Source organism: Micromonospora parva (assembly GCF_040649675.1).
Lineage (GTDB): Bacteria > Actinomycetota > Actinomycetes > Mycobacteriales > Micromonosporaceae > Micromonospora > Micromonospora parva.
The window spans coordinates 339,661-518,136 of record NZ_JBEZFX010000005.1 but is presented as its reverse complement, the minus strand read 5'-3'; the positions used below and the strand labels follow the sequence as shown (position 1 = coordinate 518,136).

Sequence of the window (178,476 nt, the reverse complement as noted above, 5' to 3'; positions counted from 1 at the left end):
CGGCAAGGCGCGGTTTCGTCCGGATACCGGTGTCGTATCCGGACGAAACCGCAACGCCGCCGGTCGTCGTCCGGGCCCGCCGCAGGCCGGCCAGTCCTTATGAAACAGGCCCTAAGCCGTCGACGGTGCCGTGCGGTCAGCCGATGGCCATGTCGACGAAGCGGGACAGGTGCAGCTGGGCCGCGACGGTCACCGTGTCGGTGGGGCCATTCCGATGCTTGGCAACAATAAAATCCGCCTCCCCGGCCCGCGGCGACTCCTTGTCGTAGTAGTCGTCGCGGTGCAGCAGGATGACAACGTCGGCATCTTGCTCGATCGAGTTGTGGGTGGCGATGCCGTTGGCGATGAAGTTGTGCTTCCCGAGCACAGTCGCGTCGAACACTTCCTGCTCACCGAGCGACTCGATGGACACTATCGAGTCCCAGAAGATGTCGTTCGTCGCGTGCAGGTCGAGGTCGGCCGCGTCGAGGACGGTGGCGATCGCCGCCAGTCGGGAACGGCTGGGCGCGCGCTTCCAGAGGGCGCTGCCACAGAACTGGGTGCCGATGGCGGCGGCGAACTCACGGTGGGTCATCCCCTGCTCGACCAAGATCTCCTTCACCCTGGTCCACACCTCGCGCGGCACGGTGTCAACGTTGGTGTTGCTCTCCGTCGACTCCAGAGCAGCAAGCAGAGCGGCGCAGCCCTCCGAGCGCTCCCCATGGACGCCAATCTCGCGCAGGAACCTCAACTGGTCGTCCCGACCGGAGATGTCGAGCGTGTACTGAGGGCGGTGTCCCACGACTGGTACGACCCGCAGCCGGGCTGTAATGCCGTACCTGAGGAGCAGTCGAGAGATGTCTTCGAGCATTCGTCGGCTCGTGGACGCGAAATAGACGCGCCCTCCGCGGCCGGTGTTACTGACGGTCACCGAACCGTCCGTAGCCCAGAGGTGCCGCAGGAAGCTGGTGATCTGCTCCTTCGGCAGGCTGAAAACGCCAGCAGGGATGAATTTCTCGTGTGACCTCAGACCGAAGAGGCCCAGCTCGTCCAACCAAGCCGCGATCGGGTTGCGCCGACCGCGAGCCAGGCGGTACGGCGCCGGCAGGCGGAGGGTTGTGACCCTCGCGGCCGCGTAGTCGTCGCGGACGGCGGAAATCCCGAAGTGCTTCGCTGCTTCCGTCACGGCCTGCAGGTTCAGCTCATCACGACTTGCGTACCGGATGGGTTGGCGGCGCACGAACGAGCCGTCGCCCAACAGGTGAGCCAGCATGACCACCTCGGCATCGACCCACGGGCGGGTGACCATTGGAGGCGGTAGGTGTCGCGGCGTGGCGATGCGATCTCCGGGCGACAGCTCACCGAGCGGCACCCACCCGGTGAACGCGAGGAAGGGGTGGTTCGCTGTGGCATCGATCTGCTTGCCCGATGCGAGGGTCAGCCGGAACACCTCGCGGGTGCCGCTGGGGAAGACGTGGGTCATGGTGCGGGGCGTATAGCGAAGGCTCTCGTCCAACGCCCAGACCGGGATTTCTTTAGCGTTGCTTGACAACAACTCACCGAGCGTGATCTCGGTGTTGTCATCCGCTCGAACCACCCGGGTCTCCGCCGTGAGGCAGCCCGATTCCCGCAAGTCGGACAATTGGGGTCGCTTGTCGGTGCGCTGCTCGGGACCACGGTTCAGCTGACTGACCGCGATGACAGGGCACTCGACCTCCTTGGCCAGCAGCTTCAAGCCACGGGACAGGTCGGCGACCTCCTGCTGGCGACTCTCGGTGCGCTTCGGCGAGGTCATCAGCTGGAGATAGTCGACCACGATCATCTTGAGGTCGTGCCGCTGCTTGAGCCGCCGGGCCTTGGCCCGGATCTCCATCAGGTTCATGCTCGGCGTGTCGTCGACGAAGAGCGGCGCCTCGCTGATCTCGCCCATGCAGCGGGCCAGCTTGGTCCAGTCGTCGTCGGAGAGTTGGCCGCTGCGCAGCACGTGCAGCGGCACCCGCGCCTCGGCGGAGAGCAGCCGCATGACGATCTCGACCTTGCTCATTTCCAGCGAGAAGATGGCCGCAGCCTGGTTGGCGCGAATAGCTGCATTTCGGGCAAAATCCATGCTGGCGGTGCTGTTGTGCGTAGGGATCATCGCCCGGCTGGCCAGGTACAGGTGCTCGTCGTTATCGACAGTCACGCACCGGACCGGAACACTCGGGACCGGCCGGACGTCGACGATGAACCGCGAGGTCGTTCGAACATCGGAGGTGGTGCGGCGACGTTCGGCGTGCGCATCCTGCTTCCGCTTGAGCCGGAAGACGACATCCGGGGTGGAGAAGTTCAAGGTATATGCCGTTGACGACTCGGGGGTACGGCCGCGCACCGGCTTTGCGTTGACCGTGCAGCGGTAGCCGAGGCTGACGATCAGTTCGCGTACGTCATCAGCCAACTGCTTGGAGGTCGACGTGTACTGGAGGTTACCGGCGGGGGCCACGGTCCCATCGGTGTCCATCAGGCCGGCGAGCAACGCTCTGCGCTGAGCCTCGGAGGCCCGCAGGTATGTGACCGGGATGTGTTTGTTGGCAGCCACCCCGACCTGACGCAACAACCCGAGGAACGAGCCGTTCCGGTGACGGCAGTCAGCACACTTCCTGGTCGCCGGGTTCTCTCGCAACGCCCTGGTGGAAACGCCACAGTCCGCGCAGACACCGTTGCCCGGAGCAGCGGACGCGGGCCGCAGCAGGATGGTGTAGACCATTGGCCCGCTGGGCCGCACGACGAAGCCGTCCGCCTCGACGTGCGTGACCATCTCTGGATCTGCCGTGGTGAAGCGGCTGGCGTCGCTGTGCCCGTCACCGAGCCAGGCTCCCAACGTGTAGGGCGGGATCAGCAGTTCCCGATCCGGAAGTTGGATGGGAGCGCAGTTCCGTACGGCATGGTTGAGCCGCCGCGGGGTGGTGTCGGTACGCAGCGTGGCTGCGATTTGAGCGGTGGTGACGACGCCGTCGTGGTCGGCCCGGCTACCGGCCTTGACCTCCCGCTCGGCTCGTTGAAGAAGCGTGCTCAGAAGCGGACCGGCTGGGTAGCCCGGCGCAGTCCAGTTCTGTGGCTTGCCGCTGCGGACGATGGGACGGCTGATCCGGCCGACCGACCCCACCTCGCGGGCGACGGTGTGCAGGACATGCCGAAACTCCGGCCCAACCTGCTCAAGCGTGTCGAAGAGCGTGATCGGCTGGTTCCCCAGGAGGCTCAGCCGCTCGTGTACCGCACGGACATTGGCCAGCGACGATTCGGGCCAGTACCGCCTCTGCCGCGCCGGTTCCTGCCGCCGGCTCGCCCGGGTGGTCGTCTTCCACAGATGCTCCGCGTCCGCCACGATCACGGTGCCGTCCGAGAACTCGACCTCGTAGCAGGGGCGATCGTGCATCACGTCGAAAGCGTGCGTGACAGTGGTCGGGGAGCCGTCGGCAGCCAGTAGTTGGTCGCCTGCCTTGACCTCGCCCATCGTGGTCCAGCCGTCCGGGGTCGGCAGTGGGGTGTCGAGCGCGAGCGCCTTTCCCAGACCAGGTCGACCCGCCACGATAATCAACTGCCCAGCGTGCAGACCGTTGAGCAGCCGGTCCAGGTCGCTGAAGCCGGTGGGCACGCCGGTCATCACACCGCCCTGCGCGCCCACCGCCTCGATCTCGTCAAGCGTCGGCTGCAACATGTCGGCCAGGACCGCGAAGTCCTCACTGACCCGGCGTTCGGTGACGTCGTAGACGGCCTGCTGAGCGAGGTCGACGACGTCGTCCACGTCGCGGCTGCCGCCGCTGGCGGTGCCGTAGCCCAGCTGCACGATCTTGGTGCCGGCCTCGACCAGTCGACGCAGCACCGCCCGCTCACTGACGATGCGGGCGTAGTACGCGGCGTTCGCGGCGGTGGGCACGCTGGCGATGAGCGTGTGCAGGTACGGCGCGCCGCCGATGCGTACGAGATCCCCCGAGTCGGCCAGCGCCGCCGCGACCGTGATCGAGTCGGCCGGCTCACCGCGCCCGTAGATCTCGAGGATGATGTCGAAGATGGTGGCGTGCACCGGCCGGTAGAAGTCGTTGGTCTTGAGGATCTCGACGACGTCGGCGATGGCGTCCTTGGAGAGCAGCATGCCGCCGAGGACGCACTGCTCGGCGGCGACGTCCTGGGGCGGGGTCTTGTCGAACTGGCCATCCCGCTGCGAAGGTGGCTGGCCTCCGCCGGAGCGTGGCTCTGCCCGCATGTCGTCGGTGACCGACACGGGTCCCCCCTCCACTGCGCCGGATCCAACCCCAGCTCTACCGCTGGGGTACGACACTTCTCGTCCGACCGGGCCGGTCGATCGGGGGCCATCGCCGGCGGTCGAGGGCCAACCATACGGACCCCGAGGTCAGAGACTCAACAACGCCGGTGGACGAGCCTCGGGACAACCTGTGGATCCCGGTGGACAGCATGTGCGCAGCGTGTGCACAGCCTGTGGAAAACCATTGGGGAATTCTCGGCCATAGCTCGCTGACCTGCGGGGACATGCTCCCCAGCCTGTGGAGGAGAATATTTCGGTCGGGCCTGTGACACGATCGTCCCGTACTATCTCCAGCGAACGGCTACACCTGGACAGCGGATTCCGCTTTCGGTTCAGAAGGGTCACACTCCGGCCGTGAATTACCGGGACTGGGGACGCGGCGATGGCAGCCCGCGCGAGCGCCAGCCAACCGCCTCGTGGCGTGAGCCCGCGGCGTCTGTTCCGGTTGATCCGTACGACGAGGACGGGCGCTACCGCACCTCCAGCCGGCGCCGTGCGTTGGACCGCGGCCAGGACGAGCCTGTCGACGCCTACCTGCCCCGGTGGGCGCTGGAGTCAGGGGTCCGGCACGCGGACGGCGGCGGTCGTCACGCGGCACCGGACGAGGACGATGACGAGCTCGACCCGCCGCCCTCCGGTGCGGGCCGGCGGTCCGCCGAGTCGGCGACTTCGCAGTGGCGGGGCGGCGACACGCGTCGGCGGGAGCAGCCGGCGATCGGCCCCGCGCCAGACTCGGACCACACCCGGGAGTGGACGCTCGACCGACCGCAGGATCAGGGGTACGCCGGCCGTCGACGGGCCGACGCCGGTGGGGACGAGCCGGTCTCCGGTGCGGTCTCGGACCGTCGTCCCCGCCGCGCGCCCGCCGGCCGTCCGCAGGTGATCTGGTCGGGCGGGGATGTCGAGTCCGCCCCGACCGAGCAGGTGCCGGACGAGGCGCCGAGCCGCCGACCCAGCCGGCGTAGCCGTCGTGCGGCGGAGGAGTCCTGGACCCGTCCGGCGGCCGACCCGTGGGTGCGCGGATCGGACCGGGTGGCGGAGCCTGAACCGTCGTACCCCCCGGCGGTGGACCCGTGGGACGCCTCGGGCGTGCACGCGTGGCCGCCTGCGGCGGGAGCGGACGGCGGGGACCTGAGCGGGCAGTGGTCGGCGGTGGAGAGCGTCGGTGGTTGGGAGCGGTCGGACCGCACCGGCCAGTGGGAGCGGTCCGCGATCGAGGATGACCAGTGGGACCGTACGCTGCCGCCGCGCTCGGATCGTTCGGTGGCGGCCGAGGGTTGGCCGAGCCGTGAGGACGGTTTCTGGTCTGGCACCCGGCTGGCCGACGACGACCCGCGGTGGATAGATCCTCCGACGTCTGCGCCACGGTCTCCGGTGGTGGGTTACACCGCTCCTCGACCGCGCAGCTCGCCTGCACCACGGGCCGGTGTGCCGGGCGCGGGTGCGCCCCGGCGTCGGGCGGACCGGCCGGCGGTGGGCTCGGCGTCGGTGCGCCAGCGCGTCGAGTCGGCGGCCACTGGTGCCTGGGCGCGGCGTCTGGAGGACGACCTGCTGGACCCGGACCCGGGCGGGTCGGTCCGGCCCCTGTTGTACACGGCGGCCTGTTACCTGGTGCCGGCGATGCTGATCTTCGTCTGGTTGTTGACGTTGGACAGCCAGGCACCGGCGGGTTGTGTGACAGACATCAGCGGGGGCGGGTGTGACTCGGCGCGGTCCCGCGCGTTGGAGTCACTGCTCGCCGGTTCGCCGCGCTTCGGGTTGGCGCTGGTGAGCAGTCTGGTGGTGGCGGCGCTGCTGCGTCGGGTCGGTACGACGTGGCGGTCGGCGACCATCGCGGTTGCCGCCGCGGTGGTGGGCGGCGGCCTTTCCACGGTGCTGATCAGCGCGGTGACGGGCCAGCCCATCGGGTGACCCGTCGGCCGGGCTGCGGGCCGGGCCGCGCTGGCGGTGTGCGGACCGGGGCCGCGCGGGCCATCCGGGTCCGGGCAGCGTCGGATCGGATGACGTACGCACGAGGGCCCGCACCGATTACTCGGTGCGGGCCCTCGTGGTGGTGTTGCGGACGTCAGCCCTGAACGACGTTCAGGTTGAACGACGCGGTCACCTCGGGGTGCAGCTTGATCTTCACCGGGTAGGTGCCGGTCGACTTGATGTGACCGGGCACCTCCAGCCGACGCCGGTCGAGGACCGGGCCGCTGGCCGCCTTGACGGCGTCGACGATCTCGGCCGGGGTGACCGAGCCGAAGAGCCGCCCGCCGTCGCCGGCGCGGACCTTCAGGTTGACCTTGAGACCCTCGAGCTGAGCCTTGACCTCGTTGGCGTGGTCGAGGTCGCGGATCTCGCGGGCCGAACGGGCCCGCTTGATGACCGTGACCTGCTTTTCCGCGCCCTTGGTCCAGGCGATCGCGAAGCCCTGCGGCAGCAGGTAGTTACGGCCGTAGCCGTTCTTGACCTCGACGATGTCGCCCGGGGCACCGAGGCCGGACACTTCCTGAGTCAGGATGATCTTCATATCGGTGCCTCCTCTCAGCGGGTGGTGGCCGTGTACGGCAGGAGCGCCATCTCACGGGCGTTCTTGACCGCGCGGGCGATCTGCCGCTGCTGCTGCGAGGTAACGCCGGTCACCCGTCGAGCGCGGATCTTGCCGCGGTCGGAGATGAACTTCCGCAGCAGCGCGGTGTCCTTGTAATCGATATAGGTGATCCCGTCCTTGTCGAGCGGGTTCACCTTCTTCTTCGGCTTGCGAAGTGCCGCAGCCTTGGCCATTGCACGTGCTCCTGGTTTGCGATCGCGGGCGCTCGGCGCCATTAGAACGGTGGCTCCTCGTCAAAATTGGCGCCCGAACCGGCACGCGCGGGAGAGGGAGCGGCCGAAGCCCAGGGGTCGTCGAAGTTGCCTCCGCCGCCACCCTGGTTGCCACCACCACCGCCACCGAAGCCGCCGCCACCGCCGCCGGAGCGGGACATCTTCTGCACCTTCGCCGTGGCGTAGCGCAGCGACGGGCCGATCTCGTCGACCTCGAGCTCGATGACGGTGCGCTTCTCACCCTCGCGGGTCTCGTACGACCGCTGACGCAGCCGGCCCGACACGATCACCCGAGCGCCACGCTGCAGCGACTCGGCGACGTGCTCGGCGGCCTGCCGCCACACGGTGCAAGCGAGGAACAGCGGCTCGCCGTCCTTCCACTCGTTCGACGCCTTGTCCATGAAACGGGGCGTCGAAGCGACTCGGAACTTGGCGACCGCAGCCCCGGAGGGGGTGAACCGCAACTCGGGGTCATCGGTCAGATTGCCGATGACCGTGATGGTGGTGTCTCCTGCCATGACCATCTCCTCGCGCACTCAGCGTCTCGTCGTACAGGCTCCCAGAGCCCTACGACAGAGTCGCGGAGGCTGATCCGGACGAACCGGGGGTTTGAAGGCTTAGCGCATTTCCGGTCGGAGGACCTTGGTGCGCAGCACGGACTCGTTGAGTCGCAGCTGACGGTCCAGCTCGGCGACCGCAGCAGGCGTGGCCTGCAGGTCGACGACGGCGTAGATGCCCTCTGCCTTTTTGTTGATCTCGTACGCGAGGCGCCGGCGGCCCCACACGTCGGTCTTCTCAACCGAGCCACCCGCGGTCCGAATCACGTTCAGGTACGTGTCGAGCGACGGGGCGACGGTGCGTTCCTCGAGGCTGGGGTCGAGGATCACCATGATCTCGTAATGACGCAAGACGTGCTCACCTCCTGTGGGCTAAGCGGCCACGGTCCTTCCGTGGCAGGAGGTCTTGTGTCGTGGTCCGCACGCGCCGAGGGAACCCGGCCGGACGCGGACAACCTGACCAGGATACCCGGTCCGAACGATCATGCCCGGGGTGGTCGGGCCGGCACCCGGACATGCCGACGGGGGCCCACCGTCCGGCCGTCAATCGGCCGGTGGTGGACCCCCGTCTACGAGGCCGCGGGGCGTCCGGTCCGCATTCCTTGGGTGGGACCTGGGGAGGAACGACCACACCGATGAGGTTGGACCGAAGACGCCCCGCGGAGCTTTATCGTGTTGTTATCTGACGATACAACAGCACTCGCACCTTGTCGGGGGAAAAAGCACAATTTTCCGAGATCGTCGTCGCTCGGTGGCCGCTGTGCGATGGGGTCGCCCCCGCTGCGCCGGGCCGCGCAGCGGGGGTGACCTCGCTGTCGGCCGGCGACCGCCGATCACCGGGTGCGGCGCTCGCGCCACAGGCGGCACCGGAATGCTGGTCGCCGGTTCACACCCATCAACGATCGTCGGTCCGTCCGGTGACGCGACACCGCCCCGGCCGTCGCCCCGGCCGTCGGGGTCGCGACGTAGGCTCGCTCGCATGCGTATCGGAGCCCACGTCGACTCGACCGACCCGCTGGCGGAGGCGGCCGCCCGGTCCGCCGACACCGTGCAGTTCTTCCTCTCCGACCCACAGGGTTGGAAGGCACCCAAGCCGCGCGAAGACGCCGAGCGGCTGCGCGCCGCCGAGGTCGACCTGTACGTGCACGCGCCGTACGTCATCAACGTGGCCACGCTCAACAACCGCATCCGGATCCCGAGCCGAAAGCTGCTGCTCGGGCACGCCACCGCGGCCGCCGCGATCGGCGCCAAGGGCCTGATCGTCCACGGTGGGCACGTCAACGCGGGCGACGACCTGGCCGTCGGCTTCGACAACTGGCGCAAGACCTTCGCGTACGCGGCAGACTCCGGCGGCTTCGGCGTGCCGGTCCTGATCGAGAACACCGCCGGCGGCGACAACGCCTGCGCCCGACGGCTGGACGCGCTCGCCCGACTCTGGGACGCCATCGGTGACCACGAGGTCGGCTTCTGCCTGGACACCTGCCACGCGTACGCCGGCGGCGAGGAGCTGCTCGGCCTGGTCGACCGGGTAAAGGCGATCACCGGGCGGATCGACCTGGTGCACGCCAACAACTCCAAGGGTGCGTTCAACTCCGGCCAGGACCGACACGACAACCTCGGCGGCGGGACTATCGACCCGGAGCTGGTGGTGGCGGTGATCCGGGCGGCCGGCGCGCCGGTGGTCGTCGAGACACCGGGCGGCGTGGCCGGCCAGGCCGCCGACATCGACTTTCTGCGTGAGCAACTCGGAGCGGAGAGCCCGGCGGCATGACGAGCGGACAGCCCGGGACCGGCAACACCCCGCCCACCCCCACCGGCGCGGACACCGAGAGTCGACCCGCCACCACGGCCGCGCCGGGCACGCCCACCCAGCCGGCTCGCCCCTCCGACCCGGCTCGTACCTCCGACAACGCCGCCACCGAGACCACCGCGGGCTCGCCGCCGGACGTCGGTGCAGGCAGTGGAGCCGCCCCGAGTGGCGACCCCGAGGCCGCCCCCGCGACGAGCGGTCCCGCCAGCGACACGGCCCGGCGCGGCGACACGAAGGCCGCCACCAAGCAGGACGCCGCCCAGGGCGGCAGCACCGCCAGCGCCAGCACCGCCAAGGACAGCACCACGACCAAGGACACCGGCGCGACCAAGGACAGCACCAGCACCAAGGACAGCACTGCCGCCAAGGACAGCGGCGCGACCAAGTGCGGTGACGCAGGCAAGGGCGGTGACGCAGGCAAGGGCGCGAAGGGTGACGACGCCGACGGTCCGGACAAGGCCGACGGCGAGGCGAAGCCCGTCGGCCCGGAGCGTTGGGAGGCGTTCGCCTCCGCGCCGGAGCCACGGCCCTCCATCTTCACTAGGGCCGGCCGCGCCGTCGGTCGGTTCCTGATCCACGAGTGGACCCTGGCCACCCTCGCCGCCACGGCACTGGCCGTGCTGATGACCTGGCCGACGCTGCGCTATCCGCGCTACACCCTCCCGCAGGACTACTGGGACCCCAGCCTGCAGGCCTGGCAGATGGCCTGGTCCGGGCACATCCTGCTGGCCGACCCGGCGCGCCTGTGGCAGTCCAACACGTTCTTCCCGGAGCTGTGGAGCTTCGCGTTCTCCGACACCCTGCTCGGGTACGCCCCGGCCGGCATGCTCGGCAGCGGTCCCGAGGACGCCATCCTGCGCTACAACATCATGTTCGTGTTGGCGCACGCGCTCGCCACGCTCGGGGCGTACGCGTTGGCCCGACAGCTCGGGGCCGGCCGGATCGGTGCCGCCGTCGCCGGTGTGAGTTACACCTACGCGCCGTGGCTGCTGGCCCAGGCCGGGCACCTGCACGTGCTCTCCAACGGGGGCATCCCGCTGGCGCTGGCGATGTTGGCGCGCGGGCACGGTTGGTCCCTCCGACACGGTTACCGGCCGGAGCGACGGCATGACGGCTGGGTCTACGCCGGTTGGCTGGTGGCGGCGTGGCAGCTCAGCCTCGGCTTCGGCATCGGGTTGCCGTTCGCGTACTTCCTGGCCGGCACGGTGCTGGTCGCTGCCGTCCTCTTCTTCGCGCGGCGGCTGCGCACCAGGCAGGCCGTTCCGTTCGGTCGCCGGCTGTTCACCGCCGATCTGCTCGGCGGGGTGTTGTTCGCCGGTATCGGCCTGTTGATGGCGTTCCCGTTCTACAAGGTGACCGAGCTGCACCCGTACGCCGAGCGCACCATCGCCGACATCAGCATCTTCTCGCCGCCGGCGTCGGGCTTCGTGACGGCGCCCGCGGAGTCGCGGATCTGGGGTGGGCTGCACGAGGGGGCCCGGGCGGCACTGCCGTGGCACCCGGAGATGACCCTCCTGCCGGGCTTCGTGCTCTACGCGCTCGCCGCGGGTGGGTTGTTCTTCTCGGTCTGGCGGCTGCGGCAGCGACTGCTGCTGCTGGTCGGGGTGCTGGTGACGATGGCCTTCGCGATGGGCACCCGCTTCTTCGACGGCACCTTCACCTACGTGCCACTCTTCGAGCACCTGCCGGGCTGGAGCGGGTTGCGTACCCCTGGGCGGTTGATGCTCTGGACCACGTTGTTGCTCGCCCTGCTCGCGGCGGGCGCGGTCACCGCGCTCACCGACCGGGTCCGCGAGTTGACCGCGCAACGGATCCCGTCCTGGCCGGGGCCGTGGCTGCGGATGGCCACCCTGCTGCCGCTGCTGCTGGTCACCGTCGAGGGGCTGAACACCACCCCGCATCCGGTGGTGCCGACCCAGCCGGCGGCGATGCGTTCGGCGGAAGGGCCGATGCTGGTGCTGCCCAGCAATCAGAGCCTGGACCAGCACGTGATGCTCTGGTCGACCAGCGGGTTCCCCGACGTGGTCAACGGTGGTAGCGGCTTCACGCCGCGCCAGCTCGACGACGTCCGTCGGGTGAGCCAGTCGTTCCCGGACCAGACGAGCGTCGACTACCTGCGCACGCTCGGCGTCCGCACTGTGGTGCTGCTGCGCGGCCAGGTCGCCGGCACACCGTGGGAGATCACCATTGACGCCCCGGTCGAGTCGCTCGGCATCAGCCGGCAGGAGGTCGGGGACGCCGTCGTCTATCGGCTCTGAAGCTCTTCATGGGCGGGGTTTGCGGGGGGATCCCGCCCGGCTCCGGGCGGTCAGGCTTGATCCCTGCGCCGGGCGGGCTCCCCCGCAAACCCTGGCGTGGTTCCGGCCGTAGTAGACCTTCAGGCTCTGGGTCAGGTGGTTGGGACGGGCTCGGGTTGCGGTTCGCTGCTCGTCTCTCTGCGGCGCCACCGGTCTATCCAGGGCGCGTCTGGTGCGCCGTCGAGAACGCCGCCGTCCGGGTCGTCCGGGTAGGTGGCCCGCACCGCGTCCTGCTCGGGGTGCAGGATCTCCCGCACCACAAACCCGCAGAGCACCACCACAGTGGCCAGCCGCAACGTCGAGGCCAGCACGAACACACCCTCCGGGAAGACCGGACGGCTGGTCGCCGCGCCGAGCAGTTCGCCGTAGAAGGCGACGAAGTAGCAGACCTCGGCGATCTGCCAGGCCAGGAACGCTCCCCACTTCGGCCGGGCCAGCACCACCAGCGGGAGCAGCCAGAGGACGAACTGCTGCGACCAGACCTTGCTGAAGATGAGGAACGCCGCCACCACCAGGAAGCCGAGCTGAGCCAGCCGCGGTCGACGTGGTGCCCGCAGTGCCAGCACTGCCACGCCGAGGCAGGCCAGCCCGAACAGCGCGTACGACAGGGTGTTGAGGGTGGGGATGTTGGCGTTCAGCCACTCGAACGGACCGAGCTGGGCGGGGTCGTTGCCGACCTTGCCGTCCAGGTAGCGCCCGATGTACCAGAGCGTGCCCCAGTCGATCGGCCGGGTGGTGTTCAGCTCGAAGAACCGGTCCCAGTTCTCCGGGTACGCCCGGGCGGCCGGCAGGTTCACCAGCACCACGGCGGCGATCGCCGTACCGATGGCGGTGAGCGCGGCGCGGACCCGGTCGGCCCGTAGCGCCAGGATGAGGATCGGCCCGAGCAGGAACAGCGGCCAGAGTTTCGCGGCGCCGGCCAGCCCGAGCAGTACGCCGGCCACCGCCGGTCGTTTCCGGGCCCAGGCCAGCAGGCCGAAGGCGGCCAACCCGATGGCGAGCAGGTCCCAGTTGACGGTGGCGGTGAGCACCAGCGCCGGGGCCAGTGCGAACAGCGCCGCGTCCCAGGGTCGTCGGCGGCGCAGTGCCAGGATCACCGCCACCGTGGCCACCGCGAGCGCGCCCAGCACCAGCGCGTTGAGGTTGTAGAACCACTGCCCCTGGTTGATGCTCGGGTCGCCGTCACCGATCGCGTGCACCGGCAGGCCCAGTGCCCCCATGAAGTAGCCGGTCAGCACCGGGTACTCCACCGGGTGGTCACGGTAGGGCACCTTGCCCTCGTTGAGACCTTCGGCGTAGTAGAGGGCGAGGACGTCGGTGTAGCAGAACCGGGTGTACTGGACGTTGTTCTGCCAGGCGCCGTCCTGACACGGCGACTTCTGCACCCAGTGCAGCGCGAGCGTCAGGCAGGTCAGGGCCAGCACGATCCGGACGGCGGTCCAGAAGCGGCGCTCCCGACCGGCTGGCCGGTTCAGCGCGGTCGCGTGGTCGCCCAGTGGGCCGCCGATCGCGGCGGAGATGCCGCGGACGAACCCATCGGAGCGGGACGGGTGGTCGATGGTTCCGGCTTCGTCGATACCGGGCGTCGACTGGGTGCTCATGAAGAGGCATCCTGCCGTACGACAGGGGTGCCCGTCCCGTCCCGGCGCGGAGTTCCGGGTACGAAAACGCCGCCGCCGGCCGGGACAGGTCGTCCGGCCGGCGGCGGCGTCGTGCGCTGGAGTGGGTCAGTCCCGGTTGGGTGGCAGGCTGGGTAACAGGCCACCGCCGGCGCCACCGGGATTGCCCCCGGGGTTGCCGCCCCCGCCGGGTGTACCGCCGCCCCCGGGGTTGCCGCCCCCGCCGGGGTTACCACCGCCCCCGGGGTTGTTGTTGCAGAACAGGTCGATCAGCGGGTTACACGGCTGGTTGGGTTGATTCGACGGCGGCGGCGGTGGGGGCGGAGGCGGAGGCGCTTCGCCGTTTCCGGAGTCCGGATCGCCGACGTTCGCCGCCGGCGGGAAGTCGAGCTTCGGTTTGCCCTTCAGCGCCTCGTTCATGAACCGCTCCCAGATGTCGCCTGGGAGGTTTCCACCACTGACCTTGCGGCCGTCCTTGAGGATGAGTGGCTTGCGGTCCCGCACGTTGCCCACCCACACCGCGGTGGCCAGCTGTGGCGTGTAACCGATCATCCAGGCGTCGCCGTTGTCCTCGCTGCCGCCCTTGAGTTCCCAGGTACCGGTCTTGGAGGCCGCCTTGCGACCGTCATCGAGCCGATGGTTGACAGCGGCCGGGTAGTCCTTCAGCACTGACGTCACGTCGTCCACGACGCTCTTGTCGATTCTGCGCTTCGAGTCGAGCTTCTCGCTGTAGACCTTGTCCCACTTACCGGTGTTCGGGTTCTGCTTCTCCACCGAGTAGAGGAAGTGGGCCTTGTTGTAGACGCCGCCGTTGGCGAAGGTGGCGACGCCGTTGGCGTGGTCCAGCACCGTGATCGGGTACTGGCCGTAGCCGACCACGTTGAAGAACGGCTCCGGCGTGACGTCCTTCGCGTCGGTCTTGGTCAGGTCGTAGGCCTTCGCCGGGTTGGTGTCAGTACGCCACATGGTGGTGACACCGGCCTGCTTGGCCATGTCGACGACCTTGTCCGCGCCGATCTCCTCCGTGACGTAGTAGAACGGCACGTTGAGGGACTTCAGCGTGGACACCCTGAGGGTGCAGGAGTTGCCGCAGGAGGGGTTGTCGGTGCCGGCGTTGCTGACCTTGAAGGTGCCTGTCGGCTTGAAAGCCTTGCCCTTCCACCGGGACTCGAGCGACTTCTTCTCCTTGAGCGCCGCCGCCAGGGTGTAGATCTTGAAGCTTGATCCGGGGGAGTGACCACCACTGATCGCCCCGGTGGAGTCGGTGTTCTTGCCGGCGTAGTCGGTGCCGGTGCCGTTGTCACCGCCGTAGTACGCGACGACCCGACCGTTGGTGGGGTCGATCGCCACCACCGCGGCCATGATGTTGCTCCGCTCACCGGCCAACTCGGAGCCCTTGGACTTGCGCTGAGCCGTCTCGACCGCCGCGGCCTGCATCTTGGTGTCCACCGTGGTGCGGATCCGGTAACCGCCGGCCATCAGCGCCTGGGAGCACAGCGGCTTGGCGTCGGTCACCTCCGCGTCCTTCTCGACGCAGATGCCCCTGTCCCGCATCTCCTGCCGGACATAGTTGATGACGTTGCCGTACGGGGTGTCGACGCCGAAGTCGACGCCGATGCCGCCCTTCTTCGGGGCCTTCAGGGTCTTCGTCGGGTAGGCGGCCGGCCGCGGCTCCTTGCCCGGCACACCGAGCCAACCCTCCTTGACCATGCCGTCGATCACGTAGTTCCAGCGATCCTGGGCGTCGGTCGGGTTGATCGCCGGGTCGTACCCCTGGTGGGTGGAGCTGGGTTCCGGTTGCTTGATCAGGGCGGCGAGCACAGCGCCCTCGGCCGGGTCGAGCTTGCTCACCGACTTGCCGAAGTAGGTCTGCGACGCCGCCTCGATGCCGTACGCGCCCCGGCCGAAGTAGATCACGTTGAGGTAGTGCTGCATGATCTGCGGCTTCGTGTACTCGTCGTTGAGCTTGGAGGCGAGGATCGCCTCCTTCACCTTCCGGGCGTACGTGTCGTCCTTCAGGTTGTCGTAGGCGTTACGCGCGTACTGCTGGGTGATGGTGGAGGCGCCCTGCTTGTCGCCGCCGGAGAGGTTGTTCCAGCCGGCACGGGCGATGCCCTTGTAGTCCACACCGGAGTGCCGGTAGAAGTTCCGGTCCTCGGCGGCGGCCACCGCGTCCTGCACGTACTGCGGAATCTGGTCGATGGTGACCAGGGTGCGGTTCTGATCCCCCACCTTGGCGATGATCGTCTTGTTGTCGAAGGCGTACAGCGTGGTCGCCTGCGGCGGGGTGATCTCGTCCGGGAGCACCACGTTCGTCGAGTAGTAGGTGAACCCGACCACGCCGATGCCGGCGAGCATGATGAAGACGGCGAACCCGGCGATCAGCAGGTTCATCCGCTTGCGCTTCTTGGCCCGCGCCGCGGCACCCGGGTCACCCGGACCACGACCGCCCCGACCGGGACCGCCCGGGCCTCCCGGCCCATTGGGCCCGCCCGGCCCACCGGAGACCGGTGAGACGCTCGCCCGAGCGACCGCCGCACGACCGCCGACCGACGCGGAGCCGACGCTGGCCCGGCCCGCCGAGGCGGTGCCGACCGAGGCGGCCCCGACGGCCGCGGCGCCGACCGCCGCCCGTCCTGCCGGTGCGCCCGGCGCCGGGGAGACGGGCACCGAGGCCCGACCGGCGCCAGCGCGACCGGTGGCGGCCACACCCGGTGCCGGCGATACCGGCACCGAGGCCCGTCCGGCCCGGCCCGGCGATGCCGAACCCACCGAGGCGGATCCGGCGGCCGCGCCGCCACGCGGCGGCACCGAGGCGGAGCCGCCAACCGTGGCGCGACCACCGGCAGCCCGTGGTGTCACCGAGGCCCGGCCTGGGGTTGCCGTGCCTCGGTCGGAGGCTGACCAGCCGCTCCCGCCGGAGTCACCGCCGGGTCTGCGGTACGCGTCGTCCGCGCCCGGTCCGGGGTCACCGTCGGGACCCGAGTGCTGGGTCCGTCCGCGCGCAGAACTGGGATCGCCGTACGAGTTCATTCCTCACACCCTGCCGGTCGCGGTGGGGCGCTGCTGCGCCGCCACCGGGTTGCCGTGAGTTGCTTCACCCGGGGCGCCGGCACGGGGGTGCCGGCCGACCGGGGTCATTGCCGTATCAATCGGGCCAATCGGACCACCATCCAGTCGACCGTCCCGGGTTACGTCCGCGGCCCCGGGGCCGGTACAACCAGCTGAGATCACCGTTGCGCCTCTCGCCTCCGCCGGCCGGCGCCTTCGGCGCCCGCCGCGTCCTGCTCGCTGGTGCCGTCGCTGTCGGCGGCCAGACCGTCCCGGCCGAGCAGGTACTGCTCGACGAGATGGTTCCAGTCACAACCGAGGCACACCTCCACCACGAAGACCTGGAACTCACGCAGCGTCATCGCCAGCACTGGCAACTCGGCAAGTGTCCGGGCCTGCCCGGCGGACTGCTTGAGTTCGTCACCGTAAATGTAGTGGACGAGGGTCAGGTTTTCGCTGCGGCAGATCGGGCAGCGCCGGTCGGTCGGCTCACCATGGAACCGAGCGGCGTTCTTCAGGTACGGCGACGCGTCGCAGACGTCGTACGTGCCGACTCGGCCGGCCAGGAGCTCACGCAGCACCGCTCGCTTCTGAAGCGAGTAGTCGACGACCTGGCGCTGCGTACGCATGCGGAGAAGGGTACGCGGTCCGGCCCGAGCAGGCGACCGCGCTCACATTCCGTGACGACGACATCTCGGAACGGGGGTTTGCCCCGACCCCCGCGACCCGCTAACGTGCGATGTATCGGTCCGATACATCGCGGCGGTTATCACTCCACGCCGGAGGGTAAAGAGAGGGTGGCCCCGTGCTCGAGTTCGCCATCCTCGGCCTCCTGCAGGAGTCTCCGATGCACGGCTATGAGCTGCGCAAGGAGCTGACCGCCAAACTCGGCGCGATCCGGGCGGCGATCAGCTACGGCTCGCTCTACCCCACGCTACGCAGACTGCAGGCGGCGGGATGGATCACCGAAGCTGCTGAGACGCCCGCCACTGCCGAGGAGGTTCCCGCGCTGACCAGCCGACGAGGTCGGGTGGTCTACAAAATCACCGCGGAAGGCAAGGAACGCTTCGCCCAGCTGATCGCACAGGCCGGGCCCGAGACGTACGACGACACGGGCTTCGGGGTGCACTTCGCGTTCTTCGCCCGGACCGACCAGGCGACCCGACTGCGCATTCTGGAGGGTCGCCGCCGCAAGATCGAGGAGCGTCGCGAAGGGCTTCGTGACGTGCTGGGCCGGGCGGCCGAGCGCCTCGACGCTTACACGCTGGAACTGCAGCGCCACGGTCTTGATGCCTGTGAGCGCGAGGTCCGCTGGCTGGAGGAGCTCATCGCCAACGAGCGCTCCGGCCGAGCCCCGACGGTCCCGAACATCGGGACAGCCGGCGGCCGACGAGAAGACAACAGCCCGCCTCCGCCTGGAGAGACCAGGAATGAGCGGCCGTGACAGAAAAGAAGGAGGCAGACGCTATGGGCTCCGTCCGCGTCGCCATCGTCGGTGTGGGTAACTGCGCCTCGTCCCTGGTTCAGGGCGTCGAGTACTACCGGAACGCCAACCCGAACGACCGCGTCCCGGGTCTCATGCACGTCGCCTTCGGCGACTACCACGTCAACGCCGTGGAGTTCGTCGCGGCATTCGACGTGGACGCCAAGAAGGTGGGCATGGACCTCGCGGAGGCGATCGTCGCCAGCGAGAACAACACCATCAAGCTCTGCGACGTGCCGCCGACCGGCGTGACGGTGCAGCGCGGTCCGACCTTCGACGGTCTGGGCCAGTACTACCGCGAGATCGTCGAGGAGTCGGACGCCACCCCGGTCGACGTGGCGCAGGCGCTGCGTGACGCGCAGGTCGACGTCGTCGTCTGCTACCTCCCGGTCGGCTCCGAGCAGGCCGCCAAGTTCTACGCCCAGGCCGCGATCGACGCCGGCTGCGCGTTCGTCAACGCCCTGCCGGTCTTCATCGCCTCCGACCCCGAGTGGGCCCAGAAGTTCACCGACGCCGGCCTGCCGATCGTCGGTGACGACATCAAGAGCCAGGTCGGCGCCACCATCGTGCACCGCGCCCTCGCGAAGCTCTTCGAGGACCGTGGCGTCGAGCTGCTGCGCACGTACCAGCTCAACTTCGGCGGCAACATGGACTTCATGAACATGCTGGAGCGCAAGCGCCTGGTCTCGAAGAAGATCTCGAAGACCCAGTCGGTGACCTCGCAGATCCCGCACGAGATGAGCAAGAGCGACGTGCACATCGGCCCGTCGGACCACGTGCCGTGGCTGGACGACCGCAAGTGGGCGTACATCCGCCTCGAGGGCCGTTCGTTCGGTGACACCCCGCTCAACGCCGAGCTCAAGCTCGAGGTGTGGGACTCCCCGAACTCGGCCGGCGTCATCATCGACGCGGTCCGGGCCGCGAAGATCGCCCTGGACCGGAAGATCGGCGGCCCGATCCTGTCGGCCTCGTCGTACTTCATGAAGTCCCCGCCGGTGCAGTACGCCGACCACGACGCCCACCAGGCCGTCGAGGAGTTCATCGCCGGTGAGGTCGCGCGCTGACGCGCTGAGTCACCAAGCAGGTCGAAGGGCCGGGTCCGCGTGGACCCGGCCCTTCGCCGTGGGTCCGCCGCCATCGCGGGTACGAGGGCGGTCCCGTGATTCACGGCACCTCTTCCGGAACCACAGGTGACCGGGCGGCTGGGCGCGCCGGTGGCGATCCTCGTCGCGGTGGTCCTGCTGGCCCTGCCCCGGCCAACGCCTTCTTCCGGTCACGGACCCCGGTCGACCCGCCGTGGCCCGGCGCAACGACACCCGGCACCGGCCGGGAGGGGTCGCCCAGCACCGGCTGAGGCCCGCCGAGGTGGTTCAGGACCAGGCGCGTCGCAGCGCGACCCCGGCCTCCAACTCCAGCAGCTTGACCTTGCGGGGCAGGCCCCCACCGAAGCCGACCAGCTTGCCGCCCGCGCCGACGATCCGGTGACACGGCACGATCACCGGGATCGGATTGCGGTTGCAGGCCACCCCGACCGCCCGTGCCGCCCCAGGATCGCCGACCAGGCGCGCCACCTCCCCGTACGTCAGCGTCTGCCCGTACGGAATCCGCGTCATCTCACGCCACACGGCGCGCTCGAAGTCGGAGCCGCGTGGCGGCGACACCGGGACGGTGAACCCGGTCAGCTCACCGGCGAAGTACGCCCGCAGCTCGTCGACGGCCTGCCGGGACAGCGCGTCGTCGGGCGCCTCGGCGGCTGCCTCGACCCGCCCGAAATGCGCACCGCAGACGCTGGTGCCGTCGGTGGCGACGGAGAACTCACCGATCGGTGCGTCGAGCACGGTCCAGCGCATCCACCCATTCTCCCTGTCCCGGACTCCTTCGCCGGCGCGGCTACCAGCGCCGGGCCGAGTCCCACTACTCGGCGGACCGGATCGCCTCCGCCGCCCGCTCGGCGAGGGTGGGCGCTGCCCTTTTCCGATCACCGTCAGCGACTCGGCAGCGGTAGATCATATTGCCCTCTCGCCGGCCCGTTCGGCGTTGCGCGGCGTCGATACCGTCAAGGTCGTGGCATCGGGGACGCTCATCTTTCTGATCATCGGCGGGGCGGGGATCGGTGTGCTCGCACTCGCCCTGCTCGGCACCGAGCTGCTCCAGTTCGGGCACCCCGACGTGGACGGGCCGATCTCGGTCGAGACGGTCGCCGGCTTCGCCGGGGCGTTCGGGTTCGGCGGCGCCATCGTCAACGAACTGCTCGGTGCGCGTACCCCAGGCATGGTCGTCGGGGCGGTGGTCGGTGGGGTGCTCGCGGCCGTGCCCACCGGCTGGTTGGCGTCCCGGCTGAGCCGGGCGGCGCGCAACATGCGCACCGACGCCACGCCCACCCGTGACGACCTGGTCGGCGCGCTCGGCCTGGTCGTCACCCCGGTGCCGGCCGACGGGTACGGCGAGGTCCGCGTTCGCCTCGCCGGCCAACCGGTCAAGCTCAGCGCCCGCGCGGACCAACCGATCCCGATCGGCGCCCAGGTCTTCGTCGTGCAGGCGCTCAGCGAGACCAGCGTGCACGTCGAGACCTACTGATCAACCCCTCGTAGACGGGACTGCTCATATGGCACTACTCATCGCCATCGGCGGCGCGGTTCTCCTCGCGCTCATCCTGGTGCTCTTCGTGCTCTCCCGGATCAAGGTGGCCGGGCCGAACGAGGCGTTCATCGTCACCGGCCGCAAGGGCCGCACCACGCAGACCGCCGACGGTGGGCGGTCCACCGACACCTCCGGGCAGAAGGTCGTGCTCGGCGCTTCGGTCTTCGTGCTGCCGGTGGTGCAGAAGCTCCAGTCCCTGGACCTGTCCAGCCGACGGATCGACGTCGGCATCCGGGGCGCGGTGAGCAAGCAGGGCATCCGCGCCGACCTGCACGGGGTGGCGATCGTCAAGGTCGGCGGCACCGAGGACGCGATCCGGGCCGCCGCCCAACGGTTCCTGCACCAGCAGGACGAGATCGACAACTTCACCCGGGAGGTGCTGGCCGGCGCGCTGCGCTCGATCGTCGGCCGGCTCACCGTCGAGGAGGTCATCCGGGACCGGGCGGCGTTCGCCAGCGCGGTGGCCGAGGAGGCCGAGCACTCGATGACCAACCAGGGTCTGGTGCTGGACACCTTCCAGCTCCAGGACATCCTCGCCGAGGGCTCCTACCTGCAGGACCTGGGCCGGCCCGAGGCCGCCCGGGTGCTCAAGGACGCGGCGATCGCCGAGGCGCGGGCCCGGCAGCAGGCCGAGCAGGAGCGGCTGCTCGCCGAGGAGGCCATCGCCGAGGCGAACCGGAACCTGGCCCTCAAGCAGGCCGGCATCCAGGCCGAGATCGACGCCGCGAAGGCGAAGTCCGCGGCGGCCGGGCCGCTCGCCCAGGCCGAGCGGGACCAGGCGATCCTCTCCGAGCAGCAGAAGGTGGCCGAGCGCAACGCCGAACTCAAGCAGCGCCAACTCGACACCGAGGTGCGCAAGCCGGCCGACGCCGCCCGGTACAAGGTGGAACAGGAGGCCGAGGCGGCCCGCAACGCTGCGGTGCTGCACGCCGACGCGCAGCGCCAGTCCGTCATCGCCGCCGCGCAGGCCTCCGCCGAACAGGCCCGCCTCACCGGTGAGGGTGAGCGGGCACGGCGGGCCGCGCTCGCCGAGGCGAACGCCATCGAGGGCGCCAAGGAGGGTGAGGCCGAGCAGCGTCGGCGCTCCGCGATCGCCGAGGCGGTGGAGCGGGAGGGTCAGGCCGAGGCCGCGGCCATCCTGGCGAAGGGTGAGGCCGAAGCGGACGCGATGGCGCGCAAGGCCGAGGCGTTCGCCGCGTACGGCGAGGCGGCCGTGCTGGACCTGCTGGTCAAGGTGCTGCCGCAGGTCGTCGAGGCGGCCAGTGCGCCGATCGGGGCGATCGACAAGATGACGGTCATCTCCACCGACGGCGCGTCGTCGCTGACGAAGTCGGTGGCCGGCAACGTGGCCCAGGGCCTCCAGCTCGGCAGCGACCTCACCGGGATCGACCTGCCCGGCCTGCTGGCGCGGCTCGGCTCGGCGTCGACCCCGGCCGGCAACGGTGCCGCATCCGTCGACGGGAAGGCCGTCGAGAGCCGCTGACGCCATCGTGGTCGGTCAACCGCATCGACCAGAAGACGGCTCCCGCCACCGGTGAGGTGACGGGAGCCGTCGGCTCAGGAAACGTGACCGAATCAGGCGGGAGGCGCCGGAACGGTGTGACCGGCGAACTCTCCGGCCGATGCGACTGACACACCACCTGGCGGAACCTGACGCTGGTACACCCGCGTGGCGTCGCTGAAGTTCCGGTAGACGATCATCCACCCGTTGCCGCTGCTGTTGACGATCGGGCTGACAGTCGGATCGGTTGCGGCCGGGTCGCTGTAGTCCGGATTGACGCGCGCCCAGTCACCCCAGCTACCCGAGCCGGCGGATGCCTCGAAGACCCGGTAGATCTCGTTGTCCGAACCCCGCACCACCACCGCCGTCCGTCCGAGTGCCGGATCGAGGATCACAGCGGGTGGTCCGGCGGCGATCTGGGCGCCGATGCCGTTCCAGTTGGAGGACCATGTACCGCTGAGGTCCTGCTGCTTCACCACCACGGAGCCGTCAGCGGCACGGGCGAAGATGGCCGTACGGTAACCGGGGTGGACGAGCGCGGCAGGAGCACCGGTAACGGTGCCCCCGAGATCTGTCCAGGACGACGACAAGGACCCGTCGTTGGCGTAGACAGTGGTCTTGACCGAACCGGCAGCGGTGGTGCCGATGATCCGCAGGCCAGTGTCGATGTTCACCGCCGTGACCGAACCCACCAGGCCGGCGCTGCCCAGGCTCGCCCACCGAGGGCTGCTGTCCGACTGCCGGTAGTGCCAGAGCCGGCCATCGACGTCGACGCCGAAGATGACACTCGTGCCGTCGGTGAGCATGGCTGCCGTCGGCGGGCCGGCCATCGATCCACCGATGGTGGCGATCGGTCCCCAGGTCGCCGCGCCCTCGGCGGTCTGGCTGCCGGCCCAGATGGTGGCGTTGGTGTGCCGGACGGTCACCTGGACGGGCTTGCCGCCGGGCTGATTCAGCGCCGGTTGCCCGGTAAGAGCCTCCAAACCGGAAGCGGGGTTCCACTGGATGCTGGAGAAGTCGTCCGGGTTGTTCTGGTGACCGATCCGCAGTCGCCCAGAGTTGTCCACGAAGGCGTACTCGATGGTTCCGACGGCGGTACCGGCCGGCTTGGCCTGGAGCACCGAAGTTCGGGAGTACGTGGCAATCGGCAGGGGGGTCACCGGGTCGGCGAACCAGCCCTGGAGATCGACCACCAGATGCACGGTGCCGCTTGAGGTGTTGCGGAAGCGCACCTTCCCCTCGGAGTTGACCTGTGCTACTACGAGGCTGGATCGCGCCGACTCACCAGAGTTGAATCGAAGTACCGGGCCGAGAATAGGGGGATCCGTCCCAAAGGAACCCTCTGCGACGCTAAAGGCCCCGCTTGCGGCAGGCCGGACAGCTGTGGCGTTCAGGACAACGCCAGCAACACCTCGGACCGGCAGCCCATTAGTGCCGCCGACAGCGACATCAACACTGGCACCGGCCGCGATCGGCGCCCCATTACCGATGCTGCGGGTGTCGATCAGCCGGCTGGCATCCACCGCGCGCAGGCCGGCCCCCGTCGTCGGGCTGTCGGTGAAGTATCCCTGCACCGTGATGACGACATCGATCGCCGAACCAGCGTTGACGAGCTGAACGACGTGGCTGCCGTCTCCCTTGAGCTTCACACTCACTGCCATCGAGGTGTTGCCGGCCCGATAATCAATGCCAGTGGCGGAAAGACTGTCCGAACCGATGGTCAACCAGCCGCCAGACGTCGCGCCGATGACGGCCACGTCCACCAGCACCGCCTTGGCAGTGCTCGGCAGCGCGAATGACCCCCCGCTGGGCTTGCGTTGCCCCAAGGTGACACTCCGAGTTTCGCCGCTCGCCAGTTTCCGCGGTAGCCCCCAGAACCTGTGGCGGGTATCGGTCATCACAATGTGATCCATCGCCACGAAGCCGGAACCGATTCCGCCGGTGTTGGTCGTGAAATAGCCCTGCACGTCCAACTTCAGGTTGACCTTGCCGGCTTGGTTGTGTAGGGCGATCTTGCCGTTCGCCCCGACCTTCACCACCACCGAATTCGAGATGACCTCACCGGTTGAGGCGTTCAGCGATGAGGCGGCTGGCCTCGTGGCCTGGTCCGGGTAGACAGTCACAAAAGTGTTGACCGTCGGGCTGATCGCCGTCACGTCGACCAGGAGCGCGCTGACCCCGTTGGCTGGCACACCGCCGACTCCGAGGGCACTGACAGTGGCCACGGTATCTGCGTCCCGAGGGCCGGTGTAGCCCCCAGTACCACTGCGGGTGTCCAGCAGCACGGTTTGGTTGATCGGGACGTAGTCGCCGCCCTTACCTGCGGCGTCGGCATGGACCGCCCCAGCCGGAACGACTACTGTTCCGACGGCCATAAGGAGAAGGACTGCCAGTAGCCTTACCACTGCCGTTCGATTACTGACCCGATAATGCAACGGTACCGCCTCTCGTAAGTTTGGATCGAACTTCCACCCCCGTCGTTGGAACAGGGTGGGGTCGAACGGCATGAAGTCGTGAATTGCCACCTCAATGCCTGAACATTGGCCCCGCCCAGCCAGGTGTGAGCAACGGCAGGACAGGGAGCAGCACGCCGAATGATTGGCGCAGAACAGCAGTTCCGGCACCCGACGGTGCGGCAAGACAAACGGAACTGGGGAAAGAGGGGTTAGGCGAAACCCCCGCCGACGATCACGGCTTCAGCGTGATGCGCGATCGCAAACAGACCAGGAAGGCAAGAGATTCGAGATGAACCCCGCGCATACTCCGTGGCAGCGGCCAGATGATTGCCCTCGCGATTGGGCCGGCCAGCAAGATTCCAGCGCGTAGATGGTCATGCGTCACACCCCCGTGTGCTGCTCATCATCAATGTGCCGCTGTACATTCGCAGCGCAGACGACTCACTGTCAAGAGGTGGTTCCAGGGTGTAGGCAATGCCCGAAATGACCTGGGGTAGTTACGGTGGGTCACCGATAGCTGGAGCGACGCCACAAGGCGCATCTGAGTCGATCAACCCGAGCCCGACCAGCGGCTCAACCGATGATGCCCTCGGCGCGGGCCCAGCGCAGCAGTTCCGCCTCGGCGGCGTCGCGGTCCAGCGGGCCGCGTTCGAGGCGCTGCTCCTTGAGGTGTTTCCACGCCCGGCCGACCACCGGCCCCGGCGGTACGCCGAGCAGCTCCATGATCGCGTTGCCGTCCAGGTCGGGTCGGACCCGCGCCAGGTCCTCCTCGGCGGCGATCCGGGCGATCCGGTCCTCCAGCGCGTCGTAGTCGGCCGCGAGCTGGGCGGCCTTGCGCCGGTTGCGGGTGGTGCAGTCCGAGCGGGTCAGCTTGTGCAGGCGGGGAAGCAGGTCACCGGCATCGGCGACGTAGCGGCGCACCGCCGAGTCGGTCCACTCGCCCCGCCCGTACCCGTAGAAGCGCAGGTGCAGCGCGACAAGCGCGGTCACCTTCGCGGTGACCTCCTTCGGGTACCGCATCGCCTTCATCCGGGCCTTGGTCAGCCGCGCGCCGACCACCTCGTGGTGGTGGAAGCTGACCCGGCCGTCGGACCCGACCGCCTTCGTCGCCGGCTTGCCGACGTCGTGCAGGAGGGCGGCCATCCGCAGGATGAAGTCGCAGCCCTCCTCCTCGTAGGAGACCGCGTTCTCGACGACCGTCAACGTGTGCTCGTAGACGTCCTTGTGCTGCGCGTGCTCGTCGATCTCCAGCTTCAGACCGGTCAGCTCCGGCAGGAACCGCTCGGCCAGCCCGGTGTCCACCAGCAGCCGCAGCCCGGTGATCGGGTCCGCGCCGCAGAGCAGCTTGGTGAACTCGTCGCGGACCCGCTCGGCGGTGATCCGGTCCAGGTCGGCGGCCATCTCGGTCATCGCCAGATGCACGTCCGGGTGCACCGCGAACCGCAACTGGGCGGCGAACCGGGCGGCCCGCAGCATCCGCAGCGGGTCGTCGCCGAACGACTCACCCGGCGTGCTCGGGGTACGGATCACCTTGGCCGAGAGGTCGGCCAGCCCGCCGTGCGGGTCGGTGAACCGGTGGTCCGGCAGGCTGACCGCCATCGCGTTGATCGTGAAGTCGCGCCGCTTCAGGTCCTCGTCGAGGCTGGTGCCGTATACCACCACCGGGTTGCGGCTGACCTGGTCGTACGACTCCGCGCGGAACGTGGTGATCTCCAGCCGGAGGCCGTCGCGCTGAGCACCGATGGTGCCGAACTCCCGACCGGTCTCCCAGATCGACTCGGCCCAGCCCTTGATGATCCGCAGGGTCTCGTCCGGGTGCGCGTCGGTGCAGAAGTCGAGGTCGTCCCCGAGTCGACCGAGGAGGGCATCCCGCACCGAACCCCCCACCAGGTGCAGTTCGTGACCGGCGCGGACGAAGCGGCGGCCCAACTCGTCGGCGACCGGGGACACCCGGAGCAGTTCGGCGACGGCGTTGCGCTGCGCGGCGGTGAGTTCGCGGCGGTCGGCGGCATGAGGAGCGGAGGCTTCGGACATGGGATCGCCAGCTTATCGGGCCGGGGTGTGATCCGATCCGCCGGGCGCGGGTAACGGGTGGGGGTTGACTATGGTCTGTGGCGTGCGGGTCGGTGTCCGACCCGACGTACCCCTGGGAGGCTGGAGATGAGCGGCGGGCTCTACCGCAGCGCCAACGCCGCGAACGACGGCGGGGCCGGAACCCGTCCCGGGGACGGTGCCACCTTCATCTCCGCCGAACCGCTGAACCAACCGGCCATGGAGTCGACAGCGCCGCCGCAGGAGCAGGTGGGCGAGGCGAGCGCCGCGACCAACAGCGCGGTGATGGCGATCGGCAGCCTGGTCAGCCGGGGTACTGGTTTCCTACGCACGTTGGCGTTGACCGCCGCGCTGGGTGGGGCGCTGGTCGGAGACGCGTACACCACCGCGCAGATCCTGCCCGGCATGGTCTACGAGTTCCTGCTCGGCGGCATCCTCACCAGCGTGCTGATCCCGGTGCTGGTCCGTCGGCGCAAGGTCGACACCGACGGTGGTCAGGCGTACGCCCAACGGCTGCTCACCCTGGCGGTGCTGACCCTGGCGGGAGCAGCCCTGCTGGCCGTGCTGTCGGCGGGCTTGCTGACCAAGCTCTACGCCGGCGACAACACGGGCGACGAATTCCGGAGCCTGGTCAAGGCACTGTCGTACCTGATGCTGCCGATGATCTTCTTCACCGGCCTCAGCGCGCTGATCAGCGCGGTGCTCAACACCCGGGGGCACTTCGCCGCGCCGATGTGGGCGCCGATCCTCAACAACATCGTGGTGATCGCCACCGCCGGGCTGTACATAGCGATCTTCGGGGCCGAGATCGTCAAGCCGGAGGAGATGACCACCGACCGGATCCTGCTGATCGGTGGCGGCACCCTGCTCGGTGTCGCGATCCAGGCCGCCGGCCTGCTGCCGGCGCTGCGCAAGGTCGGCTTCCGGTGGAAGTTCCGGTTCGACTTCCGGGCCCTCGGACTGCGGGAGCTGGGGCGTCTCGGCGGCTGGATGTTCTGTTACGTCGCGGTGAGCCAGGTCGGCCTGATCGTGCTGTTCAACCTGCTGAACCGTGCCGGCAAGGAAAACGCCGCCGGTCCGCTGATCTACAACAACGTGTTCCTGCTGCTGATGATGGCGCACGGCATCATCGCCGTCTCGATCATCACCGCACTGATGCCCCGAATGAGCGCGGCGGCGGCCGACGGTCGGTACTCCGACGTCGCCGCCGACCTGTCCCGTGGCACCCGCACGGTCTCGGCGGTGCTCGCCCCGATCGCGGTCTGCTACGCGGTGCTGGCGACTCCCCTGGCCGTGACGCTGTTCCGCTACGGCGCGTTCACCGACGAGAACGCGGCGGACACCTCGCTGGTGCTGCTCCTGGCGGCGCTGGCATTGGTGCCGTTCGCAATCAGTCAGCTCTTCACCTTCGCGTTCTACGCCCTGCCGGACACCCGCACCCCGGCGCTGATCAACATCCCGGTGGTGGCCCTGCGCATCGGCGTGCAGGTGGTGCTCTACGTCGCCTTCGCCGCCCATTTCGCCGCGGCCGGGATGATGATCGGCAACACGGTGTCGTACCTGGCGGCGGCCTTCGCCTCGGCCTGGTTGCTGCGGCCCCGGGTGGGCCGGATCGGGATGGGCGCCATTCTGCGCACCCTCGGCCGGGTGGCGGTCGCCGCGTTGGGGGCCGCCCTGGTCGGCCTCCTCGTCGTGAACCTCCTGCCCGGTGGCGACCGGCCAAGTTGGATGCAGGCTGTCGTCCAGCTCGTGATCGGTGGCGCGGTGATCGGCGGGACCTACCTGGGTCTGGCCATGGTGCTGCGGATCGGGGAGATCACCGAGGTGGTCGGGATGGTTCGCCGCCGCCTCGGTCGCTGAATGCCAGCAGCTGATTACAACAAGTTGGCATTCATACGGACCGTGACCGCGGATCACCAGGCTGGGGACGCTTCTGTGGATAACTCCGCGATTCGCCGGTCAACCACCGCTTCAGCCTGTGGATAACCAACCGTACGGCTGAGCGTGGCGAACCGATCGGTGGGAACGTACGAGGCAGCGCGAGCGCCAGGCCGGCCCAGCCCCGGCTTCGGTCACTTGCGGTGAAGCCGTAGATTAGCTAGTACATGTGCCAGCAACGTGGCTGACAACGGTCGTAACCGGACGACTTCTCCGACTGCCGGAACCCCGCCAGTTACAGCGGGAAGATGACATGTCGGAGAGACGGGCAACCCGGGTAAGGTCGCTCTCGACGGGTACGGCAGGGGCCGACGCTGGGCGTCGACACCGGTCGGCCGGTTCCTTCAACGGCAGAGCGGGAAGCCACATGCCCAGCAGTTCGGGTTCATCGATCGACACGATCACCGAGGGAGGACGGGTGACCCAGGTCGGCGAGGGTCAGGAGGCGGACGAAAGCGCTCCTCCGGTCATGACCTTCGGTGCTCCCACGGCCGGTGAAGTCCTCGCCGAGCGGTACGAACTGGTTGAGCACATCAACAACGACAGTGCGGGTCGGCTGGTCTGGCGCGGGGTCGACGTCATCCTGCGCCGTCCCGTTGCCGTGGTGCTGCGCTACCCGGGCGGTGACTCCGCCACCGAGATGCTTCAGGCCGCCGTCGCAGCCAGCCGGGTCATCCACCCCAACCTGGTCGGCGTCTACGACGCGATCGACGAGGCCGACCGGGCGTACGTGGTGCGCGAGTGGGTCGACGGGCAGTCCCTGCGGGATCTGACCACCGACGGCCCCCTGGATCCGGCTCGGGCCACCGCCATCGGCAACGCCGTCGCGAGCGCGCTCGCCGCTGTGCACGCCACCGGCATGGTGCACGGCAACGTCCACCCCGGCACCGTCATGATCAGTGACGAGGGCCGCGTGGTCCTGGCCGATGCCCGCACCGACGGCGCCGACAGCCAGGAGAACGACATTCGGGCGGTCGGCGGCATCCTCTACTTCGCACTGACCGGCTCCTGGCCGCACACCGAGGCACCGCTGCGGGGCGCCACCGCCGGCCACGGCCGCGCCGCGATCCCGGACGCTGTCCGAGACGCCTCGGGTGCCATCGCGGCACCCCGCCAGGTCCGGGCGGGCGTCCCGGCGTACCTGGACGACCTGACCATGGATCTGCTCGACGCCGAGATCGCGCCGCCGTCCTCCGACGTGCTGGCCGCCGAGTTGGCGCGACTGGACGTGCCGGCCGAGGATGAGCACTACCTCGACAACAGCGGGCCGCTGCGGTTCGCCGCCGAAACCGGAGAAGAGCCATCGCCGCTGGCCGCGGCGGGGGGTCGCAAGGTCGCCGTCGGCATCGCCGGCCTGTTGGCCGTCGCCCTGGTCGGTCTGCTGATCGGAATCATCGCGTTGGGCGGCGACGACGACGACCCGAAGTCGAACCCGGTCGCCGCACCGACCTCCAGTGCCCCGGCCGGTGACGCCACCCCGGCCGCCGCGACGGCGCGCAAGTTGACGGTCAAGGATGTCCGGATCATCGACCCGGACAGCAAGAACCGCAGTGAGGTCCGAGGCGCCGAAAAGGTCATCGACGGTGACGAGGACAAGGGCTGGGAGACCGAGACCTACGTGAACAGGCCCAACTTCGGCAACCTGAAGAAGGGCATGGGCGTCTGGATCGACCTCGGCGAGCCGCACACCGTCAAGTCGGTGCAGGCGGTGCTGTCAGCCACCGGTGCGTCCGCCCAGCTTCTCGCCGGCACCACCAACCCGCCGTCCAGCACCAACGGTGACAAGCAGTTGGTGGCGAGCTACAAGACCGCCATCGGCCAGCCGTTCGAGGACCACGACGGCACCACAATGACGTTCAACGGCTTCGACGCCGACCAGAAATACCAGTACCTGCTGTTCTGGATCACCGAGCTGCCGCCGTCGGAGGGCGGGTTCAAGCTGGGGGTGCAGGAGATTACGGTCCAGGGGTCGTGAGCCGGGCGCCACGATCCGGGCACCGCACTCGCTGGACGCGGTGATGGACGGGCGTGCCGCCGCACCGGACCTGGAGCTGCTGCGCGCGCACGTCGCCGGCGACCGGGACGCCTTCGCCGAACTGTTCCACCGGCACCGCGACCGGTTGTGGGCGGTGGCCCTGCGGACGCTCGGCGACCGTGAGGAGGCAGCCGACGCACTCCAGGACGCCCTGCTGTCGGCGCATCGGGCGGCGGCCCGGTTCCGCGGTGACTCCGCCGTCACCACCTGGCTGCACCGGATCGTGGTCAACGCCTGCCTGGACCGGATCCGCCGCCGGCAGGCGCACCCCACAGTGCCGCTGCCGGACGGCAACCGCTCCGAGGACGGATCGGGCACCGGCCGGCTGGAGCCGGCCGCACCGGCAACGGACCACGACACCGTGCTGGTTGTCCGCGAGGCGCTCGCCGCGCTGCCCGTCGAGCAACGCGCCGCGCTGGTACTGGTCGACGTGCAGGGCTATCCGGTCGCCGAGGTCGCCCGCATCCTCGGCGTCGCCGAGGGGACGGTGAAGAGCCGGTGTGCCCGGGGCCGGGCACGGCTGGCCGTGCTGCTCGGGCATCTCCGCCCCGCTGCCGCCGCGACGTCTTCGGCCCGACCGGACCCGACCGCCCCGGGCGTGCCCGGCGTCACGCCGGGGAACCCCAGCCCGGTGGAGGGCGTCGGATCGAGGTCAGGCCGGTACCGGCGGGACGCCAACCAGGAGGACACGTGACGACCGAGGGGTTCCGGGAGGTCGACGCCGACCTCCTCGCCGACTACCTCGGCGGGGCGTTGGACGGCACCCCGCAGCAGGACGAGGTCGCCCAGCTGGTCTCCGCGGACCCGTCCTGGGCCGAGGCGTACGCGCTGCTGGCCCCTGCCGTGACCGAGGTCCGGGCGGACCTGACTCGCTGGGCCGAGCCGTCCCCGCAGATGCCACCGGCGATCACCGACCGGCTGCTGGCCGCGTTGGCCTCCGCGCATCCGACGAACGACACCTCGACCGGGGACGCGCGCACCGCCGCGTCGAGCGTCGATCCGGCGACACCAGTGGTCGTACCGACGCAGGGCGGTGCCGGTCGACGGCCGGCTCTCCCCACACCCGCCGGGGGGCCGGGGCGCGGGGTGTCCACCGGCCCGGGCCGCCGCCGGCGCGGCTGGGCCAGCCGTGGCGCACCCGTGGCCGCTGCCGCGATCGCCGTCATCGCCGTCGCCCTGGGCCTCAACCAGCTGTCGATGCCCGCGTCGGACGACTCCGGCAGCGCCCCCGCCATGGATCGGCCGGCCAGCGCGCCCGAGGGCGCCGCGGGGGCCGGGACGGTCCGGACCACCGGGCCGGCGCTGCGCAGTGGTACGAACTACACCCCGCAGGCCCTCGGCAATGCCTACGACACGCGCTCGCCGAGGACACCCGCCACCAGCCGGGCGACCGGCAGCGCCCCGGGCGGGCAGCCGGGGGTGGATGCCGAGGGCGAACGCCGGCCCTCTCCCGACGGGTCGGACCAGTTGGCCCGGCTGACCGACGAGACGGCCCTGACCAGTTGTCTGGCGAGCGTCGCGGCGGAGCACGGATCGGTGCCACTGGTGGTCGAGGTGATCGACTACGCCCGCTTCCAGGGTGACCAGGCGCTGGTCATTCGCTTCACCGATGCCACCGGAGGCCGGTGGGCCTGGGTGAGCGGCCCGGAGTGCGGAGTGCCCGGGTCCGGCTCGGACAGCAGGTATTCGGCGCGGGTAGGGTGAATCCACGGTCGATGGCACGATGACCGCTCACGTGACCTGACCCACCGGATGCCCGGCTCGGGAATCCCCGGTTCGTACGATGACGTTCTGGAAGTCAGCTGCCGGCCTCACCCAGGCGTCGGCAACTCGGATCGGCATCGGTGCTCGCGCCGACGCCGAACACACACAACTCGGGAGACGGCAGTGGACGAGGTCCGCAACCTGATCATCATCGGCTCCGGGCCGGCCGGCTACACAGCGGCGGTCTACGCCGCACGCGCCAATCTGAAGCCGCTGATCATCGAGGGCGTGCAGTCCGGTGGCGCGCTGATGACCACGACCGAGGTGGAAAACTTCCCCGGCTTCGCCGACGGCATCCTCGGCCCCGAGCTGATGGACAACATGCGCAAGCAGGCCGAGCGGTTCGGCGCCGAGTTCCTCACCGACGACGTGACCCGCGTCGAGCTGGTGGACACCGGCGACGCCGGCTCCGGCGCGGTGAGCACCGTCTGGGTTGGCGAGACCGCCTACCGGGCCCGATCCATCATCCTCTCCACCGGTTCGGCGTGGCGTCCGCTGGGCGTGCCCGGTGAGCAGGAATACCTGGGCCACGGCGTCTCCGCGTGTGCCACCTGTGACGGCTTCTTCTTCCGTAACCAGCACATCGTGGTGGTCGGCGGCGGCGACTCGGCGATGGAGGAGGCCACCTTCCTCACCCGTTTCGCCGATTCGGTGACGATCATCCACCGCCGCGACTCGTTCCGGGCCAGCAAGATCATGGCCGACCGGGCGCTGAGCAACGAGAAGATCAAGGTGGAGTGGAACAGCACCGTCGAGGAGATCCTCGGCGACGACGGCAAGGTCACCGGCGTCCGCGTTCGCAACGTGCACACCGGCGAGACCAAGGTGATGGACGTGACCGGCGTCTTCGTCGCCATCGGTCACGACCCTCGCAGCGAGCTGTTCCAGGGCCAGGTCGAGCTGGACGACGAGGGCTACGTGAAGGTCGACGCCCCGAGCACCCGCACCAACGTGCCCGGTGTCTTCGCCGCCGGTGACGTGGTCGACCACACCTACCGTCAGGCGATCACCGCGGCCGGCACCGGGTGTGCCGCCGCGCTCGACGCCGAGCGGTTCATCGCGACGCTCAGCTGAAACAACGAACACATCCCGGAGGAGGGGCATAGTGGGAACAACCAAGGCGGTCACGGACAAGAGCTTCGTCGCTGACGTGCTACAGGCCGACAAGCCGGTGCTGGTGGACTTCTGGGCGGAGTGGTGCGGGCCGTGCCGCAAGGTGTCGCCGCTGCTCGAGGAGATCGCCCGGGAGATGGGTGACCAGGTCACCATCGTCAAGCTCAACATCGACGAGAACCCGGAGACCGCCCGGGCCTACCGGGTGATGTCGGTGCCGACGCTGACCGTCTTCAAGAACGGCCAGCCGGTGCAGTCGATCGCCGGTGCCAAGCCGAAGGGCGAGCTGGTCCGGCTCATCGAATCGGCCCTCTGACCAGCAGAAACTCACCCGAACCCCGTACCCGCTCGCCGGGTGCGGGGTTCGTCGTCTTCCCGGCCGCAGCGACGACGTATTTCGCCGCCCCAGCCACCTCGCCGTCCCGGAGCGCATAGCCTCAAGCCTGGGCCGCCCGGCCAGCCAGTGTCGTGCAGAGGGGGTCGTGCGTGCGTCCGATCCGACCCGGTGACCGGGGACCCGCGGTCACGGAGATCCGTACCATCCTGACCGGCCTCGACCTGCTCGCCGCCGCCGGCCCGCACACCGACGAGTTCGACCTCGACACCGAGCGGGCGGTCCGCGCGTTCCAGCAGTCGCGAGGGCTCAGCGTGGACGGCCGGGTCGGAGCCGAGACCTGGCGCGCCCTGGACGCCGCCCGCTGGCGGCTCGGCGCCCGCACCCTCTACCACGCGGTCCCCGAGCCGCTCACCGGCGAGGATGTCCGGTCCCTGCAGGAGCGACTGCTGGAAATGGGGTACGACGTGGGCCGCGCGGACGCCATCTACGGTGTCCGGACGTCGCGGGCGGTGGCCCAGTTCCAACGCGAGGTCGGGCTCACCCCCGACGGCTCCTGCGGCCCACACACCATGAACGCGCTGCGCCGGATCGGCCGCAAGGTGGTCGGTGGCCGCCCGCAGTGGCTCCGCGAATCCGACGCGATCCGACAGTCCGGGCCGGCGCTGGTGGGTAAGACGGTCGTCATCGACCCGGGGCACGGGGGCACCGACCCCGGCATGGTGGTGCCCGACGGCTCGCTGCGCTGGACGGAGTCGGACCTGGTGCACGACCTGGCCAGCCGCCTGGAAGGGCGGCTCGCCGCCTCCGGGGTGCGGGTGCAGCTCACCCGGGGCCCGTCGCCCGACAGTTGCCTGCCGGACGCCGAGCGGGCGCTGCTCGCCAACTCCCTCGGCGCCGACGTGTTCATCTCCCTGCACCTGGACGGCCACGCCAACCCGGACGCGGAGGGCGTGGCGACCTACCACTACGGCACCGACAACGGGGTGACCTCGGCGACCGGTGAACGCCTGGCCGGGCTGGTGCAGCGGGAGATCGTCGCCCGCACCGGGCTGCGGGACTGCCGTACCCACGCCAAGACGTGGGAACTGCTGCGACTGACGCGGATGCCCGCCGTCCGGGTCGAGGTCGGCTACCTCACCTCGCCGACGGACCGCGCCCGCCTTGTCGACCCCCGGTTCCGGGACCGGGTGGTGGAGGCGATCGTGGCGGCGGTCCAGCGGATGTACTACCCCATCGAACGAGACGTCCCGACCGGATCGCTCGACGTCAGCGAACTGCGTGCCGTGGTGACCGCCGGCACCGTGGTCGACTGATCGGCCCCGGGTCAGCCGTTGGTGGAGCGGGTGGCCGGGGCGGGACGGACCGGCCGGAGCAGCGTCTCCGGACTCATCGAGCCGAGCAGCTTCTCCAGCGCGTACTCGACGTCGGACTTCCAGCTCAACGCCGTCCGCAGCTCAAGGCGCAACCGAGGAAAACGCGGATGCGGACGTACGGTCTTGAAGCCCACGGAGAGGAAGAAGTCGACCGGTGCCACGCAACCCCCGGCCGGGTCGTCCGCGTCGCCGAACTTGGCGTCGCCGAACGCCTCGATGGCCTTGATCCCCCGCTTCGTCAGATCCCGGGCGACACCCTGCACCAGCATCCGGCCCAACCCGCCGCCGGCGAACGCGGCGACCACGTTCGCGGTCATCAACAGTGCCGCGTCCGCGGAGACCGGTGAGGTCGGGAACGCCATCGAACGGGGCACGTAGGCGGGCGGGGCGTACATCACGAAGCCGGCCGGCATGCCGTCGACGTACGCGAGCTTGCCGCAGGAGCCCCACTCCAGCAGCGTCTGGGAGACCCACGCCTCCTTCTCCAGGCCCGGGTCGCCGGCAGCGCAGGCCCGCTCCGCGGAGACCGGGTCGAGCTCCCAGTAGACGCACTGCCGGCACGGGCGCGGAAGGTCTTCCAACGTGTCGAGGGTCAGGCTGACCAGACGTCGCGACATATGGCGCATCCCCACAATAGGCTCGGTGGTGAGACCGGCATGGAACGACAGCGCCGCCTTCCTGCCCCCGACGAGCGATCGTACGCCGCCGATCGGCGGTACGGGAGGGGACGCGCAGATGCCCACCCCCGAGGGGGACGCTGACGAGGTCCGCCATGTGGTCGGTCTGCCTCTGCCCGACCGCTGCTGGGCTCCGGCGGACTACGATCGACAATCGGTGTGCCCTCCGCCATGGTCAGCGGTGTGCGGGGTACCCGGGGCGGGAGCCACCCGAGCAGCGATCGAGGTGAGGTCATGACCGGCACGACACTCGACGACTACACCGACCGGTACGCCCGGCGGGTACGCGGGATGACCGCCTCCGAGATCCGAGCATTGTTCGCGGTGGCCAGTCGCCCGGAGGTCGTCTCGCTTGCCGGCGGCGCTCCGTACATCGCCGCCCTTCCGCTGGACGCGGTCGGCGAGATGCTCGGCCGGCTCGGCTCCGAGCACGGCGTGACCACCCTCCAGTACGGCATCGGTCAGGGCACCCTTGAGCTGCGCGAGCGGATCTGCGAGGTGATGTCGCTCTCCGGCATCGACGCCGGGTGCGGCGCGTCCCCGGAGGACGTCGTGGTCACCGTGGGCGGGCAGCAGGCACTGGACCTGGTGGCCCGGCTCTTCCTCGACCCCGGTGACGTGGTGCTCGCCGAGGGGCCGACGTACGTCGGTGCGCTCGGCGTGTTCCAGGCCGCCCAGGCGCAGGTCGTCCACGTACCGATGGACGCGGACGGGCTGATCCCGGAGGCGCTGGAGACCGCCATCGCCGACCTGGCGCGGGCCGGCCAGCGGGTCAAGTTCCTCTACACGATCCCCACCTACCAGAACCCGACCGGCGTGACGCTCAGCGAGGAGCGCCGGGAACGGGTGCTCGACATCTGCGAGCGCACCGGCCTGCTCGTCGTCGAGGACGACCCGTACGGTCAGCTGGGGTTCGAGGGTGAAGCCCCGGCCCCGTTGCGGGCCCGCCGCCGGGACGGCGTCTTCTACCTCAGCACGTTCTCCAAGACCTTCGCCCCGGGGCTGCGGGTCGGCTGGATCCTGGCGCCGCACGCGGTCCGCGACAAGCTGGTCATCGCCAGCGAGGCGCAGATCCTCTGCCCCAGCGGTTACGCCCAGGCCGCGGTGGCCACCTATCTGAGCACCATGCCGTGGCGGCAGCAGCTCAAGGTCTACCGCGAGGTCTACCGGGAGCGCCGGGACGCCCTGCTCGACGCGATGGCCGACCTGATGCCCGAGGGCACCAGCTGGACCACACCGACCGGCGGGCTGTTCGTGTGGGCCACGCTGCCCGACGGGCTCGACTCGAAGGCCATGATGCCGCGCGCGGTCGCCGCCCGCGTCGCCTACGTCCCCGGCACCGGTTTCTACGCCGACGGCACCGGCACCGGCGCCATGCGGCTCAACTTCAGCTTCCCGCCGCCGGAGCGGATCCGCGAGGGCATCCGCCGGCTGTCCGGTGTGATGGAGCAGGAGATCGCCATGCGCCGGGTCTTCGGCGCCGTGGGTGGCGCCGCCGGCCGGCGCGGCCGGGCCGGTTCCGACGTGCCCGGGCCCGACTTGGCATGATGCCGGCATGGGTACGACCGTCGAGCATCTCCTCGTGACCGAATCCGCCGTCTCGGCCGACCTCCGCGTCGTGGTGCTCGCTGGCGGCCTCTCCTACGAACGGGACGTGTCGCTGCGCTCCGGTCGTCGGGTGCTCGACGCGCTGCGCGCCGTCGGCGTGGAGGCCGAGCTGCGCGACGCGGACGTGGCGCTGCTACCGGCGCTCGCGGCCGACCCGCCGGACGCGGTGGTGATCGCACTGCACGGCGCGACCGGCGAGGACGGCTCACTGCGCGGGGTGCTGGATCTGTGCGACATCCCGTACGTCGGCTGCGACGCCCGGGCCTCCCGGGTCGCCTGGGACAAGCCCTCGGCCAAGGCGGTGCTCCGCGAGGCCGGCATCCCCACCCCGGACTGGGTGGCGCTTCCGCACGACCGCTTCTCCGAGCTGGGTGCGGTCGCCGTCCTGGACCGGATCGTCGACCGTCTCGGGTTGCCCCTGATGGTCAAGCCGGCGCAGGGCGGGTCCGGGTTGGGCGGAGCGGTGGTCCGGGACGCCGCCGCGCTGCCCGCCGCCATGGTGGGCTGCTTCGCGTACGACTCCACGGCGCTGGTGGAGCGGTACGTGCCGGGGATCGACGTGGCGGTCTCCGTCGTCGACCTCGGCGACGGCCCGCAGGCGCTGCCGCCGGTGGAGATCGTGCCCCGCAACGGCGTGTACGACTACGCCGCCCGCTACACCGCGGGGCGGACCACCTGGCACGCCCCGGCCCGGCTGGCCCCGGAGGTGGCAGCCACTGTCGCTGACGTGGCCCTCGCGGCGCACACCGCACTCGGTCTCCGGGACCTCTCGCGCGTCGACGTGATCGTGGACGCGGCCGGCCAGCCCCACGTGCTGGAGGTCAACGTCTCGCCGGGCATGACGGAGACGTCCCTGCTTCCGCTCGCCGTGCAGGCGGCCGGACTGGACTTCGGTCGGCTCCTCGGCACCCTGGTCGCCCGGGCGGCGGCCCGCCTCACCACTCACTGACCGACCTGCCAGCCCGTCGCGGCGAGCGCGGGTCGACCGTGTGGTTGACCCGGCGGGCCAACCACACGGTCGGTTCCAGATCAGTGACCCGCGCGTACGTCTGGTGTGTCGGTGCCGTTGGTGCGCGCTGCTGCGCCCGGGTCGCTGGGGATGCTCGTCCTGCCGGCAGCACCGGAGGCACCGCCGTTGGCGAGGTCGGAGGCGGCCGGGATGGCGGGGGCCGAGCCGTCCTCGTCTACGCGTGCGCCCGCCGGGTCGACGTCTGGCGCGTCCGCGCTTGCGCCCGCCGGGCCGACGCGGAGCCCGTCGCCCGGCCTTCCCGCCGGGTTGTCGGTGGGCGTTGCCGCCGCCTTGTCGGTGGGCGTTCCCGCCGGCATGTCGGTGGGCGTTCCCGCCAGGCCGAGGTGAGATCCGTCGGTGGGCGTCCCCACCGTGGCGACGCTGCCGGGTGCGGCGCTGCCGAACGCGGCGCTCTCGGATGCGGTCCTGTCAGATCCGGTCCTGTCGGATGCGGCGTTGTCGGAAGCCGCGCTGCCGGCGGGGGCGGTGGCGTCCCGGGCCGGGACTGCCGGGACACCGGCAGGGTTGGTGGCGGGTGCCGTCCGAGCAGGTTCAGCCGTCCGATCGGCGACGGTGGTCGCCGTCGAGCCGGCATTGGCGTCCGTCTCCGGGGTCGGTCCGACCGCCGGCACACTGTCGGCGTCAGCGGAACCGGACGGGGAGTCCAGCACCGGTTCCGGGATCTCCTCTGCCGCCTCGATGACCGAAACCGCGTCCGCTGCGGCTGCTGCCGCTGAGGCAGCCTCGGCTGCGGCGGCGGCATCCGCGGCAGCCGACTGGGCCAGCAGACTGGACGGCGCCTGCCACTGGATGCGGGGTGGCTCGGCGAGCGGACGGCCACCGAACTCGGCGAGCCAGGCCGCTACCAGTGCCAGATTTTCCCGCCACTGCGCCTCGGAGATCGGCGGCAGGATCGAGTCCCACAGCGACAGGAACGTGCCCCGCAACTGGAGGCGACCGTACGGCCGGGCGAGGAACCACATGTGCAGGTGAGCGGAGCCGTCGCCCCAGCGGTTGACGTGCACCCGGGCGACGCCGTCGAGCGAGCGGATGGCCCGCTCCAGACGTACGGTCATCACGCCCAGTTCGGCGGCCAACAGGTTCGGCAGGTCACCGAGGTCGAGGTGGGTCCGCGATTCCAGGATGAGCACCATAGGCAGACCGGTGGGGCGGTCCATGGCGCGTACCCGCCACCGCTCACCCACCCAGATGTAGGCGTCGTCGGGCGCGTTGCAGGCGGTGCATTCCCGGAGACCCTCACCCTTCCGGGGCGGTTCAACCGGGACCGGATCATCGAGCTGCTTCACGTGGAGGTCACCCTCGAAGGGAAATGACGGCCACTGGGTGAAGTCCGGGACTGAGGGAGGGGTGTCGTGCACGACGCTGACCCTAACCGAGTCTGGCACCGCTGTCCCTACCTGTTTGAGTGGTCCTGAGCCACCGGATCATCGCGCCACCGCCGCTCGGGCTCGAGTGGTCGCGCGGGCACCGAGAGGCGATATCCACAGGCTGCCGAGGTCCTCAACACGGGCCGTCATCCACAGGCCCACACCCGCTCCCACGCGCTGTTCTACGTGAAACGGGGGGTGCCTGTGGACAACCGGTGTGGATAACTTTTCGACCTGTCGGTCGTTGTCGCCAACCCGCGTCCGAGGCGGTTCGGCCGCCTCGGAGGCCGGCCGCTGAACGGTGCCCGCAACGCCGACGCGTGGGGACGCGGAGGCGACCCAGCTGACCGTCAACCCGACCCGCAGGGGTCGATTGGCACACCGACGAGCCGGTGTCGCTGTTTCACGTGAAACCGGCGCGTCGCTGCGCGGATTGCCTCTGGTGGGTCCGACCACAAACCCAGGCCCTTCGGCTCACCCGAGGATCACTGCGGAGGCGCCGTGCAGGCCACTCAGCGGCTCGCTGTCGCGTCGAGCGGGGCAGGGGGTGGCTCGGGTCGACCCCAGCATTCCGGAGCCTTCTGTGACCCGTGCAGGAGATCGGCCCGCCACTGCGGCGTCCACCGACCGCATCTGCGCGGTCGCCGTTCCCGAAGACGTGGACGGCCGGGCCGTCTGCCCCCGCGTACTCCGAGGCGCTCCTCGGGGGGCCGGCTGAGCGATTCGGCGTCCGTCCGGTCCGCCGATCCGTTGAGCGAAGCCGCCGGCTGTTTCACGTGAAACGCGACGACCCCGGGATGCGGAACGGCCGCGCCCCCGGGTGGGGTGGCGCGGCCGTGGGTGAGCGGGCTGGGCTCAGTCCCCGCTCTCCTCCTGCTGCACGCCGATGATCCCGACGATCCGCTCCAGGTCGTCAACGGTCGCGAACTCAATCGTGATCTTGCCCTTGCTCCGGCCGATGTCCACCTTCACCCGGGTGTCGAACCGGTCGGACAGCCGGTCGGCGAGATCGGTCAGGGCCGGCGCGTGCGCCTTGGGCCGCCGCTTCGCGGCCTGACCCTTCGCCGGGCCATCGTTCAGCGTCAGGGCGACGATTTCTTCGGTCGCCCGAACCGACAGCCCTTCGGCCACGATCCGCAGGGCCAGCTGTTCCTGCGCCTCTGACTCGTCGAGGCTCAGCAGAGCGCGGGCGTGCCCCGCCGACAGGACGCCGGCGGCAACCCGGCGCTGCACCTGGGCGGGCAGATTCAGCAGTCGGATGGTGTTGGAGATCTGCGGGCGGCTCCGGCCGATCCGGCGGGCCAGCTCCTCGTGGGTGGCCCCGAACTCCTCCAGCAGTTGCTGATAGGCGGCGGCCTCTTCGAGCGGGTTCAGGTTCGCCCGGTGGATGTTCTCCAGCAGGGCGTCGCGGAGCATGGCGTCGTCGCGGGTGTCCCGGACGATCGCCGGGATGCTCTCCCGGCCCACCGCCTGGGCGGCCCGCCAGCGCCGCTCGCCCATCACCAGTTCGTACTTCTCGTCGTCGAGCTGCCGTACGACGATGGGCTGGAGGAAGCCAACCTCCTGGATCGAGGTCTTCAGCTCCTCCAGCGCCTCCTCGTCGAAGACCTGACGCGGCTGCTTCGGGTTGGGCATGATCGCGTCGACCGGAATCTCGGCGAATCGCGCACCCGGCACCGGGCTGAGCACGGGCTCCGGCTCGTGGACTGGCACCCGGGCGGGCACCGCGGAGACGGCGGCCGTGGTGCCCGCGCCGTCCGGGCGCTCGTTGTCCGGCTCGGCCGTCGCGGTGCCAGCGGCACCCGGGACCGGCCCGGTCGGGATCAGTGCCCCCAGGCCCTTACCCAGACCGCCCCGAGGACGGTTCTTCATGCCACGCCTCCCAGCGACTTGTCCGCACTACGCATTCCGGCCCACCGGCTCCTTGACGCCCCGCTCGGCGATCTCCTGAGCCGCCTCGAAGTAACTCGTGGCGCCCCGCGAACCGGGATCGTAGGTCATCACCGACTGCCCGTAACTCGGTGCCTCGGAGACTCGGACGTTGCGGGGGATGACCGCCTGGAGGACCTTGTCGCCGAAGTGGTTCCGGACGTCCTGCTCGACGGCGTCGGCCAACCGGGTACGGCGGTCGTACATGGTCAGCAGGATGGTGGAGACATCGAGTTTCGGGTTGAGGTGCTGGCGTACCAGGTTGATGTTGTTGATCAACTGGTTGAGCCCTTCCAGCGCGTAGTACTCGCACTGGATCGGGATCAGCACCTCCTGCGCGGCAACCAGAGCGTTGACGGTGAGCAGACCGAGCGAGGGCGGGCAGTCGATGAAGACGTAGTCGAACTCGCCCGGGTAGGCGGCGATCGCCCGGTCCAGACGCGACTCTCGGGCCACCACCGACACCAACTCGATCTCGGCTCCGGCCAGATCGATGGTCGCGGGCACGCACCAGAGGTTGGGGATGCCCTCGACCGCCTGCGCCACCTCGACCAGCGGCACGCTGTTGATCAGGCAGTCGTACACGTCGGGGATTCCGGTGTGGTGCGGGACGTTGAGCCCGGTCGAGGCGTTGCCCTGCGGGTCGAGGTCGACCACGAGCACCCGGTTACCGTGCAGGGCGAGCGCCACCGCAAGGTTGACGGTGGTGGTGGTCTTACCCACGCCGCCCTTCTGGTTGGCGACGCACATGACCCGGGTCCGGTCCGGCCGAGGCATGGTCACCTCGCCACTGGGATTCAGGATCTGCACGGCGCGCATCGCCTCCATAGCCAACGGTGGGTCATCCTCTTCGCGCGTCGGGGTTTCACGTGAAACGTACGTGGGGTCGGCCGCCACGGCGGCCAACGACTCGGTCGAAGCGACCGGGGCGTCGGCGACCACCGGCGCGGCGTCCCGAACGGCAGCCGCAGTGGGTTGGTGCGGGACCGCCGGCTCGAATCGAACCGCCGCGGCGGTGTTGCGTCGACCCGAGGTCGACCGCACCTCGGCCGCGTTGATCGGTCGACTCGACGCCTCCGGCGTCCTGCGCCCACCCGGTGGGTCCGCAACGGCCGAGCCGTCCGGTCGCCCCGCGCTCGTCGGCGGATCGAGTGCCGGCGGCGGATCGCTGTCGGTGGGTCGGTTCGATGGCCCGGTCGCGCCGGGCGACCAGCTCGGGTAGTCGGTTTCACGTGAAACGGGATCGCTGGTCGACCCGGTCACGCGTGGATCGTCGTACCTGCCGTCGTCATGCACCTGTCATCCCTGCCCGCTTCGGATGGTCGGTCCGCGCCCCGGTCAACTCGGCCGCGTCCACGCCCGCAACCCGGAGCGTACGGCCCACGGGAGCGGTCGGAGACCCGCGACGTCCGTCATCCGCTACACACTATCGACGCGCGGTCAGCCTACGGCGGACGGGCGCGGCCGGTCCACGTCGGGTTCTCATCCCCTCGTCCACCCGTACCGGTACAACGAGGCAACCCACCGGCCGGAAGCCCGATGGCGCGAAGTGTCAACCTCGGCGGGGACGCCCACCCCGGGCGCGCTTCTTCGCCGCCGGGCGGGGCGGACCGACCATCCGCTCGCGCACGATCTCCACCACGGTGGTGGGTGGATCGATCACACCGACGCCGCAGAGCCGCACGGTTGGCTCCCCACCACCGAGTCGCGCCACCACGTCGGCGTGCTCCTCGATCTCGGCGGCGGCGGACGAGCCCTTGAGCGCCAGCAGACGGCCACCCCGAACCGCCAGCGGGAGACTCCAGCCGGCCAGCCGATCCAGGGGCGCGACCGCGCGCGCGGTCACCACGTCTCCGCTGATCGGCTCCCGGCCGCTCGATCCGCTGGCCGCCTCGTCGGCCCGGCCCCGGAACACCCGTACCGACCTGGCCAGGCCGAGTTGCTCAACGACCTCGATCAGGAACGAGGTCCGTCGGGCCAGCGGCTCGATCAGGGTGACGGTGAGGTCGGGGCGGGCGATCGCCAGGACGAGACCCGGCAGGCCGGCTCCGGAGCCGACGTCGAGCACCGTCGCGCCGGACGGGATCCGCTCGGCGACCGCGGCACAGTTGAGCAGGTGCCGGTCCCAGATGCGGGGGGCCTCCCGGGGACCGATCAGGCCGCGGACCACCCCGTCGGTGGCCAGCAGTTCGGCGTACGCGGCGGCCAGGTCGAGACGGTCGCCGAAGAGGGTGAGCGCGGCTGGCGCCAGCTCGGGCGGCAACGCCGCGTCGGCCGGTGACGGGGCGGTGTCGCTGCCCGTCGTGCCAGCGTCGGCGTCGGAGGTGACGGGGCGGACAGCGGACGGCCCGGGCGGCGTGCCGCCCGGGCCGGACACGGCTTCCGCCGTGAGGTCGTCGTGGGTCACCCGGTCAGTCCGCCGGCCGTACGACGATGCGCCGGTTCGGCTCCACACCCTCGGACTCGCTCGCCACGCCCGACATGGCGTTGACGACGTCGTGCACGCACTTGCGCTCGAACGCGGACATCGCCTCCAGGCGGACCGGCTCGCCGTACTCCTTGACCTTCTCGACGGCGTTCTTGGCGACCGCGGCGAGTTCCTTGCGGCGGTTCGCCCGGTAGCCGCCGACGTCGAGCAGCAGCCGGCTCGGCGTACCGGTCTGCCGGAAGACGGCGAGGCGGGTCAGCTCCTGGAGCGCCTCCAGGGTGGCCCCGCGCTGACCGACCAGATTCTGCAACCGCTCGCCGACCACCTCGACCATCGGCCGGCCGGCGGCGACCAACTCGTCGATGTCGCCGTCGTAGTCGAGGATGTCGAGCAGGCCCTCGACGTAGTCAGCGGCGATCTCGCTCTGCCGGAACAGGTCGCCCTCGCCCACAGCCTTCTTCGCCCGGGTGCCACTGCCAGCGGCGGTGTCGGTGTCGTCGTCCGCCTCGGTGTCGTCGGCTTCGGTGTCGTCGCCGTCCACCGCGAGCGTGGCGGTCTCCTCCTCGTCCACTGACTGCTCGGCGCGGGGGATGCTGGTCTCGGTCACGGTCTCATCTCCGTACTCGCTCGGCCGGACCGTCGGGTCCGACTGGTTTCCCGGGGCCGGCTGGAGGTTGCCGGTGCCCACAGGCACGTCTGTACGGGCAGTGTCGCCCGTGGCCGCGCGGTGCGCGGTCGGTTCCACCCGGCGCCGGCCGTACGGCGGCTGCGCGGTGCGGAACGGGCCGCCGCCGGATCACCGGCGGCGGCCCTCACACATCAGCCCTGCCGCTTGGCGGGGCGGCTCTTCTTCGGGTTGTTCACCGGCTTGGCGCCCGGCTTCGGCCCGGCCACCTTGGGTGCTGCCGCCTTGACCGGCACCGGCGGGGCCGCCTTGCCACGACCGAACAGGCCGCCGGACTTGGCGGGCTGCACCGGGTTGCGGGAGGTGGCGGGGGCGGCGGTCTTCTTGGTGGCGGTCACCGGCGGCGGGAACTTCCGCAGCACCCACTGCTGCTGGCCGAGGGTGAAGAGGTTGTTGGTGACCCAGTAGATGATGACGCCGATCGGGAAGATCGCGCCGGAGATCAGCAGCGACGCCGGGATGCCGTAGAGCATCAGCCGCTGGATCATCCGCTGCTGCGGGTCCTCCGCCCAACCGGTCTTGAGGATCATCTGACGGCTGGTCAGGTAGGTGGTCGCGATCATGACCAGGACCAGGACACCAGCAATGATCTTCACGGTGCTGCCGTTGGCGCCCAGGCTGGCCAGCTCGTCGGCGGTGGAGCCGAACTTGCCGGCGATGGGAGCGGTGAAGAGCTTCGCCTGCGAGGCGCTCTGGAACTGGTCGACGGTCCAGCCGTAGAGGGTCTTGTTCTGCTTGTCGGGATCGAGCCGGCGCAGCACGTGGAAGAGGCCCAGGAAGACCGGGATCTGAAGGAACATCGGAAGGCAACCCATCAGCGGGTTGGCCTTCTCCTTCTTGTACAGCTCCATCATTTCTTTCTGGAGCGTCTCCCGGTCACCCTTGTGCTTCTCCTGAAGCTCCTTGACCTTGGGCTGGAGCGCCTGCATCGCCCGCTGCGACTTGATCTGCTTGACGAAGACCGGGAACAGGATCACCCGGACGGTGACCACCAGGAAGACGATGGCCAGGATCCAGGCGAAGTTGGTGCCGAGCACCGCGCCGACCGGCACCCCGATGGCGTCCCAGGCCGAGTGCCAGGTCAGCAGGATCCACGAAATCGCGTAGTAGATCCAGTCGAGACTCAATTCGGGGCTCCAGTCACATCAGCACGGCGGCGGCCGCCCGGCTCCGGCACCGGGTCATATCCACCAGGGTGAAAGGGGTGGCAGCGCAACAACCGCCGGACCGCCAGCACGGCTCCCCGGAGCGCGCCGTGTCGAGCGACCGCTTCCTGGGCGTACGCACTGCACGACGGGTAGAACCGACAGCGAGCCGGCAGTGCCGGACTTATCCACCGACGGTACGCGATGATGGGCGCGATCAGCACCTTGGCACCGGTTGTCGACGGGCGGGGGCTGGTCTGCTCGGTGTCAGTCATCGGGACCGCCGCTTCCGGGGCGACCTGGCGACCGCGATGGCGGCGTCCAGATCGGTGGCGAGCCGGGGGTACGACGCCTGCGCCGCGGCGGGCAGCGCCCGGACGACCAGGGTGCTGCCGGCGGGCAGGGCGGTCAGCCGTTCCCGGACCAGCGCCCGCAGTCGGCGGCGGACCCGGTTGCGGGTCACCGCGTTGCCGACCGCCTTGGACACGACAAAGCCGGCACGGGAGGGCGCGGACGACTGCTCCGCACTGTTGTCCCGTACCGGCTCCGGCGAGGTCGGTGTGCTGGGGTCGACGGTCACCGGCATGGCCAGGTGGACCACGACGGCGCCACGTCCGGCGCGTCGGCCACCGCGAACCGCTGCGGCGAAGTCAGTGCTGCGCCGCAGTCGCTGTGCGGCGGCCAGCACGACTGCCCACGTCCCCTGGACCGGCCCGGTCGGCTCAGGCCGACAGGGTGGTGCGACCCTTGGCGCGACGGCTCGACAGGATGGCACGGCCGGCACGGGTGCGCATGCGCAGCCGGAAGCCGTGGGTCTTCGCGCGCCGGCGGTTGTTCGGCTGGTAGGTGCGCTTGCTCACGTCAGGCTCTCCGTTTTCGTACGCGCCCCGCGCGACGGGATCGCCGGGGTCGTGTGGTGGTCCAGGCCACCGCGACGGTGGCCCACGATCGGTGCTGTCCGGCGGGGCGGGACCTCGGCGGTGCGAGGATGCGACCGCGGACAGCAAGCACCCATCACCCTAGCAGAGGGCGAGAAAGCAGCCGTTCCAGCCTACGCAGGGGGGCAATGGCCGTCAAACACCCCGAGCAGCGGACAACGGGACGCGCCCGAGGCGGGAGGACGGTTTTCGCTGATGCCGACAAGGGCGCCGCCGCGTCGCCGGTTGATGGCGCAGGGACAACGCTGTTACCGTGCCCGATTGCGGTGAGCGTCGGAAGCTCCGGTCGTCGCACAGGCAAGACCGGACAAGGCAGTGAATCGTTCGGCACGGTGAACCCGCTTCAACGCCCGTTCAGGCAGGGGCAGGTGCCACCCGCGTCCGGCGGTGGCCACAATCGGTCGGTACACAGGCTGTGGATAACTTGTGGATGACCACCGGTCGATCGTCCGGGTGGGTGTTGTTCCACCCGCGAACGCGGCGGGCCCGGGACGGCCGGCTGGCAGACAGACAGCGGCGGCCGGGAGCAGAGGCGAGGGGGTGGCACGACGGTGGCCGGTACGACCGACCTTGCCGCGGTGTGGTTAGCGGCGACCGACGAACTCGCCGACGAGATCATCTCCGCCCAGCAGCGTGCCTATCTACGGCTGACCCGGCTGCGGGCGATCGTCGAGGACACCGCGCTGCTCTCCGTCCCGGACGCGTTCACCCGCGACGTGATCGAGTCACGGCTGCGCCCGGCGATCACCGAGGCGCTCACCCGCCGGCTCGGCCGACCGATCCAGGTCGCGGTCACCGTTCGGGTGGCCGAGGACGCCACCGGCCGACCGGCTGGCACCGTCTACCGCAGCGCTCCGGAGGTCGGGCAGCTCGACCTCGACGGCCCGGGGGTCGCGTCGTTCGACGACGACCAGGACGCTCGGCCGTCCGCCGACGCGATGATCCCCGAGCAGTCACCCGCGCCGCGTACGCCCGATCCGGGCCCGCCACCCGCGCCGGCGGGTCCGCCGCTCGCGCCGACCGTCGACGGGCACCGCTCCGGGCTGATTCCGGCCAGCAGGGACGGGCAGGAGGCGTTGTTCAGCGCCGCCTTCGCCGAGCCCATCCGGCCGAACCGGCCGGGCCCGGACCGGCGCGGCTACGACGAGCAGGCGGCCCGCCTCGACCCACCCGGCCCGGACACCCGGCCCTACGAGCCCCGCTACCGGGATGACTCGGCGTCGCCACGCGACCAGCACGTGATCCGCTCGCTCCCCCGGGACAGCGGAACGGACAGCGGCCCGGGTCGCAGCGCTGTGGACCACCGCAACGGTGGCCGCGACGACCGCCGGTTGCCCGGTGCCGACACCGGTGGCAACCGGCTCAACCCGAAGTACATGTTTGAGACCTTCGTCATCGGGTCGTCCAACCGGTTCGCCCACGCGGCGAGCGTGGCGGTGGCGGAGTCGCCGGCCAAGGCGTACAACCCGCTGTTCATCTACGGGCACTCGGGGCTGGGCAAGACCCACCTGCTGCACGCCATCGGGCACTACGCCACCACGCTCGGCAACGCCCGCTCGGTCCGCTACGTCTCGACCGAGGAATTCACCAACGACTTCATCAACTCGCTCCGGGACGACAAGACCAGCGCGTTCCAGCGGCGGTACCGCGACGTCGACATCCTGTTGATCGACGACATCCAGTTCCTGGAGAACCGCGAGCGCACCCAGGAGGAGTTCTTCCACACCTTCAACACGCTGCACAACGCCAACAAGCAGATCGTGATCACCTCGGACCGGTCGCCGCGCCAGCTCGCCACCCTCGAGGACCGGATGCGAACCCGGTTCGAGTGGGGGCTGCTGGCCGACATCCAGCCGCCGGATCTGGAGACCCGGATCGCGATCCTGCAGAAGAAGGCGGCGCAGGAGCGGATGTACGCCCCGCCGGACGTGTTGGAGTTCATCGCCTCCCGGGTGTCGAACTCGATCCGGGAGTTGGAGGGCGCGCTGATCCGGGTGACCGCGTTCGCCAGCCTGACCCGGTCGACGGTCGAGCTGTCGCTGGCCGAGGAGGTGCTGCGGGACTTCATGCCCGACGGCGCCGGCCCGGAGATCAACGCCGACCAGATCATGGCCTCGACGGCGGACTACTTCGGGGTGAGTCTGGAGGACCTGCGGGGCCAGTCCAGGTCCCGTGTCCTGGTCAACGCCCGCCAGGTGGCCATGTACCTGTGCCGGGAGCTGACCGAGTTGTCGCTGCCCCGGATCGGGCAGGCGTTCGGTGGCCGGGACCACACCACAGTGATGCACGCCGACCGCAAGATTCGTCAGCAGATGGCCGAGCGCCGCTCGCTCTACAACCAGATCGCCGAGCTGACCAACCGGATCAAGCAGAACAGCTGACGGGTACGACCGCCGTCGCGGCGGTGCACAACCTGAGGACACGCCCGACCGGATCTCCGGTCGGGCGTTCTTTTTGGTCAGTCAGCTGGACTCTCGACATGGTGTAGACCACAGGATCGAGGCCGTGACCGCCTCGATCCCCACTCGTTGTCCACAGCTCGTTATCCACCGTCGGTGGATAACTACGGTCCGTCCTCCGCCAGTTACCCACAGGCTGTGGAGAAACCCTGTGTACGAGGCTGTGGACGCCTGGGGACGACGGTCGGGTTATCCACCGGTCATCATCAACCTGTGTACGGGCTGTTGAAGGTTCTGGGGATGACGGCAATGGTGATCTTCCCCGCGATCCACAGGCTTGGGGAGAAAGTCGGTGGATTACCGGTGGACAACCGGTGGACAACGGTGGACAACCGGCCGCCGTCGCCGGGCTGTGGACACAGAAGCCGGTTGTACCCCCGGTTCTCCACAGCTAAATCACCGGTCGATAACCTGTCTGAGCTGCGCAGACCTCGGTTTTCCACAGTTTGCACAGGTGCGATGAAGACGATGAGTTATCTCTTCTAAGAGAACAAAAACCAATCATCACCGTTGGGCTTTCTGTGGATCGGGCCGAACGCTGTCGGATCAGCCCGTCAGCATCGACACGATCCATGGGGTCGGGCGCACAGCCGATGTCCCTGCGCCCTAAGGTGCGATGGGTACCCGCACGGTCGGGCGGGACGGTAGGCAGCGGTCGGCATGAGAGAGTTGTCGCTGACGTCGACGCGGAGGCATTGATGAAGTTCCGAGTGGAGCGCGACGCGCTCGCCGAGGCTGTGGCGTGGACCGCGAAGAGCCTGCCCAACCGGCCGTCCGTACCGGTGCTCGCCGGGGTGATGCTCCGCGTCACCGACGGCAACCTGCGGGTCTCCGGGTTCGACTACGAGGTCTCCAGCCAGGTGACCGTCGAGGTGCAGGGCGACGCCGACGGCGCCGCGCTCGTCTCCGGCCGCCTGCTCGCCGAGATCACCAAGGCGTTGCCGGCCAAGCCGGTCGACATCGCCGCGGTCGGCGCGCACCTCGAGTTGGTCTGCGGCAGCGCCCGGTTCACCCTGCCCACCATGCCGGTGGAGGATTACCCCGCGCTGCCCGAGATGCCGCAGAGCGCCGGCACTGTCGACGCCGCCGCGTTCGCCACGGCGGTTTCCCAGGTGGCCATCGCGGCCGGCCGGGACGAGACGCTGCCGATGATGACCGGTGTCCGCGTCGAGCTGTCCGGCGACACGTTGTCGATGCTCGCCACCGACCGGTACCGGTTGGCGCTGCGCGAGATCCAGTGGCGGCCGGACGACCCCGAGGTGAGCATCAACGCCCTGGTGCCGGCTCGCACCCTGAACGACACCGCCAAGGCCCTCGGCCCGCTGGGCGGCGAGGTCACCCTCGCCCTCGCCCAGGGCGCCGCTGGTGAGGGCATGGTCGGTCTCGCCGGCGGCACCCGTCGCACCACCAGCCGGCTGCTCGACGGCGCCAACTACCCGCCGGTGCGGTCGCTCTTCCCGGCCACGCACAACGCCGAGGCCCGAGTTTCGGTCAGCACGCTGATCGAGGTCGTCAAGCGGGTCGCGCTGGTCGCCGAACGCACCACGCCGGTGCTGCTCAGCTTCAGCGCCGACGGCCTGGTGGTCGAGGCCGGCGGTTCCGAGGAGGCGCGGGCGAGCGAGGCGATGGAGGCCACCTTCGCCGGTGACCCACTGACCATCGGCTTCAACCCGCAGTACCTCATCGACGGTCTGGCAAACCTGGGCGCTCAGACGGCCGTGCTCTCGTTCGTCGACGCCTTCAAGCCCGCGGTGATCTCACCCGCTGGCGAGGATGGCGAGGTCATTCCGGGGTACCGGTACCTCATCATGCCGATCCGCGTCTCGCGCTGATCGCGCCCAGCAACACCCAGATCCACGGAGGTAGAAACACATGCAGCTCGGCCTGGTAGGACTCGGCCGTATGGGCGGCAACATGCGGGAGCGGTTGCGTTCGGCCGGGCACGAGGTGGTCGGCTTCGACCACAACGCGCAGATCAGCGACGTTACGACCCTCGCCGGCCTGGCGGAGAAGCTCGAGTCCCCGCGCGCGGTCTGGGTCATGGTGCCCGCGGGTGTCACCGACGCCACCATCGACGAGCTCGCCGAGGTGCTCGGCGAGGGCGACATCATCATCGACGGCGGCAACTCGCGCTTCAGCGACGACGCCCCCCGCGCCGAGCGGCTCAACCAGCGGGGCATCGGCTACCTGGACGTCGGCGTCTCCGGCGGCGTCTGGGGCCGGCAGAACGGCTACGGGCTGATGGTCGGCGGTTCCCAGGAGCACGTGGACCGTCTGATGCCGATCTTCAACGCGCTCAAGCCGGAGGGCGAGTTCGGTTTCGTGCACGCCGGCCCGGTCGGGGCCGGGCACTACTCGAAGATGGTGCACAACGGCATCGAGTACGGCCTGATGCACGCCTACGCCGAGGGCTACGAGCTGATGGCCGCCTCGGAGCTGGTGACCAACGTGCCGGGCGTCATCAAGTCCTGGCGGGAGGGCACCGTCGTCCGTTCCTGGCTGCTCGACCTCCTGGACCGGGCGCTCGACGAGGACCCGGAGCTGGCCGACCTGAGCGGCTACACGGAGGACACCGGCGAGGGCCGGTGGACGGTCGACGAGGCGGTCCGGTTGGCGGTGCCGCTGAACGTCATCACGGCTTCGCTGTTCGCCAGGTTCGCCTCACGGCAGGACGACTCGCCCGCCATGAAGGCCGTCTCCGCGCTGCGTCAGCAGTTCGGTGGCCACGCCGTGCACAAGCGCTGAGCGGCGTCCACAACCTGTGTACGTTCACCGGCTGGAACTGGTCGACTTCCGCTCGTACGAGCGGGTGGCCGTCGACCTCCAGCCGGGGGCGAACGTCCTGATCGGCGCCAACGGTGTCGGTAAGACCAACCTCGTCGAGGCGCTGGGCTACGTGGCGACCCTGGACTCACACCGGGTCGCCACCGACGCGCCGCTGGTCCGGATGGGCGCATCGTCCGCGGTGATCCGCTGCGCTGTGGTGCACGACGGCCGCGAGCTTCTGGTCGAGCTGGAGATCGTGCCCGGCAAGGCCAACCGGGCCCGGCTGGGTCGCTCACCGGCGCGACGGGCCCGGGACGTGCTGGGGGCGCTGCGGTTGGTGCTCTTCGCCCCCGAAGACCTGGAGCTGGTCCGGGGCGACCCGGCCGAGCGTCGCCGCTACCTGGACGACCTGCTGGTCAACCGCCAGCCCCGGTACGCGGGTGTGCGGGCCGACTACGAGCGGGTCGTCAAGCAACGCAACGCCCTGCTGCGTACCGCGTACCTGGCCCGCAAGACCGGTGGGTCCCGGGGCGGTGACCTCGGCACCCTGGCGGTCTGGGACGCCCACCTGGCCCAGCACGGCGCGGAGCTGCTCGCCGGCCGGCTGGAGCTGGTGGCCGCGCTCAGCCCGCACGTGGCCAAGGCGTACGACGCGGTGGCCGCCGGTCGGGGGGCGGCGAGCATCACCTACCGGCCGTCGATCGAGCTGGCCGAGTCGACCACCGATCGGGCCGCGTTGGCAGAGGCGCTGACGGCGGCCCTGGCCGCGTCCCGTTCCGCCGAGATCGAGCGGGGCACCACCCTGGTCGGTCCGCACCGTGACGAGTTGGCGTTGAGTCTCGGCCCGCTGCCCGCCAAGGGGTACGCCAGCCACGGCGAGTCGTGGTCGTTCGCGCTCGCGCTGCGGCTGGCCGGGTACGACCTGTTGCGCTCCGACGGCATCGAGCCGGTGCTGGTGCTCGACGACGTCTTCGCGGAGTTGGACACCGGCCGCCGGGAGCGGTTGGCGGAGCTGGTCGGCGGGGCGAGTCAGCTGCTGGTGACCTGCGCGGTGGACGATGACGTGCCGGCCGCCCTGCGCGGCACCCGTTACCAGGTCGGCGAAGGGACGGTACGCCGTGTCGGATAAGCCAGGCACCGAGCGGTCGGCGGCAGGCGACGCCGCGGCTGCGCGTACTCCGAAGGTCGCTGCGGAGTCGGCGGGCGGTGAGCCGGCGGCGGCCGCCAGCGGGCCGGAGCTGGCCCGGGCGGTGCTCGACGCGGCGCTGTCCCGGCGGCAGGCGGCGGCCCGCGCCCGGCGTGCGCCCGGCGGTGGCGACGCCGCCGGCGGCTCGGGCCGGCGGTTGCGTGGCTACTCCGGCCCGGGCCCCGACCCGCGCGATCCGCAGCCGCTCGGCGCGGTGCTGAACCGGCTGGTCAAGGCGCGCGGCTGGCAACAGCCGGCGGCCGAGGCCACCGTGTTCGGCGCCTGGGAGCGGGTCGTCGGCGCTGAGGTGGCGCAGAACAGCCGCCCGGTGAAGTTGGAGAACGGCGAGCTGACCGTGGAGGCGCGCTCGACCGCCTGGGCCACCCAGCTGCGGCTGCTGGCCGGCTCGCTGCTCAAGCAGATCGCCAGCGAGGTCGGTCACAACGTGGTGCGCAAGCTGCACATCCACGGGCCGGCCGCGCCCTCCTGGGGGAAGGGCCCACGCCGGGTGCGCGGCCGGGGCCCACGCGACACCTACGGCTGAGCCGCCGGCTCAGCCGCGCCGGTCCGCCTCGCGGGCTGCCCGCTTGCGCTCCCGCTGCTCCCGGGTGTGGCGCTTGCGCTCGGCCAGGTCGCGTTTCCACGCTTCGCGGGCCTCGGCCGAACCGCCCTGCACCGCGCCCTGCACCCCTTCGGCGGGGCCGGCGAGGTGCCGGAAGGCCCACCGCATCAGTCGGCCGCCCTCGCCCGGGGCCCTGGTGACCGCGCCGTCCTCGCTCATCTGCCGCCTCTTTCCGGGTCACGTCGTCCCGCCGGGTCAGGCCCGACGCACGAGCAGACCGTTGGGGTACGAATGATTGGTGCACCAATTATCGGTACGATAGTCATCGTGCGGAGGGAGGGCAACCGATGAGCGAACGACCGGACGGCGTCGACCCGCTGGCCCTGGAGCAGCAGGTGTGCTTCGCCCTCTCGGTCGCCGCGCGCAGCGTGGTGGCCGTCTACCGGCCGCTGCTGGAACCGATGGGGTTGACCCACCCGCAGTACCTGGTGATGTTGGCCCTCTGGCAGCACGCGCCGTTGTCCGGCCGCGACCTCAGCCGCCTGCTCCAGCTCGACCCGGGCACGCTGTCACCCCTGCTCAAGCGCCTTGAGGCGGCCGGCTACCTGCGCCGGGAACGCGACCCGAGCGACGAGCGCAGCCTCGCCGTCACCCTCACCGCCAGCGGCGCCGCGCTGCGGAGTCAGGCCGAACTGATCCCGGCCGCGATCGTGCAGCGGCTCGGGCTGCCCGTCGAGGACCTGCAACACCTGCACGCGGTGCTCACACAGCTGATCTCAGCCGCCAACCGGCCGGCCGGCCCGGAGACGGACGCGGCGGCTCAGGCGTCGGCGTAGACGGCGAACCCGCGCTCGGCGCAGCGCCGGTAGAACGCCGCCAGCACGCCCAGCTCGGCGCAGGTGAAGTTCCACTGCGGCGGATCGCCGCGCTCGTCGCGCAGCGCGTCGAGCCGACTCTCCAGCCAGCGCAGCTGCTGTTCGGCCAACCGGCCGTCGCCGAGCAGAGCACGCAGCACGGTGCTCACCGACTCGAAGGTGACCGCCTCGCCGGTGGGGCGGTGCGCGGCCACGAACCGTTCGATGCCGCTCGCGATCCAGGAGCAGCCGTCCGGGTCGATCACCGGGTCCTCGTCCTCGGCGGCGGCGTCTGTGGCGTACAACACACCTTCGAGGCCGAGTAGGAGATCCACCAACTCGGTGTACGCGGTCGCCCGGATGGTGCCGGTCTTCGCGATGAGCTCGGCCAGCGCCGCGGTCGGCGCGGAGATGCGCGGTAGGTCGACGATCTCGCCGAAGTCGACGAACTCGGCCGGCGCCACCGGATCGTAGAAGCGGCCGGTCCGCGGCCAGTGCACCGCGACGTTGTCCAGCCCCATCTGTCACCTCTTAAAGAGCACGTGTCGGGTCGATCGGGTCGATCGTCCCGGTTCCAACCGGTAAAGATCAAGGCTGGTTCCGGGGCGCCGCAAACGTACGGCACTGACGGTTCGGCCGCGACCCCCGACCCGCCCGACCGCGGGTCAACCCGTTCCGGGGCGGCGCGTGCGAAGCGGGCCTGGCGTGTGGGGGGAGTCGTGGGCGACGGGGTTCTGCCGGCTATGGACTTCTCAGCCGCCTCGCTGAGGGTGCCGAGTGGTGGTTCTGTCCTCCGCGCACAGTAGGATTGACAGTGAGACGAAGACCCGGTGCGGGAGTGGGACGGGGCCGGTGGCCCAGGTTCATTCTCCACGTCGGGTCGAGCCGATCGCGATCCGCGGGCAACCGCGGCGACCGGCGCGTTCGACCCGCTGTCCGGAGGTCTCCGGCGCCGGTCCGCGCGCCGACGTCGCGTCCTGTCCGCCGAACCCGCGCCCGACGCGCCCCTACCGGCGCGGCTGACGCGAGAAAGTGGCCGAGGGTGGCAGCGCAGGACAAGCAGGAGTACGGCGCAGAGTCGATCACCGTTCTCGAGGGGCTGGAGGCCGTTCGCAAGCGGCCCGGTATGTACATCGGGTCCACCGGCGAACGCGGTCTGCACCACCTCGTCTGGGAGGTTGTCGACAACGCTGTCGACGAGGCGCTGGCCGGATACTGCGACACCATCGACGTGGTGCTGCTCGCCGACGGCGGCGTCCGGGTCACCGACAACGGCCGTGGTTTCCCGGTCGACCTTCACCCGAAGCTCAAGAAGCCGGGTGTCGAGGTCGCGCTGACCGTGCTGCACGCCGGCGGCAAGTTCGACGGCAAGGCGTACGCGGTCTCCGGTGGTCTGCACGGCGTCGGTGTCTCCGTGGTGAACGCTCTCTCCACCCGAATGGCCGTGGAGATCCACAAGTCCGGTTTCGTCTGGCGGCAGCAGTACACCAACTCCAAGCCCAGCCCACTGGACAAGGGCGAGGCCACCGACCGCACCGGCTCGGCGGTCTCCTTCTGGCCCGACCCCGACGTCTTCGAGACAGTCGACTTCGACTTCCAGACCATCTACCGGCGGCTGCAGGAGATGGCCTTCCTCAACCGGGCCCTCCGCATCCACCTGCTCGACGAGCGGGTGGCCGAGGAGGAGGACGGCCGCCAGCGCGAGGTCACCTTCTTCTACGAGGGCGGCATCGCGGACTTCGTCCGGCACCTCAACGCCTCGAAGAGCCCGATCCACAAGACCGTGGTCGAGTTCGAGGCCGAAGAGGAGGGCATGTCACTTGAGATCGCCATGCAGTGGAACGAGTCGTACGGCGAGTCGGTCTACACCTTCGCCAACACCATCAACACCCACGAGGGCGGCACGCACGAGGAGGGCTTCCGGTCCGCGCTGACCAGCGTGGTCAACCGGTACGGCACCGACAAGAAGCTGCTCAAGGGCGACGAGAAGCTCTCCGGCGAGGACATCCGCGAAGGGCTCGCGGCGATCATCTCGGTCAAGCTGGCCAACCCGCAGTTCGAGGGCCAGACCAAGACCAAGCTGGGCAACACCCCGGTGAAGAGCTTCGTGCAGCGGGTCTGCAACGACCGGCTGGTCGACTGGTTCGACCGCAACCCGGCCGAGGCCAAGATGATCATCACGAAGGCCTCCCAGGCGGCCCGGGCCCGGATCGCCGCGCAGCAGGCACGCAAGTTGGCCCGGCGCAAGTCGCTGCTGGAGTCCGGCTCGATGCCGGGCAAGCTGGCGGACTGCCAGTCGACCGACCCCCGCGAGTCCGAGGTGTTCATCGTCGAGGGTGACTCGGCCGGCGGCTCGGCCAAGCAGGGTCGCGACCCACGGACCCAGGCGATCCTGCCGATCCGCGGCAAGATCCTCAACGTCGAGAAGGCCCGGATCGACCGGGTGCTGAAGAACAACGAGGTCCAGGCGCTGATCACCGCGCTGGGCACCGGCATCCACGACGACTTCGACATGGAGAAGCTGCGGTACCACAAGGTGGTGCTGATGGCCGACGCGGACGTCGACGGCCAGCACATCCAGACGCTGCTGCTCACCCTGCTGTTCCGCTTCATGCGTCCGCTGGTCGAGATGGGGCACGTCTACCTGGCCGCCCCGCCGCTCTACAAGATCAAGTGGAACAAGAAGGGCGACGACGCCCAGTACGCCTACTCCGACCGCGAGCGGGACGGCCTGATCCTGCTGCGCCAGCAGAAGAAGCCGAACGCCAAGCCGGACGACATCCAGCGCTTCAAGGGCCTCGGCGAGATGAACTATCCCGAGCTGTGGGAAACCACCATGAACCCGGCGACGCGTACCCTGCGTCAGGTCACTCTCGACGACGCGGCGACCGCCGACGAGTTGTTCAGTGTGCTGATGGGTGAGGACGTCGAGGCGCGCCGGTCGTTCATTCAGCGCAACGCCAAGGACGTGCGGTTCCTGGATATCTGACGGACTGCGCCGGATCGGCCGGGCCCTGCCCGGCCGATCCGGCGGTCCACAGAGTTATCCACAGCTTGGCCGGTATCCACAGCGGTTATCCACAGCACGAAAACGACTCTGAGTCTGATAAGGGTATACAGTGACCGATTCTCCCGAGTCCACACCGAACGAGCCCGAGGTTCCCGCCGAGGCCATCGCCGCGGTGGTCGCGCACGACCGGATCGAACCGGTCGGGCTCGAGGTGGAGATGCAGCGCTCCTACCTCGACTACGCGATGAGCGTCATCGTCGGTCGCGCGCTGCCGGACGTCCGGGACGGCCTCAAGCCGGTCCACCGCAAGATCCTCTACGCGATGTTCGACTCCGGCTACCGTCCGGACCGCGGCTACGTGAAGTGCTCCCGCGTCGTCGGTGACGTGATGGGTCAGTTCCACCCGCACGGCGACTCCGCGATCTACGACGCGCTGGTCCGGATGGCGCAGCCCTGGTCGCTGCGCTACCCGCTGGTCGACGGCAACGGCAACTTCGGCTCACCCGGTAACGATCCCGCCGCCGCGATGCGCTACTGCCTCACCGGGGATGTCCGGATTCGCACCGCTGACGGTAGCGTGCGGATCGCGGACGTGGTGGCCGATGCGGCGCCGTCCAGCGAGACCGACATCGACCTCAAGGTCCGCGACCGCAACGGCGACCTGGTTCGCGCCAGCAAGTTCTTCCATTCCGGCGAGCACCCGACGCTGCGGCTCCGCACCCGCGAGGGGTACGAGCTGACCGGCACCCACAACCACCCGGTGCTCTGCCTGGTGGACGTGGCCGGCGTGCCGACCCTGCTGTGGAAGCTGCTCGCCGAGATCTCCCCCGGCGACCGCGTTGTCCTCCAGCGCAGCGTGCCGGACGAGATCGGCTACCCGATGCTGGAGCACGTCGAGGCCGCCGTCCTCGCCGGCGCCTTCGTCAGTGAGGGCTGGGTCTCCCCGAGCCGCGCCGGGTTCAACAACGTGGACCGGGAGTTCTTCGTCCGTGTTCTCGCGGCCTACGACCTGGCCGTCGGCGGCCCCCGCTACGTGAGTGAGCGGGTCATCGCCTCCGGCAGCACCCTGCACGAACTCGATGTGCAGGACCTCACCGCGCTGCGCGAGAGCCTTCTGGGCGACATGATGGGCGCGCGCAGCGCCGCGAAGTTCGTTCCCGAGTTCGTCTGGCAGGGGCCGGCAGCGGTCAAGCGGGCGTTCCTCCAGGCGCTGTTCGAGGGCGACGGCTCGTCGTCGCTGCTGCCGCGCAACACCATGCAGATCTCGTACTCGACTCGCAGCCAGCGATTGGCGGCCGAGGTCCAGCAGTTGCTGCTGGAGTTCGGCGTGGTCAGCCGGCAGACCCGCTACGACAGTGGCGAGATCAAGGTCGTGGTGACCAACCGGCGCGACGCGCGGATCTTCGCCGCGCACGTCGGCTTCCTCGGCCGTAAGCAGGCCAAGCTGGAGGCCGAGCTGGCCCAGGTGCCGGCGAGCAGCACGGCGCTCTCCAGCGACCACGTGCCGCTGGTCGGCGACTTCATCCGTGAGCACGGCGCGACGCGCTGGACGGAGCAGGACTGGCTGCGCCGGCACAACGTGGACCGCGTCGAACGGTGGGAGCGGGACCGGGACGAGATCGCGGCCCGGATCACCAACTCCGAGGTGCTCGACGTGGTCGAGCCGTTGGTCGACGGCCGGTTCTACTACGCCGAGGTGGCGCAGATCACTGACGCCGGTGTGCAGCCGGTCTACAGCGTCCGAGTCGACACCGACGACCACTCGTTCGTCTCGGACGGGTTCGTCAGCCACAACACCGAGTGCAAGCTCGACCCGCTCGCGATGGAGATGCTGCGGGACATCGACGAGGACACCGTCGACCTGCAGGACAACTACGACGGCCGGGCCAAGGAGCCCACCATCCTGCCGTCGCGGATCCCCAACCTCCTGGTGAACGGCTCCGAGGGCATCGCGGTCGGCATGGCCACCAAGATCCCGCCGCACAACCTGCGGGAGATCGGCGCGGCGGTGCAGTGGTGCCTGGAGCACCCGGACGAGGACGAGGAGACCACCCTCGAAGCCCTGCTCGGCATCGTCAAGGGCCCGGACTTCCCGACCTACGGCCTGATCGTCGGCACCACAGCGATCCAGGACGCGTACCGCACCGGTCGCGGCTCGATCCGGATGCGCGCCGTGGTGGAGGTCGAGGAGGACAAGCGGGGTCGCCCCTGCCTGGTCGTCAGCGAGCTGCCCTACCAGGTCAACCCGGACAACCTCGCCGAGCGGATCGCCGAGCTGATCAAGGAGGGCAAGCTCGCCGGGATCGCCGACATCCGCGACGAGTCCTCCGGTCGTACCGGCATGCGGATCGTGCTGGTGCTCAAGCGCGACGCCGTCGCGAAGGTCGTGCTGAACAACCTCTACAAGCACACCCAGCTCCAGGAGACCTTCGGCGCGAACATGCTGGCCCTGGTCGACGGGGTGCCGCGCACGCTCAACCTGGCGCAGTTCATCCGCTACTACGTCGAGCACCAGATCGACGTGATCCGCCGGCGGACCGCGTTCCGGCTGCGTAAGGCCGAGGAGCGGGCGCACATCCTGCGCGGTCTGGGCAAGGCGCTGGACGCGCTGGACGAGGTGATCGCCCTGATCCGGCGCTCGCCGACCGTGGACGACGCGCGGCAGGGCCTGATCCGGCTGCTGGAGATCGACGAGATCCAGGCGACCGCGATCCTGGACATGCAGCTGCGCCGGCTCGCCGCGTTGGAGCGGCAGCGGATCGTGGACGACCTGGCCAAGCTCGAGCTGGAGATCGCCGACCTCAAGGACATCCTCGCCAAGCCGGAGCGGCAGCGGAAGATCGTCTCGGAGGAGCTGGGCGAGATCGTCGCCAAGTGGGGCGACGACCGCCGGACGCAGATCATCCCGTTCGACGGCGAGGTCTCGATGGAGGACCTCATCGCCCGCGAGGACGTGGTCGTCACGATCACCCGCACCGGGTACGCCAAGCGGACCAAGGTCGATCTGTACCGCTCGCAGCGACGCGGCGGTAAGGGCGTCAGCGGCGCCACGCTGCGGCAGGACGACATCGTCAGCCACTTCTTCGTCTGCTCGACCCACGACTGGATCTTGTTCTTCACGAACAAGGGCCGGGTCTACCGGGCCAAGGCGTACGAGTTGCCGGAGGCCAGTAGGGTAGCCAAGGGCCAACACGTGGCCAATCTGCTCGCCTTCCTGCCCGACGAGCAGATCGCGCAGATCATTGAGATCCCGAACTACCAGGTAGCCCCCTATCTGGTACTGGCCACGAAGAACGGCCTGGTGAAGAAGACGCGGCTCGAGGAGTTCGACTCCAACCGTTCCGGCGGCATCATCGCGATCAACCTTCGCGATGAGGACGAGCTGGTCGGTGCTGCGCTGGTTGCCCCGGAGAACGACCTGCTGCTGGTCTCGAAGAAGGCACAGGCGATCCGGTTCAACGCCTCCGACGAGGCGCTGCGGCCGATGGGCCGGGCCACCTCGGGCGTGATCGGCATGCGCTTCACGGACGACGACGTCCTGCTGGCCATGGAGGTCGTGCGGGAAGGTTTGGACGTTCTGGTGGCCACGAACGGGGGATATGCCAAGCGCACCCCGATCGAGGAATACCCGGTGCAGGGCCGGGGAGGTAAGGGCGTGTTGACTGCGAAGATCACCGAACGGCGCGGTGGTCTGGTTGGCGCGGTGGTGATCGATCCGGACGACGAGCTGTTCGCGATCACCAGCAATGGTGGTGTCATTCGGACTCCGGTGAAGCCTGTACGCCGTACGCGTGACCGGAACACAATGGGGGTCAAGCTGATGGACCTCCCGGACGGCGTGACTATCGTGGCGATTGCTCGCAATGCCGACGAGCCTGACGAACAGGACTAGTTGAATGACGGAGACACAGGCGAAGTCGGGGAACACGGGGACCTCGGCCAACCCGGTCGACGAGGAGGCCGCCAAGGGCGGCACACCAGCGACCGGCCGCGCGGCCGTAGGCCGGGCGACGGTCCCCGCCGATGCGCCTGCCCCGAAGTTCACCAGGGCTCCAGGTATGACGCCCCCGCCGGAGCAGCCGGGCGAGGACGACGGGGCGGGTGACAAGACCGAGGCGACGCCCAGCGCCGAGGCGCCGACGTCGGCCGCCGCCAACCCTCCGGGTCCGGCGGCGACACCCTCGACCCGTCCGACGACCACCCAGCCGATCGGTGTCCGGCCCGGCCAGGCGACGTCGGCCGGGTCCACCGGCACCCAGCCGCGGATCACCCCCGGCATGACCCAGCCGCAGCCGGAGGCGGCGCGTGGCACTGCCACTGCCGGCCGTCCGGCCAGCGGCGGTGGCCTGCCGCCGGGGATCGGCAACCCGTCCGCCGTGGGGGCCGCCCGCGTCGGTGACGCGGTGCGCGCGGCGCGTACGTCGGTCAGCTCGGCCGCCTCCCGCGGGCCGCGCCGGGCCCGGCTGAACCTGAAGCGGATCGACCCGTGGTCCGTGATGAAGTTCGCATTCGCGGTGTCGGTGGTGCTCTTCATCGTCGTGGTGGTCGCCACCTCGGTGCTCTACCTGGCGCTGGACGCGATGGGTGTGTTCCAGAGCGTCAACGAGAGCCTGAGCGACCTGGTCAACGCCGGTGGTGGGCAGAGCACCAGCGGCTTCCAGATCACCGCCAAGGGCGTGATTCTCAGCTCGGCGCTGATCGGCCTGGTCAACGTGGTGCTGTTCACCGCGCTGGCCACGCTCGGCGCGTTCGTCTACAACGTCTGCGCCGACCTGGTCGGTGGGATCGAGCTGACCCTCGCCGAGCGGGACTGAGCCAACCGGGACGCCGGAGCATCGCGGAATGCGGTCGCTCCGGCGTCCCGTACTCAGGTAGGTTTTTGCAGGCGACGACGGGCCCCGGCTCGCAGGCTCGGACCCCGATTTGGGGCCGGCAGAGCGGATGGGTTAATCTTGCTCGTCGCAACGCGGGGCTATAGCTCAGTCGGTTAGAGCGCAGAGCTGATAACTCTGAGGTCGATGGTTCGATTCCATCTAGCCCCACCGCAAGTCGTCCGACGGTAGTCGAGCGCGAGGGGTCGCCCCATGTTCAAGAAGCTGCTGATTCTGGCTGGCGTCGTCGGTGTGGCCGCCGTCGTGTTCAACAAGATCAAGGCATCGAACGATGAGCGTGCCCTGTGGCACGAGGCGACCACCGCGCCCGACCTGCGCTGACGTCCGGCCCGGCGACGAGTGATCGTCGCGGTGGCCACCACGGGGCCCTAGCTCAACTGGCAGAGCACTGCCTTTGCAAGGCAGGGGTTAGGGGTTCGAGTCCCCTGGGCTCCACCAGCACCTTCCCCGGTTGATCTCGGTCGGAGTGCAGCCAAGCCGGTTATGCCGTCCCCTCGTGGCCGAGAATCCGGTCAATGGCCGAGGCAGCCTGACGAGCCCGCGCCGGCAGAACGTGGCCAAGGTGTCGGCCTTCATCCGGATCGTGGAGTGCCCAAGCACCTCCATCACCGTCCGCAGCTCCTCGGCCTGGTCGAGCAGGAACGTGGCGAACGCGTGCCGCACGTCGTGCAGGTGCGATGTGGCGACCTACGGCTTCGAAGACCTCCAGTTCTCCAGTGAGGTCGCCCAGCCGATCGAGCACTGGTCACTGCGCGAAGAGGTCGCCGACGGAGCCCTCCGGGACCAGGCCAACCCACATTCTGACCCGACACGCATCCGCGACACAGATCGCTGCTGGGCCGAAGCTGTAACGGGCATCCATGGAATCACCTGCCACCCCGACGTGGGTCATGACAGTGGAGTATGCCGGCGTGTCGCCCGCTTGGTGTGAGGACGACGGCGCCACGGATGACTCACGTGTGAACCCGATCGCCATATCGAGAATAGGCGATCATGCGACCACCCTGAGCGCGGTCGTCGCGGCCGTCACCGAACAAGAGGCCCGCGAGATCGGACTGGTCGGCCTCGGACGTTGGGCGCATCGGATCGGCCTCAGCACGCACAATCCGACCGTGGTGGCGCTGGTTGCCAGGGGCATCGGATAGTCGGAACACCCCGGCGCTACCCGGTTCGTCTGGTTGAGGTCAAGGCAAGTCGGTCGATCCAATCCGGAATGGATGGACCCGGGCGACGCGCCACGCCGTGGGTTTAGCCCCCTGCTCGCAGGGGATCCGCGCTCATGCGGATAGACATCGACGAGCCGAATGCTGTCGAACAGTTCTGGGAAGGGATGCGGGAGGTCGCCGCCGCCGCTACCCGGCACCAGGACGACGACCTGTACCAGGCGATCGTCAAGATCGGCAGATCCGCTCTCGCCCAGGGGGTCGAACTGGTGCCGTCCAGTGGCTTCTTCCTGCAGTGCCCCGTCTGCAGCGCCAGGTCAGGCCAGCGCTGCATCAACGTGCCGGCCCACCCGTTGAGCGAGGACGCACTCCATCCGGCGCGCGTCGAGCTGGCCGAGAAGGCGATCAGCGGTGAAATCCCACTGCCTGCGCCGATCCGGTGACCACTCTTCCGACGACGCGGAGCTGTCTCCGTGACGTGACTCGTTGGGTGATTCGCACGGCCGGGATCGGCGGCGCGGTCAGGCGGGCTGGGTGAGTGAGATGGTTTCGCCGCGCGTGACGGTGCGCACCTGCCCTGCCCAGCCACGACGGCGGGCCTCCTCGACGAAATGCGCCAGCGGGGAGCGGAAGACCGGATAGTCGTCGTAATGGATTGGCACGGTCAGCCGCGGACGGACCAGCTCCACCAGGTCCGCACCCTGGCGGGCGTCCATGGTGAGCAGGATCCCGGCGACCTTCGTGCCGCCGAGGTGGATCAGCATCGCGTCGATGTCCGGGTAGCGTTCGGGGATCGCGGTGAGCAGCGGCCGGTTGAGGGTGTCGCCGGTGACGTAGAGCCGGAATTCCCGCCGCCCGGAGCGCTCCACGTCGATCATCGTGCCCATCACGTCGGGCATCAGCAGGTCGAGCACGCCCGGGCCGTGTTGTCCGGGCATTGAGGTGAGGCGCACTGTCGTACCGTCGCGGTGCAGTTCCCGGGACGACCACGTCGGCAGGCCCTGTGCGGCCTGGAAGCCCCAGCGGCGCAGCTTGCGTTCCGCAGCGGGGGTGGTGACGATCGGCAGCTCCCGGTCCAGTTCCCGACGGGCCACCCGGTCGAAGTGGTCGCCGTGCAGATGGGAGAGGACCACCGCGTCCAGTTCGGGAAGCTGGGCGATCCGCAGTGCCGGGTCCGTGCGCCGGCGCGACCACAACCCCTTGCCCAGGTACGCCCGCTGGCCCCGGTGCAGAAAGTTCGGGTCGGTCAGCAGGGTGAATCCGCCGATCCGTAGCACCGTCGTGGCGGTACCGATGAACGTCACCTGCGGTTGCGCTGCCACGGTGTCCACCTCCTCCGGCTCCGGTACCCCGGTGAGCCGGCGGCATGCGGCGTGCCGACGCTCAGTGCGTCGAGTCGCTGTTGTCAGTCGAGACGGTGTCGGGTCGGGCCTGGGGCACGTGCTCCATCAGCTTCGTGAGTGCGCCGTTGGCGAAGGTGGCACCGAGCGCCGACCCGGCTCCGATGGTCCAGCCGACCGGCCCGAGCGGGGTGCAGCCGAAGAACTGGCTCACCCCCGGCGTCTGCACCACCACGACCAGCACGCCCAGTGATGCCACGGTGGAGGCCAGCACGGCCGGGCTGGTGCCGCCGGCCAGGATGGTCTGCCCGAGTTGGGTGCCGACCAGGGAGACCAGGGCGACGGTGCCCGCCCGTTGGCGGCGTCCGGTGTAGCGGGCCAACGTCCAACCCGCTGTCGCGCCCAGCGTGGTGGCCGTCGCCCGCAGCCCGATCTCCCTGGTGAGGCTCTCGCCGAGCGCCCTGTCCGGGCCCTCCCGCAGCAGCGCGTCGGCGCGGTCCGACGCGGGTGGCCGGACCGCGATGGCCAGCGCCGGCGCCAGGTCGGTGAGCAGGTTGACCAGCAGCAGTTGTCGCCCGGTGAGCGCGGAACGGCCGGTCGCCGCGGCGCTGAGCACACTGAAGGCGATCTCGCCGAGGTTGCCGCCGACCAGGATGCTCAGCGCGTGCCGCACCGACGACCACATCGCCCGCCCTTCGATCAGGGTCGCGATGATGGTTTCCAACCGGTCGTCGGTGACCACCAGGTCGGCTGCGGCGCGGGCGGCCGGGGTGCCCCGTTGGCCGAGGGCGATGCCGACGTCGGCCAGCCGGATCGCCGGGGCGTCGTTGGCGCCGTCACCGGTCATCGCCACTGTCCGCCCGCACTTCTGCAACGCTTGGATGATCCGCACCTTGTGGGCAGGGGTGCAGCGGGCCACCACGTCGGTGTTGGTCAACCGTTCCGCGAGCGCGTCGTCGTCCAGTTGGTCGAGTTCACCGGCGGTGACCACCCGCTGTTCGTCGTGGTCGCTGATGGTGGCGGCGATCGCCTCGGCGGTGGCCGGATGATCGCCGGTGATCATGATGGTGTGCACGCCGGCCTGCCGGATCCGGCGTACCGCCGGGGCGGCGCTCTCCCGCACACCGTCGGCGAGGGCCAGGAAACCCACGAAGGTGAGCCCTCGAACGTCGGAGTCGGTGACCGTCGAGTCGTTCACCGGGCACTCGGCGACGGCCAGGATCCGGTTTCCGGCACCGGCCCGGTCGGCGAGCATCCGTTCCAACTCGGCGCGGCCGGCGTCGTCCAGCGGCTCCTGACGGCCGTCGGTGCGTCGGGACGAGCAGCGGGGCAGCACCGTCTCCGGAGCACCCTTGACGCTCAACAGCAGGTGACCGTCGGTCCGTCCGATGCTCGCGTGGTAGCCGCGGGACGGCTCGAACGGCAGGCCCCCGGCAGCGTGCCAGCCGGCGGCACCGGTCTGCTCCACCACGCCGGCCTCCCCGGCGCCCCGCCGGACCGCCCGGTCGGTCTGCAACGCCAACTCCTCCGGATTCTTCGCGGCGGGGGTGGCCCGCAGCGCCGCGGCCAACGTCATCCGGAGCCGGTCGTCCAACCGGTCCACCGGCGCGTACCGGTCACCGACGCCGTCGCCGACTCCGGCGAGCAGCAACTGGCCCTCGGTGAGGGTGCCGGTCTTGTCGAAGCAGAGCACGTCCACCCGGCCCAACGCCTCGATGGTGCGCGGGTTGCGGACCAACGCGCCGTGCTCGGCCAGCCGCCGGGCCGCGGCCAGCTGCGCCGCGCTGACCAGGAACGGCAACCCCTCCGGCACCGACGCCACGGCGAGGTTCGCGGCGGTCGCCGCCGTTTCGGCCAGGGGTACGCCCCGAAGCAGGCCCGCGCCGGCCACCGCTATCGCGGAACCGGCCGCCAGCGGGATGGCGGTGCTGGTCAACGAGCCGAGCCGAGCCTCCACCCCACTGGTCGGGGGTGCCTGCCGCACCAACGCGAGGCTGCGCCCGGCCTCGGTGTCGTTGCCGGTCGCCACCACCACTGCGGTGCCGTGCCCGGCGGCGACCGTGGTGCCCTCGTAGAGCATCGAGTGCCGGTCGGCGACGGCGGCGGCGACCACCGGCCGGTTGGACTTGGCGACCGGCAGCGACTCACCGGTCAGCGACGACTCGTCGGCCTCCAGGCCCACCGACTCGAGCACCCGGCAGTCGGCGGGCACCGAGTCTCCCGGTTCGAGGGCGATGACGTCCCCGAGGACCAGGTCCTCGGCGGCGAGCACCTGATCGGCGCCGTCCCGGCGGACCCGTGCGGTCACCGCCGACCGCGACAGCAGCTCCGCCAGTGACCTCTCGGTGTTGCGTTCGTGCACCGCCCCGATCAGGGCGGACCCACCGACCACGCTGCTCACCAGCGCGGCGTCGACAAGTGAACCGAACGACGCGGAGAGCACCGCCCCGGCGGCCAGCACCGGGGTGAGTGGGTTGGACAGCTCGTCCAGGAAGGCGCGCAGCAGCCCACCACTTCCGGGTTCGGCACCGCCGTCGGCGCCCGAGCTGTGGCGTCGGCGCTGCGCTTCCGCGCTGGTCAGGCCGTCCGGCGTGGAGCGCAGGTGGTCGAGCACCGTACCGACGGGCATCAGGTGCCAGGCGGTCGTCACCGGTGCCGGGGTGTCCGACTGGTCGTGCAACCGGCGGGCCTGCCAGACCCCGTTCGCGAAGGCCAACCCGGCCGCGCCGTTCACCGCGACGAGCGACCGGCCGGGCAGTTCGGTCGGCGGGGCCGTGAACGCGCCCAGCGCCCCGAGACCGGTGCCGGCCATGGCCAGCCGAATGTTCTGCTGGGCGGTACGCCGAGCCACCCCGGTCGCCTCGATCACCAGGGCCACCACCCGCAGGTCGGCACCGACCAGCAGGTGTGCGCCCCACGGGGGCAGCTCCTCCGGCGCGGCGAACCCGAGACCGCAGTCGGACGCGCCGAGCGCCTTGCGGTCGGCGGAGACGAGCATCACCATCGCGCCGTCGCGCTGTAGTCTGCGGACCGACTCGACCAACTGGTCCCCGCCGGGCAGCATCGCGTCGGCGAAGCCGTACCGCTGCTCGTCGCCACCGGCAACGATCAGCCGCAGGCCGGCCCGCCGCGCGGCGGCCGGCAGCCCGTCGACACCGGGTGCGGGTTCCGGCTCGACCCGCAGGAGGGCGGCGAGCCGGTCGCCGTGGGCGAGGCCGAGCAGTTGGCCGCCGGCCGAGCGCAGCCGGCCCGCGTCCGCGATGGCGTCCAGGTGGTTCGCGGGCATCTGGTCCAACGGTCCGAGCCGCCAGCCGTCCGCCGCACGGGAAGCGGCCGGATCGTCCGGGTCGAACAACGCGAAGGCCCGCTCGGCCACCTCGTCGACGTCCGCGTCGGACGCCGGCGCCAGGTCGGCGAGTACGCCCCGGTCCGAGCCGAGCACCGCGGCGTCGAGCACGAGCGTGTCGATCCGGTCCAACTCCCGCAGCACACTGCGGTCCATCGCGATCACCCCGCGCCGCGCCAGCATCCGGCCGAGCTGGGCGGCGTACCCCTCACGTCCACTGCCGGGCGCCTTCGGCAGCGCCGACAGGCCCAGCGCGGCGGCCCGCTTGCGCCCGGCGAAGGGCACCGCCGCCGCGCCGGCCGCCGCGCCGGCGGCGAGCATCCGGTTGATGTACCGCTCGACCGGGCCGTGCGGCTTGGGTCGGGGACGGTCGGCTATCGGCCACCGGGCGACGGCACGCTCGGGGTCCCCGGTCAGTCGGGGTTCCGCGTTTTCCCAGGCGGAGAACTGGGCCCGGTCCTCACCCCACTCCACGAGCCGTTGGGCGCCGTCGAGGACGATGCCGGTCCAGCGGCCGGTGAGACCCTGCACCACGGCCTCGGCCAGCGGGAAGAGGACCTCCGCGCGCGGGTCGGAGCGCAGTGTCCTGCCGAGGAACGCGTGCAGCTTCGGTTGCAGGTCGACCGCCGCCAGCACGCCGGCCACCTCACCGGGCAGCGGCGCGAACGGCAGGATCCGGGTGGCCGCCCAGAGGGTCAGACCCAGCGCGTCCGAGGCGAGCGCGCCGAGGGTGCGCGGGTTGTGGGGGCCCTCCTCGGGCGGGTGCGGGGGTGGGATCTCCGGATCGGGCTCGTGATCGCAGGTCCGTTCGACCCGGCTGATGGTGGCGATGAGGTCGTCGAGATCCGGTTCGGGGGCCTGCACGGCCACCACCACCCGCCCGGATGGAGCGTTCACCCTGGCCCAGGCCACCCCGGGCATCCGCTCCAGCGCACCCTCGACCTGCCGGGCGAGCTGGTCGCCGCCCTCCTGGCACACGCCGTGTACCTCGATGTGGTGCCGACCGGGGCGTGACCAGACCCGACGCCGGCTGAGCCCGACCGACCGGGCCAGCCGGGTCGCGGCCGACCCGACGGTCCGGGACGCCTCGCCGATCAGGTGCGGCACGCCGAAGGACGGCAGGATGCGGCCGGCAGCGCGACCCGCCGCCGTCATCGAGGCGTACGGCTGGACGGACGCCAGCCCGGCTCCCTGTTGCCGCTGGTCCTGACCTTGGCCATGTCGTCCTCCCACCGCGCTCACGTCCGGCGGCCTGGCTTCCCGACCTGCCATCCGTTATGCCCCCTGAGCGGCGGAATTTTCCGTCGTCGCTGGCGCATGGACGGGTTGGGCCGTGGAATCCGACGAGCATCACCGGACATGGGGAGGCCGGCATGAGCACGCTGACGCGACATCTCAACGGTTCGCGGGAGAACATGCGGATGTACAGCCGTCGGGTCCAACTGCCGATGCTGGGTGACGTGGCGGTGCCGCCACCGGACAAGGTCGTCTACTACGCCGGGCTCGGCGTGCTCGCCGCGCTGCAGGTCATCGAGTGGCCGATCGCTGTGGTGATCACCGCCGGCCACGTGTTGGCAGACCAGCATTTTTCCGGTCTGGCGCGCGGTCTCGGGGAGGTTCTGCAGGACGCGTGACGAGAGCCGGGTCACCGGACGGTTGACATGAATCAGGGTTGAGGTCGCATGCTCGGCCGATGTCGAGCACAGCCGTCACCGCCGCACCCGCCGCACCAGGGCTCTTCGCACCCCGGTTCCGCGCGATGACGGTGGGCAGCGTCGCGTTGATCTCACTGCTCGCGTTCGAGGCGTTGGCGGTCGGTACGGCGATGCCGACGGTCGCCCGCAGCCTGGACGGGCTGGCGCTCTACGGGATCGCCTTCGGTGGCCCGTTCGCCACCGGTGTGCTGGCCATGGTGGTCTCCGGAATCTGGTGCGACGCCCGGGGGCCTCGCGGGCCGATGTGGCACGGCGTCGCCTGGTTCGTGGTGGGGTTGCTGATCGCCGGCACCGCCCCGGTGATGAGCGCGCTCGTCGTCGGGCGGGTCGTGCAGGGTTTCGGCTCCGGGCTGCTCTCGGTGGCGCTCTACGTGATCGTCGGGCACGCGTACCCGCAGGAGCTGCACCGGCGGATCTTCGCGGCGTTCGCTGCGGCGTGGGTCGTACCGTCGCTGGTGGGGCCGGCTGTCGCCGGCCTGATCGTGCAGTACCTGGGCTGGCGGTGGGTCTTCCTGGCGGTGCCGGCGGTGGCGGTGCCGGCGGTGCTGCTGATCCATCCGGGCCTGCGGTCGTTGGGCCGGAGTGTGGCCGCGAGCCCACCGGCGGGCGCGCTCGGGCGGATCGGTTGGGCGTGTGGGGCCGCGGTGAGTGCCGCACTGCTGCACATCGGGGGACAGCAGCGCGGTGCCACCGCCCTGGTGCTGGTCGCGCTCGCCGTGGTTGGCCTGCTGGTCTGCGCCCCGCGACTGCTGCCGGCCGGGTTCCTCCGGGCGGCGCGAGGGTTGCCCACCGTCGTGGGGCTGCGGGGCCTGGCGTCGGCGGCCTTCGTCGGTGCCGAGGTGGTCATCCCGCTGATGCTGTCGCGGGAGCGGGGCCTCTCGCCGACAGCGGCCGGACTGGTCCTCACCGTCGGCGCGTTGGCGTGGTCGGTGGGCTCCTGGTTGCAGGGCCGCATTCCGGTGCCGGCATCGCGGGCCACCCTGCCGCGCGTCGGGCTGGGCTGCATCACGATCGGCACCGCCACTGTGGCGCTGGCCGTCCGGCCCGAGCTCCCGGTGGCTGTCGCCGTTGTCGGTTGGGCGGTCGCCGGTCTGGGCATGGGGTTGCTCTATCCGTCGTTGTCGGTGCTCACGCTGGAGTTCTCCGCGCCGGGTGAGCAGGGTCGCAACAGCTCGTCACTGCAACTGAGCGACTCCCTCTTCGCGGCCACCGTGCTCGCTCTGACCGGGGCTGTGCTGGCGGCCGGGAGTGCGCCCGGCCCGGCCAGCTACACGACGACGCTCGTGGTGGCCGCTGGGCTGGCCCTGCTCGGGGCGGTGCTCGCCGGCCGGGTGGTGGTGGGCGGGGGTGTGCGACAAGGCGGGTGATCCGCGGATTCGGCCGCGTTCCGGCTGCCGGTGCCGGAAGGATGGCGGGCGATGAACCTCCTGACCGTCCTGCCGCTCGCCGTGGTCATGGTCGCCGGGACGCAGCTGGTGGTGGCGGTCTTCCTCGCCTCGTCGGATCGGCCCCGGGCCGCGTCGCTGGGCTTCCTCACCGGCGCGGGGCTGGTGGTGGCCGCCGGGGTGACTGTGGCGTGGTTGGTGACCCGGCTGGTGGGTGGAGTGGCGGCCGACGCGAGCGCCGTCGCCGGGAGGGTCGATCGCGGTCCCGCCATCGACCTGGTGGTGCTGGCCCTGTTGGTGATCCTGGCCGTGCTGATCTGGCTACGCCGCAACCGGTCCGGACCGCCGCGCTGGCTGGGCGGCATCGAGCGCGCCGACCCGCCGCAGGCGCTGCGGCTGGGTGCGCTGCTCTTCGTGGCGACCCCCACGGACGACCTCACCATGGCCACCGTCGGGGCGAGCGTGGCCCGTCACGATCTGCCGTGGTGGCACCTGGTGCCGTTCGTGCTGTTCACAGTGCTCCTGCTCGGGCTGCCGCTGCTGGCGTTGCTGCTGCTCGGGAGCAGGGCGGCGCGGGTGTTGACCCGGATGCGGGAATGGGCCGAGGGGCACGCCTGGATCGTCAGCGAGATCGTGATCGCGTTCTTCGCGCTGCTGACCGGGTTGGACCTGATCCGGTCCGGCTCAACCGCCGCCCTCCGCTGACACGTACGGGGGAACCGGGCGGAGATGAGCGCAACAACGGTTCACGTTCGTCTTACCGTGACGCCATGTTCGCTGTCGTCACCACGGTGATCCTCTACGTCTTCGGTTTCGTCTTCCTCTACGGCGTGATCCGGCTGGGTGTCCGGCACGCGTTCGAGGATCTGGAGTTGCAACGGGCCAAGGCTCAGCGCGAAGAGGAGTTGGCGGCCGCCCGCGACCGCTCCTTCATGCGCGACAACGCTTTCCTCGCCGGCAGTTGAGCGCCGGATCGGTCCGGCCCGGCCCGGTGGCGTCGCCGGGCGGACGGGGAGCCGCCGGACGGTTCAACGTCGCGGATGCGAGGATCGCACCCGTGATGGGAACGCTGAAGACGGAACCGGCCCGCGCCCGCCTCGATCTGCTCGCCCCGCCGGTCGCGGAGGCAATCGCCCAGTGGCCGGCCAGCGCCCCGGTGGACGTCAACGACGTGCTGGTCGCGCCGATCGACGCCGACCTCGCCGACACCGCGGCGTTCTGCGCGGCGTACGAGGTGGGGCTGGACGTGTCGGCCAACTGTGTCGTGGTGGCGGGCAAGCGTGAGGGTGTGGTCCGTTACGCGGCCTGCATCGTCCTGGCCACCACCCGGGCCGACGTGAACGGCGTGGCCCGCCGGGCGTTGGACGTCCGCAAGGCGAGCTTCGCCCCGATGGCCGACGCTGTCGAGTTGACCGGCATGGAGTACGGCGGCATCACCCCGATCGGGCTGCCGGCCCAGTGGCCGATCCTGGTGGACGCGCGGGTCATCGCCACACCGCACGTGATCGTCGGGTCCGGCGTACGGCACAGCAAGATCGCGCTGCCGGGGCCGGCGTTGGGCGCGCTGCCCGGAGCGCAGGTGGTGGAAGGGCTGGCCAGGCCGGCCTGACCACGCATCGGCATCGATGTCGTTGCACGTGAAACATCGTGATCATCGATGCCGGATGCTGGCCGCTGGTGACTCAGTGTGAGTGGGCTGCGGATTCGCGCTGCTCCACCTCGGCCAGCGCGGCGAGCAACGTCTGCACCTCCTGCGCGCCGGAGACCGCGTACTTCCCGGCCAGCACGAAGGTCGGCACGCTGGTGATGCCCAGGGCCTGAGCGTGGGCCAGGGCGGCGGTGACGTCGGCGACGCGTTCGTCGGAGTCGAGGAACCGGCGGGCGTCGGCCGCGTCCAGGCCGACCTCGCCGGCCAGGGTGGCCAGCGCCTCCCGCGACCCGACGTCGACGCCGTGGTTGAAGTGCGCCTGGTACAGCGCCTCGACCATCTCGGCGGCCCTGCCCTGGTCGCTCGCCCAGGAGACCAGCCGGTGCGCCTCGAAGGTGTTGGCGATCACCGCGCGGTCGTAGTCGAGCCGCAGCCCGTCGGCCGCCGCGACCTGGGTCACGTGGTCGACCATCTGCCGGGCGCGCCCCGGACCGCCGAACTTGCCGGCCAACGCCTGCACCAGCGGCAGGGGCTGCGGCACCGGCGACGGGTCGAGCTGGAACGGCCGGTAGTGGACCGTCACCTCGCCCGGGTAGCTGGCGAGGGCCTCATCCAGGCGGCGCTTGCCGATGTAGCACCACGGGCAGATGACGTCCGCGTAGATCTCGATCTCCATGACCGGTGCCAACCTCGCGGTCAGCCGCGTTGTTCCCGGATCTGACGCTTGAGACGACCCAGGATCGCCGTGCCGCCCCGGACCCGCAGCGGGCTGATCGCCTGCGCCAGCCCCATCCGCTGGTAGAGGTCGTCCGGTACGGCCAGCACCTGCTCGGCGCTCGCGCCGGCGAGCCCTTCGGCGAGGATCCCGGCGAACGCCCGGGTGGTGGGCGCCTCCGGCGGGCAGTCGAAGAGCGTCTCGACGGTGCCTTCCGGTGTCACCCGGGCGCGCAGGAAGAACGCCGTCTGGCACTCGGGCACCTGCTCCATGCCCTCGCGCTCCGCGGCACCCTCCGGCAGCGCCGGGATGACGTCCGCGTACTCCAGGAGCATCTCCAGCACCAGGTCGCGCGGCGCGGCCGCGAACTCGTCGACGATCTCGGCCAGTCGGGCCGGCATGTCAGCCATGCGTCGAGGCTACCGCCGTGGTGCCGGAGCCCCGGTCACACAGTGGGCGACTGCTCACTGATCTCGCTGAGCGCGCTGGTGGGGTCGAGCTGCATGGCCAGGTCGCCGAGCGAGACGATCCCCACCAGCTTGCGGTCACTGTCACAGACCAGCACCCGTCGGATGCCCCGATCCCGCATGAGCGCCGCCGCCTCACCCGCCGTGCAGTGCTGCTCGATCATGACGACCTCGCGGGTCACTATCGCACCGATGGTGGTGGCCGCCGGGGAGCTGTTCTCCGCCACGGCCCGCACCACGATGTCCCGGTCGGTGAGCATGCCGGCGAGGCTGGCGCCATCGGTCACCACCACATCACCGATGTCGGCCTCCTTCATCACCCTGGCCGCCTCGTCCAGAGTGGTCTCGGCCGGCAGGTACACCACCTGCTTGGTCATCACGTCGCTGACCCGGTAACCGGTCATGAGAGCCTCCGAAGACGTTTCCACCGATCCGACTGCACTACCCAGTGACGCCGTGGCTACACCAGGCTCGCACGTTCCTGGCGTACCTCGTTGACGAGTCGATCCAGCAGACCGTCCAGCGGCAGCTCGGTGCGCTCGCCGCCGGCCCGCTCGCGCAGCTCGACGTACCCCTCGGTGAGTCGGCGGCCGACCACGACGGCCCGGGGGATGCCGATCAGCTCGGCGTCGGTGAACTTGACCCCGGCCGAGACGTGCGTGCGGTCGTCGACCAGCACCCGCAGGCCGGCCGCGGCGAGCCGCCCGCCGAGCTCCAGCGCCGCGTCGAGCTGCGGGCCCTTGCCCGCAACCACCAGGTGTACGTCACACGGCGCGATCGCCGCCGGCCAGACCAGCCCCCGGTCGTCGTGGTGCTGTTCGGCGACGGCCGCCACCGCCCGGGAGACCCCGATGCCGTAGCAGCCCATGGTCGGCCGGACCGGCTTGCCGGCCGGCCCGAGCACGTCGACAGCGAAGGCGTCGGTGAACCGGCGGCCGAGCTGGAAGATGTGCCCGATCTCGATGCCCCGCCGGATGGTCAGCTCGCCCGTCCCGCAGTCGGGGCAGGGGTCGCCGGGGCGCACGTCGGCCGCCTCGATGGTGCCGTCGGGGGTGAAGTCCCGTCCGCAGACCACGTCGGTCGCGTGCCGGCCCGACTCGTTCGCCCCGGTCAGCCACGCCGACCCGGCCACCACCCGGGGATCGACCAGGTAACGGATGCCCAGCTTGTCGAGCAGCTGCGGCCCGATGTAGCCGCGTACCAGCTCCGGATGCTCGGCCCACTCCTCGAAGACGGTCACCTGCGCGGGGTGCAGTGCGGCACCGACCCGCTTCAGGTCGACCTCCCGGTCACCGGGCAGCCCGACCACCAGGGGCACGGCCCGTTCCGCGCCCGGCTGCCGGATGGACAGCACGACGTTCTTCAGGGTGTCGGCGGCGGTCCAGCCGTCCCGACCGCCCAACCGGCGCGCGTTGGCCAACTCCACGAGGCTGGCGATCGTCGAGGTCTCCGGGGTGTCGTGCACCTCGGCGGCCGGCTGCGCGGCCGGATCGCCGGCGGCGGGCACCCGGGTGAGGACCGCCTCGGTGTTGGCCGCGTAGTCGCAGGAGGTGCAGCCCACGAAGGTGTCCTCGCCGACCGGCGTCGCGGCCAGGAACTCCTCCGACGCCGAGCCACCCATCGCGCCGGACATCGCCTGCACCACCGTGTAGTCCAGACCCAACCGGTCGAAGATCCGCCGGTACGCGGAGCGGTGCCGGGCGTACGCCTCGCGCAGCCCGGCCTCGTCCAGGTCGAAGGAGTACGCGTCCTTCATCAGGAACTCCCGGCCGCGCAGCAGCCCGGCCCGGGGCCGCGCCTCGTCGCGGAACTTCGTCTGCACCTGGAACAGCGTCACCGGGAAGTCCCGGTAGGAGGTGAACAGGTCCTTGACCAGCAGCGCCGCCATCTCCTCGTGGGTGGGCGCCAACAGGTGCTCGGCGCCGCGCCGGTCGGCGAGGGTGAAGATGTCGTCGCCGTACTCGGCCCACCGGCCACTCGTGCGGTACGGCTCGGCCGGCAGCAGTGCCGGGAAGTGCACCTCCTGGTCGCCGATCGCGAACAGCTCGGCGCGTACCACCTCGGTGATCCGGTCCAGCACCAGCTTGCCCAGCGGCAGCCAGGTGTAGCCGCCCGGTGCGGCCCGACGGATGTAACCGGCACGCAGCAGCAGCCGGTGACTCGGCACCTCCGCGTCGGCCGGGTCCTCGCGCAGGGTCCGCAGCAGCACTGTCGACATGCGTAGCAGCATCCGGGCAGCCTACGGTCGATGCGTCAGGCTGAGCCATCCCGTTTCGACATCGCGGATATCGGCGGCGCAACACCCGATATCGGCGATCCGGCGTCGAATCAGGCTGCCGGGCGGCAACTGGGCAATGACCTCCGACACGTCGCGGATTCGGGGCGGCACCGGGCGATCCCGCGGTGACAGACTGGTCGCCGCAGGCAACAAGTGGCGTGAGGGAGGCGCGGGTGCGCTGGCGCAGTTTTGTCGCGGTCGGGGACAGCTTCACCGAGGGCATGGACGACGCGTACCCGGACGGCACCTACCGGGGCTGGGCGGACCTGGTGGCGACCCGACTCGCCGCCGAGGCGGGCCCCGACTTCCGGTACGCCAACCTGGCCATCCGGGGCCGGCTCTTCCCCAGTGTGGTCGCCGAGCAGGTGCCCTCCGCGGTGGCGATGAAGCCGGATCTGATCAGCTTCGCGGCCGGTGGCAACGACGTGCTGCGGCGCACCTTCGACCCGGACACGCTGGTCGCCCGCTTCGACGAGGTGGTCCGGCAACTGCGCTCGGGCGGCGCTGACGTGCTCCTCTTCCGGTTCGCGGACGTGATGGCCCGGCTGCCCGGCCAACGCCTCGTCGCACCCCGGGTGCAGCTGCTCAACCAGGCGGTCGGCGAGACCGCCGAGCGGCACGGCGCCATCATGGTCGACCTGTACGCCGACGACACATTCCTCAACCCGATGCTCTGGAGCACCGACCGGTTGCACCTCTCCCCGGCCGGCCACCGGCGGGTCGCCGGCCAGGTGTTGAACGCCCTGGGGGTTGGTTGCGACGAGGAGTGGCTGATGGTCCCGCCGCACCCGGCACCCTCGCCGTGGCTGGCCGCCCGCGCCGCCGATCTGCGGTGGGCCGGTCAGCACCTCGCCCCGTGGGTGAAGCGGCGGTTGACCGGTCGGTCGTCCGGCGACACGGTGACGGCGAAGCGCCCGCAACTCGGCCCGCTCGTCGACTGAGCGTGCTCACCCTGCACACCGCGGCCCTGCTGTGCCGCGACCGGGACGGCGAACCGGTGCCGGAGCACGCTGTGCTGGTCAGCGGCGACCGGGTCGCGGCCGTCGGCCCGCTGGCCGAGTTGAGTGCGGCGTACGCCGGGGCCCGGGTTCGCCGTTGGCCCGGGACGCTGGGGCCGGGTCTGCTGCACGACGGTCCGCTGCCGCCCGCACCGACCCCGCGCGAACGGGTGCACGCGCTGTTGCGTACCGGGGTGACGGCGGTCCTGGCGGAACACCTGGCCGACCCGGCGCTGCGGGCCGCCGCCGAGCGGAGCGACCTGCTGGTGCTGCCCACCGCCGTGGTGCCGACGCTGCGTCCGGACGGTCGGGCCGACCTCGCGGTGCACGGCGACGACGGCACCTGTCTGGTGACAGTGGTAGCCGGCCGGATCGTCCACCGCCGCGCCTGAACAGGCGCTGACGCCTCCACTGTGGAGTGCACTGATCGAATCGGGGTCGCCCGATGTCCGCCCGCCCCGATAACATCCGCTGCCCCCGCTGATCGGAAGGCGGGGACATCGGGGAAAGGTGGCTGGGGGATGACCCTCATACCTGGCACGACGACATCCGCACGACCGCTCCGGGCGCTGCTGGCGACGGGGCTTTCCGTGGCGGTCGCCGCCGGGACGCTCACGCTGACGGCCGTGCCGGCCGCAGCGAACGACGTACCGAACGCGCCTGCCATCGACGACAACCAGCCGCCGGGTGTGCCGACCGAGCTGCAGACCTCCGGCGAACCGTGCACCACGGCGGAGCCGTACCAGTGGTGGCAGAACGACGACCTGACGCTCTCCGCCGTCCTGCACGACCCGGACATCGACGCGAACGGCGGCACCGACCGGTTGACCACCACCTTCGCGCTCTGGCCGGTCGACGAGCCGGCGGCCCGGATCGAACGGTTCGGGTACAACGGGCGGGACGGCGATCGGGAGAGCGGCCTCTTCGAACGGGAGGTGCTGACCCACGACCGGGTGTACGCGTGGCAGGTCCGGGCGGCGGACAGCCAGGCGACCGGCGAGTGGAGCGGCCTCTGCTACCTCCGGACCGACTTCCAGGGCCCGGAGGCCGCGCCGGTCGTCACCTCCAGTGACTTCCCGGTCGACGGTTGGCACCCGGCGTTGCCGGGACAGTTCACCTTCGACGCGGCGGCCACACCGGACGCTGTTGGTTTCCGGTACGAGCTGCTCGGCGGCGACGGTGTCCAGGTGGTGTCGGCGGACGGGCCGGGCGGCTCGGCCACTGTCACGCTCCGCCCGGAGGCGGGGCCCAACACCCTCGTGGTGTGGAGCCTCGACGCGGCCGGGAACCGCTCGCCCGAGGCGCGGTACGAATTCCGGGCCAGCGATGTCGCGCCGATCATCACCGGCAGACTCACCGAGATCGGTGTGCCGACCACGTTCACGGTGCAGCCGCAGATGGCCGGGGTGGTCCGATACCGGTTCCAGTTGGACGGCGACCCGGAGCAGACGGTGGAGGCGGCGGCCGACGGCACCGCCACGCTGACCGTCACCGCGACCCGGGGTGGCTACCGGACGCTCTCGGTGACCAGCGTGACCGCCGACGGCGTGACCGCGACCGCGTCGAGCAATTTCCGGCTGAGCACCGCGCCGAAGATCACCGCGACGGTCTATCAGCAGGGCGTCACCAGTGGGGGGCCGGGCGTGCCCGGGGTCTTCACCTTCACCCCGCGCCAGCCCGACGTGGTCAGCTACCGCTATCGCTTCGGCACTGTGACCAGCACCGTGGCCGCGGCGGCCGACGGCACCGCGTCGGTGACCTGGGCGCCGACGAAGGCCGGCCTGACCTCGCTCACCGTCTGGAGCATCGACGGGGACGGCACCCAGTCGGACTCGGCGTCGTTCACCTTCTTCGTCGGCAACCAGCCGCCGAGCAGCTAGCCGGAGCAACCCGGCGGGTGGCCTCGCCGGGGCGATCGTGATCCGGCGAATGCCGACCGGCCCACCATCCCGTGCGGGGGCGGTGGGCCGGCCGGCGTTACAGCGGTCGCGGGCGGCGATCCGGCGTACCTTTGGGATCATGTCTGTGCCGAACGATCCCGATCCCCGCCTCCAGTCGTACGCGGACCCGCAGCGGTTGGTCACCACCGAGTGGCTGGCCGCGCATCTGGGCGACGAGGGCCTCGTCGTCGTCGAGTCCGACGAGGACGTGCTGCTCTACGAATCCGGTCACATTCCCGGTGCCGTCAAGGTCGACTGGCACCTGGAGTTGAACGACCAGGTGACCCGGGACTACCTGGACCCGAAGAGCTTCGCCGAGATGTGCGCGGCGAAGGGCATCGGCCGGGGCGACACCGTCGTCTTCTACGGCGACAACTTCAACTGGTGGGCCGCGTACGCCCTCTGGGTCTTCTCGCTCTTCGGTCACGCCGATGTGCGACTGCTCGACGGCGGTCGGCAGAAGTGGATCGCCGAGGGACGCGAGGTGACCCGCGACAAGCCGGCCCGCCCGCGCGCCGACTACCCGGTGCCGCTGCGCGACGACGCCCCGCTGCGGGCCTTCCGTGAGCAGGTCATGGCGCACATCGCCGCCGGTCGGCCACTTGTCGACGTCCGCTCGCCGGGTGAGTACACCGGCGAGATGCTGCACATGCCGGACTACCCGCAGGAGGGTGCGTTGCGCGGTGGGCACATCCCGGGTGCGGTCAGCAAGCCGTGGAAGTCCGCCGCCAACGAGGACGGCACGTTCAAGTCCGCCGACGAGTTGAAGGCGATCTACGCCGACCAGCTCGGGCTGAGCCCCGACGACGACGTGATCGCGTACTGCCGGATCGGGGAGCGGTCCAGCCACACCTGGTTCGTGCTGCGGCACCTGTTGGGTTACCCGCAGGTGCGCAACTACGACGGCTCGTGGACCGAGTGGGGCAACCTGGTCCGGGCACCTGTGGTGAAGGGCGACCAGCCGGGCGGCCTGGCCGCCTGACCGGCACGACCGTCCCCGCGTGACAGTGAACGTCGCGCGGGGACGGTGTTTCAGCCGGCCAGTGCGATCGGACCGCGCAGGTCGCGAACGATGCCGGTGATCTCGCCGGTCTCCGGGTACCAGCGGGCCAGGGCGGCCGGTTCCAGTCGGAGCAGCACCGCGCCCCTGCCGTCCCAGCCCAGGACCTCACAGCAGCCCTTGGCGCGATCCCGGCCGAGGTCGAGCAGGTGGACTACGGCGCCGGTCCGTGCGTCCAGCACCGCCGCCCCCTCGGCACCGTTGATCTCGCTGCTGGTGATCCAGGCCGCCCGGGCCAGCCGTTCACCGTGCAACCAGCCTCGGCCGTAGAACTCGTTGACCTGGTAGGGCGAGGGCAGCTGCGAGGCGTTGACCGGCTGCTCGGAGCGGAGTTCGCCCTCCCGGGCGGTCCGGCTGCGCAGCATCAGGCTGGTCCCCTCGCCGTAGGTCTCGATCAACGGGGCCTCCCGGCCGGCGTCCGGGTCGGGTGCGATCAACTCCCAGGTCGACACGTCGATGATGCTGGCCGCCCCGGTGACCCGGTCCACCGCGTACGTCCGGTCGTCGCCGCCGACCAGCACCCGGTCGTGCGCCCACACCACCAGCTCCAGGTAGCCGTCGAGCGGTATCCGGCGGACGGCTGCCGTGCTGAGGTCGATCAGGACCAGCTCTTTGGTCTGCGCGAACGCGGCCTGCCGGCCGTCCGGCGACAGTACTCCCGGCTTCAGCGCGCCCGCCTCGTTGCCGCTCGCGTCGCGGGTCGGTGCCAACGTCACCACGTCGAGGCTGCGCACCACGCCGTCGTTGCCGAGCACCCGGACCGGGCCGTCCGCGCGATTCTCCTCGTCCACCGGCTGGAACAGTGCCACTGCCTGCTGGACCGGTCGCTCGGAGAGCGGCACCGTCGCCGGAGCGCCGAGCCGGGCCAACGGATCGGGCGGGAAGGTGAGCTCGGCGGGCGGCTTCTGCACCGGACCCGCGTGGGAGGGGTCGACGGTCGGGGTCACCGTCGGACCCACCGGTGGGACCGGCGCGGGATCGGCGGGCGGTCGCAGCGCCGCCACCGTGCCGCCACCGACCAGCACCACGGCCAGGGCGACCACCGCGACGGCCCGCCGGGTGCGCCGGGTACGCCGAGCCCGCTCCCATCCGGCGGCGGCCGGCTGGCTGGGCAGCACGTCCTCGACGCTGACGGTCAGCAGTCGGCGCAGCTCCTGCTCGTTCACGGGTTCACCTCCAGACCGCTGGCCAGATCGGCCGGGCCTCGACCCGGTCGGGCGTCGCGGGCGAGGTCCGGGGCGACCTCGCGGAGTCGGCGCAGCGCCGCGTGGCACTGGCTCTTCACGGTGCCGACTGTCACGCCGAGCGCCTCAGCGGTGGCGACCTCGGTCAGATCCTCGTAGTAGCGCAACACCAGCACGGCTCGCTGCCGTGGGGGCAGCAGGCCCAGCGCGTCGTGCATCGTCAGCCGTAACGCGCCGTCCCGGTCGTGGGCCACCTGGTCCGGCGGCGCGGCGCTGAGCCACTCCCGCCGTCGGCGCCGCCACCACGACACCGAGTCGCGGTAGAGGATGGCCCGTACGTACGCGGAGGGGTCGCCGTCGCGGACCGAGGACCAGCGCAGCGCCAGCTTGAGCAGCGCGTCCTGGAGGAGGTCTTCGGCCTGGTGCCGGTTGCCGCAGATCAGGTAGGCCGCGCGGAGCAGCCGGTGCTGGTGGTTCTCCACGAAGGCGAGGTAGCCGTCGCGTCCGTCGTCCCTCGTCGGCGCCATCCGCCCCCCTCCCGGCCGTCGCGCGGTACGCGTCAACAGGCAGACGCACGGGAGGGGGAAAAAGGTTGGGTCAGCTCGGCGGCGTTCCGGTCAGATAACGCTGCAGGGTCGGCGCGACCCAGGAGACCAGCTCGTCCGGCGTGGTGTCCACCATGGGCGGCAGCCGGACGATGTATCTGGTGAAGGCGAGGCCGAGGACCTGACTGGCCACCAGGCCGGCCCGTCGGGCGGTCAGCGTCGGGTCGGTGCCGAAGGTGGCCACTGCGGCGGTGAGCTGGTTGGCGAAGATGCCGCGCATGCGTTCGGCCGCACCGGGATTGGTGCTGGCGGCCCGCAGTAGCGCCACCAGGGTCTCGTCGCCCTCCCACCGGGCCAGGAAGTGTCGGACCAGCACCTCACCGAGTCGGGCGGGCGGTACCGAGGTCAGGTCGGGCAGGCGGAGGTCGAACTCGGCCGCCGCCGCGAAGAGCCCTTCCTTGCTGCCGTAGTAGCGCATGACCATCGACGGGTCGATCTGGGCGTCGGCGGCGATGGCCCGGATCGTGGCGCGTTCGTAGCCGTCCGCCGCGAACCGTTCCCGGGCCGCTCGCAGGATCGCCGCCCGGGTGGCGTCGGAGCGGCGGGGCTGGGTCGGCGGGGCGGACGAGGTCATGCCAACGACCGTATGCCAACACTTGTTGACACGCAATCGTGAGGCGCTCTAGCGTGGCCAACAAGTGTTTGCCAACACATGTTGGCAGTCGTCTTCTGGAGGTGGCCATGCTGCCCACGAACACTGACGTCCTGGTGGTGGGTGCCGGCCCCACCGGTCTCGCCACCGCGTTGACGCTGGCCCGGCGCGGGGTCGAGGTGACAGTGCTGGACCGGCTCGCCGCGCCGCCAACGACCTCCCGCGCCGCCGTCGTGCACGCGTACACCCTGGAGGTGCTGGACCGGATCGGCGCCGCCGCGCCGCTGATCGCCCAGGCGGTGCGGACGCCGCGTTTCACGGTGCGCGACCGGGACCGGGTGCTGCTGTCGGTGCCGTTCCACGAGCTGCCGTCCCGCTTCCCCTACGCGCTGCTGATCTCCCAGGCGGTCACCGAGACCGTGCTCACCGAAAAGTTGGCCGAGCTCGGTGTCCAGGTACGACGGCCGTGCCAGCTCACCGGGCTGAGCCGCGTCGGTGACGGCATGCTCGCGCAGGTCGACGGGCAGGCGGTGCGCGCCCGGTTCGTGGTCGGCGCGGACGGCCTGCACAGCACGGTCCGGGAGTTGGCCGGCATCGGCTTCACCGGCAGCAGCGACGAGGAGTCCTTCGTCCTCGCCGACGTGCGGGTGCACAGCGTGCTGCCCCGCGACGAGGCGGCGCTGTTCCTCGCCCGCCCCGGGCCGTTGGTCTGGGCCCCACTCCCCGGCGGGGTGGTCCGGCTGGTCGCCGCCGTGCGGAACGCACCGGCCGAACCGGATGCGGCCTACCTTCAGGCGCTGCTCGACGAGCGCGGCCCGGTACGACGACCCGACCGGGTGACCGACGTGGTCTGGGGCTCCCGGTTCCGGGTGCACCACCGGATCGCCGACACCTTCCGAGCCGGACCGGTGTTGCTGGCCGGTGACGCCGGGCACGTGCACAGCCCGGCCGGCGGGCAGGGCATGAACCTCGGCATCTGCGACGCGGTCGCGCTCGGCTCCGCGGTGGCGGACGTGCTCGACGGTGGCCCGGAGACGCTGCTCGACGACTACGACGCCCGGCAGCGACCGATGGCCGAGGACGTGATGAGCTTCGCCGCCGGGCTGACCAGGTTGGCGGCCGTCTCCCCGGCCGGCCGGCCCGCCCGGGACGTGCTGCTCCGGCTGCTCGGTGCCGTTCCACCGGCCCGTCGACGGATCGCGCTGCGCCTGTCCGGGCTGTCCCACCGCGAGCGAACGCCGAGCTAGGCCACGCCACTGCGGCTCAGCACGCCGGGTGCGGCCGACCGCAGCGTCCGCCACGCGGTCAGGGTGACCAGCGCGAACGTCCCCGCTGCCGCGCCCGCCACCGGCACCGTGCCGTACGCCGCGGCGGCCAGCCCGGCGAGCGCCGCCCCGAGCGGTGCGGTGAGCAGACCGACCATCCGCTGCGCCGCACCTACCCGGCCCAGCAACTCGCCCGGCACCTGCCGCTGCCCGTACGACGCCCACAGGCTGTTCCACACCACTGTGCCGGCGGCGAAGACGGCCAGCGCGATCCCACCCGGCACCGGATGCCGAGCCAGCGCGAAGCCGGTCAGCGCCACGGTCTGCCCGGCCAGCACCACCCGCAGCGCCGGCACCGTGCCGAGCCGGGCGGCGAGCCGCCCCGACCCGAGCGCCCCCGCCAGGCCCCCGAAGATGGCTGCGGCGGCGAACAGCCCGTACCCGGCCGGCGGCACCCGCAGCACATCCAGCGCGTAGAGCACCAGCACCGCCATGATCCCGCTGATCGCCAGGTTGCTCGCCGCGGTGAGCAGTGTGAGCCGCCACAGCGTCCGGTGCGCCCGCAGCCAGCGCAGCCCCTCGACGATCTCGCTCCACACCGAGCCGCGCCGCCTCCGCACCCTGGTCCGTGGCGCCGGGGCGAGGGCCAGCACGAGCACCGCGGCCACCGCGAAGGTGACGGCGTCGAGGGCGAACGGAAGGGCCGGGGCGACGGCGAACAGGACACCGGCGGCGGGAGCCCCGAGGAAACCGCCGGCCACCGCTGACCCCGCCTGGAGCCGGCCGTTCGCCCGGGGCAACGCGTCCGGCGGCACCACCGCGGGAAGCAGCGCGAACGAGGCGGAGTCGAAGAGGGTGCCCAACGCGGCGAGCAGGAACGCCGCCACCAGCAACACCGGGACGCTGACCCGGTTGAGCGCGACCACCACGGCCAGCGCCGCCACCACGCCAGCGCGTACCCCGTCGACCACCGCCATCGTCCGACGGCGGTCCCAGCGGTCCGCGTACACCCCGCCGAGCAGACCGAAGAGCAGCGGCGGCACCTGCCCGGCCACGGTGACCGCCGCGATGATCCGGGGATCGCGGGTCACTGTCGCGGCCAACAGGGCCAGCGCCGGGGTACGCAGCGCGTCTCCGAATCGCGACGACACGGCAGCGGACCAGAGCAGCCGGAAGTCCCGGCCGAGAGCAGTGGCGGTCATGCCGGTGACCGTGCCGGTTCGACCGGGTCGAGGGTCAAGCCACCACAGTGCGGAACGACCGTCAGCCGCCGCTCCACCGCAGGCAGTTCCCGGTCTAGGCTTGCCCGGTGACGGTGGAGCAGCAGGCACGGGGTGCGGCGGGTGCGGGCCGGCGCAGGTCCCGCAAGGACGAGATCCTGGAGATCGCGGTAGGTCTTTTCGCAGCGCGCGGATATCACGGCGTGTCGATGGACGACATCGGTGCGGCCGCCGGGGTCACCGGTCCGGCGCTGTACCACCACTTCGCCGGCAAGGAGGCCATGCTGGCCGCCGCGCTGATCCCGGTCAGTGAGGGGTTGCTGGCAGGTGGGCGGGAACGCGCCGCCGGCCGGTCGGACGACCCGCGCGGCGTGCTGGAGTCGCTGATCGACTTCCACGTGGAGTTCGCCCTGGCCAACCCGGCGGTGATCGCGTTGCACCTGCACGAGCTGGACCGCCTGCCCGAGGAGCCGCGGCGGCGGATCCGCCGCCTGCAACGGCTCTACGTCGAGGAGTGGGTGACGGTGCTCACCGCGCTGCACCCGGGCATGCCCGACGGTGAGGCGCGGGTGCTCGCGCACGCCGCGTTCGGCCTGATGAACTCGACGCCGTTCCTCGGCGGTGAGGTGGACCGGCGACGTCGTGCCGAGCTGCTGCGCGGCGCGACCCTGGCCGCGCTGCTCGCCTGAGCCGACTCGTCAGAACCGTGCCGGTCATGATTCCCTGACATCGTCCCACCATCCGGACGCCGGGAGGAAACATGATCGAGTCACTGCTGGTCGCCAATCGGGGCGAGATCGCCCGCCGGATCATCCGGACCGCCAAGCGGCTCGGCATCCGCGCGATCGCTGTGTACTCGGAGGCCGACGCCGACCTGCCGTTCGTCGCCGAGGCGGACGAGGCGGTCCTCATCGGCCCACCGAACCCGGCGCTGAGCTACCGCAACACCGAGGCGATCCTCGCCGCCGCGAAGTCGACGGGCGCGCAGGCCATCCACCCCGGCTACGGCTTCCTGTCGGAGAACGCCGAGTTCGCCCGTACCGTCGAGGCGAGCGGCCTGATCTGGGTCGGACCTGACGCGGACGCGATCACCGCGATGGGCGACAAGATCAATGCTCGGAACCTGATGGCGGCGGCGGGTGTTCCGGTCGCGCCCGGCACCACCGACCCGGCCGCCGACCTGGATGCGGCGGTGTCGGCCGCCGCCGAGATCGGCTACCCGGTGATGGTCAAGGCCGCCGCCGGCGGTGGCGGCATGGGCATGGGCGTGGCCGTCGACGAGGCCGCGCTGCGCACCGAGTACGACAAGGTGCGCGCGTTCGCCGAGCGGATGTTCGGCGACGGTTCGGTGTTGATCGAGCGGTACTTTCCCCGGGTACGGCACGTCGAGGTGCAGATCCTCGGTCTGGCCGACGGTCGGGTGGTGGCGCTCGGCGAGCGGGAGTGCTCGGTGCAGCGGCGCAACCAGAAGTTGGTCGAGGAGTCCCCGTCGCCGGCGGTCTCGCCGGAGCTGCGCTCCCGTCTGCTGGCGGCGGCGGTGCGGGCCGGCGAGGCGGTCGACTACCGCAACGCGGGGACTGTGGAGTGCCTGTTGGTCCCGCGTCAGCGGGACGCTGCTGGCGCTGCTTCCGGTTCCGAGGAGTTCTTCTTCCTGGAGATGAACACGCGGTTGCAGGTGGAGCATCCGGTGACCGAGTACGTCTACGGCATCGACCTGGTCGAGGAGCAGTTGCGGGTGGCCTCCGGGCTGGCGCCGACGTTCGACCCGGACGCGTTGACCCCCGGTGGTCACGCCATGGAGATGCGGATCAACGCCGAGGACCCGAAGCGCTTCCTGCCCGGCCCCGGTGTGATCAGGACGTGGGTGGAGCCGACGGGCGAGGGGGTCCGGGTGGACTCCGGCTACACCGAGGGCAACACGGTCACCCCGTTCTACGACAGCCTGCTGGCCAAGCTGATCATCACCGGCGCGACCCGAGCCGAGGTGCTCGACCGCGCGGAGGCGGCCGTCGCGGCGTTCCAGATCGAGGGCCCAAAGAACAACGTCCCCTTCTTCGCCGAACTGCTCACCAACGACGAGTTCCGCTCCGGCACCTACGACACCGCCATCGTCTCCCGCATGCGCTGACCCCCACCCCACCCCCGCCCCCCGCCCCGCGCGGTGATCAAGAGGTTTGCGTCAGGATTCGTGCCGAGGATGACGCAAACCTCTTGATCAACAGTGGAGTGGCATGCTGGGGGAACCCCTAAGCACTGCTTTCGTCACAGTGAGGTGACCCCTTATGGCGGACCTGCCGAGTTTCGTCTCGATCCGTGAGGTCGGGCCACGGGACGGGTTGCAGAACGAGGACCCGATCCCGACCGACGCCAAGGTGCGGCTGCTCGACGCCCTCTCCGGCACCGGTGTACGCCGGATCGAGGCGGTGTCGTTCGTGCACCCCAAGGCGATCCCGCAGATGGCGGACGCCGACGAGGTGTGGCGGCGGGCGGTGAAGGCCGACGGGGTGCGCTACTCGGCGCTGGTGCCGAACACCCGGGGCGCGCAGCGGGCCCTCGCCGCCGGGTTCACCGAGATCGAGGTGGTGGTCTCGGCCAGTGACACGCACAACCGGCGCAACGTCAACAGGTCCACCGACGAGTCGCTGGACGACATCGCCGAGCTGATCGACCTGCTGCACGGTGCCTCGGCGCGGGTCGAGGTGATCGTGGCGACCAGCTTCGGCTGCCCGTACGAGGGGGACATCGACCCGCAGCGGGTGGCCGGGATCGTGGACCGGGTGGTCCGCGACGGCGCCGACCGGGTCGCGTTCGGCGACACCACCGGCATGGGCACCCCACGCCGGGTCCGCGAGCTGCTGACCGCGGTACGCGACCGCAACGCGCACGTGCCGGTCCTGCTGCACTTCCACAACACCCGGGGTACGGCGCTGGCCAACCTGTTGACCGCGTTGGAGCTGGGGGTGACCGAGTTCGACGCCAGCGTCGGTGGCCTCGGTGGCTGCCCGTACGCGCCGGGGGCGAGCGGCAACCTGGCCACCGAGGAGGCCGTGCACATGCTGCACGACATGGGCGTCGACACCGGCATCGACCTGCCGGCGCTGATCGAGGTGGCGGAGTTGGCCGAGGAGCTGCTCGGCAAGAAGCTGCCGTCCGGTGTGCTGCGGGCCGGCCCGCGTACCCGGCTGACGCCGCTGCCGAGCTGAGGACGCGACGAAGGGGCCGGCGCGGTCGCCGGCCCCTTCCAGGTGCCTGGTCGCTCAGCTCACCGGGGTGAGCGTGCTCGGCCAGCTGTCGCGGAAGATGTCCGCGCTGCGGTCGGTGGCGCTGAACGTGCCGGCGAAGAGGTTGCTGACCCGGCTCGCCTCGGCGCTGCTCGGGTACGGGTTGGTGCAGCTGGTGCCGGCGCTGCCGCCGGACATCAGCAGCGAGCAGTTCCCGTTGTAGTTGTCCGGCAGGCCGAGGATGTGCCCGATCTCGTGGGTCATGATCCGCAGCACGCTGTACTGGGCGGCCTGCTGGGTGTCGATGTAGACCCGGCCGTTGCCGAGGCTGGTCCGAACGGCGTACGAGCCGCCGCCGGTGATCCGGTAGATCCGCAGGTTCGAGCCGCAGTTCGCCGTGAGCGTCAGGTTGACGGTGGCGTTGTTCCAGATCGTGGCGGCCTGGTTGGCGACGCTGGCGTAGCTGCCCGCCTGGCTGGTGTTGTAGCAGATGGTCATGGCGGCGGACGCGGGCGCGGGGTTGGCGACCGTGAGGCCGAGGGTGGTGAGTGCCGTCGCGAGCAACGCGACAGCGAGCCGATTGAGTCGTGAGGTCATCGCTGACTCCAATCCGGGAGGAGGGGTGTCAGGAGCCTAGCGACACTCATTCATGTTATTCAATGTCTTGCTCTCGGCTCGACTGTCTGATTCGCTCGTAGGTCGCCGACAGTCGTGCTCATGCGCTAGCCTAACGATCGTTCAGGTCGTTATGGCGGAGGAGTCGGCGTGACGCTCGACGGTGAGGCACTGGAGCAGCTGCGCAAGCGCGCCCGGTCCGGCGGCGCGGACAAGTACCACGCCGCCAACGCGGCCAAGGGCAAGCTCTTCGCCCGTGAACGGGTCGCGCTCCTGGTCGACGAGGGGTCGTTCGTCGAGGACGGCCTCTACGCCAACGCGCTCGCCGACGGGCTGCCCGCCGACGGCGTGGTGACCGGCACCGCCACGATCGACGGCCGACAGGTCTGCCTGATGGCCAACGACTCCACAGTCAAGGCCGGCAGCTGGGGCGCCCGCACCGTCGAGAAGATCATCCGCATCATCGAGCGCGCGTACGGCGCCGGTGTGCCGATGGTCTACCTGGTCGACTCGGCCGGCGCCCGGATCACCGACCAGGTCGACCTCTTCCCCGGCCGGCGGGGCGCCGGCAAGATCTTCTGGAACCAGGTCCGCGCCTCGGGCTCGATTCCGCAGGTCTGCGCGCTGTTCGGTCCGAGCGCAGCCGGTGGGGCGTACATCCCGGCGTTCTGCGACGTGGTGGCGCTCGTCGACGGCAACGCCAGCATGTATCTCGGCTCCGACCGGATGGTCGAGATGGTCACCGGCGAGAAGACCACCCTGGAGGCGATGGGCGGGGCGAAGGTGCACACCGCCGAATCCGGAGTGGGGCACTTCCTCTGCAAGACCGAGGCCGACGCGCTCGACGTCGTGAAGACCTACCTGTCGTACCTGCCGGCGAACTGGACCCAGCAACCGCCGGCCGCGCCGGCGGTCGCCGCGCCCGCGAAGGCCGACCTGGCCGCGCTGGTGCCGGCCAGTGAGCGGCAGGCGTTCGACATGCGGCGGTACGTCAAGGGTCTGCTCGACGAGGGCTCGTTCTTCGAGATCCAGGCGCTCTGGGCCAAGGAGTTGACCATCGGCTTCGGTCGACTCGACGGCCAGGTCGTCGGCGTGGTCGGCAACAACTCGATGTTCAAGGGCGGCGTGCTCTTCGTCGACTCGGCCGACAAGGCCACCCGGTTCGTGCAGCTCTGCGACGCGTTCAACGTGCCCCTGCTGTTCCTCAGCGACGTACCGGGCTTCATGGTCGGCAGCGCTGTGGAGAAGCAGGGCATCATCCGGCACGGCGCCAAGATGATCACGGCGATCTCCGAGGCGACGGTGCCGAAGATCTGCGTGGTGGTCCGCAAGGCGTACGGCGCCGGCCTCTACGCGATGGCCGGCCCCGGCTTCGAGCCGGACGCGACGATCGCCCTGCCCACCGCGAAGATCGCCGTGATGGGCGCCGAAGCCGCCGTGAACGCGGTCTACGCCAACAAGATCGCCGCCATTGCGGACGAGGACGAGCGGGCCGCGTTCGTCGCCGCCAAGCGCGCCGAGTACGAGCAGGACATCGACGTCGTCCGGCTCGCCAGCGAACTGGTGGTGGACGCCATCGTCGAGCCGCACGACCTGCGCACCGAGCTGGTCCGCCGGTTCGCGGCGGCACGCACCAAGGACCGGCACTTCTCCCGCCGTCGGCACGGCGTCACCCCGGTCTGATCATCGACTCGGGCCCGCACAGCGACCCGCCCTCGGCGTCACGAGCGCCGAGGCGGACCGTCCTTACAGGAGGATGAGATGGACTTCCGGCTCACCGACGAACAAGAGGCGCTGCGCGAGAGCGTGCGGGAATTCGCCCGCGAGGTGGTCGCCCCGGTCATCGCCGAGCACTACGAGCAGCACACCTTTCCGTACGAGGTGATCCGGCAGATGGGCAAGATGGGCCTGTTCGGCCTGCCCTTCGACGAGCAGCACGGCGGCATGGGCGGCGACTACTTCGCGCTCTGCCTGGCGCTGGAGGAGTTGGCCCGGGTCGACTCGAGTGTGGCCATCACGCTGGAGGCGGCGGTCTCGTTGGGCGCGATGCCGATCTACCGCTTCGGCACCGAGGAGCAGAAGGCGACCTGGTTGCCCCGGCTGCTCAGCGGTGAGGCGCTGGCCGGCTTCGGTCTCACCGAGCCGGGCACCGGCTCGGACGCCGCCGGCACGCAGACGCGGGCGGTGCTGGACGGCGACGAGTGGGTGATCAACGGGTCGAAGGCGTTCATCACGAACTCCGGGACCGACATCACGGCCATGGTCACTGTCACCGCGGTGACCGGCACGAACCCGGACGGTTCCAAGGAACTGTCGACGATCATCGTGCCGACCGGGACGCCCGGGTTCACCGTGGCCCCCGGCTACTCCAAGGTGGGGTGGACCGCCTCGGACACCCACGAGCTGACCTTCGACGACTGCCGGGTGCCGGCCGCCAACCTGCTCGGCGCTCGGGGCCGGGGGTTCGCGCAGTTCCTGCGGATCCTCGACGAGGGCCGGATCGCCATCGCCGCGCTGGCCGTCGGTCTCGCGCAGGGCTGCGTCGACGAGTCCATCAGGTACGCGAAGGAACGGCACGCCTTCGGTCAGCCGATCGGCGCCAACCAGGCCATCCAGTTCAAGATCGCCGACATGGAGTTGAAGGCGCACACCGCCCGGTTGGCCTACTACGACGCCGCCGCGCGGATGCTGGCCGGCGAGCCGTTCAAGCGGCAGGCCGCCATCGCGAAACTGCACGCCAGCACGATCGCCGTGGACAACGCCCGGGAGGCCACCCAGATCCACGGCGGGTACGGCTTCATGAACGAGTACCCGGTTGCCCGGTTCTGGCGGGACTCCAAGATCCTGGAGATCGGCGAAGGCACCAGCGAGGTGCAGCGCATGATCATCGCTCGGGATCTGGGTCTCTGAGTGGTCCAGCCGAACTGATCAGCCGGTCGTTCCGGACGGGCTGTCCGTACGGCTGTCGGGTTTCGGCGAGCGGGCGTCGGTAGCCCGACGTTCGACTGCCGATGGTCGGAGTCGATCCGTACTCTTCGAGCCCATGACTCCGGATCATGACTGGTCGCGGAGCCCGGCTGGGCGGACCACACTGCCGGAGCTGCTCCGCGGGCATCGACGCGCCGCCGGCCTGACCCAGGCCGAGCTGGCGTCGCGGGCCGGGGTGGGCGTGCGGACGGTGCGTGACCTGGAGCGTGGCCGGTCGATCCGGCCGCAGCGCACCACCGTCGAACTGCTCGCCGGGGCGTTGGCGCTGACCGGCGCCAGCCGGGCGGCGTTCCTGGCCGCGGCCCGCGGCGTCGGTGCCGAGCCGGCCCCACCGGACGTCGCGTCGACGACGTTCGCCGTCAGTGGCAACGCCGCGTCGGCCGCACCCGCCGGCCCGGCGGTCGCGCTCCCGCCGCCGGTCGCGTTGATCGGCCGGGATCGCGACCTCACCGAGCTGGCCGCAATGCTGACCGCCGAGCGAGGGCCCCGGCTGGTGAGCCTCGTCGGGCTGGCCGGCGTCGGCAAGACCGCCCTGGCGACGTCGGTGGCGCACCTGGTGGCCTCCGACCACCCGGGCGGTGTCGCCGGGGTGCTGGTCGGCGAGGGATCGGACGGTCCGGACGTGCTCGCCGCCTCGATGTCAGTACTCGGTGTGGCGCGCCTGTCCGAACTCGTGGCCCGGCTCGCCGGACGGCCGGCGCTGCTGGTGATGGACGCGGTGGAGCACGCCCCGGGACCGGTGGCCGCGACCCTGCACCGGTTGATCGGCGCACTGCCCTCACTGCGGGTCCTGGTGACCGGGCGACACCCGGTCGGGTTGCCCGGTGAGCGGGTCTGGCCGGTCGCGCCGCTCGACGTGCCACCGCCGGAGGCCGAGCACTCCGGACTCGAATCGTGGCCGGCGGTCGCGTTGTTCACCGCCCGGCTCGCTCAGGTGCGCCGGGAGCCGCCCACCCCCGCTGAGCTGCCGGCGCTCGCCGCGTTGGTGCGCCGGTTGGGCGGACTGCCGTTGGCCATCGAGCTGATGGCCGCCCGAGGTCGGCTCCTCGACCTCCCCGAACTGCTCGACCGGTACGGCGACCGGGTGCTCGACCTGGCCACTCCGGCCGACGCCTCCACCCACCCGCGCTGGGACGCACCGGAGGGGCGCACCGGTCGCACGAGCGTGCCCGACAACGGTGCGGGGGGCGCGGTAGCGGTCACCCTGCGGGACGCGGTGGCGTTCAGCTACCGCCTGTTGGCGTCGGACGAGCGGGCCGCGCTGCGGCAGCTGGCCGTCTTCGGCAACCGCTGGTCCGTGGAGTTGGCCGAGGAGATGCTCGCCGACGAGGCCGACCGGGACGGCGCTGTGGCGATCGACCCGGTGCCACTGTTGGACCGCTTCGTCGAGCTGGGGCTGCTGAGCGTACGCGGAACCGGGTCGTTCCGGTTCCGGCTGCTGGACGCGGTCCGTGACTACGCCGTCGAGCAGGCGACCGGTGAGGGCGAGCTGACCTGCATCCGGCGTCGACACGCGGAGGTCATCGCGCGCCTGGTGGCACGGACCGCCAGTGACCTGGTCGGCCCACGGCTGCCCGACGCGGTGCACCGGCTGGACGAGATGAGCAGTGACATCAGCTCGTCGTTGGCCCACGCGGCCACCGACGACCCGTTGACCGCACTGCGGCTGGCGGCCTGCCTGACCCGCTGGTGGCGGTTCCGCGGACGCGATGTCGTCGGGCGGCAGTGGCTGCGGCGGCTGTTGGCGGACCCGCGGACCGGCGACGCCGACCCTCTCCTGCGGGGCTGGGCCGCTCTCGGGGCCGCCCGGCTGGCTGCCGAGCACGGGGCGGGGGCGGAGGAGCTGTCGACGGCCCGCGCGGCGCTGGACACCTTCCGGCGGGCCGGCGACGTCACCGGGGAGTTGGAGGCGCGCAACGTGCTCGGCACCCTGCTGATCTCCGTGGGGAGGCAGGAGGAGGCTCGCGAGCAGGCCGAGGCGCTGCTGCGGTTGGCTGCCCGCAACGGCCGGACCCGGGACCTGGCGGTGGCCCAGAACAGCCTCGCCTGGCACGAGATCCGCGCCGGCGACCTGGCTGCGGCCCGCCGCCGGCTCGCTGCTGTGGACCGGCTCGCCGTCGAGAGCGGGGAGCGGCGGCTGCGGGTGCTGGGCTGGGCCAACCGTGCCGAGGTCGCCCGGCTGGAGGGCTGGTACGCGGACGCTGTCGACCGGGGCCAGCGGGCCATCGAGGCCCTGTCCGAGCTGGGTGACCCCGGGCGTCGCCGTCGGGTGCTGGGGACCGTCGGGCTGGCGCTCGCCCAGGACGGGCGGGTCGCGGAGGCGACCGAGGTGCTGGCCGAGTTGCGGGCCGGGGGCGTGGAGTCGTTGCCGGCGCGGCCGACAGTGCCGCGACAACGGTCGGGCGACGCGACGCTGAGGTGGGGTGGGCCGGAGGCCGGGCTGTGCGCGCTGATCGAGGGGAACCTGGCGCTGCACCGGGGTGACCGGGAGTTGGCCGCCGAGTGGTTCGCCGCCGCCAGCGACAACGCGGGGCAGGATCGCCGCGACGTGGTGGAGGCGCTGGTGGGACTGGCCGCGAGCACTGCGGACCCGACGGTGCTCGATCGACTGGACCGGGTCTGCGTGGAGACCGGCATCCGGCTGTTGCCGCAGGAGTCGGGCCTGCTCTACGCGCTGGTCGCCGACCGGGACGGGTCGACTCGCTAGGAGCGACGAACCGGGTGTCCTCGGGAGGATCGCGACGGGAGAGTGGCGCGGGCGAAGAGCCCCCTTTGGTGCTACCCCTCGCTGATCGCCCGCGCCGTCACCCCCCGGTGATCCCCGGTGCAGGAAGCCTGCCACCGATGCGATGGCAGAAAGTCGGCTTGGACCGAATCCTCCAGCTTGGCTGGGTCAGTTCTGCCGGTCTTTCTGCCGCCGTGCAATGGCGGTGACAGTGCTTCTCACTGTCGTCGGGCGGCGCTGTCGGCGTCGGCGCGCTGCTCCGGGTCGACGTCGTCACTGCCGGCGGTGGCGCACGGATGCGCGGCGTCGCGGACCCGTCGCAACCCGTCGAGGAGGGCCGCCAGCGCCTCGGGGTCGAGTTGCCCGGTGAACCACTGTTCGATTATCTGCAGGTGGCCGGGCAGCGTCTCGTTCAGGCGTTGCATCCCGGCGGCGGTGACCACCGCGTACGAGCTGCGCCGGTCGTTCGGGCAGGCCCGGCGGGTGAGCAGCCCGTCGCGCTCCATGCGGTCGACCACCCGGGTCACTCCGCTGGTCGACAGGGAGGTCTGGGCGGCGAGGTCGGTCATCCGTAGTTGGTTGCCGGGTGAGCGGGCGAGTCGGGTGACGACCTCGAACTCGACCGCGGAGAGGCCGTGCTCCTCCAGCTGGGCGGTGAACCGGGCGGACAGCCCGGCGTGTGCCTCGAAGAGCAGGCCGACGGCGGTGATCCGGGGATCGTCGAAGACGTTGGTCACCCGTTCATCATACCAGTGCTTGACACGGGGAATATTGTTGCGGTTATAGTTGCTCACGCAGTCGTTGGGCTATTAAACAATCTCCTGGAGGACAGCAGCATGACCAGCAGCATCGATGCGGTTACCCGCGACTGGGACGGCCTCACCATCCCGGCGGCCGGCACCTACGCGCTCGACGTGGCGCACAAGCGGGTCGGCTTCGTTGCCCGGCACATGATGGTGAGCAAGGTTCGCGGTGAGTTCAACGAGGCGACCGCCACCATCACCGTTGCCGAGGACCCGCTGCAGTCGTCGGTCGTCGCCACCATTCAGGCCGCCAGCGTCGACACCACCCAGGCCGACCGGGACGCGCACCTGCGCAGCGCCGAGTTCCTGGACGCCGAGAAGTTCCCGACGCTCGAGTTCCGCAGCACCGGGGTCAAGTCCCGTCGCGGCAGCGAGTTCGTGCTCACCGGTGAGCTGACCATCAAGGACGTCACCCGTCCGGTCGAGCTGGAGGTGGAGTTCGAGGGTGTCGGCCGCAGCCCGTTCGGCCAGGACATCTTCGGCTTTTCCGCGAGCACCGAGATCGACCGCGAGGAGTTCGGCCTGACCTGGAACGTCGCCCTGGAGACCGGGGGCGTGCTGGTCAGCCGCAAGATCAAGATTGAGATCGAGGGCGAGGCCGTCCGTCAGGCCTGACCCCTCGGGGATCGCCGGAGGGTCAGGGGCATCCTCCCGGGTGATCCGGCACGCAGGGCCCGCGCCGTACGTCGGCGCGGGCCCTGCGTCGTCTCCGCTCGTGGTAATTGTCACGAGTTGATCGCACCGCCACCGGGTCCAGCAGGGCGACGACGGGGTACAGATGGCGCCACGAGCGCGTCCGCGCCGGTCGACGCCGGATCACCGGCGTCGGCCTCTGGCCCCGGTCAGGTGGGCGCTCTTACCGTGGATGCTTCACAAAGCGCTTCCGGGACGGCAGGATCCCGACCGCGCCGGCCGTCGGGAGGACACATGGGCAGGGACGTCTCAGAGGGCGCCTTCACCCGGGATGATCGCGTCCGGTATCGGCAGAAGGTGCGGCGGTGCCTGGACGTCTTCGCCCTGATGCTCGACGACTTCGGCTTCGACGCGGACCGGCCGATGACCGGCCTGGAGATCGAACTCAACCTGGTCGACTCGGCCGCCGAGCCGGCGATGCGCAACGAGGAGATCCTCGCCGACATCGCCGACCCCCTCTTCCAGACCGAGCTGGGGCAGTTCAACCTCGAACTCAACGCCGAACCCCGACTGATCGAGGGCACCGGCTTCGCCGACTACGAGCACGACCTGCGCGGCAGCCTCTCCCGGGCCGACGAGCGCGCCGCCAGATCCGACGCGAAGATCGTCCTGGTCGGCATCCTGCCCACCCTCACCGAGGGGCACCTGGTCGAGGACAACCTCTCCACCAACGAGCGTTACCGCGTGCTCAACGACCAGATCGTCGGCGCCCGTGGCGAGGACATCGAACTGGACATTCGCGGCGTCGAGCAGTTGCGGACGCACACCGACTCGATCGCCCCCGAGGCCGCCTGCACGAGCCTCCAGTTCCACCTCCAGGTCGCCCCGGACAGCTTCGCCGACTACTGGAACGCGTCCCAGGCCATCGCCGGTGTGCAGGTGGCGGTCGGCGCGAACAGCCCCTTCCTGTACGGCCGCCAACTGTGGGCCGAAACCCGGATCGCCCTGTTCCAGCAGGCCACCGACACGCGCCCGGACGAACTGAAGGCCCAGGGCGTACGACCCCGGGTGTGGTTCGGCGAACGGTGGATCACCTCGATCTTCGACCTCTTCGAGGAGAACGTCAGGTACTTCCCGCCGCTGCTGCCGATCTGCGAGGACGAGGACCCGGTGGAGGTGCTGCACGCCGGCGGTGTGCCACAGCTCGGCGAGTTGCGGCTGCACAACGGCACTGTCTACCGGTGGAACCGGCCGGTCTACGACATCATGAACGGCCGCCCGCACCTGCGGGTGGAGAACCGGGTGCTGCCGGCTGGTCCGACGGTGGTGGACATGCTGGCCAACGCGGCCTTCTACTTCGGGCTGGTACGCGGTCTGGCCGAGGCCGACCGGCCGATCTGGAGTCAACTCACCTTCAGCTCGGCCGAGGAGAACTTCCACGCCGCCGCCCGACGTGGCCTCGACGCCGTGCTGCACTGGCCCGGGCTCGGCGACGTGCCGGTCACCAAGCTGGTCCTGGACCAGCTGCTGCCCACCGCCGCCGCCGGCCTGGACGGGTTCGGTGTCGCCGCGGCGCAGCGGGACCGTCTGCTCGGCATCATCGAGCAGCGCTGCCGTACCGGCCGCAACGGCGCCGTCTGGCAGACCGAGGCGGTCTGGGCGGCGGAACGGCACCATGGCATGGACCGGACAGCTGCCCTGCACCACATGGTCCAGCGCTACGCCGAACTCCAGCGCACCAACCAACCCGTCCACACCTGGCCAACCCCCTAACCCCCGTGCGGGTTGATCATCAAGTTATTGCCACCTCGCCCGGCGTGTCATGGCAAAACTTCATGATCAATGGAAGGGGTCGGTGGGTGGGCTTAGGTGGGGGGTTGGCGGCGGGGTGGTCGGGAGCGGCGGGGGCTGGGGTCGGGACTGCTGCTTCGGTGGTGGGGCGGGCCGGGTCGATGTCGTCCGGGTTGGTTCGCGGGGCGGGGACCTGCGGTACGGCGGTCGCCTCGCCGGGCAGCGAGCCCGAGCCGGGCAGCGAATCCGTGCGGGGCGTCTGCGTTGAGGTGTCGGGCTTCCGGCGCCGGGCAGCGGTTCCGGCCGTCGAGCCGGAGGCCGTCGACCCGGAGGCCGCCGGGCCGGGACCGGTGTCGGTGACCACTGCCGGGTCGGCCAGCGTGCCCTGAGCGACCGGACTCCGGCCAGCCGCAGTGCCCGGAGGAACCGGGGCCGGGTCGGCGACCGTGCCCTGAGCTGCCGGAATCCGGTCGGCCCGACTCTGTTCGGCCGGGTGGCGCCGCTCGGCCCGCTCGCCGAGGCGGGCTGCCAGCACCGAGCCGCCGATACCGGCGATCACCGCGTACGGGGCGATCAGCTGGGTGGAGAGCTGCGCGGGGCCGAGCGTGGACCAGTGCGGCAGTGTGGTCAGGTAGGCGAGTGCGACGAGCATCGGACCGGCCGCGCCGGAGGCCGCCGCACCCACCCGGTGCCCACCCGAGCGGGCGGACCGACGGGCGGCCAGCACCCCGATCAGCAGCGCGGGCACCAGGGCCAGCAGGGCGCCCGGCCAGTAGATCTGCCCCCCGATCCAGTACCGGGCGTGGTCCGGGTCGAACTGCCAGGTGCCGAGTTGCGCGCCGGTCAGCCCTCGTCCGACGCGTACCCCGTCGATCACCGAGATCACCGCGAGCAGCCAGAGCCAGGCTGCCGTCGCTGTCACGTTGACGGCGGCGGCTCGGGAGCGCAGCGCCCAGATCGCGACGAGGACGCCGATCAGGATGCCCAGTGTTGCCTGAACGGCGGCCGTCCGTTGCGGCGCGCCGGTGTCCGCGCCGGTCGCGACCCGCGCGGGTACGGCGATCAACAGCACCGTGACCAGCCCGCCCAACCCGGCACCGAGCGCCAGGGCCACCCGCCGCAGCAGGCCCCCGCGGTCGCGCTCCGGCGACTCGGCCACCGGCGGTGGTGTGCTCGTCACCCCGGCCGGGGCGGCCCCGGCTGTCGGTGGACGCGCGTCGACCGAGGGCTCGTGTTCCGGCTCTCGGTCACCGGGCGGCGTGCCGTCGTGGCGGTCCGCATCGTCGGTAGCGGTCTGCGCAGAGATCGCGGTCTTCGCCGGAGCGGTGCGTTGGTGGAGCCGCTGCGCGCAGACCGCGCCGAGGACCGTCGAGCTGGCGGCGAGCCAGGTCGCCCAGGCGAGCCCGTCCGCCCAGGCGGTGTCGGTAGCAGCGGCATCGGTGGGCGTCCAGGTGATGACGCCGAGCCCGTAGCCGAAGCCCAGTTGTGCGGCACCCGCGCCGGCAGCGACCCCGATCGCCGTCGCGATCGACACTCCCCAGCCCTGTCTGGCCATGCCGGGCAGCGTAACGTCCCGTCGTCGGCGCGGCGAGTCGCAACGACCCGCCGGTGTGGGACGCCGGCGCGGCGGATTGGGCGGCGGGCGGTACGGTCGCCGGTGATGAGGCGGTGGGCGTTATGACGGACACGAACCCGGGTCGGCAGAATGCCGCCGGTGGCGGTGCGGGCCGGGCCAGCGTCGTGCTCGGTGGCGGGTTGGCGGCGGTGCTGCTCGCCGCGATCGGTGCGACAGGTGGCTGGTTGCTGGCCGGCGAGGACGAGACACCCTCCGGTGATCCGCTGGCCGTTGCGACCACGTCGGGTGCGCCGACCGGCCGGACCACCGCACCGCGACCGAGCAGCGGACGGCCGACACCGTCGGCGGTCCAGACCTCCGCCACCGCGACCAAGGGTGCCGGTCTGACCGTGCCCCCGGTGATCGGCGCCGACTTCGAGCAGGCCCGGGAGACGCTGCGCAAGCAGCGGTTGGGTTGGCGGTTGGTCTTCGGCGGCGGCGTCGGTCGTACGGTCGAGAGCACCACACCGGAGGTGGGCACCGAGGTCGCCCGGGGGACGACAGTGCAACTACAGGTCGCCGGGCCGGCGCCGGCCGCCGAGGTGCCGGACGTGGTCGGCGAGAGCTGCGCGGACGCCGCCGACGAGTTGGTCGACGAGGGCCTGTACCCGCGCTACGTCACCGGACGCAGCGGGAAGGTCAGTCGGCAGGAGCCCACCGAGGATGGCTCGGCCCGGTGGAACGACCAGGTCAGCATCTGGTGTGGCGCGGACTCCGTCGAGCAACCGACCACGAAACCCACGCCCTGACGCCTGGCCGGCGGGTCCCGCTTCCCGGCGGGGTGCCCGCCGCTCGGCCTCGTCGACAGCCGGCGCGGCTCGGCACGCTGATCCCCGCCGATGGCGGTGTGGACGACTAGGTTGGCGGTCGAGGGCCGTGACGCCCGTCCGGGTTCGGGAAGGGACGTGCGATGAGCGACGACCGCCAGGAGCCTCCCGTCGGTGACGACGACGACTTGACCCGTCCCCTGCCCGCCGACGCTGACCGGCCGGGCCCGCCGGCCGACCAGACGGCGCCGATACCCCCGCCGTGGTCCGGGCGGGCGGAGGTGCGCTCGCCCCGACCCGATGACTCCGCCGGAGAGTGGTACGTCGAGGAGCAGGGTGGTCGGCGGTGGTGGTTGCCGATCCTCTGGGGCGTCCTGGCGCTGCTGCTCGCCGGCCTGATCGGAGGCGCGCTCTGGTTGGTGCGTTCCCCGCAGGATGACGACCGGGACGATCCGGGGTCCACCCCGTCACTGCCGCCGACCAGCGCCACCAGCGCCCCTGCGACCAGCGCGGCCCCCACCTCGGCGGCACCCACCAGCGAGTCCCCGAGCAGCCCGGCCACCACGGACGCGCCGGACGAGGTGCCGGTGCCACCGCTCACCGGCCTGCCGCAGGCCACCGCCGAAGGGCTGTTGGATCGGCTCGGCCTGGCCCACCGGGTGGTGTTCCGCCCGTCGGAGCTGCCGGCGGGGACGGTGGTGGGCACCGAGCCGGGGGCGGGCGAGTCGGTGTCGACCGACGATGAGGTGTTGTTGATCGTCTCGCAGGCCGAGCCTCCGAGCGGGACGACCCCGACCACACCCAGCCCCACTGTGACGCGTACGCCGTGACCGCTTGTCACCACATCCGGCGGCGGGTGCCGACGAGGCCGATGCCGGCCAGCGAGATGGCCAGGCCGAAGATGCCGGACCAGAACAGCGAGCGGCGGATCTCTTCGGCGTCGTGTCCGGCCGGAGCTGCTTCGGTGAGCTCCTGACGGTTGTCGGACTGGCCGCCGGCACCCAGGCCGGATACCGCCCCGGTCGGGTCGGCACCGCCGTAGTGGTCGGCCGGCGCGTGGGTGTCGATCCAGCCCGGTTCCTCGTCGACCGACTGACCGTCGTCAGTCGGCGGGTCGGAGTCGAGCACGGTGATCTCCGGTGCGGGCACCGGTGTGGTCAGCCGGGTGGACGACATCGCCGGGTCGCGGACGAGGACCAGCAGTGTCGCCATCGCCCCGAAGAGGGCGAGGAGTCCGATGGCATAGGCGATACGGGAGCGGTGGTGCCGCCGCAGGGCGGGCTGATTGACCATGACCATCCCAGGGTCAGGGTCCTGGACGAGCGGGTGGAACGGTGCCGGGGTGGGCGTACCTGATTCTATGGCGACGGCACGCCCACCGGCGGCGGATCTGCTCGGTCAGCCCACCCGGACCGGGGTGCGCGCGACCGGGCGGCGGGTCCGCACGGTGTGCGGACGGGGTTCGGGGGCGGCGTGCAGCTGCTGCAGCCCTTCCCGCTGGACGAAGATCGACCGTCGGGTGACCGCGTCACCCGCCGCGTTCAACTCGTAGCCGTCGAGCCAGAGCCAGCCGTCATAGGTCGGCCAGTCGAGCACCCGGATCACCCGGAACTTGATCGGCCTGAGGAACTGGACACTCGCCGCGCGAGTCACGTGCAGTACGTCACCGGTGCGGGGAAGCACATGGGCTCCTGGGGAGGATCGGCCGGCGGCTGCGCCGGCGGTGCCTGAACGGGGGACGTCTCGGCCGGTGACGGGGTCGTGCCTCGTGAACCGGTGGTGCGGATGGCGGTGGTCGGGCCGTACCCCGCTGGTGACGTGCCGCCACCCGACCACCACCCGGTTGCTTCCGGGAACCGCGCCCGCCGCCGCAGCTTGCCGGCTTGCAGCGGCGGGGTCATTACCCCGGAGCAGGTCTCGTTGTCGTCGGCCGGACCCGCGTCGGGCTCGGCGCCCCCGGATCGGTGGGGTCACCACTGGGAGGGACCGAACGGGGACGCTGAGTGATCCGTGCCATACGGACAGAGTGCATCAGGGACGTGCTTCATGCAAGTTGCACGTCGACTTTTGCCGATACGTGAGCGTGTCGCGCGAAAGGCCTATTGAAGCCATCCGCGTCCGGGCGGCACACTGAGGGCCGGTTTCGCCCGTCGCGGCCGGCCGAGGACCGGCACCACTCCCCTCCGTCGCGAACGCTCGCCGGTCGACGATCGCGCCCCCGGCGGGTGTCACCCAGTGGCGCGTTACCGGAGGTAGCCCGAGTGGGGTCGAGCAGCCAGCGGCGGGGACCAGTGAGTCACGGGTCGCGCGATGAGTGAGCGGCGCAGTCCCACCATCAGACGGCGGCGGCTCGGGGCCGAGCTGCGCCGCCAGCGGGAGTCCGCCGGAATCACCATCGAGGTGGTCGCCGAACAGTTGGAGTGCTCGGCGTCGAAGGTCTCCCGGATCGAGACCGGGCACACCACGGCCACCCCTCGCGACGTGCGGGACATGCTGCGGATCTACGGCGTGGTCGGCGCCGAGAGCGACGAGCTGGTGCAGATCGCCCGGGAGGCCCGCCAGAAGGGTTGGTGGCACCCGTACAGCACGGTGCTCGTCGGCGCGTACGTCGGGCTGGAGGCGGCCGCGAGTTCGATCCGGGCGTACGAACAGCAGGTCGTTCCGGGCCTTCTGGAGACCGAGGAGTACGCCGGTGCCATGATCCGCGCCGCTCGTCCGGACTTCACCGCCGATCAGGTGCACCAGAGAGTGCGTGTCCGTCTGGGCCGTCAGTCGTTATTGACCCAGGACGATCCGGTCGATCTGTGGGTGGTGCTCGATGAGGCGGTGGTAAGTCGGCCGGTGGGCGGGGACGAGGTGATGCGCGGCCAACTCAGACGGTTGGTCGAGGTGGCCGAGTTGCCGAACGTGACGCTGCAGATCCTGCCCTTCGAGGTGGGTGCGCACGCCGGCATGGACGGCACGTTCACGATCCTCAGCTTCCCTGAGCCCGGTGATCCGGATGTTGTGTACGCGGAGAACGCCACGGGTGGGCTCTTCCTCGAGAAGAGCGACGAACTACAGAAGTACAGCTTCATCTTCGATCACATCCGCGCTGCGGCCATACGTCCGGAGGAGTCCGTCGCACACATCGCAAAACTGGCAGAGGAGCCGTTGTGGAAATGGCGACCAAAAGGTTCCCGGTGGACCTGACGCAGGCAGCGTGGTTCAAGAGCTCGAAGAGCGGGCCGAACTGTGACAACTGCGTGGAGGTGGCGTACGTGACGGGGGCGGTCGGAGTGCGGGACTCGAAGGACAAGGCGGGCCCCGCCCTGGTCTTCGCGCCGGGCGACTGGCACGCCTTCGTCGCCGGCACCCGCGGTGGTGTGTTCGGCGTGGTCTGACCGAGTGGTCAGTGAAGTCCCCGTCCGGTTCGCCGGACGGGGACTTCACCGTGTCCGTCCCCGGTAGGTACGGCGGACGGTCGCGGGTCCCGACGGTGGCCGGCGAGGTTCCGTCGGGATTCCCGTCGCCACAGCGCCCCCGTCTCGTTGAACCGGTCGGTACGGCGCTGGTCGACGACCCGCCGCACCGACCCGCAACCGAGCGAGTAGGCGAGACGGATGACGACGATCGGTTCAGAAAATCTCACCAACGGCCCGGCGAAGCCGGAGCGGTTCGGTGGCAAGTACCGCGGCGCTCGTCGGGACACGGTTCTGACCGAGGTGGTCTCGACCGACCAGGAGTTGACCGGGCGGGAGGGCGCCGCCGAGACGACGGACCCCCCGCTCTCGCTGCCCTCACTGGACCCGAACCCGCTGATCGAGCCGTCGTTCCCACCGAGCGGTTGGCCGGTGGAACCGCCCCAGTCCCTGGCTGACCACCCGTTGCTGCGTGGCCTGCTGATGGAGCTGCCGCCGAAGGGCACCGTGCCCTCGCAGGACTGGCTGGATCGCTGGTTCGAGGCGACCAGGTCGATCCTGGAGTTGCTATACGTGCAGAGCGCCAGCCGCCCGCGCTGACCGTGCGACGGCCGGCCGGGCCCGCTCGGCGAGGCGGTTGTGCCGCAGCGCGTGCCGGACCCCGATGGCGATCACCGCGAGCGCGCCGACGGTGATCGCCGGTCCGGTGACCCCGGGGTCGGCGCCGAGGTCGGTGCCGGCCGCCGCGACCAACGCCGGCACGGTGGCCAGGGCGGTGACCTGTAGTGGCAGTCCGACCAGCGGGTGGGCCGCCGCGGCGCGCAGCCCGTGCGGCGCGGGGGTGGCGGGGGCGCTGGCGAACGCGCCGGCACCGGCACGCAGCCGGCGGATCCGCCGTACGGAGCAGACCGTCGCCACGAGCGCCGGGCCGGCGGCGAGGGTGAGCCCGGCGGCGGCCCGGTCGACCGGCGCGGTGCCCGCGCTGAACAGGCCGCCGCCGAGCACGGCCGCGGTGAGCGTCGCGCCGGTGAGGGCGAGCACCAGCAACCATCCGGTACGCCGGCGCAGCACGCGGGTGTTGCGCAGCCGGGGCAGGCCGTCGGCAACGATGCCGGCGGCCAGCCAGACGGCGGCGACCGGGAGCAGGATGGTGAGCTGACTCTCCATGCTCGAGAGTCTTTCCCGAATCTCGGCGAGGCGAATCCGGGCCGGTCCCCCGTTCGTCCCGGACGCCGGGCCCGTAGGGGGTCATCACTCGAAGGTTATGGACGTTCCGACATGTTTAATTGCCCCGCTGCTGATCTACCCTCAGCTAAATCGGCAACTGTCGATTGATGTTGGGACCGGTGGTCACGTTCCGCCGCCGGTCAGAGGGAGGTAGGAGATGGGTCTTCCACGAAGGTCCGTGCTGATCGGGGTGGCCGCGGCGACAGTGCTGGCCGTCGGCACCCCGGCCCTGGCCGCCGAACCCGTCGGTGTGGTTCGGGCCGCCGGCGGAGCCACCGCCGTGCCGGACAGCTACATCGTCGTACTCAAGGACAGCGCCGTGGCCCGGGACCGGGTCGGCGACACCGCGAAGCGGCTCTCCGGCCGCCACGGCGGCACTGTGGCCCGCACCTACGGCGCGGCGCTGCGCGGCTTCGAGGTCACTGTGAGCGCGAACGCGGCGGCGCGGATCGCGGCCGACCCGGCGGTGGCGTACGTCGAGCAGAACCACACCGTCTCGATCTCCGGCACGCAGGCCAACCCGCCCTCCTGGGGTCTGGACCGGATCGACCAGCGCAACCTGCCGTTGGACAGCTCCTACACCTACCCCAACACGGCGAGCAACGTGCACGCCTACATCATCGACACCGGCATCCGGTTCTCCCACAACGACTTCGGCGGCCGGGCCACCTCCGGCTACGACGCCGTCGACGGCGGGTCGGCCGACGACTGCAACGGGCACGGCACGCACGTCGCCGGCACCGTCGGCGGGTCCGCGTACGGGGTGGCCAAGGCCGTCCAGCTCGTCGGCGTACGGGTGCTGAACTGCTCCGGTAGTGGCACCAACGCCGGTGTGATCGCCGGCGTCGACTGGGTCACCGCGAACGCGATCAAGCCGGCCGTGGCGAACATGAGCCTCGGCGGTGGCGCGAACAGCTCCCTGGACAACGCCGTGCGCAACTCGATCGCCTCGGGCGTCACGTACGGCCTGGCGGCCGGCAACGACAGCGGCGCGAACGCCTGCAACACCTCGCCGGCGCGCACCACGGAAGCCATCACGGTGGGCTCGACGACCAGCTCGGACGCCCGGTCGTCGTTCTCCAACGTCGGCACCTGTCTGGACATCTTCGCGCCCGGCTCGTCGATCACCTCGGCCTGGTACACCAGCAACACCGCCACCAACACGATCAGCGGCACCTCGATGGCCACCCCGCACGTGGTCGGAGCGGCGGCCCTGGTGGCCAGCGCCAACCCGAGCTGGACCCCGGCTCAGGTCCGCAACCAACTGGTGGCCAACGCGACCCCGAACGTGGTGGGCAACCCCGGCTCCGGCTCGCCGAACCTGTTGCTCTACGTGGGTACCGGCAGCACCCCGCCGCCGCCCACCGGCTGCACCGGCACCAACGGCACCGACGTGTCGATCCCGGACGCCGGCTCGGCGGTGACCAGCTCGATCACCATCTCCGGCTGCGGTCGCAACGCTTCCTCGGCCTCCACGGTGGCGGTGAACATCGTGCACACCTACCGCGGTGACCTGGTCATCGACCTGCTCGCCCCGGACGGCAGCTCGTACCGGCTGAAGAACAGCAGCACCTCGGACAGCGCGGACAACGTCAACGCCACGTACACGGTCAACGTGTCCGGTGAGGCCGCCGACGGCATCTGGCGGCTCCAGGTGCGCGACACCTACTCGGCCGACACCGGCTACATCAACACCTGGACCCTGACCGTCTGACCGGTCTCCCACGACCGAGGCCCCACCCGGCACGCCGGGTGGGGCCTCGCGTCGTAGGGCTCAGACCGAGAAGGTCGTAGGGCTCAGACCGAGAAGCTGGCCGGCCGCTCGGTGGCCGGCGCCGGCGGGCGGGCCTTCCACAGGCCGAGCTTCTGCGCGACCAGGCGGCTCAGGTAGGCCGGGTTGAGGATGATGTAGCGGCGCCAGAGCCGCTTCGGCTCCAGACCGAGGCGCCAGAACCACTCCAGGCCGACACGCTGCATCCACGGCGGGGGCTGGCGCAACAGCCCGGCGTGGTAGTCGAAGGCCGCGCCGACCGCCATCAGCGGCATGTCGAGCAGTGGCCGCATGGCGTACGTGAAGACCTCCTGGCGCGGGCAGCCGAGGCCGACCAGGACCAGCCGGGCACCGCTGGACCGGATTCGGTCGGCGATCTCGGCGTCCTCGCCGGGCTGGACGGCACGGAACTTGGACGGCTCCACCCCGGCGATCTTCAGCGCCGGGAACATCCGCTCCAGGGCCGGGATCAACCGGGCGAGGGTCTCCTCGGTCGAGCCGTACAGGTAGACCGGCAGCCCTTCGTCCGCGAACCGCGACAGCACGTGCAGGGTCAGGGTCGGCCCGTACACCCGGTCGCTGAGCCCGGCGTGGTGCAGCAGGTTGAGCGCCCACCGCACCGGCTGCCCGTCCGGCGTGACCACGTCGAAGGAGTTGAGCCGCGCGTTGTGCGCCGGGTCGAGCACCCCGGTCATCACACCGTGCACGGCAAGCGCGGTCAGCGCGAGGGGACGCCGTTCGTGCGCCGCGGTCACCACCGCGTCGGTCGCCGTGGCGTAGTCGGTGGCGTCGACCAGGACGCCGAGCACGTTGCGCTTGGTTCGGCTGCTCACGGCTGGGCCACCCACTTGTCCACGTTGGCCTCGTAGATTTCCCGCAGGATCATCGGCACGTCGTAAGTGATCTTCCAGTCCGGATACTGCGCCTCGAACCGCGCCATGCTGCTGACGTACCACTGGTGGTCGCCGGTGCGGTTCTGCTCGACATAGTTGATCCGCGCCTCCCGGCCGGTGATCTCCTCCGCGATGCGGAACGCCTCGATGTGGGAGGTGTTGGAGTGGCGACCGCCGCCGAGGTTGTAGACCTCCGCGGAGCGGGGGGCCCGGAAGAACGCCTCGAACGCGGTCAGCACGTCGTGGGAGTGGATCGCGTCCCGGACCATCTTGCCCTTGTAACCGAACAGGTTGTACGTCCGGCCCTCCATGACGCAGCGCATCAGATAGGCCAGGAACCCGTGCAGTTCGGCGGCGGAGTGCGCCGGGCCGGTCAGGGTGCCGCCCCGGAAGCAGGCGGTCTTCATGTCGAAGTAGCGCCCGTACTCCTGGACCATCACGTCCGCGGCGACCTTGGAGGCGCCGAAGACGGAGTGCAGTGAGTGGTCGATCGACATCTCTTCGGTGATGCCCTGGTACCAACGGTGGTCCTCGGGCAGCTCGTACCGGGTCTCCAGCTCGACCAGCGGCAGGCTGTTGGGCCGGTCGCCGTAGACCTTGTTGGTCGAGCAGTGGATGAACGGCACGTCGATCGCGTGTCGGCGGGTGTTCTCCAGCATGTTGAGCGTGCCGCCGGCGTTCACGTCGAAGTCCGTGTACGGCTCCTTGGCGGCCCAGTCGTGGCTCGGCTGCGCGGCGCTGTGGATCACCACGGCGATGTCCGAGCTGTACTTCTTGAACACCTGCTCCAGGCCGTCCCGGTCCCGGATGTCCACCGCGAAATGGGTGTAGGCGTTACCCAGGTCACGGCTGAGCCGTTCAAGGCTCCAGGAGGTGGAACCGTCCTCGCCGAAGAAGTACCGGCGCATGTCGTTGTCGATGCCCACGACATCCAGACCGAGGCCGGCGAAATGCCGGACGGCCTCGGAGCCGATCAGACCACCCGACCCTGTCACCAACGCGACACTCACACGCCACTCCTGGTCCATCGGAGGCAGAATCCATCGGAGCATAGCGTGACGTCCGGCACGCCCCGATATGACGGAAGGGCTCCGCATATGCGGAGCCCTTCGTCGGTGGTGGGGATGGGGGGAGTTGAACCCCCACGCCCTTTCGGGCACACGGACCTGAACCGTGCGCGTCTGCCATTCCGCCACATCCCCGTGGCACAACCCGGAACACCTTAGCCGCCCTGGCCCCGCTGTCGCCAACGGGCCCCGGGAATACTACGCTGTTCCCGGCGCTCGCCACGAGCGGTTACCGTTCGTGGCGGACGAAAGATTAGCACGACAGTCCCGGCCCTTCCGAACGGGTCGAGAGCAGCCGGCCGAGCGGCGTGTGAGCTGCGCGCGCGCCGGCCGGATACCATCATGTCCTCGGGACCCGAGGAGGAGCCGGTGAGCGTGCTGCAACGCTTCGAGAAGCGTCTGGAAGGCCTGGTCGAAGGGGCCTTCGCCAAGGTCTTCAAAGGGGTGGTCCACCCCGTGGAGATCCTCAACGCCATGCAGCGGGAGGCCGAGGCGCACAAGGCGATCCTGGCCGGTGGGCGCACGTTGGTGCCCAACCGCTACGTGATCGATCTCTCGCCGTTCGACCATAGTCGGCTGGCGCCGTACGCCGCCGCGCTGGCCCAGGAGTTGGCCCAGTCGCAGGCGGAGTTCATCGGCGAGCAGGCGTGGACGGTCTACGGCGACGTGATCGTCGAGATCGAGCGAGGTGAGGGCCTCGACACGGGCATGTTCCGGGTCACGGCCGAGGTCTACACCGGCGGCGAGGTCGCCCCGGTGTCGGCACCCGGCTACGACGCCGGCCCGCCCGCCTACCCCGCGTACGACCAGGGCGGTGGCTACGGTCCGCCGCCCGGGCACGGCGGCGGTCGCAACGTGCGGCTGGTCTCCGGCGACGGTCGCACCTATCCCCTCCAGATGGGGTCGACGGTGATCGGTCGTGGCGACCAGGCCAACCTGCGGCTGCCCGACGTGGGCATCTCCCGGCGACACGCCCGGCTGGATTTCGACGGGGGCCAGGTCGTGCTGACCGACCTGGGTTCGACCAACGGCACCATGGTGAACGGGCAGCGGGTCTCCGCCGTCGCGCTCAACCCCGGTGACATGGTCCAGCTCGGTACGACGACGCTGACCTTCCGCGTGGACGGCTGAGCCGCCTTGCCGGAACTGGTCATCACCGTTGCCCGGTTCGGGTTCCTGATCCTGCTGTGGATCTTCGTGTTCACGGTGGTCGGCGTGATCCGCCGGGACCTCTTCGCGGGCGCCCGGTCCGGTCGCCTGGTGGCCGCGCCACGCGCGGTGGGCGCCTCGACGGGGCAGGCGGCCAAGCCAGCGAAGGTGAAGCGGGGTAGGGCGGCGCACCAGTTGGTGGTGACAGCCGGTCAGCTGGCCGGCACCAGGATCACTCTCGGTGAAGCTCAGATCACCATCGGTCGAGCCGAGGACTCCACCCTGGTCATCACCGACGACTACGCCTCCGCGCGACACGCCCGGCTCGTGCCGCGTGACGGGCAGTGGTACGTCGAGGACCTCGGCTCGACTAACGGCACGTACCTCGATCGCGCTAAGGTCTCCGGACCAACCCCCGTCCCCCTCGGCGTGCCGATCCGGATCGGCCGCACTTCCCTCGAATTACGGCCATGACTCTGACCCTGCGCTATGCGGCCCACAGCGACCGCGGTCTGATCCGAGACGGCAATCAAGACTCCGTCTACGCCGGGCCGCGGTTACTCGCCGTTGCCGACGGCATGGGCGGTATGGCCGCCGGTGACGTCGCCAGCAACATCGTCATCGGTGCCATGGCGCCGCTCGACGAGGACGTCCCGGGGGACGCCCTCGTCGATGCGTTGCGTTCGGCCGTGGGCACCGCCAACCAACAACTCCGCGACACGGTGGACGCCAACCCGCAGTTGGAGGGGATGGGCACCACGCTGACGGCGACCCTCTTCACCGGCAGCAAGCTGGGAATGGTCCACATCGGTGACTCGCGGGCCTATCTGCTGCGCAACGGCGAGTTCGCGCAGATCACCAAGGACGACACGTACGTCCAGATGCTCGTCGACGAAGGCCGGATCAGCGCCGAGGAGGCGAGCAGCCACCCGCAGCGGTCGCTGCTCACCCGCGCCCTCGACGGTCGGGACATCGACCCGGAATACTCGGTCCGCCAGGTCATGCCCGGCGACCGGTACCTGATCTGCAGCGACGGCCTCTCGGGTGTGGTCAGCGCCGAAACCATCGGCGAGACCATGCGGGAGTACGCCGACCCGCAGCAGTGTGTCGAGCGGCTGGTGCAGCTCGCGCTGCGCGGCGGCGGGCCGGACAACATCACGGTGATCATCGCCGACGCCACCGACCAGGACATCGTCGAGGCGACCCCGATCGTCGGCGGTGCCGCCGCCCGGGACCGGGGAATGGCGACCTCCGCCGACGACTCGACCCCGGCCGCCCGAGCCTCGGCGCTCTCCGCGCCGCGCCCGGCCGCGCCCGAGGAGCCGGCGGCCGCCGACGACGAACCGGACCGGCCGAAACGACGCCCGGTGCGGACCGCCGCCATGGCGCTGGCCGTGCTGGTGATCGTCGGCGGGGCGGCGTTCGGCGGCTGGACGTACACCCAGCGGCAGTACTACGTGGGAGCCACCGAAGAGGGGCAGGTCGCCGTCTTCCGTGGGGTCCAGGGTCAGATCGCCGGGATGGACCTGTCCAGCGTGCACCGCCGCAGCGGCACCCGGCTGGACGACCTCACTGTCGCCGCGCAGGACACCGTCAAGGTCGGCATCCGGGCCAAGAGCGAGCCGGACGCCGAGCGTCAGCTCGCCGAGCTGACCAGCGACACCCCCAGCAACCCCAACCTGAAGCCGCTCTGCCCACTCGACCCGACCGCCGCCGGGGCCAACACGCCCACGCCCACGCCGACGCCGATCGGTTTGACGCCGACCCCGAACGGCAGCCCGAGCGTCAACGCCTCGTCGACCCCCAACGGGGTTGTCAGCGCAACCCCGACCGCCGGTGCCACCACCGCTCTCGGGGGGGCCGGCGCGACCACCACACCCGACGTCACGCCCTCAGACTCGGCCACGCCGGCGCTCGACCCGGCCAGTTGCCGGTCTCCTGAGTGAGCGTCGGCTGAGATACCGAGGACTCCACCCGTGACCGTAGCGGCCACACCGGCACCCTCGCCCGCCACCGCGGGCGAGCAATCCGGCGTACGCCTGGCGCGGTCGCGCCGCAACGCCGAGCTGTCCCTGCTGCTGCTCGCGATGGTGCTGGTGGCCGCGTACGGGGCGACCGTCGAAGCGAACCTGCTGGACACGGTCACCTCGGACTTCTGGATGCCGGCCGCCGCGCTCGGCGCGGTCTTCCTCGGCCTGCACCTGGTCATCCGGTTCCTCGCCCCGTTCGCCGACCCGGCCCTGCTGCCGGCGGTGGCCCTGCTCAACGGGCTCGGGGTGGGCTTCCTGCGCCGGATCGACCTGGGCGACGCTCCGGTGGCCGAGCGCGAGAACCTGGCCGTCTTCGCCGGGCAGGGCGGGCGCCAGCTGGCCTGGACGCTCGGTGCGGTGATCCTCGCCGCCGGACTGCTCGCCATCATGCGTGACCACCGGTCGATCTCGCGGTACGCGTACACCCTGGGGTTGGCCGGTATCGTGCTGGTGATGATCCCGGCGGTACTGCCGTCGAGCATCTCCGAGATCAACGGCGCGAAGCTGTGGATCCGGGTGGGCAGCTTCTCCATCCAGCCGGGTGAGTTCGCCAAGCTGGCGCTGCTGGTCTTCTTCGCCTACTACCTGGTGCGCAAGCGTGAGGTGCTGTCGCTGGCCAGCCGGCGCTTCCTCGGCATCGACTTCCCCCGTGGCCGTGACCTCGGCCCGGTGGTCGGCGTCTGGCTGATCAGCGTCCTGGTGCTGGTCTTCGAGAAGGACCTGGGCACCTCGCTGCTCTACTTCGGCATGTTCGTGGTGACGCTCTACATCGCCACCGAACGGGTCAGCTGGCTGCTGATCGGCCTGGTTCTCTTCTTCGGCGGCGCGTACCTCGCCTACGTCCTCGGCTCGACGGTGGGCGGGCCGTTCGCCAACTTCTACCTGCGGGCGGAGATCTGGCTGGACCCGTTCGCCGACCCGACCGACAAGGGCTACCAGCTTGTGCAGGGACTGCTCGCCCTCGGCACGGGCGGGCTCTTCGGTGCCGGTCCGGGCGGCGGTCAGCCGGAGATCCTGCCCGAGGTGCAGAACGACTTCATCTTCGCCGGCATCGGTGAGGAGATCGGCCTCTTCGGTCTCTCCGCGCTGCTGGTGGTCTACCTGCTGATCGTGGAGCGTGGGCTGCGTGCCGCGCTCGCCGTCCGGGACTCGTTCGGCAAGCTGCTCGCCGGTGGTCTGGCGTTCACCCTCGGCCTCCAGGTCTTCGTGATCGTCGGCGGGATCAGCAAGCTCATCCCGCTGACCGGTCAGACCACCCCGTTCCTGTCCGCAGGCGGGTCGTCGCTGATGGCCAACTGGCTGCTCATCGCGGTGCTGCTGCGGGTCTCCGACGGCGCCCGCCGTCCGGTGACCGGAGGAGGCGGCGGCAAGGCCGTCCGTCCCAGCGGCAGCCCGCCGGAGCAGCTGCACGGTGCTCCCACGGAGGTGATCAAGCCGTGAACGCACCCCTGCGCCGCGTCGGCGTCGTCGTCATGGTCCTGTTCGGTCTGCTCTTCGCCAACCTCAACTGGATTCAGGCCTACAAGGCGGATGAATACCGCACCAGCGACTACAACCGTCGGGTCCAGGTCGCCGAGTACGACCGCAAGCGCGGCAACATCGAGGCCGGCGGCACAGCCCTTGCCACCAGCAAGGAAACCACCGGCAACCTGAAGTTCCTGCGCACCTACCCGGGCGGCGCCAAGTACGCCCACGTGCTCGGCTACAAGCCGGTCAACCTCGCCGACCAGGGCATCGAGCGGTCGGAGAACGACTTCCTGGCCGGCACCAGCGACCAGCTGATCGGTGACCGGTTGAAGGACATGTTCACCGGGGACGACACCGGCGGCGGCAACGTGCTGCTCTCGCTCTCCAAGAAGGCCCAGGACGTGGCGTACGACCAGCTGGGTGACAACAGGGTGGGCGCGAAGCGCGGCGCGGCGATCGCCATCGACCCGCGTACCGGGGCGGTGCAGGCGCTGGTCTCCATGCCGAGCTTCGACCCGAACCCGCTGGCCAGCCACGACAGCAACGAGGCGGCTGCGGCGTTCAACAAGCTGGAGAAGGACCCGACGGAGCCGTTGAAGAACCGCGCGCTCGCCGAGACGCTGCCGCCGGGCTCCACCTTCAAGATCGTGGTCGCCGCGGCGGCTCTGGAGAACGGCGTCACGCCGACGACCCAGATCCCGGCCGGTTCCAGTTACACCGCGCCCACGTCGGGCACGCCCATCCGCAACGCCGATCCGTCGATCTGCCCGGGACGGCAGGTAAGCCTGCTGGACGCGGTCACCTACTCGTGCAACACCGGGTTCGCCCAGCTCGGCGTGCGGCTCGGCGCTGACACTGTCAAGGAGAAGGCCCGGCAGTTCGGCTTCGAGCAGGAGGACCTGACCGTCGGCCACCTGGGTGAGGGCGGCCTGCCCACGGCGGCCAGCCGGACCGGGGACATCCAGAACCCGGACGGCAGCACCGACCAGGCCGCACTGGCCCAGTCCTCGATCGGCCAGAACAACGTCCGGATGACCCCGCTCGAAGGCGCCATGATCGCTGCGTCGATCGCGAACAACGGCAGCCAGATGCGGCCGTACCTGGTCCGGCAGTGGCTCGCACCGGACCGGACCACCAGCTACTACACCGCCAAGCCGCGGGAGCTGCGCCAGCCGGTCAGTTCCCAGGTCGCCACCGACCTGCGCGAGATGATGGTCAGCGTGGTCCGGAACGGCACCGGCAAGAGTGCCGCGATCGGCGGCTACACGGTCGGCGGCAAGACCGGCACCGCCCAGTCCGCCCCGGATCGACCGGACCACGGCTGGTTCATCGGCTTCGCGATGGACAAGAACGGCAACCCGGTGTCCGCGGTCTGCGTGATGTTGGAGCAGGCCGGTCCGGGTGGTAGCGGCGAGGCCGCCCGGATCGCCGGTCAGATCATGCGGGCCGCCATCACCGACCCGGGGGGTCGCTGACATGCTCAGCCCCGGCGTGCAGCTCGGCAACCGCTACCGTCTCGACGAGCGGATCGCCAGCGGCGGCATGGGCGACGTCTGGCGCGGCACCGACCAGGTGCTCGGCCGGACGGTCGCGGTGAAGAGCCTGCTGCCCGCGCTACTCGACGACCCGGACTTCGGCGAGCGGTTCCGCGGCGAGGCCCGCACCATGGCCACCATCAACCATCCCGGCGTGGTGGACGTCTACGACTTCGGCAACGACCAGCAGATCGCCTTCCTGGTCATGGAGTACGTCGAAGGTGACGCCCTGTCGTCGACGTTGAGCCGGGTCGGCCGGCTCACTCCCGCCCGGACGATGGCCCTCGTCGCGCAGGCCGCCGACGCGCTGCACGCCGCGCACGAGAAGGGCATCGTGCACCGCGACGTGAAGCCGGGCAACCTGCTGGTCCGGCCGAACGGCACGCTGGTGCTGACCGACTTCGGCATCGCCCGCTCCGACATGGTCGGCCAGCTCACCGCCGCCGGTTCGGTGCTCGGCACCGCCTCGTACATCTCGCCGGAGCAGGCCACCGGCGGCGTGGCCACCCCCGCTTCCGACGTATACGCCCTCGGCGTGGTCGCCTACCAGTGCCTGGCCGGTCGGCGGCCGTTCGAGGGCGACAATCCCCTCGACATCGCGATGCGGCACGTCCGGGAGACGCCCCGGCCGCTGCCGTCCGACATCCCTCCGCAGGTGCGCGCCCTGGTGGAACGGGCGTTGGCCAAGGACCCGGCCGCCCGCTGGCCGAGCGCCGCCGCCCTCGCCGGGGTCGCCCGTCAGCTCAAGGCCGCGCTGTCCCAGCAGGCCCGGGCGGCCGGCAATTCCGGGCCGGTCTCGGCCGCGCCCGCCTCGCCCGCCGCGCCCGGCCGGGCCCAGGTGCCGCAGGCGCACCAGATGCGTCCGCCGGCTGCCCGCCCGCCGGTGGGCGGGCCCAGGCCGACAGCGATCGCGCCCGCCCAACAGCCACGCCCCACCGCCGTCGCGCCGGCCGTTCAGCCAGCCCGGCCGCAGGGCGCACCGAACGGCTACCCGCGCGGTGCCGCTGCCGTGCCCGCCGGGCCACCCCGGCAGGAACACCCGCCGGCGTACGTCCGACAGGCCGGCCCGGCAGTGCCGTCACCCCAGCCGCAGCGGTCCCGCCCCGGGATGGTGCTCCTCGCCATCCTGCTCGCCGTGCTGGTCCTGCTCTGCTCGGGCGTGATTTCCTACAACCTACGGAAGCAGTCGCAGGCCGGTGCATCGGCCGGGCTGGCGCCGCACACCGTGGCGTCCGGCGCGCTACGACTCGACGAAGGCGACGATCCGATCCGGACGTCGTACCGTCGGGAGGTACGACTCCAGCCGGGCGACGGCGGGACGACGACGAGCGAAGGACGACAGACGCGATGACAGCGCAGGCCCGCCTGCTCGGTGGCAGGTACCAGGTCGGCGAGCTGCTCGGCTATGGCGGTATGGCCGAGGTGCACCGCGGTCGCGACCTTCGGCTCGGTCGGGACGTCGCGATCAAGATGCTCCGCACCGACCTCGCCCGGGACGCGACGTTCCAGATGCGGTTCCGTCGGGAGGCGCAGAACGCCGCCTCACTCAACCACCCGGCGATCGTGGCGGTCTACGACACCGGCGAGGAGACCGCGCCGACCGGCGAGACGCTGCCGTTCATCGTCATGGAGTTCGTCAACGGGCGGACCTTGAAGGAGGTCCTCGGCGCCGAGGGCCGGCTGCAGCCGCGCCGGGCGCTGGAGATCTGCGCCGACATGTGCGCGGCGCTGGAGTTCAGCCACCGGCACGGCATCATCCACCGGGACATCAAGCCCGGCAACGTGATGCTCACCCAGACCGGCCAGGTCAAGGTGATGGACTTCGGCATCGCCCGTGCACTGGCCAGCGGCGCGACCACCATGACGCAGACCAGCGCGGTGATCGGCACGGCCCAGTACCTGTCCCCGGAGCAGGCCCGCGGCGAGGCCGTCGACGCGCGCTCCGACGTGTACGCGGCCGGCTGCGTGCTGTTCGAGCTGGTCTGCGGCCATCCCCCGTTCGTCGGGGACAGCCCGGTCAGCGTCGCGTACCAGCACGTACGGGAGACGCCGCCGACGCCCAGCGACATCAACCCGGACGTCACGCCGGCCGTCGACGCGATCGTGCTCAAGGCGTTGTCGAAGAACCCGCTCAACCGCTACCAGAGTGCCGGCGAGATGCGGGCGGACCTGCTTCGCGCCGCCGCCGGCCGGCCCGTGCTGGCCACCCCGGTGCTGCGCGAGGCGGAGACGGTGGCGATGGCCCCGGCCGGCGGTGGGGGCGGCTACCCGGCTTCCGGCCGCGGGCCGCAGACCGGGCAGATCCCCGCCCGGGTGGGAGACCCGCGTCAGCGCAAGGCGTCCTCCTGGTTGATCGCGATGTTCAGCGCGGTCGGCGTGCTGGCGGTGATCGCCCTGGTCGCCGCCCTGCTCTGGAACATGCAGCAGGGCAAGGACCTGAAGTCGGTGCCCACCCTCACCGGCAAGAGCCAGGCTGTCGCGATCGACGAGATTCGTAACGCCGGGTTCTCCCCGAAGGTGGGTGAGCCGGTGCTGGCCAGCGACTGCACCAAGGGCAACGTCGTCAACCAGGATCCGGCACCGACGAGCCGGCTGGAGCAGAACGGCACTGTCACCATTCAGGTCTGTGGCGGCGTTCCCGAGGTCCGCGTTCCGGCCGGGCTCAAGGGCAGCAAGCGGGAGAGCGCCATCGAACGGCTGACCGAGGCGAAGCTCAAGTACGAGGTCAAGACGGTGGACGCCGAGGCGAGCGAGGACGAGGTTCTCGACGTCGACCCGCCCTCGGGCGAGAGCGTCCCCGAGGGCACGAAGATCAAGCTCACGGTCTCGAAGGGCAACGTCCGCGGGGTGCCGGACGTCGTCGGGTTGAGCCAGGAGGAGGCCACCCGCGTCCTCCGCAACGACGGCTTCACTGTGGTCGTGCAGAACGGGCCGGAGGTGCCCGCCGCCGAAGCGGGGAAGGTCACCGACCAGAGCCCGAACGGCAAGGAGAAGAAGCCCACCGGCACGAAGGTGACCATCAAGGTGAGTCAGCCGGAGCCGGAGACCGACCCGACACCGACGAACACGCCGACGGCCACTCCGACGACCACGCCGACCACTCCCGGCAACGGGGGCGGCATCGGTCTGCCGTTCCCACCCCCGCCGAGCCGGCCGCAGGACTGAGCCACCAGTGGGCACCGACATGACCGAGGCGGGATCGTCCCCGGTCAAGCCGGTGCGGCGGTGGCCCCGACGCCTCCGTTGGCTGGCACTCGCGGGCCTTGTCGTGCTGGTGCTCGCCAGTTCCCCGTGGCTGTGGACGACGCTCGCCGCCCGCGGCCACGTGTACGCTGCCGCCGACGCGCCGACCGTCGACGTGGTGATCGTGCTCGGTACCGAGGTGGCCGCCGACCGACAGCGGCCCGGGGACCGTCTCGCCGGTCGCCTGGACACCGCCGCCGAGCTGGTGACCAGCGGGCGGGCCACTGTCGTTCTCGTGTCGGGCGACGGCGGTGGCGCGTCAGGTGACGAGCCGGCGGTGATGACGACGTATCTCTCCGAGCGCGGTGTGGACAGGCGTCGGGTGGTGGCCGACCCGTTCGGCCTGGACACCTACGACACCTGCGCGAGAGCGCGCGAGGTGTACGGCGTCGAGAGGGCCCTGATCGTCACCCAGTCGTACCACCTGTCCCGGGCGGTGACGCTGTGCCGCCATCTCGGCCTCGACGTCGACGGGGTGACCGCCCGCTGCGACGGTTGCGGCACCGCACTGCTCGCCGAGAAGTCGGTCCGGGACTACTTCGCCAGTGGCAAGGCGGCGTGGGACGCCGTTCGGAGCCGTCCGCCCGCGGTCCGCTCGCCGGCGGATCCGGCGGTCCAGAACGCGCTGCGGAACTGACCCAGCCGGCCCGCGTTCTCACGCCACCCGGCCGGATGACGGCCGGGACGGTTCGGCCTCAGGTGGTGGCGAACGCGGCGCGGCGGCGGGTGTCGACCTCGGCGGCGAGCGCGGGCGCGCGCTCCAGCGCCTCCGCGTGACCACAACCGGCCAGCCAGTTGGCCAGCATGAGGTGGCCGCCCTCGGTGAGCACCGACTCCGGGTGGAACTGGACGCCCTCGATGGGCAGCGTCCGGTGCCGCATCGCCATCACCACTCCGGAGCCGGTCCAGCCGGTGACCTCAAGCTCGTCGGGGAGCGTTTCGGGCAGAACGGCGAGGGAGTGGTACCGGGTGGCGGTGAACGGGTCGGGCAGACCGGCGAGGACGCCGACCGAATGGTGGCGCACCTCGGAGGTCTTGCCGTGCAGCAGCTCGGGGGCCCGGGTGACGGTCGCCCCGAACGCCTCGCCGATCGCCTGGTGACCGAGGCAGACACCGAAGATCGGCAGCTCGCCGGCGTACGTCCGGATGACGTCCAGGCAGATGCCGGCCCGGTCGGGGCTGCCCGGCCCGGGTGAGAGCAGGACGCCGGCGGCGCCCACCCTGCCCACCTCGGCGACGTCGATCTCGTCGTTGCGGCGGACCTCGCAGTCGACGCCGAGCTGGCCCAGATACTGCACCAGGTTGAAGACGAACGAGTCGTAGTTGTCGATCACGAGGACGCGCATGGTCACCTGCTTGGGGAGGACGGCGCTGGGTTGTTCTGGTCGGTGTCGTACGGCAGCTCGTGATCTTCCCCGGCCGGGGTCTCCCCGGTCACCGGGTCGCCGCCGCCACCGGTCTCGGCGGGAACGCCGGACTCGACCTGCACGTCGTCGAAGGGCAGCAGGGGCTCGGCCCACGGGAAGGCGACATACCAGAGCAGCGCGACGGTGGCGGCCACCAGCAGCACCGAGCCGGTCAGCTTTCCGACCAGGCCGAAGGGGAGCTTGCGCCAGATGAACGCGTACATCGGGTCAGCCTCCCAGCTCCGCCGGGCGGCCCGCCGACTTGGGTTGGGTACGGTCCAGCTCGGCGTGGATGATCAGACGCTGGTAGTTGTCGAACTTCGGGTTGCACGTGGTGAGGGTCAGCATCCGCTTGGTCGCCTTCTTGTTCGGCTCGCCGGGCACCGGTGCCACCACTTCCACCTGCGTCGGCTTGACGATCCGCGACTGCGACACCCGGTAGACGTACCAGTCGGTCTTGCTTTCGACCACTATCGCGTCGCCTTCGCTGAGCTCGTCCAGCCGCCAGAAGGTGGCCCGGTTGCGGTGGCCGGCGACGGAGAAGTTGCCCACCTGGCCGGGGAGCGCGCTGGCCGGGTAGTGGCCCGGGGCGTAGCGGATGTCGGCCTGGGTGACGCCCTCGACCACCACCCAGTTCTTGTCGAGCTTGGGGATGTAGAGGCCCGCGAGCGGCTTGCCGCGTACCGGAGGTGACGGTTTCACGCTCGGGCCGGCCGCCGACGGGGCGACAGTCGGGTCGTCGGTCGGGCCCCACGCCTGGGCCAACTCGTTGTTGAGGTCGTTCTGGTGGGCGTCGACGATGGCCGACTTGCCCCAGACCTCGTACCCGGCGAAGAGCAGCACCACCAGGCCGAAGGTGATCAGGACTTCGCCGGTGACGCGGATGCCGGTGCGCAGCCGGGAGCCGAACGACGGCCGGGTGAGCTCGGAGTAGACGCTCTTGTAGCCCTCGCCGGTCTGGTGCGGCCGGAGTTGGACCACCCGCTCGCCCCGACGCGGCTGGGGAGGGTCGGCGGGGTTGCCGCCGGTCGGCTCGGCGGGGACTGCGGTGCGCGGAACGGCACCCATCAGCGCGGTCGAGTCCATGGTCGGCGGCCTGGTGGCGGGTGTTGCGGGCACGGCCGGAATCAGCGCGGTGGCGGCCGGATCCGCGCCCCGGTCACCGCCAGCGCTCGGCGGGACCCGGCCGGGCCCGGTCGACGGCGCGACGCCTTCCGGCCGGGCCGCTGCCGCGCGACCAGGGGCGGCCGGTGACACAGGCATGGCCGGGCCAGGCGGGGTGGTCGGAGGGCCGGTGGGTCGTGCGGGCCGGGCGGTGACCTGCGGAATCGGCGCGGTCGGTGAGTCGGCCAGCGGCGGGGTCGAGGGGCCGGAGGAGGCCGGCCGGCTGGGCGGGCCGGAGGTCGTCGGGCGGGTCGGCATCGCGCTGGGCGCGGCCGGTCGGGTTGGTGCGTTGCCGGGGGCAGCGGGCCGAACCGGGCCCTGGTTGCCGGTGGCCGGCCGGCCGGGGGTGGTCGCGGGGGGAGCCCCGGCGTTGCCGTGCGGGCCCAGCCCGGGAGCCGCGGTGCCCGGCCAGGGCGGTGGGGCTTCGACACCCGGTCGGCCCGGGGTCTCGTTCGGCTCAGGTCGGTCGGCGTTCGGTCGCGTCGGTTGCCCGGCTCGCGGAGGGTGCAGCACCGGCTCGGGCCAGTTGCCGGCCGGGGCCGGCCGGTCGGCTGCCGACCTGGGCCGATCCAACGGGGGCAGGAAGGCGGTCGGCTCGTCGGTCTGGTCCCGGTGTCGCCCGTCGCGACGCTCGTCCGGCCCGCTCATCTGGGCACCGTAGCCGAGCGCAGGGCGGTGGAGTCCTCGAATGCGGGGACTCGCACCGTGGATGCTGTCTCCGTGTAGCCGAGCTGGTAGTCGTCGACCGCGTCCTTGAACAACCGGACTCCCTGAGAGCTGGCGAGGGCCTGCTGGAGGGCAGCGGGATCGCCGATTGCTACGATCTTGAACGGTGGGGAGTACACCCGGCCATGAAGTAGCAGGGTGTTACCGACGCAGCGTACCGCGCTGGTGGTGAGCACGCGGACGTTCATGATTGACATGGCCTCGGCTCCGCCGGCCCACAGCGCGTTGACCACCGCCTGTACGTCTCCCTGATGCACCACCAGGTCGTCGTTGCTGGCGTCCGACTGGGTCTGGTCGATCTGCGGCGCGTCGTTCAGCTCGACGGTGACCCCGGGGCCCGTCAGGGCGGTGAACCCGGCGTTCTGGAGGCTGCCCTGGGCGCGGTTCTGCTGCTCCTTGATCGGGGCGTCGGAGCCGGCCAGCGTGTTGGTCCGCTGCTCGACCTCGCCGCGCAGCTCGGCGGCGCGGCGCTCGCTGGCTGCCACCTGTTCGCGGCGGTCCTCGATGAGCTGATTGAGCTGGGGCCGCCGGTCCTCCCGGAGAGCGGTGCCGCCGGCGGTGGTGGCGGTGGTGGTGAACAGCAACCCGGCCGCCGCCGCGATCAGGGGCACCCCGATCGACCAGCCCGGACGGCGCTGACGCGGTCGCCGGGGCAGCAGCCCGGCAACGGCCCGTCGGAGGACCTTCTGCCAGGAGGTTGCGCCGGATGTGTACTCCACCGAGCGTTCCTTCCGCGTGTCGGGGATCGGTCCGTGCCGGCCGGGCCGGCGATGCGAACAGTCCCGCCTCTTTCGGTCACTCCGTGCACCGGCCTGACCCCATTCGTGGTCCAGGCGGCCAATCGGGACTACGCTAGCTCTCGAACATTATTGGCCATGGACCGTCGCCCCCGCGCCCGGTTGTCAGGCCGGACGAGGTCGTCACCCCTCTGGAGAGCGCCGTGCCCAAGTCTCAGGTCCGTAAGAAGAAGGTGTACACCCCGCCGACGGACGTCCGTCCGACGACGACGGCGTCGTCGTCGCGCAAGCCTAGCCCGGTGTGGTTGCCGGTCACCGCGGTCGCCTTGATCGTCGTCGGGATCGGCTGGCTGGTGCTCTACTACCTGTCCGAGCAGGAGTACCCGGTCATGGCGTGGGGTTACTGGAACCTCGCCGTCGGCTTCGGCGCGATGGTCGCTTCGCTGGCCTTGCTCTCCCGCTGGCGTTGATCTGGCAGGCCGTCGCGTCGGCGGTCTCACGTCACCCGTCGAGCCCCTGCCCGGCAGGATCGGGCGGGGCCCCCTATGGTGTGCGCAGGCAGCGTGGCCTACTGCGAGATGACTCACGTTACCGCTGGGTAACCTTCGCGTAGGCTGCAGTGCATGACCGAGCAGAGCGAGGTCATCAGGCAGCAGACCGGGGAGGCCAACTCGATGGGCAGCGTCCAGATCGTCACCACGATCCTCGCGGCCGCCATCACCGCCGTGGCGGTGTGGCTTGCGGTACGCGCGGTCATGAAGATGACGGCCGTCATCCGGCTCGGGCAACCCGCTCCGGAGCGGTTCTCCGACAAGGGCGCCCGTACCAGGACCATGCTGGTGGAGACCGCCGGCCACACCCGAATGCTCAAGTGGGGCGTGGTCGGTGCGGCGCACTGGTTCGTGATGGTCGGCTTCATCGTGCTGTCGCTGCTGGTGCTCGAGGCGTACTTCGAGGTGGTCACCCCGACTGGCGGGCTGCCGATCATCGGGCACTGGACGATCTTCGGCCTGGCCACCGAGATCATCACCGTGCTGGGCCTGATCGGCATCCTGGTGCTGATGGTGATCCGGTTGCGCAACCGGCCGACCCGGCCGGGCGGGCGGTCCCGGTTCACCGGATCGACGATGTGGCAGGGCTACTTCGTCGAGTGGATCGTGCTGCTGGTCCTGATCTTCGGCCTGCTGATCCGCGGCTTCAAGGTCGCCACCGACCACTTCGAGTACCCGCTCTGGGCCACCCCGGTCAGCCACGCGGTCGGCGCGGTGCTGCCCGACTGGTCGGACGGGGCGAGCGTCGCCGCGCTCATCAAGATCGCCATCTCGATGACCTGGCTGATCGTCATCTCGCTGAACGTCACCATGGGTGTGGCCTGGCACCGTTTCCTGGCGTTCCCCAACATCTTCTTCAAGCGGGAGCCGGCCAAGCCGGCCGGCTCCGGTCTCGGCGCGCTGCGCCCGATGACGAGCCAGGGCAAGCCGCTCGACTTCGAGGAGGCGGACCCGGAGAAGGACCAGTTCGGCGTCGCCCACGTCGAGCAGTTCAGCTGGAAGGGCCTGCTCGACTTCAGCACCTGCACCGAGTGCGGCCGCTGCCAGTCGCAGTGCCCGGCCTGGAACACCGGCAAGCCCCTGTCGCCGAAGCTGTTGGTGCTGAGCCTCCGCGACCACGCGTACGCCAAGGCGCCCTACCTGCTGGCCGGCGGCGGCAAGGACCTGACCGGCGAGGAGAAGGCCACCCAGGCCCAGCTCGCGCACCTGGACGTGCTGGCCCTCGCCGAGGCCGACAAGCCGCTGATCGGCACCGCCGAGGAGGGCGGGGTCATCGACCCGGACGTGCTCTGGTCCTGCACCACCTGCGGTGCCTGCGTCGAGCAGTGCCCGGTGGACATCGAGCACGTGGACCACATCGTCGACATGCGCCGCTACCAGGTGCTGATCGAGTCGAGCTTCCCCTCCGAGGCCGGCGTGATGCTGCGCAACCTGGAGAACAAGGGCAACCCGTGGGGTGCGCCGCAGAACACCCGCGAGGACTGGACCAAGGGCCTGGACTTCGAGGTGCCCCGGGTCGGCGAGGTGGACGACTTCGAGTACCTGTTCTGGGTCGGCTGCGCCGGCGCGTTCGAGGACCGGGCCAAGAAGACCACGCGCGCGGTGGCCACGCTGCTCAACGAGGCGGGCGTGAAGTTCGCGATCCTGGGCGAGGGCGAGACCTGCTCCGGTGACCCGGCACGACGGATTGGCAACGAGTTCGTCTTCCAGATGCTGGCCCAGCAGAACGTGGAGACGCTGAACGAGGCGTTCGAGGGCCGGGACAAGACCAAGCGCAAGATCGTCGCGACCTGCCCGCACTGCTTCAACACCCTGGGCAACGAGTACGGGCAGCTCGGTGGCGAGTTCGAGGTGGTCCACCACACCCAGCTGCTGGCCCACCTGGTCGCCACCGGCAAGCTCACGCCGGTGCAGCCGGTCGACGGCGGGGTCACCTACCACGACCCCTGCTACCTGGGTCGGCACAACCGGATCTTCGCGGCCCCCCGCGAGGTCCTCGGCGACGCTATCGCCGGTGACCTGACCGAGATGCCGCGCAACAGTGAGCGGTCCTTCTGCTGCGGTGCCGGCGGCGCCCGGATGTGGATGGAAGAGAAGATCGGCAAGCGGATCAACGTGGACCGGGTCGAGGAGGCCATGGCCACCGGGGCGAAGACGGTCGCCGTCGGCTGCCCGTTCTGCTCGACCATGCTGAACGACGGGGTCAACGGCAAGGGCGCCGGCGAGCAGGTCGAGGTGATCGACGTGGCGAGCGTGCTGCTCCGTTCGGTCAAGCCCGAGCAGCCGCAGGGCGGCAAGGAGACCGCGCCGATCGGCGGCTGAGACGCGTACCTCCGGGTTCTGAAACATCGACGGCGGTGGCCCCTGCGGGCCGCCGCCGTCGTGCAAGAATCTCGCCGAGGTGACGCGACATCGACGGCCTACTCTTGACGACGTTGTTGCCCCTGGTCGGTTTCGTAGCGCTGACCGCGGGCAACGCGTTCTTCGTCGCGGCCGAGTTCGCCCTGGTCACCGTCGACCGGGCGGAGATCGACAGGCGGGCCGTCGCGGGCGACGAGGCCGCCCGGACGGTACGCGCGGCGCTGCGCGAACTCTCCTTCCAGCTTTCCGGGGCGCAGCTCGGCATCACCATCACCGCGCTGCTCACCGGCTACCTGGCCGAGCCGGCTCTGGCTCGCCTCTTCGCCCCGTTGCTGCGCCCGATCGCCGGCGACAACACCGGGCGGCTCACCCCGTTCCTCGCGTTGGCCCTGGCCACGCTGATCTCCATGCTCTTCGGCGAGTTGGTGCCGAAGAACGCGGCGCTGGCCCGGCCCATGCCGGCGGCGTTGGCCACGGCCGGCCCGATGCACGCGTTCTCCCGGACGTTCGGCTGGTTGATCCGAGGGTTGAACGGCTCGGCGAACGGCCTTGTCCGGGCACTCGGTGTGGAGCCGCAGGAGGAGTTGGCCAGCGCCCGCTCGCCGGAGGAGCTGGGCCTGCTGGCGGGCATCTCGGCGCGGGCCGGGGCGCTGCCCACCGACACCGCGATGCTGCTGCGTCGCACCATCCGCTTCGGTGACAAACGGGCCGCCGAGGCGATGACTCCCCGGGTGGACGTGGTAGCGCTGCGCGTCACAGCCACCGTGGCCGAGCTGCTGGAGGAGTCGCGGCGGACCGGGCGGACGCGGTTCCCCGTGTACGAGGAGACCCTGGACCTGGTGACCGGCGTGGCCGCCGTGCCCGACGCCCTGGGTGTGCCGCTGGCCGACCGGGCGTCGACGACTGTCGGCTCGGTGGCCCGCGAGCCGGTGTACGTGCCGGAGAGCCTCAACCTGGACGGTGTGCTGGCCGCGCTCAAGGCGGCCGGGGCCGACCTGGCCATCGTGGTCGACGAGTACGGCGGCACGGACGGTGTGGTGACCGTCGAGGATCTCGTCGAGGAGTTGGTCGGGGAGATCGCCGACGAGTTCGACCCGGCGAGTGTGGACGACGACGGGTCGGCCGAGCTGACAGTGCCGGGCGGGGAGCGCACCGTGCTGGTCGACGGGGTGCTCCGCTCCGACGAGTTGGCCGAGCAGACCGGCTTCCGGCTGCCTGAGGGGCCGTACGAGACGTTGGCCGGGTACCTGATGGCCCAGCTCGGGCACATCCCGCTCGCCGGTGAGACGGTCGAGGCGGACGGGTGGGAGTTCACAGTGGTGGAGGTGGAGCGGCACCGGATCGAGCAGGTCCGGGTGGTGCGCCCGGCGGATCCGGACGACGATGACTGAGCTGCTGGTGACAGTGCTGCTGCTGCTCGGCAACGGGTTCTTCGTGGGCAGCGAGTTCGCGCTCATCGCGTCCCGTCGGACGGTGATCGAACCGTTGGCCGCCGGGTCGAAACGGGCCCGCTGGGCGTTGTCGGCGATGAACCAGATTCCGTTGATGATCGCTGGCGCGCAGCTCGGCATCACGGTCTGCTCTTTGGGGCTGGGGGCGATCGCCGAACCGGCGCTGGCGCACCTGCTGGAGCCGCCGTTCCACGCGATCGGCCTGCCGGAACGGGCGGTGCACCCGGTGGCGTTCGTGCTGGCCCTGGGTGTGGTGGTCTTTCTGCACACGGTCGTCGGTGAGATGGTGCCGAAGAACATCACGCTGGCCGGTCCGGAGGTCTCCGCCCTCTGGCTGGGGCCGGCGATGCTGGCGTTCTGCGTGGCCACCAAACCGTTGCTGCTCGCGATGAAATGGGCGGCCCGGCGGGTGCTCGCATTCTGGCGGATCGAGGCGTCCGAGGCGGTGAAGACGGTGTTCACCGCCGAGGAACTGGCCGGGTTGGTCTCCCAGGCGCGGACCGAGGGGCTGCTCGACGCGGAGCAGCACGCGCGGATCACCGGCGCGCTGGCCCTGCACGACCGCACGGCGGCGGACGCGCTGCAACCGTGGTCGACGGTGGTGACGGTGGCCGAGGACGTCTCGCCGGCGTCGCTGGAGGTGCTGGCGACCCGGACCGGCCGGTCCCGGTTTCCGGTGGTGCAGCGGTCGACCCGCCGGGTGCTCGGCTTTGTGCACGTCAAGGACGTGCTCGGGTACGCGGGGCAGGGTCGCCGGTCGCCGGTACCGGCCGACGTCTACCGGCCGCTGGCCGTGGTGCCGCCGGAACGTACGCTGGCCGACCTGCTGTTGGCCATGCGTCGGGAGCGGCGGCACATGGTGCTGGTCAGCGACGGGCGACGACCTCTCGGTGTGGTCACTCTTGACGACGTATTGACCGCAATCGTTGGGTGATGGGCCAATACCCTTGGTGTGCAAGCGGTTGCACGACAGTGATGGTTACTGCGCCCGCCTTGATTACCGCTGCGCGCTTCCCTAATGTGGGGCACCGACCGCTGTGGGTCGTCTGCCTCGGCCCTTCCCTCACGCGAGGCGCCCGGCGGTCGGTTGCAAAGGAGTCGGTGCCGGTGGCAACCATGCCCCCTCATCGTCACGACCTGAATGCGTCTGCTCGCTCTGGTGGCCTGCGCCGCGCCGCCCATCGGGTGCTGGTCCTGGTCGCTGCTGCCGCGGTCGGCGCCGGTCTGCTGACCGCGCCGGCGCATGCCGCGCCCACGGTCGACGAGATCGAGGCGCAGATCGACAAGAAGTGGGAGCAGTTGGAGCCCACCATCGAGCAGTACAACAAGGTCCGGGCGCAGTTGAAGGTCAACCGGAAGAAGTCGGCGGACCTGCAGAAGAAGATCGAGCCGCTGGCGCTGCAGAGCGAATTGGCGCTCAACCGGGTCGGCGACCTCGCCTCCCGCTACTACATCTCGGGCCCGTCGCACGACATCGGCGCGCTGCTGGTCAGCGCCAAGCCGGACACGCTCACCGAGCAGCTCACCATCCTCGACCGGCTCGCCGCGCAGGAGCGCAAGGAGGTCGAGGGTGTGCTGGCCGTGCGGGCCAAGTACGACGGCGAGAAGCAGAAGCTGGACGCGCTGATCGTCACCCAGACCAAGCAGCAGAACGATCTGTCGGCCAAGAAGAAGCAGATCGACGCCGAGATCAAGCAGCTCGAGGCGTCGATGCCGAAGACCACCGTCAAGACCGCGGCCTGCCCGACCATCAACGGGGTGGTCAGCGAGGCGGCCCGTACCGCTATCAAGACCGCCTGCGGGAAGGTCGGCAAGCCGTACGTCTGGGGTGCCACCGGCCCGAACTCGTTCGACTGTTCGGGGCTGACCCAGTACGCCTACAAGGCGGCGGGGATCTACCTCACCCACCACACCGGTGACCAGTGGAACGAGGGCAAGGCCATCGCGCGGGCCGACGCCCGCCCCGGTGACCTGGTGTTCTTCTTCTCCGGCCTGAGTCATGTCGGGCTGTATCTGGGCAACAACCAGATGGTGCACGCGCCCCGCGCCGGCAAACCGGTGCAGGTGTCCAGCATCACCACCATGCCCATCGCCGGTTTCCGCAGACCCGGCTGATCCACCTGACGCGACACGACGGCCCCCGGTCACCGACCGGGGGCCGTCGTGGTTGTCAGCGGGGCGCGCCCACCGGGGACGGCAACAGCTGCACGTCGGCGAGGTCGACGTACATGATCCGGTGGCCGAACTGGATCTGCGCGTAGCGGTTCTTGCCGCGGATCACCGTCCAGTCACCGGGCGAGGAGCCGTCGAACGTGCTGGCCCGGTAGTACTCGCCGGCCAGCACCGCGCCGACGGCGTACCGCTGCCCGGCGGCCAGGGTGTACTGCAACGGCGAGATCGTCTGGTACGGCACCCCCTCCGGGTACGCCGCCTGCTCCGGGTACGCCCGTCCGTACACCGGGATGGTGGCCCGTCCGGGTTTCGGGGTGGCCACGACGCCGACGGTCCAGCTGGCGGTCGGCGCGGACGGCGGGTTGTGGAACCAGGCCCGCTGCCCGAGGTACCAGATCGCCGTCCAGTCGCCCTGCCGGCCGGCCAGCGCGTACGTCTGCCCGGCGGAGGCCCGGGCCCCGTGGTCGGACACGGCCATCGTGTTCGGGGTGCCGTCCGGGCGGAGCGCGACGTCGTTGACCAGCGGCGCGTCCGCGGACGGTGCGCTCCGGAGCACCACCGCCGAGGAGCCGCGCGGTGCGCACGGCACGCCGGCGGTGACGCAACCGGTGAACGCCGGCTGGTTGGTGGCGTAGTCGGGGTCGATGCGGACCAGCCCGGTGGCCGGGGTGCCGGTGTCCAGTCGGGGTGCGTGCAGCAGGTCGAAGTAGTGCGTCCAGTCCCAGTACGGCCCCGGATCCCAGTGCATTCCCCGCACCGTGGAGGCGACGGTGCCGGGCACGTTGTCGTGGCCGATGATGTGCTGGCGGTCCAGTGGGATGCCCAGCCGCAGCGCCAGGTGCCGGACCAGCTTCGCCGAGGTCCGGTACATCGCCTCGGTGTACCAGGTCCCCTGCGCCGCGAAGCCTTCGTGTTCCAGCCCGATCGACTTCGCGTTGACGTACCAGTTGCCGGCGTGCCAACCGACGTCCTTGGTCTTCACGTGCTGGGCGATGTGCCCGTCCACCGAGCGCAGCGAGTAGTGCCAGCTGACGTAGGTCGGATCCTGGACGAGTTGCAGGGTCGTCGCCCAACTCGCCTCGGTGTCGTGGATGACGATGTATTCGATCTTCTGCCGGGCGGGCCGGTCGGAGAGGTCGTGGTTGCCGTAGTCCCCGTCGCCGAATGCCTCGTAGGGTGCCGGGATCCACTCGCACGAGATGGTGCGGGGGCACTCCACCCCGTCCGGGCGGGCCAGCCGGCGCAGACCCAGCCGGTCCAACCAGGAACGCTCGGGCCGTACCGTGCGGGCCGGCAGGGTGATCCGCTGGCCGTCGTCGGTCACCCGGGACTGGCCCGCGCCGATGGTGGTGAAGACCTCGTCGGCGAAGGCCGCGGCGGCGTCGGCGCTGTCCGCGCCGGAGTAGCGGGCCACCGCGCCGTACCAGGCGGCCGGGTCGGTGTCGGCGCCGACCGGGGCGTCCAGCTCCCGTTGGTACGCGCTGAGCAGCGCCGCCCCACCCCGGATGTTGAGGCCCGCGTCGGTGCGCAGTGCCTCGGGGGCGACGCCGGTCAGCGTGGCGGCGGCGTCCACGGTCTGCAACGCGGCGGTGGACGGCGCGGGGGCCTCGACCGGTCGGGGCGCGGGCACCCGGGCGGGACGCGAGTCGTCGCCGCGCGGGTCCTCGGCACCGGCGTCGTGGTGACCGCGCCCGGGTAGGGCGGCCACGTGCCGGGCGTCGGTCAGGTGCATCGGGCCGTAGCCGCCACTGGTGCTCGGTGTGCCGGCGTTGGTGTCCCAGCGGGACTCCAGGTAGGAGACGGCGAGCAGCACGACTGTCGGCACCCCGTACTCGGTGGCCGCGGCGGCGTACTGCTGCTGACGGTCGGTGGTGGACGCGGCGGCGGCCGGGCCGACGGAGAGTGGCACCGTGGTGGCGGCGGCGACCACGGCGGCGGCGAGCAGTGCGCGCCAGCCCGTCGACAGGGTTGGATGGTGCATCGAACCCCCTAGATTCTCGCGGAGTGAGGTCAGGTCACCATCGCGCCGTCCGGGAGGTCAGGTCAATACCTTTCCATCTATCGAAGCGTGGGGAAAGAATTCTTCACACACGGTCGGTGACCTCGTCCAATCGGTACGGAGTGTCACGGCCGTGCGGGTTGCGGATCGGTAACAAGCGTCTCTACTCTGGTCATTCGTCGGGCCGACAGCAGCTCCGCCCAGCCCGGGCGGTAACGGACCGACACCGCCGAGTCGTTTCCGAGCGAACCGGGGACCCAGGTCCCTCGGGGTGAATCCGCAGCCACTGCGGTAGGGCGCCGACTTCCCGCCCGAACCCGTCAGCTAACCCGGTAGGCGGTCAGGAAGAAGGAGTACGGAACCCCGGTGGCACTCCATGCCCCGCGGCCGTCGTCCGAGCGGTCGGCATCAGCCGGCCCGACGTCGATCGTGCCGCGCCCACGCTGGTCCCGCTTCACCACCGCACTCGCCGCCCTGGCCGGCGTCGCCGTCGTCCTGACCGGCAGTGCCACGGCGGCCCACGCCGACCCGTCGGTCGCCGAGATCGAGCGCCAGATCGACGCCGACTGGAACAAGCTCGAACCGATCATCGAACGGCACAACGCCACCCGCGCCGACCTCGCCGCGAAGCGCAAGCAGGCCGACGCGCTGGCCGCCCGGATCACCCCGCTGGAGCGCCAGGTCGACGCCGCGATGGACAAGGTCAGCGCCCTGGCCGTACGCGCCTACAAGGGTGAGAACGTGTTGACCGTCAACGCGGTGCTGGGCAGCCGGTCGCCCAGCGAGGTGGTCGGCCAGCTCGAGATGCTCGACCGCTTCGCGCACAACCAGCAGAAGGACGTACGCGAGGTCGCCGACCTGCGCGACCAGCTGGCCGCGCAGAAGGCGCCGCTGGACGAGATGGTGGCCCAGCTGACCCGCACCGAAGCTCAGCTGGCGGCGAAGAAGAAGCAGATCAACGAAGAGATCGACCGCCTGCAGAAGCTGCGCCTCAAGGTGTACGGCAACGGTGGCGGTGGCCCACTGCGCCCGGCGCCCTGCCCGGGCAGCTACCCCGGCGGCGGCGCGGGCACCGCTGTCAAGTTCGCGTGCGCCCAGATCGGCAAGCCCTACGTCTGGGGTGCCGAGGGTCCGAACTCGTACGACTGCTCCGGGCTGATGCTGGCCGCCTGGGCGAAGGCCGGTGTGTCGCTGCCACACAACGCCGCCGCGCAGAGCCGCGTCACGAAGAACGTCAGCAGGGGCGACCTGCGCCCCGGAGACCTGGTCTTCTACTACAGCGACATCCACCACGTCGGCATGTACGTCGGCGGCGGCTGGGTGGTGCACGCCTCGCAGGCCGGTCAACCGGTCAAGATGAAGAAGGTCGACGACGGCCCGATCCACAGCTACGGCCGCCCGGGCTGACCCCGGGTGACGAGAGGGCCCGCCGCGATCCGTCGCGGCGGGCCCTCGTCGTCGTGGTTCAGCGGGTGGGCCAGGTGCGCCAGTGCTGCCAGGCGCGGCTTGGCGTCGGCCCCCGCTGGCCCTGGTAGCGCGAGCCGTAGACCACCGAGCCGTACGGGTGCTCGGCCGGCGAGGAGAGCCGGAAGATGCAGAGCTGCCCGATCTTCATGCCGGGCCACAGGGTGATCGGCAGGTTCGCCACGTTCGAGAGTTCCAGCGTCACGTGACCGGAGAAGCCCGGGTCGATGAAGCCGGCGGTGGAATGGGTGAGCAGCCCGAGCCGGCCCAGGGAGCTCTTGCCCTCCAGTCGGCCGGCGAGCTGGTCACCCAGCGAGATGACCTCCAGCGTCGAGGCGAGCACGAACTCCCCGGGGTGCAGCACGAAGGGCTCACCGTCGGGGACCTCGACCGCCGAGGTCAGGTCGTCCTGCTGCATGGCGGGATCGATGTGGGTGTAGAGGTGGTTGTTGAAGACCCGGAACAGCCGGTCGAGTCGGACGTCGATGCTGGACGGTTGGACCAGGGTGGGCTCGAACGGCTCCAGGCCCAGCGTGCCGGCCTTGATCTCGGAGACCAGGTCGCGGTCGGAGAGCAGCATCGGACCACCATAGCCGCGTTGCCGAAAGTGCCCGGATTCGGTGCCGGTGACCAGCGCGTCGAGGTCGCTGCTCGTACATTTGTTCGATAGAATGCCCACATGGCTTCCTGGTCCGAATTCGCCGCCGACGAGCCCCGACTCGCCGACGGGATCCGCGTTCTCCTCCAGCAGTACGGGCCGGGCTTCGGCTATCTGGCCACGGTCCGCGCCGACGGCGGGCCCCGCGTCCATCCGGTCTCCCCGGTCATCACCGCCGAGGGGCTGTTCTGCTTCATCATCGACTCGCCCAAGCGCCGTGACCTCGAACGGGACGGCCGCTACGCGCTGCACTCGTTCCCGGCCGAGGAGAGCGACGACGAGGCATACGTGGCAGGGCGGGCCCGTCCGGTGACCGATCCGGTCCGGGTGGCGCAGCTGGCGCAGAGCGCCCGCGCCGAGCCGCAGGTCGACTGGCGGCTCTTCGAGTTCACCATCGACGTGGCGATGCTTACCCGCCGTGAGCAGCACATCGCGGGCGTTCCCGGCCTCGCGCCGGGTCGGCCGGCCGTGCGGGTCTGGCTCGACCCAAACGCCCCGTCGGCGGTGGCCACCCCACTGGCCGTCCCGCCGACGCGCCCGACCCGCCTCAGCCGTGACGTCCAGTGCACGGCCGCCTGACCACGACCGGAAGATCATCGGTGTCGGCTCCGTCCTCACGGAGCCGACACCGGGCTGTACGTACGCCCGCCGCCGGCACCCCCGCATGATCAACTCGGTTTCCGTGAAACCGCGGTATCCCGGCGCTTCGGACGCCCCGATTTTCAGCAAGCCGAGTGGATCAACCCGGGTCGGCCAGGGTTGTGCGGTATGCGGACACCCGCGGCTGGCGGGGGTACCTGGGTGCACGGGCTCGACGACTCGGGTACAGTGGTGCCGCTTGCGGGTGTAGTTCAATGGCAGAACATCAGCTTCCCAAGCTGACAGTGCGGGTTCGATTCCCGTCACCCGCTCCACGCGAAGGGCCCTGGTCAGGACGAGAGTCCCAGCCAGGGCCTTCGACGTTTCCCAGGCCACGAGCACCCGGCGGGCCATCCACAGGCCGGTAGCCAGAAGGTCGAGCGGACACCGTGCCGATAGGCCCACGACGAGATCCGGGCGGCCCGGCCGCAAAGGCCGGACCGCCCGGGCGCGCCGAAACGGCGCCGAGGAATATCAGCAGGTCTGGATCCAGCGTGATCTGACGCCCGCGTCCAGCGTCACCTCGTCACCCGTAGCTACGGTGACCCAGTCGGTGTGGCCGTAGTTGGCGCCACCGGTCTCGTTCCAGTAGTAGATCAGGTCCGAGTCGATCGAGTCGATGAACTCGTGCGGGTCGTACACGTGAAACTGCACCCGGTAGGTGCCCGGGCGGACGTACGCCGTGAAGGTGCCGTCGGGGTTGATGGTGGTCAGCCCGCCGGAGCCGGACGAGCCGGGTTGCGTCGCCACCTCGATGCGGTAGATCCCTTCGTAGCCGACCGGGGCGCCCACCTCGCACGTGTCCCAGACGCGGTTGTTGTTGCCGTCCACCCAGACGGTGCCGCGGACGATCGCCCCCTGCTCGACCGTGACGGTATGCCGCGCCGTGTTGTTCTCCAGGGTCGTCTCCGGCAACGTCGTCGCCGCGGTCGCCTCCATCGTCACGACGTCGCCGACGGTGGTGGAGGTGAGGATCCCGCCGTAGTACAGCTGCTCGCTCGTCTCGCCCGGCCACAGCGGGCTGTGGATGCAGCGCCAGCCAGTCCGGCCGTCGGCGACGCCGTCGCCGAACGCGCAGTCCCACCCCTCGCTCGACATCTCTGAGCCCTGCATTCCGGTCGGCACCGGGATGGTGACGGTCACCTCGCCCGAGGGGGAGTTCCCGGAGTTCCGGAGAGACGTGGAAACATTGACATACTCGTTCGGGAGGAGCTGCTGGCTGGTTGCGGCGGGCACGAACTCGAGGTCCATCGTGCTGGGGATGTAACGCACGCTCGCCTGGCCGATGTTGTTGGCGGTCGACGACTCCGTACCGGTCTTCGCCGTGGCGGTGACGGTCACCGCGTCTCCAGCTGTGCCGGGCGGGAGCCCGAACGGCAGGTTCAGCGTGTCGGCGATCTCGCCCGCGGCCAGAGGGGCGTGTACGCAGGTCGCGGTGCCCTGCAGGTCACAGCTCCAGCTCGGCGGGATCACGAACCCGTCGGAGGAGAACCAGGCGCCCGCCGGCAGCGTGAACGCCACTGTCACATCCTGGCTGGCCTTCGTGCCGGAGTTGCGTACGTCGAGGGTCAGGGTCGACCAGCCACCGCTGGCCGGCACCTCGACGGTGTCGACGGAGGCGGCGACCACGAGGTCCGCCCGGGAGGGGGCGGCGCCCGCCGGGCCGGTGGGCAGCAGGCCGGTGGCGAGCCCGGCCAGCGCGCCGACCAGGAGACTGCTACGGAGCAGGTGCTGGCGGTTGGAGCGGAATTGAACGGACATCAGGTCCTAACGTCGGAGGGGATCGACCGGGCCAGCGGCCCGGTCCTCGGGATCGTCGGCGTCCATCCGATAGAGCGCCAAGATCATGACCATCGTTACGTCGCGCCGGCGGGCTCCCGAATAGCGATGGGCCATCCACGGGCCACAAGGTCGTACAACCAGGGGTCAAACCAGGCCACCCGCCTGCAATGTTGTTGCGGTCAGCAACGCCAGCAACCCCGGCGGCGCTACAAGACCGCGAAGACCTCGCCCTTCCCGCGTTAACCTCGCTGGTCTCCCAGAGCGTTCAGGTGGTGGGAGGGACACACACCATGCAACGACCCCGGGAACTGGCACCGCCGGAGGGCTTCGCCGAGTTCGTCGCGGCGCGCTCCGATGCGCTGCTGCGTTCGGCCTGGCTACTCACCGGTGATGCCGGGCGGGCCGAGGACCTGTTGCAGACGGTCCTGGCGGATGTCTGGCGGCGCTGGGCCACGATCAACAGCGCCGGGCATCCCGAGGCGTACCTGCGCAGAGCGTTGTTCACCACCTACGTCTCCTGGTGGCGACGGCGCTGGCGCAGTGAGGTGCCGAGCCAGCCGCCGGACCAGCCCTCACGTGGCGACATGGCCGGGGAGTCCGCCGACCGGGACGCCGTACGCCGCGCACTGGCCCGGCTGAGCCGGCAGCAGCGGGCGATCGTGGTGCTCCGCTACGTCGAGGACCTGACGGTGCAGCGGACAGCGGAAGTGCTCGGCTGCTCGCACAACACCGTAAAGGTGCAGGCCTTCCGCGCTTTACGGATTCTGCGTACCGATCCGGATCTTGAATTGTTCGCCGCCTGGAGGTCGCGAAGTGACGCATGAAGATGAGGACATCAGGCTCCTGCTGACCAGCGCCGTTCCGCCACTGACACCGCCACCGGACCGGGTCGTCGAAGTGGCCAGGCGGGTCCGCCGGCGCCGGCAGCGCCTGATCGGAAGCGCAGCGCTCGCCGTGGCAGTGGTCGTTGGCCTGGGCGTCGGAGGGGCGCAGATACTCAACGGCGTACCTTCACCGCACACGGCTGCCGATTCCGCCGGTCAGGGGCGGTGGACATCGTGCGTGGAGGCCGCACCGGAAATGGTCACGCGCGGCTTCCGTGTCCCGACCAGTGAAGCAGCCGCCCTGCCCCGTCTCGGCGATGACTTCATCCCCACCACGGTCGTCGTCTGCAGGGTGGAGCGTCCTCCTGTCCGGCCCGACTGGCTTTTGACGGAGCGGCGTAGCGATGACGCCACCGCCCTCGCCGCCCTCGTCGCCGCCCTCCGCCGGCCCGACGCGCCGGATAATCCCGGCTTTGCCTGCAGAGCGGTCCTGCAGGAGGCACCCTGGCTCGCGCTCGTTGACGCGGACGGCCGGTGGATGCGGCCCGGCATACCACTCGATTCCTGCCACGACAATCTGCCGGACGATTTCCGGGCAGCGTTCGATGCTCTGCCGCTGACCACCGTGGCGACCCGTCCGGTCGCCGAGAGCGATTCGGCCAGAGCGGGTTGCAGCCAGCGCGAGGTCGACATGACATCCTTGGCGGCCGACCCTGAAGCCCGTTTCGTGACCCTGCCAGAGCCGTTCCCCGCCGGGCAGCAGGTCCGCCTCTGCGTCTACTACGTGCCGAAGAGTAGGCAGGGGAACGGCGAGCCACTCGGCGAGTTCGCGCACGGAACGGTGCTGCCGGAGGACCAACGAGCGGCGATCGAGGGTGCGCTGCGGGCGTCTCGACCGGCGAACCCGTGCAGCACCCGTGCGAGCCGGTTCGCTGTGCTGATCCCACTGACCACCAGCGAGCCCCGCACCTATGTGGAACTCGACGGCTGCCGCCGAATCACCGTGCGAGTCGCTCCCGACCAACGGACCATCGGACAGGGCGACGCCGCGCTGATCGAGCTGATCGACAAGCCGTGACCTGTCGGGCGAGGCATCCGGGGATGTCCGGGCCGCGCCTCGACGTCAGGCCGAGACCGCCTGGAGACCCGTACCAGTTGCCGCTGGGGGTGGGCCCAACGGGAACTCACCGACGGTGCGCCACGGGCTGACGTCCGGTGTGCCGGCGATCAGCCGGACCCTGTCGACGGCCGCGTTGATCGGCAGGTGCGCGGCGACGGTTTCCGCCGCGTGGGTCAGCACGGGCTTGTCGGCGTCGTGACCGATGGTCAGGTGCGGCACCACGTCGCTGTGCGCCCCGCCGTACGGGGGTGCCTCAGGAAACCGTCGCCACACTGCCCCGGTGAGGTCGCGGAAGGGCCGATGTGGCTGCGGAGCAAGCCAGAGGACCGTGTCACCGAACCAGTCGACGTGCGTCAGTGCGACGTCGAACCGAGGTATCCCGGCGATGGTGTCACGCAGCGCGGCCAAGGCCCGCTCGTCGATCTGCTGCGGTGGCAGGAACGGGTAGAGGACTGTCACGTGCGCTGGGACGCCCCACGAGGCGGCCCGGTCGAGTGATGCCCGGAACCTGCCGACCGCCTCCTCGGCCTCGGGTATCGGCACGATGAGCGCCGTCTGCGTCGGCTCCATACCCTGCGGTTTCCTATCGGTAGTCGGCGAAGATTCGACGTTCCACGCCATCGACGGTGATCGGACCGCCGTGGGGAAGGATCCACTGTGGTCTGGTGTGGCCGAACGGGACGCCGACACAGACGACCGCCTCGGGGTTGTAGCGGGTCACCACGTCGACGACCGTGTCCCGCTGCTGCTCACGAAGCCGTGCCCGATCCTCGGCCGCGGGTCGACGGTTGTGGTCGGAGACCGGCGGACGGGCGACCACTACCGCGTCAACGGCGCTGAGAAGACCGCGCTCACCGAGTGATCGGACGATCCAACCGACCTCGCGGGCGGGAAGGAGCTCTTCCGACGTCTCGATGAGCAGCACCCCGCCCTGTAGGGCCTCGGGAGGAAACGGGAAGCGTCCCGCCGTCAGGATCCACTGGATGACCTCCAGGCAGCCACCCCAGGTGCGGCCGGTGACCGAGCGCGACGGCCCGTACCAACTCCACGGCTGCGTCGGTTCGCGCTCGCCGAAGGACTTCAACGCCTGCGGATCTGCCCAGTCGATGCCGATGTCCTCGGACTCACCCGGATCCGTGACCTCCAGCCGTTCCCCGGTGAGCAGGGCCGCTCGCAGCGACCGGACGTGGACGTCGTCAACGGCAGGCCCGGGGCCGAGGTGCACCTGGGACGACCCGCCGTAGAAGCTGGCGATGCCGAGGCCCCAGAGCCAGTGGTGCAGGTTGGTGTTGTCGCTGGTGCCGAGGAACGGCTTCGGGTCGGCTCGGGCCAGGTCGGCGTCCAGGTGGGGGATGACGGTGATCTGGTCGTCGCCTCCGACGACGGCGAGAATGCCGCGTACCTGGGGGTCTGCGAAGGCGGCGTTGATGTCCGCCGCCCGCGCTGCCGCGCTCGCGCCCACCTGGCGGGTGGTGGGGTATTCGACCGGTACGAGACCGGTCAGGTCGGCGAGCCGTCGCATTGCCTGTTCGTGGATCGCCGGATAGGCGCCGGCCGCGGCGAAGGACGGCGAGAGGACCGCGAGGTGGTCCCCGGGGCGGGCTTTTCGAGGACGAACGAGCTCATGCACCATGTCGAGATCCAACAGTTCTGCCCGCCGCTCCGCACCTCATTTCGGGTCGGGCCCGCGGGCCCGACGGACCCGCCGGTCGTCGAGCCAGAGTGCCAGCCCACCGCGGTTGCGGTAGACGACGACGCCGGCGACCACCACGGTGATCAGGATCGTCCAGGACCAGAATCGGCCACCCAACCCACCGGGCGGGTCCGCGGCGCGCGTGCGACCGGCGCTGATCACAGTGTCGGCGACGTCGACAGCGAGGATCTGCTCCGGGGCGGTCATCACTGTTCGTGGCGCGCTGGCGTCGGGCGTCAACGCCAACACCCGTACGCCGCGCACGTTGGGGTAGGCGGTGCGTTGGTCCAGCTCCAGCGGCTGGTCGAACCGGTCCGGGCTGAGGGGCTCGGGCTGGTAGGCGACCACCAGCGCGGACCCGTCCGGGCCCCAGCCGAGCAGCCGGATGGCGGTCACGCCGGTGACGCCGGGCACTGGCAGCGGTGCGGTGTTCCGGCCGGTGGCGCTGTCGACCCGGCGCAGGCTCCAGTCGGTGCTGCCGGCCTTCCGGCTGATCAGCGTCAACGCCCCGTCCGTCGTCCACGCCCCCTTGCCGGCCAGCCAGCTCTCGGCGGGCAGTTCGAAGGTGGACACCGTCCGGCCGTCCGGGTCGGCGACCGTGACGGTCCGACCGATCTGGTACGCGAGCCGTCCACCTCCGGGGGCGAAGGCCACCGACGAGCCGAAGATCGGCTGTTGAGCGGCGTCAGCCAGCTGGGTCCAGCGTTCACCGTCGAGCGTGACGATGCTCAGCACCCGCCGGTAGCCGCTGCGCGTCGGGTCGGTCGGCACGGTGTCGTCGACCACCAGTTGCCTGCCGTCCGGGGACCAGGCCCTGGGGCTCGTCCCCACACTGTTGGTGACCTTGCTGTGCAGTCGCCGGGTACGACCGGTGACGAGGTCGATGAGATCGACCCGGCCGTCCTCGGAGAGGCCGGCGGGCCGGGCCACGTACCGGCCGTCCGGCGAGAGGATGACCTGCTCGCCGACGGGTGCCTCGTAACCCATCGAGAAGATCCGGTAGCGGTCGGAGTCGGCGCTGACCACGCCGACGATGCCGTCCTCGTCCCAGCCCTGGAGACGTCGCGCCTGCCCGCTGAAGATGACCGACGCGGGCCCAAGCCGGGGTCGGTCGGTGGCGTGCAGCGCACCGAGCGGGGGCAGCGCGATCCGGTCGGGTAGTGCGGCGTCCGCGCCGGCCGCCGGATCCACGACAGGGGTACGCGTCAGCGGGAGCACCGCCCCGGTCAGCGTGGCGAGCACGAGCACCACGACAGCGGCGACGACGGCGCGGCGGCGGGAGCGGCGGGCGGTGGCGAGCGCTCGTTCGTAGACCGGGTAGGCGGGGACGTCGGCCGCGGCGGCGTGCAGCGTCTCGCGGAGTCGGGCGGTCACTGATGGCTCCTCTCCACCGTCGGGTCGATCAGGTCGAGGGCGGTCGCCCGCAGCCGGCGGATGGCGTCGTGGCCGTGCCGCTTGACGGTGCCGACCGAGCAGCCGAGCACCTCGGCCGCCTGGGCTTCGGTCAGGTCCTCGTAGAAGCGCAGCACGATCACGGCGCGCTGGCGAGGGGTGAGCCCGCGCAGCGCGTGCAGCAGACTCAGCCGCAGGGCTGTCGTCTCGGAGTGGTCGTCGCCGGGCCGGTCGGTGGGTTGTGCCTCCAGGCGTTCGGTCAGCCGGCGCCGCCGCCACCAGGAGACCTGCTGGTGGTACATCACCCGCCGCACGTACGCCTCGGGGTCGGTGTCGCGGATCCGCCGCCAGTGCCGGTACGTCCGGGCCAGGGCGCTCTGCAACAGGTCCTCGGCGAGTTGATGGTCGCCGGTGAGCAGGTAGGCCGTCCGGGACAGCGCCGGCGTGCGGTGCACCACGAACTCGTGGAACGTCTCGGTCATCCCCACCCCCTCGCCAGGTAGAACGCCACCTGTCCCGGAAATGGTTGAGGCCGGGGTGAGTCTGGCCGGCAGATGATGACACCTGCCGGGATCGACGGCGGTGGTTCCGGCTGGACCACGGCAGCGGCTAGGGTCCGGCGTGGAGGTGGTCCGTGTTCACCGAAGCCTTTCCGATCGTGACGACACCTGACCTGCCACGACTGATCGCGTTCTACCGGGACGTGGTCGGTTTCGAGCTGACCTACCGGTTCCCGGACGAGGGCGTGCCGGAGTTCGTCGCGCTGCGACTGGGCAGCAGCGAGCTCGGCCTGGCCGCCAACCCGGAGGCTGGCGAGCCGGCCGAGTCGCACCGCTGGGAGTTGTGCGTCTACGCCGACGACTGTGACGCGGCAGTGGGTGCGCTGCGCACTGGTGGAGCGACGGTCACCGAGGAGCCGGTCGACCAGCCCTGGGGTGAGCGATCCGCCCGGGTCACCGACCCCGACGGCAACCGGTTGCTGGTGCTGGCCCGGCTGTAGCCGACAGTGCCGGCCAGGAGCGCTGTCATCGTTTCCAGAACAGGAGGTGGGTGACTCCGCTGGGGCTGGGCACCGACTCGAGGTGGAAGCGGTCGAGCAGTTCGTCGGGGCTGTCCCACAACCGTTCGCCCCGGTGCAGGTCGACGGGTGCGACGGCGATGTGCATCGTGTCGACCAGGTCGGCCTCGAGGAACTCACGGATCGTCGCCACCCCGCCACCGAGGCGGACGTCCCGACCGGCGGCTGCCTGCTTCGCCCGTGTCAGCGCTTCGGTCGGGCTGGCGTTGAGAAAGTGGAACGTGGTGTCGGCCAGTGTGAACGACGGGCGTTCGTGGTGGGTGAGCACGAAGACCGGTGTGTGGAACGGCGGGTTGTCCCCCCACCATCCCGTCCACTCGTGGTCCTTCCAGGGGCCACGTTGCGGGCCGAACTTGTTGCGACCCATGATCTCCGCGCCGATGTTGCACTCGGCGTCGCGGGTCAGGTAGTCGTCCAGGCCGCGACTGCCGCCCGGCTCGGTGCGGTACACGAAGCTGGCGGTGGCGGCACGCCAGGAGAACAGCGGGGTGGGGTCCGCGTGACCGAAGGGGCGTTCCAGGCTCTGCCCCTCTCCGGTGCCGAACCCGTCGCGTGAAACGTTGAAGCACTGCACCCGCAACAGCTGTGACATGGTGTTTCCTCCTTTCCGGTCGGCAGTGGTTCAGTTCGCGGTTGCCGTCGGACCGCCGCCACGGCCCCGGTCGTCGAGCACGAGCGGGGCGCGACCGCGCACCGCGTACCGGATGTGGGTCACCTGCGGGGTGGTCAGGACGCGGGTGGGCGTCAGTTCGATGCCCTCCCGGTCGCCCAGGTCGAGGTCCGCGTCGAAGACCCGCAGGCCGGTGCCGAGCACCACCGGCACGACATGCAGCTCCAACTCGTCGAGCAGGCCGGCCTTGAGTACCTGACGCACCAGGCTGCCGCCACCGGCCACCGCGACGTCCTTGCCACCGGCCACGGCGCGCGCCTGTTCGACGGCGCTGGCCACACCATCGGTGACGTAGGTGAAGCTGGTGCCTCCGCCCTTCACCAGCCGTTGGCGGGGGCGGTGGGTGACGACAAAGACCGGTGCGCGGAACGGCGGCTCCTCACCCCAGGGGATCTCACCCCCGTCGGCCATCCGGCGGCCCATCACGTACGCGCCGGCCGCGCCGAACGACTCGGCGATCACCTCGGAGTTGGTGTCCTGCTCCCCGCCGGCGAAGCCCTGCCGTTCGCGCCAGGCCGCCGCGTCGGTCGCCCACCGGGTGACCCGGAAGAACTTCGCGCTCTCCGTCGAGCCCATCCAGTCGCCGTTGCCGTCGAACTGCGGGCCGGCGTAGAAGCCGTCCACCGACACCGACAGTTGTGCGGTCACCTTCGTCATCGCGCCTGGTCCTCTCTCGGTCGACACCCCGTCCGGGTGCCGCTCGCCGAGAGGTCGGAGCCGAACGCGATGTCCCTACGAGGAGCCAGTGTGACCCGTGTCACTCGTCGGATTGCTCAACAGCCACGTTCCGGCGTGTTCCGGGTCGCGTGACCAGCGCATCCGGGGCCTCTCCTCCGGTCGGGGCCGCCAGTCCCGGTAGGGCGCGAGGGCCACTCGCCAGGCGATCACCGCGAAGACGTAGAGGCCGGGGCCGATCAGCCAGAGCAGGGCGTCGCGGCGGCGGTAGGAGGCGTACGGCGCGAGCCAGGCGGTCGCCGCCATCGGCACCGCGACAGCGCTGACGTCGGCCAGCGGCCCACTGCCGAACCGGAACTCGACCAGCTCGCGGAGGACGAGGGACGGAACGACCACCCCGACCAGCATCGCCACGGTGCGGATCACGCGGATCCGGCGATCCGGGGATTCGCGGGCAGCAGCCGCCTCGGTGGCCATCCCCCGAGGGTACGGACTGGTGGCGGCGGTGGACCTAGGACTTCCGGTCGCCGATCGCCGCCTCGATCCGCAGACCGAGACCGGTCAGGATGAGGAAAGCGGCCAGGATCTGCGGCTTCAGCGGCTCATGGCTGGACGGCATGCTGAGCAGTGAGACCACGAAACCCGCCAGCAGTGACAGGGTGCCGAACGCCCGTACCGTGTCGGTCCGGCGTGCCTGTATGTCCATGGCCGAACGGTAGCCAAGGTCGGGCGGCGATGTCGTCCCCGGTGCGGCGATCGACCCTCCACTCCGCAGGGGCAGCGATTTGTGGGTGGACGGGTGTCATCTTTTTCAAAACAGAGACATTGATCTGCCTGGCTGTGTCCAGTATCGTCAGTCCAAGCCGAGGGCATTGAGGCGGGGCACGGGGCTAGCGCCAAATGCCGCGGCACGGGAGGAAATATGCTGCTGCGTCGCGTCCTGACAATCTTTGCGCTGGCGGCCATCGCCGCTACCGCCACCGCCACACCCGTAATGGCTGCTCCGGCAGGTGGAGTGGAGACCATGGCCACCTCGACGTGCAACAGGTGGATCTCTTACAACGGGGCCGACGTGCCTGCGTACGGGAGTAACGTCAATTGCTCGCTGCGTCGGGGCAATGCGAACTCTGCCGTCTTTCAGCTGCAGGTCACAATGAACGTCTGCTACGAATGGGTTCTCCGTAGCCAGGGCGTCTATCCGCTCACCGCCGATAGCAGTTTCGGTCCAGCTACCGAAAAGGCACTACGAGCCGTTCAGTCTGCGGTAGCCACACCCTCCGACGGAGTGTATGGCCCGAATACCCGTAAGGCCATTTATCACCAGGGTTCAAATGGCACGTCCTGCAGGCAGGTGCCGTAAACCGTAGTCGCTCGGGTCGGAGGGTGGCCGGCGGGCAAGCCGCAGGTCGCCCTCCGGCAGACCGTCGTGAGGTCCACAGCGGAACGAGAGCGAGAACCCGACCCTGGTGGTGTCCCCGGCTAGGGTGGCGATCATGCGGATTGGCATCGTGATCCTGCCGGACCAGCGGTGGGCGGAGTCGCAGCGTCGTTGGCGGCAGGTCGACGAGTGGGGTTTCGACCACGCCTGGACGTACGACCACCTGGGTTGGCGTGACCTGGTCGATGGCCCGTGGTTCGACTCGATGTCCACGTTGACGGCCGCCGCCACGGTGACCTCGCGGATTCGGCTGGGCACCCTCGTGGCGTCGCCGAACTTCCGGCACCCGGCCGCGTTCGCCCGGCAGATCACCACCGTGGACGACGTCTCGGACGGTCGGCTGCTGCTCGGCCTGGGCGCGGGCGGCATCGGCTTCGACTCGGCGGTGCTGGGTGGTGAGACGTTGCCACCGCGGCAGCGGGTCGACCGGTTTGCCGAGTTCACCGAGCTGTTGGATCTGATCCTGCGGGAGGACGGCACCACCTGGCGTGGCGACTGGTTCGCCGCGGTGGACGCCCGCAACAATCCCGGCTGCGTGCAGCAGCCCCGGGTGCCGTTCGTGGTGGCCGCCAACGGGCCACGGTCGATGCGGTTGGTGGCCCGGTTCGGGCAGGGCTGGGTGACCACCGGCACCGGTGACGACAACGACCTGGCGGGTTGGTGGGCCAGCGTGTCGGCGCTGTCCGCGCGGATGGACCGGACCCTGGCCGAGGCCGGCCGCGATCCGGCCAGCCTGGACCGCTACCTCTCGCTGGACGCGGCGCCGGTCTTCTCGCTCAGCAGCGCCCAGTTCTTCGCCGATCAGGTCGGCCGGGCCGCCGAGCTGGGCTTCACCGACGTGGTGACGCACTGGCCGCGGGCCAGCAGCTGGTACGCCGGTGACGAGGCCGTCCTGGTGGACGTGGCGACCCGGCTGCTGCCACAACTACGCAGCTGAGCCCGCCGCGCCCGAACCCGCCGGGCTGAGTCCGCCGCACCCGAACCCGCCGGGTCAGGTGCCGAGGTCGCCGCCGGTCACCCCACCCTCGCCGCCGGAGACCAGCCGGAAGCGGAGGCAGACGATCGGGGTGTCGTCGTCGACCGGCGTGCCGAGCCGCGCCCAGTAGGCCGAGTGCCCGCCCCGCCACTCCTCGATCGAGCGGTCACCCTCGCCCTCGGCGTGGGCGAAGTCCCAGGGCACGTCGGCGAAACGGACCACCTCGACTCCGGTGATCTCCACGACGCCGGCCAGGGCGTCGTCGTCGTCGACCAGCGCCAGGCGTTCGCCGACGTGCTCCAACTCCTCGCCCTCGTCCGCGTACTCGGCGAGCCGCCCGGCCGTGGCGGTCTTCACCCCGGCCAGCACCAGGGTGTTGAGGGTTTCCCGCAGCTCGCCGGGGGTGCCGAGAGCGAGGGCGCGCAGTTCACCGATCCGAGGCCACATCCTGCCGAGGCTAGGCCAGCACGGGCCGGGACGCTGCCGCAATACCCGTCGCCCCGCTCAGATCAACTGGCCGGCGTAGCCGGGTGCGATGAGGAGCCGGTCGTCGCCGCTGGCCGCGTACGCGTCGAGGATCGCGTCGGCCAGCTTGACCACGTGCTCGTCGCCGTGCCGGGCCGCGCGGGCGAAGACCTCCGCTGGCGTCGCCGGGGCCACCGTCGGTGGCGCGATGCCGTCGGCCGGGGCGTACACCGAGGTCATGGCCGCCGTCGCGGCCCAGGCCGCGGTGAGGCTCGGCGCCCACAGGGCCCGGTCCAGAGCCGGCAGGGTACGCAGCACAGCGGTCGGCGCGGTCACCGCGTGCACCAGCATGACCGGGTTGGTGTGCCCGAAGCGCAGGTAGTCCAGGCCGGCCCGGTGCACCAGCGTGGTGAGCCCGCGCTGCGCCTCGGCCGGGCTCCGCGCCGGTCGCAGCGCCGCGAGCGCCGGCTCCCACCGGGGTACGTCCGGCAGCCGGCCCAGCCGATCCCGGATGCCCCCGGTCTGGTCGTCGATCCGCGGCACCCCGGCCAGCGCGGCCGCCACGTCGACGTCGCTGGTGCCCGGCCGCTCCGGATCGCCGGCGAGCAGTTGGTCGGTGCCGGGGATCGGCTGCCAGCGGGCCGCCCAGTAGCCGAGGGCCTGGCCCAACTCGGCGAGCCGCAGTGGGTTCTCGTCGGCCGAGTCGAGCGCGCGTACGGCGTGCCCGACCCGGATCACCCCGTGGGTGGCACCGGCGGCGATGCCCGGCAGCAGCCGGGGCCACCAGGTGCCGAGCACCGCGCGCCACGGGTGTTCGCGCAGTTGGCCGTCGAAGTAGGTCAACCAGTCGCCGGCGCGCTTCGGGTCGCCCAGCGCCGACCGCCAGTCGTCGATCGGGTGCAGCCCCCGGGGCAGTTCGTCGAGGCGGCCGAGGTAGTCGTCGAGCCAGCGGTGCACCCGTTGCTGGTGCCCGTGCCGGACCAACGCCTCGACGGCCATCGGCCCGTGGTTGGACAACCAGCCCTCGAACTCGGGGCCGGTGCGGTGCAGTCGCTCGTACGCCTCGTCGAGAACTCCGTCACTCATCAGTCGATCGTCAATGCTGAACCTCGCTTGAGGTCAAGCGGGCAGATCGGCGGCGGCGATCAGGCCGGTGATCCGGAGGTCGGCCGCGACGTCGGGCGGGCAGTCCACCGCCACCACGGCGGTGCCCAGCACCTCGGCGCCCCGTGCGGCGCAGATGTCGTAGAGGGCGCGTAGCTGCGCGCCGGTGCGCACCCAGTCGTCCACCACCAGCACCCGGTCGTCGGGGCCGAGGTGTCGGTCCCGTACGGCGAGGTCGACGCGTCGGCCCCGGTAGTCCGGTGGGCTCTGGGCCCAGGTGAGCGGTCCGGCCGGCAGCCGTCCGTCACCGGGTTTGTGTGCGGCCACGAAGCCGACCCCGAGGGCGGTGGCGGCCAACGGCCCCAGCAGCAGCCCGGTGACGGCCGGCGCGAGCACCACGGTGGGCCGGGCGGCCCGGTAGGGCGCGACCAGGGCCGGTCCCAGTTCGGCCAGCACCGTCGGGTCCCGCCACCAACCGGAGATGTCGCTGACCAGGTGACTGGTGCCCGGGCCGGGGTCGATCCACCGGAACAGGGCGGCCAGGCGTTCGGTCAGCTCGGAGGGCATCCGCTCATCCTGCGGTACGGACGGTGGGTCCCGCCGCACCCGGGCCGCCCGGCCCACCCCGGATCGGATGATCGGCTACACGTACCTGTGCAAATGCGGGCATAGCACCATGATCACGTTGACTTCGGAAGTGCTTCTCTCGTTACGGTCCGACCCGGTTTGTTCAGACGACGAAAGGACCGGGCCGGTGGCAGGCAGGCACTCCCGTACCCGCATCTTCTCCTCCCCGGCGGGCATCGTGGCCACCGCGGCGGTCGGCGTCGCCCTCGCGGTCGGCGGCACCGTCGGTGCCGTGCAGCTGGCCTCCGGCTCCGACCAGTCGGGGCAGGTTGCTCTCGACCTCACCCCGACCACCGCCGCGAGCAGCCTCACCCCCAGCTCCCCAAGCGTCTCCCCGAGCGCCAGCGCCTCGCCCAGCGCGACCGCAAGCCCGTCGGCGACCCGGTCGCAGCAGGCCGCCTCCCGGAGCAAGGAGCGCACCACGTCGCCGAAGCCGAAGCCGACCGCGAAGAAGACCACGGCCGCGGCGAAGGTGCTGGAGAGCGGTTCGTGCGGTGCCTCGTTCTATTCCGACGGGCAGCTCACCGCCAACGGCGAGTCGTTCAACCCTGACGCGCTGACCGCCGCGCACAAGACACTGCCGTTCAACACCAAGGTCCGGGTGACCAACCCGGCCAACGGCAAGTCGGTGACGGTGCGGATCAACGACCGCGGCCCGTTCATCGACGGCCGCTGCCTGGATCTCTCCCGGGCCGCCTTCGCCACCATCGCCTCGGTCGACGTGGGCGCGCTCACCGTCCGCTACGAGGTTCTCGGCTGAGCGGCGCGGACGACGCCGATTCGGTCAGCCGACTGGGCCGGCCGGACAGAACCTGCTCGGACGACGGGTCAGGTTCATTCACCGGTTCACGTGGATCAGGCAAACTGTCAGTCGTACCCACGCGACTCCTCCAGTCGGGCCGCCGCCCGCTGAGCCCCGGATCCCGCGCCGGCCTCGGCGCGGCCCTCGTTCTGCTCGCGATCGTGTCGGCGGTGGAGGTGGCGGACGGCCGGGAGGTGCACTACGTCGCGCTCCTGGCCGCCGCACCGGTGCTCGCCGCGGCCCTGGCGTCCTGGCTGGTGGTCCTGGGGGTGGGCGTCGCGGCGACTCTGGTCAGCGTCGGCTTCGCGCTGGTCGCGCCGAAGGTTTCGTTGGACACCTCGGTCAACGTTGTCGCGGTCGCGCTCGTCACCGCGTTGGCAGTGGCGGTGGCCTGGGTTCGCCAGCGGCAGGCCGAGCGGATCGTCGAGCTGACCAAACTCGCCTCGGTGGCCCAGCAGGCGGTGTTGCGCCCGCTCGGGCCGCAGGTCGGCACGCTCTCGGTAGCGGGGCGTTACATCTCCTCCACCGCGACGGCCGAGATCGGCGGCGACCTGTACGAGGCGATCGACACCCCCTACGGCGTACGCATGATCATCGGTGACGTGCGAGGCAAGGGCCTGGACGCGGTCCGGCTGGCCAGCATCGTCCTCGGTTCCTACCGGCACGTGGCGTACGAGCGGGCCGACCTGCGGGCCGTCGTCGCCGACCTGGACCGGGCGGTGGCCCGCAACGTCGGGGACGAGGACTTCGTCACGGCGGCACTGGTCGAGGAGCGGGGCGGCACCCTGACGATCGTCAACTGCGGGCATCCGCCGCCGCTGCTGCTGCGTCGGGGCGCGGTGATCCCGCTGGAACCGCCGGCCCCGGCGCCTCCGCTCGGGTTCATGCCGGTGGTCCGCCCCCGGGTCGAACGCCTGGAGCCCGGGGACAGGCTGCTGTTGTTCACCGACGGTCTCGGCGAGGCGCGGCGGGACGGCGAGTTCTTCCCCACCGCCGACCGGGCCTGGCGGCTGCTCGGCCATGGCACTGTCGCCGACGGGCTGGCGTCGCTGGAGACCGCCCTGGTCGAGTGGGTCCACGGCCGGCTCGACGACGACATCGCGCTGGTCCTGATGGAGTACGTGGGTGCTCGTACCAGCGCGGCCGTGGCCGTCCCGAGCTGGGAGGTCGGCGCCGCCGAGAGCTGAGTCGGCCGGCGGCACCGCAGGTGTGTAATCGCCGTCACTTGGGTGATCCGCTTGTCGCTGCCTACCCGCGAGTAATACAGTCTGGGTTACTGATCGGTAACACCTGTCCGGAAGCGGGGCCAGCGAGCATGACCCACTACAAGAGCAACCTGCGGGATCTCGAGTTCAACCTGTTCGAGGTCTTCGGGGCGGACCGGGCGTTCGGCCAGGCACCGTACTCGGAACTCGACGCCGACACGGCCCGCACCTTCCTCGCCGAGCTGGACCGCCTCGCCCGCGAGGATCTGGCCGCCAGCTACACGGACAGTGACCGCAACCCGCCGGTCTTCGACCCGGCCACGCACACCGCGCCGCTGCCGGAGTCCTTCAAGAAGTCGTACCAGGCGTTCATGGACTCCGAGTTCTGGCGCCTGGACCTGCCGCCGCACCTGGGTGGCACCACTGCGCCGCGCGCCCTCTGGTGGGCCCTCGCCGAGCTGGTGCTCGGCTCGAACGCCCCCATCTGGATGTACGCCTCGGGTCCGTCCTTCGCGCACGTGCTGGAGGTCGAGGGCACCGAGCAGCAGAAGCGGTGGGCCAAGCTCTTCATCGACAAGCAGTGGGGCTCCACAATGGTGCTCACCGAGCCGGACGCCGGCTCGGACGTCGGCGCCGGCCGCGCCCGCGCCATCCAGCAGCCGGACGGCTCGTGGCACATCGAGGGCGTGAAGCGCTTCATCACCTCCGGTGAGCACGACCTCACCGACAACATCGTGCACTACGTGCTGGCCCGCCCGGTGGGCGTGGAGGGGGTCGGTGGCCCCGGCACCAAGGGCCTGTCGCTCTTCGTGGTGCCGAAGTTCCACTTCGACGAGACCACCGGCGAGCTGGGCGAGCGCAACGGCGTCTACGCCACCAACGTCGAGCACAAGATGGGCCTGAAGGTCTCCAACACCTGCGAGCTGACCTTCGGCGAGCACGGCGTACCGGCCAAGGGCTGGCTGCTGGGCGACAAGCACGACGGCATCCGGCAGATGTTCATGATCATCGAGTACGCCCGGATGCTGGTCGGCACCAAGGCCATCGCCACCCTCTCCACCGGCTACCTCAACGCCCTGGAGTACGCGAAGAACCGGGTGCAGGGCGCCGACCTGATCCAGCAGGCGGACAAGACCGCGCCCCGCGTCACCATCACCCACCACCCGGACGTGCGCCGCTCGCTGTTGATGCAGAAGTCGTACGCCGAGGGTCTGCGCGCCCTGGTCCTCTACACCGCCACCTGGCAGGACAAGGTCGCGATCGCCGAGGCGGCCGGCGACGAGAAGGCCACCAAGCTGGCGAAGCGGGTCAACGACCTGCTGCTGCCGCTGGTCAAGGGCGTTGGTTCGGAGCGGGCGTACGAGCTGCTCGGGCACGAGGCCCTGCAGACCTTCGGCGGCTCCGGCTTCCTGCAGGACTACCCGCTGGAGCAGTACGTCCGGGACGCCAAGATCGACACCTTGTACGAGGGCACCACCGCCATCCAGAGCCTGGACCTGATCTTCCGCAAGATCGTGCGGGACAACGGCAAGGCGCTGATGGCGGTGGCCGGCGAGATCCAGGAGTTCATCTCCTCCGAGGCGGGCAACGGTCAGCTCAAGGACGAGCGGCAGGCGCTCGGCAAGGCGCTCGCCGAGGTGCAGAACATCCTCGGTGTGATGACGGGCTGGCTGGGCGAGGCGCAGGGCGGCGACACCCGCGCCCTCTACAAGGTCGGGCTGAGCAGCCGGCGGTTCCTGCTGGCGATCGGCGACCTGGTGGTCGGTTGGCTGCTGCAGCGGCAGGCCGACGTGGCGCTGAAGGCGCTGGCCGGCGAGGTTTCCGCCAGTGACAAGGCGTTCTACACCGGCAAGGTGGCCGCTTCCCGCTTCTTCGCCCGTGAGGTGCTGCCCCGCATCGGTGCCGACCGGCGGATCATCGAGGGCACGGACCTCGACATCATGGACCTCCCGGAGGAGGCCTTCTGAGCGTGCCACGGCACGTCTGACGGTTTCGGGTCGCACCACCCGACGCCGCAACGGCCGGCGGGGCTGTCTGCCTCGCCGGCCGTCGCCGTCCCACCCCGCGTCGGGCACGTATTCGGCGAGCCCGGTCGGGTATGCCGGTGGCGTGGCGGGTAACCGTCGCGTGACCTCGAAAGGGAACGCCCAGAGCCACCGCACGGGGGAGTGCAGCGCACATGGGTGTAGGTAGCGGCATTTTTCTCATCGCGATCGGCGCGATCCTGACCTTCGCGCTGAGAGCCAACGTCTGGTGGATCGACGTACGCGCGGTCGGCTGGGTGTTCATCCTGGCTGGGCTGGCCGTCCTGCTGACCACGCTCTGGTTCTGGCAGGACCGGCGCAAGCGGGCCCGAACCCTCATCGTGGAGGAGAACCGGCTGTCTCATCCGACGGCGATGATGCCGCCACCGCCGGACCCGCCGCCACCGACCGCGCCGCCGTCCTGATCCCCACCCAGGCTGGACGCGTACCGCTGAGCCACCCGTCGACTGCCGGCGGGTGGCTCAGTCGCGTGCGGTGTGGCGGGCCGTGAGCGGCGCTCCCGCCCTGCTCCACTGCGACCAGCCGACCGGGCAGCGGTGTACCGCCAACTCGGCGGTGCGCAACCCCCCGTCGTCGACACCCTCGGGGTCGAAGAGCGCCGAGAGCAGCGAGATGCCTGGATTGTGGGCAATGAGCAGTGCCGTGCGGGCCGCCGGGTCCACCGTGCGGACCAGCGACAACAACTCCTCGGGGTGCGCGTCGTACGCGCCCGGCTCATAACGGACGGTCGGGCGGGGACCGGTCGGGCCACCCTCCGGCGGGGAACCGGTCATCCCCATCGCCACGCCGTGCCAGGTCTGCCGGGTGCGGCGGGCCGTCGAGCAGATCACCACGTCGGGCAGCAGCCCGTGGTGCGCCAACCAGGCCCCCGCCGCGGCCGCGTCGGCGGTCCCGCGGGCGCTCAGTGGCCGTTCGGCGTCGTCCGCCGCGTCGTTGCCCTGCTCGGCCTTCGCGTGCCGCAGCAACACCAGTGTCCGTGTGTCGGGGTCGGCGTCCGTCATGGTCCCAGCTTGCCCGATTGGCGATCTCCGTGCCGGGGTAAGTCGATGGATGCCGCACCCCTACCGACGGCCGCGGCGCGAGGTACGCCAGGTTCGAGCCGAGGAGCGAGACATGGGCATTGGTGGCAGCATCTTCTTGATCGCGATAGGCGCGATCTTCGCGTTCGCAGTGGAGGCCGACCTGGGTTGGCTTGACCTGTCAGTGGTCGGCTGGGTGCTGATGCTGGCCGGCGTCGCCGGTCTGCTCGTCACCCTCTACTTCTGGAGCAGCCGCCGCCGCACGGTGGTCGCCGCGCCGGTGCGCGAGGAGCGCGTGGTGGCCGACCGGGTCGTTCCGGTCCAGAACGACCAGGTCGTGCAGGAGTATCGCGAGGTGCGTAGGCCGGGCCGACCGGTCTGATCCTCGCTCACACACTCCGGGGTCCCGCAGCGTCGCGGGGCCCCGGCTCGCGTTCGGCCCCGGCCCCGGAGCCGCGCCCCGCGCGCCCCCGCGGATCGTGAGGTGGGATGCGGTGCCCGATCCCGGGGAGCCGCCGATCCCGGAGTTCGGGTCAGGCGAAAAGCGCGAAGTAGATGGCGATGTGGTGACAGAGCGCCGCCAGCAGCGTGCAGGCGTGAAAAAACTCGTGGTGGCCGAAGACGGTCGGCCACGGATTGGGCCGGCGCAACGCGTAGAAGACCGCCCCTACGCTGTAGATCGCGCCGCCGACGATCAGCAGCACCAGTGCCGCGACGCCGCCGCCGTGCAGGATCTCCGGCAGCATGGCCACCGCCACCCAGCCCAGCGCCAGGTAGAGCGGCGCGGACACCCAGCGCGGGGCGTGCGGCCAGACCACCTTGACCGCCACACCGGCCAGCGCGCCACCCCAGACCAGGGCCAGCATCACCGTGGCAGGCCGGGGCGCGAGCAGCATCACGCAGAGCGGTGTGTACGTGCCGGCGATGAACACGAAGATCATCGAGTGGTCCATCCGGCGCATCAGCTGGTAGCCGCGCTCCGACCACACCCGACGGTGGTACAACGCGCTCGTGCCGAAGAGTCCGCAGACCGTCAGGCTGTAGATGAGGCAGCTCACCAGTGGCGCCCATCCCGGCCTGGTGGCGGCGATCGAGCAGAGCACGATGCCGCAGACCACGGCGACGAAGAAGGCGTACGTGTGGAGCCAGCCGCGCATCCGAGGCTTACCGATGTCGACCGGCTTCAGGCGAAGCGGGGCGGAGGTGGTCACCTAGCCAGGTTACGACACCGTAGGTTACTTGTAAGTAGTGGCGTTGGTGACACCGGGCACCATCATCGTGAACACCGGATCGGCGGCACATCGGCGAGGATGAGCGGATGCGGATCCGACCGGTCGGGGCGCACGCCCTGCTCCTCGACTGCACCACGCCCACCGACGTCCCCGAGGCCGCGCTCGTCGAAGCGTGGCGCAGCGAACTGTGGCGGCGTCGGGAACGGGGCGACCTGATCGCCGTCGAGATCGTGCCGGCGGCCCGGACCGTGCTGCTCGACGGCCTGCCCGACCCGACCGCCACCGCCCGGCAGCTGACCCGATGGGCGTCCGCCGTCGCCGCCGCGGCCACCGGCCCCGAGCACACCAGAGCCGCAGGCCACAACGCCAACGCCGACGCCAACGCCGACGCCAGCGCCGACGCCAACGCCGACGCCGACGCCGACGCCGACGCCAGCGCCGCCGCCAACCCCGACGCCGACGCGGCGGACGTGGTCGTGCCCGTCTCCTTCGACGGGCCGGACCTGCCGGCGGTGGCCGACCACTGGGGGGTGGACGTGTCAGCGGTGCGGCAGCGGATCACCAGCACCAGGTTCCGGGTCGCGTTCTGCGGCTTCGCCCCCGGCTTTCCCTACCTGACCGGGCTGCCCGCCGAGTTGGCGCTGCCCCGGCTGGCCACGCCCCGACCCCGGGTCCCGGCCGGCTCGGTCGCGCTGGCCGGCCCGTACGCCGGCATCTATCCGGGCGCGTCGCCCGGCGGCTGGCAGCTGGTCGGCCGGACCGACCTGGTGCTGTTCGACGTCGCCGCCGATCCGCCGGCCCGCCTCAACCCGGGCACCACCGTCCGGATGGTGGCGGCGTGACCCACCCGGGCGCCATCGAGGTGCTCCGCGCCGGCGCGCTCACCACAGTGCAGGACCTCGGCCGGCCCGGCTGGGCGCACCTGGGCGTACCCCGCTCCGGCGCCCTCGACCCGGCCGCCCTGCGGCTGGCCAACCGGCTGGTCGGCAACCCGGAGCACGCGGCCGGCCTGGAGATCACCCTGACCGGCTGCACAGTGCGGCTGACCCGGGCCACCACTGTCGCGGTCACCGGTGCCGAGGTCCCGGTCCAGGCGGGTGCTCGGCCCGGTGACACCGGACGCCCGCTCAGCGTGCCGGCCGGCACGGTGCTGCGGATCGGCCCCGCCCGACGGGGCGTACGGAGCTGGCTGGCGGTCGCGGGCGGCATCGACGTGCCACCGGTGCTCGGCAGCCGGGCCACCGACACCCTCTCCGGGCTCGGCCCACCTGCGCTGCGGGACGGCGACCGGCTGCCACTGGGCGAACCGGTCGCCGCACCCGCGCCGGTCGACTCGACCAGCTGCGCCCACCCCGAGCCGGAGCTGCACCTGACGCTCGGCCCCGGCCCCCGCGAGGACTGGTTCACGCCGACTGCGTTCGACCGGCTCTTCGGCAGCGCGTACACCGTCAGCCCGGTGAGCAACCGGGTCGGCGCGCGCCTCGCCGGCGCGCCGCTGCCCCGCGCGGTCGCCGGCGAACTCCCCAGCGAGGGCATCGTGCTCGGCGCGGTACAGGTGCCGGCGGACGGACAACCCCTGATCTTCCTCGCGGACCATCCGACCACCGGCGGATACCCCGTCATCGGGGTGGTCACCAACGTGACAGCGCTCGCGCAGGCACGGCCAGGTACTACCGTCAGATTCCATGGACCTCAACGCTGACCTGGGCGAGGGATTCGGCATCTGGCGACTCGGCGACGACAACGCGCTGCTGGACCTGGTGACCTCCGCCAACGTCGCCTGCGGCTTCCACGGCGGCGACCCGTCCACCATGCGGCGGGTCTGCGAGGGCGCCGCGCACCGTGGGGTGGCGGTGGGCGCGCAGGTCGGCTACCGCGACCTGGCCGGCTTCGGCCGGCGGCACATCGCGTACGACTTCGCCGAGCTCCGCGACGAGGTGACCTACCAGCTCGGGGCGCTGGACGCGTTCTGCCGGCTGTTCCGCACCCGGGTCCGCTACCTCAAGCCGCACGGCGCGCTCTACCACGCGGCCAGCACCGACGAATCCCAGGCGGCGGCGGTGGTCGCGGCGGTCACCGGCTACGACCCCGAGCTGCCGGTGCTCTGCCTGCCCGGGTCGACCCTCGCCCAACTCGCCGTCGGTGCCGGTCTGCCGGTGGTGGCCGAGGCCTTCGCCGACCGCGCCTACCTGCCCAACGGGGCGCTGGTGCCGCGCGGCACCCCGGGCGCGGTGATCACCGACCCCGAGCAGGTCGCCGAACGGGCGGTGCGGATGGCCACGCACCGCAGCGTGGTGGCTGTCGACGGCACCGTCATCCCCTGCTCGGTCGACTCGATCTGCGTGCACGGCGACACCCCGGGTGCGGTCTCCGCAGCCGAACTCGTCCGCGCCACCCTGATCGACGCCGACATCACGCTCGCCCCGTTCGCCTAACGGGAGGGGCCCCGCGCGGGCCCCTCCGACCAGGTCAGGCGTCCAGACCGCGGAGCACCAGTGGCAGCCGCGTCACGGCACCGTCGACCACCCGGACCGGTACGCCCCAGTCCTGCCGGGTCAGGTGGCACGCCGCGTGCTCCACGTCCGCGTCACAGGTCGCCGCCTGAGCCGTCACCTGAAGCACGCCAGCGGTGACCTCGCCGTTGAGCACCAGCCGACGGGACAGCTCGGTGCCCGTCCCGGCACCCTCCACCAGCAGCTCCGGCGGGGACGCCGACACCACCAACCGCGTCGACGGCCCGTACGTCTCGTCCAACTTCTGCCCCGGCGCCGGGGTGAAGACGATGTCCAGGGTGACCTCGCCGGCCGCGAGATCAGTCGGCTTGCGCTCGGTGCGGTGCCGGGGGCCGTCCACCGTGCTGGCCCCCGCCGCCGACAGGGCACCCGGCGCGAGCCGGGTCAACCGGTGCGCGGCCGACTCCACCACCAGCACCTCACCGGACGGGGTGAGCACCAGGTCGCTCGGCTCCGCCAACCCGTCCGCCACGGTGGAGACCTGGTTGCTGTCCGGGTCGAAGCGGCGCACCGCGCCGTTGTACGTGTCAGCGATCAGCACCGAGCCGTCCGGCAGCGCGCACACGCCCAGCGGGTGTTGCAGCAGCGCCGACTCCGCCGGACCGTCCACGTGCCCGAAATCGAACAGGCCCTGCCCGACGGCGGTGCCCAGCACGCCGTTCTCCACGTACCGGATCGCACTGCTCTCGCTGTCAGCCACCCAGAGCCGGGTGCCGTCGACCGAGACGGAGAGCCCCGACGGCTGGGCCATCCACGCCTCGGCCAGCGGGCCGTCGCGCAGCGCCTCCACTGTGGTGCCGGCGTACATGCCGGCGGTCCGCTTGATCGGGTCGAACCACCACAGCTGGTGGATACCGGCCATCGCGATGATCAGCTTGTCGTCGTACCAGGCCAGATCCCACGGTGAGGAGAGGTCGACGGCGAGCGCGTCGTGGGCGTGGTCGTCGACCTCGGCGCGCCACTGCCGGCCGCTGCCGGCCACCGTGACCACCTCGCCGGACTCCAGCCGTACGCCGCGCAGCAGGTGGTTGACGGTGTCGGCCACCACCAGGTCGTAACCGGCCACCTCGGCGACATGCGTGGGCAGCAGGCACACGCCCTGCGGCTCGGAGAACGTCGCGGTGGCCGCCGGCCCGTCCGCCCGACCCCGCTCACCCGAGCCGATCCGCCGCACCGGCGTCTCACCGTCCGGCTCGACCTCGACCACCGAGTGCCGGGCCGAGTCCGAGACCAGCAGGTTGCCGTTCGGCAGCAGCGTCGCCTTACCCGGGAAGCGCAGCGCGGTCTCCGGTGCCGGCGGCGGGACGTACGGGCCGTCCCCCCGGTGCAGGGTGCCCTTGGCCTCGTGGGTGGCGACCAACTCGTCGATCAGCCGGGCGAGCCCTTCGGCGTGCCCCTCGCCGGCCATGGTGGCCACCACGTAACCCTCGGGGTCGATCACCGACAGGGTCGGCCAGGCCCGGGCCGCGTACTGCTGCCACATGTCCAGCTCAGGATCGTCGAGGACGGGGTGGTGCACCCCGTACCGCTCCACGGCGGCGGCGAGCGCGTCGGCGTCCTTCTCGTGCTCGAACTTCGGCGAGTGCACGCCGATCACGACGAGCACGTCGCCGTACTTCTCCTCCAGCGGGCGCAGCTCGTCGAGCACGTGCAGGCAGTTGATACAGCAGAACGTCCAAAAATCCGCGATGACGATCTTGCCGCGAAGGTCGGCGAGCTTGAGGTCGCGTCCACCGGTGTTCAGCCAGCCCCGACCGCGCAGTTCGGGAGCCCGTACTCGTGCGCTCATGCACCCATCGTGCCTGACCATCGGCCCGCACCCGGCCGGAGGGGGCGAGATTTGGTGGTCACCGACACCACCTGCGGGTACGACGACGGCGGGGCCACGGTTGCCCGTGACCCCGCCGTCGGTGCAGCTACTTTGCGGCCGGCTTCAGGCAGAGCACCCGGTTGCTGCCGTCACCCGGCAGCACCACGTGGGGCTGCGTCGTGTCGGTGCACTTCTCCTTGGCGTCCACCTTCGAGACGATCGTGAACGCACCCGCCTCGCCACAGTCCGCCGCCGAGGCGCCGCCCTCGCCGGACTGCTTCACGCAGGTGCCGACCGCCGGGTCGAAGGCCGGCGCGTCGTCCCCGCCGACCTTGCCGAGCAGCAGCAGCAGACCGAGCGGCACCGCCAGGATGAGCACCGCGGCGATCAGCACCGCGGCCAGCACCCGGCCGTTGCGCACCTTCGGCGCCGGTGCTTCCACCTTCGGCTCGTCGGCGTCCGGCTTGAACGCGTCGAACCGGCCCTGGTCCGTCGGGCTGGCCTCCTGGCCCCAGGACGGCGCGGACTGCGCCGGCGGCGGGAACGACGGCGGGAAGCCGCTGCCCGACACCGGTTCGGCCGCCGGCGCGCCGAAGCCGGGCCCGCCGGAACCGGGGCCACCGAAGGTCGGCGCACCGAAGGTCGACGTCCCGTTCACGGTGCCGGCGGACGGCGAGCCGGGGCCGCCGAACTGGTCCGCCGGCTGGTCGGCACCGGCGTGCGGCCGAACGCCGTTCACCGGCCTGTTGTTACCCGGGGCGTCGACGAAGGACGGCACACCGGGCGGGAACGCCGGCGGCGCCGACGGGGCCTCGTTGAACGGGTTCGGTGCGGGCTGCCGGTCGTCGAAGCGCGGCTCGGCCGGGGAGTCGCCACCCCAGCCGGACCCCGCCTGCCGTTGCGCGTCGTGCTGCCAGTCGGGCGCGATCTGCCGCTGGCCCTCGTTCTGCCAGTCGGGCGTGGCCTGCTGCGGCGCGTCGTTCTGCCACTCCGGGGCACCCTGACGGTCGCCGCCCGGGTTGCCCTGGAACGCCTCCGGCTCGGGCTCGGCCTCCGGCTCCGGTCGAGCCGGGCGACCGTACACCCGGGGTTGCGGTGCGGCGGTGCCGGTCGGTCGGATCGCCTGGTCGGTCGGGGGCATCACCCGGCTGGCCAGCGGCACCGAAGCGCTCGCCGTGGCCCGGGCCGCCGCGCCGGCTGCCGACTCGGCGTCCGACACCGGTACCGCCGCACGGCCCGCTCCGGACTCCGGTGAGGTACGCGGGGCGGGCACCACCGCGGCGCTCGCGGCGGAGTCCTCGGGGCGGCCACCGTACTGCGCGGCGGCGTCCGGGGTCTCCCGCTCGGCGTAGGCGGGCTGCTCGGGGATCGGCGCGAACTGGGCCTGGGGCGCGTAGTCGGCCGGTGGGGCGGCAGCCAGGCTGGCGCCCGGCACGCGCTGCTCCTGCGGAGGCAGCGGCACCGCGTTCGCCGGTGAGATGCCCGGTGCGGGACCGGGCTGGTAGGCCGGTGCCTCGTCGGCCCGGTCCGCCTCCCAGCCGCCACGGGCCTGGGCGGAAGCCTCGGCCTCCGCGCGGCCCCACACCTCACCGGGCGCCCACGGTTCGACCTCCGCCACAGCGCCGGAGTTGCCCTGCGCGGCGTTGTCCGGGCTGGCGGCCCAGTTGGGTGCGCCGCCGCTGGTGGGCACGCTGGCGCTGGCCCGGGCGGGCAGGTTGCTCGGCTCCGGCGGGGTCCACGCTGCCTGCTCCGGCCGCTCGGTCGGCTGCTCGGGCTGGGACAGCACCCAGTCGGGCTGTTGCGGGCGGCTCTCGGCACCGCCCCAGGCGGCCGGCTGCCCGGGGGTCGGCTGCGCGGGCTGGTCCTGCCGCGCGTCGTTGCCGTCGTTCCACGCTGCGGGCTGCGCCTGCTGCTGCGCGGCCCACCCGCCGGAGTTGGCCGGGTCGTCCTGGGCGGGCCAGGTCGTCGTCGGGGCCGGGACCTGGGCGGCGCCACGGGCCGCGTTCGGCTGGGCGGCCTGACCCCAGCCGGGGGCGGGCTGCTCGGTTGCTTCGGCGGGCTGGCCCCAGGCCGGTGGCGACTGCTCGGCCGGCGTCCACACCGGCTGGTCGTCCCGGGCGCCGCCAGCGGGCCAGCCGCCGTTGCCGGTGGCCTGTTCCTGCTGAGCGCCGCCGGGCCAGGCGGCGGACTGCGGTGCGTCGGACTGGGTGGACTCGGCCCCGCGCCAGTCGGCGGCGGGCGGGTTGGTCTGCTGCGCCGCGCCACCCCAGCCGGCGGCCGGGTCCTCCTGGGCGGGCCAGGCGGCGGTGGCCGGCGGAACCTGTGCGGCGCCCCGCGCGGCCGGCTGGACCTGCACCCAGTCCGGTTGCTCGGCGGGGGCGCTCGGGGTCCAGGTCGGCGCGGGCGAGCTCTGCTCGGCGGGCGTCCAACCCTGCTGCTGCGCCGCCCAGGGGTCGGGCTGCGCCGGAGCCGGGGCACCGTCGTTGCCGGGCCACGCACCGGGCTGCTGCTGCGGCGGTTCGCTCCCGCCACCGCCAGCGGCCCAGGCGGGCTGTGCCGGGTCGTTGGACTGTGGAGCAGCGGCGGCACCCCAGGCGGGGGCCGGTGGCTGCTCGGGCTGGGTCGCCCATGCCGGCGCCGACGGGTTGGGCCGTGTCGGGGGCGGGGGTGCCCAGCCCAGGTCGGGGCCGGCGGCGTTCTGGCCGTTGTCCGGCTGCGCCGGGCGGTCGCCGTACGGCGCCGGTCCGCCGGCGCCCGGTGACACCTCGTCCGGCTCTTGGCCGGAACGGTGCGGGCCCTCGGACGTCATGGGTGCGCCTCCTCCATCACATGTCGGCTCGCCGGTGCCGATCGGTCTCCTCGGCGTGGCTGCCGGCGTCACCGGCGTACCGCTGTGCCGGCTCCCCGCACGGTATCGGGTGGTGGCACGACACGTCCAAGGAGCACTGGCCGTCACTCACCGTGGCCGGTTGGTGTCGAGCAGCTTCTGTCGGCTCGGCCTCTGCCGGGTCGGCGGGCGGCGACCGAAGCCCACCGTACCGGGCGCTGCGGCAGGGCGGAATCCCGGTGGTGGGTGGCGGCTGAACGCCGATGGCCCACCCGGTGGGCCGGGTGGGCCATCGATCTGGAGGAGGTGAGGAATGTCGTGGAGCGTCAGCTCATGTGACGCTGGGCGATGACGAGGATCTCCTCGCGGACCGCCGGCGAGTTCGCCGAGCGCAGCGCGTGCTCGATGGCACGGGCGCGGCGGGTGGCGTCGCGGTGGTTGCGGATTCGCTCGATCATGCTCATTGGTGGGTCCCCCTAGCTATTCGGTTGTCAGCCCCTGATGCATCTATTCAACAGCAGAAGCCGGTAAAATTCCATCGATTATTAGGTGAGCTGAGACACCTGCCTAACAATCAAAGGTCAACGGGGCTCCTGGCCGACGGTTCCGTCGCCCAACGGACACGGCCGGTGTGCCGGGCGTTAACCCGTGGCACACCGGCCGTGGCTGGTGACGCGAACGATCAGGTCCAGGCGAGCAGCGCCGCCTCCGGATCAGTGAGGAAGTCGCCGACGTCCCGCAGGAACTTCGAACCCAGCTCACCGTCGATGATCCGGTGATCGAAGCTCAACCCCAACGTGGTGACCTGGCGAACCTTGACCTTGCCCTTGTGCACCCAGGGCATCTCCCGCACCGCGCCGAACGCCAGGATCGCGGACTCACCCGGCGGCAGGATCGGTGTGCCGGTGTCCACCCCGAACACGCCGACGTTGGTGATGGTCAGGGTGCCGCCGGACATGGCCGCCGGCGAGGTACGGCCGGACTTCGCCGTCTGCACCAGATCGGTCAGCGCGTCCGCCAACTCCCGCAGCGAGAGTCGGCCGGCGTCCTTGACGTTCGGCACGATCAGACCGCGCTCGGTGGCTGCCGCGATGCCGAGGTTGACGTACTCCTTGACCACGATCTCGTCGCCCGCCCAGGTCGAGTTGACCATCGGGTGCCGTTGCACAGCGAGCAGCACCGCCTTCGCCACCAGCAGCAGCGGCGAGACCCGTACGTCGCGCCACTCCCGCCGGCCGCGCAGCCGGTCCAGCGCCTTCATCGCCCGGGTCACGTCGACGGTCAGGAACTCCGTCACGTGCGGGGCGGTGAACGCCGAGCGGGACATGTTCTCGGCGGTCAGTTTGCGAACCCCCTTGACCGGGATGCGCTGCTCCCGGTCGGCGCCGAAGCTGGGCGCGGTGGTCGCCGCGATCGGCTCGGCAACGACGGTGGTCGCACCGTTCGCCGCCCGCTGCACGTCCTCCCGGGTGATCGAGCCGAGCGGCCCGGACCCGGTCAACGTGCCGAGGTCGACCCCGAGGTCCTTGGCGAGCTTGCGCACCGGCGGCTTGGCGAGCACGCCACCACCGGTCAGCGCGGCCTGCCCGTTGCGGGCCGGAGCCACCACCGGTGGTGCAGTCGGCGCAGCCGGTGCGGGAGCGGCCACGGCCTGCGCGGGAACCGCGCCCTTGCGGGGGCGGCGCTTCGCGGCGGTGGTACGCGGGCCGTAGCCGACCAGCACCGCCGTGCGACCACCAGGGGCCGCACCGCCGATCAGACCGGGCTCGACCATGCCCTCGGCCGGTGCCACCTCCACCGCCGCCAGCGAAGCCGCCGACGGGGTGGGCAGGTCACCGCTGGGCGTGGCAGTGGTCGACGGCGTCTCCAGCGGGCCGGCCCCCGGGTCGGTGTCGATCGCGATGATCGGCGTACCGACCTCGACAGTGCTGCCCTCCGGGTGGTGGATCGCCTGCACCTGCCCGGCCCACTTCGCCGGGATCTCCACCGCCGCCTTCGCGGTCTCCACCTCGACGATCGGCTGGTTCAGCTCGATGGTGTCGCCGACCTTGACCAACCAGGCCAGGATCTCGCCCTCGGTCAACCCCTCGCCCAGGTCGGGCAGGTTGAACGTCTTGATCCGGGACATGCCGCTCACCAGCCGAAGGTGCGGTCGACGGCGTCGAGCACCCGGTCGAGGTCGGGCAGGTACTCCTCCTCCACCCGGGCGGCCGGGTAGGGGGTGTCGAAGCCGGTCACCCGCAGCACCGGCGACTCCAGGGAGTAGAAGCACTCCTCGGTGATCCGCGCGGCCAACTCGGCGCCGAGGCCGATGTTGGACGGCGCCTCGTGCACCACTACCGCACGGCCGGTGCGCTTCACCGACTCGTACGCCGCCCGTAGGTCCAGCGGCGAGAGTGAGCGCAGGTCGATGACCTCCAGCTCACGGCCGTCCTCGGCGGCGGCGGTCGCCGCGTCCAGGCAGGTCCGCACCATCGGGCCGTAGGCCAGCACGGTGGCGTCGGTGCCGGGCCGCACCACCCGGGCGGAGTGCAGGGGGTACGCGTCGGACAGCGGCGCGTCCAGGTCGACCTGGCCCTTCTCCCAGTAGCGCCGCTTGGGCTCCAGGAAGACGATCGGGTCGTCCGAGGCGATGGCCTGCTGGATCATCACGTACGCGTCCTGCGGGTTGGCGCAGGTCACCACCTTCAGGCCGGCGGTGTGCGCGAAGTACGCCTCCGGCGACTCGGAGTGGTGCTCGACCGCGCCGATGCCGCCACCGAACGGGATCCGGATGACCATCGGGATGTTGAGCTTGCCGCCCGAGCGGTAGTGCATCTTCGCCACCTGCGACACGATCTGGTCGTACGCGGGGTAGACGAAGCCGTCGAACTGGATCTCGCAGACCGGCCGGTAGCCGCGGATGGCCAGACCGACGGCGGTGCCGATGATGCCGGACTCGGCCAACGGGGTGTCGATGACCCGCTGGTCACCGAAGTCCTTCTGGAGCCCGTCGGTGATCCGGAAGACGCCGCCGAGCTTGCCGACGTCCTCGCCCATGATGATGACCTTGCTGTCGTTCTCCAGGGCGCGGCGCAGACCCGTGTTGAGGGCCTTGCCGATGGTGAGCGTCTCCGTGGCCATCAGTGGGCGCTCCCCTCGAACGACTCCATGTAGCGGCTGAACTGCGCGCGCTGCTCGTCGAGCAGCGGAGACCCGTTGGGGTAGACGTGATCGAACATCGTCACCGGCTCCGGGTTCGGCATCTCGAGCACCCGCTCGCGCAGGTGCACCGACTCGCGGCGGGCCTGCTCGTCGACCTCGGCGAAGAAGCCGGCGTCGGCGATCTGCTGCTTCTCCAGGAAGGCCTTGACCCGGGCGATCGGGTCCTTGGCCTGCCACGCCTCGACCTCGCTGGCGATCCGGTAGCGGGTCGGGTCGTCGGAGGTGGTGTGCGCGCCCATCCGGTAGGTGTACGCCTCGATGAGGCTCGGCCCCTGCCCGAGCCGCGCGTTGTCCAGCGCGGTGCGGGTGACCGCGTACGAGGCCAGCACGTCGTTGCCGTCCACCCGTACGCCGGGGAAGCCGAAGCCGGCGGCCCGCTGGTAGAGCGGGACCCGGGTCTGCCGCTCCAGCGGCTCGGAGATCGCGTACTGGTTGTTCTGGCAGAAGAAGACCAGCGGCGCGTTGAACACGCTGGCCCAGACGAACGCCTCGTTCACGTCGCCCTGGCTGGTGGCGCCGTCGCCGAAGTAGGCGATCGCAGCCTCGCCGTCGTCGGTGCCGGTCTTGCCGTCGATGGTGATGCCCATCGCGTAGCCGGTGGCGTGCAGGGTCTGCGCGCCGATGACGATCGTGTACATGTTGAACTTGAACTCGTTCGGGTCCCAGCCGCCCTGGTCGACGCCGCGGAACAGGCCGAGCGGCATGATCGGGTCGATGCCCCGGCAGTAGAGGACGCCGTGCTCCCGGTAGGTCGGGAAGGCCATGTCCTGGGCACGCAGCGCCCGCCCGGAGCCGACCTGGGCGGCCTCCTGGCCGAGCAGGCTGGCCCAGAGGCCCAGCTCGCCCTGGCGCTGGAGAGCGGTCGCCTCGGCGTCCAGCTTCCGGACCAGCACCAGGTCACGGTAGAGCCCGCGGTACTCCTCGTCGGTGAAGTCGACGCGGTACTCGGTGCCGTCCGGCCCGGTGGCGCTGTCGATCCGCTCGCCGTCGGGGGTGAGTAGCTGCACCAGCGCGGGGTCGCCGGCCGTGCCCTTCCTGGAGCGGGGTGCGGCCCGCCTGCTGCGGGTGGTGCCCCCGGGGTCGCCCTTTGCCATCGGTCTCTCCCTGTCGTGTCTGCGTCGGCACCGGGGGGTCACCCGGCCACGCAACTCGTGCGCCTGCCCGGCTGCTGCCGGACCGGTTCCTGGCGGCCGCGCCTAGCCCCGGTGGGGGTTGCCGCACGGCGTGAACCGGGTTCTGGCCGAACCCGGATCGGGGAGCGCCGGCGCCGGGCCGCGCCTGCCGCGAGGGTGCGCGGAGGTCACGGCTGCGTTGCCGTCGTGCTCCATATTCGCAGAGCAGGTGAGCGCGCCCACAGTACGCCTGCCCCCGCATTCCGACCGACCCTGCTTTGACGCCGTTTGTCGCCATCATGACGGCCCGCGTCTCCCAGGCGTTGCGGCATGAATCGTCACCGTTCGGCCAGCACCGCGTGTCGACACGCGGTGGAGGTTGGCTGACGGAGGGTGACTGCGCGAGGCTGATTCCCGCAGGATCGCGCCGATCGGGTGAATTGTCGGGTTTGACCCGACGGTTTCCGTCCACGCCCGCCAAGGACCCGACGACCCGACGACCCGACGACCCGACGACCCGACGACCCGACGACCCGACGACAAGGAGTGTGCGGTGTACGAGCCAGGTGACGGTCCCGGCGCACCAGCACTTGGTCGGCACCGGTCGGCCGGCGGCTATCGCGGGGTGGTCGGCGTTCACCGTGCCCCCAGCGCCGGTGGCCCCACCCGCGGTTACCTGCTCACCGTCGCGCTGCTGGCCGGCACCGCGTCGATGCCCATCCTCGCCGCGATCAGCGCGGGCTCGGCCACCCCGGGCAGCACCGCCCTGCCGGACAGCAGCACCCCGTTCATCCCGACCCCTTCCGTCGGGCCGGTGGTGATCCCGCTGCCGATGGCCAGCCAACCGCCGCCTCCGCCGCTCGGCACGCCCAGCGTCGGCCCGACCAGCGGCTGGCTGACCGCCGCCCCACGACCTCCAGCGCACGGACCCGCCGCCGCCGATCCCGGGCCGGCCCTGCGCACCAGCGCTCCGCCCGTCGCGCCGAAACCCACGCGAGGCACCTCGCCGCCCGTACCCCCGCCCGTCGCTCCGCCGCCCCACGACCCCGACCCGACCGACCCGCCGGACCCGGACCCCACCGACTCCACCGATCCGCCGGACCCGGACCCGACCGAGCCCACCACCGACCCAACCGATCCCACCGATCCGCCCGACCCGGACCCCACCGACCCTGGCCCGACCGGCTCGGCCGACCCCGATCCGACCCCGACACTGACGGTGGACCCGACGCCGGACCCGACACCCACGCCGACCGACGACGCGACCGCGACCGCCGTGCCGACCAGCACCCGGTCCGTGCCGGCCCCCACCCCCACGCCACCCGCGGTACCGACCCGCCGGCCGGGCCCGGCGAACCCGTCGCCGTCGGCCGTCGCCCCGACCCCCCACGTCAGTCCGGCTCCGCTGCCCGGACCGACACACCCCCTGGCTTCGCCGACGGTACGGTGACGATCAGGCTCGGCCCGTCCGGCGTCGGTGCTGATCGGCAACAGGCGCGTACCGGAGGGGGTGGCGTGGGCGGCGGTGCGGAACTCCGCCCGGTCACCACCCGACCCGGCCCAGGGCTGTGGATCGCCCGGCTGGTCACCGAGGTGACCGCACCGGCGGTGCTCGTGTCGCTGCTGATGCTCACGGTGAGCTGGCACAGCGCGAACCGCCCCGGTCAGGGTCTCGTCTGGGGGCTGCTCGCCACGCTCTTCGTCACCGGCATTCCGTTCGCCTACATCGTCGGCGGGGTACGCCGTGGCCGGCTCACCGACCACCACGTCGGCCGCCGGGAGCAGCGCCGCGCGCCGCTGCTCGTCGGCCTCGGCTCGGTCGCCGCAGGGCTCGCCCTGCTCGCCGTGCTCGGCGCGCCCCGCCCGGTGCTGGCGCTGGCGGTGGCCGGGCTGGTCGGCCTCGTCGTCGCCGTGTCGGTCAGCCACTGGTGGAAGATGTCGATCCACTCGGCGGTGGCCGCCGGCACGCTGGTCATCCTGATGTTGACCTTCGGGACGCAGCTGGTCGCGGCCGCACCGCTGCTGGCGGTGGTCGGCTGGTCCCGGGTACGGCTGCGCGACCACACGGTGCCGCAGGTGCTGGCCGGTGGTGTGCTCGGCGCGCTGATCGCCGCTGTGGTCTTCGGCCCGTTGCGCTGACCCGCCACCCAGCGACCGAGGCGGGTCGCGCGCCGCTCAGTGACCGGGGAGGGGTCGCGGGCCGCCGCGAGGGCGGGCGGCGCGGAGCCACCCACCCCCGGGACACGGTCAGGCGCCGTCGTCGGCGAGCCGGTGCCGGTTCGCCTCGATCCAGGCGTCCAACGCGGCCGGATCGTCCGGGTCCACCCCGTCGGCCATCAGCTGCGCCACCGCCGCGGTGGCCGGGCTGCGCCGCTCACCTGTCGAGTAGAGCCGGGCGAACTCCGGCACCATCTCCTCGATCGCCTCGTCGGTGCGCGTCACCGCCGCCTCGGGCAGCCCGCGCTGGCGCGACGCGTACCGCGCCCAGGCCCGCAGCACCCGGGGCAGCATCGCCGCGTCGTCCATGTCCAGCACGGCCCGGCGGTGCACCCAGTCGAGCAGGAAGAGCCCGGACACCGCCGGGCTCCAGCGCATCGGATCGGCGTCCGGGAAGCTCGCCGAGTGGTCCAGCAGCAGGCTCAGGCAGAAGTGCAGGGAGGCCAACTCGGGGCCGTCGACGGCGTCCAGCCCGAACCGGACGGCTTCCGGCGCGGCGAGGAACCGCCGGACCAGGTCCGTGCGCTCGGCAGCGGAGAGCGGCTCGACCTCCGCCGGGCCGGTCGGACCGGCCGCGGTGGGCAGCATCGCCAGCCGGGCACCGACCAACGCCCGGTCGGTGGCGAGCGAGCCCTCACCGGGCAACTCGCCCAGGTCGTCGGTGACCGCCAGATGACGCGCCACCTCGCCCCGGAGCCGGGCCGGATCTTCGGTACGGAACCAGGTCAACTCGTCGTCGGCGCACATCTGCCGGACCTGGTCCAGGATCCGTTCGGCCGGCCCGCCCACGAAGATGTCCTTGGTGATGCCGATGTTGTGGTCCACCAGGGCCACCAGCGCGTGCTCCGAGCCGCCGGACTCGTCGTCGTAGGCGAAGGTCGCCAGGTAGGAGGTCTGATCGCCGTACACGTCGCCGTACGCCCAGCTGCCGGTGAGGTGCACCCGGCCCAGTTGCGCTGTCCAGTTGGGCGCCTGGCTGCCCGGACGGACCCGCTCGGTGCCCTCGGCGGTGGGGACGAGCGTGGCGAACACCTGCCGGATGGTGGTCGCCGCCGCGACCCGGCGGCGGCTGGTGGCGGCGAGGAAGCCGGTGACGAACTCCCGTACGGCGGCGTCGCGGTCGGTCTCCGCGATCGCGTAGACACTGCCGAGCAGGGCGCTGCCCAGCATCTCGGCGTCGAGGGCGGACTCCAGCTTGGTCACGTCGCGTGCGGCGTGCAGCACCGCGTCGTAGGGGGTCTGAGGCGTGGCCATGCTCCGACCCTACGCCGCTGTGGGCGTACGGAGAGCGGTAGCGGGCCGTGCGGAGCGTCAGCCGCGTGCGGCGTCCCGCAGCGCGTCGCGGGCCTGCGCGTACGAGCCGAGCACGATCCGTACCGGGGTCAGCACGTACTCGTCGCCCACCTGGGCCACCCGCGCCGTCAGCCGCTGTTCGGCGCGGGCCCGGGCGCGTCGGGCGGCCCACCGCACCACCGGTCGGGTCAGCACCGCCACCAGCAGCCCGGCCAGCAGGCCACCGAGCAGCAGCGCTGTCGGCAGCGGCACCGCGCCGACCATCGGGTTGTCCAGCGCGGGCAGGCCGAGAACCCGCAGCGCGTAGCCGAGCACCAACCAGCCCAACCCGACCACGGCGGCGAGGGTGACCAACCACTGCACACCGCCGACGGCACGCCACCACACCGGTCGACGGTCGAGGCCGAGGTCGGTGCCGGCGATCGTGCGGTCCAGGGCGTCCGGCAGGTCGCCGAGGCGGGACCGGGCGGCGGACGTCACCGCGCCGGGCCAGGCGGCGGGCAGGTCGGCGGCGGCCCGGTCGGCCACCGCGCGGATGGCGAGGCCGAGCGCCGAGCGTTGGGCGGCCGTCGGGTCCGGTACCGAGGTGGCCGCGACCAGGCTTTCCGCCGGGTCGCTCTGGTCGCCGGGCGGGCCCGGCAGGTGCAGTCGGCGCAGCGGGTCGGGTCGCAGCCGCCGCCAGCCCCGGACCACGGGCCAGCCGGTGGCCGCGCCGGCCCGGTGCCGGTACGCCCGCTCCACGGCCTCGGTCACCGCGGGCACCCCGGCCGCCCCGGCCAACGCCCGGTTCAGCCCGTTGACGGCGGTGTCGTCCGGCCCACCCGCCGGCCGGGCCGAACCGACAAGTTGGTCCAGGCCGGCGACGACCGTGTCCACGTCACCGGCGAGGCGGCGCAACGCGGCCTGCCGTTCGGCCACCGTGCGCTCCATGGTGGCGCGCAGCCCGACCATCCCGGCCGGATCGACGGCGGTGGTGGCCAGCAGGGGAACCCCGGTCAGCCCGTCCGTGTCGAGCAGCCGGCGCAGGTCGTCCAGGACCCGCGGCACCTCGGCCGGGGACAGCCGGTCGGCCTGGTTCAGCACGACCACCGTGACGTCGCGGTGCCGGTGGAACTCGCGCAGGTAGCTGTCGTGGATGACCCGGTCGGCGTACTTCTGCGGGTCGACCACCCAGACCACCTGGTCGACGAGGCCGAGGAGCCGGTCCACCTCAAGTCGGTGCGATCGCTGCACCGAGTCGAAGTCGGGCAGGTCGAGCAGGATCAGCCCGTGCAGGGCCGTCTCGTCGTCGGCGTCCAGAGCGCTCTCCCGGACGAAGCGGTGCCGGGGCAGTACGCCGATCCAGTCGAGCAGATGGTTGGCGCCCTCCAACGGCCCCCACACGCAGGCGTGGGTGACGCCGGTGGTCGGCCGGCGGACCCCGACCGGCGAGAGTTCCAGCCGCGCCAACGCGTTGAAGAGGCTGGACTTGCCGCTGCCAGTGGCACCGGCGAGGGCGACAACGGTGTGGTCCCGGGACAGCGCGAGCCGGGTGCCGGCCCGCTCGACCAGTGTGTGCGCGGGCACCAGGTCGCCGTCCGGCAGCAGACCGTCCACGGCGGTCAGGAACCGGCGTACCGCGTCCAGTCGGGCGATCAGCGCGTCGGCGTCGACCCGCTGGTCCCCGCGGAACACCTCGCGTACCCGGCCGGCGATGTTGCTCACCGGGAACCCTCCTCGTCGCCGGCCGACAGGCCACTGCGGTGCCGGGCCAGCTCGACCCGGCCGGCGGCCCGGCGCAGCCCGTCGCCGGCGTCCGCGGCCGGGCGGGCCTCGGCGGTGCGGCTCAGGAAGCGGTCGGCCTCCGCGTCCAGCAGCGTCCGCACCCGGGCCAGCAGGTCGGTGCGGGCCTTGGCGGCGAGGGTACGCACCGCCTGGTCGCCGAAGATCGCCTGGAGGACGGCCTGCGCGGCGACAGTGGTGCCGGCCCCGGTGGCCAACTCCAGCCCGGTCGGGATGAACGCGGTGGAGGCGAAGACGGCGATCATCACGGCCAGCCCGGTGGCGTTCACCGCGTACGCGGCGGTGCGGGCCACGAACCGCTTGTCACCGCCCTCGACCCGGACCAGCTCCAGCACCCCGCGCTGCCAGTCCCGGACCATCCGTTCGGCACGTTCGGGCAGGTCGTCGCTCGGGTGGGCGAGCGCCGGGTCGAGCAGCCCGGCGCCGGCCGGGTGTGCCTTCCACCCGGTGTACGCGGACTCGGCGGCCTCGGAGGCCACCCCGCGCAGCAGCGTCACCAGCTGGGACTCGATGGCGTTGCGCAGCTCGACGGCGGGTGCCGGGCGACCGGTGACGGCGGCCACGACCCGGTCCCGGAGGCGGCCGATCCGTGCCTCCAGCGTGCGGAACAGCTCGCCGGTCCCGACGAACTCCTGCCAGCGGGCGAGCACCTCGCCGCGCAGCAGCCGGCCGTCCTGAAGCCCCTGCTCGACGGTGCGCTCGGCACCCCGGTACGCGGCCCGGACCCGTTCGTCCAGCCCATCGGCGGCGGCGAGCTGCTCGTCGGCGGCGTCGGCCAGGTCCTCCACTGTGGGATGCAGCGCGGCCAGCGCCCCGTCGAGGGTCTGGCGGACCACCGCGGCCCGCGCGTCAGCGTCGGCGGCCAGCCGGGCGAACCAGTCGGCCAGCGGCGCTGTCACCCCCTCGGGCAGCAGCCCCTGACCGTCAACCCAGGTCTCCGGCAACACGAACAGCGGCGCCCGGTCGAGGTCCTGCTCGGCGAGCATCTCGGTCAGGTGTGCGGCGATCTCGTCGGTGGCCTCAGCGGGCACCCGGTCCAGCACCATGGCGATCACCGCGCCGCGCGCCCGGGCGCTGCGCAGCAGCTCCCACGGCACCGCGTCGGCGTACCGGGCGGCGGTGGTGACGAAGAGCCACAGGTCGGCGGCGGCCAGCAGTTGGGTGGCGAGCGCCCGGTTGGCGTCGACGACCGAGTCGATGTCGGGCGCGTCGAGGAAGGCCAGCCCGGCGGGCAGGGCCGGGGCGGTGACGAGGTGCAGGGCGCGCGGATCGTCGCTCGGCTCGGTGGTGCGGGTCAGCCCGGGCAGGAGGTCACCCTGCCGGAACCACGCCGCGTCGGACGGGTTGCAGACCAGCACCGGGGAGCGGGTGGTCGGCCGGAGCACGCCGGCCGCGCTGACCCGGGCCTTGACCAGGCTGTTGACCAGCGTCGACTTGCCCGCGCCGGTGGAGCCGCCGACCACCACGAGAAGGGGGGCGTCCAACCGGGCGAGCCGGGGCAGCAGGTAGTCGTCGAGCTGGTCGGTGAGGGCGGTCGCGGTGTGCCGGGCGGAGCTGGCAGAGGGCAGCGCGAGGGGATACCGGGTCGCGCCGATCGCCTCCCGGAGGCCCGACAGTGCGCCGGGGAGGCTGTCGTCCCCGGTGGTGGCGGGCGGCTCCTCCGCGGCGTCCGGCGGGTCGGTGCGGGCTGCGACGGCGGGCGCACCGGAACGGGTGGCGGGATCGCCGTGCGTCGTCACCGCTAAAGCGTGCCCGACCGATGCAAGGGAAGACAACCGGACGGTAATAACGGCTGGGTTGCGTCGGGTTGACTCAAGTCGACTTGACGATTGGCCAACGCGTGGCACTATTGAGTCAAGTTCACTCAACTTGTGGTGGGGCCCGCTGCGGGCGGTGCTCGCCAGCAGCCCACGGGCGACGCCCGTCACCTGCACAACCTTACGAAGCGAGGAAGCGAACATGGCACGTGCGGTCGGTATCGACCTCGGCACGACGAACTCCTGCGTCAGCGTTCTCGAGGGCGGTGAACCCACCGTCATCGCCAACGCTGAGGGGTCGCGGACGACTCCGTCGATCGTCGCGTTCGCCCGCAACGGCGAGGTGCTCGTCGGTGAGGTCGCCAAGCGCCAGGCGGTGACCAACCCGGACCGGACGATCCGGTCGGTCAAGCGCGAGGTCGGCACGAACTGGTCCGTCGACATCGACGGCAAGAAGTACACCCCGCAGGAGATCTCCGCCCGGACGCTGATGAAGCTCAAGCGGGACGCCGAGGCGTACCTGGGTGAGCAGATCACCGACGCGGTGATCACCGTTCCGGCCTACTTCAACGACAGCCAGCGGCAGGCCACCAAGGAGGCCGGTGAGATCGCCGGCTTCAACGTGCTGCGGATCGTCAACGAGCCGACCGCGGCCGCCCTGGCGTACGGGCTGGACAAGGGCTCCAAGGAGCAGACCGTCCTGGTCTTCGACCTCGGCGGCGGCACCTTCGACGTGTCGCTGCTGGAGCTGGCCGAGGGCGTCATCGAGGTCAAGTCGACCAGCGGTGACAACCACCTCGGCGGTGACGACTGGGACCAGCGGATCATCGACCACCTGGTCAAGACGTTCCGTGGTGAGCACGGCATCGACCTCGGCCAGGACAAGATGGCCCTCCAGCGGCTCCGTGAGGCCGCCGAGAAGGCCAAGATCGAGCTGTCCGCCGCCACCACCACCAACATCAACCTGCCGTACATCACCGCTGGCGCGGCCGGCCCGCTGCACCTGGACGTGACGCTCAGCCGCGCCGAGTTCCAGCGGATGACGCAGGACCTGCTGGACCGTTGCAAGGGCCCGTTCGAGCAGGCCGTGAAGGACGCCGGGATCAAGATCTCCGACGTCGAGCACGTCATCCTGGTCGGCGGTTCGACCCGGATGCCCGCCGTGACCGACCTGGTCAAGCAGCTCACCGGCCGCGACCCCAACAAGGGCGTCAACCCGGACGAGGTCGTCGCCGTCGGCGCCGCCCTCCAGGCCGGTGTGCTCAAGGGTGAGGTCAAGGACGTCCTGCTGCTCGACGTGACCCCGCTGAGCCTGGGCATCGAGACCAAGGGCGGCATCTTCACCAAGCTGATCGAGCGCAACACCACCATCCCGACCAAGCGCTCCGAGGTCTTCACCACGGCTGACGACAACCAGCCGTCGGTGCTGATCCAGGTGTTCCAGGGCGAGCGGGAGATCGCGGCCTACAACAAGAAGCTCGGCACCTTCGAGCTGACCGGCCTCCCGCCGGCGCCGCGCGGCGTGCCGCAGATCGAGGTCGCCTTCGACATCGACGCCAACGGCATCGTCAACGTGCACGCCAAGGACCTGGGCACCGGCAAGGAACAGAAGATGACGATCACCGGCGGCTCGTCGCTGCCGAAGGACGACATCGAGCGGATGCGCCGGGACGCCGAGGAGCACGCGGAGGAGGACAAGCGCCGCCGCGACGACGCCGAGACCCGCAACGTGGCCGAGGCACTGCAGTGGCAGACCGAGAAGTTCCTCGCCGAGAGCGGCGACAAGCTGCCCAGCGAGAACCGCGAGCAGCTCAACGAGGCGCTCGGCGAGCTGCGCGGCGCCCTCGGCGGGCAGGATGTCGAGAAGATCAAGTCCGCGCACGAGAAGCTGGCGCAGGTCTCCCAGCAGGCCGGCTCGCTGCTCTACTCGCAGCAGGCCGAGCAGGGTCAGCAGCCGGGTGGCGAGCCCGGCCCGGGTGCGACCGGCGCGACCGGCGCACAGGCCGGCGGCGCCGACGACGTGGTCGACGCGGAAATCGTGGACGAGGACGGCAAGAAGTGACCGTCGGCCTCCGACACGTGTCCACCGCGAAGGGGATGAGGTAGCCGCATGACGCAGAAGCCACGAGCCGCCGACCCGGGCGAGACCGGGTCGACGCCGGGTGGCTCCGCGCCCACGGAGCAGACCACCGGCGACGGGGAGCGGGTCGTCATCCGTAACAACCGCAAGCTCGTCGACACCGCCGAGCCGGAGGGCACCGCCGCCGACGCCGAGGCCGGCGTGCCGGCCGAGGGCCTGGTCGAGGACGCCGAGGTCGTGGTCGACGAGATCGAGGTCGAGGTCAACGCCACCGACGGGCCGGAACCGTCCGGCCCGCCGGTGGTGGACGCCCCGGCGCAGCCGGTGGACGGCGGCGGCACGGGCACCTCGCTCGGTGCCGAGCTGGAGGCGCTCCGGGCCGAGCTCGACGAGCGGACCAGGGACCTGCAGCGGGTGTCGGCGGAGTACGCCAACTACCGCAAGCGGGTCGACCGTGACCGCAGCCTCGTGCAGGAGCAGGCGACCGGCTCGGTGCTGGCGGCGCTGCTGCCGATCCTGGACGACCTGGACCGGGCCCGGGAACACGGCGACCTGGTCGGGCCGTTCGGCACGGTGGCGGAACAGCTCACCACCGCGCTGGGCAAGTTCGGCCTGAACGCCTTCGGCGAGCAGGGCGACCCGTTCGACCCGACCCGGCACGAGGCGGTCGCGCACCAGACCTCGGCCGACGTCAGCGAGCCGACCTGCGTGCAGGTCATGCGACGCGGCTACCAGCTCGGTGAGCGGCTGCTGCGCCCCGCGCTGGTAGCGGTCGCGGATCCGGAATAGTGCCAGCCAGTGACCAGGCCGTCCCGCCCACCGCGCAGCGGTGGGCGGGACGGCCGGGCCACCAGGGTCGGAAGGAGGTGGACCGGTGAGTTCGAAGGACTGGATCGAGAAGGACTTCTACGCCGTGCTCGGCGTGGACAAGGCCGCCTCCGCGGATGACATCAAGAAGGCGTACCGCAAGGTGGCCCGGGAGTCGCACCCGGACCACAACCCGGGCGACCCGAAGGCCGAGGAGCGGTTCAAGGCCGCGTCCGAGGCGTACAACGTGCTGTCGGACAGCGGCCGCCGCCGCGAGTACGACGAGATGCGCTCGCTCTTCGGCTCGGGCGCGTTCCGGCGCAACGCCCGGGGTGGTGGCCAGCCGGGTGGCATGCCGTTCGACGTCTCCGACATGTTCGGTGGCGGCGGAGGCGGCGATCGCCGCTTCGGAGGCGCCGGCTTCCAGGACCTGTTCAGCTCGATCTTCAGCGGCGGTCAGGCCGGTGGGCAGGCCGCGCCCCGCGGTCCGGCCCGTGGCCGGGACGTGGAGACCGAGGTGGCGCTGGACTTCGGCGACGCGGTGCGCGGGGTGACGCTGCCCCTGACGCTGCGCGCGCCGGGGGTCTGCGACACCTGCCACGGCAACGGGGCCAAGCCCGGCACCCAGCCGCAGACCTGCCCGGTCTGCCACGGTGCCGGGGTGACCACCCGCAACCAGGGGTCGTTCAGCTTCTCCGAGCCGTGCCGCAACTGCCAGGGCGTCGGCACCGTGGTCGAGGAGAAGTGCCCGGAGTGCCACGGCAGCGGCGGTGTCACCAAGACCCGCACCATGAACGTGCGCTTCCCGGCCGGTGTGGCCGACGGTCAACGCATCCGGCTGGCCGGGCGCGGCGAGCCGGGCGAGCGCGGCGGTCCGGCCGGTGACCTCTTCGTGCACGTCAAGGTTCGGCCGGACGAGTTGTTCGGGCGTACCGGAGACGACCTGACGCTGACCGTTCCGGTGACCTTCGCGGAGGCCGTGCTCGGCACGGACCTGCGGGTGCCCACGCTCGACGGCGCGGTGACCCTGCGGGTTCCGCCGGGGACGCCGAGCGGGCGGGTGCTGCGGGCCCGGGGCAAGGGTGTGGTCCGCCGTGATGGGCAGGCTGGTGACCTGCTGGTGACGTTGGACGTGGTGGTGCCGGCCCGGTTGTCCGACGAGGCGCGCACGGCGCTGGAGTCGTTCGCCGAGCAGACTCCGCCGGCGGCCCGGGAACATCTCGACGCACGGGTGCGTCGAGTCAGTTAGTCCGGTGGAGGGGACGCGGAGGTGAGCGGGATGTCGGGCGAGTTCCTCGGTTCGGGCGACCCTGCCTACGACGCCAAGGTGCTGATGATCTCGGTGGCGGCGCGGATGGCGGGGATGCACCCGCAGACGCTGCGCCAGTACGACCGACTCGGGCTGGTGCAGCCCGGTCGAGCGGCCGGTGGCGGGCGTCGTTACAGCGTCCGCGACGTGGTGCTGCTGCGCGAGGTGCAGCGGCTCAGCCAGGACGACGGGATCAACCTGGCCGGCGTCAAGCGGATCATCGGGCTGGAGCGGCTGCTGGAGCAGGCGCAGCAGCGGGTGGCCCGGCTGGAGGCGGAGCTGGACGCCGCGTATCGCCGGGTGGCCGAACTGGAGTCGCTGGCCCGCTTCCCGGGCCGGGATCTGGTGCCGACCAACCGCACCTCCACCGCCCTGGTGGTGTGGCGCCCTCGCCGCACGCCCGATCGCTGACCTGCCGCTCACCCGGAGCTGTCTGCCCGGCCCGGACCGCGCTGGATTTCCCGGCGCGGTCCGGGCCGCTTCGGTTAGCCTGTCGATAAGGGTTCAATCGGCTTAAATCGGACCCACCGGCATGGCGAGGGGGAGCGATGGCGGAGCCGGCGAAGAAGATGGCCCAGCAGACGGAGGACCGGTTGGAGAAACTGGCCGAGACCGTCCGCGAGAAGTTCGACAAGGTCACCGAGGGGACCTACCGGGACCGGATCATCGCGGGCCGGTTCGCCGAAGACGGCGAGCGCGGCGGCGAACCGGGCCGAGCCGAGACGGAACGCAAGCAGGACTGACCGGTGACCGACGTGCGGGCCGGGACCCACGGGGGGTCCCGGCCCGTTCGCCGTCGCCGGGTGCGGGCCGGGACGCGGGGCTTCCGCGCGCGGGGGTCCCGGCCCGTTCGCCGTCGCCGGGTGCGGGCCGGGACGCGGGGCTTCCGCGCGCGGGGGTCCCGGCCCGTTCGTCGTCGCCGGGTGCGGGCCGGGACGCGGGGCTTCCGCGCGCGGGGGTCGCGGCCCGTTCGCCGGTTGGGTGCGGGCCGGGACGCGGGGGTTCCGCGCGGGGGGCGCGGCCCGTTCGTCGCCGGGTGCGGGCCGGGACGCGGGGGCGCAGCGGCGGGGGTCCTATACCGAGCCTTTGGAGCTGAATCGTTTACGACATCACGCTGTGGTCCGCACCTGTCACGTCAGGGACCCCAACCGGTGAATCGTTTGCGACATCAGCTCCACAGCGGCGCAGGAACCAACACCCCGCTGCGCAGACCGCTGGCGATCAGCCCGTTCTCAACCGAGGCGGCGGTTTTCGCGGACCAGGCCGCCCTCGCACCAGTCCCGGTAGACGAAGAGATCCGGTCGGGCCAACAGCACCCGGCCGTTGTGCGCCCAGATCTTCATCAGCTCGTCGCCGTCCCGCTCGGCCTGTTCGACGAGCTTGCGGAAGCGGCGCTTCGGGTGGGCGCGGAAATTCGTCCGGATGCCGTCGGCCGCGTAGATGTACAGGCAGTGCAGCGCGAAACGCCGGGCCGGGCAGGTCGGATCCATCGCTAACTCGAAGAGCGTCAACACCAGTCGGTCGCCGGAGACCAGCAGGTCCCAGTCGGGTGGCATCGAGGCCAACGGCACCGAATCGGGCTTGTACGCCCAAGCTCGCAACTCCGCCGGAGTCGGATCGACGGGGTTGGCGAAGCCGTGGAACGTCGATTCCTGCACGCTCACCGGCCAACCTTCCGCTCTCGCCCGCGTTTTGGCAACGCTGCCTGCGGACCCTGGCTGCTGCGGCGAAACGGTAACCCGCCCACGCTTTGCTGCGGTAGCCCCCATGAGGAGCAATTCC

The 178,476-nt window shown here is 71.0% G+C and carries 158 protein-coding genes, 4 tRNA genes, 3 pseudogenes and 1 riboswitch; of the genes and pseudogenes, 93 read left to right on the top strand and 72 right to left on the bottom strand.

Annotated features, from left to right (window positions below; genetic code table 11):
* Positions 1–136: 136 nt before the first annotated feature.
* Positions 137–4,108, bottom strand: a complete 3,972-nt coding sequence (locus tag AB0C03_RS16200; protein ID WP_435823373.1) for a replicative DNA helicase — start codon at positions 4,106–4,108, stop codon at positions 137–139.
* A gap of 525 nt (positions 4,109–4,633) precedes the next feature.
* Between AB0C03_RS16200 and AB0C03_RS16195 the strand changes: the two genes are divergently transcribed.
* Positions 4,634–6,190: a hypothetical protein gene (locus AB0C03_RS16195; RefSeq protein ID WP_357637393.1), complete on the top strand. Its 1,557-nt coding sequence runs from the start codon at positions 4,634–4,636 to the stop codon at positions 6,188–6,190.
* Positions 6,191–6,344: 154 nt separating this feature from the next.
* On the opposite strand, the gene rplI is transcribed toward AB0C03_RS16195, so the two are convergent.
* The 4 genes from rplI to rpsF all read right to left on the bottom strand — a co-directional run bounded on the left by rplI (position 6,345) and on the right by rpsF (position 7,992).
* Positions 6,345–6,791, bottom strand: a complete 447-nt coding sequence (rplI, locus tag AB0C03_RS16190; RefSeq protein ID WP_030331806.1) for a 50S ribosomal protein L9 — start codon at positions 6,789–6,791, stop codon at positions 6,345–6,347.
* 14 nt (positions 6,792–6,805) lie between these two features.
* Positions 6,806–7,045 carry a 30S ribosomal protein S18 gene (gene rpsR / locus AB0C03_RS16185; RefSeq protein WP_013289355.1) on the bottom strand — a complete coding sequence of 80 codons (240 nt, stop codon included), beginning with the start codon at positions 7,043–7,045 and terminating at the stop codon, positions 6,806–6,808.
* Between the two features lie 41 nt (positions 7,046–7,086).
* Positions 7,087–7,620 carry a single-stranded DNA-binding protein gene (locus AB0C03_RS16180; protein ID WP_030331808.1) on the bottom strand — a complete coding sequence of 178 codons (534 nt, stop codon included), beginning with the start codon at positions 7,618–7,620 and terminating at the stop codon, positions 7,087–7,089.
* 81 nt (positions 7,621–7,701) lie between these two features.
* Complete coding sequence (rpsF, locus tag AB0C03_RS16175) at positions 7,702–7,992, bottom strand: 30S ribosomal protein S6 (RefSeq protein WP_036411437.1); 291 nt, start codon at positions 7,990–7,992, stop codon at positions 7,702–7,704.
* 628 nt (positions 7,993–8,620) lie between these two features.
* Between rpsF and AB0C03_RS16170 the strand changes: the two genes are divergently transcribed.
* Both AB0C03_RS16170 and AB0C03_RS16165 read left to right on the top strand, forming a co-directional pair.
* The gene (locus AB0C03_RS16170; protein WP_030331813.1) at positions 8,621–9,412 is read left to right on the top strand and encodes a deoxyribonuclease IV; all 792 of its coding nucleotides are present in this window, start codon (positions 8,621–8,623) and stop codon (positions 9,410–9,412) included.
* Entirely contained in the window at positions 9,409–11,709 is a 2,301-nt protein-coding gene (locus AB0C03_RS16165) for a hypothetical protein (RefSeq protein WP_357637390.1), read from the top strand. Before AB0C03_RS16170 ends, AB0C03_RS16165 begins: the two co-directional genes overlap by 4 nt.
* 131 nt (positions 11,710–11,840) lie before the next feature.
* On the opposite strand, the gene AB0C03_RS16160 is transcribed toward AB0C03_RS16165, so the two are convergent.
* The 3 genes from AB0C03_RS16160 to AB0C03_RS16150 form a co-directional block, all read right to left on the bottom strand.
* Complete coding sequence (locus AB0C03_RS16160) at positions 11,841–13,349, bottom strand: glycosyltransferase family 87 protein (protein WP_357637388.1); 1,509 nt, start codon at positions 13,347–13,349, stop codon at positions 11,841–11,843.
* 126 nt (positions 13,350–13,475) lie between these two features.
* Entirely contained in the window at positions 13,476–16,400 is a 2,925-nt protein-coding gene (locus tag AB0C03_RS16155; RefSeq protein WP_357637385.1) for a transglycosylase domain-containing protein, read from the bottom strand.
* 197 nt (positions 16,401–16,597) lie between these two features.
* A complete protein-coding gene (locus AB0C03_RS16150) occupies positions 16,598–17,047 on the bottom strand; it encodes a DUF5318 domain-containing protein (RefSeq protein WP_279517496.1) in 450 nt (149 codons plus the stop codon).
* Positions 17,048–17,223: 176 nt separating this feature from the next.
* Between AB0C03_RS16150 and AB0C03_RS16145 the strand changes: the two genes are divergently transcribed.
* Together AB0C03_RS16145 and AB0C03_RS16140 are read left to right on the top strand one after the other, a co-directional pair.
* Positions 17,224–17,862: a PadR family transcriptional regulator gene (locus tag AB0C03_RS16145; RefSeq protein WP_030331823.1), complete on the top strand. Its 639-nt coding sequence runs from the start codon at positions 17,224–17,226 to the stop codon at positions 17,860–17,862.
* 23 nt (positions 17,863–17,885) lie between these two features.
* Entirely contained in the window at positions 17,886–18,965 is a 1,080-nt protein-coding gene (locus AB0C03_RS16140; RefSeq protein ID WP_030331825.1) for an inositol-3-phosphate synthase, read from the top strand.
* A gap of 306 nt (positions 18,966–19,271) precedes the next feature.
* Here AB0C03_RS16140 and AB0C03_RS16135 read toward each other — a convergent pair whose 3' ends face one another.
* Positions 19,272–19,751 carry a methylated-DNA--[protein]-cysteine S-methyltransferase gene (locus AB0C03_RS16135; protein WP_030331827.1) on the bottom strand — a complete coding sequence of 160 codons (480 nt, stop codon included), beginning with the start codon at positions 19,749–19,751 and terminating at the stop codon, positions 19,272–19,274.
* 214 nt (positions 19,752–19,965) lie between these two features.
* Between AB0C03_RS16135 and AB0C03_RS16130 the strand changes: the two genes are divergently transcribed.
* Positions 19,966–20,478 (top strand): NfeD C-terminal domain-containing protein, encoded by a 513-nt coding sequence (locus AB0C03_RS16130; RefSeq protein WP_036411488.1) that lies wholly within the window; start codon positions 19,966–19,968, stop codon positions 20,476–20,478.
* 28 nt (positions 20,479–20,506) lie between these two features.
* Positions 20,507–22,024 carry a flotillin family protein gene (locus tag AB0C03_RS16125; RefSeq protein WP_030331832.1) on the top strand — a complete coding sequence of 506 codons (1,518 nt, stop codon included), beginning with the start codon at positions 20,507–20,509 and terminating at the stop codon, positions 22,022–22,024.
* 92 nt (positions 22,025–22,116) lie between these two features.
* Here the strand turns inward: AB0C03_RS16125 and AB0C03_RS16120 are convergent, their stop codons facing one another.
* Positions 22,117–24,567: a DUF8189 domain-containing protein gene (locus AB0C03_RS16120; RefSeq protein ID WP_357637379.1), complete on the bottom strand. Its 2,451-nt coding sequence runs from the start codon at positions 24,565–24,567 to the stop codon at positions 22,117–22,119.
* Between the two features lie 504 nt (positions 24,568–25,071).
* On the bottom strand, positions 25,072–26,532 hold the full coding sequence (locus AB0C03_RS16115) for a CCA tRNA nucleotidyltransferase (RefSeq protein WP_030331836.1): 1,461 nt from the start codon (positions 26,530–26,532) through the stop codon (positions 25,072–25,074).
* A 126-nt stretch (positions 26,533–26,658) separates the two neighbouring features.
* Here AB0C03_RS16115 and murJ point away from each other — a divergent pair, with 126 nt between their 5' ends.
* From murJ to AB0C03_RS16080, 7 genes are all read left to right on the top strand, one after another.
* On the top strand, positions 26,659–28,410 hold the full coding sequence (gene murJ, locus AB0C03_RS16110) for a murein biosynthesis integral membrane protein MurJ (RefSeq protein WP_030331838.1): 1,752 nt from the start codon (positions 26,659–26,661) through the stop codon (positions 28,408–28,410).
* Positions 28,411–28,855: 445 nt separating this feature from the next.
* Positions 28,856–30,463: a protein kinase family protein gene (locus AB0C03_RS16105; protein WP_030331840.1), complete on the top strand. Its 1,608-nt coding sequence runs from the start codon at positions 28,856–28,858 to the stop codon at positions 30,461–30,463.
* A 43-nt stretch (positions 30,464–30,506) separates the two neighbouring features.
* Positions 30,507–31,217 (top strand): RNA polymerase sigma factor SigM, encoded by a 711-nt coding sequence (sigM, locus tag AB0C03_RS16100; RefSeq protein WP_051708450.1) that lies wholly within the window; start codon positions 30,507–30,509, stop codon positions 31,215–31,217.
* The gene (locus AB0C03_RS16095; protein WP_357637374.1) at positions 31,214–32,227 is read left to right on the top strand and encodes an RsmA family anti-sigma factor; all 1,014 of its coding nucleotides are present in this window, start codon (positions 31,214–31,216) and stop codon (positions 32,225–32,227) included. Before sigM ends, AB0C03_RS16095 begins: the two co-directional genes overlap by 4 nt.
* Before the next feature lie 183 nt (positions 32,228–32,410).
* The gene (gene trxB, locus AB0C03_RS16090) at positions 32,411–33,361 is read left to right on the top strand and encodes a thioredoxin-disulfide reductase (protein WP_030331847.1); all 951 of its coding nucleotides are present in this window, start codon (positions 32,411–32,413) and stop codon (positions 33,359–33,361) included.
* A gap of 31 nt (positions 33,362–33,392) precedes the next feature.
* The gene (gene trxA / locus AB0C03_RS16085) at positions 33,393–33,716 is read left to right on the top strand and encodes a thioredoxin (RefSeq protein ID WP_030331849.1); all 324 of its coding nucleotides are present in this window, start codon (positions 33,393–33,395) and stop codon (positions 33,714–33,716) included.
* Positions 33,717–33,886: 170 nt separating this feature from the next.
* A complete protein-coding gene (locus AB0C03_RS16080; RefSeq protein WP_030331851.1) occupies positions 33,887–35,050 on the top strand; it encodes an N-acetylmuramoyl-L-alanine amidase in 1,164 nt (387 codons plus the stop codon).
* 11 nt (positions 35,051–35,061) lie between these two features.
* On the opposite strand, the gene AB0C03_RS16075 is transcribed toward AB0C03_RS16080, so the two are convergent.
* Complete coding sequence (locus AB0C03_RS16075; protein ID WP_030331852.1) at positions 35,062–35,727, bottom strand: GNAT family N-acetyltransferase; 666 nt, start codon at positions 35,725–35,727, stop codon at positions 35,062–35,064.
* Between the two features lie 294 nt (positions 35,728–36,021).
* Between AB0C03_RS16075 and AB0C03_RS16070 the strand changes: the two genes are divergently transcribed.
* Entirely contained in the window at positions 36,022–37,335 is a 1,314-nt protein-coding gene (locus AB0C03_RS16070) for an aminotransferase-like domain-containing protein (RefSeq protein ID WP_357637371.1), read from the top strand.
* 7 nt (positions 37,336–37,342) lie between these two features.
* Positions 37,343–38,344: a D-alanine--D-alanine ligase family protein gene (locus tag AB0C03_RS16065; protein WP_030331856.1), complete on the top strand. Its 1,002-nt coding sequence runs from the start codon at positions 37,343–37,345 to the stop codon at positions 38,342–38,344.
* An 847-nt stretch (positions 38,345–39,191) separates the two neighbouring features.
* Here the strand turns inward: AB0C03_RS16065 and AB0C03_RS32330 are convergent.
* The 9 genes and pseudogenes from AB0C03_RS32330 to rpmH form a co-directional block, all read right to left on the bottom strand.
* Positions 39,192–39,558, bottom strand: a pseudogene (locus AB0C03_RS32330) (hypothetical protein); the annotation flags it as partial.
* A 1,089-nt stretch (positions 39,559–40,647) separates the two neighbouring features.
* A complete protein-coding gene (locus AB0C03_RS16055) occupies positions 40,648–41,664 on the bottom strand; it encodes a ParB/RepB/Spo0J family partition protein (protein ID WP_210865606.1) in 1,017 nt (338 codons plus the stop codon).
* A 27-nt stretch (positions 41,665–41,691) separates the two neighbouring features.
* On the bottom strand, positions 41,692–43,017 hold the full coding sequence (locus tag AB0C03_RS16050) for a ParA family protein (protein WP_374224288.1): 1,326 nt from the start codon (positions 43,015–43,017) through the stop codon (positions 41,692–41,694).
* A gap of 256 nt (positions 43,018–43,273) precedes the next feature.
* Complete coding sequence (rsmG, locus tag AB0C03_RS16040; protein WP_030331865.1) at positions 43,274–43,984, bottom strand: 16S rRNA (guanine(527)-N(7))-methyltransferase RsmG; 711 nt, start codon at positions 43,982–43,984, stop codon at positions 43,274–43,276.
* Between the two features lie 148 nt (positions 43,985–44,132).
* Positions 44,133–44,756: a Jag family protein gene (locus AB0C03_RS16035; protein WP_030331867.1), complete on the bottom strand. Its 624-nt coding sequence runs from the start codon at positions 44,754–44,756 to the stop codon at positions 44,133–44,135.
* Between the two features lie 212 nt (positions 44,757–44,968).
* Positions 44,969–45,961, bottom strand: a complete 993-nt coding sequence (yidC, locus tag AB0C03_RS16030; RefSeq protein WP_030331869.1) for a membrane protein insertase YidC — start codon at positions 45,959–45,961, stop codon at positions 44,969–44,971.
* The gene (yidD, locus tag AB0C03_RS16025) at positions 45,958–46,254 is read right to left on the bottom strand and encodes a membrane protein insertion efficiency factor YidD (protein WP_081883822.1); all 297 of its coding nucleotides are present in this window, start codon (positions 46,252–46,254) and stop codon (positions 45,958–45,960) included. The genes yidC and yidD overlap by 4 nt, the downstream gene beginning before the upstream one ends.
* Positions 46,251–46,667 (bottom strand): ribonuclease P protein component, encoded by a 417-nt coding sequence (gene rnpA, locus AB0C03_RS16020; protein ID WP_357637364.1) that lies wholly within the window; start codon positions 46,665–46,667, stop codon positions 46,251–46,253. Before rnpA ends, yidD begins: the two co-directional genes overlap by 4 nt.
* A 34-nt stretch (positions 46,668–46,701) precedes the next feature.
* Complete coding sequence (rpmH, locus tag AB0C03_RS16015) at positions 46,702–46,839, bottom strand: 50S ribosomal protein L34 (protein WP_007453904.1); 138 nt, start codon at positions 46,837–46,839, stop codon at positions 46,702–46,704.
* 629 nt (positions 46,840–47,468) lie between these two features.
* Here rpmH and AB0C03_RS32395 point away from each other — a divergent pair.
* From AB0C03_RS32395 to AB0C03_RS15990, 6 genes and pseudogenes are all read left to right on the top strand, one after another.
* A pseudogene (locus AB0C03_RS32395) lies at positions 47,469–47,808 on the top strand (chromosomal replication initiator protein DnaA); the annotation flags it as partial.
* Between the two features lie 167 nt (positions 47,809–47,975).
* Positions 47,976–49,298 (top strand): annotated as a pseudogene (gene dnaA / locus AB0C03_RS16010) (chromosomal replication initiator protein DnaA); the annotation flags it as partial.
* Between the two features lie 776 nt (positions 49,299–50,074).
* The gene (gene dnaN / locus AB0C03_RS16005) at positions 50,075–51,208 is read left to right on the top strand and encodes a DNA polymerase III subunit beta (RefSeq protein WP_210865609.1); all 1,134 of its coding nucleotides are present in this window, start codon (positions 50,075–50,077) and stop codon (positions 51,206–51,208) included.
* A 40-nt stretch (positions 51,209–51,248) separates the two neighbouring features.
* Positions 51,249–52,121, top strand: coding sequence for a phosphogluconate dehydrogenase (NAD(+)-dependent, decarboxylating) (gene gnd, locus AB0C03_RS16000; protein WP_030331875.1), 873 nt, complete (start codon positions 51,249–51,251; stop codon positions 52,119–52,121).
* Between the two features lie 16 nt (positions 52,122–52,137).
* Positions 52,138–53,271 carry a DNA replication/repair protein RecF gene (gene recF, locus AB0C03_RS15995; protein ID WP_030331876.1) on the top strand — a complete coding sequence of 378 codons (1,134 nt, stop codon included), beginning with the start codon at positions 52,138–52,140 and terminating at the stop codon, positions 53,269–53,271.
* Entirely contained in the window at positions 53,261–53,872 is a 612-nt protein-coding gene (locus AB0C03_RS15990) for a DciA family protein (protein WP_030331877.1), read from the top strand. Before recF ends, AB0C03_RS15990 begins: the two co-directional genes overlap by 11 nt.
* Positions 53,873–53,881: 9 nt before the next feature.
* On the opposite strand, the gene AB0C03_RS15985 is transcribed toward AB0C03_RS15990, so the two are convergent.
* The gene (locus AB0C03_RS15985; protein ID WP_030331879.1) at positions 53,882–54,109 is read right to left on the bottom strand and encodes a hypothetical protein; all 228 of its coding nucleotides are present in this window, start codon (positions 54,107–54,109) and stop codon (positions 53,882–53,884) included.
* A 128-nt stretch (positions 54,110–54,237) separates the two neighbouring features.
* On the opposite strand from AB0C03_RS15985, the gene AB0C03_RS15980 reads away from it, so the two are divergent.
* Positions 54,238–54,726 (top strand): MarR family winged helix-turn-helix transcriptional regulator, encoded by a 489-nt coding sequence (locus AB0C03_RS15980; RefSeq protein WP_210861593.1) that lies wholly within the window; start codon positions 54,238–54,240, stop codon positions 54,724–54,726.
* Here the strand turns inward: AB0C03_RS15980 and AB0C03_RS15975 are convergent.
* The gene (locus AB0C03_RS15975; protein WP_030331882.1) at positions 54,711–55,265 is read right to left on the bottom strand and encodes a hypothetical protein; all 555 of its coding nucleotides are present in this window, start codon (positions 55,263–55,265) and stop codon (positions 54,711–54,713) included. The two genes, AB0C03_RS15980 and AB0C03_RS15975, sit on opposite strands and share 16 nt — an antisense overlap.
* A 521-nt stretch (positions 55,266–55,786) precedes the next feature.
* Here AB0C03_RS15975 and gyrB point away from each other — a divergent pair.
* From gyrB to AB0C03_RS15930, 9 genes are all read left to right on the top strand, one after another.
* Positions 55,787–57,733 carry a DNA topoisomerase (ATP-hydrolyzing) subunit B gene (gene gyrB / locus AB0C03_RS15970; RefSeq protein WP_030331885.1) on the top strand — a complete coding sequence of 649 codons (1,947 nt, stop codon included), beginning with the start codon at positions 55,787–55,789 and terminating at the stop codon, positions 57,731–57,733.
* 130 nt (positions 57,734–57,863) lie between these two features.
* On the top strand, positions 57,864–61,646 hold the full coding sequence (gene gyrA / locus AB0C03_RS15965) for an intein-containing DNA gyrase subunit A (protein WP_156057541.1): 3,783 nt from the start codon (positions 57,864–57,866) through the stop codon (positions 61,644–61,646).
* A gap of 4 nt (positions 61,647–61,650) precedes the next feature.
* Positions 61,651–62,568, top strand: a complete 918-nt coding sequence (locus AB0C03_RS15960) for a DUF3566 domain-containing protein (RefSeq protein WP_030331889.1) — start codon at positions 61,651–61,653, stop codon at positions 62,566–62,568.
* Between the two features lie 154 nt (positions 62,569–62,722).
* Positions 62,723–62,796 (top strand) — tRNA-Ile (locus tag AB0C03_RS15955).
* Between the two features lie 42 nt (positions 62,797–62,838).
* A complete protein-coding gene (locus tag AB0C03_RS15950) occupies positions 62,839–62,967 on the top strand; it encodes a DLW-39 family protein (protein WP_209444550.1) in 129 nt (42 codons plus the stop codon).
* A gap of 41 nt (positions 62,968–63,008) precedes the next feature.
* Positions 63,009–63,084: transfer RNA gene (locus AB0C03_RS15945), tRNA-Ala, on the top strand.
* Between the two features lie 58 nt (positions 63,085–63,142).
* Positions 63,143–63,577, top strand: a complete 435-nt coding sequence (locus AB0C03_RS15940; protein ID WP_357637352.1) for a hypothetical protein — start codon at positions 63,143–63,145, stop codon at positions 63,575–63,577.
* A gap of 28 nt (positions 63,578–63,605) precedes the next feature.
* Positions 63,606–63,791, top strand: coding sequence for a hypothetical protein (locus tag AB0C03_RS15935; RefSeq protein ID WP_210865611.1), 186 nt, complete (start codon positions 63,606–63,608; stop codon positions 63,789–63,791).
* A gap of 134 nt (positions 63,792–63,925) precedes the next feature.
* Positions 63,926–64,252: a zinc finger domain-containing protein gene (locus AB0C03_RS15930; protein WP_156057547.1), complete on the top strand. Its 327-nt coding sequence runs from the start codon at positions 63,926–63,928 to the stop codon at positions 64,250–64,252.
* 78 nt (positions 64,253–64,330) lie between these two features.
* Here the strand turns inward: AB0C03_RS15930 and AB0C03_RS15925 are convergent, their stop codons facing one another.
* Together AB0C03_RS15925 and AB0C03_RS15920 are read right to left on the bottom strand one after the other, a co-directional pair.
* A complete protein-coding gene (locus tag AB0C03_RS15925) occupies positions 64,331–65,131 on the bottom strand; it encodes an MBL fold metallo-hydrolase (RefSeq protein WP_210865612.1) in 801 nt (266 codons plus the stop codon).
* A 61-nt stretch (positions 65,132–65,192) separates the two neighbouring features.
* Positions 65,193–69,650 (bottom strand): cation-translocating P-type ATPase, encoded by a 4,458-nt coding sequence (locus AB0C03_RS15920; RefSeq protein ID WP_210865624.1) that lies wholly within the window; start codon positions 69,648–69,650, stop codon positions 65,193–65,195.
* 218 nt (positions 69,651–69,868) lie between these two features.
* On the opposite strand from AB0C03_RS15920, the gene AB0C03_RS15915 reads away from it, so the two are divergent.
* The 5 genes from AB0C03_RS15915 to AB0C03_RS15895 all read left to right on the top strand — a co-directional run bounded on the left by AB0C03_RS15915 (position 69,869) and on the right by AB0C03_RS15895 (position 73,204).
* Positions 69,869–70,129 (top strand): hypothetical protein, encoded by a 261-nt coding sequence (locus AB0C03_RS15915; RefSeq protein WP_210862586.1) that lies wholly within the window; start codon positions 69,869–69,871, stop codon positions 70,127–70,129.
* Positions 70,130–70,188: 59 nt separating this feature from the next.
* Entirely contained in the window at positions 70,189–71,577 is a 1,389-nt protein-coding gene (locus AB0C03_RS15910) for an MFS transporter (RefSeq protein ID WP_030331900.1), read from the top strand.
* Between the two features lie 51 nt (positions 71,578–71,628).
* Complete coding sequence (locus tag AB0C03_RS15905; protein ID WP_210865614.1) at positions 71,629–72,300, top strand: GAP family protein; 672 nt, start codon at positions 71,629–71,631, stop codon at positions 72,298–72,300.
* A gap of 65 nt (positions 72,301–72,365) precedes the next feature.
* Complete coding sequence (locus AB0C03_RS15900) at positions 72,366–72,560, top strand: hypothetical protein (RefSeq protein WP_030331904.1); 195 nt, start codon at positions 72,366–72,368, stop codon at positions 72,558–72,560.
* A 95-nt stretch (positions 72,561–72,655) separates the two neighbouring features.
* On the top strand, positions 72,656–73,204 hold the full coding sequence (locus AB0C03_RS15895) for a YbaK/EbsC family protein (RefSeq protein WP_030331905.1): 549 nt from the start codon (positions 72,656–72,658) through the stop codon (positions 73,202–73,204).
* 73 nt (positions 73,205–73,277) lie between these two features.
* On the opposite strand, the gene AB0C03_RS15890 is transcribed toward AB0C03_RS15895, so the two are convergent.
* Genes AB0C03_RS15890 through AB0C03_RS15875 form a run of 4 tightly spaced genes read right to left on the bottom strand, consistent with a single transcriptional unit; the run spans position 73,278 to position 76,655 of the window.
* Entirely contained in the window at positions 73,278–73,919 is a 642-nt protein-coding gene (locus tag AB0C03_RS15890; RefSeq protein WP_030331907.1) for a DsbA family oxidoreductase, read from the bottom strand.
* Between the two features lie 20 nt (positions 73,920–73,939).
* Positions 73,940–74,368, bottom strand: coding sequence for a SufE family protein (locus AB0C03_RS15885; RefSeq protein ID WP_030331909.1), 429 nt, complete (start codon positions 74,366–74,368; stop codon positions 73,940–73,942).
* Positions 74,369–74,403: 35 nt separating this feature from the next.
* On the bottom strand, positions 74,404–74,829 hold the full coding sequence (locus AB0C03_RS15880; RefSeq protein ID WP_030331911.1) for a CBS domain-containing protein: 426 nt from the start codon (positions 74,827–74,829) through the stop codon (positions 74,404–74,406).
* A gap of 56 nt (positions 74,830–74,885) precedes the next feature.
* A complete protein-coding gene (locus AB0C03_RS15875; RefSeq protein ID WP_210865615.1) occupies positions 74,886–76,655 on the bottom strand; it encodes a proline--tRNA ligase in 1,770 nt (589 codons plus the stop codon).
* Between the two features lie 18 nt (positions 76,656–76,673).
* On the opposite strand from AB0C03_RS15875, the gene AB0C03_RS15870 reads away from it, so the two are divergent.
* From AB0C03_RS15870 to AB0C03_RS15850, 5 genes are all read left to right on the top strand, one after another.
* Entirely contained in the window at positions 76,674–76,832 is a 159-nt protein-coding gene (locus AB0C03_RS15870) for a hypothetical protein (RefSeq protein ID WP_156057550.1), read from the top strand.
* A gap of 44 nt (positions 76,833–76,876) precedes the next feature.
* Positions 76,877–77,644: an SGNH/GDSL hydrolase family protein gene (locus AB0C03_RS15865; protein WP_030331914.1), complete on the top strand. Its 768-nt coding sequence runs from the start codon at positions 76,877–76,879 to the stop codon at positions 77,642–77,644.
* A 2-nt stretch (positions 77,645–77,646) separates the two neighbouring features.
* Entirely contained in the window at positions 77,647–78,093 is a 447-nt protein-coding gene (locus tag AB0C03_RS15860; protein WP_030331916.1) for an imidazolonepropionase-like domain-containing protein, read from the top strand.
* Positions 78,094–78,222: 129 nt separating this feature from the next.
* A complete protein-coding gene (locus tag AB0C03_RS15855; RefSeq protein WP_156057553.1) occupies positions 78,223–79,581 on the top strand; it encodes a hypothetical protein in 1,359 nt (452 codons plus the stop codon).
* A gap of 139 nt (positions 79,582–79,720) precedes the next feature.
* Complete coding sequence (locus AB0C03_RS15850; protein WP_030331920.1) at positions 79,721–80,623, top strand: sulfurtransferase; 903 nt, start codon at positions 79,721–79,723, stop codon at positions 80,621–80,623.
* Positions 80,624–80,673: 50 nt separating this feature from the next.
* Here the strand turns inward: AB0C03_RS15850 and AB0C03_RS15845 are convergent, their stop codons facing one another.
* The 3 genes from AB0C03_RS15845 to AB0C03_RS15835 all read right to left on the bottom strand — a co-directional run bounded on the left by AB0C03_RS15845 (position 80,674) and on the right by AB0C03_RS15835 (position 83,064).
* Positions 80,674–81,867 carry a hypothetical protein gene (locus tag AB0C03_RS15845; protein ID WP_357637341.1) on the bottom strand — a complete coding sequence of 398 codons (1,194 nt, stop codon included), beginning with the start codon at positions 81,865–81,867 and terminating at the stop codon, positions 80,674–80,676.
* Positions 81,864–82,412: a SigE family RNA polymerase sigma factor gene (locus AB0C03_RS15840; protein ID WP_036411447.1), complete on the bottom strand. Its 549-nt coding sequence runs from the start codon at positions 82,410–82,412 to the stop codon at positions 81,864–81,866. Before AB0C03_RS15840 ends, AB0C03_RS15845 begins: the two co-directional genes overlap by 4 nt.
* A gap of 70 nt (positions 82,413–82,482) precedes the next feature.
* Positions 82,483–83,064, bottom strand: coding sequence for a TetR/AcrR family transcriptional regulator (locus tag AB0C03_RS15835; protein ID WP_030331926.1), 582 nt, complete (start codon positions 83,062–83,064; stop codon positions 82,483–82,485).
* A 107-nt stretch (positions 83,065–83,171) separates the two neighbouring features.
* Here AB0C03_RS15835 and AB0C03_RS15830 point away from each other — a divergent pair, with 107 nt between their 5' ends.
* Positions 83,172–84,329 (top strand): FAD-dependent oxidoreductase, encoded by a 1,158-nt coding sequence (locus AB0C03_RS15830; RefSeq protein WP_210865616.1) that lies wholly within the window; start codon positions 83,172–83,174, stop codon positions 84,327–84,329.
* Here AB0C03_RS15830 and AB0C03_RS15825 read toward each other — a convergent pair.
* Positions 84,326–85,549 carry an MFS transporter gene (locus AB0C03_RS15825; protein WP_210865617.1) on the bottom strand — a complete coding sequence of 408 codons (1,224 nt, stop codon included), beginning with the start codon at positions 85,547–85,549 and terminating at the stop codon, positions 84,326–84,328. The genes AB0C03_RS15830 and AB0C03_RS15825 overlap by 4 nt on opposite strands.
* A gap of 107 nt (positions 85,550–85,656) precedes the next feature.
* Between AB0C03_RS15825 and AB0C03_RS15820 the strand changes: the two genes are divergently transcribed.
* The 3 genes from AB0C03_RS15820 (at position 85,657) to AB0C03_RS15810 (ending at position 88,770) form a co-directional block, all read left to right on the top strand.
* Entirely contained in the window at positions 85,657–86,256 is a 600-nt protein-coding gene (locus AB0C03_RS15820) for a TetR/AcrR family transcriptional regulator (protein ID WP_030331931.1), read from the top strand.
* A 71-nt stretch (positions 86,257–86,327) separates the two neighbouring features.
* Positions 86,328–87,695 (top strand): acetyl-CoA carboxylase biotin carboxylase subunit, encoded by a 1,368-nt coding sequence (locus AB0C03_RS15815; protein ID WP_357637335.1) that lies wholly within the window; start codon positions 86,328–86,330, stop codon positions 87,693–87,695.
* Between the two features lie 154 nt (positions 87,696–87,849).
* Positions 87,850–88,770 (top strand): hydroxymethylglutaryl-CoA lyase, encoded by a 921-nt coding sequence (locus AB0C03_RS15810; RefSeq protein WP_030331935.1) that lies wholly within the window; start codon positions 87,850–87,852, stop codon positions 88,768–88,770.
* A gap of 54 nt (positions 88,771–88,824) precedes the next feature.
* Here AB0C03_RS15810 and AB0C03_RS15805 read toward each other — a convergent pair whose 3' ends face one another.
* Complete coding sequence (locus tag AB0C03_RS15805; RefSeq protein ID WP_030331937.1) at positions 88,825–89,385, bottom strand: snapalysin family zinc-dependent metalloprotease; 561 nt, start codon at positions 89,383–89,385, stop codon at positions 88,825–88,827.
* Positions 89,386–89,553: 168 nt separating this feature from the next.
* On the opposite strand from AB0C03_RS15805, the gene AB0C03_RS15800 reads away from it, so the two are divergent.
* From AB0C03_RS15800 to AB0C03_RS15790, 3 genes are all read left to right on the top strand, one after another.
* The gene (locus tag AB0C03_RS15800; RefSeq protein ID WP_030331940.1) at positions 89,554–91,086 is read left to right on the top strand and encodes an acyl-CoA carboxylase subunit beta; all 1,533 of its coding nucleotides are present in this window, start codon (positions 89,554–89,556) and stop codon (positions 91,084–91,086) included.
* 78 nt (positions 91,087–91,164) lie between these two features.
* Positions 91,165–92,313, top strand: a complete 1,149-nt coding sequence (locus AB0C03_RS15795; protein WP_030331942.1) for an acyl-CoA dehydrogenase family protein — start codon at positions 91,165–91,167, stop codon at positions 92,311–92,313.
* Positions 92,314–92,446: 133 nt separating this feature from the next.
* Positions 92,447–95,098, top strand: a complete 2,652-nt coding sequence (locus tag AB0C03_RS15790) for an ATP-binding protein (protein ID WP_357637329.1) — start codon at positions 92,447–92,449, stop codon at positions 95,096–95,098.
* Between the two features lie 236 nt (positions 95,099–95,334).
* Here AB0C03_RS15790 and AB0C03_RS15785 read toward each other — a convergent pair whose 3' ends face one another.
* Positions 95,335–95,853 (bottom strand): MarR family winged helix-turn-helix transcriptional regulator, encoded by a 519-nt coding sequence (locus tag AB0C03_RS15785; RefSeq protein ID WP_357637325.1) that lies wholly within the window; start codon positions 95,851–95,853, stop codon positions 95,335–95,337.
* Between the two features lie 99 nt (positions 95,854–95,952).
* On the opposite strand from AB0C03_RS15785, the gene AB0C03_RS15780 reads away from it, so the two are divergent.
* Positions 95,953–96,534, top strand: coding sequence for a YceI family protein (locus AB0C03_RS15780; protein ID WP_030331947.1), 582 nt, complete (start codon positions 95,953–95,955; stop codon positions 96,532–96,534).
* Between the two features lie 312 nt (positions 96,535–96,846).
* The gene (locus AB0C03_RS15775) at positions 96,847–98,325 is read left to right on the top strand and encodes a glutamate-cysteine ligase family protein (protein ID WP_357637322.1); all 1,479 of its coding nucleotides are present in this window, start codon (positions 96,847–96,849) and stop codon (positions 98,323–98,325) included.
* A 19-nt stretch (positions 98,326–98,344) separates the two neighbouring features.
* Here AB0C03_RS15775 and AB0C03_RS15770 read toward each other — a convergent pair whose 3' ends face one another.
* Positions 98,345–99,898, bottom strand: a complete 1,554-nt coding sequence (locus AB0C03_RS15770) for a hypothetical protein (protein WP_357637319.1) — start codon at positions 99,896–99,898, stop codon at positions 98,345–98,347.
* 122 nt (positions 99,899–100,020) lie between these two features.
* Between AB0C03_RS15770 and AB0C03_RS15765 the strand changes: the two genes are divergently transcribed.
* The gene (locus AB0C03_RS15765) at positions 100,021–100,707 is read left to right on the top strand and encodes a PASTA domain-containing protein (protein ID WP_210866354.1); all 687 of its coding nucleotides are present in this window, start codon (positions 100,021–100,023) and stop codon (positions 100,705–100,707) included.
* 161 nt (positions 100,708–100,868) lie between these two features.
* Positions 100,869–101,555 carry a PASTA domain-containing protein gene (locus AB0C03_RS15760; protein WP_030331954.1) on the top strand — a complete coding sequence of 229 codons (687 nt, stop codon included), beginning with the start codon at positions 100,869–100,871 and terminating at the stop codon, positions 101,553–101,555.
* 7 nt (positions 101,556–101,562) lie between these two features.
* On the opposite strand, the gene AB0C03_RS15755 is transcribed toward AB0C03_RS15760, so the two are convergent.
* Positions 101,563–102,024, bottom strand: a complete 462-nt coding sequence (locus AB0C03_RS15755) for a hypothetical protein (protein WP_030331956.1) — start codon at positions 102,022–102,024, stop codon at positions 101,563–101,565.
* Between the two features lie 99 nt (positions 102,025–102,123).
* The gene (locus AB0C03_RS15750) at positions 102,124–102,408 is read right to left on the bottom strand and encodes a hypothetical protein (RefSeq protein ID WP_030331959.1); all 285 of its coding nucleotides are present in this window, start codon (positions 102,406–102,408) and stop codon (positions 102,124–102,126) included.
* Between the two features lie 627 nt (positions 102,409–103,035).
* Here AB0C03_RS15750 and AB0C03_RS15745 point away from each other — a divergent pair.
* The 3 genes from AB0C03_RS15745 to AB0C03_RS15735 all read left to right on the top strand — a co-directional run bounded on the left by AB0C03_RS15745 (position 103,036) and on the right by AB0C03_RS15735 (position 104,726).
* Complete coding sequence (locus tag AB0C03_RS15745; RefSeq protein ID WP_030331961.1) at positions 103,036–103,917, top strand: helix-turn-helix domain-containing protein; 882 nt, start codon at positions 103,036–103,038, stop codon at positions 103,915–103,917.
* A complete protein-coding gene (locus AB0C03_RS15740; RefSeq protein ID WP_030331962.1) occupies positions 103,887–104,108 on the top strand; it encodes a DUF397 domain-containing protein in 222 nt (73 codons plus the stop codon). The genes AB0C03_RS15745 and AB0C03_RS15740 overlap by 31 nt, the downstream gene beginning before the upstream one ends.
* A gap of 219 nt (positions 104,109–104,327) precedes the next feature.
* The gene (locus tag AB0C03_RS15735) at positions 104,328–104,726 is read left to right on the top strand and encodes a hypothetical protein (RefSeq protein WP_030331964.1); all 399 of its coding nucleotides are present in this window, start codon (positions 104,328–104,330) and stop codon (positions 104,724–104,726) included.
* Here the strand turns inward: AB0C03_RS15735 and AB0C03_RS15730 are convergent.
* Positions 104,694–105,293, bottom strand: coding sequence for a hypothetical protein (locus AB0C03_RS15730; protein ID WP_030331966.1), 600 nt, complete (start codon positions 105,291–105,293; stop codon positions 104,694–104,696). The genes AB0C03_RS15735 and AB0C03_RS15730 overlap by 33 nt on opposite strands.
* A gap of 217 nt (positions 105,294–105,510) precedes the next feature.
* Here AB0C03_RS15730 and AB0C03_RS15725 point away from each other — a divergent pair, with 217 nt between their 5' ends.
* Positions 105,511–107,067, top strand: coding sequence for a S8 family peptidase (locus tag AB0C03_RS15725; RefSeq protein WP_030331969.1), 1,557 nt, complete (start codon positions 105,511–105,513; stop codon positions 107,065–107,067).
* A gap of 83 nt (positions 107,068–107,150) precedes the next feature.
* Here AB0C03_RS15725 and AB0C03_RS15720 read toward each other — a convergent pair whose 3' ends face one another.
* From AB0C03_RS15720 to AB0C03_RS15710, 3 genes are all read right to left on the bottom strand, one after another.
* Positions 107,151–107,957, bottom strand: coding sequence for a WecB/TagA/CpsF family glycosyltransferase (locus AB0C03_RS15720; RefSeq protein ID WP_210857862.1), 807 nt, complete (start codon positions 107,955–107,957; stop codon positions 107,151–107,153).
* Positions 107,954–109,069 (bottom strand): NAD-dependent epimerase/dehydratase family protein, encoded by a 1,116-nt coding sequence (locus AB0C03_RS15715; protein WP_030331972.1) that lies wholly within the window; start codon positions 109,067–109,069, stop codon positions 107,954–107,956. Before AB0C03_RS15715 ends, AB0C03_RS15720 begins: the two co-directional genes overlap by 4 nt.
* 64 nt (positions 109,070–109,133) lie before the next feature.
* Positions 109,134–109,219: transfer RNA gene (locus tag AB0C03_RS15710), tRNA-Leu, on the bottom strand.
* Between the two features lie 207 nt (positions 109,220–109,426).
* Between AB0C03_RS15710 and AB0C03_RS15705 the strand changes: the two genes are divergently transcribed.
* From AB0C03_RS15705 to AB0C03_RS15670, 8 genes are read left to right on the top strand one after another with little or no spacing between them, the layout of a single operon-like run.
* Positions 109,427–110,215: an FHA domain-containing protein gene (locus tag AB0C03_RS15705; protein WP_007454122.1), complete on the top strand. Its 789-nt coding sequence runs from the start codon at positions 109,427–109,429 to the stop codon at positions 110,213–110,215.
* Positions 110,216–110,221: 6 nt separating this feature from the next.
* The gene (locus AB0C03_RS15700; protein WP_030331975.1) at positions 110,222–110,707 is read left to right on the top strand and encodes an FHA domain-containing protein FhaB/FipA; all 486 of its coding nucleotides are present in this window, start codon (positions 110,222–110,224) and stop codon (positions 110,705–110,707) included.
* Positions 110,704–112,179: a PP2C family protein-serine/threonine phosphatase gene (locus tag AB0C03_RS15695; protein WP_210857863.1), complete on the top strand. Its 1,476-nt coding sequence runs from the start codon at positions 110,704–110,706 to the stop codon at positions 112,177–112,179. The genes AB0C03_RS15700 and AB0C03_RS15695 overlap by 4 nt, the downstream gene beginning before the upstream one ends.
* 30 nt (positions 112,180–112,209) lie before the next feature.
* On the top strand, positions 112,210–113,703 hold the full coding sequence (locus AB0C03_RS15690; RefSeq protein ID WP_030331978.1) for an FtsW/RodA/SpoVE family cell cycle protein: 1,494 nt from the start codon (positions 112,210–112,212) through the stop codon (positions 113,701–113,703).
* A complete protein-coding gene (locus AB0C03_RS15685; protein WP_030331980.1) occupies positions 113,700–115,205 on the top strand; it encodes a peptidoglycan D,D-transpeptidase FtsI family protein in 1,506 nt (501 codons plus the stop codon). Before AB0C03_RS15690 ends, AB0C03_RS15685 begins: the two co-directional genes overlap by 4 nt.
* Position 115,206: 1 nt before the next feature.
* Positions 115,207–116,616: a serine/threonine-protein kinase gene (locus AB0C03_RS15680; RefSeq protein WP_357637307.1), complete on the top strand. Its 1,410-nt coding sequence runs from the start codon at positions 115,207–115,209 to the stop codon at positions 116,614–116,616.
* Complete coding sequence (gene pknB, locus AB0C03_RS15675; protein WP_357637304.1) at positions 116,613–118,430, top strand: Stk1 family PASTA domain-containing Ser/Thr kinase; 1,818 nt, start codon at positions 116,613–116,615, stop codon at positions 118,428–118,430. The genes AB0C03_RS15680 and pknB overlap by 4 nt, the downstream gene beginning before the upstream one ends.
* 19 nt (positions 118,431–118,449) lie before the next feature.
* Positions 118,450–119,145, top strand: coding sequence for a SanA/YdcF family protein (locus AB0C03_RS15670; RefSeq protein WP_210857869.1), 696 nt, complete (start codon positions 118,450–118,452; stop codon positions 119,143–119,145).
* Between the two features lie 58 nt (positions 119,146–119,203).
* Here AB0C03_RS15670 and AB0C03_RS15665 read toward each other — a convergent pair whose 3' ends face one another.
* Genes AB0C03_RS15665 through AB0C03_RS15650 form a run of 4 tightly spaced genes read right to left on the bottom strand, consistent with a single transcriptional unit; the run spans position 119,204 to position 122,523 of the window.
* The gene (locus tag AB0C03_RS15665; protein WP_210857867.1) at positions 119,204–119,854 is read right to left on the bottom strand and encodes an aminodeoxychorismate/anthranilate synthase component II; all 651 of its coding nucleotides are present in this window, start codon (positions 119,852–119,854) and stop codon (positions 119,204–119,206) included.
* Positions 119,855–119,856: 2 nt separating this feature from the next.
* Positions 119,857–120,138 (bottom strand): hypothetical protein, encoded by a 282-nt coding sequence (locus tag AB0C03_RS15660; protein WP_030331991.1) that lies wholly within the window; start codon positions 120,136–120,138, stop codon positions 119,857–119,859.
* A 4-nt stretch (positions 120,139–120,142) separates the two neighbouring features.
* Positions 120,143–121,726, bottom strand: coding sequence for a class E sortase (locus AB0C03_RS15655; protein WP_357637299.1), 1,584 nt, complete (start codon positions 121,724–121,726; stop codon positions 120,143–120,145).
* Positions 121,723–122,523, bottom strand: coding sequence for a DUF881 domain-containing protein (locus AB0C03_RS15650; protein ID WP_030331995.1), 801 nt, complete (start codon positions 122,521–122,523; stop codon positions 121,723–121,725). Before AB0C03_RS15650 ends, AB0C03_RS15655 begins: the two co-directional genes overlap by 4 nt.
* Before the next feature lie 221 nt (positions 122,524–122,744).
* Here AB0C03_RS15650 and AB0C03_RS15645 point away from each other — a divergent pair, with 221 nt between their 5' ends.
* The 5 genes from AB0C03_RS15645 (at position 122,745) to AB0C03_RS15625 (ending at position 129,019) form a co-directional block, all read left to right on the top strand.
* On the top strand, positions 122,745–123,011 hold the full coding sequence (locus AB0C03_RS15645) for a cell division protein CrgA (protein ID WP_196920428.1): 267 nt from the start codon (positions 122,745–122,747) through the stop codon (positions 123,009–123,011).
* Between the two features lie 204 nt (positions 123,012–123,215).
* Positions 123,216–125,414, top strand: coding sequence for a (Fe-S)-binding protein (locus AB0C03_RS15640; protein ID WP_030331998.1), 2,199 nt, complete (start codon positions 123,216–123,218; stop codon positions 125,412–125,414).
* 104 nt (positions 125,415–125,518) lie between these two features.
* The gene (locus AB0C03_RS15635) at positions 125,519–126,844 is read left to right on the top strand and encodes a hemolysin family protein (protein WP_357637295.1); all 1,326 of its coding nucleotides are present in this window, start codon (positions 125,519–125,521) and stop codon (positions 126,842–126,844) included.
* Positions 126,837–127,838, top strand: coding sequence for a hemolysin family protein (locus AB0C03_RS15630; protein WP_030332002.1), 1,002 nt, complete (start codon positions 126,837–126,839; stop codon positions 127,836–127,838). The genes AB0C03_RS15635 and AB0C03_RS15630 overlap by 8 nt, the downstream gene beginning before the upstream one ends.
* 167 nt (positions 127,839–128,005) lie before the next feature.
* The gene (locus tag AB0C03_RS15625; protein WP_245233623.1) at positions 128,006–129,019 is read left to right on the top strand and encodes a C40 family peptidase; all 1,014 of its coding nucleotides are present in this window, start codon (positions 128,006–128,008) and stop codon (positions 129,017–129,019) included.
* 55 nt (positions 129,020–129,074) lie between these two features.
* Here the strand turns inward: AB0C03_RS15625 and AB0C03_RS15620 are convergent, their stop codons facing one another.
* Positions 129,075–131,057 (bottom strand): N-acetylmuramoyl-L-alanine amidase, encoded by a 1,983-nt coding sequence (locus tag AB0C03_RS15620; protein WP_357637291.1) that lies wholly within the window; start codon positions 131,055–131,057, stop codon positions 129,075–129,077.
* A 235-nt stretch (positions 131,058–131,292) separates the two neighbouring features.
* Positions 131,293–131,428: riboswitch (cyclic di-AMP (ydaO/yuaA leader) on the top strand.
* Between the two features lie 13 nt (positions 131,429–131,441).
* Between AB0C03_RS15620 and AB0C03_RS15615 the strand changes: the two genes are divergently transcribed.
* Complete coding sequence (locus tag AB0C03_RS15615) at positions 131,442–132,482, top strand: C40 family peptidase (protein WP_030332007.1); 1,041 nt, start codon at positions 131,442–131,444, stop codon at positions 132,480–132,482.
* Between the two features lie 58 nt (positions 132,483–132,540).
* Here AB0C03_RS15615 and dcd read toward each other — a convergent pair whose 3' ends face one another.
* Positions 132,541–133,119 (bottom strand): dCTP deaminase, encoded by a 579-nt coding sequence (gene dcd, locus AB0C03_RS15610; RefSeq protein ID WP_030332009.1) that lies wholly within the window; start codon positions 133,117–133,119, stop codon positions 132,541–132,543.
* A 99-nt stretch (positions 133,120–133,218) separates the two neighbouring features.
* On the opposite strand from dcd, the gene AB0C03_RS15605 reads away from it, so the two are divergent.
* Both AB0C03_RS15605 and AB0C03_RS15600 read left to right on the top strand, forming a co-directional pair.
* Entirely contained in the window at positions 133,219–133,776 is a 558-nt protein-coding gene (locus AB0C03_RS15605; RefSeq protein ID WP_030332010.1) for a pyridoxamine 5'-phosphate oxidase family protein, read from the top strand.
* A 261-nt stretch (positions 133,777–134,037) separates the two neighbouring features.
* Positions 134,038–134,111, top strand: a tRNA-Gly gene (locus AB0C03_RS15600).
* Between the two features lie 199 nt (positions 134,112–134,310).
* Here AB0C03_RS15600 and AB0C03_RS15595 read toward each other — a convergent pair.
* Positions 134,311–135,597, bottom strand: coding sequence for a DUF11 domain-containing protein (locus tag AB0C03_RS15595; RefSeq protein WP_210866361.1), 1,287 nt, complete (start codon positions 135,595–135,597; stop codon positions 134,311–134,313).
* Between the two features lie 311 nt (positions 135,598–135,908).
* Between AB0C03_RS15595 and AB0C03_RS15590 the strand changes: the two genes are divergently transcribed.
* The gene (locus AB0C03_RS15590) at positions 135,909–136,442 is read left to right on the top strand and encodes a SigE family RNA polymerase sigma factor (RefSeq protein ID WP_051708459.1); all 534 of its coding nucleotides are present in this window, start codon (positions 135,909–135,911) and stop codon (positions 136,440–136,442) included.
* Complete coding sequence (locus tag AB0C03_RS15585) at positions 136,432–137,520, top strand: hypothetical protein (protein ID WP_357637286.1); 1,089 nt, start codon at positions 136,432–136,434, stop codon at positions 137,518–137,520. Before AB0C03_RS15590 ends, AB0C03_RS15585 begins: the two co-directional genes overlap by 11 nt.
* A 45-nt stretch (positions 137,521–137,565) precedes the next feature.
* Here AB0C03_RS15585 and AB0C03_RS15580 read toward each other — a convergent pair whose 3' ends face one another.
* The 4 genes from AB0C03_RS15580 to AB0C03_RS15565 form a co-directional block, all read right to left on the bottom strand.
* Positions 137,566–138,132, bottom strand: coding sequence for a 2'-5' RNA ligase family protein (locus tag AB0C03_RS15580; RefSeq protein ID WP_051708461.1), 567 nt, complete (start codon positions 138,130–138,132; stop codon positions 137,566–137,568).
* A 13-nt stretch (positions 138,133–138,145) separates the two neighbouring features.
* Positions 138,146–139,084 (bottom strand): LD-carboxypeptidase, encoded by a 939-nt coding sequence (locus AB0C03_RS15575; protein ID WP_357637423.1) that lies wholly within the window; start codon positions 139,082–139,084, stop codon positions 138,146–138,148.
* 147 nt (positions 139,085–139,231) lie between these two features.
* Positions 139,232–140,629 carry a WD40 repeat domain-containing protein gene (locus tag AB0C03_RS15570; protein WP_357637283.1) on the bottom strand — a complete coding sequence of 466 codons (1,398 nt, stop codon included), beginning with the start codon at positions 140,627–140,629 and terminating at the stop codon, positions 139,232–139,234.
* Positions 140,626–141,129: a SigE family RNA polymerase sigma factor gene (locus AB0C03_RS15565; protein ID WP_210857705.1), complete on the bottom strand. Its 504-nt coding sequence runs from the start codon at positions 141,127–141,129 to the stop codon at positions 140,626–140,628. Before AB0C03_RS15565 ends, AB0C03_RS15570 begins: the two co-directional genes overlap by 4 nt.
* 176 nt (positions 141,130–141,305) lie before the next feature.
* Here AB0C03_RS15565 and AB0C03_RS15560 point away from each other — a divergent pair, with 176 nt between their 5' ends.
* A complete protein-coding gene (locus AB0C03_RS15560) occupies positions 141,306–141,647 on the top strand; it encodes a VOC family protein (protein WP_245233624.1) in 342 nt (113 codons plus the stop codon).
* A 25-nt stretch (positions 141,648–141,672) separates the two neighbouring features.
* On the opposite strand, the gene AB0C03_RS15555 is transcribed toward AB0C03_RS15560, so the two are convergent.
* The 4 genes from AB0C03_RS15555 to AB0C03_RS15540 all read right to left on the bottom strand — a co-directional run bounded on the left by AB0C03_RS15555 (position 141,673) and on the right by AB0C03_RS15540 (position 143,776).
* Positions 141,673–142,317 carry a dihydrofolate reductase family protein gene (locus AB0C03_RS15555; RefSeq protein WP_357637279.1) on the bottom strand — a complete coding sequence of 215 codons (645 nt, stop codon included), beginning with the start codon at positions 142,315–142,317 and terminating at the stop codon, positions 141,673–141,675.
* A 30-nt stretch (positions 142,318–142,347) separates the two neighbouring features.
* Entirely contained in the window at positions 142,348–143,052 is a 705-nt protein-coding gene (locus AB0C03_RS15550) for a dihydrofolate reductase family protein (RefSeq protein WP_357637276.1), read from the bottom strand.
* Between the two features lie 75 nt (positions 143,053–143,127).
* Complete coding sequence (locus AB0C03_RS15545) at positions 143,128–143,547, bottom strand: hypothetical protein (RefSeq protein ID WP_210866367.1); 420 nt, start codon at positions 143,545–143,547, stop codon at positions 143,128–143,130.
* Positions 143,548–143,581: 34 nt separating this feature from the next.
* Complete coding sequence (locus tag AB0C03_RS15540) at positions 143,582–143,776, bottom strand: hypothetical protein (RefSeq protein WP_030332039.1); 195 nt, start codon at positions 143,774–143,776, stop codon at positions 143,582–143,584.
* Between the two features lie 216 nt (positions 143,777–143,992).
* Between AB0C03_RS15540 and AB0C03_RS15535 the strand changes: the two genes are divergently transcribed.
* Both AB0C03_RS15535 and AB0C03_RS15530 read left to right on the top strand, forming a co-directional pair.
* Positions 143,993–144,430 (top strand): peptidoglycan-binding domain-containing protein, encoded by a 438-nt coding sequence (locus AB0C03_RS15535; protein WP_167337301.1) that lies wholly within the window; start codon positions 143,993–143,995, stop codon positions 144,428–144,430.
* Between the two features lie 133 nt (positions 144,431–144,563).
* Complete coding sequence (locus tag AB0C03_RS15530) at positions 144,564–145,445, top strand: LLM class flavin-dependent oxidoreductase (protein ID WP_357637271.1); 882 nt, start codon at positions 144,564–144,566, stop codon at positions 145,443–145,445.
* A 54-nt stretch (positions 145,446–145,499) separates the two neighbouring features.
* Here AB0C03_RS15530 and AB0C03_RS15525 read toward each other — a convergent pair whose 3' ends face one another.
* The 3 genes from AB0C03_RS15525 to AB0C03_RS15515 are packed head-to-tail and all read right to left on the bottom strand — an operon-like array spanning position 145,500 to position 147,620.
* Positions 145,500–145,931: an ASCH domain-containing protein gene (locus tag AB0C03_RS15525; protein WP_357637268.1), complete on the bottom strand. Its 432-nt coding sequence runs from the start codon at positions 145,929–145,931 to the stop codon at positions 145,500–145,502.
* A gap of 57 nt (positions 145,932–145,988) precedes the next feature.
* Positions 145,989–147,035: a hypothetical protein gene (locus AB0C03_RS15520; protein ID WP_357637265.1), complete on the bottom strand. Its 1,047-nt coding sequence runs from the start codon at positions 147,033–147,035 to the stop codon at positions 145,989–145,991.
* A gap of 33 nt (positions 147,036–147,068) precedes the next feature.
* The gene (locus tag AB0C03_RS15515) at positions 147,069–147,620 is read right to left on the bottom strand and encodes a phosphoribosyltransferase family protein (RefSeq protein ID WP_030332043.1); all 552 of its coding nucleotides are present in this window, start codon (positions 147,618–147,620) and stop codon (positions 147,069–147,071) included.
* A gap of 187 nt (positions 147,621–147,807) precedes the next feature.
* On the opposite strand from AB0C03_RS15515, the gene AB0C03_RS15510 reads away from it, so the two are divergent.
* The 4 genes from AB0C03_RS15510 (at position 147,808) to AB0C03_RS15495 (ending at position 152,136) form a co-directional block, all read left to right on the top strand.
* A complete protein-coding gene (locus tag AB0C03_RS15510; RefSeq protein WP_357637262.1) occupies positions 147,808–148,440 on the top strand; it encodes a septal ring lytic transglycosylase RlpA family protein in 633 nt (210 codons plus the stop codon).
* Positions 148,441–148,544: 104 nt separating this feature from the next.
* Complete coding sequence (locus AB0C03_RS15505; protein ID WP_030332047.1) at positions 148,545–149,669, top strand: PP2C family protein-serine/threonine phosphatase; 1,125 nt, start codon at positions 148,545–148,547, stop codon at positions 149,667–149,669.
* A 128-nt stretch (positions 149,670–149,797) separates the two neighbouring features.
* Positions 149,798–151,654: an acyl-CoA dehydrogenase gene (locus AB0C03_RS15500; RefSeq protein WP_030332050.1), complete on the top strand. Its 1,857-nt coding sequence runs from the start codon at positions 149,798–149,800 to the stop codon at positions 151,652–151,654.
* A gap of 212 nt (positions 151,655–151,866) precedes the next feature.
* Positions 151,867–152,136 carry a DUF6458 family protein gene (locus tag AB0C03_RS15495; RefSeq protein WP_030332052.1) on the top strand — a complete coding sequence of 90 codons (270 nt, stop codon included), beginning with the start codon at positions 151,867–151,869 and terminating at the stop codon, positions 152,134–152,136.
* 57 nt (positions 152,137–152,193) lie between these two features.
* On the opposite strand, the gene AB0C03_RS15490 is transcribed toward AB0C03_RS15495, so the two are convergent.
* Positions 152,194–152,733 carry a SixA phosphatase family protein gene (locus AB0C03_RS15490; RefSeq protein ID WP_030332054.1) on the bottom strand — a complete coding sequence of 180 codons (540 nt, stop codon included), beginning with the start codon at positions 152,731–152,733 and terminating at the stop codon, positions 152,194–152,196.
* Between the two features lie 112 nt (positions 152,734–152,845).
* On the opposite strand from AB0C03_RS15490, the gene AB0C03_RS15485 reads away from it, so the two are divergent.
* Complete coding sequence (locus AB0C03_RS15485) at positions 152,846–153,133, top strand: DUF6458 family protein (RefSeq protein ID WP_210861318.1); 288 nt, start codon at positions 152,846–152,848, stop codon at positions 153,131–153,133.
* 151 nt (positions 153,134–153,284) lie between these two features.
* Here AB0C03_RS15485 and trhA read toward each other — a convergent pair whose 3' ends face one another.
* A complete protein-coding gene (trhA, locus tag AB0C03_RS15480; protein WP_285792516.1) occupies positions 153,285–153,962 on the bottom strand; it encodes a PAQR family membrane homeostasis protein TrhA in 678 nt (225 codons plus the stop codon).
* A gap of 107 nt (positions 153,963–154,069) precedes the next feature.
* On the opposite strand from trhA, the gene AB0C03_RS15475 reads away from it, so the two are divergent.
* Genes AB0C03_RS15475 through AB0C03_RS15465 form a run of 3 tightly spaced genes read left to right on the top strand, consistent with a single transcriptional unit; the run spans position 154,070 to position 156,418 of the window.
* Positions 154,070–154,825, top strand: coding sequence for a 5-oxoprolinase subunit B family protein (locus tag AB0C03_RS15475; RefSeq protein WP_357637257.1), 756 nt, complete (start codon positions 154,070–154,072; stop codon positions 154,823–154,825).
* Complete coding sequence (locus tag AB0C03_RS15470) at positions 154,723–155,685, top strand: 5-oxoprolinase subunit C family protein (protein ID WP_387220798.1); 963 nt, start codon at positions 154,723–154,725, stop codon at positions 155,683–155,685. The genes AB0C03_RS15475 and AB0C03_RS15470 overlap by 103 nt, the downstream gene beginning before the upstream one ends.
* Complete coding sequence (locus AB0C03_RS15465) at positions 155,669–156,418, top strand: LamB/YcsF family protein (RefSeq protein ID WP_357637251.1); 750 nt, start codon at positions 155,669–155,671, stop codon at positions 156,416–156,418. Before AB0C03_RS15470 ends, AB0C03_RS15465 begins: the two co-directional genes overlap by 17 nt.
* A 34-nt stretch (positions 156,419–156,452) precedes the next feature.
* Here AB0C03_RS15465 and AB0C03_RS15460 read toward each other — a convergent pair whose 3' ends face one another.
* The 6 genes from AB0C03_RS15460 to pdhA all read right to left on the bottom strand — a co-directional run bounded on the left by AB0C03_RS15460 (position 156,453) and on the right by pdhA (position 165,431).
* Entirely contained in the window at positions 156,453–158,285 is a 1,833-nt protein-coding gene (locus AB0C03_RS15460; RefSeq protein WP_030332064.1) for an NHL domain-containing thioredoxin family protein, read from the bottom strand.
* Between the two features lie 127 nt (positions 158,286–158,412).
* A complete protein-coding gene (locus AB0C03_RS15455) occupies positions 158,413–161,115 on the bottom strand; it encodes an LppU/SCO3897 family protein (protein WP_357637247.1) in 2,703 nt (900 codons plus the stop codon).
* 344 nt (positions 161,116–161,459) lie between these two features.
* Positions 161,460–161,597, bottom strand: a complete 138-nt coding sequence (locus AB0C03_RS15450) for a hypothetical protein (RefSeq protein ID WP_165435866.1) — start codon at positions 161,595–161,597, stop codon at positions 161,460–161,462.
* Between the two features lie 218 nt (positions 161,598–161,815).
* Positions 161,816–163,261 carry a dihydrolipoamide acetyltransferase family protein gene (locus AB0C03_RS15445; protein ID WP_030332068.1) on the bottom strand — a complete coding sequence of 482 codons (1,446 nt, stop codon included), beginning with the start codon at positions 163,259–163,261 and terminating at the stop codon, positions 161,816–161,818.
* A 5-nt stretch (positions 163,262–163,266) separates the two neighbouring features.
* Positions 163,267–164,256: an alpha-ketoacid dehydrogenase subunit beta gene (locus tag AB0C03_RS15440; protein WP_030332070.1), complete on the bottom strand. Its 990-nt coding sequence runs from the start codon at positions 164,254–164,256 to the stop codon at positions 163,267–163,269.
* Positions 164,256–165,431 carry a pyruvate dehydrogenase (acetyl-transferring) E1 component subunit alpha gene (gene pdhA / locus AB0C03_RS15435; protein WP_030332072.1) on the bottom strand — a complete coding sequence of 392 codons (1,176 nt, stop codon included), beginning with the start codon at positions 165,429–165,431 and terminating at the stop codon, positions 164,256–164,258. The genes AB0C03_RS15440 and pdhA overlap by 1 nt, the downstream gene beginning before the upstream one ends.
* 571 nt (positions 165,432–166,002) lie before the next feature.
* Here pdhA and AB0C03_RS15430 point away from each other — a divergent pair.
* Positions 166,003–166,899, top strand: a complete 897-nt coding sequence (locus AB0C03_RS15430) for a hypothetical protein (RefSeq protein WP_357637243.1) — start codon at positions 166,003–166,005, stop codon at positions 166,897–166,899.
* Positions 166,900–166,964: 65 nt separating this feature from the next.
* Complete coding sequence (locus AB0C03_RS15425; RefSeq protein ID WP_357637240.1) at positions 166,965–167,588, top strand: phosphatase PAP2 family protein; 624 nt, start codon at positions 166,965–166,967, stop codon at positions 167,586–167,588.
* 108 nt (positions 167,589–167,696) lie between these two features.
* Here the strand turns inward: AB0C03_RS15425 and AB0C03_RS15420 are convergent, their stop codons facing one another.
* From AB0C03_RS15420 to AB0C03_RS15410, 3 genes are read right to left on the bottom strand one after another with little or no spacing between them, the layout of a single operon-like run.
* Positions 167,697–168,920 carry a hypothetical protein gene (locus AB0C03_RS15420; RefSeq protein ID WP_210866378.1) on the bottom strand — a complete coding sequence of 408 codons (1,224 nt, stop codon included), beginning with the start codon at positions 168,918–168,920 and terminating at the stop codon, positions 167,697–167,699.
* 57 nt (positions 168,921–168,977) lie between these two features.
* Positions 168,978–170,663 carry a GTPase gene (locus AB0C03_RS15415; RefSeq protein ID WP_030332078.1) on the bottom strand — a complete coding sequence of 562 codons (1,686 nt, stop codon included), beginning with the start codon at positions 170,661–170,663 and terminating at the stop codon, positions 168,978–168,980.
* A complete protein-coding gene (locus tag AB0C03_RS15410; protein ID WP_030332080.1) occupies positions 170,660–172,480 on the bottom strand; it encodes a GTPase domain-containing protein in 1,821 nt (606 codons plus the stop codon). Before AB0C03_RS15410 ends, AB0C03_RS15415 begins: the two co-directional genes overlap by 4 nt.
* 220 nt (positions 172,481–172,700) lie before the next feature.
* On the opposite strand from AB0C03_RS15410, the gene dnaK reads away from it, so the two are divergent.
* The 5 genes from dnaK (at position 172,701) to AB0C03_RS15385 (ending at position 177,437) form a co-directional block, all read left to right on the top strand.
* Positions 172,701–174,560 (top strand): molecular chaperone DnaK, encoded by a 1,860-nt coding sequence (dnaK, locus tag AB0C03_RS15405; protein ID WP_030332082.1) that lies wholly within the window; start codon positions 172,701–172,703, stop codon positions 174,558–174,560.
* 48 nt (positions 174,561–174,608) lie between these two features.
* Complete coding sequence (grpE, locus tag AB0C03_RS15400; protein ID WP_210866380.1) at positions 174,609–175,367, top strand: nucleotide exchange factor GrpE; 759 nt, start codon at positions 174,609–174,611, stop codon at positions 175,365–175,367.
* Between the two features lie 85 nt (positions 175,368–175,452).
* Entirely contained in the window at positions 175,453–176,634 is a 1,182-nt protein-coding gene (dnaJ, locus tag AB0C03_RS15395; protein ID WP_030332085.1) for a molecular chaperone DnaJ, read from the top strand.
* 30 nt (positions 176,635–176,664) lie between these two features.
* Positions 176,665–177,105 (top strand): heat shock protein transcriptional repressor HspR, encoded by a 441-nt coding sequence (locus tag AB0C03_RS15390; protein WP_357637234.1) that lies wholly within the window; start codon positions 176,665–176,667, stop codon positions 177,103–177,105.
* Positions 177,106–177,242: 137 nt separating this feature from the next.
* Positions 177,243–177,437, top strand: a complete 195-nt coding sequence (locus AB0C03_RS15385; RefSeq protein ID WP_030332091.1) for a hypothetical protein — start codon at positions 177,243–177,245, stop codon at positions 177,435–177,437.
* A gap of 489 nt (positions 177,438–177,926) precedes the next feature.
* On the opposite strand, the gene AB0C03_RS15380 is transcribed toward AB0C03_RS15385, so the two are convergent.
* Positions 177,927–178,358, bottom strand: a complete 432-nt coding sequence (locus tag AB0C03_RS15380) for a hypothetical protein (protein ID WP_030332093.1) — start codon at positions 178,356–178,358, stop codon at positions 177,927–177,929.
* Positions 178,359–178,476 lie beyond the last annotated feature (118 nt).

What these genes read in the sequence shown, in the direction of transcription:
- AB0C03_RS16200 (WP_435823373.1), bottom strand. Translation starts at nt 4,108, where the DNA reads ATGCTGCTCTCCAAGGACGCCATCGCCGACGTCGTCGAGATCCTCAAG.
- rplI (WP_030331806.1), bottom strand. Translation starts at nt 6,791, where the DNA reads ATGAAGATCATCCTGACTCAGGAAGTGTCCGGCCTCGGTGCCCCGGGC.
- rpsR (WP_013289355.1), bottom strand. Translation starts at nt 7,045, where the DNA reads ATGGCCAAGGCTGCGGCACTTCGCAAGCCGAAGAAGAAGGTGAACCCG.
- AB0C03_RS16170 (WP_030331813.1), top strand. Translation starts at nt 8,621, where the DNA reads ATGCGTATCGGAGCCCACGTCGACTCGACCGACCCGCTGGCGGAGGCG.
- AB0C03_RS16165 (WP_357637390.1), top strand. Translation starts at nt 9,409, where the DNA reads ATGACGAGCGGACAGCCCGGGACCGGCAACACCCCGCCCACCCCCACC.
- AB0C03_RS16160 (WP_357637388.1), bottom strand. Translation starts at nt 13,349, where the DNA reads ATGAGCACCCAGTCGACGCCCGGTATCGACGAAGCCGGAACCATCGAC.
- AB0C03_RS16155 (WP_357637385.1), bottom strand. Translation starts at nt 16,400, where the DNA reads ATGAACTCGTACGGCGATCCCAGTTCTGCGCGCGGACGGACCCAGCAC.
- AB0C03_RS16150 (WP_279517496.1), bottom strand. Translation starts at nt 17,047, where the DNA reads ATGCGTACGCAGCGCCAGGTCGTCGACTACTCGCTTCAGAAGCGAGCG.
- AB0C03_RS16140 (WP_030331825.1), top strand. Translation starts at nt 17,886, where the DNA reads ATGGGCTCCGTCCGCGTCGCCATCGTCGGTGTGGGTAACTGCGCCTCG.
- AB0C03_RS16135 (WP_030331827.1), bottom strand. Translation starts at nt 19,751, where the DNA reads ATGCGCTGGACCGTGCTCGACGCACCGATCGGTGAGTTCTCCGTCGCC.
- AB0C03_RS16125 (WP_030331832.1), top strand. Translation starts at nt 20,507, where the DNA reads ATGGCACTACTCATCGCCATCGGCGGCGCGGTTCTCCTCGCGCTCATC.
- AB0C03_RS16115 (WP_030331836.1), bottom strand. Translation starts at nt 26,532, where the DNA reads ATGTCCGAAGCCTCCGCTCCTCATGCCGCCGACCGCCGCGAACTCACC.
- murJ (WP_030331838.1), top strand. Translation starts at nt 26,659, where the DNA reads ATGAGCGGCGGGCTCTACCGCAGCGCCAACGCCGCGAACGACGGCGGG.
- AB0C03_RS16105 (WP_030331840.1), top strand. Translation starts at nt 28,856, where the DNA reads ATGCCCAGCAGTTCGGGTTCATCGATCGACACGATCACCGAGGGAGGA.
- sigM (WP_051708450.1), top strand. Translation starts at nt 30,507, where the DNA reads ATGGACGGGCGTGCCGCCGCACCGGACCTGGAGCTGCTGCGCGCGCAC.
- AB0C03_RS16075 (WP_030331852.1), bottom strand. Translation starts at nt 35,727, where the DNA reads ATGTCGCGACGTCTGGTCAGCCTGACCCTCGACACGTTGGAAGACCTT.
- AB0C03_RS16070 (WP_357637371.1), top strand. Translation starts at nt 36,022, where the DNA reads ATGACCGGCACGACACTCGACGACTACACCGACCGGTACGCCCGGCGG.
- AB0C03_RS16065 (WP_030331856.1), top strand. Translation starts at nt 37,343, where the DNA reads ATGGGTACGACCGTCGAGCATCTCCTCGTGACCGAATCCGCCGTCTCG.
- AB0C03_RS16055 (WP_210865606.1), bottom strand. Translation starts at nt 41,664, where the DNA reads ATGAAGAACCGTCCTCGGGGCGGTCTGGGTAAGGGCCTGGGGGCACTG.
- yidD (WP_081883822.1), bottom strand. Translation starts at nt 46,254, where the DNA reads ATGACTGACACCGAGCAGACCAGCCCCCGCCCGTCGACAACCGGTGCC.
- dnaN (WP_210865609.1), top strand. Translation starts at nt 50,075, where the DNA reads ATGAAGTTCCGAGTGGAGCGCGACGCGCTCGCCGAGGCTGTGGCGTGG.
- gnd (WP_030331875.1), top strand. Translation starts at nt 51,249, where the DNA reads ATGCAGCTCGGCCTGGTAGGACTCGGCCGTATGGGCGGCAACATGCGG.
- AB0C03_RS15985 (WP_030331879.1), bottom strand. Translation starts at nt 54,109, where the DNA reads ATGAGCGAGGACGGCGCGGTCACCAGGGCCCCGGGCGAGGGCGGCCGA.
- AB0C03_RS15980 (WP_210861593.1), top strand. Translation starts at nt 54,238, where the DNA reads ATGAGCGAACGACCGGACGGCGTCGACCCGCTGGCCCTGGAGCAGCAG.
- AB0C03_RS15975 (WP_030331882.1), bottom strand. Translation starts at nt 55,265, where the DNA reads ATGGGGCTGGACAACGTCGCGGTGCACTGGCCGCGGACCGGCCGCTTC.
- AB0C03_RS15960 (WP_030331889.1), top strand. Translation starts at nt 61,651, where the DNA reads ATGACGGAGACACAGGCGAAGTCGGGGAACACGGGGACCTCGGCCAAC.
- AB0C03_RS15950 (WP_209444550.1), top strand. Translation starts at nt 62,839, where the DNA reads ATGTTCAAGAAGCTGCTGATTCTGGCTGGCGTCGTCGGTGTGGCCGCC.
- AB0C03_RS15930 (WP_156057547.1), top strand. Translation starts at nt 63,926, where the DNA reads ATGCGGATAGACATCGACGAGCCGAATGCTGTCGAACAGTTCTGGGAA.
- AB0C03_RS15920 (WP_210865624.1), bottom strand. Translation starts at nt 69,650, where the DNA reads ATGACGGCGGCGGGTCGCGCTGCCGGCCGCATCCTGCCGTCCTTCGGC.
- AB0C03_RS15915 (WP_210862586.1), top strand. Translation starts at nt 69,869, where the DNA reads ATGAGCACGCTGACGCGACATCTCAACGGTTCGCGGGAGAACATGCGG.
- AB0C03_RS15910 (WP_030331900.1), top strand. Translation starts at nt 70,189, where the DNA reads ATGTCGAGCACAGCCGTCACCGCCGCACCCGCCGCACCAGGGCTCTTC.
- AB0C03_RS15905 (WP_210865614.1), top strand. Translation starts at nt 71,629, where the DNA reads ATGAACCTCCTGACCGTCCTGCCGCTCGCCGTGGTCATGGTCGCCGGG.
- AB0C03_RS15900 (WP_030331904.1), top strand. Translation starts at nt 72,366, where the DNA reads ATGTTCGCTGTCGTCACCACGGTGATCCTCTACGTCTTCGGTTTCGTC.
- AB0C03_RS15895 (WP_030331905.1), top strand. Translation starts at nt 72,656, where the DNA reads ATGGGAACGCTGAAGACGGAACCGGCCCGCGCCCGCCTCGATCTGCTC.
- AB0C03_RS15890 (WP_030331907.1), bottom strand. Translation starts at nt 73,919, where the DNA reads ATGGAGATCGAGATCTACGCGGACGTCATCTGCCCGTGGTGCTACATC.
- AB0C03_RS15885 (WP_030331909.1), bottom strand. Translation starts at nt 74,368, where the DNA reads ATGGCTGACATGCCGGCCCGACTGGCCGAGATCGTCGACGAGTTCGCG.
- AB0C03_RS15880 (WP_030331911.1), bottom strand. Translation starts at nt 74,829, where the DNA reads ATGACCGGTTACCGGGTCAGCGACGTGATGACCAAGCAGGTGGTGTAC.
- AB0C03_RS15875 (WP_210865615.1), bottom strand. Translation starts at nt 76,655, where the DNA reads ATGCTGCTACGCATGTCGACAGTGCTGCTGCGGACCCTGCGCGAGGAC.
- AB0C03_RS15870 (WP_156057550.1), top strand. Translation starts at nt 76,674, where the DNA reads ATGCGTCAGGCTGAGCCATCCCGTTTCGACATCGCGGATATCGGCGGC.
- AB0C03_RS15855 (WP_156057553.1), top strand. Translation starts at nt 78,223, where the DNA reads ATGACCCTCATACCTGGCACGACGACATCCGCACGACCGCTCCGGGCG.
- AB0C03_RS15850 (WP_030331920.1), top strand. Translation starts at nt 79,721, where the DNA reads ATGTCTGTGCCGAACGATCCCGATCCCCGCCTCCAGTCGTACGCGGAC.
- AB0C03_RS15840 (WP_036411447.1), bottom strand. Translation starts at nt 82,412, where the DNA reads ATGGCGCCGACGAGGGACGACGGACGCGACGGCTACCTCGCCTTCGTG.
- AB0C03_RS15835 (WP_030331926.1), bottom strand. Translation starts at nt 83,064, where the DNA reads ATGACCTCGTCCGCCCCGCCGACCCAGCCCCGCCGCTCCGACGCCACC.
- AB0C03_RS15830 (WP_210865616.1), top strand. Translation starts at nt 83,172, where the DNA reads ATGCTGCCCACGAACACTGACGTCCTGGTGGTGGGTGCCGGCCCCACC.
- AB0C03_RS15825 (WP_210865617.1), bottom strand. Translation starts at nt 85,549, where the DNA reads ATGACCGCCACTGCTCTCGGCCGGGACTTCCGGCTGCTCTGGTCCGCT.
- AB0C03_RS15815 (WP_357637335.1), top strand. Translation starts at nt 86,328, where the DNA reads ATGATCGAGTCACTGCTGGTCGCCAATCGGGGCGAGATCGCCCGCCGG.
- AB0C03_RS15810 (WP_030331935.1), top strand. Translation starts at nt 87,850, where the DNA reads ATGGCGGACCTGCCGAGTTTCGTCTCGATCCGTGAGGTCGGGCCACGG.
- AB0C03_RS15805 (WP_030331937.1), bottom strand. Translation starts at nt 89,385, where the DNA reads ATGACCTCACGACTCAATCGGCTCGCTGTCGCGTTGCTCGCGACGGCA.
- AB0C03_RS15795 (WP_030331942.1), top strand. Translation starts at nt 91,165, where the DNA reads ATGGACTTCCGGCTCACCGACGAACAAGAGGCGCTGCGCGAGAGCGTG.
- AB0C03_RS15790 (WP_357637329.1), top strand. Translation starts at nt 92,447, where the DNA reads ATGACTCCGGATCATGACTGGTCGCGGAGCCCGGCTGGGCGGACCACA.
- AB0C03_RS15780 (WP_030331947.1), top strand. Translation starts at nt 95,953, where the DNA reads ATGACCAGCAGCATCGATGCGGTTACCCGCGACTGGGACGGCCTCACC.
- AB0C03_RS15775 (WP_357637322.1), top strand. Translation starts at nt 96,847, where the DNA reads ATGGGCAGGGACGTCTCAGAGGGCGCCTTCACCCGGGATGATCGCGTC.
- AB0C03_RS15770 (WP_357637319.1), bottom strand. Translation starts at nt 99,898, where the DNA reads ATGGCCAGACAGGGCTGGGGAGTGTCGATCGCGACGGCGATCGGGGTC.
- AB0C03_RS15765 (WP_210866354.1), top strand. Translation starts at nt 100,021, where the DNA reads ATGACGGACACGAACCCGGGTCGGCAGAATGCCGCCGGTGGCGGTGCG.
- AB0C03_RS15760 (WP_030331954.1), top strand. Translation starts at nt 100,869, where the DNA reads ATGAGCGACGACCGCCAGGAGCCTCCCGTCGGTGACGACGACGACTTG.
- AB0C03_RS15755 (WP_030331956.1), bottom strand. Translation starts at nt 102,024, where the DNA reads ATGGTCATGGTCAATCAGCCCGCCCTGCGGCGGCACCACCGCTCCCGT.
- AB0C03_RS15745 (WP_030331961.1), top strand. Translation starts at nt 103,036, where the DNA reads ATGAGTGAGCGGCGCAGTCCCACCATCAGACGGCGGCGGCTCGGGGCC.
- AB0C03_RS15740 (WP_030331962.1), top strand. Translation starts at nt 103,887, where the DNA reads ATGGCGACCAAAAGGTTCCCGGTGGACCTGACGCAGGCAGCGTGGTTC.
- AB0C03_RS15735 (WP_030331964.1), top strand. Translation starts at nt 104,328, where the DNA reads ATGACGACGATCGGTTCAGAAAATCTCACCAACGGCCCGGCGAAGCCG.
- AB0C03_RS15730 (WP_030331966.1), bottom strand. Translation starts at nt 105,293, where the DNA reads ATGGAGAGTCAGCTCACCATCCTGCTCCCGGTCGCCGCCGTCTGGCTG.
- AB0C03_RS15725 (WP_030331969.1), top strand. Translation starts at nt 105,511, where the DNA reads ATGGGTCTTCCACGAAGGTCCGTGCTGATCGGGGTGGCCGCGGCGACA.
- AB0C03_RS15715 (WP_030331972.1), bottom strand. Translation starts at nt 109,069, where the DNA reads ATGCTCCGATGGATTCTGCCTCCGATGGACCAGGAGTGGCGTGTGAGT.
- AB0C03_RS15705 (WP_007454122.1), top strand. Translation starts at nt 109,427, where the DNA reads ATGTCCTCGGGACCCGAGGAGGAGCCGGTGAGCGTGCTGCAACGCTTC.
- AB0C03_RS15695 (WP_210857863.1), top strand. Translation starts at nt 110,704, where the DNA reads ATGACTCTGACCCTGCGCTATGCGGCCCACAGCGACCGCGGTCTGATC.
- AB0C03_RS15680 (WP_357637307.1), top strand. Translation starts at nt 115,207, where the DNA reads ATGCTCAGCCCCGGCGTGCAGCTCGGCAACCGCTACCGTCTCGACGAG.
- pknB (WP_357637304.1), top strand. Translation starts at nt 116,613, where the DNA reads ATGACAGCGCAGGCCCGCCTGCTCGGTGGCAGGTACCAGGTCGGCGAG.
- AB0C03_RS15670 (WP_210857869.1), top strand. Translation starts at nt 118,450, where the DNA reads ATGACCGAGGCGGGATCGTCCCCGGTCAAGCCGGTGCGGCGGTGGCCC.
- AB0C03_RS15665 (WP_210857867.1), bottom strand. Translation starts at nt 119,854, where the DNA reads ATGCGCGTCCTCGTGATCGACAACTACGACTCGTTCGTCTTCAACCTG.
- AB0C03_RS15660 (WP_030331991.1), bottom strand. Translation starts at nt 120,138, where the DNA reads ATGTACGCGTTCATCTGGCGCAAGCTCCCCTTCGGCCTGGTCGGAAAG.
- AB0C03_RS15655 (WP_357637299.1), bottom strand. Translation starts at nt 121,726, where the DNA reads ATGAGCGGGCCGGACGAGCGTCGCGACGGGCGACACCGGGACCAGACC.
- AB0C03_RS15640 (WP_030331998.1), top strand. Translation starts at nt 123,216, where the DNA reads ATGGGCAGCGTCCAGATCGTCACCACGATCCTCGCGGCCGCCATCACC.
- AB0C03_RS15630 (WP_030332002.1), top strand. Translation starts at nt 126,837, where the DNA reads ATGACTGAGCTGCTGGTGACAGTGCTGCTGCTGCTCGGCAACGGGTTC.
- AB0C03_RS15620 (WP_357637291.1), bottom strand. Translation starts at nt 131,057, where the DNA reads ATGCACCATCCAACCCTGTCGACGGGCTGGCGCGCACTGCTCGCCGCC.
- dcd (WP_030332009.1), bottom strand. Translation starts at nt 133,119, where the DNA reads ATGCTGCTCTCCGACCGCGACCTGGTCTCCGAGATCAAGGCCGGCACG.
- AB0C03_RS15605 (WP_030332010.1), top strand. Translation starts at nt 133,219, where the DNA reads ATGGCTTCCTGGTCCGAATTCGCCGCCGACGAGCCCCGACTCGCCGAC.
- AB0C03_RS15595 (WP_210866361.1), bottom strand. Translation starts at nt 135,597, where the DNA reads ATGTCCGTTCAATTCCGCTCCAACCGCCAGCACCTGCTCCGTAGCAGT.
- AB0C03_RS15590 (WP_051708459.1), top strand. Translation starts at nt 135,909, where the DNA reads ATGCAACGACCCCGGGAACTGGCACCGCCGGAGGGCTTCGCCGAGTTC.
- AB0C03_RS15580 (WP_051708461.1), bottom strand. Translation starts at nt 138,132, where the DNA reads ATGGAGCCGACGCAGACGGCGCTCATCGTGCCGATACCCGAGGCCGAG.
- AB0C03_RS15575 (WP_357637423.1), bottom strand. Translation starts at nt 139,084, where the DNA reads ATGCGACGGCTCGCCGACCTGACCGGTCTCGTACCGGTCGAATACCCC.
- AB0C03_RS15565 (WP_210857705.1), bottom strand. Translation starts at nt 141,129, where the DNA reads ATGACCGAGACGTTCCACGAGTTCGTGGTGCACCGCACGCCGGCGCTG.
- AB0C03_RS15555 (WP_357637279.1), bottom strand. Translation starts at nt 142,317, where the DNA reads ATGTCACAGCTGTTGCGGGTGCAGTGCTTCAACGTTTCACGCGACGGG.
- AB0C03_RS15550 (WP_357637276.1), bottom strand. Translation starts at nt 143,052, where the DNA reads ATGACGAAGGTGACCGCACAACTGTCGGTGTCGGTGGACGGCTTCTAC.
- AB0C03_RS15545 (WP_210866367.1), bottom strand. Translation starts at nt 143,547, where the DNA reads ATGGCCACCGAGGCGGCTGCTGCCCGCGAATCCCCGGATCGCCGGATC.
- AB0C03_RS15540 (WP_030332039.1), bottom strand. Translation starts at nt 143,776, where the DNA reads ATGGACATACAGGCACGCCGGACCGACACGGTACGGGCGTTCGGCACC.
- AB0C03_RS15535 (WP_167337301.1), top strand. Translation starts at nt 143,993, where the DNA reads ATGCTGCTGCGTCGCGTCCTGACAATCTTTGCGCTGGCGGCCATCGCC.
- AB0C03_RS15530 (WP_357637271.1), top strand. Translation starts at nt 144,564, where the DNA reads ATGCGGATTGGCATCGTGATCCTGCCGGACCAGCGGTGGGCGGAGTCG.
- AB0C03_RS15525 (WP_357637268.1), bottom strand. Translation starts at nt 145,931, where the DNA reads ATGTGGCCTCGGATCGGTGAACTGCGCGCCCTCGCTCTCGGCACCCCC.
- AB0C03_RS15520 (WP_357637265.1), bottom strand. Translation starts at nt 147,035, where the DNA reads ATGAGTGACGGAGTTCTCGACGAGGCGTACGAGCGACTGCACCGCACC.
- AB0C03_RS15515 (WP_030332043.1), bottom strand. Translation starts at nt 147,620, where the DNA reads ATGCCCTCCGAGCTGACCGAACGCCTGGCCGCCCTGTTCCGGTGGATC.
- AB0C03_RS15500 (WP_030332050.1), top strand. Translation starts at nt 149,798, where the DNA reads ATGACCCACTACAAGAGCAACCTGCGGGATCTCGAGTTCAACCTGTTC.
- AB0C03_RS15495 (WP_030332052.1), top strand. Translation starts at nt 151,867, where the DNA reads ATGGGTGTAGGTAGCGGCATTTTTCTCATCGCGATCGGCGCGATCCTG.
- AB0C03_RS15490 (WP_030332054.1), bottom strand. Translation starts at nt 152,733, where the DNA reads ATGACGGACGCCGACCCCGACACACGGACACTGGTGTTGCTGCGGCAC.
- AB0C03_RS15485 (WP_210861318.1), top strand. Translation starts at nt 152,846, where the DNA reads ATGGGCATTGGTGGCAGCATCTTCTTGATCGCGATAGGCGCGATCTTC.
- AB0C03_RS15475 (WP_357637257.1), top strand. Translation starts at nt 154,070, where the DNA reads ATGCGGATCCGACCGGTCGGGGCGCACGCCCTGCTCCTCGACTGCACC.
- AB0C03_RS15465 (WP_357637251.1), top strand. Translation starts at nt 155,669, where the DNA reads ATGGACCTCAACGCTGACCTGGGCGAGGGATTCGGCATCTGGCGACTC.
- AB0C03_RS15460 (WP_030332064.1), bottom strand. Translation starts at nt 158,285, where the DNA reads ATGAGCGCACGAGTACGGGCTCCCGAACTGCGCGGTCGGGGCTGGCTG.
- AB0C03_RS15455 (WP_357637247.1), bottom strand. Translation starts at nt 161,115, where the DNA reads ATGACGTCCGAGGGCCCGCACCGTTCCGGCCAAGAGCCGGACGAGGTG.
- AB0C03_RS15450 (WP_165435866.1), bottom strand. Translation starts at nt 161,597, where the DNA reads ATGAGCATGATCGAGCGAATCCGCAACCACCGCGACGCCACCCGCCGC.
- AB0C03_RS15445 (WP_030332068.1), bottom strand. Translation starts at nt 163,261, where the DNA reads ATGTCCCGGATCAAGACGTTCAACCTGCCCGACCTGGGCGAGGGGTTG.
- AB0C03_RS15440 (WP_030332070.1), bottom strand. Translation starts at nt 164,256, where the DNA reads ATGGCCACGGAGACGCTCACCATCGGCAAGGCCCTCAACACGGGTCTG.
- pdhA (WP_030332072.1), bottom strand. Translation starts at nt 165,431, where the DNA reads ATGGCAAAGGGCGACCCCGGGGGCACCACCCGCAGCAGGCGGGCCGCA.
- AB0C03_RS15420 (WP_210866378.1), bottom strand. Translation starts at nt 168,920, where the DNA reads ATGGCCACGCCTCAGACCCCCTACGACGCGGTGCTGCACGCCGCACGC.
- dnaK (WP_030332082.1), top strand. Translation starts at nt 172,701, where the DNA reads ATGGCACGTGCGGTCGGTATCGACCTCGGCACGACGAACTCCTGCGTC.
- grpE (WP_210866380.1), top strand. Translation starts at nt 174,609, where the DNA reads ATGACGCAGAAGCCACGAGCCGCCGACCCGGGCGAGACCGGGTCGACG.
- AB0C03_RS15390 (WP_357637234.1), top strand. Translation starts at nt 176,665, where the DNA reads ATGTCGGGCGAGTTCCTCGGTTCGGGCGACCCTGCCTACGACGCCAAG.
- AB0C03_RS15385 (WP_030332091.1), top strand. Translation starts at nt 177,243, where the DNA reads ATGGCGGAGCCGGCGAAGAAGATGGCCCAGCAGACGGAGGACCGGTTG.